The sequence below is a fragment of the Myxococcales bacterium genome (assembly GCA_016717005.1).
GTDB lineage: Bacteria > Myxococcota_A > Polyangia > Haliangiales > Haliangiaceae > UBA2376.
The window spans coordinates 634,388-865,073 of the sequence record JADJUF010000001.1; the positions used below are offsets into that span (position 1 = coordinate 634,388).

The window sequence follows — 230,686 nt, forward strand, 5'->3', positions numbered from 1 at the left end:
ACGCTCGAGGTCGTGGCCCCGGCCGACACCGACGTCATCGACGTGTGGGTGGCGGGCGGGCCCGGCCAACGGCTGACCGCGGCCGGCGATCATCGCTTCACGGGCGCCGTCTCGATCGCGACCCTCGGCCCGGGCGAGTACGACGTGCTGTTCGCCGCCGACGGCGCGACCACCGCGTTCGCGCGCGCGCCGTTCTTCCGCACCCACCCGATGTACTTCGTCGTCTCGACCGACTGGGACTTTCCTGAGCCCGGCCAGGCGGCGCTCGACGCCCACGACCAGCTGCGCGCCGCGCACCCGGACATCCGGTTCACGCAGTTCGTCGGCCCGTACACGTACACCGACACGGTCGTCACCGAGGCCCGCAAGGCCGAGATCACGACCTGGCTCACCACCCGACGCGACCAGTACGACGACGAGATCGCGCTGCACATCCACCCGTGGTGCCACTTCGTCGCCGCCGCCGGCATCCCGTGCATCACCGACCAGTCCACGGTCTACCAGACCGACGCCAGCGGCTACACCATCAAGGTCTCGGCCTACGGCCAGGACGACTTCGAGACCCTCCTGGCCACGGCCGACGAGATCTTCATGGATCACGGCCTCGGCAAGCCGGTGACGTTCCGGGCCGGCGGCTGGACGGCCTCGGTCGACACGCTCAAGGCGCTGGCGGCGCAGGGCTACGTGGCCGACACCAGCGCGCTCAACTGGGCACGACTCGAGGAGTGGAATCGCCCCCCCGGCTCGGAGCTCTACAACTGGAACATGGCGACCTGGTCGACGATCGGCGACACCAGCCAGCCGTACCACCCGAACGTCGACGACAAGCAGTCGCCGGCGGCGCCCCACGTGCCGATCCTCGAGGTGCCCGACAACGCCATCATGGTCGACTACGTCTCTACCCTGGAGATGATCGAGATCTTCGGCGCGAACTGGCCGGGACCGGCGCTGACCGCCCCCAAGGTCTACATGATGGGCTTTCACCCTTCGTCGAGCTGGACCAGCGAAGAATTCAATCGCGTGGATGGCATCCTCGACCACGCCGACCTGTACCGCGCCAGCGAGCACGCCGGCCCGGTGGTGTACGCGGTCCTACGTGATCTCCCGACGGTGTGGCCCGCGCCGTAGCCGCGCGCGAGCGGTCGGTCCGCACGCGGCCGCGCTCGCCTGACTCGACGACCCCCACCGCGGCGGGGTGATCGCGGCGGCGAACCGCGCTAATCGTCGGCAGTGCGTATTCAGCATTCCGACCGCCGCCCCACGGATCCCTCTGGAAAAAAGCCCAGTTGGACTAGGCGCATTCCAGATTCCGTGCCAATCATGGCACTACTCCACTACAGGTGTGTATTCCATGACTGAAATCGAAGCTCGCATCAACGACCTCGTCAGCACCTTCGTAAACGAGATCACCCGGCTCGCGCGGACCGCGGCCCTCGACACGCTCAACCGCGCGCTGGCCGGCGCGACCGGCACCGTCGTGCGCGACATCCGCGTCAGCAAGCCGGCCAAGGCCACGGCGCCAGCCGCGACCGCGACCGCGACCGCGAGCGCGGCCAAGCGCGGCAAGGGCGAGAAGCGCCCGAAGTCCGAGATCGCCAAGGTCCAGGAGCAGGTGCACGCGCACATCCGCTCGAACCCGGGCCAGCGCATCGAGCAGATCAACAAGGTGCTCGGCACCCGGACGCCGGATCTGGCGCTGCCGCTGAAGAAGCTGATCGCCAGCGGCGCCGTGACCACCAAGGGCGCGCGCCGGGCCACGACCTACTTCCCGGGCGACGGCGCGGCCAAGGCCGCCAAGGGCGCGGCCAAGGGCGGCACCAAGAAGCGCCGCGGCAAGAGCAAGTAGCCCGCTCGGGCGCCGCGGCGCGCCGCCGACACCTGCTAGATTGAGCCGGGCCCCGATGCCTGGCATCGCGGGCACCGCGTCTCCAGGAGTGGCACGTGCCCGCTGATACCATCGTCCATCGTCTGTTGTCCCAGCGCGCCCGCCGACCGTCGGCGCCGGCGTACTTCGTCAAGCAGGGCGGCGTCTGGCGCCCCACCTCGTGGCGCGACTACGTCGTCGAGATCCGCACGGCGGCGCGGGCGCTCATGGCGCTCGGCTTCCCGGTCGGCGGCAAGGTCGCGATCCTCGGGTTCAACCGCCCGGAGTGGGTGATCTTCGATCACGCCGCGATGATGGCGGGCGGCGCCGCCGCCGGCATCTACACGACGTGCTCGTCGGAGGAGGTCGCGTACATCGTCGATCACTCCGAGGCCCACACGGTGCTCGTCGAGGATCTCGGCCAGTGGCAGAAGATCGCCACCGAGCGCAGCCAGCTGCCGCGGCTGCGCCAGGTCGTGACCATGCGCGACTGCCCGCCGATCGACGATCCGCTGGTGATGTCGTGGACGGCGTTCTGCGAGCGCGCGGCCGCGATCACCGAGGCCGAGCTCGACGCGCGCATCGACGGCATCGAGCAGGCCGCGCTGGCGACGCTGATCTACACCTCGGGCACGACCGGCCCGCCCAAGGGCGTGATGCTGTCCCACGACAACCTGGCGTGGACCGCGCAGGCGCTGATCGACGTGGGCGGATCCCGCGACGGCGACTGCGCGCTGTCGTACCTGCCGCTGTCGCACATCGCCGAGCAGATGTCGACGATCCTCGGGCCGGCGACCTCGGGCGCGACCGTCTACTTCGCCGAGTCGATCGACAAGGTCCCCGACAACCTGCGCGAGGTCCAGCCGACCGTCGTGTTCGGCGTCCCGCGGATCTGGGAGAAGTTCCACGCGGGCGTCACCGCCAAGCTGGCGACCGCGACCGGCGTCAAGGCGCGCCTGATGACCTGGACCCAGGACGTGTGCCGGCGGGTCAGCGCCCTGCGCAACGTCGGCAAGGAGCCCGGCGGCGCCCTGGCGCTCCAGTACCGGCTGGTCGACCGGCTGGTGCTGTCGAAGCTCAAGCCGGCGCTGGGGCTGGGGCGCGCGCGCCTGTGCGTGACCGGCGCGGCGCCGCTCGCGCCCGACGTGATCGACTTCTTCGCGTCGATCGATCTGCCGCTCTACGAGATCTACGGCCAGTCCGAGGACTGCGGCCCGACGTCGTTCAACCTGCCCGGCCGCACCAAGTTCGGCACCGTCGGCCAGCCGCTGCCCGGCGTCGAGGTCAAGCTCGCCGACGACGGCGAGATCCTCGTGCGCGGGCGCAACGTGTTCCTCGGCTACTACAAGGAGCCCGAGGCCACGCGCGACGCCAAGGACGGCGACTGGCTGCGGTCGGGCGATCTGGGCGCGTTCGACGCCGACGGGTTCCTGACGATCACCGGGCGCAAGAAGGAGATCCTGATCACCGCCGGCGGCAAGAACATCTCGCCGAAGAACATCGAGGCCGCGCTCAAGGAGTCACCGCTCATCGCCGAGGCGGTGGTCATCGGCGATCGCCGCAAGTTCCTGTCGGTGCTGGTCACCGTCGACGACGCCGCGGTCGCCGCCGCGCTCGGCGCCGACCCTGGGCCGCGCAACCAGCGCGCGGCGCTGCGCGACGCGATCCAGCGCCAGGTCGACGCCGTCAACGAGCGGCTCGCGCGGGTCGAGCAGGTGAAGAAGTTCACGATCCTCGAGCGCCCGTTCGCGATCGAGACCGGCGAGTTGACGCCGACGTTGAAGATCAAGCGCAAGATCGTGAACCAGAACTTCGCGACCGAGATCGAGGCGATGTACCACGAGTAATCCCCCGACCGGGATGTACCGGGCGCCGACCGCGACGCGCCGTCGGGCGCGCGGCCGTTCGTCGACGACGCGTTCCTGGGGCCGGCGTCGTTCCGCGCGACCTTCCGGTACCTCGACACGCCGCGCCCAGGGCGCCGTGAGCGCCGATCGACGCCCCGCCCGACGCCGACACGTTCACGCGCCGTCGCGCCCCGGGCGGCGAGGTGACGTTTCCCGACCAGCCCATTGCCGCCGCGCCCGGTCAGTGCGCCGACACAGGCTCGCGGTGGCGTGGCCTCCGGACGTGACGGTCCGGCGACCGTGTCTCAACCAGTCAGGCACACGGCGCCGCAACCTGGTGTGGGCGCTGCGACCACCCGTTCGGCCCGCCAACCCCAACGATACCCGACCAGAATTTCCAGGAGTACGCTCCATTACGGTACATTCAAGAACCGATGCTAGCCCGGCGCGTGATCGCGCTCTCGGTGGACAAGGCCTTTGGCAAGGTCGTCGCGACGGCCCTCCGCGCCGCCGGCGGGGTCGTCGAGCTGCACACGTCGCTCGAGGCGCTCGGCGCGGGCGACATCCAGGCCGCCCTGATCGTCGTGCACCTCGACGGCGCGCTGATGTCGTGCGTCGAGGATCTGGCGCTGCGCATGCGCGACGACGCCCGCCTGATCGCGATCCTGCCGGCGCACGCCCTGGCGCCCGCGGTCGACGCGATGAAGCTGTCGGACAAGGTCTCGGGCGTGCTCGTCCAGAGCGAGATGCGGCCCGGCGATCTGGCGGCGATGGCCACGCGGATCCTGGCGGGGGACATCTTCGGGCTCGAGAAGCTGGTGCCGTGGGGCACGCGGGTCTACTCGACCCTGGTCGGCGACTACCAGGAGAAGTCGCTGTGCATCGCCCAGCTGATGGAGTTCGCCGAGCTGATGGGCGTGCGGCGCAAGTACCGCGACAACATCGAGCGCTGCCTCGACGAGATGTTGATGAACGCGCTCTACGACGCGCCGGTCGACGAGCACGGCAAGCCCGTGTTCGCGGACATCCCGACCAAGAGCCGGATCGGGCTGCGCATGGAGCAGAAGGTGGTCGTGCAGTACGCCTGCGACGGCCGCTCGTTCGCGATGTCGGTGCGCGACAGCTTCGGCGCGCTCGAGCGCGGCACGATCCTCCGCTACCTCCACAAGTGCCTCCACTCCGAGCAGCAGATCGATCGCAAGACCGGCGGCGCCGGGCTCGGCCTGTACTTCATCGCGTCGAGCGCGAGCCGGTTCCTGGTCAACGTGCTGCCCGGGGTCGCGACCGAGTGCGTCGTCACCCACGACCTCGAGGCGCCCAAGGTCGAGCTCGAGGCGTTCGGCTACTTCGTCGAGAAGATCGACGCCGCCGGGCGGCTGGCGGCGGGCCCGTCGCGGCTCCTGCCCCAGGGCACGAGCCACCCGGTCGAGCGCCGCGCCAGCGCGCCCCGGGCGCCGCGCGGCGTGATCGCGGGGCTGTCGGCGGCGATCGTGTTGCTGGTCGCCCTGATCGCCCTGGTCGCGTACCCGCGGTTCGCGCGGCCGGCCACGACCTCGGTGCGGATCTCGGTCGATCCGGCCGGCGCCACCGTCGAGCTCGACGGTCGGGTCCGCGGCGTCGCCACCGCCGGCGGCCTGGTCGTCACCGGCCTCGAGGTCGGCCGCGCGTACCGGGTCGCCGCGCACAAGGACGGCCACAGCCCGGCCGAGACCGTGTTCCAGCCGGCCGACGGGCCCCCGACCAGCCTCGACCTGCACCTGGTCGCGCGCACCGCCTCGATCGAGATCGACTCCGATCCGCGCGGCGCGACGATCCTGGTCGGCGGGCGCGAGCTCGGCGTGACGCCGACGACGATCACCTCGCTGCCGCCGGGTAGCGACGCCCAGCTGGTCGTGACCCACACCGGCTACGCGCCGGTCGAGCGCACCATCCGGGTGCCGGCGGCGGGGGCCGAGGGCCACCTGACCCTGGCGCTGGCGATCGATCCCAGCTTCGCGTCGCTGGCGGTCACGTCGACGCCGCCGGGCGCCGACATCTACCTCGACGGCCAGCGCCAGGCCGGCCAGGTGACCCCGGTGCGCGAACTCCTCGTCGAGGCCGGGCGCGCGCACCAGATCTCGCTGCGCCTGCCCAAGCACGCGCCGATCACGGTCACGGTCACGCCGCCGGCCGGCGCCCGCGCGGTGCCGGTCACCGCGGCGCTGGTGCCGGGCGCGGCGATCGCGCTGACGGCCAACGTCGAGGCCCGGGGCACGGTCGTCGGCGCCCCTGGCTGCGCGAAGAAGGCGCTGCCGTTCGACTGCCCGGTCGCGGCCGGCCGGTACCAGGTCGACGTCGAGGCGATCCGGCCAGGGGGCACGGTCCGGCGGACGGCGGTCGTGGGCGATGACACCGTCGCCATCGACGTCCAGTTCGGCACCGTCGAGGCGCCCGCGGGCGGCGCGCTGCTGATCGGCGGCCGCAAGGTCAACCGGGCCGCCCTCGAGGAGGGCCGCCGCACGCTCAAGGTGATCGACGCCGACGGCACCGAGCGCAACATCGACGTGAAGGTCACGGCCGGCAAGAGCACGACGATCCCGTAGCGGCGGCCCCGTCGGCCCGCGCGCGATCGATCCCGGCGCCGGTTCCGGGATATGATCGGCGCGATGTCCCGGCTCGCGCTCGCCCTGATCGCCGCATCGGCGTCGGTCGCGGCCGCGGCCCCGACCGAGACCTCGACCGCGCCCTACCCGGGCGTCACCCACGTGCGCTGGAGCGACGTCGCGGTCCAGCAGCGCGCCCACTTCGTGCTGGTCGACCTGTCGTTCGCGTCCCTGACCTTGCGCGCCACCGACGAGGTCGATCGCGGCAAGACCGCCAGCCAGATCGCCGCGGTCCACGGGGCCCAGCTCGCGATCAACGGCGACCTGTTCGCGCCGGCCGGCTACGTCCCCGACGGGCTGGCGGTCGGCGCCAGCGGCGCGTGGACCTCGGCGCACGACGACGATCGCGAGGCGGTGCTGCGGTTCGGCAAGACCGTGGCCGGCACCGACGCGCTGATCGTCGTCCCGGAGTCGGTGGTGGCGCCGGCCGATCTGCCCGAGTTCGTGACCGGCGCGCTCGGCGGCCGGCCGATGCTGGTGCGCGCCGGCCAGATCCCGACCAGCTTCGACTGCGGCGATCCCGACACGATCGCCTGCCAGCGCGCGCCGCGCACCGCGATCGGGCTCAGCGCCGATCGGCGCACGATGATCATCGCGGTGGTCGACGGCTGGCAGGCCGGGGCCCTGGGCCAGACCGCCGCCGAGCTGGCGGCGCTGATGGTGGCGCGCGGGGCCCGCGACGCGATCCTCGTCGACGGCGGCAGCTCGTCGACGCTGTTCATCGCCAGCGAGGGCGGGGTCGTGTCGAGCCCGTCGGACGGCAGCGAGCGCGCGGTCGCCAACCACCTCACGATCAAGGTCGGGCCGCCCCAGGCCCGGACGCTGTTCGGCGTGGTGCGCGAGGGCAACATCATCACCGGCCCCGACCTCGGCGGCGTCCGGGTCACGCTCGACGACGGCCGCGCCGTCACGACCGCCGCCGTCGACAGCTCGTACACGTTCGACAACGTCCCGATCCGCTACGTGTGCGTCGACGCGACCAAGATCGGGTACGACCCGGTCCACCAGTGCAAGCAGATGGATCCCGCCAACGCGATGACGTTCAACTCGATCGCGATGCTGCCGGCCGGCACCGGCCCCGACGCCGGGGTCGACGCCGCCATCGACGCGCCGGCCGCGCTCGACGCCGCGCCGGGCGCGGACGGCGGCGGCGGTGACGGCGCCGGCCCCGACGCCGGCCCTGGCGACGGCGCCACCGGCGGCTGCTGCCGCACCAGCGGCGGCGGCGGCGACGGCGCGCCGGTGGCGACGGCCGCGGCGTTCGTGGTATTCGCTTGGCGCCGGTCGCGCCGCCGGACGCGATGAGGACCCTCGCCCACACGAACGTCTACACCGACGCTGGCGGCCAGCTGATCGAACGCCAGTTCCGGCTGGTCGTGCTGGCCGGGCCCGACGTGGGGCTGCGCCGGCCGATCGAGACCGGCACGACGATGATCGGCACCCACGTCGACAACGACGTGGTCCTGTCCGACGCGACGGTGTCGCGCTACCACCTCGAGCTGCAGGTGCGCCGCGACGGCCTCGCGATCAAGGACCTCGACTCGACCAACGGGACCCGGCACGAGGGCGCGCGCGTCGGCGCGATCACCCTGACCGGCCCGGCCCGGCTCCGGCTCGGCAAGCACACCGAGCTGGCGATCGAGACCGACGACGCCCCGGCGCCGCTCGGCGAGTGGAGCGGCGATCGGTTCGGCGGCGTCATCGGCAGCTCGCCGCCGATGCGCAAGCTGTTCGCGCTGCTGGCCCGGGTCGCGCCGACCGACGCCACCGTGCTGCTCGAGGGCGAGACCGGCACCGGCAAGGAGGCCATCGCCGAGGCGTTGCACCAGGCCAGCGCGCGCGCGACCGGGCCGTTCATCGTCGTCGACTGCGCGTCGATCCCGCGCGAGCTGATCGCGTCGGAGCTGTTCGGCCACGCCAAGGGCAGCTACACCGGCGCGATCAGCGACAAGCGCGGCCTGATCGAGGCGGCCCACGGCGGGACGCTGTTCCTCGACGAGATCGGCGAGCTGCCGCTCGATCTGCAGCCGCAGCTCCTGCGCGCGCTCGAGAAGCGCGAGGTCCGGCGGGTCGGCGAGACCAAGCCGATCGCGGTCGACATCCGCGTGCTCGCGGCCACCCACCGCGACCTGCGCACGATGGTCAAGGCCGGCGCCTTCCGCGAGGACCTGTTCTACCGCCTGGCGGTGGTGCGGTGCGACGTGCCGCCGCTGCGGGCGCGCCCGGGCGATCTGCCGACGCTGGCGCGCTACTTCGCCGAGTCGTTCGGACGCTCGCCGTGGGAGCTGTCGCCGACGCTGCTCGCCGATCTGGCCCGCCACGACTGGCCCGGCAACGTCCGTGAGCTGCGCAACGTGGTCGAGCGCGCGCTGTCGCTGGGGACGCTCGCGGTCGACGACGATCTGCCGGCGGCGCCGCCGGTCGCCGCCGGGACCGCCGCGGCGAGCGCCAGCCACGACGGCATCCTCGAGCTGCCGTTCAAGGAGGCCAAGGCCGCGCTGGTCGAGGGCTTCGAGCGCGACTACCTGGTGCACCTGCTCGCGCGCCACCGCGGCAACATCTCCCGCGCCGCGCACGAGGCCGGCATCGATCGCAACTACATCCACCGGCTGGTCAAGAAGTACGGGCTCGACGTGGAGCGCGGCTAGTGCTCCGGCCCGCTCGCCGGATCCCGAACGGCGTGACGGGGCGCGCGGCCGCGCTCGTCGCCGCCGCGCTCGCGCTGACCGCCTGCAGGCGCACGCGCACCCCGCCGCCGCCGCCGACGACCCAGGGCCTGATCGACTGCACCGCGGCGCTGACGCGCGCGCCGGCGGCGCCGCCGCAGGAGCGCACCGGGCTGATCGTGCGCGGCTGCGCGGTCTGCGGGACCAGCTTCGAGCCGCTGATCCCGGCCGCCAACGGCCACCCCGACCTGGCCGCGGTCCACGAGGTCCTGACCGCGTGTCAGCTCGGCTGCAGCAAGCGCGCGATGGGCCGGTTCCGCGGGCTGCTCGGCGACGTCACCCCCGGGCCCGGCGTGACCCGGCCATGGAAGGCGCTGGCGGAGGACTGTCCGACCGCCATGCGCACCGGGCCGACCACCGAGCGCTTCGCGGGACCGGTGTGGCTGGCGCTGGTGACGATCGGCGCGCGGATCGCCGGCGCCGAGGCCGCGTTGCCGCCGAGCGCCTGGACCGCGCTGAGCCAGGCCCGCGCCGGTGTCGTGATCCCGCTGCCGCCGTGGACCGTCGTCGGCAACGGCCTGGTCGTCCCGCCCGGCGCCGCGGCCCCTGGCATGCCGTGGCGGCACGTGACCGTCACCGACCAGGCGCTCCTGGTCGGTCGCCTGCCGATCGCCCGCCTCGGCGCCGACGGCCTCGTGGTCGATGCGCCGGGCGCGCCCTACCCCGGCACCCCGACCACCGGCGACCTCAGCCCGGCGCTGGCCGCGCTGGGTCCGGCGCCGACCGGGCCCGACCGGCTCGACGACGTCGTCGTGATCGCGCCGACCGCGGCGCCGGCCGCGCGGGCCCTGGCCGCGGTGCGCGCGCTGGGCGCGACGCCGGCGCGGTTCGCGGTCGCGGTCCCCGACGAGGTGTCGCTGTGGCGCGGCTCGATCGCGGCCCACCGGCTGCGCCTGGCGCCGATCGCTGGCGCCCGGATCCGGCTCGATCTGGCGGCGGCACGCATCGCCGTGGTGACCGGCGCGGGCGCCGTGGTGGCGTCGGCGCCGTGGCCGGACGGCGCGACGCTGCGGGCCCGGGTCCAGGCCGCCGTCGCGTTCGCGGGCGCCGCCGCGATCGAGCTGGTCGAGACCGCGCCCGACGACCTCGAGGTCGCCGGCCTGGTCGAGCTGTGCGACGACCTCGCCGCCGCCGGGGCCCCCAGCCTGGCCTTGGCGCCGGACGGCGCCACCGCCACCGGCGCCGAGTTGCCCCAGTTCGACCCGGCGGCCCTGGCCGCGGCCCTGGCGAAGGCGGCTCAGCCTTGACCGCCGACGCGCTTGCCTCAATTCTTGCGGCATGAGCAGCGCGCCGGTCGATCTCGTCATCCTCGGTGGCGGCATCACGGGCGCCGGCATCGCCCGCGACGCCGCGCTGCGCGGCATGTCCGTGGCGCTGTTCGAGAAGAACGACTTCGGCTCGGGCACCTCGTCGAAGTCGTCCAAGCTCATCCACGGCGGGCTGCGCTACCTCGAGCACGGCGAGATCGGCCTGGTCTTCGAGAGCGTCAGCGAGCGCCGGGTCCAGACCCGGGTCGCGCCGCACCTGGTGCGGCCGCTGCCGTTCCTGGTGCCGATCTACAAGGACACCAAGCCCGGGCTCGAGGTCATGAACCTGGGCCTGTGGATCTACGACTCGCTGGCGCTGTTCCGGGCGCCGCGCATGCACAAGACCATCCGCGGCGCCAAGGCCGCGACCACGGTCGAGCCGTGCCTGCGCACCGACGGCCTGCGCGGCGTGATCGAGTACTACGACTGCGCCACCGACGACGCCCGGCTGGTGCTCGAGAACATCCTCGACGCCGAGGCGCTGGGCGCCGACTGCCGCAACTACACCGAGGTGTTCGAGCTCGAGCGCGACGGCGCCGGCCGGGTCGTCGCGGTGCGCGTCCGCGATCTGCTGACCGGCGCCGAGGACCGGATCGCGTGCCGGGCGGTGGTGATCGCGGCTGGGGCCTGGACCGACGAGGTCGTGCGTCGGTTCGAGATCCCGATGGGCCGCGAGCTCCTGCGCCGGACCAAGGGCGTCCACGCGGTGCTCCCGCACGAGCGCCTGCCGCTGGCGCGCGCGATCACGATGATCTCGCCGGTCGACGGGCGCGTGTTCTTCGCGATCCCGTGGCGCGAGCGCACGGTCATCGGCACCACCGACACCGACTTCACCGGCTCCGCCGACGCGGTCTACGCCGACGCCGACGACGTGCGCTACCTGTGCGCGAGCGCCAACGGCTACTTCCCCAACGCCGAGGTCCGCCCCGAGGACGTGATCGCGACCTGGGCCGGGCTGCGCCCGCTGATCCGGGCCGAGGACGGTGGCGCCGAGTCCGACGTGTCGCGCGAGCACGAGATCTTCGTGCGCGACGACGGCCTCGTGATCATCGCCGGCGGCAAGCTCACGACCTACCGGCGCATGGCGATCCAGGGCGTGCGCACGGCGGTCAAGTGGCTGCGCGACCACGACGACACCTTCGAGGCCGCCGGGCGGGAGCGCTCGGCCACCAAGCACCGCCCGCTGCCCGGCGCCGTCGGGCTCGACAGCGCCGACCTCGAGGGCGTGGCCGCGATCGGCCGTGGGCTGATCGCCGAGCACGGCATCGACGGCGAGGTCGCGGCCCACCTGTGCGGGGTCTACGGCGCCCGGGCCCCCGCGCTGGCCGCCCTGATCGCCGCCGATCGCCAGCTCGGCGAGCGCATGAACGCCGACCTGCCGTACGTCTGGGCCGAGGTCGAGTTCGCGGTCGCCAGCGATCGCGCCCGGACCGTCGACGACGTGCTGTCGCGCCGGGCGCCGCTGCTGCTGGTCGGCCGCGATCAAGGCCTCGACGTGTGCGCGGCCGTGGCCGATCGCATGGCCGCGCGCCTGGGCTGGTCGGCCGACGAGCGCGCCCGCCAGATCGCGAGCTACCAGCAGGTCGTCGCCGACAGCCGGCGCTTCCGGACGGCGTAGCCAGGCAGCCCGGACCGGAGGGGGAGCCGGAGCCGGGGCGGGTGCCGGATCCGGATCGGGATCCGGGATCGGGATCCGGATCGGGATCGGGATCCGGATCGGGATCCGGATCGGGATCCGGATCGGGATCCGGATCAGGATCCGGATCAGGATCGGATCCGATCGGATCCGGATCCGGATCAGGATCAGGATCAGGATCAGGATCCGGATCGATCAGGATCAGGATCCAGGATCGGGATCAGGATCAGGATCAGATCAGGATCGGATCAGGATCGGATCAGGATCGGGATCCGCATCGGGATCCGCATCGGGATCCGCATCGGGATCCGCATCGGGATCGGGATCCGTCGCCGGATCCGAAGCGGGCGCCAGCGCCGCAGCGAGCACCAGCGCCAGCGCCGGCGCGGGAGCGCCGCGCTAGAACAGCCGGCCCTGGGTCGTGCCGCCGCTCGGGGCCTTGGCCGGCGCGGTCAGGCCGATGTGGCCGTAGCCGGCGGCGGTGGCGACGCGGCCGCGCGGCGTGCGGGCGATGAAGCCGACCTGCAGGAGGAACGGCTCGACCACCTCCTCGAGCGTGCCGCGCTCCTCGGACAGCGACGCGGCGATGGCCTCGATGCCGACCGGGCCGCCGTCGAAGCGCTCGCACACGACGCTGAGGTAGCCGCGATCGAGCGTGTCGAGACCGGCGTGGTCGACCGCGAGCCGATCGAGCGCCCCGGCGGCGACGCCGGCGCTGATCGTGCCGTCGCCCTCGACCGCGGCGAAGTCGCGGACCCGGCGCAGCAGGCGGTTGGCGATGCGCGGCGTGCCCCGGGCCCGGCGCGCGATCTCGACCGCGCCGCCGTCGTCGACCGGCACCGCGATCAGCCGGGCGCTGCGGCGCACGATCGCGGTCATGTCGGCGAGGTCGTAGTAGCGCAGCTGCCAGTGGAAGCCGAACCGATCGAGCAGCGGCGCCGACAGGAGCCCCATGCGCGTGGTCGCGCCCAGGAGCGTGAACCGCGGCAGCTGGATCGTCATCGCCTTGGCGTGGGGGCCGTCGCCGATGAACAGATCGAACCGGAAGTCCTCCATCGCCGGGTAGAGGTTCTCCTCGACGATCGGCGACAGCCGGTGGATCTCGTCGATGAACAGCGCGTCGCGCTCGCCCAGCGACGTCAGGAGCGACGCCAGCATGCCCTTGTGATCGATGGCCGGGCCGCTGGTCACGACCAGGTTGACGCCCAGCTCGTTGGCGATCACGTTCGCCAGCGTGGTCTTGCCCAGGCCGGGCGGCCCGGCGAACAGGAAGTGATCGAGCGGCCAGCCGTTGTCGCGCGCGGCGCGCACGCTGACCCGCAGGTTGTCGATCAGATCGCGCTGGCCGATGTAGTCGTCGAAGGTCCGCGGCCGCAAGGTCGCCTGCCACGCCTGCTCGCCGCCGCGCTCGACCGGCGCGACCTCGCGCTCGTCGCCCGGGGCCGGCGCGGCCACGGGCTCGTCGACGTGCTTCTTGCGGGCCATGACCGCGCCTACCCTACCGCGGCATGCTGCGCAGCGCGGCGCGCACCAGCATCTCGAGGGTGATCCCGGGCCCGACCTCGAGCTCGGCGACCGCGGCGTCGGCCTCGATCGGCTTCCAGCCCAGGCCGACCAGCGCCGCGGCGACCTCGTCGAGCATCGCGTGGCGGCTGCGGCGACCGCCGGCCGGCAGCGCCGCCGGCCGCACCTGGCCGCTGGCGTTCCACGACAGCAGCAAGAGCTCGCACTTCTCGCGCAGCTCGACCACGAGCAGCTCGGCGGTCTTCTTGCCGACGCCCTTGAGCTTGGTCAGGCCGGCGCTGTCCTCGCGCGCGATCAGGTCGGCGATCGTGCGCGGCTCGGCGCCGCCCGACAGGATCGCCATCGCCGTCGACGGCCCGACGTTCTTGACGGTGATCAGGTGATCGAACAGCTCGCGCTCGCTCGAGGTGAAGAACCCGTACAGCGCGATCTTGTTCTCCTGCGCGTGGGTGAACACGCGCAGCGTGACCGACGCGTCGACCTCGGGCAGCGCCGCCAGGGTGTAGCCCGAGCACGCCACCTCGTAGCCGACCCCGCCGCAGTCGACGATGACGTGGTTGTTCGGCAGCCGGGCCGCCAGCGTGCCGCGCAGCTGGCCGATCACGGCGCCCCGCCCGCGGCCCGGGTGGCCGGCACGATCCGCGGCGCCGCCGCGGCCGCGGCGACGGTGCGCGCGTGAGCGATCGCCAGCGCCAGCGCGTCGGCGGCGTCGGCCCGCGGCGGCACTCGCAGCCCGACCAGCGCCGCCACCATGTGCGCGACCTGCTCCTTGCCGGCGCGGCCGCGCCCGGTGATCATCTTCTTCACCTGCGGCGCCGGGTACGACGCCACCACCAGGCCGCGCAGCCCGACCACCGCGAGCGCCATGCCGCGGGCCTGCGCCAGCGCCAGCGCCGAGCGCAGGTTGATCCGGGCGAACACGTCCTCGACCGCGACCGTGGTCGGGGCCAGCTCGTCGAGCACCTCGCCCAGGCCGCGGGCGATCTCGCCGAGCCGGGCCTCGGCCGGGTCGTCGGCGCGGGCCGTCAGGACACCGCACTCGACGTAGGTGAGCCCCGCGGCGACGACGTCGATGACGCCGTAGCCGCACACATGACTGCCGGGATCGATCCCGAGGATGCGCACGTCGGGCCGGAAGCTACACGGCCGATCTGACAGGTCCGGCCCAGGCCGGGCCGGGTCGGCACGGCCCGTGAAGGTCGGTTCACGCGCCCGCGCGAACCTCGCGAAACCCGGTCGCCGGCGGGGCCGGCCCGGACCTTGCTGTCTCCTGGGCCCTATGCACCTCGCTCCTCGCCTGGCCGTGTTCGCCCTCGTCGCCCCGCTCGCCGCCTGCTTCCTCGCCCGCCCGGTGGAGAGGCCCACGGCCACGGTGCGCGGCGCGTCGCTAGCGGTGGCGTCGGTGACCTCGATCGAGGGCGAGCTGGCCCTCGACGTGATGAACCCCAACGCCTTCGGCGTGCCGCTGGCCGGCATCGACTGGGAGCTGACGATCGGCGGCGCCCGCGCGGTCAGCGGCCGGGTCGAGGCCAGCCAGACCATCCCGGCCAAGGCCAGCGCGCCGGTGTCGACGTCGCTGCGGATCGATCTGCGCGACGCGGTCGACGCCGCCAGCGCGGTGGCGCGGGGCGCGCGCGCCTACCAGCTCCGCGCCCGCCTGCACTTCTCGACCCAGCTCGGCGACTTGACCGTCGACGTCGACCACCGCGGCTCGCTCGCCGGCGCCGGCGGCGCGCTCGGCGGCCTGCCGAGCTGGTGATCACGGCGAGCGCGGCACCACGCGCGACGTGTCGATCGGCGCGCACGCCCCGCGCCGGATGCGCACGTCGGGGAGCTGGCGCTGGTACGCCAGGGTCGGTCTGACCGCAACCGGAGCGCGCTTGCCAGGGTAAGCTCGGCCCCATGCTGCACCGCCTCCGTCTCGTCCTCGCTCTCGGCGCCGTCCTCGCGACCAGCGCCTGCCTCGCGACCACCAACCCGCCCCCCGGCTCGATGGGCCCGACCCAGGCGCAGCCGCAGCAGCAGCCGCCGCCGGTCGTCGTCGCGCAGCCGCCGCAGCCGCCCCCGCCGATCGTCACGCAGCAACAGCCGCCCCCGCCGCCGGTGGTGACGCAGCCGCAGCCGCCCCCGCCGATCGTCACGCAGCAACAGCCGCCCCCGCCGCCGCCGCCGCGGCCCCCGGTGGTCGTCGTGCGGCCACCGGCGCCGCCGCCCGGTCCCCCGGCCCCGCCGCCGCGCCTGCCGCCGCCGCCGCCGGTCGTCGTCGAGCACAACGATGACCGGCGCGACCGCCAGTTCGATCGCGCCAGCGACTGGGACAAGCTCGGCGAGCGCTGGGTCGAGGGCCGCGTCGATCGCGACGTCATCAAGGTCGGCAAGAAGAAGGATCGCTACCGGGCGATCGCGGTCGTGGTCGAGCACTCGGCCCTCGAGATGTTCGACATCGAGGTGGAGTTCGGCGACGGCTCGAAGTTCTCGCCCAACCTGCGCATGGTCTTCGGACCGAACTCGACCTCGCGCGTGATCGATCTGCCCGGCGACGCCCGCTTCGTCCGCCAGGTCACGTTCCGCTACGGCAACCTGCCGGGCGGCGGCAAGGCCCAGGTCGAGCTGTGGGCCCTCGACGCCCGCGCGGACGCGCGCGACCGCCACGACGGCAAGGGCCACGGCGACAAGGACCACGACAAGGGCGACGACCACGGCAAGGGCAAGGGCGACGGCAAGGGCGGCGGCAAGGGCGGCGGCAAGGGCGGCCACCGCTGACCCGACGCGGAATTTGCCGGGGTCGATCGACGTTGTTACGGTCCAACCATGTCCAAGCGCGTCGTGCTCGTCGGAATCCTCGCGTGGGCGGCGTGTTCAGGTGACGACGCGCAGCGCCACCGCACGAGCCTGATCCCCGGGCCGGTGGCCGCGGACGCCACGGCCGACGCCAGCGTCGCCGTCGACGCGCCGCCGCCCGGGCCGCCGGTGGCCGCGCTGACCGAGGACATGGGCCAGCCCTACTTCGCGGGCACGCCGGCGGTCGCCGCGCTGGCGCGCGAGGACTGGGCCGCCGCCGCCACCGGCTTCTCGGCGCTGGCGCTCAGCGCGACCGATCCCGACGAGCGCGGCCGCGCGCTCTTGCTGGCCGGCACCGCGCTGGCCGAGCAGAGCAAGTGGGGCCTCGCGGCCGACGCCTTCGCCGGTGCGCGGGCGCTGGTGCCGGCGCTGGCCGACTACCTCAGCTACCACGAGGCCCGCGCGCGCTTCTTCGCCCACGACGGCGCCACGGCGCTGGCGCTGGCCCGGGCGGTCAGCCCCGACGCGATCGTCGGCGCGGACGCCGAGCTCCTGGTCGGCGACCTGCTGCGCGGCGCCGGCGACGCCAAGGCCGTCGCCGATCACTACCGCGGCTACCTGGCGCGGCGGCCGCAGGGGATCCGCCGGGCCGAGGCGCGGTTCCGCCAGGCCGAGGCGCTCGAGGGCGCCGGCGACACCACCGGCGAGGCCGCGACCCTGTACCGCGCGATCACGATCGACGATCCGCTGTCGTCGTGGGCGACCAAGGCGACGGCGCGCCTCGACGCGCGGACCAAGGCCGGCGGCCCGCCGCCGCCGCCGCTGACGGCGACCGAGCGCCTGACCCGGGCCAAGGCGCTGTTCGACGGTCAGCGCAACGCCGAGTCCGAAGCCGCCTACGCCGAGGTGCTGGCCGCCCCCGACCGCACGCCCGCCGACACCTGCGTCGCCAGCTACCAGCGGGCCCAGAGCCTGTTCAAGGCGCGCGATCGCAAGGCGGCGGCCCCGGCCTTCGACCAGGCGGTGACCGCGTGCATGGCCGCCGACGACAAGGACACGCTCGTGCGTGCGTACTACCAGGCCGGACGCTCGTACGCGTACAACCGCGACCACGCCGCCGCGATCGCGCGCTACCGCGCCGCTGGCGACGCCGACCCGACCCACAGCTACGCCGACGACGCGCTCTTGCGCGCGGCCGAGGAGTACGCCGACCTCGGCGACGACGCCCAGGTGACCGCCGCGCTCGAGGCGCTGCCGCAGAAGTTCCCGGCCGGCGACATGCGGGCCGAGGCGCTGTGGCGGCTGGGCTGGCGCGCCTTCCGGGCCAACGACGACGAGCGCGCGATCGGCTACTGGCAGGACCAGATCGCGGCGGTGCCGATCGACGACAACTACTGGGCCGAGGGCCAACCGCAGTACTGGATCGGGCGGGCCGAGCTGCGCCGGGGCCGCCGGGCCGAGGCGCTGGCGTCGTGGGCGCAGGCCGTGCGCCTGTACCCGGTGACGTACTACGCGATGCTCGCGCTCAACCGCATCCGCGAGCTCGACGCGCCGCGGTTCGAGGCCCTCATGGCCGAGCTCACCCGCGACCCCGCCGGCTACGATCCGGCCGCGCCCGCGTTCCAGTTCCAGCCGCGGGCGGCCTACGCGACGCCGGCGTTCGGGCGCGCCGTCGAGTTCATCCGGCTCGGCCTGGGCGATCCGGCCGAGGCCGAGCTGCGCGCGATCGGCCTGGCGCCGCCGACCGACAAGAAGAGGATCGACGATCCCGATCGGATCGAGCAGCTCTGGGCGCTGGCGTGGCTCTACGACCGCGCCGGGCGCTACGGCTCGTCGCACTGGCCGACCCGCTGGCACATCCTCGAGTACAAGCGGGCGTGGCCGGTCGGCGCCAACCGGGCCCGGTGGCGGATCGCGTACCCGCCGGCGTTCTACGACCTGCTCAAGCGCCACGCCGATCTCAACGGCGCGCCGGTCGCGCTCGCGCAGGGCATCGTGCGCGAGGAGAGCGCGTTCACGCCGACCCTGGAGTCGTACGCCAACGCGATCGGGCTGACCCAGATGATCAACTCGACGGCGACCCGGTTCGCCAAGGGCACCGGCATCGCGCCGACCCGCGAGAACCTCAAGGACCCCGAGAAGAACGTGACGATCGGGGCACGGTTCCTGGGCTACCTGGTCGGCCACTGGGGCGGGTTCATCCACCTGGTGCCGCCGTCCTACAACGCCGGCGAGGGCGCGGTGAAGCGGTGGCTCAAGGTCCGCGGCACCTGGCCGGCCGACGAGTTCATCGAGGCGATCGTCGACGATCAGGCCCGCAACTACTCCAAGCGGGTCCTGGGCAGCTACTTCGTCTACACCTGGCTAGCCGGGGGCGGCGTGCCGCCCATGCCGAACCAGATTCCGCCAGCGATCCTGCCCGCGCCGTGACCGCGCCGGCGCGTTGACAGGGCCGAGCGCCCACGGGATGCTCGCTCGGGCGCCGTGAAGCTCTACCTGATCCGCCACGCCGACGCGGTGCTGGAAGACGTCGCCGGCGGCGACGCTGAGCGCTGGCTGTCCGCCCGGGGCCGCGAGGCCGCGCGCGGCCTGGCCCGGCTGCTGCGTGAGGAGGGCGTCGAGCTCGACGCCATGGTCAGCTCGCCGCTGCCGCGCGCGCTCCAGACCGCCGAGCTCCTGGCGGCGGGCCTCGACTACCTCGGCACGATCGAGGTCGAGTCGGCGCTGGCGCCGGGCTACCACCCGCGCCACGTGCTCGATGGCCTGGCCGCCCGTGGGACCGCGATCGCGGTGATCGGCCACGAGCCGTCGATCTCGTCGCTCGGCGCCCTGCTGATCGGCCGGCCGTCGTTCCCGTCGTTCCACACCGCCCAGTGCGCCGCGCTCGATCGCGGCGTCCCCACGTTCTCGGCCCGCGCCGATCTGATGCAGGTCCATGCCCTGTTCGTGGAGTAGCCGCTGGTGACCGCGCTCGACCCCGACGCCCGGCCGACCTGGGCCCGCTTCATGAGCGACGGCGAGTGGCACGCGTTCGCGGTGGCCCTGACCGACGAGCTGGTGCGCCGGGCGATGCCGTACCGGTTCGACGACGCGGTGCTGTGGGGCCGGTGGGGCGGCGACGAGGACGAGGCGCTCGGCCTCACCAACCTCGCGCAGCTGTGCCACGCGTCGATCCCGGGCAGCTACCCCGAGGTGATCGCGTCGCACTTCGACGCGCTCGTCGCCGGGCGCGGCGACCGGGCCCGGGCCGGGCAGCTCGGCCACGACCTCGCGGCGGCGCGGCCGGTGCTGCGGCTGCGGCTCTACGCGCGCGACACCTTCGTCGAGGGCGCCGAGCAGTTCGTGCTGCACGAGGTCGCCGACGATCTGACGGCGGTGCTCTGCTACGACTTACCCTCGAACGTGGTCACGGTCACCGCGGACACGCTGCCGCGCTGGGACGTGCCGGCCGAAGAGCTGTACTACCAGGCCCTGGCCAACCAGCGCCGGGCCGAGCGCGCGGTGATCGAGGACATCGACGTCGGCGGCGCGATCGTGCGGGCGATGACCGGCGAGAGCTACTTCGTCGCGTCGAACCTGCTGCTCCTGCGCGACTTCATCGGCGACGAGCCGGCGCTGGGCGTGATCGCGGCGGTGCCCAACCGCCACACCCTGGTCTGGCACCCGATCGTCGACCCGAACGCGCTGCGCGCGCTCGACGCGATGGTCGTGATGGCCGCGAGCCTCTACGCCGAGGGCCCCGGCGCGATCTCGCCCAACTTGTACTGGTGGCGCGACGGCGCCCTCCGCACCCTGCCGACCCGCGAGACCGACGAGCACTACGAGTTCGTCCCGCCCGACGACTTCGTCGACGAGGTCCTCGAGGTCCTGGCCGAGCGCGCCGAGATGAACTGACCCGCCGGGCCCAGGCCGGCGCCGGCGCGCGCACAGGGCGGTGGTCTGCGCGGCCCTACTTGCCGAGCAGCGGGCTGCACAGCTGCTGCTGGCGCGCGGCCATGGCGTTGGGCGCCTCGAACATGCCGCCTTGCTTGCCGACGAGGTCGAGGCAGCGGATGTACGCGTTGGGGTCGCTGGCCTGGGGGTTGGCCGGGGTCGCGGTGTCGACCTTGACGGTGCCGCTGCCGCCGGGGACGGTGAGCGAGCCTTCGCCGGAGACGCCGCCGTTGACCGAGGTGAGGTCGTCGGGATCGATCGAGGTGAACGTGGACATGGGGAGATCCTTGTCGGAGCGGTGAGCGTGGGGGGTGGCGGGGACGCGCGCGGAGATCACTGCTTGAGCAGCGGGTTGCACAGCGCCTGCTGGCGGTTGGCGACGTTGGCCGGCGACTCCATCATCCCGGCCTGCTTGCCGACCAGATCGAGGCAGCGGATGTACGCGTTGGGATCGCTGGCCTGAGGGTTGGCTGGGGTCGCGGTGTCGACCTTGAGGGTGCCGCTGCCGGCGGGGATGGTCAGCGAGCCCTCGGCGGTGACCCCGCCGGTGATCGACGTGAGCGCGGCGTGATCGATGGTGTCGAAGTTCGACATGGAGGGAGCCTTTCGTGGAGGTCGGGTGGAGGAACGAGGGTCGTCGACGACGACCGGGGGCAGCCGACGCCATTGCAGCCGCCGTGCCGCGGCGGCGGCGACGTGCCTGCGCCACGTGCGTTCACCCGAGCCGGACCGCGCGCTGACCGCGGTCGACAACCCGGGGCCTCGACCCCGCCCGCGACTTCCTGAGCCGGCTGAACAGCCCGCCGCGCTTGCCCTCGACGCCCTCGCCCAGCTCGGTCGCCGGGGCCTCGACCCCGCCCGCGACTTCTTGAGCCGGCTGAACAGCCCGCCGCGCTTGCCCTTGACTCGCCCAGCTCGGTCGCCGGGCCCTCGACCCCGCCCCCTACTTCTTCAGCCGGCTGAACAGCCCGCCGCGCTTGCCCTTGACGTCCTCGCCCAGCTCGGTCGCCAGCTCGCGCAGCAGCTCGGCCTGCTTGCTCGACAGCTTGGTCGGGATCTCCACCTTCCAGCGCACCACCTGATCGCCGCGGCCGGTCTTGCCGACCCGGGGGATCCCCTGGCCGCGCCGGACCACGTGATCGCCGGGCTGGGTGCCGGCCTTGATCTCGACCACCGCGACGCCGTCGCAGTTGTCGTCGAGCACGGGCACCTCGACCTCGCCGCCGAGCGCGGCCTTGACGAAGCTGACCGGGACGTCGGTGAGGATGTCCTCGCCGTCGCGCTGGAAGCGCTCGTCGCCGACGACGTGCAGCACCACGTACAGGTGGCCGGCCGCGCCGCCGCCGGGCGCGACCTCGCCCTTGCCCGCGAGCCGCAGGGTCTGGCCGTCGTCGACGCCGGGCGGGACCGTCACCGACAGCACCGAGGTCTCGCTGTTGACCCGGCGGCCGTTGCAGTCGACGCAGGGCTCGCGCACGACCTTGCCCTCGCCGCGGCACCGGGGGCACACGCTCTGGACCATGAAGAAGCCCTGGCTGTGCACCACCTGGCCGCGGCCGTTGCACGACGAGCAGGTCTCGGGCTTGGTGCCGGCCTTGGCGCCGGAACCGTTGCACGTGCCGCACGGCACGTCCCGGGCGACCTTGATGTCCTTGGTCACCCCCCACACCGCCTCGGGGAACGACAGCTGCAGGTCGACCCGGACGTCGGCGCCGCGGGCCTGACGGCGCCCGCCCGAGGCGCGCCCGCCGAAGAAGTCGCCGAACATGTCGCCGAAAGCCGAGAAGATGTCCTCGACCGAGTTGAACCCGGTGCCGCCGGGACCGCCCGGGCTGCCGCGCAGCCCGTCGAAGCCGAACCGGTCGTAGCGAGCCCGCTGCTCCTCGTCGGACAGCACCTGGTACGCGTTCGCCGCCTCCTTGAACTTGTCCTCGGCCTCCTTGCTGCCCGGGTTGACGTCCGGGTGGTGCTGCTTGGCGAGGCGGTGGTACGCCTTCTTGAGTTCAGTTGCGCTGGCGTCCTTAGACACCCCGAGGACTTCGTACAGGTCACGCATGAGTTGGGTCCGAAAACCGGCCCTTACGTAATGCGCGCGACGCAGCCTGTCAAGCCGCGCCGCCTCCGCGCGTGCGCGTGCGTAGCCCGCTACGCATGACGCGCCGCACCGCGATGTGGGGCCGATCCTCGACGGAACTGTACCGGTCGCGCGCCTTGATCACCCCCACTGGGGTTGGTAAGCAGAACGGCATGGGCATCAAGAAGGTCGACTCGATCTGGCTCGACGGCAAGCTGGTCCCGTGGGACGACGCCACCGACCACATGCTGGCGCACACGATGCACTACGGCGTCGGCACCTTCGAGGGCATCCGCGCCTACCAGCGCGCCGACGGCAAGACGGTGATCTTCCGCCTGCGCGAGCACATCGAGCGGCTGTTCGACTCGTCGAAGATCTGCACGATGGACATCCCGTTCACCCGTGAGCAGATCACGTCCGCCTGCGCCGAGGTCGTGCGGGTCAACAAGATGCCGTCGGCCTACCTCCGGCCGCTGGTGTACCTGGGCTCGGGCGCGCTGGGCCTGGGCTCGCTCGAGCCGCCGGTGCGCACGATGATCGCCGCGTTCGAGTGGGGCGCCTACCTGGGCGACGAGGGCCTGCGCCAGGGCATCCGCTGCATGATCAGCGGGTTCACCCGCGCCAACGGCAACGCGATCATGAACAAGGGCAAGATCTGCGGTCAGTACGTGACCTCGGTGCTCGCCAAGCGCATGGCCAAGAAGAGCGGCTTCGACGAGGCCCTCATGCTCGATCCCCAGGGCTACGTGGCCGAGGGCACCGGCGAGAACATCTTCGTGGTCAAGAACGGCGTGGTCCGCACGCCGCCGACCGCGGCCGCGATCCTGGCCGGCATCACCCGCGACACGGCGATCCAGCTCCTGCGCGAGCGCGGCATCAACGTGCGCGAGGAGAACGTCGCCCGCGACGAGCTCTACACCGCCGACGAGGTGTTCCTGACCGGCACCGCCGCCGAGATCACGCCGGTGCGCGAGATCGACCACCGGCGGGTCGGCAACGGCGAGTGGCCGATCACCCGGACCGTCCAGGACGCGTTCTTCCAGGTGGTCAAGGGCAGCGACGCCAAGCACGACCACTGGCTGCACGTCGTCTGAGTTCCAGAGGGTTCGTCGCCGAACCCTCCCCCATCGGGGGCAAGCCCCGATGAGGGCCCCTATTCTACGGGGGCCTGGCGTGTCGCCTGGTTCGGGTGATTCTGGGCGGTTGGGTTCCGTTCGGGGCCGTTCGATGCCGCCCCGTTCCGGCTGGAGTGGCCGCAGACTGGCAGCACGGATCGAGCGGGTCGACGAGCGTCCAGGGTGGGGCACGGAGACGCCGTCTGCCAGCCCCCGACCATCATCGCGTCGGCCGCCGGCGCCACTGGTACAGGCCGCCGCGCGCGACCAGGCGGTCGCGCTCCCACCGCACCCTTGCGAACGCGGCCTCGACGCCAACCTCGAGGATCGCCGGGCTGTAGACCAGCCGGCCCTCGACGTTGTCGAAGAAGCGGCCCATCGGATCGATCATGACGTACGACCCCATCATGTCGGCGTTGTCCTCGGCGATCGGCGGGTACCCCTCTGCCGCGAGGTGCGCGTGACGCTCGACGTAGGCGTTGAACGCCGACGTGCTGATCAGCAGCGGCTCCACGGAGCCGTCATTCTGCCCCTCGACCGGCAGCACGCGGAACACCTTCCAGCGTTGAGGCCGCATCGCCCGAACCAGAGGGCTCAGGTCCTCGTGCTGGTTCCAGGCGGTGACGACCGTGTTGAGCTTCACCAGGATGCCGCGTTCGTGCGCGAGCGTCGCGAGCGCGATCGACCGTGCGACGTGACCGCCGTCGCCACGCCCCAGGCGCGCGCTGGTCGCCTCGTCGATCGAGTCGACGGAAAGGCCGACCCAGTCCAGGCTCGTGGCGTGGCGCTCGATGATCCGCCGCAGCCGCTCGCCGTTCGACACGATGCTGGTCGTCAGCCCGAGCGCGTGCGCGTGCTCGATCAGCTCGCCGAGAAACGGGCACAGCGTTGGCTCGCCTCCGACGAACGTGACCTTGTCGCAGTGCGGCGCGAACGCGTCAACGATCTGAAGCGCCGCGTCCTTCGTCAGCCGGCCAGGCACGTCCTCGAACGTGGCAAAGCAGAACTTGCAGCGATAGTTGCAGGGCTTCCAGAGATGGAAGTTGACGGACTCAAGCAGCATCGGTCTCTCCTCGTGCGGGTTACGTCGCTCGAGGAGATGGGTCGCAGCCCTCACTTTCGTGTAAGGCGGTCCGTCGATTTCTTGTAGCTGCCTAGAATGAATCGCGAAAACAGTCAGCGAGGTGCAGTCGCCGCACCTTCTTGACGGCGTTGTGGAACGTGTCGCGCGCCTTCGCCTCGCTCATCCCCAGCGCTTGCCGGCCTCGCGGAACGACAGGTCGTCCACCAGCCGGCTTCGCATGATCCGCGCCGTCGGCTTGAGCTTGATCCACTCCCGTGGACGGGTTGGTTACGTCGCCGTCACGTGGTCGACCGAGGCGTGCGACGGCGCGCCGGTCGGGTCTGGGTCCCTGCCGCTGGCTGCTTGATGCGGGTCTGCTTGGTGCGCGTTGATGCACGCGACCGGGCTGCGTGCGCGACCGCCCAGTCATCGACGCACCTCCGGATCGCTTCTGAGAGGCCGGTGTCCTCGTGGCGTGCCCGTTGCTCCAGGGTCCGGACCTGCCGTGCCGCCAGGCGCACGGCCACGAGCGTGCCCTTGGGATCGTCGGTCGGTCGGCCGCCAGCGTTCACGGGTTTTGTTATACGCACGGTCGAGATCGGCGTCCAGGAGATTCGGCGGCGCCCGGAGGTTTTGTTATACGCGCGCGCGTGAGGCGCGATCACGCCGCCGCCAGCGCGCGCGCGGCGTAGAAGCGATGCTCGCACTCGGCCGGGGTCAGGTAGCCGATGGCCGAGTGCCGGCGGTGCGGGTTGTAGAAGCCCTCGATGTAGTCGAACGCTTGGTGCTTGCCCTCGCGGATCGAGGCGAAGGTCTCGCCGAGCTCGAACTTGAACGTCGAGAACCAGCTCTCCATCGCGGCGTTGTCGTGGCAGTTGCCGCGCCGGCTCATGCTGCAGGCGATGCCGTGGTCGCGGAGGACCTGCTGGTAGTCCTCGCTCGTGTACGTGCTGCCCCGGTCCGAGTGGTGGAGCAGGCCCGCGCCAGGACAGCGCCGGCGGAGCGCCTGCCCAAGGGCCGCCAGCGTCAGGTGCCGATCGTTGACCGCGCTCACCGCCCACCCGACGACGACGCGGGCGTACAGGTCGACGATCGCGGCCAGGTAGAACTTGCCGCTCATCGTGAGCAGCTCGGTCGTGTCCCCGACCCAGCGCTGGTTCGGCGCGGTCGCGGTGAACTGCCGGTCGAGGACGTTGGCGGCGACGGGTTGATCGTGCTCGCTCATCGTCGTCGAGCGGTAGCGGCGGCGGACCCGGGCCACGAGCCCCCCGGCGCGCATGAGCCGCATCACGCGGTTGCGACCGATCCGCTCGCCGGCCAGGTCGGCGTGGACCCGCGGACTGCCGTACGTCCGGCGGCTCCGCGCGAACGACGCGCCGACCAGCACCTGGAGCTGCACGTCCCGCCGCGCGCGCAGCGACGGCGCCCGGCGCACCCACGCGTAGAAGCCCGAGGTCGAGACCTTGAGCACCGCGCACATCACGGCGATCGGCCAGCAGGCCTTCTCCGCGAGGATGAACGCGAACTTCATGCGTTCTCCTTCGCGAAGAAGGCCACGGCTTTTCCCAGGATGTCGCGCTCCATCCGCACCTGCCGCAGCTCCTTGCGCAGCGCGGCCAGCTCGGCCCGCTCCGCGGTCGTGAGCCCGGCCTTGCCGTTGCTGCGATCGGCCCGCGCCTGCTTGACCCACCCGCTCAACGCCGACGGCGTCAGGTCGAGGTCGCGCGCCACCTGGGCGACGGTCTTGCCCTCGTCCAGCACCAGCCGGACCGCCCCCTCCTTGAACTCGTCGGTGAACTGCCGGCGCTTGCCCTGCCGGCCGGGTCCGCCCTCACCCTTGGTCTTCATCTTGGACACGGTACTCGCCTCTCGCGTGGTGTCCACGGGAGTGGATCAAGCTCAAGCTGCCCTCGCTGCGCTCGGCGCTGCGCGGCCTTGACCCCGGCCTCGCTCCGGCTGGAGAGCCCCTGCGAGCCCGCTAGGCGCGGGCTCCGTCTTCGACGTCAGGACTCGGACTCACCGACCCGAAGAGACCCGCACCGCGTCAGCGCGCACTCGCCGTCAGGACTCATCGACGAACGAAGCGTCAGGACTCACCCAGTCTGTTCACGCCACCGATGAGGTCCCAGCGGTCGGGACGCTGTCCGTCGATGAGCCAGAGCCAGATCAGCGCCACCGCCACATGGACACCGCCGTAGCTGGCATACGTGCGTCCGGCCGCCTGCAGATGCGACGTCAGGAGCCACGCGAAGGTCGCGAGGCTGAGCGCCGCCGGCGCCAGCAGCCACGGGAACCGTCCCTTACGGAGCCAGAGATACGGCAGGTAGCAGCCGACGATCTCGCAGGCCGCCGTGGCAACCAGGAGGCCGATGGTGCGGAGCGCGTCCATGGTCAGCCGAGTCTGCCCGATCGCCCGCCGGCGCGGCCACCCGCGACAGTCGTGCCGGCAACGACGATGTCGAGTTGCGCGAAGATCACCGCGATGTCCTCGGGCATCGGACCGTTGGCGACCAGCGCGACGCGCGCGCGGCCGGTGTTGCCGGCCGGAAAGCGGCCCGCGGCCGAGCCGATGCGGGCGACCGCGAGTCGGATCACCTGCCCCATGGCCTCCCGGAGATCGACGTGGCGCATCGCGAGCGTCAGCATCCGCCAGTGCACGTGGGTGTGGAGCCATGCCGGCGGCTGCGACAGTATGTGGGCGCGTCCGAGCGCGGTCCACGCGCCCGCGCGATCGGTCCGTCTTGCCGCCGCCGAGGCGGCCAGCTCACGTTCGACGAACGGACGGAGCTTTCTACGGAGCGAGGCCAGCGCCGACCAACGCTGCCGCCATCGCGCGGGAGCGACGCGCGCGCTCACGGCCGCCACCGCAGCAGGCGGAGGCCGTTGGCGGCGACGATCAGGCTGGCGCCCATGTCGGCGAAGACCGCCATCCACAAGGTCGCGATGCCGGCGAGGCCGAGGCCGAAGAACACGGCCTTGACCGCGATCGCGAAGCCAATGTTGGTCTTGAGCACGGTCGCGGTCGCGCGGCTCAGCGCGATGAGCGTCGGGACGCCGCGCAGGTCGTCGCTCATGAGCGCGACGTCGGCGGTCTCGAGCGCGGTGTCGGAGCCGGCGGCGCCCATGGCGAAGCCGATCGAGGCCCTGGCCAGCGCCGGCGCATCGTTGACACCGTCGCCGACCATCGCGACCGAGCCATGCCCGCGGCCGAGCTCCTCGATCATCGCCAGCTTGTCCTCGGGCAGCAGATCGGCCCGCACCTCGTCGATGCCGACCTTGGCGGCGACCGCGCGTGCGGTAGTCGGGTTGTCGCCGGTCAGCATGACCAGCTTGACCCCGAGCCCGTGCAGCGCCGTGACCGCCACGATGCTGGTCTCGCGCAGCGTGTCGGCGACGGCGATGACCCCGAGCGCCTCGCCGCCGCGCCAGACCACCATCACCGACTTGCCGTCGGCCTCGAACCGGGTGAGCGCGGCCTCGACCTCATGGCGACAAACGCCGCGCTCCTCGGCGAAGCGATGGCTGCCGATGCCGATCCGCTCGCCACCGACGTTGCCCTCGATCCCCTTCCCGTCGGTGGACGTGACGCCGGCCACCGGCAGCAACTGGCCGGGGTGGGCCTCGGTCACCGCCCGCGCCAGCGGGTGAGCCGACGACGCCTCCAGGCTGGCCGCCCGAGCCAGCACCTCGGCCGCGGACAGGGGCCCGACCGGCTCGACGTCCGTGACGCGCGGCTTGCCCTCGGTGAGGGTGCCGGTCTTGTCGAGTGCCAGCAACGTGATCCGCCGCGCTTCCTCCAGGTAGACGCCGCCCTTGACCAGGATACCGCGGCGGGCGGCGGCGGCGAGACCGCTCACCACGCTCACGGGCGTCGAGATCACCAGGGCGCACGGGCACGCGATCACGAGGAGCACCAGCGCCTTGTACAGCCAGGGCCGGAAGGACTCGTCGGCCAAGAGCGGGCCGCCGATCGCGATGGCCAGCGCCAGCAGCACTACCGCCGGCGTGTACCAGCGGGCGAAGCGGTCGACGAAGCGCTCGGTCGGCGCTTGCTGGGACTGGGCCTCGCGGATCGTACGGGCGATGCGCGCCAGCGTGGTGTCACCGGCGCCGGCGGTGACCTCCACCTCGATCATGCCCTGCTTGTTGACCGAGCCGGCGAATACCGGATCGCCGACCGCCTTGTCGACCGGGATCGACTCGCCGGTGATCGGTGCCTGATCGATCGACGTGCGCCCGGCGCTGACCTTGCCGTCGAGCGGGACGCGCTCACCGGGCCGGATCTGGATCGTCGAGCCCGGGGCGATGCTCGCGGTCTCGACCTCGACCCAGGCGCCGTCGCGGCGGACGTGGGTGAGATCGGGTGCGAGGACCATGAGGCTGCGGATCGCGTCGCGGGCGCGATCGACCGAGCGGGCCTCGATGACCTCGGCGCAGGCGAACAGGAATGTGACCATCGCCGCCTCGGGCCACTGACCGATGGCCAGCGCGCCGACCACGGCGACCAGCATGAGCAGGTTGATGTTCAGCGTCAGCGTGCGGGCGGCGACCAGCGCCTTGCGCAGCGTCTTGGGGCCACCGGTCACGATGCTGAGCACAGCAAGCCCGATCACGACGACGCTCTGCTCGCTGCCGGTGGTCCAGTCGACGATCTCGGCCGCGAGCGCGGCGAGGCCTGACCCGGCGAGCAGGGCGTACTCGCGCCGCAGGTTGGCCACCGGCAGCGGTGGCACGGCGCGGGCAGACAGCGTCGCGTGGACGTGACCCGGCTCGCCGTGATCATGATCGTGATCGTCGCCGGGCGTGCCCGGGACCGGCGAGACCGCGGTGCCATCGAGGCGTACCGGCGCCATGTCGATGTCGCGCAGCGCAGCCAGGGTGGCGACGGCGGTCGACTCCTCGGCGTGCTGCACGATCACGACGCGGTCCAGCAGATCGAACTCGACCCGCTCGATCCCGTCGACGCTGGCCAGACGCCGGCCGATGACCTCCTTCTCGGTCGCGCAGTCCATGCGGGGTACCTGAAAGCGCGTCGTCGTCATGGAGTCACCTCCTCGGGCGGCTGCGGCGCGGGAGCCACGCTGGTCACGTCCTCGGGCGGCGAGTGTGGCGGCGTGAGGTCGACCACCGGCGGGGGGGGCGGCGGCGGCGGAGCCAGGTTGCCGACCCGACGCTCGCGTCGCCCCATCATCCAGGCGTAGAGCGTAGGCAAGACCAGCAGCGTCAGCAGCGTGGCCGTGATCAGTCCGCCGATGACCACGGTGGCCAGCGGTCGCTGCACTTCGGCCCCTGCGCCGCGTGCGACGGCCATCGGGATGAACCCGAGCGACGCGACCAGGGCGGTCATCAGCACCGGCCGCAGCCGAACTCGCGCGCCCTCGTAGGCCGCGTCGCGCGCGGTCATCCCGCTGCGACGACGCTCCTCAATGTAGCCGACCAGTACGAGACCGTTCAGCACGGCCACGCCGAACAGCGCGATGAACCCGACGCCGGCGGAGATCGACAGCGGCAGCCCGCGGATCGCCAGCGCGAACAGGCCGCCGGTGACCGCGAACGGGACGTTGAGATAGATCAGCGCGGCCAGCTTGCCCGAACCGGTGGCGGCGAACAGCATCACGAAGATCAAGGCCAGCGCTAGCGGCACCACGATCGCGAGCCGGCGGCTGGCCGCCTGCAGGTTCTCGAACTGCCCGCCCCAGTCGGTGAAGTATCCGGCCGGGATCACGTCGGCCTTCTCCAGTGTCGCCTTCGCATCCGCGACGAAGCCGCCCAGGTCGCGTCCGCGGACGTTGACCTCGACCGTGATCCGGCGACGACCGGCCTCGTGGCTGATCTGCGCCGGGCCATCCTCGATCCCGACGTCGGCCAGCTCGTCGAGCGGGATCAAGGCCCCCGACACCGCGCGAACCTTGAGCGCCTTGATCTCGTCGACCGAGTCGCGGGCCTGCCGCGCGAAGCGCACCGTCAGGGCGAAGCGGCGCTGGCCCTCCAGCACCACGCCGACCTCGCGACCACCGATCGTGGACACGACGTCGAGGACGTCGCCGGCGTTGATCCCGTGGCGGGCGATGGCGCGGCGATCGATCCGGATCCGCAGCACCGGCAGGCCGGCGGTCTGCTCGGCCTTGACGTCGGCGGCGCCGTCCACCTTCGAGAGCACCGTCACCACTTCGGCCGCGATGCGCGCGAGGGCGGCGAGGTCATCCCCGTAGATCTTGAGCGCGACGTCGGAGCGAACACCGGAGATCAGCTCGGCCACCCGGAGCTGGATCGGCTGCGAGTAGCTGAAGTTCTGCGCCGACAGGTTGCGCTTGAGCGCCGCGTCGAGCTTCTCGACCAGCTGCTCGCGGCTGATCGACGCCGGCCACTGATCGTGGGGCTTGAGCATCACGAAGACGTCCGAGATCTCCACGCCCATCGGATCGGTCGCGATCTCGGCCCGGCCGGTCTTTGAGATGACGGTGGCCACCTCGGGGAACTGCAGGATCACCTTCTCGAGCTCGGTCGTCTGCCGCACCGACTCCTCGAGCGACACGCTGGGCAGTCGGATGGCCTGCAACGCGATCGCGCCCTCGTCGAGTTGCGGCACGAACTCCGAGCCGAGGCGGGTCGCCACCACGCCGCTGGCGGCCAGGATCGCGAGCGAGACGGCGGCGACCACCCAGCGGGCCCGCAGGGCGACGCGCAGGGTCGGCTCGTACACCCGGCGCGCACCCGCGACGATGAAGCTCTCCTTCTCCGAAAGCTTACGCGGCAGCAGCAGTGACGCGACCGCCGGGATGAACGTCATCGCCAGGACCAGCGCGCCGGCCAGCGCGAACAGCACCGTCATCGCCATCGGCCGGAACATCTTCCCCTCGATGCCGATCAGCGACAGGATCGGCAGGTAGACGATCGCGATGATGATCACGCCGAACGTCGCCGAGCGAAGCACGTCGCGGCTCGCCTGTAGCACGATGGCCGTGCGTTCTTCGTTGTCGACCGGTCGGCCCAGCTGGTGCGATCGCTCGGCCAGGAGCCGCACCGAGTTCTCGACTACGATCACCGCGCCGTCGACGATCAGGCCGAAGTCGATCGCGCCGAGCGACATCAGGTTGCCGGACACGCCGAAGCGCCACATGCCGATGAACGCGACCAGCATCGACAGCGGGATGACCATCGACACCAGGAGACCGGCGCGCAGGTTGCGCAGCATCAGGAAGAGCACGACGATCACCAGCACGCCGCCCTCGAGCAGACTCATGGCGACGGTGTTGATCGTCTTTTTCACCAGATCGGTCCGGTCGTAGAACGGCTCGGTCCGGACGCCGAGCTTGGCCAGCGATGGCGCCAGCCCATCCAGCGCCACCTTGGCCGCGGTCACGACCTCGCGCGAGTTGGCGCCCATGCGCATCATCACGATGCCGGTCACGACCTCGCCGCGGCCGTCGCGGGTGACCGCGCCCTGCCGCACCATCGCTGCGAGCTCGACGTCGGCCACGTGGCGGAGGTAGACCGGCGTGCCGTCATCGTCGGTGGCGATCACGATGTCGCCGATGTCGTCGCGCGAGGTGATCAGCCCCTCGCCGCGGATCAGGTACTGCTCCCCGTTCTGCTCGAGGTAGGCGCCACCCGCGTTGGCGTTGTTGCGCTCGAGCGCGGTGACCACCTGGTCGAGCGCGATGTCGAGCCGCGCCAGGTCGTCCGGCCGGATCTGGACCTCGTAGGTCTTGAGCTCGCCGCCGAAGGCGTTGACCTCGACGACGCCGGGCACGTTGCGCAAGCGCGGCGCGATCTCCCACTCGAGGATCGTGCGCAGCTCCATCGGGGTCTTCCCTTCGCCGCGGACCTCGAACTGGAAGATCTCGCCGAGGCCGGTCGACACCGGCCCCAGCTCGGGCTCGCCGTAGCCCGGCGGGATGGCCTCGCGGACCGCGGCCAGGCGCTCGCCGATCTGCTGGCGCGCGAAGTAGATGTCGGTGCCGTCCTCGAACACCACGGTGACCGCCGACAGCCCGAACTTCGACGTCGACCGGACCTCGACGACGTCGGGCAACCCGCTCATGGCCTGCTCGACCGGCGTGGTGACGAACTTCTCCACCTCCTCCGGCCCCAGCGCCGGCGAGCTGGTCAGGATCTGGACCTGGACGTTGGTGACGTCGGGGACAGCGTCGATCGGCAGGCGCGCCATCGCCGACAGCCCACCGACGACGAGCACGAGCGAGGCGATGATCACCATCACCCGGTTCTTGAGCGACCACTCGAGGATGCGTTCGATCATGGTGTCCTCTAGTGCTCGTGGCCACCGAAGCTCTCGCGGCGAGCCTCGGACTTGAGGAGGAACGAGCCGGTGGTCACCACCCGCTCGCCTGGTGCGAGTCCGCGCGTGACCTCGATCCAGTCGCCGGCGCGGGCGCCGAGTTCGAGCTCGCGCAGCTGGAACGCGGTGTCCCCGACCGGCACGAAGGCGATGGCGCCGTCGCCGTCGCGCTGGACCGCGGCGGCCGGGACGTAGGTGCCCTCGCGCGGCTCGCCGGTGCTGCCAGCTAGGATCACCTTGGCGAACATGCCAGGCTTGAGCGCGCCATCCGCGTTGGTGAGGACGACCCGGACCTTGATCGTGCGCGAGCGCCGGTCGAGCACCGCCCCGATCGACTGGATCGTGCCGTCGAACGTCCGGCCGGTCCACGCCTCGACCGAGGCCGCGACCTTCTGGCCGATCGCGATCTGGTTGAGGTTGCGCTCGTAGACGTCAACCTGGACCCAGACCGAGCGGAGGTCCATGACCACGAACATCGTGTCCTGCGGCTCGACCATCTGGCCGAGCGCCACCGGCCGCTCGACCACGACGCCGGCGAGCGGCGACGCCACCGACACCGCCGACGCGTAGTGCTGATCCGCGCGCAGGTTGTCGAGCTGGGCGTCGGACAGGCCGAGGGTGTGGAGCAGCAGCTCGGCGGCCTCCTTCTCGGCCCGGGCCTTGGTGGCCTCGGCCTCGGCGTTGCGCCAGTCGCGCTCGGCGGCGACCTTGCGCTCGAACAACGCCTTCTCGCGGTCCGCGGTCTCGCGCGTGACCTTGGCCGCGCTGGCGGCGGTGATGTAGTCGGCCTTGGCCCGTCCGAGATCGGGTGAGTCGATGATGGCCAGCGCCTGACCGCGGGTGACTTGATCGCCCACGCCCTTGGTCAGCCGGGTCACCCGACCCGACAGCTTGGCGCCGACGCGCGCAACCCCATCGTCCGGTGGCACGAGCTCGCCGGTCGCGATGATCTCCGTCGCGACCGCGCGGCGCTCGACCGGCGCGGTCTCGATGTGCGCCGACGTCACCTGTTCGGGTGTGAGCTCGACCATGGCCGGCGCTTCCTCGCCGTGCTCGCCGTGCTCGTCCTTCTCGCCGTGCTCGCCGTGCTCGCCGTGCTCGTCGTGCTCGGCCTGCTCGCCGGCCTTGCTCTTGCAGCCGGCGACGGCGATCGCCGCCACCAGCATCATCGACATGATTCGAAGCGCGCTCATCGCGCACCTTCCTTCCCGGCGGCGCGTTGCACCGCGGTCCACGCATCGATCGCCTCGTTGACCGCGTCCAGGTACGCGAGCTGGTTGGCCACTAGCTCGCGACGGACGACGGTGAATTCGAAGTAGTCGAGCTTCCCGGCCTCGAACGACGCCCGGGCCAGCTCGAGGTTGTCCTGTAGCCGCTGGTTGATCTCGCGGTCGAAGCCCAGCACCGCGTCCCGCGCGCGCACGTAGGCCCGCACCGCGGTCCGCAGCTCGCGCTCCGCCTCCGACAAGCGGCCAACCAGCTCGATCTCCGCGCGCCGGCTGCGCGCCCGCGTCGCCGCCCGTTGGCCCTGGTTGCGATTCCGCACCGGCAACGAGATCGAGAGCCCGGCCAGGACGGCATGGAAGTCGGTGTCGACGTCCTGCTCGAAGCCGTAGCTGAGGCTGGCCGTCACGTCTGGGCGACCGAGGGCGTCGGCGAGGCGGACATCGGCCCGTGCCGCGGTGAGCTGGGCCCGCGCGGCCTCGAGATCGGGGCGGTCGGCCAGCGCCCGCAGCACCAGCGCCTCCTCGTCCCAGGTCGCCGCCGGCAGCTCGGGCAGGTCGCCGGCCGGCTCGAGTCGCTCCTCGGGCGCCGCGCCGACCGCCGTCGCCAGCTCGGCCAGCGCGGCGTCGTAGTCGTTCTCGGCATCGAACCGGTCGTGCCGCGCGCGGGCGACCTCGAGCGTCGCCAGGTTGATCTGCAGCTGGGTCCCGGCCCCGAGCGTCTGCCGATCGTTGGTCGCGGCGACCAGCTGCGCGGCGAGGGCCTCGGTGGCGCGCGTGCCCTCGAGGCGAGCGCGCGCGACGACGCCGCGCTGGAATGCGCGCCAGACGTCGATCTCCGCCGCGTACGTCGCGCGCGCCAGCTCGGCCTCGGCCACCGCGACCCGGGCGTCGCCGGCGGCGCGGCGTGCGCCGCGCTTGCCGCCCAGCTCGATGGTCTGGGCCAGCGAGACCTCCACGTCGAGCAACGTCTTGCCGCCCCCGAACCGTGGACCGATCGCCACGCCGAGCTCCGGGTTGTAGATCGGCCGGCGGCTCCCGTCCGCCTCCTGACGCGCCGCTTCGACGTCGGCGCCGGCGATCGCCACCGACACGCGGCGCGCCGCCCGACTGACGGCCTGATCGATCGTGATCGAATCTGCATGCGCCGCGGTGACGCCGGACGCCAGCACGGCGCCGATCACCGCCCGCACGAATGCGAACGTAGACATCGTTGACCTCCCCCGTCGCGAGCGACGCGGGTCGTGATCCGTCCAGCCGGGCAGGCCGGCACCTCGAACGCGAGTCGACGGAGGTCAGACGATCGGAGGACGAGTCGGTGGCGCAGCCACGCCCATACCCACTCGGTACGGCGGAGCGAGCGTGGCGCTCGTCCCGGTCATGGCGGCGACCTCGACGGTGGCCGCGACGCTCGGCCCGACGACCGGCGTCGGGTGATGACACGGACACAGGTGGAACGTGCCCGAGCAGCCATGCTCGTCCTCGCCCAGCGGCGAGCCGTCGTGGTCGTCGTCCTCGGCGTGAGCGAGGTCGCCATGCTCGGCCGCATGCACCGTCAGCTCCACGAGCTCGGTCAGGCCGGGCCACATGGCCACGGTCAAGAGCAGCGCGAGCAAACGGATCAACAAGGCCACAGGCTAGGCGACGGCACCCAGCGTGTCAACGCCCCTCGGCTCGCCCAGCCGCGAAGGGTGCAGCTAGTTCGAGACCATGGCCACGGCGGTTGACCACGAGCACACCTCGTCGGTCCTGCGCGACGTCGTCCGGAGAGCACCGACGGTGCTGGCGACCGTGCCCACGCCGGCGGTGAGCGAATGACCGACCGCGGCTGCCAATGAAGGGGCAGCCGGGACCGTGACGCCCTCGACCGCTCAGGCTGCGCCCCGAGCCGCGGTGCCGTCGTCGATGCGGCGCCGCGCTCACCAACCGCGGCCGCCGAAGGTGTTACCCCGCGCGAGCGAGCATGTACCCCCCCTCGTCCAACCTGTCACGCAATCTGTCACCCAACCCGTCACCATGTCGCAGGTCAGGCGGCGGCCGCCGCGTAGTGGGTGTCGAGCAGCGACATGTTCAGGTAGATGCGGTCGCGCCAGATGGACACCGACTGCTGGGCGACGGTGGTGATCAGGCGGAGGGCGCTGGCGCGGTCGGGGAAGGCGCCGATGGCGCGGGTGCGGCGCTTGATCTCGCCGTGGAGCCGCTCGAGGCCGTTGTTCGTGCGGACGCGCAGCCAGTGCGCCTCGGGGAAGGCGAAGTACTGGGTGGCGGCGTCGAAGCCGCTCTCGAGGCAGGTGACGGCCTCCGCGAACTGCCGGGCGAAGCGGTCGCGGAAGCTGCGCAGCGCCTTCTTGGCGTCGACGAGGCTGACGGCGTGGAGGACGGCCACGAGTTCGCGGCCGAGGCGCTTCTGGTGGCGCGTGGGCACGTGCGCGAGCACGTTGCGCATCAGGTGGACGGTGCAGCGCTGCATGCGGGCCTCGGGCAACGCCTTGCGCGCGGCGAGGAGCAGGCCGGCGTGCGCGTCGGCGATGACCAGGCCAACCCCGGTGAGGCCACGCTCGACGAGCTCGCGGAGCAGGCCGGCCCAGCTCGCCTCAGACTCCTGGGTACCGACGTGCACGGCGAGGAGGCGCCGATGGCCATCGGGACCGACACCGTACGCCACGAGAGCGGAGACGTTCTCGACGGTGCGGGCCCAGCGCGCGTCGATGAACGTGGCGTCGATGTACAGGTACGTGACGGGCTCGGTGATCGGCTCCTTGCGCAACGTCTCGACCTCGTCCCCGAGCCGGCGGGTCACGCGACTCACCGTCGACCGGCTGACCCGCTTGCCGAGCAGCGCTTGCGTGATCGGCGCCATGTCCCGGGTCGAGGCGCCACGCACGTACGTCTCGGTGATGGCGTCGTCGATTTCAGGACGTCGACGGAGGTACCGCCCCAGCGGCGCGGTTGCCGCCCCACCGGCGCGGGTGCGCCCGACCCGAACGCCGACCTCGCCGTTGGTGGTCACGACGCGGCGGCCGTAGGCGCCGTTGCGGACGTCGACGCGTTCGTCGCTGCGCTCGTAGGGCCCGGCGCCGACCAGACGCTCAAGCTCCTCGTCGAGGGCGACCTGGATCGTCCGTTGGACCGCGAGCCGGCAGCGCGCCGCGAGGTCACGCTGGAAGTCTTCTTGCGTCGGGATCACGAGCTGGGTAGCCTGGAGCGGAAGGGATCGTTTTGATTTCTTCATGGGGGTTCCTCCTCGGTGTCGCAACCAAGAGGTTCCCCCTTCTTTTCTTGGAGCCCAAGAAACCGGCTTCTACACAACTATACGGACACGCCCCCTGCCACCCCATGCTGAACGAGTCCTACTCGTCCTACTCCCCAGGCTCCGCCAAACCCGGGTTGCAAACGTATGAGCGGCGCAACCCATGTCTTGACTAGACCCAGCGGCCGATCGAGCGGCCGATCGAGCGGCTGATCGAGCGCGATTCCAGCGTCGAGTGGCCGAAAGTGGCTGCACGGCCAGGCCGCGACCACCTAACCTGCGGGGATCCCTGCCGTCGGTAGAATAGGGCCCCCACCCAGGACGCGAAACTCCCGGCGCGTCGACCGGTGCTCGACCGGAAAGAGTTACGAGCTCTGAGTTCCAGAGGGCCTGTCGCCAGGCCCTCGTCAGCACCCAAGACGCGAGACTCCCGGCGCGCAGCTCGGTGCTCGACCGAAACGCTGACCGGCGCTGAGGTTCAGCGGGCTGGTCGCCGAACGCTCCTCGCGCAGACTGTCGACCTGGCCCCGGAGGTCAGCGGGTCAGCGCGGTGCCGACCGCGCCAGCCTCGGCCAGCTCGCGCACCAGGTCGCCCGGCGCGACCTCGCCGACGATGTGGATCGCGCCGACCCGGCCGTCGGCCAGGGCCGCCATCGACTCCTCGAGCTTGGGGATCATGCCGCCGGTGACGGTGCCGTCGACGATCGCCGCCTTGGCCTCGGCCACGGTCAGCGTCCGCAGGCGCGACGCCGGATCCTTGACGTCGCGCAGCACGCCCGAGGTCGAGGTCACCAGCACCAGGTGGGCGGCGCCGAGCGCGCCCGCGACCTGGTTGGCGACGATGTCGGCGTTGACGTTGAGCGCCTGGCCGTGGGCGTCGGCCGCGAGGCACGCGAGCACCGGCACGTAGCCGGCCGCGCCGAGGAGCGCGAGCAGCGCGAGATCGAAGCCGGCGATGTCGCCGACGAGGCCGAAGTCGATCGGGTCGGGCCCGCCGCCCGAGACCACCCGCGGCGGCCGCTTGACCGCGCGCACGACCGCGCTCGACGCGCCGTGCAGGCCGACCGGGCGCGCGCCCGCCGCCATCAGCTGGCCGCACAGATCGACGTTGACCTTGCCGGCGACGGCCATCTTCATCACGTCGAGCGTCGCGGCGTCGGTGATGCGCCGACCGCCGACGATGTTGGGCACCAGACCGAGCGACTTCTGCAGCGCGGTGGCCTGGGGCCCGCCGCCGTGGACCACGACCACCCGCGCGCCGCCGGCCGCGAGCGCGGCGACGTCGGCCGCGACCGCGGCGCCGACCGGACCACCGACGGTCTCGCCGCCGAGCTTGACGACGATCGTGGCGGTCACGGCCACCCGCCGGGATCCTGCAGGCCGAGGCGCTCGTCGAGGCCGAGCACCAGGTTCATGTTCTGGATCGCCTGGCCGGCGCCGCCCTTGATCAGGTTGTCGATGGCCGAGAACAGCACGACCGTGCGCGTGCCCGCGACCGCCTCGCCGACGGTGAAGCCGACCTCGGCGTAGTTCGACCCCGACACCGCCGCGACCTCGGGCAGGCGGTTGGTCGGCCGCCGCACGAACGGCTCGCCGCGGTAGGCGTCGTCGAACAACGTCGCCAGGCGCGCGTCGTCGACCGCGTCGGCCGGCAGCTCGAGGTAGATCGTCGCGAAGATGCCGCGCGACAGCGGCGCCGACACCGGCGTGAACCGCAGCTCGAGGCCCGGGGCCCCGGCCGCGGCCAGGGTCTCCTTGATCTCGGGCGTGTGCTGGTGCACCAGCGGCTTGTAGGTCTTCAGGTTGACCGCGCGCACCGGGTGGTGCGTGCCCTCCTGCGGCGCGGCGCCCGAGCCCGACGAGCCGGTGATGCCGACGACGTGGGCGGTGACGCCGGTGAGCAGGCCCGCCCGCGCCAGCGGCAGCAGCGCCAGCTCGATCGTGGTCGCGAAGCAGCCCGGCGACGCGATCCGGCTCGACGCCTTGATCGCGTCGCGGTTGAGCTCGGGCAGGCCGTAGACGAACGTGCCGAGCAGCTCGGGGTGCGGGTGGGCGTTGCCGTAGAACCGCTGGTACGCCGCCGCATCGGTCAGGCGAAAATCGCCGGACATGTCGACGATCTTGACGCCCAGCGCGATCAGCTCGGGCACCTTGGCCGCGGTGACCTTGTGCGGCAGCGCCAGGAGCGCGACGTCGCAGCCGGCGGCCGCGTCCTTGGGCGCCAGGTCCTCGAACGTCAGCTCCGTGAGCTGGGTCAGGTGCGGGTGGGCGTGCCAGACCGGCTTGCCGACGTGATCGATCGACGCGACCCGGACGACCTCGACCTCGGGGTGGATGAGGAGCCGGCGCAGCATCTCGCCCGCGCCGTAACCGCTGCCGCCGATGATGGCGGCCTTGAACCTGCGTGCCATGGTGGCGGCGTTGTACCAGCGGCGCCGGCGCCGGTCGAGGTGCTACCCTCGCGCGCGATGACCGACCTCGTCGATCGCGCGCTCGCCGCCGCCGATGCCCGAGCCCCCGAGCTCCTGCCGCTCTTGCGGCGCTGGGTCGAGATCAACTCGTACACCGGCAACGTCGCCGGCTGTGATCAGGTCGCCGACGAGCTGGTCGCCGGCTTCGCCCTGCCCGGCCTGACCGCGCGGCGGGTGCCTGGCCACGGCTGCGGCGCCCACCTGGTCTGGACCACGCCGGCCTGGGCTCAGGCGGCGCCGGCCCAGCGGGTCGTGCTGGTCGGTCACCACGACACCGTGTTCCCGCCCGGCACGTTCGAGGTCTGGGAGCAGACCGGCGATCGCCTGCGCGGCCCGGGCGTGCTCGACATGAAGGGCGGCCTGGCGACGATCCGCACCGCGCTCGCGGCGCTGGCCGACGTCGGCGCGCTGGCGACCTTGCCGCTGGCGCTGTGCTCGGTCGCCGACGAGGAGACCGGCTCGTCCGATTCCCGGACGTTCCTCGAGGACGTCGCCCGCGGCGCCGGCGCGGCGCTGGTGTTCGAGTCGGGCCGCGCCACCGACCAGATCGTCACGCAGCGCAAGGGCACGGGCAAGGTCGCGGTCAAGGTCACCGGCAAGGCCGCCCACGCCGGCAACAACCTGAAGGACGGCGTCAACGCGCTGTGGGCGCTGGCCCGGTTCATCGACGCCGCCCAGGGCCTGACCGACTGGGACACCGGCGTCACCGTCAACGTCGGGCTGGCCTCGGGCGGCACCAGCGCCAACACCGTGCCCGAGCACGCGAGCTGCCAGATCGACTTCCGCTACGTGCGCGCGGTCGACGGCCACGCGCTCATGGCCGCGTTCGATCGGGCCGCGCGCGCGATCGCCGAGACCACCGGCGCGCGGTTCGTGATCGAGGGCGGCATCCGGCGCGCGCCGCTCGAGCGCACGCCGTCGTCGACCGAGCTGCTGACCCGGTACGAGGCCTGCGCCGCGGCCGAGGGCCTCGGCGTCGGCGAGGCGCCGCTGCAGGGCGGCGGCTCCGACGCCAACACCGTCAGCGCGATCGGCGTGCCGGCGATCGACGCGCTCGGCCCGCGCGGCAAGGGCTTCCACACCCACGACGAGTACATCGAGCTGCCGACCTTGGCGCAGCGCACGCGCGCGCTGGTCCGGCTGCTGGCGGCCTGGCCGCGCCTCGCCGCCGACGCGTGAGCCGCCGGGCGCGAGGATCCAGCCGACGTCGTGCGCGCCGCACCGGCCACGCGGCACGGACGCCGCGCGCCGCGCGTCACTCGTACGCGGCGAACGTCAGCGTCAGCTGGAGGTCGGCGTCGGCGCCCTTGGTCTCGAAGTCGGCGCCGGCGGGGCCGCGGATGACGACCTTGAAGCTCCCGCCCATCACCTTGGCGAGGTCGGCGGCGCCGAGCGTGGTCGACGTGAACGTCCCGGCGAGCGTCGCGGGTCCGCCGCCGGTGGTCGCGGCGATCGCGCCGCCGCCGGCCGGCACGGTGTTGTTGGTGTCGTTCATGACGAACACCACGTCGACCTGGCCGGTGAAGACCTCGCCGAGCATGGTGACGCCGGTCGAGCCGGCGCCGAGCGTCAGGGTCAGGCCCTCGAGCGCGATCTCCGACGGATCCTTGCCGCCGAGCGCCGCGCGCGCGTCGGAGACGAACTTGCCGTAGGGGTTGCCGCTCTCGGTGGTGATGCCCTTCTCGTCGGACACGACCCCGCCGACGGTGTCGGACGACTTGGCCTTCAGGTTGATGCCGACGGGCTCCGAGACCCGGACCGGGTCGTCGCCGCAGGCGGCGAGCGTCACGAGGGCGAGGCACGCGAGACGAGTCGAGTGGTTCATGACCGGTTGGTCGCGCGATCCTCGTCCGCGGTCGCAACAGCTTCACGCCGCCCGGGTTATCGAGCGGTTAGGGCCCGCGCGTGAACAAGTCGATCGAGGATCGCGGACGAGGCGCCCGGATGGCAAGGCGACGGCGAGGACCGGAGGGGAGCGTCCTCGTTGGACGTGACCCGAGGACCGGAGCCGGCAACGCAGCCAGCCGGGATGGATCGGCCGCGAGACCGACCGAGTTGTTCACGCGCGGGCCCTTAGGCCACGTCGGCGGTTGTCGCACGCTGTGAGTTCGTTCACGCTCGCGCCATGGCCCCCGCCCGCGATCTCGCTGACCGTCACTACGTGATCACCGGCGCCAACACCGGCATCGGCAAGGAGACCGCGCGCGCGCTCGCGGCCCGGGGCGCGCGCGTGACGATGGCGTGCCGGACCGAGGCCAAGACCCGGCCGGTCATCGACGAGCTGACCCGGACCACCGCGAACGACGGCCTCAGCTTCGTCGCGCTCGACCTCGCCGACCTGGCGTCGGTCCGGACCTGCGCCGCCGAGCTGATCGCGCGCGGCGGCCCGATCCACGGCCTGATCAACAACGCCGGGCTGGCCGGGCCGCGCGGCCTGACCAAGGACGGCTTCGAGCTGACGTTCGGCACCAACCACCTCGGCCCGTTCTTGCTGACCAAGCAGCTGCTGCCCCTGCTCGAGGCCACGCCCGGCGCGCGGATCGTCAACGTCGCCAGCGCGTCGCACTACCAGGCCAAGCGGATCGACTGGGACGCGCTGCGCAAGCCGACCGCGTCGGTGACGGCGATGGGCGAGTACGCGGTGTCGAAGCTCGCGAACGTGCTGTTCACCAAGGAGCTGGCCCGGCGCCTGCCGCCGGCCCAGGTCGCCGCCTACGCGCTGCACCCGGGCGTGATCGCGTCGGACATCTGGAGCCGGCGCATCCCGCGGCCGGTCGCGTGGCTGATGACGCGGTTCATGAAGTCGACCGCCGACGGCGCGCGCACGTCGATCTACTGCGCGACCGCGCCCGAGCTCGCCGGCGTGAGCGGCCGCTACTACACCGACTCCAAGGAGAAGCGCCCCAGCCGCCTGGCCGACGACGCGGCGCTCGCGGCCGAGCTGTGGCAGCGCAGCGAGGCGTGGGTCGCGGCGTGATCGCCGGGCGACACCACGACCGGGCAGATCCTTTGGCGCGATCGCGCGTAGACATGGGCATCGCCATGTCGCCTCGCCTCGTCGTCACCACGCTGATCCTCGCGCTGTCCCCGGCGCTGGCCCCGTCGCTGGCCCGCGCCGAGCAGCCCGCGCCGCCGCCGGCGCCCGCCGCCGAACCCGCCGATGAACCCGCGCCCGCGCCCGCGCCGGCCCCGACGCCGGTCGCCGCCGAGCCGGTCCCCGAGGCGGCGCGCACCTCCTTCGACGTCTCCGAGGTCCGGACCCTCGGGGGCAGCAGCGGCGTGGACACGCGCTCGTACGCCAAGGACTGGCTGGTGGCGCCCCCGGGCTACAACATCGGCGGCGAGCTGCGCTTCATCACCGCGAGCACGTCGCCCGACGGGCCGCGGATCAAGTTCACCGATCTGGCCATCCTGCGCCTGCACACCCGCTGGACCGCGGGCCGACGGGTCGAGCTGTCGGGCTCGGCCGATCTGCTGGCCAAGCAGCCCGACAGCCGCACCGACTTCTTGTTCCAGGGCGGCGCGCTCGGGCTCAAGATCGCCACCAGCCGCGCCACCGCGATCTCGGCCGGCCTCGCGGGCGGCCCGACGATGGGCGACGACGGCTTCTGGGGCTCGGTCGGGACCGGCGTCATCCACCGGTCGCGCATCGAGCAGTTCCTCGCGTTCCAGTACGGGGGCGGCGCGTCCGCCACCGCGCTGCGCATGGGCGACGCCGATCCGGTCTGGCAGGCCGGGCTGGCGGCGTCGAGCGAGCTGGTGTTCCACACGCCCCGCGGCGAGTGGGCGCTGTGGTTCGGCTTCGATCTCGAGCTGCCGGTGGTCCACACCGACGCGCTCGATCCGCGCAGCCGCCTGGGCGTCACGATCGGCACCGTCTTCGCCGCGGTCAAGGACTGGGACATCTACACCACGTTCTCGTGGCGCGATCGCGGCACCACCGACCTGCCGGCGACGACGCTGCCGATCATCGACGGCGGCTTCGATCAGAAGCAGTTCGCGGTCGGCCTCACCCGGCGGTTCAGCGTGCGCGGCAAGAGCGCCAAGTGGGCGCTGGCGCTGTAGCCGCCGACGCGTGCTATCACGGTGCCCATGCGCACCCTCGCCTCGCGAACCGTCACGCTCGCCGTGGCGGCGCTGGTCGCGACCGTCGCCTGCAAGAGCGACCCGCGGCCCCCCGCCACGCCGCCCCCGACCACGCCGACCCAGGCCGCGCCCGATCCCTGGGGCGGCACCGCGGCGCCCGCGGCCCCGACCGCCCTGGTCCAGCCGCTGGTGTGGGAGGCCACCAAGGACGGCCACACCCTGTCGCTCCTCGGCACAATCCACGTCGGCGTCGACGCGCTGACCGAGCTGCCGCCCTGGGTGCTGGCCCGCCTCGACGCGGCGCCCGCGTTCGCGATGGAGACCGACCTGAGCGATCCCGGGGTGGTCAAGCTCATGGTCCGCACCGACGGCAAGACCCTCGCGGACGAGCTCGGCCCGACCGACTGGCAGCGGCTGCGCGCCGCGCTGGGCGAGAGCCTGGCCGAGGGCATGAACTCGATGAAGCCGTTCGCGGCGCTGTCGGCGCTGTCGCTCAAGGACCTGCCCATGACCGCGCCGATGGACATGGTCCTGTTCCAGCGAGCCCGGGACGCCAACAAGCGGCTGGTCTTCCTCGAGACCGTCGCGGCCCAGCTGGCTGCGATCGATCCCTTCGCGACCGCGGCCGACATCAAGGCGTTGCTCGACCACGCCGCCGAGGCCAAGGCCGACACCCAGAAGATGGTCGGCGACTACCGGGCCGGCGACGCGGCGGGCTCCGCGCGATGTTCGACGACAAGACCCTGTGGATCGCGGCCGGCCGCGACCCGGCCCGGTTCGGCGACTTCCTGGAGGCGACGCTCGGCCGGCGCAACCGGTCGTGGGTGGCGCCGCTGACCGAGATGGCGGCCGCGGGCGACGGGTTCGTGGCGGTGGGCGCCGGGCACCTGGTCGGTCCCGACAACCTGCCGGACCTGCTGACCGCGGCCGGGTTCGAGGTCCACCGGGTCACCGGCCCGTGACCGCCCCAGTGACTACCGCGGGGGGCGCACGACTTGCCGCTCGCGCCGCTTGACAGGCTCGCTGCCGCCCGGTATCCGTTTCCCGCCTCATCGTACATCCATGCGCGGATGGCGGAATTGGTAGACGCGCTAGCTTGAGGTGCTAGTGGGTAACACCGTGGGGGTTCGAGTCCCCCTTCGCGCACCACCCCAACACCGCCGGGCCTCCCCGGCGGTTCGTCATTTTCGGGCGGCGATGCCCGGAGGCATCGCGTGCGGTCAGCACTGGTTGCGGCACGGCCTCGGATCGTCGCACCCGGTCCCAGGGTGACCCTGTACACTATGGGCTCTTTTTGGCCCTCCCCTCACCTGGTGGTCGTTCCATGCGAAGCGCCCTCGCCCGCGTCACTCTCGGCACTCTCGCCGTCGCTGCCCTCGCGCTACCTGCCTCGGCGCAGGTCTCGACCTTCCGGTCTGAGCACTCGTGCGGCACCCGCCAGATCCCCGGGCCGGGCACGTCGGGCCCGGTCGTGGCCGCCGCGGCCACCCGCACGATCTACCTGAACAAGAACGGCGGCACGTACAACATCGCCAACGCGGCGACCAACGCGGCGACCAACACCGCGAACCGCCAGGTCAGCGCCAACGGCCAGGCCCGGACCGCGGTGATCCCGCCGATGGAGGCCAGCTTCAACTGGACGTTCATCGCCCAGTGCGTCCGCGACGCCTACGCCCGCTACGACGTGCGCGTCGTCGAGACCGAGCCCACCAGCGGCGCCTACGTCGAGGCGGTCGTCGGTGGCGGCGGCACCGAGCTCGGCTACGGCGCCGACCAGCTGTTCGGCATCGCCTCGGCCGACAACTTCTGCGGCGTCACCGAGCGCGGCATCGCGTTCTCGTTCTCGACCACCCACCTGCAGGTGCCCCAGAGCGACCGCGAGCTGTGCGCGACGATCGCCCACGAGGTCGGTCACCTGCTGGCGCTCGAGCACGAGACCCTCGCCAACGACGAGATGTCGTACGTGCTCGTGAGCCAGGCGGGCGCGTGGCCCAAGGCGTTCCAGACGGCCAACTCGCCGTGCGGCACCACGCCCGGCCAGAACCAGCAGTGCTCGTGCGGCGGCAGCCAGACCAACTCGCACATGCGCCTGTCCCAGTTCCTCGGCCTGCGCGCCACCGAGACCGTCCCGCCGGCGGTCGCGATCACCTCGCCGACCGGCGGCACCCAGCCCCGCACGTTCACGATCACCGCGACCGCCTCGGACGCCAGCGGCATCCAGGAGGTCCGGTTCTCGCTCGACGGCACCGTCGTCGGCACCGACGTCGAGCCCGACGGCACCACCTACTCGGTCGAGGCGATCCGCCTCGGTGAGGGCGCCCACACGATCGTGGCCGAGGCCCTCGACGGCGCCAACAACCGCGCCAGCGCCACGGTCACGATCGACGTGACCTTCGACTGCGGCGACTGCGGCGGCGGCCTGACCTGCGTCGAGGGCGAGTGCCTGGTCGCCAACGGTGAGACCTGCTCGGACGCGACCCCGTGCGCCGGCGGCGTCTGCGCCGAGAGCCCGTCGAACGGCCCGTTCTGCACCCAGGCGTGCGACCTCGCCGCCGATGACTGCCCGAGCGGCTTCGCCTGCGCCGACGTCGGCGCTGGCGACGGCACCGGCGTGTGCAACTTCTCGGATGACGGCGGCTGCTGCTCGACCGGCACCCAGGGCGGCAGCGGGCCGTTCCTGCCGATCGGCCTCGGCGCCCTCGGCCTCGGCGTGCTGGTGTCGCGCCGCCGGCGCCGCAGCTAGCCAGGCGACGGTGACCGCCCCCGGGCCCGGACCACCGTCCGGGCCCGTCGTCGTTTCGGCCCGTCGTCGTTTCGGCCCGTCGTCGTTTTCGGCCCGCCGTTATCGGCCGTCAGCCCGTCGTCAGCCGGCGTCGCCCGGCGTCGTTCGACCCGTCGGCCCGTCAGTACAGGATCCGGGTCTTGACGCTGTTGGACAGCGCCGCGACGGCGCGGTGGACGTCGTCGGACACGTCCTGGTCGAGGTCCATGACCAGGTAGCCGACGTCGGCGTCGGTCGCGAGCAGCTGGGCCCGGATGTTGGCGCCCAGGTCGCTGACGATGCTGTTGATGTCGCGCAGCACGCCGGGCACGTTCCGGTGGATGTTGAGCAGGCGGTGGGCGCCGGGCGACTGGGCCAGCTCGACGTGCGGGAAGTTGACCGCGCCGGTGGTCGTGCCCGAGTTGACGAACTTGATCAGCGAGGTCGCGACCTCGCGGCCGATGTTCTCCTGGGCCTCTTCGGTCGAGCCGCCGATGTGCGGCGTCAGGATCACGTTGGGCACGCCGCGCAGCGGCGACTGGAAGTCGTCGCTGGCCCCCTCGGGCTCCTCGGGGAACACGTCGACCGCGGCCCCCGCCAGGTGGCCCCGCCGGACCGCGTCGGCCAGGGCCTCGACGTCGACGACGGTGCCGCGGCTGGCGTTGATCAGGTGCGCGCCCGGCCGCATCGCCGCCAGCTCGGCGGCGCCGATCATGCCCTGGGTCTGCAGGGTCTCGGGCACGTGCAGCGTCACGAAGTCGCTGGCGCCCAGGAGCGCGCGCAGCTCGGGCACGGGCCGGACGTTGCCGACCGCCAGCTTGGTGGCGATGTCGAAGTACAGGACCCGCATGCCGAACGCCTCGGCCAGCACGCCGACCTGCGTGCCGATGTGGCCGTAGCCGATGATGCCGAGGGTCTTGCCGCGCACCTCGTGGCAGCCGGCCGAGACCTTGCGCCAGCGGCCGTCGTGGACCTCGCGCGCGCGATCGCCGAGCTGGCGGGCCAGGAACACGATCTCCGCCAGCACCAGCTCCGCCACCGACCGCGTGTTCGAGTACGGCGCGTTGAACACCGGGACGCCGGCGCGCGCGGCCGCGCCGCACGCGATCTGGTTGGTGCCGATACAGAACGCGCCGATCGCCAGCAGGCGCCGGGCCTCGGCCAGGACCGCCGGCGTGACCCGGGTCTTGGACCGGATGCCCAGCAGGTGGACATCACGGATGCGCTCGATCAGCTCGGCCTCGCGCAGCGCCCCGCTGACGCGCTCGACCTTCCAGCCCTCGGGGGCGATCAGCTCGTCGGCCGAGGCGTGGATGTTCTCGAGCAGCAGGACCGAGATCTCGCTCTTGGGGAACGACGTGCGCGGGAGCGCGGGCGCGACCATGGCGGCGACCATGACGCCTCCGTCGCCGCGCCGCAAGCGCGGGCGCCGTCAGCAGCCCAGGCGCGGCAAGAGATCGTCGAGCTCGGCGGCGGTCGTGCGGCAGCTGTCGATCAGCGCCGCGCGCTCGATCGGCTCGGCCACGGCGGCGCTGCGCGCGATGATCCGCACCTGATCGAGGAACCGCTGCTTGACGTCGACCGCGATGCGGTCGCATCGGACCGCGCGCATGACCGTCGCGATCAGCGCGTCGCACTCGACGACCGCCGGGCCGCGCGGCCGCTCGATCGGCGCCGGCACGCACCCGGCGGTGACCAGCGCCGCGCGCAGGGGCGCGGCCGCCTGGGCGCACGCCCGCCGCGCGCCGGCGGCGCGGCGCCCGCCGACCAGCCGGGCCACGAGCCCGTCGACCTCGGGTGAGGTGGGCTCAGGCAGCGCCGCGCACGTCCGCGCGATCGCCGCGAGGGCGATCATCTCGTCGCACGCGGCCGCGCCCACGGTCGCGCGCCGCAGGGCTGCCGTGGCGACGCAGCCGCCGCCCAGCGCCAGCCGCAGCCGCGCCCGCCCCGGCCTGGCGCCGGTCCAGGTCGCGTGCAGGTCGGCGCGGTGGGCCTCGAGCGCTGGCCCGCCGGTCGGCGCGAAGCTCTCGCTCCCGAGGCCGTCGGCCAGCGGCGCCAGATCGAGCCGATAGCCTGAGCCGTCGCGCGCGACCACCAGCGTGACCCGGGCCGCGCCGTCGATCGCGCACTGCTTCCACGCCACCGAGCCCCGCCACGTGCCCACCACCGCCGCCGGATCGGGCTCGGTCCACGGCTGCGCCGCCGCGGCGCCGGCCGACGCGATCACCCAGGCGACGACGAGGGCCCGCATGGGCACAGCATACGACCAACCGCGGCCTGCGCCCGGGGCCGTCGATGCGGGTCGGTCGATCGCGCGTCAGTCGATCGCGGTCGCGGTCGGCAGCGGCGCCGGCCGCGGCCGCTTGCGCAGCTCGATCAGGCCGTAGAGCGCGCCGCCGACGACCAGGGTCAGGGTCCCGGCGGCCGAGCCCCACGGGTGGGCCTTGACCTGGATGTAGATCGACCAGCCGGCGAGGATCAGGAACACCGCCGGCGTCAGCGGGTACAGCGTGGTCCGGTACGGCCGCGGCAGGTCGGGCTGCCGCACGCGCAGCACGTAGACCGCGCCGACGGCGAGCGCGGAGCTGACGAACAGCGTGAACTGGATGTACTGGATGAGCTTGCCGAGGTCGCCGACGAGGATGAAGATCGCGGCGATCACGCCCTGGATCGTCACCGCGACCGCGGGCACGCCGCGCGCGGTGCGCCGGGCCAGCACCGCCGGCAGCGCCCCGTCCTCCGCCATCGCCGCGTACACCCGCGGCCCGGCCATCACCATCGCGCTCACTGACGACACCAGCGCCAGCGACACCAGCACCGCCATGGCCTTGCCGACGCCGGGCGCGAACAGCGCGGCGGCCGCGGCCGCGCCGACGTCGACGATCGGCGCGCCCAGCTCCTCGGGCGACAGCGCGTACAGGAACGTGACGTTGACCAGCAGGTACAGCACGATCACGCCGGCGGTGCCGATGAACAGCGCCCGCGGCAGCGTCCGCTGCGGATCGCGCAGCTCGCTGGCCAGGTACGCCGCGGCGTTCCAGCCGGTGTAGGCGAAGCCGACCCAGAACAGCGACTCGGCGAACGCGCCGGTGGGCACGTTCTTGGTGATGCCGCCGGCCCGGGCCGCGAAGTGGCTCCAGTCGCCGTGACCGAACGCCAGCCCGGCGACGATGAACACGACCAGCAGGCCGACCTTGGCGATCGTGAAGATCGTCTGGATCCGCCCGCCGACGACGGTGTCGAGCGAGTGCATGCCGGTCACCGCGATCACCAGCCCGACCGCGATCAGCCGCTGGGCCAGGCCGGCCTCGATGCCGGGCACGACGTCGCCGAGGTAGGTCGCGAACCCCAGCGCGCTGACCGCGATCGCCGCCGAGAACCCGGCGGTCAAGGACACCCAGCCCGACATCGCGCCGATCGCCGGGTGGTAGGCCTCGCGCAGGTAGACGTACTCGCCGCCGGCCCGCGGCATCATCGCGCCCAGCTCCGCGTAGCAGGCGGCGCCGGCCAGCGCGAGCACGCCGCCGACCAGCCACGCCACCAGCATCGTGCCGCCGTCGAACAGCGACTGGGCCTGGTACCCGGTGCTGGTGAAGATGCCGGTGCCGATGATGTTGGCGATCACCAGCGCCGCGGCGGTGCCGAGGCCGAGCTTGCCGTAGCTCACGCGCGCTCGCTAGCGGGCGGGCGTGGCCCGGCCGACGTGCCGGTCGAGGAACCCCAGCGCGTCCCGCCAGCACTGGCGCGCCTGCGGCTGCCACACGAAGGCATGGAAGGCGTGGACACCGCCGGGGTAATACCTCGCCTCGCACGGGACACCCCGGGCGGTGAGCACCTTTTCGAGCCGGCGGGTGTCGTCGAGGAGCGGGTCGCGCGTGCCGACCGGCGCGAACACCGGCGGCAGCGGCCGCTCGACCGCGTCGCCCCGCTCGAGCACCGCCAGCGGGTCGGCCAGATCGCGGAACCGGCCGGCGGGGGCGTCACCCAGGTACGACGTCGAGGTCCGCTCGAGCATTCCCTGGATCCACGGCGGCAGCGCCCGCCGGGCCGCGAACCGCTCGGGCCGCGACACCTCGAGGAGCGCGCAGAACGGCAGCGCCGCGCGCGGCACCACGCCGGCGTCGAACACCGCCCGCGCGAACGGCTCGTCGCGGCGCTGGCACGCGGCCAGGGTCAGCGCGGTGACCAGGTTGCCGCCCGCCGACTCGCCGGCGACCGCGATCCGGGTCGGGTCGCCGCCCAGGCGCGGCAGCTCGGCCAGCATCCACAGCCAGGCCCGGCAGGTGTCCTCGATCGCGGCCGGGTAGCGGTGGGTCGGGGCCAGCCGGTAGGAGATGTTGACCACCAGGTAGCCGCGGCGCGCGAACGCCAGGCCCATCAGCCAGTGGGTGTCCTTCGACAGGATCCGGAACGCGCCGCCGTGGACGTAGAACACCACCGGCAAGGGCGTGGGGCGGTGGCGCGGGTGGTAGACGTCGAGCACGTGCAGCGGGTCGGGGCCGTAGGCCACGTCGGTCTCGACCTCGACCCCGTGGCGCGCCGGCCGGGCGTGGGGGTGCCAGCGCCCGACCCGGGACAGGCCGTGGAACATCGCGCTGGTCAGGCCCTGGGCGATCCGTGACATCGCGCCAGTGTACGACGGTCAGGGGACGATCTCGCGCCGGCGTGGGCCCGGGGGTGGTGACTGGCCCGAGCGCCCGCGGTAAGGATCCGGCCATGCCGCGCCAGGATGACCTCCGATCGGTCCTCATCATCGGTTCCGGCCCCATCGTCATCGGCCAGGCCTGCGAGTTCGACTACTCGGGCACGCAGGCGTGCAAGGCGCTGCGCGAGGAGGGGCTGCGGGTCATCCTGATCAACTCGAACCCGGCCACGATCATGACCGACCCCGAGCTGGCCGACGCGACCTACGTCGAGCCGCTCACGGTCGCGGTGCTCGACGCGATCCTGGCGATCGAGCGGCCCGACGCGATCCTGCCGACGCTCGGCGGCCAGACCGGGCTCAACCTGGCAATGGACGCGCACAAGGCCGGGATCCTGGCCAAGCACGGCACCCGCCTGATCGGCGCGTCGGTCGCGGCCATCGAGATGGCCGAGGACCGCGAGCTGTTCAAGCAGGCGATGGCGCGGATCGGCCTGGCGTGCCCGCGCTCGATCGTCGTCGCCTCGGTCGAGGCGGCCCGGGCCGCGATCGACGACATCGGCTTCCCGGCGATCCTGCGGCCGTCGTTCACGCTCGGCGGCTCCGGCGGCGGCATCGCCTACAACGCGCGCGAGCTCGACCGGATGGTCCAGTTCGCGCTCGACATGTCGCCGGTCCACCAGGTGCTGCTCGAGGAGAGCGTGCTCGGCTGGAAGGAGTACGAGCTCGAGGTCGTCCGCGACACCAAGGACAACACGATCATCATCTGCTCGATCGAGAACCTCGATCCGATGGGCGTGCACACCGGCGACTCGATCACCGTCGCGCCGGCGATGACCTTGACCGACAAGGAGTACCAGCGCATGCGCGACGCCTCGATCGCGATCATGCGCGAGATCGGCGTCACCACCGGCGGCTCGAACGTGCAGTTCGCGGTCGATCCGGCCACCGGCCGCCAGCTGGTGATCGAGATGAACCCGCGGGTGTCGCGCAGCTCGGCGCTGGCGTCGAAGGCGACCGGCTTCCCGATCGCCAAGATCGCCGCCAAGCTGGCGATCGGCTACACGCTCGACGAGCTCAAGAACGACATCACCCGCACCACGCCGGCGTCGTTCGAGCCGACGATCGACTACGTGGTCGTCAAGTGGCCGCGGTTCGCGTTCGAGAAGTTCCCGGCCGCGCGCACGACGCTCGGCCCGCAGATGAAGTCGGTGGGCGAGGCCATGGCGATCGGGCGGACCTTCCGCGAGGCGCTGGGCAAGGCGATCCGCTCGCTCGAGACCGGCCGGGCCGGCTTCGACGCGCCGCTCGGCCCGCTGCAGGACGATCTGCCCGGCCTCGAGCGGGCCATGGCGGTGCCGGGGCCGGAGCGCCTGTTCCAGCTCGCCCGGGGCTTCCAGCTCGGCCTGACGCTCGAGCGCGCCCACGAGCTGACCCGGATCGATCCGTGGTTCCTGCGCCAGATCTACGCGATGGCCGCCGACGAGATCGCGATCGGCGAGGCCGGCGGCCTGGCCGCGATCGGCCCGGGCGACCTGCGCCGCTACAAGCGCGGCGGCATCTCCGACCGCCGGATCGCCGCGCTGACCGGCGCCAGCGAGGCCGAGGTCCGGGCGGCGCGCAAGGCCGCCGGGGTCGTGCCGGTCTACAAGCGCGTCGACACCTGCGCCGCCGAGTTCGAGGCCCACACGCCCTACTTCTACTCGTCCTACGAGGACGAGTGCGAGGCGGCGCCGACCGACGCGCGCAAGGTGATCATCCTCGGCGGCGGCCCCAACCGGATCGGCCAGGGCATCGAGTTCGACTACTGCTGCGTCCACGCGTCGATGGCGCTGGCCGAGCTCGGGCTCGAGTCGATCATGATCAACTGCAACCCCGAGACGGTCTCGACCGACTACGACACCTCGGACCGGCTGTACTTCGAGCCGCTGACGCTCGAGGACGTGCTGGCGATCTGCGACCGCGAGCGACCGTGGGGCGTGATCGTGCAGTTCGGCGGCCAGACCCCGCTCAAGCTGGCGGTGGCGCTGACCGAGGCCGGCGTGCCGATCCTCGGCACCAGCGCCGACGCGATCGATCGGGCCGAGGATCGCGAGCGGTTCGGCGACGTGCTGACCAAGCTGGCGCTGCGGGCGCCGCGCTGGGGCATCGCCCACTCGGCCGAGGAGGCCCGGGCCGAGGCCGCCCGGATCGGCTACCCGGTGATGATCCGCCCGAGCTACGTGCTCGGCGGGCGCGCGATGGAGCGCATCTTCGACCCGACCGCCCTCGAGGACTACTTCGTCCGCCACCTCGGCCACGGCGCGGGCGATCGCGGCGCCGCCGCCGGCATCTCGTTCCCGCTGCTGGTCGACGAGTTCCTCCACGACGCGGTCGAGCTCGACGTCGACGTCGTCGCCGATCGCACCGGCGCGGTCGTCGTCGGCGGCGTCATGGAGCACATCGAGGAGGCCGGCATCCACTCGGGCGACTCGGCCTGCGCGCTGCCGCCGTACTCGCTGCCGCCGGCGATCATCGCCGAGGTCGCGCGCCAGGCCCGGGCCCTGGCGATCGAGCTGGGCGTCGTCGGCCTGATGAACACGCAGTTCGCGGTCCACGACGGCGAGGTCTACGTGCTCGAGGTCAACCCGCGGGCGTCGCGCACGGTCCCGTTCGTGTCCAAGGCGATCGGCGTGCCGCTGGCCAAGGTCGCGGCCAAGGTGATGACCGGCAAGACCCTGGCCGAGCTCGGCGTGGTCGAGACCACGCCCGCGCACGTCTCGGTCAAGGAGTCGGTGTTCCCGTTCGTCAAGTTCGAGGAGGTCGACACGATCCTCGGCCCGGAGATGCGCTCGACCGGCGAGGTCATGGGCCTGGGGCCGACCTTCGCCGAGGCCTACCTCAAGGCCCAGGAGGCGGCCGGCGTCACGCTGCCCACCAGCGGCGTCGCGTTCCTGTCGGTCCGGGACTCGGACAAGGCCGCCGCAACCGAGGTCGCGCGCGCGCTGCTGGCGCTCGGGTTCGAGATCATCGCCACCCACGGCACCGCGAAGTCGCTGGTCGCGGCCGGCGTCGCCGCCCGCGGCATCAACAAGGTGCTCGAGGGCCGGCCCCACTGCGTCGACGCGATGGACAACCGCGAGATCGACTTCGTCGTCAACACCACCGAGGGCGCCCAGGCCATCCTCGACTCGCAGTCGCTCCGCCGCGGCGCGCTGCGCAACGGCATCGCCTACTTCACCACCATCCGCGGCGCCCGGGCCGCGCTGGCGGCGATCACGCTCTTGCGCCAGCACACCTTGCGGGTGTGCGCCCTCCAGGGGTACCAAGGATCGCTCGCGGGTGCGCCCCCCGCGGCACGGTGAAGCCATGGCTGACAAGTACCCGATGACCCCGGCCGGCCAGGCCTGGATGAAGAAGCGGCTGAAGTACCTCAAGGAGGTCGCGCGTCCCAACAACGCCAAGGCGATCGAGATCGCGCGTGGCCACGGCGACCTGTCCGAGAACGCCGACTACTCCGCCGCCAAGGAGGAGCAGGGCATGATCGAGGCCAAGATCCGCGACTACGACGCCAAGCTGGCGCTGGCCGAGGTGATCGACCCCACCAAGCTGTCCGGCGACCGGGTCCAGTTCGGCGGCACGGTGACGATCGAGGACGCCGACACCGGCGAGACCTCGGTCTACACGATCGTCGGCGAGCACGAGGCCGACATCAAGAAGCGCCGGATCTCGCTGGTGGCGCCGGTCGCGCGCGGCCTGCTCGGCAAGCGGGTCGGCGACGACGTCACGATCACGACGCCCAAGGGCAAGCGCGAGTTCACGATCAGCTCGGTCGAGTGGCTCGAGGTCGGCCCGCCCGACGAAGACGTCTGACCGGCGCCGCCCCGAGGCGATCGATCGGTCGGCGCGCGACCGTCACGCGGCCGACGCCGCAGCTGACGCCGCAGCTCGCCCAGCCTGACGCGGTCCGCGGGGGCGGGCGGGGGGCCGGGGGGGGGGGGGGGGGGGGGGGGGGGGGGGGGGGCTGCGCGCGTGCGCGCCTGGCACCGCTCCGCGCTGGTCGCCGCCGTCCTGGCGGCGCTGCTCGGCGGCGCGCACGCCGGTGGCCGCCGCGGCCGGCTGGTCCGGATCGAGGCCCCGCCCCCGACCAGGAGCTGGGTCGCGCCCGGCCGCTTCATCATGGGCACGCCGCCGGAGGACCTCGAGACCCTCCAGGCCGAGTGCCAGCGCGCCCAGACGCTGGGCAGCCTGTTCCAGGTCGACCCGTGCGTGGCCTGGATCAACGTGCTGTCGACGAGGAGCCCGCGCGAGGTGTGGCTCGACGGGTTCTGGATCGATCGCCACGAGGTGACCGTGGCCGAGTATCGCGCGTGCGTGCACGCCGCCGGCTGCCCGCTCGAGCCGCTGGTCGATGGCGACCCGCGCTACCTGGCCGACGACCTGCCGCAGGTCGACGTCACTCGGCCCGAGGCCGAGACGATGTGCCGCTGGCGCGGCGGCCGGCTCCCGACCGAGGCCGAGTGGGAGAAGGCCGCGCGCGGCACCGACTTCCGCACCTGGCCGTGGGGCGACGACCCGCCGCACGACTTGGCCGAGCTCGACGAGGTCCTGCGCCAGTCCGACGACAACCTGCGGTCCCTCGGCGATCCCGACGACAGCGACGGCGTCGAGCTCCTGGCCCGGCCCGGGCGGTCCCCGGCGTCCGACGGGCCGTACCGCACCAGCGACCAGGCCGGCAACGTCGCCGAGTGGGTGGCCGACGCGATGTCGGTCGACGGGTTCATCGGCCTGCCCGACGTCAACCCGCTGCGCCTGCCCGACCTGGGCCGCGATCTGGCGATGGTGCGCGGCGGCTCGTGGCGCGACCCGCCGTTCCTCGGCCGCACCGACATCCCGCACTACATGAGCATGTTCATGCCGCCCGAGACCCGCGCGACCCACATCGGGTTTCGCTGTGTCTACGGCGCGAGCTTGCCGGTCGCGGTCCGCGCGCCGATCACGACCACGCCGCGCCTGCCCTGAGGGGTGTCGGCAGACGCCGCTGGTGGAGGGATCAAGGTCAGCGGGCTCGCCCGGACCGCGGCGCAACCCCTGCACGACCCCTGCACGACCCCTGCACGACCCCTGCACGACCCCTGCACTGCCTGGGCCTGGCGACAGGCCGTCTGGACCTCAGGCGTCGGGCGCGGCGTCGACGAGATCGGCGTCCAGGGGCGTCGCGTCGATCACCGACGGCGCGTCGTCCGGGACGACCGCGTCGATGCCGGAGTCGTTGGGCGCGTCGACGCCGCCGGTGCCGCCGTCATCGATCGACACGCCGCTCTGGCACACGTGGGACGACACGACGCAGGTCAGCCCCGAGGCGCAGTCCGAGGTGTACTGGCACGGCTCCCCCTCACCCTGCTTGCAGCCAGCGGCGCCGGTGAGCACGAGGGCGGTGAGCAGCCACGAGGCGACGACACGAGCCATAGGTCGGCTAGATAGCATGGCGGCCACGTCCACGTAAGACGCGCGACCCGGCGCGCGGGTTGCCTGGCTCATGGACGCGGTTCACGGCGCCGCGAGCCAGGCGCCGGCGGCCTGGACCCGCGCGGCGGTGCCGGCCGCGGCCTCGGCGACGACGCTGACCGAGCTGGTCATCGTGGCCTCGCGCCCCGACACCACCACGAGGCGCAAGATGGCGGCGGCGGCGACCGCGGGATCCGGGTCGCTCGCGCTGGCGGCGAGCGCCGCGCGATCGGTGAGCACGCCGATGACCACCAGGCGCACGCCGACGTCGACGTCGACGTGGCTCGCCAGCTTCGCCTGACCGGCGCTGCCCGCGAGCTTCGCCAGCGCCAGCGCGGCGGCCTGGCGCACGCCGACCTGCTCGTGCCCGAGGAGCGCGACGGCGCGATCCAGCTCGCCCGCCCGGACCAGCGCCTCGGCCAGGCTGGTCTGCACCAGCGCGCTCTTGTCGCGGGTGGCGGCGAGCAGTTCGGGGAGCCCGCGCTTGGGATCGAGGCGCCCGAGGGCGAGCACCACGGCCGCACGGACGCGCTCGTCGCGATCGCGCAGGAGCGGGGTCAGCAGCCAGAACGTCGCGCGGCTGCGCGCGCCGCCCGCGGCCGCGCGGGCGATCGCGGTGGCGCAGGTCGCGCGCACCGACGCGTCGGCGTCGGCCAGGCCCTTGCCCAGCGGCTTCCACGCCGCGCCGTCGGCGGTGGCGGCGGTGCCCAGCGCGCGGCACGCCGCGCCGCGGACCCGCGGCTCGCCGGCCACCACCAGCTTGCCGATCTCGGCGATGGCGGACGGCACCGGCGCGCCGCTGGCCGCGATCAGCGCGGCCCACGTCTTGGCGCGATCGGCCGGCGCCTTGCCGGCCTTGCCGGCGGCCAGCCAGGCGGCGACCACGCGCGCCAGGTCGGCCTTGGCGTCGAGGACCGCCAGCGCGTGGGCCGCGCTGCCGGTCAGCTCGATGTTGGCGCCGGCGTCGCGCTCGAGGATCGTCAACAGCAGCGGCACGGCGTCGACGTCGCCGATCGCCGCCAGGGCCTCGGTCGCGGCGCCGCGCAGGTCGACGTCCATCGCGCCGTCGGCGATCGCGCGCAGCTCCCGGGCCGCCGAGCGGGCCTTGGCGGCGGCCGCGGCCGCCATGGCCAGCGCGCTGCGCGCCGGCGTCAGAGCTCGCCAGGCCCTCGCGGACCGCGGCGATCATGATGCGCTCGGCGAACCCCATCGAGACCGCGGTCGGCGTCGCCGGCGGCTTGGCCACCCGGCGCGCCGCCTCGGCGAGGTTGCCGTCGTCGAGGAACTTGGGCACCGACCGCTCGATCGGCCACTCGACGCGGGTCAAGCTGGCGGTGGCGGCGCCGGCCTGGCGCTGATCGCGGCCGAACCGCCAGGTCACGTAGGCGCGATCGTCGTCGGACAGGAACGCCCGCGGCGGCGCCGGGAACGGCGCGGCGTCGCTGACGACGCCGCGCACGGCCTCGTCGAACTCCTGGTTGCCGCTGGGCGCGGTGAGCGTGACCTCGGTCGCCGCGCCGTGCGCGTCGAGCACGAGCTGGACGGTGGCCTCGAGGGTGGGGCTGTTGAGCGCGTGGCTCGGCGGTAGCCGCAGCCGGCAGTCCTCGAGGAACTGGGTCCAGCCGCCCTCGATCCGGGCCGCGACCTGGTTGAGGTAGCCGGCGCCGAGCACGGTCGGATCGGCCCCGCCCGGCGGCGGCAGCGGCGCCGGCGGCGTGAAGTCGGACGGGAACGAGTCGGAGCCGCTGGCGGTCACGCCGTCGGTGCTGCGGCGCACCGGTCGCGGGCACGCGGCGGCGCCGACCAGCGTGAGGGCACAGACGACGACCAGCCAACGAGACAGGCGAACCACGGAGGCCGACAATACCGAATCCCCGAGCGGCCCTGGGGCGCCCCCACGGAAAAACACACCAGGCCCGCCCCGGCGGGGGGGGGACCGATCACCGCGGGCGGGCCAGGCTCGGGCGGCGCGTCGATCGGCGCGTCGATCGGGGCGTCGATCGGCGCGTCGACGCCGGCGTCGATCGGGGCGTCGATCGGGGCGTCGGTCGGGGCGTCGACGCCGGCGTCGATCGTCGACGTCACGTCGAAGGTGATCACCGGGTTGGACCGGCCGGCGCCGACGAAGGTGTCGAACGTCTCCCGGAACATCTCGGCGCCGACGCCGTCGCGCCCGATCACCGCCAGCTGGGCGGCCCCGAACGGCAGGTTCTCGATCGCCTCGGCCTGGCCTTGCGTCGACATCACGCACGCGACCGGCTGGGTGCCGTCGACCCGGTACGACGGCAGCCCGGTCGTGGCCGAGGTCACCGCGGTGACCGGCGTGCCGCCGATGGTCAAGGTCACGAGCTGGGTCGTCACCGGCGGCGCCGCGGTCGCGCAGGTCATGCCGGCCCAGCGCAGGTTGAAGAAGAACGTGCCGGTCATCGGCCGCGCCCACTTGTCGGGGGTGACGTTGACGACCGTCTCGACCGTCGTCGACGGCGTCTGGTTGGCGTCGAGCATCGCGGTGGCCGGGGCGGTCACCAGCGACGCGCCGGCGCTGTCGAGCGGCGTCACCGCCGCGGTGTACGTCCCGGCCGGCAGCTCCTCGAAGCTCACCTGGCGCAGCGAGCAGCTGCCGTCGCGGCTGATCGCCGTCGGGCCGGTCAGCGCGACCCGGACCGTGCTGGCGCCGACGTCGATGCAGCCGTCGCTCGAGAACCCCGGCGCGGCCATCGCGTTGAAGTCCCACTTCACGACGTTCTTCGGCGCGATGTACGCGATGCACATGCGGCAGGCGTCGAGCTCGTCCGTGTTGCCGTCGTCGCACTGCTCCGGCGGCTCGGCCTTGCCGTCGCCGCAGATCACGGTGTGGCCGTCGTCGCTGCACGAGCCGACCACGGCCAGCCCGGCCGCGACCAGCCCGGCGGCGACGATCCCGATGCCGGGGCGGTTCACGCCGACGCCTCCGCCCGCACGGTCAGCCCCAGGTGCCGGCGGACGGTGAAGTACTGCTCGGACGCCGCGAACGCCAGCAGCTCGCGCAGGCGATCCTTGACGGTCAGGTTGGACGTCGTCGAGGTCTCGGTCGCCACCATCTTGGCCGCGGTCTCGAGGTCGTTGGCGAGGATCAGGCCGACCCGGTTCGCGGTCAGGTCGGTGGCGCTGCGCCAGGTCGTGACCAGGCCGTTGCCGAGCCGGTCGCCCAGCTTGCCGGCCAGCACCGCCACCTGCTCGAGCAGCGGCCCCGGCACGCCCTTCTTGACCACGGCGGCCAGCTTGACGGCGTCGTCGCTCGACTCGCCGGGCGGCCGCGTGCCCGCGGCCAGCAGCGCCGCGTTGAACGCGTTCTCGACCTTGGGCACGCTGGCGAGCGCGTAGGTGACGAACCGCTCGGGCCGCAGGTACGCGAGGTGCTTGCCGACCTCGAACGCCAGCTCGCGCTCGTCGGTGCGCGCGCCCTGCCCGCACAGGATCGACGGCGCCAGCTTGCCGCGGTCGACGGTGTTGGCGACGCGCACGCCGTCGCCGCCGTCGAACCACAGCATCGGGGTCGGATCGAGCGCGAGCACGCCGGCGGCGTACTTGACGACCCGCGCCGGCAGCCGGTTGTCGGCCTCGAGATCGACCCGGGCCGAGCCGTCGAGCCCGAACGCGGTCGGCGGCTGGGCCGTGGTCCCGGCCAGGGCGCCGAGCGTCGACGCGAAGATCGCCCCGACCGCGCGGTCCTCGTCAGGGTGGATGATCGACTTGCCCCACAGCTCCTCGGTCAGCCGGCGGGTGGCCGGGATGAACTGGGCCGGCCGGTACTTCAGGTACAGGGCCTTCTCGTCGGCGCTGGCCGCGCCCAGGAACACCAGGGCCTGGGCCAGGCACCAGGCCTTGTCGAGCTCGTTCTCGTCCTTGTACAGGTTCGACAGCGCCTTGTAGACCTCGACCCGGTCGGGCGCGAAGGTCAAGAGCTGCTGCAGCTCGGCGATCGCGTCGCCGCGGCGGGCCTCGCCGGCCTCGAGGTACAGGTCGGCGAGCTGCTCGTGGCGGGTGTGGTTGTCGGGGTCGAGCTGGGCCGCGATCTCGTAGGCCTCGATCGCCAGCTCGCTGTTGGCGAGGTGATCGAGGTACAGATCGCCGAGCCGGGTCCACAGCTCGAGCGTGCGCTCGGGCTCGGCGTCGTCGCCGAGCCGCTTGAGGTGGCGCCGCACCGCCCGGGCCAGACCCTTCCAGTCGTGACTGTCGGTGAGCAGCTTGTCGATGGCCTCGAACGCCTTGGGCATCGCCGGCGCGTCGTCGAGCGCCAGGTTGAAGCGCTCGACCGCGACCTCGACGTCGGCCAGCTCGTCGCGCGCGATCACCGCGGCGGCGTAGTGGTACTTCGCGCGCCGCGCCGGCGCGGTCTCGAGCGCCGCGAGCTGATCGAGCACCTCGACCGCGCGCCGCCACTGCTTCTGCTCGCCGTAGGCGTCGAGCAGCTTGTGCAGGAGCGCGTGGCCGCCCGGCGCCAGGCGCTGGGCCTCGAGGTAGGCGCCGATCGCCGCGGCCGCGTCCTTGAGCTTGCCGCGCTGGATGTCGCCGATCTCGTCGAGCAGCTTGGCCTTGAGCGCGTCGGGGGCGCGCTCGACCTGGCCGCGCTTGGCCTCGACCACCATCTTCCAGTCGCCGCGCTGGCCGCCGAGCTCGACCAGCGCCTGCAGCGTGGCCTCGTGGGCGGGCTCCTTCTCGAGCGCGCGCCGCAGCGCGTTCTCGGCCTTCTTGTCGTCGCCGAGCGCGCGCGCGGTGATGCCGAGCGAGTGCCAGATGTCGGCGACCTCGCCGTCGGCGAGGCCGGTGCGGAACCGCGCCAGGATCTCGCGGTAGCGCTTGTCGACCTCCTTCCAGCGCTCCTCGCTGCCCTCGGTGGCGCTGCCCTCGGCCGCCTGGGCCTCGGTCAGGAGCGTGCCCGCGAGGCCGAGCGCGGCCGCGAGGTTGTCGGGGTCGGCGTCGACCGCGAGCCGGTAGTGGCGCGCGGCCTTCTCGGTCCGGTGCAGGTGCTCGTAGGCGGTGCCGAGCTGGGCCTGCCGCCGGCCGCGCTCGAGGCGATCGCCGCCCTCGGACCGGCGCGCCAGCATCTCGAGCACCGGCAGCGCGTCGTCCCAGCGCTCAGCCGCGACCAGGCGATCGGCGACCTTCTCGCCGGCGGCGACGTGATCGGGATCGAGCTTGAGCACGCGCTCGAGCAGGCCGAGCGCGCGCGCGGGATCCTCGAGGCGCTGATCGCAGATCTCGGCCGCGCGGCCCAGCAGGTCGATCCGATCGGTGCGCTGGGGCGCGACCGCCTCGGCCCGGAGCAGGTGATCGAGCGCGCTCGACCACGAGCCCTTGGCCTCGTCGACCTCGGCCAGCGACCGCAGCGCGCCCAGGTGATCGCCGTCGATCGCCAGGGCCTTGTCGAGGTAGCGCTCGGCGCTCTCGCGATCGTCCTGCTCGGACAGCGCCAGCGCGCCGGCCTCGGCCCACAGCGCCGCGCCGCGGTTGCCCTCGAGCTCGGCGTGGCGGGTCAGGGTCGCGACCGCCTTCTCCCAGGCCTCGGTGCGCTTGTACAGGCGCGGCAGCGCGATCAGCGCCGCGCGGCTGCTGTCGTCGATCGCCAGGGCGTTGAGGTACGCCTCGATCGCCCGGTGAGGATCGTCGAGCTCCTGCTCGAAGACGACCGCGGCCTCCTGGTACAGCTCGATCCGCTGCACCGGGTTCTTGGCGGCGGCGACGTGGCGCTCGAGCAGCGCGGTCAGGTCGTACCAGCGGGCGGCGGCGCGGAGCATCCGCCCGAGCCCGCGGTAGGCGTCGTCGGCCCCGGCGTCGAGGTCGAGGATCGCCTGGTACGCCGCGATCGCGCGGTCGGCCGCGCCGTCCTTGTCCTCGAGCTCGGCCGCGACCTTGCGCAGGGACGCCAGGCGCTCGCCCTCGGGCGCGACCTTGGCCAGGCGCTCGAGCGTGCGCAGGTAGTCGTCGGAGCGGCCGGTCTTGTCGTACAGATCGACGAGCGCCTTGAGCGCGTCGCGATCGGCGCCGTCCTTCGCGAGCGCGGCCTCGTAGCGCGTGATCGCGCCCTCGAGGTCGCCGAGCTTCTCGGCCCGGAGCGTGGCCAGCTCGTGCCGGACCGCGGTCGCGCGGCCGTCCTGGCCGGTGTCGTCGAGGGCCTCGGCCCGGCGCTCGAGCACCTTGGCCAGCCGGGCCCACTTCTCGTCCTTGCGGTACAGGCGCTCGAGCGCGGCCAGCGCGTCATCGAGCCCGGGCGTCGCGCCGTCGCCGAGCGCGGCCGCGGCCTCGTAGGCCTCGACCGCCTTGGCGGTCTGGACCAGCTGGCTCTCGAGCAGATCGCCGAGCTGGATGTAGAGATCGAGCTTGGCGGCGTCGGCGGCCTCGTGCTCGATCGTGGCGCCGAGCGCGTCGGCCAGCTCGGCCCACTTCTGCTGCCGCCGCAGGTGCTCGGCCAGCGCGTGGTGCGCGCCCAGGTTGGTGACGTCGAGCTCGAGCGCCCGCCGCAGCGACGGCAGCGCGTAGTCGGCGCGATCGAGCTTGAGCCCATACCACACGCCCAGCCGGGTCCACCAGCGCGACGCCAGCGCCGGGTCGGTCAGCTCGGTGGTCAGCTCCGAGGCCTCGCTCACCAGGTCGGTCCAGCCGCCGGTCGCGGCCGCGAGGCGCTCGGCCTCGGCGACGACGGCGTCGTCGGCCGGGTCGAGGTGGATGGCACCGGTCAGCGCCTCGAACGCGTGCTTGAGGTCGCCCGACAGCTGCTCGTAGACCGTCGCGACCTCGCGCAAGAGCGCGGCCTTGGCGGTGGGCTCCTCGGCCAGCTCGAGCCGGCCCAGCAACACCTCGACGATGCGGTCGCCGTCCTTGGCGTCGCGCGCGGTCCGCTCGATCACGTCGACCGCGTCGCGGGCCTCGGGATCGTTGTCGCCCAGCAGCGCCAGCCAGCCGTCGAGGTCGTCGGCGTCGGGCCGGGTCTCGGCCAGCGTCACGCCGGCGGCGGTGCAGGCGTCGCGCACCGCCTCGAGCCAGTCGATCACGCTCTTCTCGGCGGTGTCGTCGCCGCCCTTGCCGGCCAGGTTGACCACGTGGATGTGGTGCTCGGCCATGAGCTCGTCGACGGTCACCGGGCCCATGCCGGCGCCGAGGAAGTAGTGCGCGTTCTGCGGCGGCTCGAACATGCCGAACACGCGATCGAGCAGCGCCGACAGATCGGGATCGCCGAAGCGGAAGCCGACGAACACGAGCGTGCCCTCGACGTACAGCTCGCGCGCGTAGTCGCGCAGGTCGACGGCCCGCGACAGCGCGCGCCGCACCGACCGCGGCGTGACCACGTAGGTGTCGAAGTTGCCGAGCATCTTCACGACCGCGCGGCGCCGCCGCGACAGCCCGCCCAGCTCCTGGTAGGTGACGACCTTCGACTCGGGCCAGCCCTCGGGCCGGTGCGCGATCAGCGCCTGCTCGAGCACGTCGCCGGGGAACGTGGTCCAGACGTGGCGGAACGGCAGCTCGGCGATCGCCTTGGCGATCGCCGGCGTCTCCTCCGGCGTCTTCCAGGTGTCCTTGACCAGCTCGTCGCAGGTCTCCTCGCCCAGGGCGCGAGCCAGGAACCCGACCGCGCGCACGAGGTTGCCCTTGTGCAGCAGCTTGTCGAGGTCCTTGACGGACTCCTTGTCGCCCTCGTGGCCTCGGCCGTCGAGCTCCTTGTTCATCCGCTCGAGGAGCTGCTTCCAGGAAGGTACGCCGATTCCCGCGCCGACGACGAGGGCCGCGCGCCCTGCCTTGATCGCTTCGACGAGAGACTCGGGGATCGTGTGCTCTGGCATCCTAAACCCCTTTGTCGCTTGGGTAAGTGTGGGTCGTTTCGGGCGCGGACCGTAGCCGCGCGCACCGGCGCTACGCAAGGGGAATCCACCCCCCATTCCGCCCGCGAAAGGCGGTGTCAGCCGACGCGGCGCCGGTCGACGGCGGAGGACGTCGCCGGGCCGCCGGGACGTCAGCGCGCTGGGGCCCTGGTGGGACTCGCGCGATCCCAGGTCATCGCCAGCACCACGCCCGCGGCGTACGCGATCAGGTCGTAGGGATCGAAGCGGGCGCCGAGCACCAGCGCCCGCGCGGACCCGGCGTGACCGCCGGCGACGATCTGGCCGAGCTCGATCGTCAGGGCGACCGCGAGCGCGGTCGCGGCGCACCAGCCCCGGCGGACGCCGCCGAGCGCGACCAGCGCGTACACCAGCGCGGTCGCCGCCACGTCGCCCAGGTGCCCGCGGACCAGCGCCCGCCCCGGCCACGCCAGCGCGCCCCAGGCCCACGACGCCGCGCCCAGCGCCAGCGCCGCCAGCGCCAGCGTCGCCATGCGTCGGCGTCGGGTCACCCGGGATCGACGCGCGGCCGCGCCGCTCCATTCCAGTGCGCGCCGACGCCCGCGTGGCACACTCCCGGTATGGCCGACCTCGAGAGCGGCGAGCACCTGTCCGAGACCCGCGAGCTCACCCAGGGCGAGGTGCGGGCCGCCGGCGGGGGCGGGCCGCCGTGGTTCGTGGTGGTGCTGCTCGTGATCGCGATCGCGGCGATCGTCGGTTACGTCATCCGGTCGTGACCGCACGCACCAGCACGATCGCGACGTCGTCGGGCAGCGCGCCCGACGGCAAGCGCACCCGCTCGATCAGCGCGGCCGCGGCCGCCGCCAGCGCCGGGCCGCGCGCGATCCGAGCGATCTCGGTCGGCGGCGCGCAGCGCAACCTCGTCGCAGCGCGCCATCGCGCGACTGTGGCACCGACCGGCCGGGTCGCGGTACTAGATCGGGATGCGCGCTCGCCTCGCCGTGGTCATCGTCGCCGTCGCGCTCGGCCTGGTCGGGTGCCAGGACCGGGCCGAGCGCGAGGCCAAGGCCGCCCGCGCCAACGCCGAGATCTACGCCGCCAAGGCGCGGCGCGAGGCCGAGGCCGAGCGCGCCCGCGCCGAGGGCTACGCCGCCCGGGCTCGCGCCGAGGCCGAGGCCCAGGCCAGCGCCGCGCGCCGGACCGCGAGCCGCGCCGAGGCCATGGTCGCCGAGCGCGCCGGCGACGCCGCCGACCTGGCGTCGGCGGTGGCCAACCGCGCGACCGTCGAGCGCGCGCTGGCGCTCGGGCGCCAGGCCAAGGCCGAGCTCGACAAGGTCTACCGCACCGACAGCGACTACGACCTCGACGTCACCGCCGCCGGCGCCAGCGCCGATCACGCCGCCAAGCTCGCGGCCCTGCCCCACGTCACCGTCGGCGACCTCACCGTCGGCTACGAGCAGCTCGCGTCGGTGTCGACCGACGGGGTCACGCGGTCGCGCCACTTCCGCGCCACCTGGCGCCGCGGCGACCGCGACGTGATCGTCGGCTACCAGACCAGCGAGACCCTCGACCTGGCCGGCTTCGCCGCGCTGGTCCCGCGGCTGGTGCCGGCGGTCGAGCGCGTGCTCGATTGATCGGCGTCACGCGACGGGGCGCGTCGTCGGCCCCTGGGTTGACACGCCGGCGAACGGCGGCGAAAGTCCGCCCATGGCCTGGCGACCGGTGACGCGCGCGCTCCACGCCGCGCTGGCCGTGTGGGTCGCGCTCGCGATGGTCGCGGCCCTGGTCCCGGCGCAGGTCGTGACGGCCACGCGCGCGTGCTGCTGCCCGGATCCCCGGGCCTGCACCTGCGTCGACCACGACGACCACGGCGGCGACCACGCCACGATGCGCCGGTGCGGCGGCGGCGCCGCCATCGCGCTCGTCGCGCCCCTGCCCGGCTTCGTCGCGCCGACCGCGATCACCGTCGCGCTGACCGAGACCGAGGCGCCGCGCCCGCGGATCGCGCTGCCCGCCCCGCACCCGGCGCCGCCGCGCCCGCGCCCCGCCGCCCCGTCCTAGCTGGCGGCGGTCCACCGTCGTCCGATCGAAGCCCGGCCCGTCGCCCACGACGCGGTCAGGCGTCCCGCGTGCGTCGGCTGCGTCGACGCCGCTCCCTGCTATCGTCTCAGAGGTACCCATGCGCTTCACGTCCTTCCTCGCGCTCACGCTCGTCGCCACCCTGGCCTGCGACTCGCACGACCACCCCGAGAGCTACGCCACGTTCCAGGAGTGCTTCGACGACCACACCACCGTCGAGTCCCTGCCGGTCACCGAGGCGATCGCGATCTGCTGCCTCGAGCACCCGATCGCCGGCGTCGCGCCGGTGTGCGGCGCGACCGCGCCCGCCTGCGAGACCTACCTCGGCACCAACCTCGCGACCACCAGCGCCACGCCGGCCGAGGTCACCGCCGGCTGCGCCGACTACATCACCCAGCGGGGGATGTAGCGGTGACCGCCGGCCGCCGCATGGTCCAGCGCCGGCTCTGCGCCGGCGCCCTGGCGCTCACGGCCGCGGCGGCCGGCTGCATCGGCGATCGCGAGGTCCCGACCTCGACCGGCGCGGTGTGCCCGAGCCCGGATCCCGGCACGCTGACCTGGGCCTCGTTCGGCCAGGCGTTCATGACCCGGTACTGCACGATGTGCCACGACTCGGCGCTGCCGCGGTCGCAGCGCAACGGCGCGCCGATCTACCACGACTTCGATACGCTCCGCGGCGTGCTCCAGGTCGTCGACCACGTCGATCAGTACGCCGGCAGCGGCCCGAACGCGCACAACACGATCATGCCGTCGTCGCGGTGCCCGGCGACCCCCGGCGGTCCGCTGGCGCAGCCGTGCCTGCAGCCGACCGATCAGGAGCGCACGGACCTCTCGGTCTGGCTGGCGTGCGAGCGCGATCGCCCGCAGGGCGTCGACGCTGGCGTCGACGGCGGCGCCGACGGCAGCCCCGACGCGATGTGATCCGCCCGTCTGGAGCGCGTCGGTCTGGATCGAGATCGCGCCCGGCACCTTCGGTCGGAGGTCGCGCGGCGCGGGCATCCGCAGCGCGATCCTCGCGCCGCCCGGACCTGAGCGCTGGCCTTGCGGAGGCGCGACCCGGCCGGCTACGTTCGCGCCCGCGCGGCCTCCGCCGCGCACCGAGGATCCCATGACCGACTCCATGCCCCCGCGCACCGACGCCGCCTGGCTCGACGCCCACTGGATGCCCTTCACCGGCAACCGCGAGTTCAAGGCCAACCCTCGCATGATCGTCGCCGCCGAGGGCGCGTACTACACCGACGTCCACGGCAAGCAGATCCTCGACGGGCTCAGCGGCCTGTGGTGCGCCGGCCTGGGCCACGGCCGCCGCGAGATCGTCGAGGCGATCCAGCGCCAGGCCGCGACCCTCGACTACGCGCCGGCGTTCCAGTACGGCCACCCGGCCTCGTTCGCGCTCGCGAACAAGCTCAAGGAGCTGACCCCGGCCGGGCTCGACTACGTGTTCTTCACCGGCTCGGGCTCCGAGTCGGCCGACACCTCGCTCAAGATGGCGCGCGCCTACTGGCGGGCCCGGGGCCAGGGCACCAAGACCCGCCTGATCGGACGCGAGAAGGGCTACCACGGCGTCAACTTCGGCGGCATCTCCGTCGGCGGCATCGCCGGCAACCGCAAGGCCTACGGCCAGGGCATCGAGGCCGATCACCTGCCGCACACCCAGCTCGGCGGCTTCCACCGCGGCATGCCGGCCCAGGGCGCCGAGCTGGCCGACGATCTGCTCAAGCTGATCGCGCTCCACGACGCGTCGAACATCGCCGCGGTGATCGTCGAGCCGATGGCGGGCTCGGCCGGGGTCATCCCGCCGCCGGTCGGCTACCTGCAGCGGCTGCGGGACATCTGCACCAAGCACGACATCCTGCTGATCTTCGACGAGGTCATCACCGGGTTCGGCCGGGTCGGCGCGTACACCGGCGCCGAGGCTTTCGGCGTCACCCCCGACATCATGAACGTCGCCAAGCAGGTCACCAACGGCACCCAGCCGCTGGGCGCGGTGATCGCGTCCAAGCACATCTACGACACGTTCATGGCCGCCGGCGGCCCGGCGTACATGCTCGAGTTCGCGCACGGCTACACCTACTCGGCCCACCCGATCGCCTGCGCCGCGGGCGTCGCCGCGCTCGAGCTCCTGGTCAAGGACCGCGCGGTCGAGCGCGTGCGCGAGCTGGCGCCGTACTGGGAGGACGCGGTCCACAGCCTCAAGGGCGCGCCGCACGTCACCGACATCCGCAACTACGGCCTCGCCGCCGGCTTCTCGATCGCCGCGGCGCCGGGCGAGCCGGCCAAGCGCCCGTTCGAGATCGCGATGGCGTGCCTCGCCAACGGCGTCTACGTCCGCTACGGCGGCGACACGATCCAGCTCGCGCCGCCGTTCATCGTCGAGAAGAACGAGATCGACACGATCGTCAGCGTCCTCGGCGACGCGCTCGCCCACGTCGCGTAGCGTGGCGCCGATCACGCCCCGCCCGGCCCGCGCGCGCCGGGGCGCGCCGGTCGGTTAGGATGCCGGCATGACTCGATCGAGGTGGGCGGCGGTCCTGTTGGTCCTGGGTGGGTGCGGCGGCGGTGAATCGCCGGCGCACGACGCCAGCGCGGCCGACAGCGCCGAGCTCGACGCCCCGACGGACGCCGCGATCGACGGGCCCACGCCGGTGGTCCCGACCGGCACGAACCCGGGGTTCCCGACGCCGACGGCGATCACGCGGGCCAACCAGCAAGGACCCGGGGGCTGGACCGAGCTCGGCGACGCCGACTGGAGCTGCCTCGAGACGGCCTCGACCGATCTGCCGCCGGCGGGGTCGATCGCGCTGACCGGGACGATCACCGACTTCCAGACCGGGTCAGGGGTCGGCGCCGCCCAGGTGACCGCGTTCCCGATGCTGACGCCCGCGACCAGCCTGGGCGCCGCGACCAGCTCGGACGTCGCCTCGACTCGCGGCGACTTCGCGATGACCGTGGCCCCGCTGCCCGCCGGGGTCCGCCGCTACGGGTTCGTGATGGAGGCGACCGGATACGTCCGCTCGTACGTGGTCGGTCGCTACCTCGTCCCCGGCACCGCTCAGGCGATCGAGCTGTCGCCGCTGTCGCAGGGCACCGCGAACGCGCTCCCCGCGTTCCTGGGCGTCACGCGCGATCCGTCCACGGCGACCGCGCTCGGCACGATGGTCGATTGCCAGGGCCACCGCGTCTCCAACGCGGTCGCCACGGTCAGCACCGGCAGCGCGCACGCCCCGGGCGTCGACACCTACTACTTCAGCGCGGGCTCGTCGAGCCTGCCGGTTCGCCACAGCCAGGCGCCGGTGATGAACAAGGACGGCGTGTTCATGGTGCTCGGCGTGCCGCCGCTCGCCGCGGCCTACGTGCAGGTCTGGGGCTTCCGCACCGCCGCCGAGCTCGCCAGCGGCACGCTGACGCTCCTGGCCGACGCGCCGATGATCGCCGAGGCCGGCACGTACACCAGCGTCGACCTGACGCCGCGCCGCGCGCCATAGCCGGCGCACGGCACGCTCACGCGGCCGACGCGCGCCCGGCACCAGCCACCGCACCAACCAGCGCACCAGCCGGAGCACCAGCAGCGCCGGCACGACGCCCAGCACGACCAGGCGCCGCGCAGGCCAGGTAGGCGTGGCCGTGGGGACCGCCGATCGCCGCCAGCGCGTCCTCGCCGTGCCAGGCGGCGGTGCCGAAATCGCGCATCTCCGGCAGCCAGCTCTTGAGCGCGGCCCGCGTGACCACCGGCCGTAGCGCGCGCCAGTCGGGGTGGGCCAGGCACAGCTGCGCCAGGCCCAGCGACGCCATCTGGTGCGTGACCAGCGCCCACCGCCGGCGAAGCGCCCACCACCTGGCAGGGCCCGCGCGCGGTCGTCGTGGGCCTCGAACGCGACCAGCTCGTCGGCCAGCCCGCGCTGGAGCCCGGGGTCGCCGCGGTACCAGCCGGCGGCGTCGCGCCCGCACCACCACGCCGGCACCCAGCGCACCACCACCAGCGCCAGCACCGCCGGCCCGACCCGATGCACCCACGCGCGCAGCGATCGGCCCGGCAGGCCTCGAGGCTAGCGCGGGCGGCCGGCCCGCGCCCGGCCAACCGCACCGCGACAGCGCGACGCCGACGACCGGGTGCTCGACCTCCACGCGGGCCGACGTCCGCACGCCGCTGGCTAGACGGTCAGCCCCGCCGGCGTGGCTTGATCGCCAACTTGAACCTGGGTTCCGTCGGGTTCAGCGTCACCGCGCGGCTTCGCGCCTCCTCGATCGCGGCCTCGGGCTGTCCAAGGTCACTGCGCACGCGCGCGATGTCGAACCAGGCGTGAGAGGCCCGCACCGGTTGATCATGCGCCAGCTCGATCACGCGCAGCAGGATATCGAGGACCTCCAGCAGCAGGACGCGACGGGCGCCATCGCGCGGGTCCGGCGCGCGATCTCGAGCTTGGTCTGCGCGAAGTAGTGCAGGGCGCGCGGGTCGGACTGGATCTGCGACGCGACCGCGGTGAAGACGCGATTGGCTGTCTCGAAGTCGCGCGACCGCTTGTGCAGGATCGCGAGATCGACCTGATGCCGCAGGTCGGGCGGCCGAGGCGCAGCGCGGAACAGCTCGGCCGCTTCGTCAGTCAGGTCGGCGTCGAGGTACCCGCGGCCCATCGCGATGTACGCCAGGTGACGATCGCGACCACCGGGTGCTCGCTCGAACTTGGTGAACGCGCTGCGCGCGACCTCGAGGTTGCCGGTCCGGGCGAGGTACTCGACCAGCAGTGCGACCAATGCACCTGAGGTCGGCACGCGCTCCAGCGCCTGGCTCAGATGGTTGATCGCATCGTGTTCCATGCCCTGGTGCCAGAGCGCGGTGGCCTCTCGGGCGGCGTGCAGCACGACGTACCCTGGATGCGCGGGTAAAACGACCCGGAAGTAGGTGCGATCGTCGTCGAACTCGAAGCGCGGCGCACCAGACCCGTTGTCCTGCATCGCTCGGTGGATCTTGGGCACACCGGTCTGCCAGGTCTCGGCCAATCGGAGCGACTTCAGCATCTCGCCGACGCGAGGATTCCGGGCCGGCGCCGCCGGAGGATGGGCCCCGACCGAAAAGTGGGAGAGCTCGATACCCGGCACCGGCCCCGGATAGCTGGTCACCTCGACACGGTCCGGGTACAGCGCGATGCGGGTCGGGCGACCGCCAGCGTCGTAGCTCCGATGGTACACCGCGTTGACGATGGCTTCACGCAGTGCCTTCGACGGGTACGCGACCACGCGCTCGACCTGCGGGTCGTCGGCGACCTTGCGCACGACCTCCCCGAACAGCCCGCTGAGGTAGTCCAGGGTCTGGGTCACCTGGTGCGACAGGCCCGCGAAACGACCGCGTCTCGATGAGGTCGCCGCCAGCATCGTCCCGAAACTGCGCGAGCTCGATCATCGCCCCGGGGAAGTAGTCTTCCGGGGACTCGGTGAAGAACATGAGGGCCGCGTTGCGGGGCCCCTCGGTGCCGTTGACGCCGCCGGTCAGCCGAAGTCGGCGCAGCACGTCGCTCACATCGAGGGCGTCGGCATCGGCCGCGAGGTCGCTGCCGACGTCCTGCAGATAGCGCGCGAGCAGGCGTGGAGAGATCGCCGCCAGCGCGACGTCGACACGTCGCCGCTCGTCGAACGGCACCCGCGCGGTGCGCTCGTGCAACTGCGTCAACACCGACGGCTTGGCCGCGAGCGTCTCGGGCCCGATGCGCACGTAGTACTGGCGCGCGGCGCCCTTGGCGACATCGCTCGGGGCTTGGTACGGCCGAGCATCACCCAGTGGCGCGTAGATCACGATGATCGCCTTGTCCTGGAACCGCTCAGGCACGACGCGGGGCTGGTACGGAGGCTCGATCCGCTCACACGCGACCCGGATCTGCTGTTGCACCTTCTCGAGATCGAGGTCGTCTAGCCCAGCCGGCGGCAGGACCGGTTGACCGCCGACCTCGGCGATCCCCAAGACGACGTAGCCACCGTTCAATCCCTGGAAGTCGTTCGCGAACGCCGCGATGGTCTGCACCACGCTGGCGCGGATGACGTCGTTCCAGCCCACCTTGAAATCGATCCGCACCGATTCGACGGTGCGAGCGTGAATCAGGTCATCGAGGCGGACCGGAAGGAGGGACACGACGCCGCTACTTTCGCATGTCTCGATCGCGCGCGCACGCCGGTCCCGACGCCGACGCTACAGCGCGAACGTGCCGCGCTTGAGGAACTGGCCGCGGCCCTCGCGGGCCTTGGCGACCCAGCGGTCGTCCTGCACGACCACCTCGCCGCGGGCCAGCACGTGCGACGGCGCGCCGACGATCCGGCGGCCCTCGAACGGCGAGTAGTCGACGCGCATGTGCAGCGTGTCGACGCCCAGCACCTTCTCGCGGTCGGGGTCCCACACCAGCACGTCGGCGTCGGCGCCGACCGCGATCGTGCCCTTCTTGGGGTAGAGCCCGAAGATCTTGGCGGGCGCGGTCGCGGTGATCTCGACGAAGCGGTTCATCGAGATCTTGCCGGCGCGGACGCCCTCCCACAGCAGGTACAGCCGGGTCTCGACCCCGGGCATGCCGTTGGGGATCTTCGAGAAGTCGCCGCGGCCCAGCTCCTTCTGATCCTTCATGCAGAACGGGCAGTGATCGGTGGCCACGGTCTGCAGGTCGTAGTTGCGCAGGCCGCGCCACAGGTGCTCGTGGTGGTGGGCCGGCCGCAGCGGCGGCGTGCACACGTAGCCAGCGCCCTGCCACTCGTCGCCGGCGTGCCGCGCAGATCGTCCTCGGAGCAGAACAGGTACTGCGGGCAGGTCTCGGCGTAGGCCGGCAGGCCGCGATCGCGCGCCTCCATCACCCGCTCGAGCGCGCGCTGCGCCGACAGGTGGACCATGTAGACCGGCGCCTTGGCCATCTCGGCCAGCGCGAGCGCGCGCTCGGTGCCCGTGGCCTCGGCGACCTCGGGCCGGGTCAGCGCGTGGTAGACCGGCGCGGTGTGGCCCTCCGCCAGCGCCCGCTGCACCAGCACGTCGATCGGCAGGCCGATCTCCGCGTGCATCGTGATCAGCGCGCCCAGCTCGCCGGCCTTCAGCATGGCGCGGAAGATCTGCTGATCGTCGACGAGGAACACGCCCGGGTACGCCATGAACATCTTGAAGCTGGTCACGCCCTCGCGCACCAGCGCGCCCATGCCCTCGAGCGTGTCGGCGTTGGCCTCGGTCATGATCATGTGGAAGCCGTAGTCGATCGCGGCCTTGCCCTCGGCCTTGGCGTGCCAGGCGTCGAGCCCGGCCCGCATCGACGCCCCCTTCGTCTGGATCGCGAAGTCGAGGATCGTGGTCGTGCCGCCGTGGGCGGCCGCGACCGTGCCGGTCGCGAAGTCGTCGGACGCGGTCGTGCCGCCGAACGGCAGCTCCATGTGGGTGTGGGCGTCGATGCCGCCCGGCATGACGTACTTGCCGGCGGCGTCGATCGTGCGATCGGGCTGGCCGAGGCCGGCCCGCTGTGACGCGTGGGTCAGCCCGACGATCGTGCTGCCCTCGATCCACACGTCGGCGGCGAAGGTGTCGGACGCGGTGACGACGGTGCCGTCCTTGATGAGCGTGCGAGTCATGACCTACTCCTGGTCTCGTGGTGAGGCGGGTCGCGGGGCCGGGCCCCGACGACGCGGGGCGGGCGCGGCCCGCTACTGCTCGGTCAGCGGGCCGTAGGCGTCGGGGCGCCGGTCGCGGAAGAACTGCCAGGTGCGGCGGACCTCCTCGATCAGATCGAGGTCGAGCTCGGCCACGACCAGCTCGTCATCGTCCTCGGAGCCGCACGCGATGATCTCGCCGCGCGGGTTCACGAAGTACGAGTTGCCGTAGAACTTGCCGACGTTCCACGGCGCCTCGGTGCCGACCCGGTTGATCGCGCCGACGTAGTAGCCGTTGGCGATCGCGTGGGCCGGCTGCTCGATCTTCCACAGGTGCTGCGACAGCCCGGCCACGGTCGCCGACGGGTTGTAGACGATCTCGGCGCCGGCGAGGCCCAGCGCGCGCGCGCCCTCGGGGAAGTGGCGGTCGTAGCAGATGTACGCGCCGATCGTCGCGTACCGGGTCTTGAACACCGGGTAGCCCAGGTTGCCCGGGCGGAAGAAGTACTTCTCCCAGAAGCCCGAGGTCTGCGGGATGTGGGTCTTGCGGTACTTGCCGAGGTAGCTGCCGTCGGCGTCGATGATCGCGGCGGTGTTGTAGTAGATGCCGGCCTGCTCGCGCTCGTAGATCGGCAGCACGATCGCCATCTGGTACTGCCGGGCGATGCCGCTCATCAGCTCGGTCAGCGGCCCTGGGCACGGCTCGGCGGCGTCGTACCAGCGCCGGTCCTGGCCGGGGCAGAAGTACGGGCCGTTGAAGATCTCCTGCAGGCAGAGGATCTGGACGCCCTGCTTGCCGGCGTCGTGGATCATCGGCAGGTGCTTCTCGAGCATCGCCGCCTGGATCTCGGCGACCGGCCGGGACTCGTCGTTGATCGGGTTGCTGGCCTGGATCAGGCCGGAGATGACTTTGCGCGCCATGCAGGTTCCCCCTCGAGCGTTGGTGCGGTGGGGCGCCATCTTACCCCTGAGCGCGGCCCGGGCGCGGGGGCGGCAACGTGCCGGGGCGACACGGGGCGGGGTCGAACCGGGCCGGCCGGTGGGCGACTGCGATGGGCGGGGATTACACACGAGGCGGCCGGCCGAGCGCCTCGTCGCCGAGCCGACGCCTGACCGGGCCCCGGGCCAGGTCCCCAGCGCGCGGCCTAGGCGGACGCCGGCCAGGGACGCACGGCCGCCGGCGCGGCGTCGCGTCCAGGCCGCGCCGGCCAGGACCATCACGATCGTCGAGCGCGCCAGCGCGGTCATGCTGCGGCGCTCAGTCCGTGACCAGCGTCGCGGTCTCCTTGGAGATGTCGCCCTTCCAGGTCTCGGCGTCGCGGTTCGAGCGGCCGCGCGCGGCCTCCTTGGCGTCGCGCGCCGACTTCTGCCGATCGACGAGGTCGTGGTGGGTCGTGAAGTACGGCAGGCTCTTGCCCTGGAACTCGCGGATGTTCGCGAAGCTGTGATCGGTCATGAACTTCGCCAGCTCGTCCTTGAGCTGGGCGATGATCTCGTAGCCGCGCAGCATCGCGCCGGTGCAGACCTGGACCGTCGACGCGCCCAGCAGCATGAACTGCGCGGCGTCGGCGCCGGTCTCGATGCCGCCCATGCCGCTGATCTCGACGCCGGGGTTGGCGCGCGCGACCTCCATGACCTGGCGCAGCGCGATCGGGCGCACGCACTGGCCCGAGTAGCCGCCGGGCACGCTGTGGCCCTCGACGGTCGGCGTCGGCCGCAGCGTCTTCATGTCGATGCCGCTGACCGAGAGGATCGTGTTGATCATCGCGATGCCGTCGGCGCCGGCGCGCAGGGCCGAGGCGGCCGGCACGGTCGGGTTGCCGACGTTGGGCGTCATCTTGGCCCACACCGGGATGGTCGAGACCTCCTTCACCCAGCCGACGACCTCCTCGACGATGTCGGGGTTCTCGCCCATCGCCATGCCCATCTTGCGCTCGGGCAGGCCGTGCGGGCACGACAGGTTCATCTCGAAGCCGTCGACGCCGGTCAGCTGGACCTCGCGCACGATCTGCTGCCAGGCCTCCTTGCGGTACTCCTCCATGATCGAGGCGATCAGGATCTTGTTCGGGTAGTTCTTCTTGAGCTGCTTGAGGTCGTCGAGCCAGTCCTCGTACGGCCGATCGCTGATCAGCTCGATGTTCTGGAAGCCGATCACCTCGTCGCTGCCCTTGGCGCGGACCTTGGCGTAGCGCGGCGCGGTGTTGATGACCTTGCTGGCGTCGAGCGAGAAGGTCTTGCAGACCATGCCGCCCCAGCCGAGGTCGTAGGACCGAGCGATGACCTTGCCGTTGGTGCCGGGCGGGCCCGATCCGAGCAGGAACGGGTTGTCGAAGTTCATGCCGTTGACGGTGATGGACAGGTCGGCCACGTGATCCCCCGGGGTCGGTGCAGCGTGAGTGGCGCAGCCGACGACCGGCGCGCGCTGGAACTTCGTGGGTAACACGCCTCGCGAAGGCCGTTCAACTGGCAACGCCGCCGTGATAGACCCGCGCCCATGACCACCGAGACCATCATCCCGCACTGGATCGACGGCCAGGCCGACCCGCGGCCCAGCGAGCGCCACGGCGACGTGTTCAACCCCGCGACCGGCGCGGTGCAGGCCCGGGTCGCGCTCGCCACGCCGGCGGTGGTCGATCAGGCGGTGGCCTCGGCCAAGGCCGCGGCCGCGACCTGGACCAGCGCGTCGTTGGCCAAGCGCACCAAGGTCATGTTCGCGTTCCGCGAGCTGGTCGATCGCCACAAGGTCGAGATCGCCGCGATCCTCACCCGCGAGCACGGCAAGGTGCCGTCGGACGCGCTGGGCGAGGTCAACCGCGGCCTCGAGGTCATCGAGTTCGCGTGCGGCATCGCCCAGCTCCAGAAGGGCGAGCTGTCCGAGAACGTCTCGACCGAGGTCGACAGCTACTCGATCCGCCAGCCGCTGGGCGTCGTCGCCGGCATCACGCCGTTCAACTTCCCGGCGATGGTGCCGATGTGGATGTTCCCGATCGCGATCGCGTGCGGCAACACGTTCGTGCTCAAGCCGTCAGAGCGCGACCCGTCGGCCGCCAACTTCTGCGCCGAGCTGCTGCGCGACGCCGGCCTGCCGCCGGGCGTGTTCACCGTGGTCCACGGTGACAAGGTGGCCGTGGATCGCCTGCTCGAGCACCCCGACGTCGCCGCGGTGTCGTTCGTCGGCTCGACGCCGATCGCCCGCTACATCTACGAGACCGGCACCCGGCACGGCAAGCGGGTGCAGGCGCTGGGCGGCGCCAAGAACCACATGATCGTGCTGCCCGACGCCGACATGGACCTGGCCGCCGACGCCGCGGTCGGGGCCGGCTACGGCTCGGCCGGCGAGCGGTGCATGGCGATCTCGATGGTGGTCGCGGTCGGCGGCGCCGCCGACAAGCTCATCCCCAAGATGCTCGAGCGCATCGCCAAGCTCAAGACCGGCCCCGGCTCGGACCCGACGTCCGAGATGGGCCCGCTGATCACCCGCGTGCACCGCGACAAGGTCGCCGGCTACGTCGACGCCGGCGTCGCCGACGGCGCGGCGCTCCTGGCCGACGGCCGCGGGCTCAAGGTGCCCGGCCACGAGGACGGGTTCTTCCTCGGCCCGTGCCTGTTCGATCAGGTCAAGCCGTCGATGTCGATCTACCAGGACGAGATCTTCGGCCCGGTGCTGGGCGTGACCCGCGTCGACACCTACGATCAGGCGCTCGCGCTGGTCAACGGCAGCGTCTACGCCAACGGCGTGGCGCTGTTCACCAACGACGGCGGCGCCGCCCGCAAGTTCCAGCACGAGGTCGAGGTCGGCATGGTCGGCATCAACGTGCCCATCCCGGTGCCGATGTCCTACTACTCGTTCGGCGGCTGGAAGGCGTCGCTGTTCGGCGACCTGCACATGTACGGCACCGACGGCGTGCGCTTCTACACCCGCGGCAAGGTCATCACCAGCCGCTGGCCCGACCCGCGCCACCGCGGCGTCGACCTCGGGTTCCCGCAGAACCGCTGACCGCGGGACGGGCGACGCGGTCGTTGCGTTTGGCAACGTCGCGCGACCGCGCGGCTCAGCGCCGCCGCCGTCGTCCGCCCGATCACGGCGCGACCATTGGCCGCGGCGCGCGCACGCCGGTTGCATCGTGCGCGTCGGTGCGGCTCGCCATCGTCGCTCTCGCGCTGGTGCCAGGACTCGCGGCGTGTCCCGCCGCCCAGGATCCGGTAGTCCCGGCCGACGCGCGCCCCGACGATGGCGACGCCGCGCCGCTGCCGTTCCTGCCGCCCCGGGGCGCGACCTGGGCGCCCGACGGCGCGGCCGTGCACTTCCGGGTCGCGTCCGAGCGGGCCACCCGGGTCGAGCTGTGGATCTACGACGCGCCGCGATCGGCGCCGGCGCGGCTGCGCGTGGCGATGGCGCGCGGCGTCGACGGTGACTGGGCCGCGCAGGTCACCGCCGCCGAGCTGATCGCGGCCGGGGTCACGACGATCCATTACGGCTACCGGGCGTGGGGCCCGAGCTGGACCTACGATCCGGCCTGGACCCCGGGCAGCGACCTGGGCTTCGTCGCGCGGGTCACCGCCGACGGCGACCGCATGAACCCCAACAAGCTGCTGCTCGATCCGTACGCGCGCGAGGTCAGCCACGATCCCATCACGCCCGGCTCGCTCGACGGCACCGCCTACCGCACCGACGACGCCGCCCGCGCGCTCGACAGCGGGCCGATCGCGCCCAAGGGCCTGGTGCTGCCGCGTGGCGCGCTCGCCGACGGCGATCTCGGCCCGCGCCCGACCCGGGCCCTGGCCGACGACGTGATCTACGAGGTCCACCTGCGCGGCCTGACCGCCGCCGATCCGACGCTCGGCTGCGCCGGCACCTACGCCGGGGCCGCGGCCCGCGCCGCCGAGCTGGCCGCGCTCGGCGTCACCGCGGTCGAGTTCCTGCCGGTGCAGGAGACCGGCAACGACGCCAACGACGTCGACCCGAGCAGCGCCGGCGGCGACAACTACTGGGGCTACTCGACCCTGGCGTTCTTCGCGCCGGACCGACGCTACGCGTGCGACCGCACGCCGGGCGGCCCGACCCGCGAGTGGCGGGCGATGGTCCGCAGCTTCCACGCCGCCGGGCTCAAGGTGCTCATCGACGTGGTCTACAACCACACCGCCGAGGGCGGCGGCGGCTCGCTCTTGTCGCTGCGCGGGCTCGACAACGCCGCCTACTACCAGCTGTCGACCAGCGGCACCGGCTTCCAGGACAACACCGGCATCGGCGCCAACACCAACGCGCGCCACCCGCTGTTCCGCGACCTCGTGATCGACTCGCTCGCCGCGTGGCACCGCGACCTCGGCGTCGACGGCTTCCGCTTCGATCTCGCGCCGGTGCTGGCCAACGGCTGCGACCGCGGCTGCTACCGCTGGGACCCCGGCGATCCCGACGGGGTCCTGCGCCGCGCGGTCGCCGAGCTGCCGGCCCGCCCCGCCGACGGCGGCGCCGGCGTCGATCTGATCGCCGAGCCCTGGGCGATCGGCGCCGGCACCTACCAGGTCGGGCGCTTCCCGGCCGGCTGGTCCGAGTGGAACGACCAGTACCGCGACCTGGTGCGCCAGGACGTCAACCTGGTCGACGTCGTCGACGTCACCCTGGGCGGCCTGGCCGATCGCCTGGTCGGCTCGCCCGGCCTGTTCCGCGCCGGCGGGCGCCCGCCGGCGGCGTCGGTGAACTTCATCGTCGCCCACGACGGCTTCACGCTGGCCGACGTGCACGCGTGCACGGCCAAGCGCAACGACCAGGCGTGGCCGTACGGGCCGTCGAACGGCGGCACCGACGCCAACTACGCCTGGGACTTCGGCGGCGACGCCGCGCGCCAGCGCCAGGCCGCGCGCACGAGCCTCGCGCTCTTGATGCTGTCGGCCGGCGTGCCGATGATGGTCGGCGGCGACGAGGCGCTGCACAGCCAGCGTTGCAACAACAACCCCTACAACCTCGACTCGGTCGCGACCTGGCTAGCCCCCGCCGCGGCCAGCGCGCAGCCGGCGTTCCACACCTTCACCGCCCGCCTGCTGGCGTTCCGCGGCGCGCACCCGGCCCTGCGCCGCCGCGCCTGGCACGACGGCACGTCGCTGGCGTGGCTCGGCACCGACGGCCTGCCGCTGCCCGATCCGTTCTTCCACGATCCCGGCGTGCACTTCCTGGCGTGGCGGATCGCCGGCGCGGCCGCGCCCGACGAGCCGGCCCGCTCGATCTACGTCGCGTACAACGGCGCGCCCGCCGCGGTGGCGGCGACCCTGCCCGCGCCCGCCGCCGACGCCGCGTGGTACCGCGCCGCCGACACCGGCGCGTGGATGGAGGACCAGGACAACTTCCACGCCGCCGGCGCCGAGTACCGGATGAACGGCCGCCGCTACGACGTCGCCGCGCGCGCGCTGGCGATCTTCGTCGAGCGCTGACGGTCGGCGACGAGCCCGCGGGGCCTCACGCGGCGTGGCGACGCTCGCCGTCGGCCGCGCGCCCGCGCAGGCCGTGGCGCACGCGATGGTCCGCCTGCACCGCCCGCAGCGCCGCCGCCAGCGCCGCGGCCGACGCCGGCCGGTCGGCCGGATCCTTCTCGAGGCACGTCAGGGCGATCGCGGCCACGTCGGGGTCGGCGTGCGCCGGCAGCGGCCGCGGCGGATCGGCGACGATCGCCAGCAGGTCGTCGCGGACCGAGGCGCCGCCGGCGAACGGCAGCTCGGCGCACAGCATCTCGTAGACCAGCACGCCCAGCGCCCAGACGTCGGTGCGCTCGTCGATCCGGTCGACCGCGACCTGCTCGGGCGCCATCGTGCGCGGCGTGCCGCACATGCCGATCGCCAGCGCGTCGGGATCGTCGGCCTCGGGGTCGAGCGCCTGGGCGATGCCGAAGTCGATCAGCTTGGGGACCAGGCGGCGCTCGTGCCGCGCCAGCACCACGTTCTCGGCCTTGATGTCGCGGTGGACGTAGCCCGCGGCGTGGATCGCCGCGGCCGCGTCGGCCAGCACGATCGCGGTGTCGAGGCACTGCGACGTCATCAGCGGCCCGCGCCGGAGCCGCTGCGCCAGGGTCTCGCCCGCGGCGAGCTCCATCACGTAGTACGGCCGGCCGGCCGGATCGGTCCCGAAGTCGTAGACGTCGAGCAGGTTGGCGTGGCGGATCGAGCCCGCGATGCGGGCCTCGCGCAGGAACAGCGCGCGCGCGGTCTGGTGCTGCGCCAGCGCCGGCAGCAGCCGCTTGATCGCGACCCGGCGCCCCATGACCGTGTGCTCGGCCAGGTACACGCGGGCCATGCCGCCCTCGCCGAGCAGCGCCAGCACGCGGTACGGACCGATCGCCTCGCTCGGCGGCCGCGCCGGCGGCCGGGTGTGGGCGCGCCCGTGGTGCCGCGCAAACGCTCTCGTGGGTTGATCGGCCGGGCCGCTGCAGCCGGTCCAGGTCGCCGTCGAAGATCGCAGGTCCATGGAGGCCCCCTCGCACCGCCAAGGAACCATCGCCGCCGAGGACGGGCAACTTTCTTGGCTGTCGCACGCGCACCCACCGCCGACGACATCGCTACCCGCGCGCGCGCCGCCACAGCCGCGCGAGCACGCGCTCGACCGCGACCATCGCCACGAAGCACAAGAGGCTGTTGGCGATCAGGTACGCGGCCCGCGACGAGAACACCGCGGCCATCGCGGGGTAGACCGTGTGGGTCGTGTTGACGTTGTGGGCCGGATCGGTGAGCGGATGGACCGCGATCATCGCGGCGATGATGAACCCCCACGCCGGGACCGCCACCGGCCCGGGCCACGCCCGCCGCGTCAACCAGCCGCCGCCGAGCACGACCGGCCCGACGTGGGCGGCGATCGACGACGGCAGGATCGTGCCGGTGACGACGACGTCGATCAGCCACACCGGCACGCCGAACGCGAGGTGGAACACGAGCGCGCCCGCCACCACCCGCGGCCAGCCGGCGATCAGGCCGACCACCATCGCCGACGTGGCGACGTGGCACAGCGCCAGCATCTCGTCGTAGTGCCCGGGCCCCAGCGACCACGCGCGCGCGGCCAGCGCCGAGATCAGCAGCGCCGCCGCGATCAGCCGCGGCGCCACGGGGTGCTGCTCGTCCGGCACCGCCCGACTCTACAGCGCCGATGGCATTTCCGCGCCGGTGGCTGGACGTCACCCGGGCGCGCGTGGTGCCGTCATCCATGCCCGAGTCGGCCAGCGAGATCTTCCGCGACGGGTTCGGTGAGTTCCGGGAGTTCGTCAACCCGCTGATCGCCGAGCGCGCCCGCCTGGCCCGCGAGCCGATCCAGTTCGTCGCGGTCAAGGACGGCGTCCTGCACGACCGCGACGACCAGGCCTACGAGGACTTCCACGGCACCCAGATGCTGGGCCACCGCAACCGCGTCGTCGCCGACGCGATCCGCGGTTTCCTCGACAGCGATCGCCCCAACTGGTTCCCGTCGCGCGTGAACCCGTGGGCCGGACGCCTGGCGCGGCGGCTGTGCGAGCGCACCGGCTACTCGAACGCGTTCTTCGGCATGTCGGGCGCCGACGCGGTCGAGGCCGCGCTCAAGCTCGCGCGCGCCGCGACCGGCAAGCCGCGCATCATCGCGCTGACCGGCGGCTACCACGGCTGCACGTTCGGCGCGGTGGCGATGATGCACGCCGGACCGCTGCGCGATCCGTTCGGTCCGCACCTGCCCGGGGTCGACAAGGTCGCCTTCGACGACGTCGCCGGCCTGACCGCGGCGATGGCGGCCGGCGACGTGTGCGCGGTCGTCGTCGAGCCGATCCAGGGCGAGGGCGGCGTGCGGGCGCTGTCGCCCGAGATGATCGCCGCCGCGTGCGCGCTGACGAGCCAGCACGGCGCGCTGCTGGTGGCCGACGAGGTCCAGACCGCGCTCGGGCGCTCGGGCCACTTCCTCGCCAGCGCCGGCTGGCCGCGCCAGCCCGACGTCGCGCTCCTGGCCAAGACCCTCGGCGGCGGGCTGGTCCCGATCTCGGTGATGCTGACCCACCGCGCGATCTTCGAGCGCGCCTACGGCCAGAACTTCTTCATCGGCGAGTCGCACAACACCACGTTCGGCTACAACGGCCTGTCGTGCGTGGCCGCGCTCGCGACGCTCGACCTGCTCACCGACGAGCTGATCGCCGACGTCGCCCGCCGCGGCGTCGAGTTCCGCGCCCGGCTGACCGAGGCGCTGGCGACCTGCCCGCTGTTCGTCGAGACCCGCGGCGCCGGCTTCATGATCGGCGTCCAGCTCCGGCAGCCGTCGCACCCGTGGCTGTCGTTCGAGCACTTCGGCATGCCCGAGCTGGCGCACCTGCCGACGATCGGGCCGCTCCTGTGCTATCGCCTGTACCGACGCGGCTTCTTCGCGTTCGTGTGCGGCCACGACTGGAGCATCCTGCGGCTGCAGCCCCGGTTCGACATCCCCGACGAGCGCCTCGCCGCGTTCGCCACCGCCTGCCGCGAGGAGCTCGACGTGCTCGATCAGCTGAGCTGACCTCGCGGACGCGCGGTCACGCGCCGGCGCGCGCGGCCAGCAGGGCCTCGGCCCGGCGCAGATCGCTGGGGTCGTCGATCTCGATCGAGCCGCAGTCGGCGACGTCGACCGCGTAGAACTCGGCCGCGCCGGTCGAGGCCAGGCGGTGGTACGAGTGGTCGTAGTACTCGTGGGTGATGCCCTCGGCCACGAACCGATCGTAGTCGTCGAACACCAGGCGTCCGACCTCGGCGCTCAGCATCGCGACGCCGACGTACTCGCCGATCGAGGCCTTGGGATCGAGCGTCTTCGACAGCGCCGTCACCCGCAGCTCGGCGTCGACGATCGCCTTCATGGCCTCGTCGTCGGGCTCGGGCTTGATCTCGATCGCCAGCGCCGCCGGCCGGTCGGCGGCGATCAGCCGCGGGATGACCTGCTCGTCGAACAGCACGTCGCCCTCGAGCTGGATGAACGGCGAGCCGATCAGCACCTCGCGCGCGACCGCGAGCGAGTTCCAGCTGTTCCAGTCGAACCAGTGCGGGTTGAAGACCAGCTTGCAGCGCAGGCCCTCGGCCCGCATCAGCGCCTCGACCATGTCCTCGCGGTAGCCGGTGACGATGACGACGTCGCGATCGGGGATGCCGGCCTGCGCGAGCCGCTCGAGGGTCCGCAAGATCAACGGCCGGCCGGCCACCTGCACCATCGGCTTGGGACAGTTGTCGGTCAGCGGCGCCAGGCGCGTACCTCGTCCGGCGGCCAAGATCACGGCTTTCATCGCGACGACATTGCCCGGTCGCACCGGCGACGGTCAAGTCGCGCGATCGTCGCCGCGCGCGGGCTCGCCGACGAACCGCGATCAGCGGCGGCGCACGTCCCGTCGCTGCCGGCGGGTCCAGGGCCGCGCGGCGGCGCGCGACCGACGCCAGCTCGCCCAGCGCGGTGGCCGGTCAGGACCGCGAGGCCGCGCGGCGACGCGCGACCGGCGCCAGCTCGCCCAGCGCCGTGGCGGGTCAGGACCGCGCGGCGGCGCGGCGGCGCGCGACCGGCGCCAGCTCGCCCAGCGCCGTGGCCGGTCAGGACCGCGAGGCCGCGCGTCGGCTTGCGACCGGCGCCAGCGCGCCCAGCACGGTGGCGGGTCAGGACCGCGAGGCGGCGCGGCGGCGCGCGACCGGCGCCAGCTCGCCCAGCACGGTCGCGAAGCAGCGCAGGAACCGATCGAGGGTCTCGCTCGACAGGATCCCCATGTTGGCGACCTGGAAGTAGCTGCCCTGCATCGGCGCCTTGCAGTCGTAGATGACGAAGCCGTGGGCCCGCATCGCGCCGTCGAGATCGGCGAACGTGAGCTCGTCGGGCAGGCTGACCGTCACGACGCTGTGCGACTCGTGGCCGGTGTGCGTGAACGCGCGCAGCCCCATGGCCGCGAACGCCTCGCGCAGCGTGCGGTTGCGGGTCGCGTACATCGCGAGGCGGGCCTCGTGGCCGTCCTCGAGGAACTCGTCGACCGCGGCCTCGAGGCCGTAGACCAGCCCGACCGCCGGGGTGAACGGCGTCTGCGAGCTGTCGTTGAGGTACTTCTTGTAGCGGCGCAGGTCGAGGTAGAACGACCGCGGCTTGATGCCCGCGGACTTGGTCCACGCCCGCGGCGCCACCGACACGAACGCTAGCCCGGCGGCGCCGTGCAGGCACTTGTTGGCCGACGACCAGCACACGTCGACGTGATCGCGCACGACGTCGAGATCCTCGGCGCCGAGCGACGACACCGCGTCGACCAGGAGCAGCTTGTCGTGGTGGTGGCAGATCGCGCCGATCGCGGCGACCGGGTTGAGCAGGCCGACCGAGGTCTCGTGGTGGACGAGCACGACCACCTCGATCTCGGGGTGCGCGACGAACGCGGCCTCGACGTCGGCGGCCAGGACCACCTCGCCGTAGCCGTAGCGGACGTGGACGAGGTTGAGCTCGTGGAGCCGGCAGATCTCGGCGATGCGCTCACCGAACGCGCCGTTGTCGAGCACGAGCACCTTCTTGTCCGCGGGGACGAAGCTGGCGATCGAGGCCTCCATCGCGGAGGTGCCCGAGCCGGTCAGGACCAGCACGTCGTGCTCGAACTCGTCGGCGGGCTGCGACGGGCTGAACACCCGGCCGAGCTTGGTGACCAGCCGGCCGAAGTCGATGCCGAACTCCGACGTGCGGTGGCAGACGTCGTGGTGGATGACCGCCGCCTTGACGCGGCTCGACGTGTTGCACGGCCCTGGGTTCAGCAGCGTATGCCCGCTGGACGAGAAGGTCTCCGCGAACGGCTGGTTGACGCTACGGAGCCTGGTCACGGGCGGGGTGGCTGCAATCGACACGCCCCCCGATCGAGGGGATCGTCAGGCGCACAACCTACCGAGATCACGTACCCGTCGCGACCACTCCGACGAACATCTGTCACACGGCTGTTCACTCTTCGACACCTGCGCACTGAACCGGCGAGCAGCCGCGAGGTGAATCGGACTCATTCTGTCGCGCCGGGCCTCAGCCTTCGGCCCGGGCCTTCGGCCGCAGTTTGGGGCTCGCGCCCCAGCCCCGGACCTCAGGCCGCCGCCCCGGGCTCGCGCCCCAGCTCCGGCTCTCAGGCCGCAGCCCGGGCCTCGCGCCGCATGCGGACGATCTTGAAGTGGGTCGGGATCACGATGATGACCGTGACCACCGCACCCGCGGCCAGGCCGACCGCGAGGATCTCCGGCAGGTTGACCAGCGCCAGCACCAGCGCGGCCGCGTCGATGAAGTCACGGCGCACGATCTGGCTGGCCCAGTCGGCGATGACCCGGCCGATCGAGCGCTGCGTGGTCTCGCCCTGGCCGGGGCCGATGCCCAGGACGTTGGTGTAGTCCTGGTTGTTCGACGACTTGATGACGAAGATGCAGTACCAGTAGATCAGGCCGAGCGTGAGCAAGGTCGCGCCGATGACGGCGCCGGTGATCGCGTGGATGGGCAGGTCGGGGTAGCGCGGCGCGATGTGCATCCCGACCGCGAGGATCAGCGCCAGCCGCGACATGTCGTCGCCGATGGCGTCGAGCCAGCCGCCCAGGGTCGAGCCCTCGAGCCGCAGGCGCGCGACCTCGCCGTCGTTGCAGTCGATGATCCCGCCGGCGACCAGCATCGCCATGCCGATCACGTGGCTCTGCCAGTCGGCGCGGGTGCCGATGACGCAGCCGACGATCGACAGCGCCGTCGACAGCACGGTGATCATGTTGGGCGACAACGGCGTGCGCAGGAACATCCGCGTCAGCGGCTTGGAGATGACCCGGTAGAAGTAGACCGTCAGGAACGAGTCGAGCTTCTTGTTGACGAGCTCCCACTGCCACGCGTCGGCGCCGCGCAGATCGTCCTTGGTCCGGCCCGGGTGCCGGGCGCGATCGTTGACCTCGACCTGCTCGGCCGTGGCCGCCAGGGTCGTGGCGATCGTCACGCCGCGATCGTCGAGGTCGGCGGTCAGCGCGTCCCAGACCGCGGTGGCCTCGGCGCCGTCGGCGCGCAGCGCCGAGACGTAGGCGCCGGCGCGGTAGGCCAGGCGGGTGCCGGGCTCGGTCAGGCGCAGCGGATCGATCAGCTGCGCGGCGACGACGTGGTCGCTGGCGTCGAGCACGACCAGCGGCGCGTCGGCGGCCGCGGCGCGGGCGCGGGCGAGGTCCGCGGCGGCGCGCACGACGTGGACGCGGTCGGCGGGGACGCCGGCGCGCACGGCGACGCGGCGGCCGCGCTCGGCCAGGGTCAGGCCGGTGACGTAGTTGTCGGCCGCCGGGCCGAGGGCCAGCACGACGCAGATGGGGCTCGAGGTCGGGGCGGACACGCGCCCACTGAGTAAACGATGGACGCGGCGGAGTCAAAGCCCGCGGCGGTCGGGCGTCGAAACCGTCACGTCCACCGGAACACCCGCAGGCCGAGCGCGAACGAGCCGACGCCCCACGCCGCCAGGATCGCGAGGTCGGGCCCGACCGCGACCAGGGACGCGCCCTCGGTCGTGACCGCGCGCAGGGCGTCGGCGAGCGCGGTCAGCGGCAGCGCGCGGATCAGCGGCTGCGCGGCGTCGGGGAACTGGGCCGACGCGAAGAACACGCCCGACGCGATCATCTGCGGCAGCAGGATCAGGTTGTTGAGCCCCTGGATGGTCTCGCCGCTGGCGGTGCGGCTCGCGGCCAGGATCGCCAGGCCCGCGCACGCGAGCGCGCCGACCGCGCCGACCACCGCGACCGCGCCCAGCGACCCGCGCACCTCGACGTCGAACGCCAGGCGCGCGAACCCCAGCATCACCGCGATCACCGCGCCCGCGAGGATCAGGTGGCCGAGCACCAGCGCCAGCAGGTAGCTGGCGCGCGGCATCGGCGTCGCCGCCAGGCGCTTGAGCTGCCGGCGCGCGCGCGCGTCGACGATCGGCGTGCCGACGCCCCACAGGCTGATCGACAGGAGCGTCATGCCGATCAGCCCCGGGATCAGGAAGTCGATGTAGCGCCCGCCCGGCTCGGTCACCAGCTCGTCGACGGCCGCGTCCGCTGCCGCGCGATCGGCCGCGCGATCGAGCGCCGCCGCCACCGCGAGCCGCGCGAGGCGACCGTCCTGCCGGGTCGGATCGAACCGGTACCGCACCGGCGCCCCCGGCCGGACCGTCACCGCCACCCGACCGGCGCGCAGCGCGGCCTCGGCCTCGGCCGGCCCGGCGACGATCGCGCGCACGCCCGGCGTCGCGCCCAGGACCGCGGCGACCTCGGCCGTGGCCGCCGGCTCGGCGCGCTCGATCGCCACGCGGATCGGCGCCGGCCCGCGGGCGCGGAACGCGACGCCCAGGACGATCGCCGTCACCATCGGGATCCCGAAGGTCCAGAACACGTCGACCGGCGCGCGCAGGTACACGCGCACGCGCACCAGGAACAGCTGCCACAGCGGGCTCGGCCGCCGGTCACTCACGCAGGCCTCGCCCGGTCATCGCCACGAACACGTCCTCGAGCGTGGCCTGGTGGCTGACCGGCGCCGCCGGCGCGCGCGCGATCAGCTCGGCCGGCGCCCCGGTCGCGATCACCTTGCCGTGATCGATGATCACCAGCTGATCGCACAGGCGCTCGGCCTCGTCCATGTAGTGGGTCGTCAAGAGCACCGTGCGCCCGCGGCGCTTGAAGCCGTCGACCAGCTCCCACAGCTGGCGCCGGGCCTGGGGATCGAGCCCCGCGGTCGGCTCGTCGAGGAACAGCACCTCGGGATCGCCGACCAGCGCGCACGCCAGGGCCAGGCGCTGCCGCTGCCCGCCCGACAGCCGACCGGCCCAGGTCGCGCGCTGGTCGTCGAGCGCGACCTCGGCCAGCACCTCGGCCGGCGCGCGCCCGCGCCGGTAGAAGCTGCGGAACAAGGTCACGGTCTCGAGCACCGTGAGCCGATCGGCCAGGCGGGTCTCCTGGAGCGCGATGCCGATCCGCGCCCGCAGCGCGGCGGCGTCCCGGTCCCACCGCAGGCCCAGCACCTCGACCTCGCCGGCGGTCGCGGGCGCCAGGCCGCTCACGATCTCCATCGTCGAGGTCTTGCCGGCGCCGTTGGGCCCGAGCAGGCCGAAGCACGTGCCGCGGTCGACGTCGAGGTCGAGCCCGTCGACGGCGGTCACCGCGCCGTAGCGCTTGACCAGCCCGCGGCAACGGATCGCGCTCATCGGTCGTGGGTATCACGACGCGCGACCGAAACCCCACGGCGTCACCGGCAGCGATCCAGCTCGTCGGCGACCTCGCGGACCTTCGGATCGTCGGCGGCGAGCGCGGCCCGGCGCAGGTCCAGGGCCTGGGTCAGCTCGGCCGCCCCGGCGCGGCGCTCGGCCGCGGTGCCGTCGTCGCACAGGAGCTGGCCCAGCAGCAGGTGATCGCCGACGACCACCGGGTGCGCGGGCGCGAGCAGCCGCCGCGACAGGTCGAGGGCGCGGCGCGCCAGCGGCAGCGCCTCGTCGCGGCGCCCGGCCCGGCGCAGCAGCTCGGCCAGGCTGCCGAGGCCCCCGGCCACGTACGGGTGGCTGTCACCGTACAGCTTCTCGAGGATCGCCAGCGACTCGCGCGCGAGCGCGATGGCCTCGTCGAGGCGCCCGAGATCGGCCAGGGCCTTGGACAGCCCGCCGAGGCTGGCGCTGATCGCGGCGTGGCTGGTGCCGTACAGGCGCCGACGCATCTCGAGGGCGCGTCGGTACAGCGGCTCGGCCTCGGCCGGCTTGCCTTGCTGATGCAGCAGCCGCGCCATGTGGTTGAGGCTGTGGGCGACGTCGGGGTGATCGCCGTCGTAGAGCCGCTCGCGCAGCGCCAGCGCGTCGCGGTAGTACGGCTCGGCCTCGTCGAGCCGGCCCTGCTTGCGCAGCGTGTACCCGACCGCGAGCCGGGCCGCGGCGGTGCGCGGGTGGACCTCGCCGACCGCGGCGATCGTCAGCGCGAGGACCTCGCGGGCCCGCGCCTCGGCCGTGACGTGGTCGTCCAGCGCGCTGTCGATCTCGCCGAGCACGTCGAGGGTGGTGGCCACCACCAGCGGCGCGGCGCCCAGCCGACGCTGATCGGCCAGCGCCCGCTCGGCCAGCGCCCGCGCCTCGAGGAACCGCCCCTGATCGAGCGCGACCGTGGCGAGATCGAGCACCGCGGCGGCGGTCGGGAGGGCGTGCGCGCCGGACAACGCCTCGCGCAGCGCCACCGCCTCGCGCGTGACCGCCTCGGCCTCGTCCAGCTCGGACCGCTCGCGCAGGGCGTTGCCGAGCTGCGCGAGGGTCTCGGCGGCCGCGGGCTGGTCGCCGGCGGCGCGATCGAGCGCGAGCGCGTCGCGGAGGACCGCCTCGGCGGCGGCGTAGTCGCCGAGGTTGGTGTGGACCTCGCCGAGCACGCGGTACAGGCGGGCGCGCTCGTCGGGGAGGTCGGCCAGCTCGACGTCGACCCGCTGCTTGCCGCGGGTCAACAGATCGCGCACGGACAGCGGCTCGCCGGCGCGCTCGCCCGGATCGACCGCGGTGAACATCGCGGCCAGCGCGCGCGCGGTCGCCCGGGCGCGCCGGCTCTCGGCGCGGGCGCGGTCGCGCTCGTCGGCCAGCCGGGCGGTGTAGACCACCACCAGCGCGGCCACGACCACGACCGCGAGCCCGGCCACGGCGGTCGCGGCCAGGTGTCGGCGGGCGAGCTTGCCGGCGGCGTACGGCCAGGAGCCCGCGCGCGCGGCCACCGGCCGGTGCTCGCGCAGGTTGCGCAGATCCGCCGCCAGGGCCTCGACCGACCGGTAGCGCGCGTCGGGCGTCGCGGCCAGCGCCGCCCGACAGATCGCCGCCAGATCCGGCGACAGCGTGGCGGCCAGCGCGACCGGGTCGTCGGGCGCGGCGCCCGGGGTCGGGCGCCGGCCGGTCACGAGCTCGTGCAGCACGACGCCGAGCGCGTAGACGTCGGCCGCGGTGGTGCCGTGGGCGCCGGCCACGACCTCGGGCGCCGCGTAGGCCGGGGTCATCGCGAGCGCGAACCGATCGCCACCGTCGGCGCCGAGGGCCCCGGCGATGCCGAAGTCGAGCAGCTTGACGGCGCCGTCGTCGGTCACCAGGATGTTGTCGGGCTTGAGATCGCGGTGGACGGTGAGCTGGGCGTGGGCGTGGGCGACCGCGGCGCAGACGTCCTCGAACAGCGCCAGGCGCGCGCCGACCGACAGGCCGCGCGCGGCCGCGTGCTGATCGAGCGGGACGCCCTCGACGTACTCCATCACCAGGTACGGCAGGCCGGCCGCGGTCACGCCGCCGCCGAACAGCGCCGCGATGTGCGGGTGCCGCAGCCGCGCGAGGATCTGCCGCTCCTCGGCGAACCGGGCCAGCACCGCCGCCGACGACAGCTCGGTCCGGACCAGCTTGATCGCGACCCGCTGCTCGAACGCCCCGTCGGCGCGCTCGGCCAGGTAGACGTCGCCCATGCCGCCGGCGCCGAGCTGCGCGGTCAGCGTGTACTCGCCGACGCGCTCGCCGACGCGGCTGGTGAGCGTCGCGCCCAGGCGCTCGAGCCAGCCCGGCGACAGCACCGGCACGTCCGCGGTCGACCGATCGGCGACGACCAGGGCCTCGACCTCGGCGACCACCGCGGCGTCGACGCCGCGCTCGGCCAGCCAGGCGGCGCGGGCCCCGGCGTCGAGATCGGCGACCTCGTCGAACAGGGCGCGCACCTGGGCGCCGTGGTCGGTCGAGGTCGAGGTCGAGGTCGAGGTCGAGGTCGAGGTCGAGGTCGAGGTCGAGGTCGAGGTCGAGGTCGAGGTCGAGGTCGAGGTCGAGGTCGAGGTCGTCGGTCTCACGCCGGCTCCAGGCGCTGGGTCAGCCACGCCCGCGCGAACCGCCAGTCGCGTCGCACGGTCGGCACCGACACCGCGAGCACCTCGGCGGCCTCCTCGTCGGTGAGGCCCCCGAACAGCTTGTAGACCACCACCCGCGCCGGGCGGTCGTGGTCCACGGCCAGCTCGGTGAGCAGGCGGTCGACCGCGAGCAGCTCGGCCGGGGACGCCGCGGCGCCGGCGTGATCGTCCTCGAACGTGACCAGGCGCTCGCCGCCCCCGCGCTTGGCCGCGGCCCGCGCGACCGCGTGGTTGACCAGGATCCGGCGCATCGCCAGCGCACCGACCGACAGGAAGTGCGCGCGGCTGGCGAAGACCGCCCGGGTCTGGTCGACCAGCTTGACGTAGGCCTCGTGGACCAGCGCGGTCGGGCTGATCGTGTGGTCCGGGCGCTCGCGCGCGAGCTGGGCCCGGGCGATCGCGCGCAGCTGGACGTAGACCAGGGTGAACACCCGGTCGTAGGCCCGGGCGTCACCGCCGGCGAGCTCGCCGAGGAGCTCGGTGACGCCGACGTCATCCGCCATGGGCCGCCAGTATACCGGCTCACCGCTCGACCCAGTAGTTGACCACCTCGAACTGTGGCGCGGCCGGGTTGCCGTAGTTGAAGACGTACGTGAACAGCCCGGCGCTGTAGAGGTGCTCGGCGAAGCTGGCCTCGGCGATGCTGCCGAGGCTGCCGCGGTAGGTGGTCGACGTCGACGTGCCCCACGACAGGCCGGCGCCGACGGTGGCGCCGATGCCGGCCCCGACCCCGACCCCGCCGCCGGTGACCGCCAGCTCGGCCTCGAACGCGATCTCGGCGCCGGCGCGGTAGTCGGTCGCCGACGTGAACACGATCTCGGTCGTGGTCGCGCCCCCGCCCTGCCCGACCGTGATCGCCCGCGCGGCCTTGATGCCCCGCCCCAGCAGGGTCTCGGCCAGCGGCCCCAGCGCCGCGCCGGCGGCGTCGACCAGCTCGCCGAGCGGGCCGAGGTGGGCCAGCCCGCCGGTGTCGATCAGCACGTCGGCGTCGGCCTCGGTCGGGTAGCTGGCCAGGTCGCCCGGGGTGTGGAGGAAGACGTTCGCGCCGACCTGGAAGCTGCCCTCGACCACGCTCCGGTTGTAGAACTCGCGCTCGACCTGGAGCGTGACCGGCCGCCGCGGCAGGTTGACGACGATGCGCTGGCCGACCATCTCCGGATCGGGGTGGGCCACGACCGTGTAGACGTACTGATCGAGCGGGACCGTCGTGAAGATGACCGTGTCCTCGAGCGGGCCGGTGGTGTACTCGACGCTGTCCTCGAGCGTGTAGGCCCGCGCGGCCGAGAACGACGCGGTCGCGGTCACCGAGGCCTTGCCCTCGGCGCCGATGCCGAACAGCGGGTCCTTGGCCTCGAACGACACGAACGTGCTGGCCGAGATCGTGACCTGGCCGTCGACGCCCGCCGAGCTGGCCTGGCTGGTGCCGTACGAGGTGGTGCACGCGGCCAGGTTCTGGCCGATCTCGCGCGCGCACGGCGCGGCCGCGACCGCGGCGATCAGGACCGGCTCGGTGAACACGAACCGGTGCTCGGCGTCGGCGTACTTGAGCACGGCGCCGTCGTGGTCGACGTTGACCGCGGCGATGATCGGGTAGATCCGGGACTGGCTGTTGTAGGACGCGGTGGGCAACGCGGTCATCTCGCGGAACACCGCGGTCTCCGGGTTGGGGCCGTCGAGCCCCCACACGGCGACCCGGTCACGGTGCTGCGCGAAGATCACGACGTCGGCGCGGCCGTCGCCGTTGACGTCGCCGGTGGTGATCGCGGTGGTCGCCGGCGCCAGCGCCGACCCGCCGCGGCCGTCGGGGCCCGCCAGCACCGCGGGATCGATGGCGTACAGCGCGGTGAACGCGCCGGCGCGGAAGTCGTCGAACACCTCGAGGTTGGCGACGACCTCGTCGACGCCGTCGCCGTCGACGTCGGCGGCGCTGACGAAGACGTGCTCGACCGGCAGCTCGACGGTGACCTCGTCGCAGCCGCTCGATGGCACGTACTGGCGGCTCGCGGCGCGCTGGCCGATGATCGCCAGCGGCGCGGGGCTGTCGCCGGCGTCGTCGAGCGCCAGGTAGACGTGCTGGTAGGCCGCGCACGACCGGCCGCTCATCAGCGTCAGCCCGCCGAAGATGATCTCGTCCTTGCCGTCGGCGTCGACGTCGCCGAGCGCGACGTCGGCGACCTGGGCCTCGAAGCTGCCGCCGTCGGTCACGCGGATCGCCTCAGCCGCGGCCAGGACCGCGTGGCCGTGCCCGGCGTCGTCGAGGATGTCGTAGCGGCTGACGTCGTGGCCGTCGCCGCCGCCGTACTCGTTGAGCACGATCACGAGCTCGTCGCCGCCGTCGCGGTCGAGGTTGCCGCTGGCCAGCTCGGTCGACAGCGCGCTCGCGGCCAGCACCGGCGCCAGCGCGTGGGCCGCGCCCGCGACCAGGCCGACCCCGTCGGCGGCGCGGTCGACGAGGACCACCTGGGCCGCGGTCCGCGACGCGACCGCCAGCGCGAGCTCGTCGTCGCCGTCGCCGTCGAAGTCGCCGCGGGTGAGCGCGACGTCGCGCGCGTCGGTCAGGGTCACGAGCGGCCGCGGCCCGGCGCCGCCGAGGATCTCGACGAACACCACGCCCGCGTTGGCCGGGTCGACCGGATCGAGGTAGGCGACGACCAGCTCGTCGACGCCGTCGCCGTCGAGATCGGCGCCGGTCGCGGCCCGGGTGGTGACCCCGCCGGGAGCGTTGGTCCCGGCCGACGGGTGCGGCGAGGTGCCGTCGTGCAGCCACGGCGCGTCGGTCGGCAGCGCGTCGAGCACCGACGCGCCGACCGCGCCGGTGGCGTCGTCGGCCAGCTCGACCACGACGCCGCGGTTGGCGAGCAGGACCGGCGGCCCCGCCGGCGCCGGCGGCGCGATCTGCATGCCGATCAGCAGCATCTCGGCGCTGACGCCGACCGCGCGGGTCGGCCCCAGCGGGCTGTAGTCCCCGGGCAGCGCCGCGCCCTTGACGTCGGCCCGAGGCGCGTCATCGCGGGGGACGCCCAGGCAGTCGAGCGCCTGCTCCTGACTGGTGGCCCCGCAGCGGGGCGGGCCGGCATCGTCGCCGCTGCAGGCGGCCAAGGTGAGCCCGAGGGCCAGGGTCGTGATCATCCGTGCGTGGGTCATGGCGGTCCTTTCACAGGGGTTCGCCAGAACCGCCGCCCGAAGTGATCATCCGCGCCGCGGCGATCGCCTCCGGGCCCCAGCTCCCGCGCACGCGGACCGTTGCCTGACGTCCGCCGATCCCGGCCGCGCGCGTCGACCGCACGTGGCCGGCCGCGGCGCTGTCACCAGCACCGCCGTCGTTCCCACCACCACCACCACCTCATCTGCTCGTGCCCAGGGACGGAGTTGAACCGCCGACACGCGGATTTTCAGTCCGCTGCTCTACCAGCTGAGCTACCTGGGCGTCGGCTGCGGAAACTACCGAAGCCGCGGCGATCTGTCCATGGGGGCGGCGCGGATTTCGCCAGGGAGGCGGGCTTCATGCGGGCGCGCGCGGGCGGACTGCGATAGAACGGGAGGGTCATGGCCTCGACCGAACCCCGCGTCAAGGCTGCGCCCACCGCGGCGCAGGATGACCGCGCGCGGCTCGGGACGGTCATCGACGGGCGCTACCGCCTCGACGCCCTGCTGGGCCGCGGCGGCATGGGCGTGGTGTTCCGGGCCGAGCACGTGGCGATCCGGCGCGCGGTGGCGGTCAAGCTCTTGCACCCGAGCCTGGCGGCGATGCCCGAGCTGCGCAGCCGGTTCGAGCGCGAGGCCATCGCGATCGGGCGCATCGATCACCCCAACTGCGTCGACGTCTCGGACTTCGGCAAGCTCGAGGACGGCTCGCTGTTCCTGGTGATGGAGCTGCTCGACGGCCGCTCGCTGGGCGATCTGATGGACGCCGAGGCGCCGATCGCGCCGCACCGCGCGCTGGCGATCCTGCGCCACGTGCTGCGCGGCCTCGGCCACGCCCACACCGCCGGCATCGTCCACCGCGACGTCAAGCCCGAGAACGTCTACCTGGTCCCGCACGAGGGCGACCTCGAGTTCGCGAAGATCCTCGACTTCGGCATCGCCAAGGTCATCGGCGGCGGCGAGCTCGACGACGGCGTCAAGCTGACCCAGGCCGGCGTCGCGTTCGGCACGCCGATCTACATGTCGCCCGAGCAGGCGATCGGCAACCCGCTCGACGGCCGCTCGGATCTGTACGCGGCGTCGGTGATGGCGTTCGAGATGATCTGCGGCCGCCCGCCGTTCTACTCCGACGACAAGCTCGAGATCCTGTCGATGCACACGACCCGGCCGCCGCCGGCGATGTCCGACACGCTCGCGGCGGTGCTCGGTCGGCCGGCGCCGCCGGTGCCGGCCACGATCGAGGCGCTGATCGCCCGCGGCCTGGCCAAGCGCCCCGACGACCGCTTCCCCGACGCCGCCGCCTACGTCGCGGCGATCGACGCCGTGCTCGGCAACGGCGCGGCCGCGCCCCGCGCCGGCCAGGCCACTGGCGCCGAGCCGCTGCTCGACATGTTCGCCGCGCCCGCGCAGGTGTCGCAGCCGGTGCTGCTGACCGAGCGGCGCACACCGACGGTCGTCCGGCGCCCGCCGCGGGCGGCGCTCGCGACGCTGATCCTGGTGGCGGCGGCCGCGGCCGGCATCCTGCTGGCGCTGGCGCTGCGCAAGCCGGCGCCCCCGGCCCAGGCCAAGCCGCCGCCCGAGACCATCGCCGGCAAGGCCGCGGCCCAGCTCGACGTCGGCGACGCCGCCGGCGCGATCAAGGCGATCGAGGCCGGCAAGAAGGCGGCCGCGAGCGATCCCCAGGCCCAGCTCCAGCTCGGCCACGCCTACGCGTTCCAGCGCAAGAACGCCGACGCGCTGACCGCGTACAAGCGCGCGCTCGAGCTCGACCCGACGGTCGCGACCGACCCGCGCCGCAACGGCGAGCTGCGCGCCAACGTCGCGGCGATCGTGTCCGACACCGACGGCGCCGCCGCGGTCGCCGGCCTGATGTTCCAGCGCGACCAGCTCGGCGACGACGCCGCCACCGACAAGCTGATCGCCTGGGCCGGCGGCGACGACGCCGCCCGCCGCGCCGCCGCGGTGCCGCTGGTCACCAAGCTCGGGCTGGGCGATCGCGTCGACTGGCAGCAGAGCTACCGGTTCGATCTCGAGCAGGGCGAGCTGTGCGCGCAGCGCAAGCCCGCGGTCGCCAAGCTGCGCACGCTCGGCGATCCCGCCGCCATCCCGGTGCTGCAGAAGGCGCTCGTGCGCCTGGGCACGGTCGGCAAGTGGAAGGGCAAGAACGTCAACGCGTGCCTGGTCGACGACGCCAAGGCCGCGATCACGTACCTGAAGGGGCTGCACGACAAGTGACGCGCCCGACCGCGCTGGCGATCGCCGCCGCGCTCGCGCTCACGTCCGCTCGCCCCGGCGGCGCCGCGGCCGACCCGCCGTCGGATCGCACGCTGGTCGTGGTCGGCCTGGCGCTGGCGCTGCCGACCTACGCGGTCGGGGTCGTCACCCACGAGGGCAGCCACGCGGTCGCCGCCAAGCTCGCCGGCGCCGACGTCGAGGTGTTCCGACCGTGGCCCGGGCGCGATCCCAGGAGCGGCGCGTTCCAGCTCGGGCTCACGCGCGTGACCGGGCTGTACGGCGACAAGACCCGGCTGGCGTTCTACCTGGCGCCCAAGCTGACCGACCTGGCGCTCTTGGGCGCGTACGTCGGCTACTACCACTCCGACGCGTACCCCGCGAGCTCCTACGGCCAGCTCGTCGTCGTCGTGCTCGCGACCGGGTTCTGGCTCGACTTCGCCAAGGACACGATCCTGTGGAGCCGCCACAACGATCTGGTCAAGGCGATGACCATCGTCGGCGCGACCGACGAGCTGCGCCGGTTCCCGATCCGCCTCGGGTTCGCGCTGGCGTCGGCCGGCCTCGGGTACCTGGTCTACCAGGGTCACGAGCGGATGTTCGCGTCGAACGACACGCCGACCGCGACGCCGCTGGTCCTGCCGGTGCTCAGCGGCGCGTTCTGAGCGCCGGCTCCGGTTTCCGGCTCCGGCTCCGGCTCCGGCTCCGGCTCCGGCTCCGGCTCCGGCTCCGCCTCCGGCTCCCGCTCCGTTCCGGGTCAGCGCTCGGCGGTCTCGAACCCGAGCTGCACCTCGACCGCGGCGATCATCACCGGCACCCGCATCAACCGGAGGCCGGCCTCGAGCCGCGCGATCAGATCGATCGGCGGGTAGCCGGGCGGCGGCGGCGGCGGCGGCGGGAGGATCCGCGCGGCGACGAGGTCGAAGCGGTTGAGGCTGCGGCTGGCCTGGGTCTCGGCGTCGACGAACTTCTCGATGAAGCCGGCCAGGTCCTTGGGCGTGGGCAGCTCGACGATGACCAGCTCGGACTCGCCGGCGATCGCGACCACCGCGTAGGCGTGGCGATCCTCGGGGCCGGCGCTGACCAGGCCGGCCGACATCGCGAGCTTGGCGTGGGCGGGGGCGAGCGCATGCCACTGCTCGAGGGAGACCCGCCGCAGCTCCCGCCGCTCGCGGGTGGTCACGATCGCGGTCGGCTCGGTGACCAGCCCGACGTGGGGCTCGCGGACACTGTCGATGAGCTGGCGCAACAGTCGCTTGAACATGGTCGATCTCCTTTTGCAGCAACGGGTCAGACGTCGGTCACTGGAACACCACCAGCCGCCGGACCCACGACGCGGGGTCGGCGGCGATCTTCGCGGCGCGGAGCTCGGCGACCGCGGCCGGCATCGCCACGCCGCGCGCGGCGGCGTCGCCCAGCGCCGCGAACACCTCGCCGGCCTCGCGGTCCGGGATGAGGCCGTCGGCGGCGACGATCGCGCGCGCGCCGGCGGCGGCGAACGCGCGCGGCAGGCCCCAGTCGATCTGCTCGTAGGCCGCGGTCGCGACCGCGTTGCAGTCGGCCAGCAGCACCACCGGCGCGCCGGCCAAGCGCCACGCGCGCACGCGCTCGGCGGTCGCGGCCCAGTCGTCGCGGTCGTCGCTGAGCGCCAGCGCCGGGGCGTCCGACGCCGGCACCCGCGCGGTGTGCGCGTGGATCTCGAGCACGGTCGCGGTCGCGGCGGCGCGCGCGACCGCCGCGACGGTCGCGTCGGGGCCCCGCAGGATCGTCGTCGTCGCCGACGGGGCCGGCGCGACGCCGACGCCGATGCGCGGCAGCGCCAGCCAGGCCGGCGGCACCGGGTCGACCACGACCACGCGCCGGGTCGCGCCGGCCACGGGCGCGCGCGCGGGCCCGAGCACGAACCACCACGGCAGCCCCGGCGGCAGGCCGAGGTCGCGCCCGAACCACGGCGCGGTCGCCCACACCGCGACCTCGGCGCACCCGGTCAGCGCGTCGACCACCGGCACCGGCAGCTGATCGCGGCCGACCCGATCGTCGAGCGCGACGCCGCTGGCGCGACCGTCCGCGCCGATCGCGATCGCCGCGAACCGGAAGTTGTCCGACGCCACGGCCAGCGCGCACCGCGTCGGCGGCGGCGTCCCGGCGGCCAGCGCCAGCGCGGCGACGCCGTCATCCCAGCGCCCGGCCCGCGCCGCCGTCACCGTCAGCGCGCTGGCCGCGAGCCACGTCACCGACGGCCGGCCCGGACCGCCATCGGCGGCGTCGCCCGCGATCACCAGCGCGCGCAGCGCGGCGGCCGCGGCGGGATCGTCGTCGAGCCCGGCCCGCGCGCGCAGGAACGCGGCCATGCGCGCCTCGAACTCGTCGCGCGGCGCCAGCGCCGCGAGATCGGCCCGCAGCGCCGCGCTCGGCCGCAGCGCGCGCCCGGCGGTCGCGAGGTCGGCCTCGAGCTGCAGATCGATCAGCCGCGGCGTCGGCCCGCACGCCGGGTGGTCCCGGAGCGCAGCCTCGGCGCCGGCGAGGTCGTGGCGATCGAACGCGTACTCGCCGGCGACGCGCGCCGCGTCGGCCGCGGCCTCGCAGGTCGCGGCCGACCGCACGTACTCGTCGAGGTAGGCCTGCGCCAGCGCCGGGGCGCCACGGATCCGCTCGGCGGTGGCCGCCAGCGCTAGCGCCCGCCAGCGCAGCCCCCACTCGCCGGTGCCCTCGGCCAGCTGCACCGCCTCGCGCGCCGCGGCGACGGTGGCCGGCGCCTGGTAGCGCCCCAACGCCAGCTCGGCCCGCTGGTACGCGACCCGCGCGCACGGGTACGCCGACAGCTCCCGGGCCGCGCACGCGCGCGTCAGCTCGGCCAGGCGCCGCTCGGCGTCGGCCGGCGCCGCGGTCCGGACCGCGACGACCTCGTACATCGCGGCCAGCCAGCCGCCGCGCGCCGCCGCCACCGCCGCCAGCCGGGCCGGCACGCCGTCGGCCCGCGCGCCCAGGATGACCGCGCCGATCATCAGCTCGTCGGCGCGGCGGGCCGCGGCCGCCGTCAGCCACGCGCGCCGGGTGGCGTCGTCGGCGATCGTCAGCTGCTCGACCCAGCCGAGGTAAGGTCCCTGCAGCGCCGCGGGCACCGGCGCCGGACGCGCGGCGTCCAGCCGCGCCACCAGCCCGACGTCGGCGACGGCGTCGAGCTCGAGCGCGAGCGGCCGCAGCTCGGCCAGCCGCGCCGGCGTCGCCGCCAGGCGGATCGCGTCGTCGAGGCGCAGCGCCACCCGCGCCGGGTACCGCCGCGCCAGCTCGAGCGTCACCGGCGGCCCGCCCGCGGCCATGGCGGCGGCGGCGGCGATCGCCTCATCGTAGCCGTCGCGCTGGCGCTCGAGCGGCGCGCGCGCGGCCTCGGCCCGCTGCCGGGCCTCCTCGGCCCAGGGCGGATCGATCACCGCGACGCGCTCGAACGCCGCGGCCGCCGCCAACCCCAGCCCGAGGTCGCGCAGCGCCAGCGCGCGGTTCCAGTGCGCGACCGGGTGCGCCGGCGCGATCGCCAGCGCCCGATCCGCCAGCGCCAGCGCGCGCTCGGGCTCGCCCGCCATCACCGCGCGGCCCGCGCGATCGGCGTCGAGATCGGCGCCGTCGCCGCAGCGATCGTACTGCTGGCCCGCGCGCACCAGCTCGCCCGACAGCACGTAGGTCGCGGCCACGCCGGCGCAGTCGCCGCGCTCGGCCAGCGCGGCGATCACGCGCGGGTCGATGGCCTCGCCGACCGCGCGCTCGCTGCGCACCGGATCGTACGGGCGGTAGCCGGCGGCCGGCGCCCACGCCAGCCGTGCCTCGAGCCCACGGCTCGGCGCGAGCGCCAGCGCCGGCGTCGACGGCTGCGCGCGCCGCGCCGGCCGCGTCACGACGAAGGCCGCGGCCGCCGCCGCGAGCACCAGCGCGCCGCCGATCACGAGCGCGCCGCGGCGCCGGCGCGCCGTCGCGATCGCGACCACCGGCGTCGGCCGCGCCGCGACCTCGGCCCGCAGCGCGTCCTCGCGATCGCGCAGCTGCACGTCGGCGTGGAGCGCCCGCTGGCACGCGGCGCACACGGCGAGGTGATCGAGGAACGCGTCGGCCGCGTCCTCCGCGAGCAGGCCCTCGAGGTACTCGTCGACGCGGTGGGGACTCACGCGCCACCTCCGATGCGCGCGGCCAGGAGCTCGCGCAGCCGCTTGCGGGCGCGCAGGATGCGCGTCCCGACGGTGGCCTTGGGCACGCCCAGGGCGCGGGCGATCGCCAGGTAGTCGCGACCCTCGAGCGCGAACATGCGGTACGTGTCGCGCACGTCGTCGGGCAGCTCGGCGACCGCCGCGCGCACGTCGTCGAGATCGAGCCGCTGCCACGGCGCCTCGGCGCCCGGCGCCGGCGCGGGCGGATCGATCGCCAGCTCGACCTCGCCCGGCCGGACCTTGCGGCGGCGGACCGCGTCGAGGAACGTGTTGGTCACGATCGTCAGCAGCCAGCCGCGCGCGCGCCCAGGATCCTTCATCTGATCGCGCGCCCGGAACGCGCGCACCAGCGCGTCCTGGACGACGTCGTCGGGGTCGCCCACGCCCCGGCACATCTGGGTCGCGCGCGCCCGCAGCGCCGGCAGGTGCGCGGCGACCAGCGCCTCGAACGTCGCGTCGGGATCGCCGGCCCGGGCCGCCCCGATCCCCGAGATCGGTGGGGTCGGCGCGCGCACGACCGGTTCGAGCGAGCCAGGTGACAGCAAGGGTTCACCCGAAGGGACGACTCCGGACGCCGGATCTTCGTGGTCCCCTTCCACGAAGTACCGGTACCACGGCATCGATCGTCGGAGCCCTGGCTCTCGACATTTTCGTGGGTAGCCGAATTACCCGTCTACCGGGATCCATGGGGCGCATTGTCGCCAGGATGGGACGCCCGACGGGGCCAGGTGGGGTCGGCCGACCTAGCGGGGACGATCGGCCCAGATCGGGCGGTGTCCCCCCACCCCGCCCCCACCTCGTCGAGGATCCGCGCACAAGCAGTCCAGGTACTTGGGATGGTTCAAGGGCGGCCCGTCTGTTGCTACACTCGCAGAATCGTGGCCGGGACCACCAAGCTTGCAACCGAACCGGGGGACGAGACGATGGCGAACCGCCGTCGTGCCGCGGGCGGTCGGTACATCCTGGGGGACCTCCTGGGTCGCGGCGGCATGGCCGAGGTCTTCGCCGGCCGCGCGCTGGGCAGCCTCGGCTTTCAGAAGCCGGTGGCGATCAAGCGCCTGTTGCCCTCGCTGGCCCAGGACGAGGAGTTCGTCGGCCGCCTGGTCGACGAGGCCAAGCTCCTGGTCGGGCTGTCCCACGCCAACGTGATCAGCGTGCTCGACCTGGTGCGCGAGAGCGACGACGTGTTCCTGGTGATGGAGTTCGTCGACGGGCCCAGCCTGCGGCAGCTGCTGGGGGCCCACGCGGGCGCCGGCCGCGGCCCGCTGCCGCTGTCGCTGGTCACGTACGTCATCCAGGCGGCGTGCGCCGGGCTCGAGTACGCCCACGGGCGTCCGACCGGCGCGATCATCCACGCCGACATCAGCCCGTCGAACCTGCTCTTGACCACGACCGGCGAGGTGAAGGTCGCCGACTTCGGCATCGCGCGCCGCGAGGGCATCGCCACCGCGGTCGAGGGCAAGTGGGCGTACATGCCGCCGGAGCAAGCGGCCGGCGCGGCCCTGACCAACCGCAGCGACGAGTTCGCGCTCGGCGTGTGCCTGTACGAGCTCCTCACGGGCGTCCACCCGTTCGCGCGCCGGGTCACCGAGCACGGCCGCGACGAGGCCGCGCTGCGCCAGGTCCGGCGCCCGCGCGAGCTCCGGCCCGAGATCCCGGCCGAGCTCGAGGCCGCGTGCCTGCGCGCGATGTCGGCGGATCCGGCCCACCGGTTCCCGCGCGTGCAGCAGCTCCACGACGCGCTGTCCGAGGTCCGGTTCGCCAGCGGCTGGCGCGACGGCGCGAGCGAGCTGGCGGCGCTGATCGGCGAGCTCAACGGGATGTCGCGGCCGGCCCCGCCCGACGCGATGCAGCTGGTCGCGATGGCCGCCGCCGGACGCACCCAGGTCACCGCGCAGCCGGTCACGATCATCACGCGCTCGCTGATCGGCGGGCTCGAGACCGATCCGCAGCTCGCGGCGCTCGCGGCCGAGGCCAACGCCCTGGCCGCGACCACGCCGCACGCGTGGACGATCAATCGCAAGCAGGCCCACCGCCGCCGCTCGTGGGCGGTCGCCGCCGCGATCCTCGGCGGCGCGATCGTCGCCGGCATGGTCGCCGCGATCGTGATCGCGCAGGCCGGCGACCACGGGGTCGACCCGGCCCTGGCCGCGCCCGTCGCCGCCGCGCCCGCGCCCGGGCCCGCGCCGCCGGTGGTGGAGGTCGCGCCGAGCGACGACGTGCCGGCGCCGCGCGCTGCGCCCGAGGTCGCCGCCGAGGTCGCCGACGCCGCGCTCGCCCCGTCGGTCGCGGCCGCCGAGGTCGCCGACGTCGCCGACGAGGTCGTCATGGCGCCGCCGCCCAGCCCGACCCGACCGGCGCCAGGCCGGCCGACGGCGAGCCGTCCGCGCGCCCCGCGCGCCGAGCCCCGGGAGCCGCGCGAGCCCGCCGTCGCCGCGGCCGGCGTCGGCACGGTCAGCGTCCACGCGGTGCCGTGGGCCTACGTCACCGTCGACGGCACCCGCCACGTCACGCCGACGACGCTGCGGCTGGCGCCGGGCTCGTACAACCTGGTGTTCGAGAACCCCAAGCTCGGGGCCAAGATCACGCGGTTCGTGACGGTGCGGCCCGGGGCGAACCGCCCGGTGCGGGTGAGCCTCAAGCCGTGAGGACCTGGGCCGCGCTCGTCGTGCTGGGCACCGGCCTCGCGCTCGCGGCGCCGGCCTCGGCCGAGCCCGAAAACGACGGCGTCGTCGTCATCAACGGCGGGGCCAGCCCGCGCGAGCTCGAGCTCCTGCGCAAGCGCATCGAGGTGCTGGGCGTGCTGCAGCCGACCTCGACCGCGATCGCCGCCGCGCTCGAGAACGGCCCAGCCTACGATCTGCGGCCCATCCGCAACGCCTACGCCAACTTCGAGTTCGATCGCGCCGACGAGCTGATCGAGGCCGGGCTCGGCGACCTGTTCGCGAACGGCGCGCCGGCGCAGATCGCCGACGGCGCGGCCGAGCTGTTCTACTGGCGCGGGCTGGTCGCCGCCAATGACGATCGCGAGGACGAGGCGCTCGCCTGGTTCGCCGCGACGTTCCGGATCGCGCCCGCGTTCGAGGTCGACGACGCCACCGCGTCGCCCAAGGTGCGCGGCCTGATCAACTCGGCCAAGAAGGCGCGCCCGGCGCTGCGCCCGCTCTACATCGACGGGGCCGAGCCCGGCGCCGAGGACGCCGAGCTGGCGATCGACGGCGGCCCGGTCCAGGCGGTGGTCGAGGAGGTGCCGCTGGCGATCGGCCTGCACCTGATCGTGATCACGGCCCGCAAGAAGAAGCCGTTCGCGACGATGGTCGACATCCGCTCGAACCGCGACAACGGCCTGACGGTGCAGCTCGACGATGAGGACGACGTCAGCTGGGCCCGGCGGCTGCGGCTCGAGACCCTCGACGCGCGCACCACCGACGATCGGCTCAAGCGGACCCGCCGCCTGGCCAAGCTCACCGGCGCCCGCCGGTTCGTCGTGATCGAGGACGAGCCCGATCCCAAGGTCCGGGTCTACGACGCCGTGGCCGAGACCGAGTCGGCGGCGCTGTCGCTGCGCAAGGCGTCGCAGCCGTCGGTGCTGGCCGCGCTGCTCGGCGTCGACAGCGGCGGCCTCCACGACGGCCCGGCGGTCTGGTACAAGCGCTGGTACGTGTGGGCGGCGGTCGGCGCGGTCGTCGCCGGCGGCGGCATCGGCATCTACGCGTACTCGCAGCGCGAGCCCTCGCGGATCATGGGGTTCTGACGTGGGCCGGGCCGCCGCGCGCGCCGAGCGTCCCTGCGGGTTCGTCGCGGCCACCGCCCCAGCGCGGGAGCCGCCGACGCGCGGACCGGCGCTCGACCGAAAGACGCCCCACCCGCCGCGCGCCCCGCGCCCTCGCCCGCTGCTAGCCTGAGCCCTCGACCATGGTGCGCCGCCTCGCCCTCACCGCGCTCGTCGTCGTCGCCGCCTGCGACGACGCGGTCGACATCCGCCTGATCGCGCCGGTCGGTGAGTCGGCGCGCCCCGTCGACTACAGCTGCGTCAACCGGATCGAGATCGTCCCCTACGGCAACCTCGTGGCGGAGGCGCAGTGCCTGCCGATCACCCCCGGGACGATCGACACGCTGCGCGACCACCACCTCGACGGCCTGTTCTCGGCCGATCTCCCGAACGGGTTCTTCGCGCTCGACATCCGCGGGGTCCGCGCGGACGCCGACGACTGCGTCGCCGCCGACACCATCTTCCACGGCGAGGGCTACTACGACGGCGGCTGGACCATGGACGTGCCGCTGCGCCACGCGCTCGACTGCCGCGACTTCACCACCGCCGCCACCACCGCGCAGCTCCTCGACCTGACCAAGCTGCTCACGAACGGCGCCGATCGCTGCGCGCCGCCGGCCGCGGCCACGAGCTACGCGGTGTACCTGCAGCACCAGTACCCGTACGACCTCGGCGCCGGCGAGCTCGACGTCTCCGCCGACCGACCGCTCAACGTGGTCGCGGTCGCGGCCAGCGGGCAGGCGACCCTCGCCGGCCCCCACTTCGTCGGCGCGGTCGACGCCAGCTGCATGACGCTGGGCACCGGCGCGGTCCCGCTCGGAGAGCTGCCGGTGACGACCTGCATCGACGTCGAGCAGCCGACCCTGTGCGGTCCGCCCGGCGCCGCCGAGCTCTTGACGATCAGCCCGACGATGTTCGCGGCGTTCACCGGCGTCCGGCAGATCGGCGCGGCGATCGCGGTCGGCCTGGTCTGGGATCGCGCGACCCGGCGGCCGCTGGCCGGCGCGACGGTCACGCCGGTCCCCGGCAGCGCCACGTACGGCTTCCGCTACTTCGACTTCGCGGCCGGGACGGTGTCGCCGTCGGTCGCCACCGCCACGACCGCCTCGGGCCTGTTCGCGATCGAGATCGGCGCGCCGACCCAGATCGAGATCCGCGCGCCCGGCCACACCACCCGCCGGGTCGCGCTCGCGGCCGGCGGCGTCGACGTGCCCGGGATCCAGTCGATCCCGATGTAGCGGCTAGTACCTCGCCGCAATCTGACCGGTTGCGGGCGTCGAGGCGCGCCGAGCGCAAGGCGAACCGACGACGGGCTCCTCGCTGGAACTCGAGGAGGTTCAACGCAGCGATTGGCGATGGATCGGCGTCCTCAACCGGTCAAATTCATTGCGGCGAGGTACTAGTGCTCCGACCGCGTGATGCTGGACCGCCACGCCGCCGATGCATCTCCATGGGCTGCGCTTGCAACGCCTCGAGTTACGGAGAGTAGCCCGTCGTCGTCGCGCCTCGCCCCTGGAGCGCCTCGACGCCGTGGACGGATCACGATCACGCGGTCGGAGCACTACCCGGCGGCGGCCGCGGCGTCGGCGGCCAGCCCCAGCCGCCGCCTCGGCGCGTCGATCGACGTGCGGGCGACGCCGGCGGCGCTACTCCGCGGCGGCCTCGGCGTCGGCGGACAGCCCCAGCCGCCGCATCATCTTGTAGATCGACATCCGGTCGATGCCGGCGGCCCGGGCCGCGGCCGAGATGTTGTGGTCGTGCAGCTCGAGCAAGGTCTCGAGGTAGCGGCGATCGAACTCGTCGACGAGCTTCTGCTTGGCGACCTTGAACGGGGTCGTGACGTCGATCGTCGCCCAGTCGCCGCCGTGCTGCGGGGCCGCGTGCGGCTCGACCGCGAGCGACGGGTGGTGCGGCAGGAGCGCGGCCCGCTCGACCGCGTTGCGCAGCTCGCGCACGTTGCCGGGCCAGCCGTGGCGCGCGGCGCGCTCCATGAAGTCCGCCGGCAGCGCGGCCAGCTCGACGCCGTCGAGCTGGCGCAGGAACGCCGCGACCAGGAGCGGGAGGTCCTCGCGGCGCTCGCGCAGCGGCGGGATGCCGAGCCGCGCCACCGCCAGCCGATAGAACAGGTCGGCGCGGAAGGTGCCGCGGTTGACCTCGACCGCGAGGTCGCGGTTGGTCGCGGCGACGATCCGCACGTCGCAGGTGATCGTGCGGGTCGAGCCGATCCGCCGGATCCGGCGGGTCTCGACCGCGCGCAGCAGCTTCGACTGGATCTCGAGCGGCAGCTCGCCGATCTCGTCGAGGAACAGCGTGCCGCCGTGGGCGGCCTCGAACACGCCCATCGTCGCCTTGCCGGCGCCGGTGAACGAGCCCTGCTCGTGCCCGAAGATCTGGTCCTCGAACAGCTGCTCCGGGATCGCGCTGCAATCGAGCACCTGGAACGGGCCGTGGGCCCGCGGCGAGCGCTGGTGGATCGCGTCGGCCACCAGCTCCTTGCCGGTGCCGGTCTCGGCCTGGATCAGCACGGTCGCGTCGCTCTGGGCGAACCGCTCGATCAGCTCGAACAGGTGACGCATCGACGGCGCCGCGCCGATCAGGTTGCCCAGGCGCGGCTCGGTCCACAGCGGCAGCGCCACCGCGTCGGGCAGCGGCGTGAACACGACCGCGCTCTTGCCCAGCGCGATCGTCGCGCCGGGCTGGATGAAGCCCTCGACCACGCGCACGCCGCGCACGTGGGTGCCGTTGGTCGACTCGAGGTCGCGCAGGCGGTAGCCCTCGGGCTGGAGCCGCAGCTCGCAGTGCAGGCCTGAGACCTTGGGATCCGACAGCGTCAGGTCCGCGCCGCTGCGGCCCAGCAGGATCGTGGGCTGGGCGAACTCGACGACGAGGCCGGCGTCGGGGCCGCTGACGACCTCGAGCCGGCAGCGCCGGACCGACAGGCCGGGCATCGCGCCCTGGTGCGAGGTGACGAACGTCGGCGCTTCGAGATCACCGCTCACGGACGACTCCTGACGACTGCCTGCCGGGCGACCGTATCACTGGGCCGCGACCGCGACCGGCGCCGGCGCCGGCGCGGCCAGGCGAATCTTGGCGGTGGCCCCGACCCGGCCGTCGTCCGGGGGCAGGCCGGCGTCGTCGATGTCGGCGGTGCCGACCGCGAACTGCAGCGGCGCCTCGAGATCGGCCGACAGGTCGATGACCTTGGCCGGCAGCGGATGATCGACGCCGTCCATCGTCACCAGCACCGCCGTGCCGACCGCGAACTCGGCGCGGTGCCCGCGCGGCACCTCGAACCGGACCTGGAGGTCCGCCGGATCGAACACGCGCGCGATCCGGGTCCCGCGCTGGGCCATCTCGCCCTGCTTGACCTTGATCATCGTGACGACGCCGTCCATCGGCGCCTTGATCTCGGCCTTGGCCAGCTGATCGGTCAGCTCCTTGACCTGGGCCTCGGACCCGCGCGCGCTGGCGGCGGCGGCCCCGCGACTGGGCGCCGCTGCGGTACAGCCGGTCCTCGGTGGCGAGCTGGCGCCGGGCCTCGGCCACGCCGATCGAGGCGCGGGCCGCCTCGGCGCGGGCGGCGTTGGCGGCCTGGCGCGCGCTCTCGACCCGCTGCCGCAGCTGGCTGTCGTCGAGGCGCGCCAGCACCTGGCCGGCGACGACCCGCTGGCCGCCGTTGACCAGCACCTCGGCGACCTTGGCGTCGAACTCGGCGACGACGACCTGGCTCTGGGCCGACGTGATCACCCCGGCCAGCTCGAGCGGCGGCGCGACCGGCGCGGCCGCCCGCTGGTGCTGGGCCGCGAACGGATCGCTGCCGACCGGATCGCGGTCGCCGCGCCCGCAGGCGGCCAGGACCGAGGCGAGGGCGAGGGCGAGGCTAGCTAGCGACGGCGAGGACATGGGTGGACTCCGCGGGGGTTTCGGTGGCCTTGAGCAGGGCGTGGTAGAGGCCGCGCCGGGCGACCAGCTCGTGGTGGGTGCCGCGCTCGACGACCTTGCCCTTGTCCATCACGACGATCAGGTCGGCGTTGCGCACGGTCGAGAGCCGGTGGGCGACGGTGATGCGGGTGCAGCGCAGGCGCTCGAGGTTGGTGATCACGGTCGCCTCGATCTTGTTGTCGAGGGCCGAGGTCGCCTCGTCGAGCAGCATCACGCTGGGGTTGCGCAGCACCGCGCGCGCGATCGCGACCCGCTGGCGCTGCCCGCCCGACAGCGAGCCGCCGCCGTCGGACACGACCGTGTCGTAGCCCATCGGCATCGCGACGACGTCGTCGTGGAGGCACGCGACCCGGGCCGAGCTGGCGATGCGCTCGATCGGCGCGTTGGGCACCGTCAGCGCGATGTTCTCGCGCACGCTCGAGCCGAAGATGTACGGGTGCTGGGGCACGATGCCGATCTGCTGGCGGACGGCCCGCAGGTCGAGATCCTTGAGCGCCTTGCCGTCGTAGGCGATCTCGCCGGCGACCGGCTGGTGCAGCCCGGCCAGGAGCGACAAGAGCGTGGTCTTGCCCGAGCCCGACGGGCCCACCAGCGCCACCGCGGCGCCGGCCGGGATGTCGAGGTCGACCCCGTCGACGACCAGCGGCGCCTGCTCGCCGTAGCGGAACTGGACGCCGCGCAGGCGGATGTTGCCGCGCAGCGCCGGCGGCGCGGCCGCGACCTCGCGATCCTGCTCGAGCTGGGTCTGGAGCACGTCGTCGATGCGCTCCATGTGGCCGCGCACGAGCTGGAGCTCGAGCGCCGACGACACCAGCGCGCTCAGCGGCTCGAACAGGCTCGAGGCCAGCGAGTTCATCGCCAGCATCGTGCCGAGGCTCATCTGGCCCTTCATGACCGCGGTCGCGCCGACCGTCAGGATCAGCAGCGGCGCCAGCGACGCGATCGCGCCGCGGACCGCGTCGACGTAGGCCTGCATCCGGACCCGACGGATCGTGACGTTGAGCTGGTCGGTGTAGAGGTTGCTCCACTTCTCGACCGCCTGCTGCTCGGCGCCGGCGCACTTGAGCGTCTCCATGCCGCCGAGCATCTGGATCATGTACCCGTGCTCCTTCGCCTGCTTGTCGAGGCTGGCCGCCAGCAGCCGGTGGTTGGCCGGCCGGGCCGCGAGGAACACCAGCGCCTCGGTCAGCGACAGCGTGATCGCGATGACGCCGAGCAGCGGGTTGACCCAGAAGATGATGACCGCGTAGGTCAGCACGAACACGCCGTCGATCACCGCCGACATGCTCTTGGACGTGACGATCTCGCGCACGGTCCCGTTCGAGTCGACCCGCTGCATCAGGTCACCGGTCGAGCGCCGCTGGAAGAACGAGAACGGCAGGCTGACCATGTGGTCGAGGAACGACAGGGTCATGCGGGTGTCGAGCGCCATGCGCAGGTGCAGGAGCAGGTGGGCCCGGATGATGCCGATGATCGCGTTGAACGCGACCATGCCGCCGATCGACCCCAGCACCACGTACAAGAGCGCGTAGTCCGAGCGCGGGACCACCCGGTCGATGATCATGCCGGTCAGGAGCGGCAGCACCAGCGCCACCAGCCGCAGCACCATCGACATGACGATGACCCGCGTGAAGATCGTGCGCTCGCTCAGGAGCTCCTTGACGTAGCGCCCCAGGCGGCCCTTGGCCGGCCGCTCCTTGGTGAAGCGCGCGGTCGGCGACAGCTCGAGCGCGACGCCGGTGAACTGCTTGCCGAAGTCGGCCAGCTTGACGTCGCGCGGCCCGACCGCCGGGTCGACGATGCGCACGCCGCCCTTGACCAGGCGATCGAAGACGACGAAGTGGTTGAACTCCCAGTGCAGGATCGCGCCGCGCGGCAGCATCGGCAGCTGGTCGACGTCGACCTTGATCGCGCGGCCCTGCAGGCCGAACCGGTCGGCGGTCTCGAGGATGGCCTTGGCCGAGACGCCGTCGCGGCCGATGCCCATCGCGTCGCGGACCTCGGCCAGCCGCGCGGCCTTGCCGTGGAAGGCCATCACCATCGTCAGCGAGGCGGCGCCGCAGTCGGTCCACTGCATCTGCTGGATGAACGGGATGGCGCGGGCGCCGCCCGCGAAGCCGAGCCGGGCCAGGGCCGGGAACCGCTCGACCAGCGACGGGGTGGATGTGGGGTTCGACATGGGGCGTCCTCGGTGGGGCGTCGGGTGAGGGGCTCGGCGGCGGATCGTCGGGGCTCGTGCGCTCGGCATCTCGGGGCGCGTGGCGCGTGGCTCGTGGCGGGTGGCGGGTGGCTCGTGGCGGGTGGCTCGTGGCGCGTGGCGCGGCGGGGAGGCTCGTCGGCGCTCACCCTGACGAGGCCTGGCGGCGGGCCTCGCGGTTCGGTCAGTAGAGGATCTTCTCGATCGCCGGCAGCAGCGTCGCGAGGAAGGCCTTCGATTCGATCCGCACCTCGGCGGTCCCGCGCAGGCCGTTGTGGAAGTGGTACGTGTGGTGCTGCGCCTCGAACGTGCGCCGCGGCAGCCGGGCCTTGACCAGCACGTAGGCGCCGCTGTTGCCGACCAGATCGGCGAACTGCGCGCCCAGCGTGCGGCGGGCGTCGTCGGGACCCAGCACCTCGGCGCCGACCTCGGTGATGACGACGCGCTCGCGCGGCTTGATGAAGCCCTTGAGCTCGACCTGCAGGGTCTGGCCGACCCGCAGCCGCGGCCGATCCTGGCCTGGCAGGAGCGCGACGACCACCGGGTCGGCGCCCTCGGGGACGATCGTCAGGATGCGATCGCCCGGCATCAGGTTCTGGCCGGCGCGCACGCGCACGTCGGACACGACGCCGTCGCTGCTCGCCCGCACGGTCCGCGCGTCGACCACGGCCCGCGCCCGCTCGCGCTTGGCGCTGGCGGCGGCGAGCGTCTGCTTGGCGCTGTCGTCGCTGTCGAGCAAGAACGTCGTCAGCGCGTTCGAGCGCTCCTGCTCGGCCTGCTCGAGCTCGGCCTGCTCCTGCATCGAGTACAGCCGCGCCAGCTCCTGGCCCTTGACGACGCGATCGTTGGCGGCCACCGCGATCTGATCGACCGTGCCCTGGGCCGGCGCGGTCACGTCGTGACCGTCGACGGTGATCACCACCGGCCCGGTCGAGTAGGTCGGCACCCGGGCGAACGCCGCGAACGCGAGCGCGGCCACGACCAGCGCGCACGCCAGCGGATAGGCGCGGCGGATCCACGCCGGCGACAGGTTGATGAGCGCGCCCTCGGACCCGCGCGACCGGTGGCGCTCGAGCGCCTCGGGCCGGAACAGCGACCGGGCGTCGGCGACGGCCTCGCGGGCCTTGACCGCGTGCGCGCCGAGCAGCTGGTGGACCAGGCCGGCGCACTCGCGCGCGACCAGCATCGCGATCGCGCGCTCGACCAGCCCGAACCCGGCCAGGCGCTCGGTGCGCGTCAGGATCAGCAGCGCGACCGTGCGGCCGGCGGCGACGATCGGCTGCACCAGCAGGTGGCCCTGGCACGCCTGGCACCCGGCCGCGGCGATCTGCGCGAGGATCGCGTCGCCGGGGCCGCCGTCGCCCTGATCCTCGAGCGCCCACGGCTGGCCGTCGTCGCCGATGAACCGCGACATCGCGACCGTGGCGTCGGTCAACTCGGCCACACCGACTCGCAGCACCCGATCGGCGGCGACCAGCTCGGACTGCAGCGCCAGCCGACGGACCAGGCCGTAGACGGGTGCCGCCAGCTCGGCCGGCAGATCGAGCTGCGCCGGCGCCGCCGTCGCTGGTCCCGGCGCGGGCGGCGCCTCGGGCGCGCGGGGACGCGGCGCGACCACCGATGCCCGCGGCAGCGGCGCCATCACCGACGCCGGTCGCGGCGGCGGGCTCACCACCGAGGCCTGGCGCGGCAGCGGGGTCACCACCGAGGCCTGGCGCGGCAGCGGCAGCGCCCGCGCGCGCACCGGCGGCGGCGGCAGCGCGCTCGGCGGCGACGCGCGCCGCAGCGACGGGGTCGCGCCCTCGGCCGACTGCCACGGCGCCGAGGTCGCGCGGCGGGCCAGCCGGGTCGGCGCTTCGACCGCGTCGGGCACCGGCGTGCCGGCGGCCTGGCGGCGCGGCTGCGGGCGCGCGACCTGGGTGCTCGGTCGCGTGGTCGGCGGGTCGTCGTGGCCGTGCGCGCCCCAGCCGGCCACGCTCGGGTCGGTGTCGTCGCTCTCGCCGAAATCGCCCGGGTCGTAGGTCGGGCGGCGTGCCTCCGGCGCTCGGGCCGCGGCGGCCTGCGATGCAGACGCCGCCGAGCGACGGACCAGGTGGCGCTGCGGGAGGCTCATGGACGTCGACCTTTGCAACCCGCTCGCCAGGCCGCGGCGACCTCGCATCCGAGCGTGATCGCAGGGGCGACCGCGCTTCGCCTGGGGCTCGCGAGGGCGAGCTGCCGACCTGGGTCGACGCGCGGGACCTCGCCCCCAGAGGCGCGGCGCCTTCGGACAACGCGCACTTGCGCCGGGCGCGGGGCTGGCACGCCTGGTGCTGTACCGATCGCATGCTGTCCCCGAGCCGCTCGCTCGCGTCGTCTGCCCTGTGCGCGGCGCTGCTGTTGACCGCACCGGGGCGCAGCGACGCCGGTCCCTCCGCTGAGGCCGTCCGCCTCGACGATCTGATCGCGGTGGCCGTGCGCCAGAGCGCCGGCCTCGCCCGGATCCGCGCCGACCGCACGATCGCCCGGGCCGAGGCCGACGCCGCCGGGGTCGAGGACGACTGGATCACGACCGCGTCGATCGACTGGAACAAGACCGTCGTCGGCACCAACGTCGAGTACCAGCCGGTCCAGCTGATCGAGGACAGCAAGGTCTCCGGTGCGGTCGGGGTCGCCAAGAAGATCCCGACCGGCGCCACCCTGTCGGCCCAGATCGGCCTGGCGCAGATGACCCAGCAGTACGACCTCGATCCGCTGTTCGGCGTCGACGTCACCGAGGAGCACCAGTTCGTCGACAACAGCCAGGCCTCGGCCCAGCTCAAGCTCGAGCAGCCGCTGGTGCGCGGCTTCGGCGAGGCCGCGGCCGCGCCGCACCGTCGGGCCCAGGCCGCCGCCGAGGGCGCCAACGTCAAGGCCCAGCTCGCGGCTGAGGAGCTGATCCGTGATCTGGTGGTCGGCTACTGGGAGCTGGCCTACTCCGCGCAGGAGCTGCAGGTGCGGCGCAAGGGCCTCGAGCTGGCCGCGGCCCAGTACGCGACCACCCGCGACGCGCGGCGCGCCGGCACCGTCGCCGACAGCGCGCTGCGCGCGGTCGAGTACCAGCAGGCGGTGCGCGAGGAGGCGCTCTTGCGCGCGCAGGTCGAGGTCGAGGCACGCTCGCTCGAGCTCCGCCGCCTCAGCGGCCTCGAGATCAGCCGACGCGAGCTGGTGCTGGTCCCGGGTGAGCGGTTCGAGCTCGACGCCGAGCAGCACAGCATCGAGGCGGCGCTCGACGACGCGCTGACCGACAACCCGCGGCTCCAGGCGCTCCTGGCGGAGAAGCGCGCCACCGACGTCGACGTCGCGATCGCCCGCGACGCCGCGCGCCCGCAGGTCAACGTGACCCTGGCCGGCACCCTGTTCGGCGACGGCCCCTCGACCGGCGAGGCCGTCGGCGCGCTCGGGGCCGGCGGCGGCTACGAGCTCACCGCCAGCCTGGCGTTCCAGTTCGAGATCGGCAGCGGCCGCCGCGGCGCCGAGGTCGCGGCGACCCAGCGGCGCAGCAAGGTCGTGATCGAGGCCCAGGATCTGCGCCGGATGATCGAGGTCGAGGTCGTGCAGTCGGTGCACGCGGTCACCGCCGCGCGCAAGCGCGCCGAGCTCGCCGAGAAGGCCATCGACCTCGCCGTCGCCACCGTGCAGGCCGAGATCGCGAACTTCAAGGCGGCGCGCACCACCAACTTCGACGTGTTGCAGCGCCAGGACGAGCTGATCGAGGCCGAGCTGCGGCGCGCGCGCTCGATCGCCGACTACCACGTCGCGGTCGCGAAGCTCGAGTTCCTCACCGGCGTGCTGCTCGGGCGCTACGGCGTCGAGGTGCGGCCCGGCCACGCGCCCCGACGCTGATCGAGGAGCGCCGGAGGCGGGGGCGGAGCCGGTGTCGGAGGCGGAACCGGAACCGGAGCCGGAACCGGAGCCGGAACCGGAGTCGGAGCCGGGTCCGGAGCCGGTGTCGAGCCGGGGTCGGGATCGGGATCCGGATCGGGATCCGGATCGGGATCGGGATCGGGATCGGGATCGGGATCCGGATCGGGATCGGGATCGGGATCGGGATCCGGATCGGGATCCGGATCCGGATCGGTCGCTTGCGACCCTGGGTCGACAACCCGGGCCGCGCCCACCCAGCTCGGCCGCGCCAACTGCGCGAACGCGGGTTGCGAGGTCGATGGCACGGCGCCTGCTCTGGCTCCTAGCGTCCGCTGCTTCCAAGGAGCCCACCATGAACACCCCGACCCTCGCCACTGTCTTGCTCGCGACCGTCACCGGCGCCTGCGTCGCGACCGTCGGCCCCACCGATGGCTCGGGCCGCGACGACCGCGACACGAGCGACTGCCCGGTCGAGCGCTACACCCTGACGCTGTCGACCGAGGCCGACCTGCGCGACATCCCGAAGGGCTGCTTCTCGCTCGACGGCGATCTGGTGATCGAGCGCTCGACGCTCACCGACCTCGACGCGCTCAAGGATCTGCGCGACGTGCGCGGCGCGCTGCGCATCGAGGACAACCGCGACCTGACCACGCTCACCGGCTTGAACGACGTCCGCGTCTCCGGCGAGCTGGTGATCGAGGGCAACAGCCGCCTGGCCGACACCGCCGGTCTCGAGGGCACCGACGAGGTGACCGCGCTGACCCTGCGCTCGAACGACGCGCTCCGCGATCTGTCAGGCCTGCGCAACCTCGACCTCGTCGCCGGCGACGTGCTGGTCTCGAACAACGGGGCCCTGACCACGATGGCCGGTCTCGACAAGCTCCGGACAGTCCACGGCGATCTGGTGATCGAGGTCAACGACCAGCTGACCAGCCTCACCGGCCTGGGCCGGCTGTCGGCGGTGGCCAGCGTGACGCTCGAGCGCAACCCGCGGCTCGCCAGCGTCGCCGGCATGTCGGCGCTGTCGTCCACCGACCGCGTGCTGATCACCGGCAACCCGGCGCTGACCTCGCTCACCGGGCTCGGCCTCACCCGCGTGTCCGGCGATCTCGACCTCGAGAACAATGGCCTGACGACGCTCGGCTCGCTGTCGAACCTGACCCAGGTCGGCGGCAACCTGATCATCGCGTCGAACCCGTCGCTGGTCGGCGTCGACGGGCTCTCGGCCGGCCTGTTCGTCGCCGGCGGCCTGCGCATCACCAGCAACAGCCGCCTCGACTCGATCTACGCGCTGTACCTGGGCGTGCGCGCGTCGAACCTGGTCATCACCGGCAACCCGGCGCTGTCGCGCCCACGCGCCGACCACCTGACCAACAACACCACCCACCAGGCGGCGTTCCCGACCCGCACGATCCTCGGCAACGGCACCGCCAGCCAGCCCGACTTCGAACCCCACGGTTGATCCGCACGCTCGAAGGAGATCCCCATGCGCCCCCTGCCCTCCTCGCTCGGCTCCTGGCTCGCGACCCTCGCCGTCGCCGTCGCCCTGACCGCCCCCGCGCTCGCGCACGCTGGCTCCGGCCGGATCGTCGTGATGCCGTTCGAGGGCCCCGACCGCCTCGCCGACGACACCCGCGCCACGATCGTCAGCGAGGTCAGCCGCGCCTACGACGTCGTGCCGCCGACCTCGTGGGTCAAGGCCCGCCGCGCGGCCGAGTCGCAGGAGTTCGGGCCCAAGGTGTGGTCGCGGGCCGCGAAGAAGGCCAAGGTCGACGCCCTGGTCGAGGGCAAGATCGTCGTGCGCGGCAAGCGGGCGACCCTCGCGATCACCGTGATCGACGCGCACGCCGGCACCGAGGTCGACCGCGCCGAGATCCCGATGACCGCGCACGGCCTCGACGACGATGGCGAGGACCGGGTCCGCCAGGAGCTGGGCGAGCTGCTCGGCTGGGTCGAGGGCGTGTCCTCGACGCGCTCGATCGGCGACGCCGACCTGACCGACATGGACGACCTGAAGAGCCTCGAGGACGACGACGGTGACCGCGGCCAGCGCCGCCGGCGCGACCGGCGCAGCGACCGGCGCGACCGCGACGACCGCGACGACCGCGCCTCGGTCCGCGACCGCGACGGCGCCGACGATCGCGACCGCGATGGCGACGACCGCGACGACGACCGCGACGGCCGCGCTTCGGTCCACGACCGCGATAGCGACGACCGCGACGACGACCGCGACGACGACCGCGACGACGACCGCGACGACGACCGCCGGCCGGGCCGCGGCGACGACGTGATGGCGCTGTTCGGCGACGAGGCCGCCCTGAGCCCGGCCGAGAGCACCCGCTCGTCCGAGCGGGCCCGCCAGGCCGCGACCGGCGTCCGCCGGTTCACCGCCGACGCCAGCGCGATCGCGTTCTCGCGCAGCCGGTCGTTCCAGGGCGGCCCCGACGCCCCGCTCGACTACCCCGGCGGCGTCACCAAGGGCCTGGCCCTGGCCGCGTCGATCTACCCGACCAGCGTCGACCCCGCCGGGCGCCTCGGCGGCGTCGGCGTCTCGCTCGAGTACGCCCGGGGCGTCGCGTCGACCGCGGCGGTCGACATCGGCGAGGACCTGCCGGTCGACTACGACGTCGTCTACCAGGAGTGGGCGGCCGCCGCCCACTACCGCGTCAACACCAAGGACCTGTCGGTCGATGGCGCCCTCGGCTACCGCAGCGTCACCCACGTCCTCGACGTCATCGACGAGGTCGACGACCTCACCGGCGCAGAGCTCGACGCGCTCGACGGCGAGTTCGGCGCGCTCACCGCCGGCGCCCGGCTCGAGTTCGCGGCCACGCCGCGCGCCACCGTCGGGATCGGCGCCGAGTACCTGTACCTCACGTCGATCGGCGTCATCTCCGAGACCACGATGCTCGGCGGCGGCCAGGCCTGGGGCGCGCGCGCCCAGGCCGACGTCCAGATCACGCTGTCGAAGGCCGCGTTCCTCCACGTCGGCGCCACGCTGTCGCACTACACCGTCGCCTTCGACGGCACCGGCGACATGGACGCCGACTGGGAGGTCGACTCGATCACCGACACCTTCCTCGGCGGCCAGCTCGGCCTCGGCCTCACGTACTGAGCCGCCCGTCCGCACCCCACGCACCGCTCCCCCAAGCCACCCCGCGCTCACCCAGAAAGGACCCGCCCGATGCCCACCCCCAGCTTCCCCGCGATCGAGCCCTCGTCGCTGGCCGCCGTCACCGGCGGCTCCAGCCGCGCCGTCACCGACGAGCGCATCATGGACAAGCTCACCAGCATCACCACGACGATCCGCGACGTCGCGGCCCAGCAGGACGCCGCCAAGGGCAACGATCCGATGAGCCAGATGATGCCGCTGGTCGCGCTCAAGATGATGAAGCGCACCCAGCCCTAGAACACCGACCGCGTTGAAGTGCCTGCTGCGACGGCATTCAAACCGGTCGGTGTTCTAGCGACCGCCCGCCAGCCCCGCCCGCCCACTCGCCCCTCACCCGCAAGGACGCGTCATGTCGAACACCCGCAAGGATCCCTTCACGCTCATCGCCCCCGCCGCGCTCACCCCGGTCGCGGGCGGGCGCCGCTCGGCCGGCTCGAGCCGCGCCGCGCAGGACGATCGGATGATGGACACGCTCACCAGCATCGAGCGCGCCATCAAGGACCTCGGCCGCAACGCCAACACTGGCCCCGACCCCATGAGCCAGCTGATGCCGATCCTGGCGCTGTCGATGATGAACCAGCCGCCGCCGCCGCAGATCATCACCTGCGGCCGCCGCCGCCGCTGCTGATCGGACGTCCACTCAGCTCTCGGAGGTCGCGATGAGCCCTCGGATCCCCACCACCACCGCCCTCCTCGTCGCCGCCGGCGCCGCGCTCCCCCTCGCGCGCGCCGACCTCGCCACCACGGCTGCCCGTGACCGCGTCGCGTTCGAGGACTCATCGCGCACCTCCGCGCCGCCGGCCGCGCCGCTGCCGGCGCTCGATCGCCCCGCGCCGCCGGCCCCGCGCGCCGCCGCCACCCCGCGCCTCGAGCTGGCGCTCGGCCCGTACACGTCGACGCGCACGCTCGCGTTCGACGTGTCGAGCGGCACGGCCATCGGGGACCTGCCGGCGACCTCGCCCGAGTCGACGCTGATCGGCGCGCAGGTCGCGGCCGCGCTGTTCCCGGCCGGCGGCCGCGACGACCGCGGCCGCCTGGTCGGCCCGGGCATCACCGCGTCGTACCGCCACTCGCTGGGCGCCACGGCCACGTTCGACGACGAGGTCGCGGACGAGCTGCTCGAGCTGCCGGTGGTCGACAGCGCCTGGTCGATCGGCCTGCGCTACCGTCAGCCGCTCGGGCCGGTGCTGCTCGACGTCGGCGCCGCCCACCAGAGCGCCAGCCACCGCGTCGACGAGCGCCCCGACTGGCTCGAGCTACCCGACGCCGACTATCGGTCGATCGCCGTGTCAGCGCGGGCCGAGGCCATGGTCCGGGGCCGGGCCACGATCGCGCTCGGCGGCGGCTACCACTACGTCCTCGACGCCGGCGAGCTGATGAGCGACGCGGGCTACGGCCCCGGCACGATCAGCGCCTACGACCTGACCGCCGCCGTCGATCTGCCGGTCGCGCGCGGGCTGTTCGCCCACGCCGGCCTCGGCTACCACCACGTCGCGATGACCTTCAGCGGCGGCGGCGACCTCGGCTTCCTGCCCGACGCCGACATCCCCGACGTCTACGGCGCGATCGACCGCTCGGTCGACGCCGAGCTGACCATCGGCGTCCGCTACTGAAGCTCCGGACGGGCCCGCGCGCCACGGCGGCGCTCGGTCGGCGCCACGGCCGCCAGCCGCGCCGACGCGATCGCCACCGCACGCGATCAGCGCCGCCCGCGTCAGCGCTTGAACGACGGCCGCGGGCACGGCGACGCCACCTGCCCGGTCAGCTCGGCGGCGATCTCGGTCGGCAGCGGGAACCAGCGCAGCGCCTCGAAGTCGACCGTGCGCTCGGCCTCGGGCCCGGGCGTCATGGCGTCGGCCGCGACCCCGGCGCTGCGCGCGGCGACCAGGCGGCGCGCCTCCTCGAGGTAGCCGCCGAGCGCGCTCTCGGGCTCGGTGGCGTGGCGCGACCGGTACTCCATCCGCCCGGTCCGGTAGGTGACGTCGGCCAGGCGCATCGTGGCGTCGGGCCGGCCGCGGCGATGGCGCCACAGCCCCGTCTCGGGGCAGAACGTGTAGTCGGGCAGGAACTTCCAGCCGTCGGTGGCGATCAGGTGGATCGCGTCGATCAGGTACTGAAACTGGGTCTCCGACAGGAAGTAGTTGAAGTTGACCCGGACCCAGCCGGGCTTGATGCCCTCGCAGCCGCGCACGATCTCGCGCTCGAACTCCTTCGAGGTCGCGAGGTCGATGCCGAGCAGGCGGTGCCCGTACGGGCCCGCGCACGAGCAGCCGCCCCGGGCCTGGATGCCGAACAGATCGTTGAGCAGCGCGACGACGAAGTTGTGGTGCAGGTAGGCGTCGCGGTGACGGACCACGAACGACACGATCGACAGGCGCCACGCGTCGTGGTTGCCGAGGATGAGCAGGTCGGGGTTGGCGGTCCACGACGCGATCGCCCGCTCGATGAACTCGTGCTCGCGCGTCCGGATCGTCTCCCACCCGACCGCCTCCTTGAGCTGGAACACCAGGCCGGCGCGGATCGACTCGATGATCGCCGGGGTCCCGCCCTCCTCGCGGTGCTCGGGGTCGTCCAGGTAGCGGTGCTCCTCGGGGTTGACGTACTGCACGGTGCCGCCGCCGGGCGTCGCCGGCACCGAGTTGTGGAACAGGTGGCGCTTGGCGATCAGCACGCCGGGCGTGCCCGGGCCGCCGATGAACTTGTGCGGCGACAGGAACACCGCGTCCTTGTAGATCAGGTCGCCGTCGGGCCGGTCGTCAGCCATGTTCATCTCGATGCGCACGTACGGCCCGGCCGCGGCGAAGTCCCACAGCGCGTAGGCGCCGTGGCGGTGCAAGAGCGCGCCGATCGCGCGGGTGTCCGAGCCGATGCCGGTCACGTTCGACGCGGCCGAGAAGCTGCCGATCTTGAGCGGGCGATCGGCGTAGCGGCGCAGCTCGTCCTCGAGCTCGCCCAGATCGACGTGGCCGTCGGCGTCCTCACCGATCGTGATCACGTCGGCGATCGACTCGCGCCACGGCAGCTCGTTCGAGTGGTGCTCGTACGGGCCGATGAACACCACCGGCCGGGCCGCCGCCGGGATCTGATCGGTCAGGTGGAAGCGCGCGTCGAGATCGGCCGGCAGCCGCAGGTTGAGGATGTCGATCAGCTTGTTGATCGCGCCGGTCGCGCCCGAGCCGCAGAAGATCACGACGTCGTCGGGGCCGCCACCCACCGCGGCCTTGATGATCGCCCGGGCCTCCTCGCGGAAGCGGGTGGTCTGCAGGCCGGTGCCCGAGGTCTCGGTGTGGGTGTTGGCGTAGAGCGGCATCACCTGCGTGCGGATGAAGTCCTCGATGAACGTCAGCGACCGCCCCGACGCGGTGTAGTCGGCGTAGGTCACGCGCCGCGACCCGTAGGGCCCGTCGAGGGCGCTGTCGTCGCCGATGATGGCGCTGCGGATGGTCTCGATCAGGCGGTCACTGGCGGACATCTCCAACCGGTGTATCGCAAAGCCGCCGCCGCCGCGATGGCCACGGCCCTGCCGCGGTGCGTCAGCCGACCTGGGCCAGCTCGTCGAACTGGCCGAGATCGACCACGAACCCGCCGGCGCCGCGATCCTCGACGATGTCGGCCGGGCGCGCGCCCCAGGCGATCGCGCTCGCGTCGTAGGCGGTCCGGGCGTGGACGGTCTGCAGCGTCGTCTCGTCGACCCCGGTCACCGACACCAGCAGCTCGGCCTCGATCGCGGCCAGCGACGCGGCGGTCGCGCCGGCCAGCGGACTGGTCGCGTCGATCGTGTGCATCACGGTCCAGGCCCGCGCCAGCGCCGGCGCGCGATCGCGGACCAGCGTCAGATCGACCTGCGGGTAGAACGTCTCGCCCTCGCGGGTCACGTGGGTGCGGCTGTAGACCACGCGGATCTGGGCCTCGACGATGCTGTTGCCGCGCATGTTGCCGATGCGCAGGCGCAGGGTCGGCTGGCCGTCGAACGGCGCGATCGTCGGGTGGCGCGCGAACCGGATCCGCGCGGTCGAGCGCGAGTACTTCGCGAAGACGATGCCGGTGGCCAGCGCGGTGGCCAGCAGGCTGGCGATCGACTCGATCGCGACCGCGACGTTGGCCGCGGTCGTCGTCGGCGTCATGCCACCGTAGCCGATCGTGCCCGCGGTCTGGATGCTGAAGAAGAAGCAGTCGCCGAAGCCGTGGACGTTGGCGACGCCGCCGATCGCCCAGTAGACGAGCGCGAACACCAGGTTCAGCGCCACCATGGCCACGGCCAGGCCGCCGAGGGCGAACCACCACGGCCGGATCAGCAGCGCGTGGTACAGGTCCTGGAGCGGACGCCGACGGTCCCCGAGCAGGATCAACCTGGGCGCGGGCGCGGGCGGGCCGGGCATGACGCATCATCGATCCCGCGGCCGCGCGGGCAAGTTTTGCCCCGGCGCCGCCGACCTCTGCGACACTGCCCGCCATGCGTCGCCTGCTCGGTCCGTGTGCGGTCCTGGGGCTCCTGCTCGGGTGCGGCGACGACGGCGGCCCGACGCCGCCGCCGACCAGCGTCTCGGTCGGGGCCGTGACGATCACGACCGACCCGCTCGCGATCACGATCGCGCCCCCGGCCGGCGGGACGATCACCCGCGCCCAGTTCCTCGAGGTGGCCACGGTGCCGGCGATCGATCCCGGCCACTACTACGACCCGCGCGCCACCGGGGTCGACCCGCTGACCTGGACCCGACCGGCCCGCGCGACCGCGCTGACCGCCGACGGGTGGCTGGTGCTCGAGGGCGGCGTCCGGCTCCGGCTCGAGGCCGGCGCCGGCGCCCAGGACGCGACCCTGCTGGTCGACGCCGCGGCGGTGGCCGACGCGGTGCTCACGCGGGTGACATTGCCGATGGCGGCCGACGAGCCGATCTACGGTTTCGGGGAGAGCTTCGGCGGCGCCCGGGCCACCGGCCAGATCCGCGAGGCCCAGTTCCGGGTCGACGGCGACAGCGAGTCCGGGCTCAACGAGGCCCACGTGCCGGTGCCGCTGGCGCTGTGGCCCCGGCGCGGCCTGGGCCTGTTCGTGCGCGATCGCCGGGTCGGCGCGTTCGACGTCGGCGCGACCGCGCCCGACGCGCTGGCGTCGACGTTCGGCCTGCCCGAGCGCGGCCCGCTGGCGTTCGAGCTGTTCGTCGCCGACGCGCCGCTCGCGCTGGTCCGCCGCTACGTCGCCGGCACCGCGCGGCCGGCGGTGCCGCCGCGGTGGGCGCTGGCGCCGCAGCAGTGGCGCAACGAGCACCGGTCGAGCGACGAGGTCAGGGACGACGCCCAGCAGATGCGCGCGCTGGGGATCCCCGGCTCGACCCTGTGGATCGATAACCCGTGGCAGACCGGCTACAACACGTTCGTCTTCGACGAGGCCCGCTTCGTCGGCGTCGACGCGCTCCTGGCCGAGCTGCGCGGCCTCGGCTACCGGGTCGTGGTGTGGTCGACGCCGTACCTGCTGCCGTCGGGCGCGACCGCCGACGACTACCGCGCCGCCGACGCGGCCGGGCTGTTCGTGCAGGACGACGGCGGCCGCACGATGCCGTTCCCGTGGAACGCCGGCCCGGTCGGGCTCATCGACTTCACCAACCCGGCCGCGGTCGCGTTCTGGCGCGAGCGCATCGCGCGGGTCACGAGCCGCGGGATCTCGGGCTTCAAGCTCGACTACGGCGAGGACGTCGTGCCGGAGCTCTACGGCATCAAGCTCACGATCCGCACCAGCGCCGGCGACAACCAGGACCTCCACGGCATCTTCAACCGCGCGTACCACGACACCTACCTGGGCGCGCTGCCGCCCGGCGACGGCTTCCTGATCACCCGCGCCGGCGCCTGGGGCGAGCAGGATCGCAACACCAGCATCTGGCCGGGCGATCTCGACAGCGACTTCTCGCGCCACGGCGTCGACAACGGCGCCGGCCAGCGCAACGTCGGCGGCCTGCCGGCGGCGATCGCCGGCGGGCTGTCGCTGTCGGTGTCGGGCTATCCGTTCTTCGGCTCGGACATCGGCGGCTACCGCGAGGGCACGCCGACCACCGAGGTGCTGTGCCGCTGGGCCCAGTACGCCGCGCTCGGCACGATCATGCAGCTCGGCGGTGGCGGCCCGTCGCACAACCCGTGGGACACGGCGCTGTACCCGGCCCCGGCGCTCGACGTGTACCGGACCTACGCCCGGCTGCACATGGACCTGAACCCGCTCCTGTGGACGCTGGCCCAGGCCGCCGGCGCCGACGGCACGCCGGTCACGCGCCCGTGCGGCTTCGTCTACCCCGACGCCGCGTGCGACGACGCGATGTTCCTGCTCGGCGACGACGTCCTGGTCGCGCCGGTGGTCGAGGCCGGCGCCACGACGCGCGCGACGGTGCTGCCGCCGGGCCGCTGGATCGACTGGTGGACCGGCGCCGCGGTCGTCGGCGACGGCGCCACCGCGCTGGCCGCGGCGGCCCCGCTCGAGCAGCTGCCGCTGTGGCGCGCCGCCGATCGCTTCGTGCCGATGTTCGCGCGCGCCGCCGACACGCTCGAGCCCGCGACCGCGCCGGGCGTCACGTCGTACGCCGATCCGGCCTACGGCCGCGAGCTGCGGCTGGTGATCACGCCCGACGGCGGCGCCGCCGAGGTCACGCTCCACGACGGCGCCCGGGCCACCGGCGGCGCCAGCGCCGACGCCTACCGCCTGACGTTCGCGCCCGGCGGCCAGTACGACGCGGCCACGTTCGATCTCGATCTGCGCGCGGCCACCGCGCCGCGCGTGGCGACGGCCGCGGCGGTGACCGTCGACGGCGCGCCGATCACCGCGGTCGCGTCGGCGGCCGAGCTCGCGGCCTGCGCCCGGGCCTGCTGGCTGGCCGAGCCCGGGCGGCTGCGGGTGCGCCTCGACGGCGCCGGCGCGATCGAGATCAGGTAGCGTCGGGCCATGCCCATCGCGTTCCTCGGCACCGGCCTGCTCGGCTCGGGCTTCGTCCGCCACCTGCTCGCCACCACCGGCGGCATCACCATCTGGAACCGGACCGCGCGCAAGCTCGCGCCGCTGGTGGCCGCTGGCGCCCGCGCCGCCGCGACCCCGGCCGAGGCCGCCGCCGGAGCCACGCGCGTCCACCTGTGCGTCAAGGACGACGCCGCCGTCGACGCGATCCTGGCCGAGGTGCTGCCGGTCCTGACCCCGGACGCGGTCGTGATCGATCACACGACCACGTCGGTCGCGGGCTCGCGGGCCCGGGCCGCGCGGGCCGCGGTCGCCGGCGTCGGGTTCCTGCACGCGCCGGTGTTCATGTCGCCGGGCGCGGCCGCCGCCGCCAAGGGCATCATGATGTGCGCCGGCGCCGCCGACGTGTTCGCGCGCGTCGACGGCGCGCTCGCGGCCATGACCGGCGACCTGTGGTACGTCGGCGACGACCACGGCCGGGCCGCGGCCATGAAGCTGTGCGGCAACGCGATGATCATCGCGATCACCGCCGGCATGGCCGACGCCCTGGCGATCGGCCGCAGCGCCGGGCTGGCCGGCGCCGACGTGCTCGAGGTGATGACCCGGCTCAAGCCCGGCGGCGCGATCGAGCTGCGCGGCAAGAAGATGGCGGCCGGCGACTTCGCGGCCAGCTTCGAGCTGACGATGGCGCGCAAGGATCTCGGGCTCATGATCGACGAGGTCACGCCGGCGCCGCTGGCGGCGCTGGCCGCGATCGCCGCCCGCGCCGACGCGCTGATCGCCGACGGCCACGGCGCCGACGACCTCGGCGTCCTCGCGCTGCCGCCGCCCGCGGCGCCGTGACGATCGCGCGCGGGGTAGACTGCGCCCACCATGCTCGACCCCGCCGCGATCATCGCCCACATGGCCGCGCAGCTCGGCCAGCTCGCCACCTGGCTCGACAAGGCCGTGGCCCACGGCGAGGCGAAGAAGTTCGAGCCCGACACGCTCCTGACCGCCTGGCTCGCGCCCGATCAGTTCCCGCTGGTCCGGCAGATCGGCGCGGCCTGCGACACCGCCAAGCTCGCCGCCGCCCGGCTGACCGGTCGGCCCGGCCCGACCCACGCGGACGACCAGCGCACCTGCGCCGCGTGCCGGGCCCGCGTCGCCGACGTGATCGCGTACCTCGACACGCTCATGCCCACCGACTTCGCCGAGGCCGCGGACGCGCAGATCCAGTTCCCGTGGATGCCCGGGAAGTACCTGACGGCGGCGGACTACCTGCTGTGGTTCGCGATCCCGAACTTCCACTTCCACCTGGCCCACGCCTACGCGATCCTCCGGCACAACGGCGTCGAGCTGGGCAAGTCCGAGTTCCTCGGCGCGTTGCCGTTCCGCGACCTGTGAACCGCGGGCCGCGGTGATCGTCGCGATCGACGCTGGCACGGCGCGTGGATAGCTCCCGGCTATCCCCCTCGCCGCTCAGGAGCCTGTCGATGTTCACCACACGTCCCGCCGTCACTGTCGCGTTTCTCGGCACCCTGCTCGCGACGCCCGTCGCCCTCGCCGACGGGGCCCCCGGGTCCTGCGACTGCGCGGTCACGCCGCCGGCCGCCGCGCCCGCGCCCGCGCCGCGCCTGGCCCGCTGGGGCGTGGGCGTCCACCTCGCCTCGATCACCCTGCCCGACCCGACCGGCATGGACGACGGCGGCACCTCCTACGGCGGCGGCGGGCTGCAGCTCCGCTACCGGCTGTCGCCGCGCTGGCAGCTCGAGCTGTCGGCGGCCCACGCGCAGGAGCAAGACGTCGACGCGTCGGTCGCGCGCCAGCTCGACAGCGTCGCGATCTCGGCGCTGTACCACCTGCGGCCGTTCGCGCGCTGGGACGTGTACCTGGTGGCCGGCCTCGGCGCGACCAGCGACGGCGATCCCGACGCGACCGACGAGGCGCGCCAGGCCAGCCAGATGGGCGACGTCCGGTTCGGCGGCGGCGTCGAGCGCCGGATCGGCAAGATCGGCGTCGGCGCCGAGCTCCGCGCGATCGTCGTGGGCCAGCGCGAGCCCGACGCCACCGCCCGCATGGCCGGCGCGCCGGCCGCGGCCGAGCCGCAGCGCGGCGGCGGCGCGCTCACGCTCGGCGCGACCTACTACTTCTAGGTGGGCCGGGTTCCAGCGAGTTGCGCGTGGGGCCGGCACCTCGCGCGCCGACCCTCGATCCGGTGGACGGAGGCGAACGCGCGGTCCGGCCTACCACCGGACCGGCGTCGCCGCGGGCGCGGCGTCGTCCCAGCACCGGACGCTGTGGAGCCGCGGGCGCAGGGCCACGGCAAGGACAGCGTCCACTGGCGATATGGGGGCCGCGGCAGGACGCGATCGACGAGGTGGGCGGCGAGATCGGACATCCGGCGGCCCCGACACGTGGGACAGACCGCGCGGCCCTTGCCGGAGAAGCCGACGAGCCGCTCGAAGCCGCCACCGGCGCAGCGGACACCGAGGAAGCCGCGGTCGAGCAGGCCGCAGCCGAGGTAGTTGCGCAGCCCGCGCTCGACGTGGCGCGACCGGGTACGTGCTCGGCGTGCGGACGTGGGGCGAGGCCGCCCACGTCGGCCTGCGGCTGGTCGATGGCGCCGCCACCGACCGCGTCACCATCGCCACCGAGTACGATCTGCCCGACGACGGCGGCTGCGCGGTCGGCGGCGGCGGGCCGGCGCCGATCGCCGCGCTCCCGCGCTTGCTGAGAGGGCGGCGCCGGCGGCCGGCGACCCACGCTTGACGGGTCGGCTGGGCGCTGGTAATACCACGGTATGACCGTGCAGCGATTCGCGATCTCGCTCGACGCCGAGCTGGCGCGCCAGGTCCGCAAGGCCGCGGCCGGCGAGCCGACGTCGACCTGGCTGGCCGACGCGGCGCGCAGCAAGCTGCGGGCCCAGGGCTTGCTCGAGGTCGTGCACGACTGGGAGGCGACGCACGGCGAGATCACGCTCGCGGAGCTGCAGGCCGCCGAGCGCCGGCAGCGGCCCGCGAAGAAGCGGCGATGAGCGGCATCGTGCTCGACGCCGGCGCGCTGATCGCGCTGGCGCGCGACGACCGGGCGATGTGGGCGGTGCTCAAGCTGGCCGCGGTCCGGCGAGCCGCCGTCATCGTCCCGACCACGGTCGTGGCCCAGGTGTGGCGCGGCACCCGGGCCCAGGCCAACCTGGCCCGCGCGCTCGGCCAGTGCGTGTCGGCGGCGTTCGATCCGCTCGCCCATCAGGTCGGCGCGCTGTGCGGCCGCACCCGCACCACCGACGTCTGCGACGCGCACGTGGCGCTGGTCGCGACCGCCGGCGCCGAGGTCCTCTACACCAGCGACCCCGACGACCTTCGCCGCCTGGTCGCTGCCTGTCGCGCCGGCAAGCCGACCATCGTGAGCTGCTGAGCGAGACGTCGACCGCTCGCGCCGTCGCCGAACCATGCCCACCAGGGACGCCGCGCGACCGATGCTACCCTGACATGCCGGTCGGCGCTCGCCGTGCTGCTCGTGGACGTCGCGGTGCTCCTCGTGGAAGCGCTGGCCCTTCTTGTCATCGCGGGGATGCCAGGCAACCGGGCTTCATACGTGCCGGACATCGGCGACAATTCGCGGACGATACGAGCGCGCCTCGCGGCGCTCTTCGCGCTCGCCGTCGTCGCCTGTGGGGGACGCACGCGGGCCCTGCCACAGGGGGCGGGGGGCGGGGGGGGTGGTTGCGGTTCTGGCGGCGGGCGGCCGGCGGCCGGCCAGCGCGAGCCGAGGCCACCGCCCCAGCCGGCGCGGGGGCGGGGGGGGCCGCCGCGCCACCTATTACTTAGGGCACGTGCGCTACACCGCCGGGATGGACCCCGCGTTCTGGCGCAGTCGCTGGCAGGCCGGCCAGATCGGCTTTCACGAGGGCCGCCCCAACCACCTCCTCGAGCGCTACCTCGATCGGCTGCCGCCCGGCGGCCGGGTGCTGGTGCCGCTGTGCGGCAAGACCGAGGATCTGGCGTTCCTCGCCGCGCGCGGCCACGACGTCGTCGGCGTCGAGCTGGTCGAGGACGCCGTCGCCGCGTTCTTCCACGAGCACGGCGCGACGCCGATCCGCACCCTCGTCGACGACCTGACCTGCTACCAGCACCGCGCGATCACGATCTTCGCCGGCGACGTGTTCGCGGTGACCGCGGCCGTGCTCGGCGCGGTCGACGCGATCTACGACCGGGCCGCGCTGATCGCCCTGCCGCCGCCGGACCGGGCCCGCTACGTCGCGCACGTCCGGACGCTCGCGCCGCGCGCGCCCACGCTGCTGGTCACGCTCGAGTACCCGCAGGCGGCGATGCCCGGCCCGCCGTTCGCCGTGCCCGAGGACGAGGTCCGGGCGCTGTTCGCCGACGCGGCGATCGAGCCGCTGGCCGACGAGCCCCTGGTGCAGCCGCGCCTGGCCGCCGCCGGCGCGACCGGCCGGCAGCGCTGCTTCTGGATCGCGCGGCCCTGACGTCACGCCGACGCGCGCGCAGGCCCCGCCGGCTGGCCCCGATGCCCCCGCCGCAGATCGTCCGCGATGCGCTCGGCCAGGGCCGCGATCGTCAGGCTCGGCGGCACGCCGATCGAGCCGGGCACGATGCTGCCGTCGGCGATCCTCAGCCCGGCGTAGACGCCGCCGCGCGGATCGAACACCTGCCCGACGGTGTCGACCACGCCGTCGTCGATCGAGCGGCCCATCCGACAGCCGCCCAGCGGGTGCACGCTCAGCCCGGGCATGCCGCGCAGCCGGGCCAGGCTGGGCGTCGGCGCGCCGCCCGCGACCGCGGCCCAGGCGCCCAGGCGCCGCTCGGCGAAGCGCAGGATCGGATCGTCGGCGTAGTCGGGCCAGTCGATCACGACGCCGCGCGGCGTGAAGCGCGCGGTCCCCTGCGCGCGATCCTGCGCGTCGAGCTTGTACATGAACGAGTGGGCCATCGGCCCCTGGGCCTCGACCCGCACCAGGTCGCGCAGCCACCGCCACCGCCGCCCACCGCCGACGACCATCAGCGCCGCCGCCGCCAGGCGCTGGGCCGCGCGCGGCACCCGCCCGCTCATGACCATCAGCGTCCGGACCTCGCCGTCGTCGCCGCGCACCGGGATGCGGACCGACGTCGAGATCGGCGCGCCGCTGTCGCCCGCCAGCGCGTGCGGCGTGCCCTTGAGGAACGCCACGCCGTCGCCGTTGAGGCTCAGCCCGGTGCCGAACCGCGGTCCCACCGGCACGCCGCTGCGATGCAGGAGCGCGAGCGTCCCGAGCGTGCCGGCGGCGAGCACGACGCTGCCGGCGGTCACCCACGAGCGCGCGCCGGTGTCGATCGCCTGGAGCTCGACCGCGAACCCGCCGTGAGCCCGCGGCACCAGCCGCAGCGCCTCGACGCTGTGCCGCAGCTCGGCGCCGCGGGCCAGCGCCGCGGCCAGGTACGTGCGCTCGAGCCCGCGCTTGGCGCCGACCCGGCACCCGAGCACGCAGTCGCCGCAGTCGGTGCACGCGGCCCAGTCGATCGTGTTCTCCAGATCGACCCGGCGACCGGGCTCGAGCCGATCGAGGAAGGCCTTGTCGCCGAGCCGATCGGCGCGGGGGCTCGCCGTCGGCTGCAGCATCGCGCGCGCCCGCGCGAACCACGGCGCCAGCTCGGTCGCGCCCACCGGCCAGCCCGCGAAGGCGTGATCGTCGGGCTGCGCGGTGATGCCGTAGTTGACCGCGCTCGAGCCGCCGACCGCGCTCGCGGTCGCCACGCCGACGCCGCGCCCCAGGTGCAGCGACCACAGCCCGCCCGGGTTGCGGCGGCTGCGGTAGGCCCGGGCCAGCCCCGCCAGTCCGGTCGGGAACTCGTGCGGCCGCCACCAGCGCCCACGCTCGACGACCACCACCCGCGCCGTCGGCGCCAGGCGCGCGGCCACCACGCTGCCGCCGTAGCCCGAGCCGATCACCAGGACGTCGATCATGGATCCACGGTGGCAGCGTCCGCCGCCCCCGACTTGACCACGATCAACTCCGGGCCTCCGGCCGACGCCCGCCGCCGACGGCGACGGCGACGCCGAAAACTAGCGAGGCCACCTTTGCGGGTGGCCTGCTCGTGCGAAAGGGGGGACTCGAACCCCCACGGTGTTACCCACTGGAACCTGAATCCAGCGCGTCTACCAATTCCGCCACTTTCGCGGTGGAAGGGAAGTATACTCAGGCGGATCGTACGATCAAGCGCTGCGTATACTTTTTTCATCGGTCAGGGGTGATCGCTCGTGTGACAGCGTGGCGACGACAGCGCAGACCGTGCATTGCCGTGGGCCTCGGCGCTTTACATGGCGCTGCCTGACGACATACCATCGAAAGCGCTCGGGAATCGCATGGCCAAGCTGATCGTCATCTCCGGCGACGAGCGCCAAGAGTTCGAGCTCGGGGCGTTCAACACCCTGGGCCGTCACCCGGACAACACGATCCAGATCCTGGATCGGATCATCTCCAAGGAACACGCGCAGATCCAGCGCTCCGGGGATGGGCGGTTCCTGCTGCGGGACCTGCGGTCGCTCAACGGCACGTTCCTCCGCGGCGAGCGGGTGGGCGAGCACTACCTGGCGGACGGCGACGAGGTCACGATGGGATCCACCCGGATCCAGTTCGTCGACAAGCCCGCCGCCCAGGAGCCCCTGCACCGGGTCACGATCGCCCCGGGCCTGACCGAGAGCCACATCCGCCAGCGGATCCAGGCCTCGACCGGCGACTTCATGCCGGAGCGCCAGCTCGCGGACGAGAAGGTGCTGCGGCGCGACTACGAGCGCCTCCGGATCGGCCACGAGCTGGCCCGCGCGGTCGGCAGCGAGCTCGACCTCGAGAAGCTGCTCCCCAAGATCCTCGACAAGGCGTTCGAGCTGGTCGGCGCCGATCGCGGCGCGATCCTCCTGCTCGACGACCGCGGCGAGCCGGTGCCGCGCTACGTCAAGACCCGCAGCGGCAAGAGCGACACCAACATCGTGCTGTCGCGGACGGTGCTGTCCGAGGTGGTCCAGAACCGCGCCGCGGTGCTGTCGTCCGACGCCACGATGGACTCGCGGTTCTCGGGCGCGCACTCGATCATCATGCAGGGCATCCGCTCGACGATGACCTTGCCGCTCCTGTACGGCGCCGAGCTGCTCGGGCTGATGCACCTCGACTCGCTGTTCGCCTCGAACGCCTTCACCGAGAAGGACCTGCAGGTCTGCACCGGCATGGCGTCGCAGGCGGCCATCGCGATCCAGAACGCGCGCCTCGCCAGCCGGATCGAGAAGGAGGCCCAGACCCGCGCCCAGATCTCGCGCCTGATCCCGGCCTCGGTCGTGGAGCAGGTCGTCAAGGGCGAGCTGGTCATCGAGAAGGGCGGCCGCCTCAACGAGATCACGATGCTGTTCTCGGACATCCGCGGCTTCACGACCATGTCCGACGGCCGGCCGCCGGAGGAGGTCGTCAACACGCTCAACGAGTACTTCGAGGTGATGGTCGACGTGCTCTTCCAGTTCCAGGGCACGCTCGACAAGTTCGTCGGCGACGAGATCATCGGCCTGTTCGGCGCCCCGATCCCGATCGACGACGGCCCGTTCAAGGCCGTCGCCTGCGCGCTGGCCATGATGCACGGGCTCGCCGAGTTCAACCGCACCCGCGCGGCCGAGGGCCAGCCCGAGATCAAGATCGGCATCGGCATCAACACCGGCAAGGTCATCACCGGGTCGATCGGCTCGACGCGCGCGCTCCAGTACACCGCGATCGGCGACGCCATGAACGTCGCCTCGCGCCTGGTCAACGTCGCCAAGTCGGGCGAGGTGATCCTGTCCGAGAGCACTTACCAGATGGTCGCCGAGCGCATCGAGGCCGAGGCGCTGCCCCCGGTCCGGGTCAAGGGCAAGGCCGACGAGCTCAAGGTCTACCGCGTCACCGCGCTGCGCCCGACCGGGGCGCCGGCGGCGTCGTGGTCCGAACCCACGCGCGCTTAGCTTGGTGGTCCTCGCGACCGGACCGGCTGCGGAGCCCATGGGCGGCGTTGCCGGGTCCTCCCCGCGTCCTCACGTACAGACGTACGCTCGGCCTCGGGGCCCCACCGTCGCCTTGCCCCTGGGCTTCCTCGCGCGGTCCAGCTAGACCACCACCACCTCAGGTCCAGCGAGCCGATACACCTCGCGCCAGGGCCGGCGTAGTCGTGCAGGCCCAAACCAGGCGACTAACTCGCCTCGGAGCTTCACGCGTCACGCGCGCGTCGGCGAGGAGGCCCGCCACCAAGGCGGTGGGAGGGCCCCACGCCGGAGCGTACGTCTGTACGTGAGGACGTGGGAGGGGCCCACCAACGCAGGTGGCGGGCCCCGCAGCCAGCGCCCTTGAGCGCGCAGCGGCCTACCCGATGGTGACGCCGAGCTGCTGCCGCACCGCGAAGTACTCCTCGCTGATCGAGTACAGCACCAGCTCCTTGATCTTGTCCTTCACCTGCGGCCCGCCCACCGTCACCGGCTCGGCCGAGACCATCCGCGCCGCGACCTCGAGATCGCCGCACACCACGAACCCCGCCCGGTGCGAGGCGGCGTCGACCGCGTGGCCCCACTTGCCCAGGTCGATCTGGGGCGCCGCGGAGATGAAGCGGTTCACGACCACCGCGAGCTGCTCGTAGATCGCCGGGTTCAGGCGCTTCTGGATCTCCGGCATGTACTGCTGGACCAGCGGCACCAGATCGGGCGGCACCGGGAAGTCGCGCCGCACCAGCATGATCGCCGACATCAGCGCGACCTTCAGCTCGGTGTTCGTCGGCAACAGCAGCTTCAGGTAGTACTCGGGCCGCATGAACGTCAGCCGCCGCGCCGACAGGAACGCGATCTCACGCTCGGTCTTGCCCGACAGCAGGTGCGGACGCACCACGAACGCCGGGCACAGCTCGGTCTTCTCGACGAAGTTGGCGAGCTGGATGTCGGCCGGCTTGCCGTCCTCGATGACGAACACCTCGGGGATGGGCACCGACAGGACCTGGGCCACGTAGTAGAACAGCTTCGAGAACATCAGCTGGTCGGTCGCGAGCCCGCGCCGGTCCTTGCGCTTGATGCCCAGCTCCTTGTGCGGGTAGGCCTTCATGGCCGCGACGCCGCTCCAGACCGCGCCCATGATGGCGGAGATGTAGCGGTTCTCGTCGGGGTGGATCAGCTTGCCCCACGACTCGCCGGTCATCAGGCTCTTGGCCTTGACCAGCCCGCGCGGCTTGTACTGCTCGTAGAACTGCAGCTGCTCCTGGTCGGCCTTCTTGAGGAAGGCCAGCGTCGCGCACATGCACCAGCGCTTGTCGTACTGGTGCGCGTCCTTGTAGATGCTGTCGAGCGCCTTGTACGAGTCGTACTTGAACGGCTCGTCGCGGAGCATGCCCATGTGCACGGACACGGCCTTGTCGGCGTACTCGGCGCCGGCGCGCACGTACAGCTCGGCCAGGATCTCGGCCCGCTCCTTGTTGCCGGCGTCGAGCTCCTGGGCCACCTCGAACGCGCCGATCGCGCTCTGGAAGTGCCCGAGGCGCGACCGGTAGATCTCACCGAGCGCGTGCAGCAGGCTGACCCGCAGCGTGAAGTACGTGTCGTCGCTGCCGGCGCCGGCCGCGGGCTGCGGCAGGCGCTTGATCATCTGCCGGTAGGCGCGCTCCTGCGACTTCCAGTCCTTCTTGGTCGTCAGGATCTTGTCGATGTCGGCGAACGCCTTGAGGGCGCGCGGCATGTAGCTCTTGGGCAGCCGCGCCGGATCGGCGAAGAAGTTGTCGAGCGCGAGGTTGTAGTAGTCCATCGCCTCGTCGGACGCCTTGAGCTCGTCGCGGGCGATCGTGCCGGCCGCCAGGTAGTACGAGCCGCGGCGGATGCCGTCGGTCTCGAGGTCGATGAACCGCTGGATGGTCTCGACCACCTTCTTCCACTGCTTGGTCTCCGTGTAGATGTCGAGCACCTTCTGGAGCAGCGAGTGGTCGTCGGGCGTGACCTCGAGCGCCTCGAGGAAGGCCGCGACGGCCTTGCCGGCGTTGGCCAGGTTGGTCTGGTAGATCCCGCCGATCTCGTCGAGCAGCGCGACCTTCTCGTCGGCCTCGGCGGTCACCATCAGGCCGCGCTTGGCGTGGACCACGGCCTCCCAGTCGTTCTGCTGGGTCTGGAGCGCCACCACCGCCTGCAGGGTCTCGCGGTGGGTCGGATCGATCTCGAGCGCCTTCTCGAACATGTTGAGCGCCTTCTTGCGCTCGTTCAGGTTCTGCCGAACCATGCCCATCCGGTTGTAGATGCGCACCACCTCGCCCTCGGGCTGGCTGTCGCGGTGCTGCACCAGGATGGTCTGGTAGATCTTCCCGGCCCCGTCCCAGTCGCTCATCTTGAAGAGCAGGTCGGCCCGGCCGACCAGCGTCGGCAGGTAGGTCGAGTCGATGTTGTAGGCGGCCTCGTAGTTCCGGAGCGCGCGATCGTAGTCGCCGAGCTCGTCGGCGGTGCGCGCCGCCCGGTAGTACAGCTCGTTGAGCTCGCGCGGGTCCGGTCGGCTCTGGGCGACCTTGCGGACCAGCATGTCGATCACCGGCGACAGCTTCGCCCACTCGCGGCCGGCGAAGTAGGTCTCGGCCAGCGGCCGGCCCGCGTCGACGTGCTCGGGGTCGAGCGCGATCACCGCCGCGAACAGCGGCTTGGCGCGGTCGGCGCTGTGCAGCCGATCGTTGTAGATCTGCGCCGCCTCGAACAGCAGCCGGATCTTGTCGAGCACGACCGGCGTGTGGGCCTCGGCCCGCTCCATCATCTGCGCGGCCTTGAGCCAGTCGCCGCGGTCGGCGTAGAGCTTGGTCAGCGCCTCCATCGTGGCGACGTGGCCGGGGTCGACCGCCAGGCCGCGGACGAAGTTGGCCTCGGCCTCGGTGACGTCGCCCTGCTGGCCGTACTGGATCCGGCCGATCCGGTAGTAGAGATCGACCTGGCGCTTGCCGTCGGCGGTCAGCGTGACCAGCTGCGACATCACGTCGATGGCGCGGTCCCAGTCGTTGATCTTCTCGTACAGGCGGCCGAGCGCGTCGAGCGCGCGCGGCTCGTCGGGGTCGAACCCGAGCACGTCGGTGTAGGCCTCGATCGAGCGATCGAAGTCCTGGAGCTCGCGCTCGTAGACCACGCCCATCGCGCAGTACAGATCGACCCGCGTCGCCACGTCGCTCGTGTTGAGGATGTGGTTGCGGTAGGTCTCGACCAGCGCCTCCCAGCGGCCGGCCTGGTGGTACAGGCGCGACAGCTCGCGGTAGGCGCCGTAGTTGCGACCGTCGAGCGCGACGATCTTCTCGAGCGCCTCGGCGGCGCGGTCGAGCTTGCCGAACCGCTCCTCCCAGGCCGAGGCCATGCGCTCGTACAGCGACACGCGCTCGGCGTCGGTCGGCGAGGCGTCGAGCTGGGCCTCGAGGACCTCGAGGTACTTCTCCGACTGCCCGGTCTTCTCGTAGAGCTGCTCGAGGGCCCGCAGCGCCGACAGGTTCGACGCGTCGCGCTCGAGCACGGCCTGGTACGAGCCGATCGCCTGGCCGGCGTCGTACAGGCGCAGATCGAAGATCTGGCCGATCTCGATCCGCAGCCGGATGACCTCGGCCTCGTCCTGATCGAGCGCGGCCTTGCGGCCGAGCACGTCGATCAGCGGCTCCCACATCTGGTGGAAGCGGTACAGGCGCTCGAGCGACGACAGCACGGGCACCGAGGTCGGGTCGTTGACCAGCGCCGCCTGGTAGGCGGCGATGGCCTGGCCCTGATCCATCACCTGGTTCTCGAGCAGATCACCGAGGGCGAGGTTGACCTCGGCCCGCTTGCCCGCGTCCTTCTCGGCCGCGGCCTGGCGCGACAGCGTCTCGACCAGCTCGCCCCAGGCGCCGCGCTTGCGCTGCAGCTCGGCCAGCGCCGCGAGGGCGCCGACGTGGGCGGGATCGATCCGCAGCGCCTGCTGCACCGAGTGGATCGCGTAGTCGATGTGGGCCAGGTGCTCGCCGTACCAGCGGCCGATCTTGACCCACAGGTCCGCGGCCTGGCTGCGGTTGGTCGTCTCGAGGTCGCGGACCTGGTGGGTGTACTCGCCGAGCAGCTCCTGCCAGCGGTTCGTGGCCGTGGCCAGGCGCTCGAGCTCGCCGGCGACCTCCTCGTGCGAGAAGTCGCGCTTGAACGCCTCCTCGAGGACGACGTAGGCGTTGTCCTGATCGCCGAGCTCCTGCTCGTAGATCTTCGCGACCTGGCCCAGGAGCGAGATCTGCTCGTGGACGTCCTCGCGGTGGCCGGCCCGCTCGAGCAAGATCTCGGTGAGCTGGGTCCACTTGTACTGGGCGCGGTAGATCACCTCGAGGCGATCGGACGCGACCGGGTTGTTGTTGTCGATCGCGCGGACGCGCTCGTAGACCTCGGCGGCGGCGCCCAGGTCCTCGACCTTCTCCTCCCAGGTGGCGCCGGCCTGCAAGAGCGTCTCGATCCGCTCGGTCGGCTCGTCCTGGACCAGGGCGCGCTTCTCGAGGACCTCGATGGCCTCCTCCCAGCGGGCCTCGCGCGTGAACAGCCCCTCGAGGGCCGCGAGCGCGCGGAAGTCGCCGGCGTCGATCGCCAGCACCGAGCGCCAGGCGGTGACCGCCTCGTCGACCCGGCCGAGCACGTCGCCCTCGAGGCGTCCGAGCTCGGCGTAGAGCTCGATGACCTGGTCCTCGTCGACCCGATCCTGCTCCTGCCCGACGTCGATGATCCGCCGCAGGGTCTGGGACAGCTCGTCCCAGCTCTGGGTCGAGCGGTAGAGCCCGGCCAGCGCGGTCAGCGTCTCGAAGTCGCGGGGATCGAGCCGGTCGGCGCACAGCCACGCGTCGAGCGCGCTGGGATCGCGGCCGAGGTTGTCGGCCCAGACCCGGCCCAGGCGCTTGTAGAGCGCGATCTGCTCGGCGTCGGACGGCGCGACCGCCACCTGGCGCTCGAGCACCTCGACCAGCTCCTCGAACTTGCCGCCGCGCTGGTTCAGATCGGCCATCGCCGACAGCGCCAGCGGATCCTCGCCGCGGATGTCGAGGACGCGGCCCCACAGATCGACCGCGCGGTCGTCGGCGTCGAGCGCCTCCGACGACAGCCGCGCCATGCGCGCGTAGGTGTCGGCCAGCTCGTCGTCGCCGTCGGCGACGTCGATCAGCTTCTCGTAGGTGGTGAAGAGGTGCGCCCACTCCTCGCGCCGGAAGTGGATCGCCTCGCACGCCTCGAGCGCGCGCCGGTTGCGGCTCTCCTGCTCGAGCACGGCCTGGTAGCAGGCCAGCGACGCGTCGAGGTCGCCGAGCGCGTCGGCGAAGATCGCGCCGCGCCGGAACTGCAGCTCGGTCTGCTCGTCGGGATCGGTCGAGATCTCGATCCGGCGCCGCAGCACCTCGACCAGCTCGTCGTACATCCCGGCGCCCAGGTACAGGCGATCGAGCGCCGCGAGCGCGTCGGGGTCCTTGGGCTCGAGCTCGAGCACGCGCAGGTGGGTCGTGACCGCCGCGTGGGCGTCGCGCTGCTCGAACTCGTGCACGCGCGCGAGCCGGAGCAGGGTCTGCCGCCGGACGTCGGCGTCGGCGTGGCGCTCGAGCGCGCGGGTGTAGACCGCGACCAGCTCGTCCCAGCCGGCGGTCTCGCCGGCGAGGCGCTCGACCTCTTCGATCGCGCGCTCCGAGCGCGGATCCTCGACCGTGGCCTGGCCCCACCACGCGAACGCGCGCTGCTGGTCGTAGAGCCGGCCCTCGGCCAGCTCGGCCAGCCGGTGGTGCATCGCCGCCCGATCGGCCGGGACGGTCAGCTTGCCGAGCTGGACCTCGTAGATCCGGTGCAGCTTCTCGAACTCGCCGGCGGTCTCGTAGAGCGGCTCGAGGATGTTGGCGATGTCGGTCTGGAAGTGCCCCTCGAAGAACAGCGCCTCGAGCGCGGCCTGGGTCGGCTCGTTGCCCGGCGTCGCCATCAAGATGTCGCGGTAGGTCTCGATCGCGCCCTTCTTGTCGTCGAGGGCGTCCTCGAGGTCTGGCCCAGGCGGAACTGCAGCGCCGTGACCTCGTCGTCGGACTCGGCCAGGCGGATCTCTCGCCGCAGGACGTCGGTGAGCTCCTTCCAGCGGCCGGTCGCGGTGTAGAGCCGGTCGAGCGCCAGCACCGCGGGCTTGTTGTCGAACTCGACGTCGAGGATGCGCCGGTAGGTGGCGATGGCCTGGTCGACGTGGGCCGGATCGGCGCCCATCTCCTGCTCGTAGACCCGCGCCAGGCGGGCGAGCAGATCGACCTGCCGCGGCACGTCGAGCGACTTCTCGGCCTCGGTGGTGTACAGCGTGGCCAGCTCGCCCCACTGCCCGGTCATCTCGGCGAAGCGCTCGAGGTGGCCCAGCGTCAGCTCGTTGGCGTTGTCGTCCTTGAGCGCGCGCGCCAGCGCCGCGAACGCGGCCCGGGGCGCGTCGAGCTGCTGCTCGTGGATCGCGGTGGTCCGGTGGAGGAGCTCGACCCGCGCGAGCGGATCGTCGGTGTGCGCGATGATCACCTCGAGCACCTCGACCAGCTTGGCGTACTCGCCCGTGGTCTCGTAGATCGGCTCGAGCACGCGCGCGGCCGCGACCGGCTCGCCGTCGGTCTTGCGGATCATCCCGTCGAGCGCGACCAGGGTCTCGGCGTGGCTCGGCTCCATCGCCAGCGCCTCGCGGTAGCTCTCGATCGCCCGCGACTGATCGCCGAGGCGGAGCTGCCAGAGCTGGCCGATCCGGTACTTCAGGCCGACGATCTCGCCGGCCATGTCCGACAGCTCGACCTGGCGCTCGAGGTTGGCGAGCAGGTCGTACCAGCGCTCGGCCTGGCCGTAGAGCCGGTCGAGGGCCTGGATCGCGGGCGTCTCGTCCGGGTCGATGTCGAGGATCGCCTGGTAGGTCTCGATCGCCTTGGCGACGTCGGCGAGCTCGCGGTCGTAGACCTGGCCCAGCACGTACAGCATCTTGGTCTTGTCGGACGGATCCTCGGCCAGATCGGCCTTCTTGGCGTAGATGTCCTTGAGCGGCTCCCACCGCTCGAGGCGGATGTAGAGGCGCTCGAGGGCGTCCATCGCCGGGAGGTCGACGTCGTCGACCGCCAGCACCTGGCCGAAGGTCGCGACCGCCGCCTCGTTGTCGGACAGCACCTCCTCCTCGATCTGCGCCGCCCGGTACAAGAGCGCCTTGCGCTCGTTGAGATCGAGCAGGATGTCGCTCTTCTTCTTGAGCGCCGACACCAGGGCCGGCCAGTCGGCGTTGCGCTCGTGGATCGCCTGGATCGCCGAGGCGGCCTCGACCGACCCCGGCGCCACCGCGAGCACGCGCCCGTAGGTCGCCACGGCCGCGGCGTCGTCGCCCAGCTCGTGCTCGTGGATCTGCGCCTGCTTGAACAGGAGCGCGACCTTGAGGTCCTCCTCGGTCGAGTCCTTGGCCACGCCGTCGTAGAGCGTGACCAGGTCCTTCCACCGGCCCTGCACGCGCGCGAGGCGCTCGAGCTGGGCGGCGGTGGCCTCGTGGCGGGGATCGTCGCGCAGCGCCCGGGCGTGGGTGTCGAAGGCCTTGGCGCCGTCGTCGCCGCCGATCTCGTGCAGCTCGGCGATCTGGTGCAGGAGCTCGATCTTGCGCGCCGGATCGAAGGCGTGGCGCGCCATGATCTCGTAGACGCCGATCTGCTTCTGCCACGCGCCCGACTGCTTGTAGATCGGCTCGAGGATCGTCGCGATCGTCAGCTCGTGCTCGCCGCCGGCGGTGCCGAGCAGGCGCTCGAGCGCGGCCGTGGCCTCGGCGTTGTGCGCGTCGATCTCGAGCACCTGGCGGTAGGTCTCGATCGCGGCCGCGGGCTCGCCGAGGTGGGTCTCGCGCAGGCTGGCGAGGCGGTTGAGCAGCGGCACCCGCACGCGATCGTCGTCGCACAGGGTCAGCTGCCGGGTCAGGTTGTCGCCGAGGTCCTGCCAGAGCTGGCCGCCGACGTACAGCCGGTCGAGCGCGCGCAGCGCCGCCAGGTTGTCGGCGTCCTGGGCCAGCACGTCGTCGTAGGCGCGGATCGCCTCGGTCGGCTGGCTGAGCATCTCCTCGTGGATCGACGCGATCCGGAACAGGATCTGGAGGCGCTCGGCCGGGTCCTCGGCGATCTCGGCCTTGCGCCGATAGACCTCGAGCAGATCGACGTACTTCTCGTCGCGCGCGAAGATCACCTCGAGCGCGGCCAGCGCGTCGCGATCGTCGGGCTCGAGCTCGAGCGCCTTCTTGAAGAACGTGACCGCGCGGTCGCTCTTGCCGAGCCGCTCCTCGTAGTTGCGGGCGACGTCGCTGCACAGCTCGTGGGCCAACGACGGCGGCAGATCCGCGCGGGTCGTCGCCTGCTCGAACAGGGTGGTCAGGCGGGCCCAGCCGTCGTCGGCCAGCGCCGCCAGCTCGACCAGCTGCGCCTTGGACGCCTCGGTGGCCGGATCCTCCTGGAACGCCCGGCCGAACGCGCCGAACGCGCGCTCGACGTCGCCGAGCTTGGCGCGCTCGAGCTCGCCGATGCGCAGCAGCAGGCCGACCTTGCGCAGCGGCTCGCTGCCGGCGGCGGCCACCTGGATCTCGTGGACGCCGACCAGCGGGCGCCACTCGCCCAGCTGCTCGTAGATCGGCTCGAGGATCGCGGCGGCGGCCAGCTTGTGGTCGGCGTCGCCGAGGCGGGCCTCGAGGCGCGTCCGGGCGCCGGCGTGGCCGGGGTCGAGGTCGAGGATGTCGCGGTAGACCTCGATCGCCGCGCCGGCGTCGCTCAGGTGCTGCTCGCGCAGCTGCCCGAGCCGGAACTTCAGCTCGAGGTGGCGGAGCTTGTCGTCGTCGGGGCCGACGATCGTGATCTGGCGCGACAGCACGTCGGCCAGCTCCGACCAGCGCGCGTTGCGCTGGTAGACCCGGTCGAGCGCCGACAGCGCCTTGGGCTCGTCGCCGACGGCGTCGAGGATGCCCTGGTACGCGGCGATCGCCTTGCCGTCGTCCTTGACCTCGTCCTCGTAGAGCTGGCCGATCTTGGCCTGGATGTCGACGCGCTCGTCGACGTCGTGCGAGAGCTCGAGCTTCTTGGTGTAGACGTCGAGCAGGGCCTGGAACTGGCCCTTGCCGAGGTACAGCCGCTCGAGCGCGTCGAGCGCGTCCTGGTTGGACGGATCGGCGTCGACGATCTGGCGGTTGAGCTCGAGCGCGCGATCGCTCTGACCGAGCTCCTGCTCGAGCGCGGTCGCCATCACGCTCATCAGCGGCAGCGCGTCGATCGTGGCGCTGAACTTCGGCAGCGAGGCGCCGTACGCGGCGACCAGCTCCTGCCAGGTGCCGGTGTCCTGAGCGAGCCGCTCGAGCTCGACCCGGATCCACTCGGCCTCGTGGTCCTCGGCGTGGGCCTTGAGCCACCAGCCGAACGCCGCGCCCTTGTCGCGCAGCTTCTCCTCGTTGTACTCGGCCAGGCGCTTGAGCCGCTCCTGGCGCAGGTGCACGTCCTCGGTGGCGGCGAGCTGGATCTCGAGCACGCCGACCAGCTTCTTGGGATCGCGGCCCGCCTCGTACAGCGGGATCAGCGCCTCGGCCGCGGCCAGGTTGGCCTCGTCGAGCGACAGCACCTTCTCGAACGCGCGCATGGCGCGGTCGGGCTTGCCGAGCTCGTCGCGGTAGAGCACCGCGATCTTGCCGGCCAGCGTCAGGCGGTGCGGCTCGGGGCCGGCCTCGACCTCGCGCTCGAGCACGCGCACGTACTCGTCGATCTTGCCGCGGGTCCGGTAGAACTCCTCGAGATCGTCCCAGCGCGCGTCGGCGACGAACAGCTTCTTGAGGGCGTCCTGGGCCCGCCGGTTCTGGTCGTCGACCAAGAGCAGCCGCTGCCACGCGCTGATCGCCGCGCTCGTGTCCTCGAGCTTCTCGGTGTAGAGCAGGCCGAGGCGCTGGAGCGCGTCGGCGCGGACCTTGTCGTCGGCGGCGTTGTCGGCCTGGCTCGAGCAGACCGCGGCCAGCTTGGCCCAGTCCTTGTTGCGCTCGTAGAGCTTGGCCAGCTCGGAGAGGGCCTCCTCGTGGGTCGCGTCGACCTCGAGGACCTTCTCCCACCAGTACATGCAGATCTCGGGCTTCTTGACCTTGGTCTGCGCCATCCGCGCGACCTCGATCGTGAGCTCCGGGCGCTCGCTCGCCGGCGCGCGCGCGATCTCGGCCTCGCGCAGCTTGATCAGCTTCTCCCAGTCGCGCCGCTTCTCGTAGACGGCGAGCAGGTGGCTCGCGGCCTCGGTGTTGTCGGCGTCGAGCTCGAGCACGCGCTCGAACGCCTTGATCGCCTCGGCCTGGTTCGAGAACCGCTCGAGGTAGAGGTTGGCGATCTGCAGGTGCAGCGCGATCTGCGCCGGGCCCTCGGCCCGATCGGCGCGCTCGTTGAGCATCTTGACCAGATCCGGCCAGCGCTTCTTGTGCTCGTAGATCTCGGCGAGCTGATCGTACGCGCCGTCGTCGGCCTCGTGCGCCAGCGACGCCGTGAGCGCGGCGATGACCTGGTTCTCGTTGTTGAGCTTGGCGTAGCCGTGAGCGAGATCGCGGAGCGCGACGGCCTTGTCGTGAGGCTCGGTCGCGACCTTCTCCTCGTCCTTGGCGGCGTCGACCAGCGGCTGCCAGGCGCCGGTGGCGATCAGCACGCGCGCGAGCTCACGCCGCGGCGGCAGCTCGGCGTGGTGCTTGGCGACGACGTCCTTCCACGCCGCGACGCCCTTGTCGGCGCCGCGCTCGGCGGCGCGCGCGGCGGCCATCGCGGCGGCGACGTCACCCGAGACCGCCGGCGCGGCCGGCGCGGCGGCGACCGGGGCCGGCGCAGCGGCGACCGGCGGCGCGGCCTCGACTGCGGCCTCGACCGGCGGCGCGGCCTCGATGGGGGCCTCGACCGGCGGCGCGGCCTCGATGGGGGCGGCGGCGACCGGCGGCGCGGCCTCGACCGGAGCCGGCGCCGGCGCCTGGGCCACGGGCGCAGACGGCGCCTCGGCCACCGGCGCGGGGGCCGCGGCCGGGGCCTCCACGGCGGCGGGCGCGGCGTGCGCGATCGGCGCCGCCGGGGCGGCGGCGAGCCCGTGCGCGCTGGCGAAGTCGAGCACGTCGGGCGCGTCGGCCTCGACGGCCTGAGCCTCGAGGAAGAACCGGCGCGCGCCGTCGATGTCGCCCAGCTCCTTCCAGAGCGTGCGGCCAGCGTAGATCGCCAGGAACAGGCGGTCCTCCGCCTCGACGTGGCCGAGGCCGCGCTCGGCCAGCTCGACCACGCGCTTCCAGTCGCCGCGCTCACCCAGGTAGGCGGCGAGCATCGCGTATGGCGCCACGATCGAGCGGCCCGGCGGGCCCCCGTTGACGAGCGCCACGTTCGCGAGCGCGCGCTCGGCGAACCGCGCCGCGCGTTCGCGATCCTTGAACCGCGTCAACCACACCAGCGCGAACATGCGATAGCGGTCCGCGCGCTCGGTGCCGGCGGGCGTCGCCTGCGCGCGCGCCTCGTGCAGCGCCTCGATCTCGTCGAGGCGCTCGGCGCCGACCAGCGCGGCCTCGAGCATGACGTTGGCCGAGGGCTCCTGGATGTCCTTGGTCAGGATCGCGCGCAGGGTCGCCTCGAACGACGGATCGTCGGGCGCCTCGAGCCGCAGGATGCGCGCGGCGCGCAGCAACATGCGCGCGGCGGTCGCGTCGTCGAACTTCGCCGAGTCGCCGGTGAGGCGCTCGACCTCGTCGATCCAGAACTCCGGGTCGCACTGCAGCGCCGCGACCGCGTCCTTGACGCGCATCGACTCGGGCGTGCGCTCGACCGCGCGCTCGAGCACCGCGCTGGCCTTGTCGCGCTGGCCGCTGTCGAGCAGCGCCTCGCCGACGATGCCAGGCAGCTCGGCCGAGGCGGCGGGGCTCTTGAGCTCCATCTCGCCGAGCTTCGCGACCATCTCGTGGCGCCCGAGCTCGCCGTAGACCTCGCGCGCCCGCGACAACGCCTTCAGGTTGTCTGGATGCAGCTTCCAGGCACGCTGGTACAGCGTGAGCGCGCGTTCCCGTTCCGGGATCACGTCCTCGGTCAAGCGGGCGAGCTCGAACAGGCGCTCAGATTGATCCGGTTTTGCACCGGACCCCTCCAGCTCCTTCTCCAGCTCATCGATTGCCGCAGCCCAATCGCGGGCGCGGCGCAGGCGCTCCCTCAGCAGCGTGCGCGTATCCATCTGCGCCGCATCCTCCCGCACTTGCAGGGAAACTTCTAGCCCCGTGGGCGAGGAAGGCGCGACGCGGTCAATTTTTCTGCGGGGATGCGGATCCTCGACGGCACGCGGCCGTCGATCCGTACGCCCCTACCCCATCACGCCCGCCACCTCGCTTGACAACCCGCGTGCGGCGCCTGACCGGCGGCGCGCGGGCGACCACCGCGATCAGCCGCCCTGGAGCTTGGCCGCGATCGAGAAGCGCATCTTCTGGGCGATCGACTTGTTGGTCGCGTCGGCCGGGCCCGCCGCCTTGGCATACGCCTCGAGGTCCTTGTCGGCCGCCTTGAAGTCACCCTTCCGGAAGTAGGCCTGACCGCGCATGAACTTCGCGACGTGCAGGTCCTTGCTGGCCTCGACGGCGGCGGTGAAGGCCTCGATCGCCTTGGCGTCGTCCTGCTTCTCGGTGTAGGCCATGCCGAGCTGGTAGTGGAGCGCGGCCTTCTCGACTTGCCCCGGCACGTGCTCGACGCCCTGGGTCAGCACCTGGATCGCCTCGTTCGGGTAGTCCCACTTGCGGTACAGCTCGCTGAGCGCGACGTAGGGCGCCCACTCGCGCGGGTTGGACACGATCGCCTTCGAGAACGACTCGGCCGCCTCGCGCGGGCGGCTGGTCGCCCGGTAGATGCGGCCCAGGTACATGTGCTCGAAGTACAGATCCGCGTTCAGCTTGACGGCGGCGAGCAGGTGCTGCTCGGCCTGATCGAAGTTGATCATCGAGTAGTCGACCTCGACCTCGGCCGGCTTCTTGTTCTGGACCCGGGCCGCGTCCTCGCGGGCCTTGGCGACGCCGTCCTCGTAGAGCGCGACGCCGTACATCATCTGGTACATGACGTTGTCGGGCTTGATGCGGACCGCCTCGGCGTACGCCTCGGTCGCCTTGTCGAAGTCCTTCTTGAGCCGATACGCCTCGCCCATGAAGTAGTAGGCGGCGTGGTTGTCGCGGTAGGCCCGCACCGCTTCCTTGTACTCGGTGATGGCGGTGTCGAACTGCTTGGCGCCGAGCGCCTTGTGACCGGCGTTGGCGCGCTGGATCGATTCCTTGCGCCCCGTGTCGCCGCAGCCTGCGGCGAAGACGAGCACGAGCGAGAGCGAAGCCAGCGTGGTGCGGACGAACGAGCGCGACATCAGGAGCCTCCAGGGCGGCGCGGTGCGAGCGCCGACGACAAGTGACCGAACCGTAGACCGTGCGTTTCCCGCCGTAAAGCAGCGTCCACCGAAAACACCCGGGCTGTCGTCGACGATCGCTGACGATCGCTGACACCTCCGATCCCAGGTTTCGGCCTTGGCGCGAGGGTCGGGCTTCGAGTCGGGCGCCGATCCGGCTCCGACTCCGAGCCCGGCTCCGCTCCGGCTCCGACTCCGACGCCGGTTCCGGTTCCGGCTCCGGCTCCGGCTCCGACGCCGGCTCCGGCTCCGACGCCGACGCCGGCTCCGGTTCCGACGCCGACGCCGGCTCCGGTTCCGACGCCGACGCCGCTCCCCGAAACGCCGAACGCCCGGCTTGGGGCCGGGCGCTGCGTTCCAACCGCTGGAGGGGAACCCCTCCGCTCGCTCACCCGCCGGTCGGGCGGAAGTTGAACGGGTAGTTGACCTGCACGCCGCCGCCACCCTTGGGCTTCGGGAACTCGATGCCCTTGATCACCGAGGCCACGCAGCTCGACACCTCGCCGTTGACGCCGCTGGCGTTGGCGGTCGTCACCGTGCCGTTGGGGCTGATGAAGAACTGGGTGTTGACGGTGCCCTCGAGGCCGGGCGACGCGAGCAGCTGCTTCTCGTAGCAGTAGGTGATCTTCTGGATGTTGCGCTTGATGTAGCGACGGATGATGGCCTTGTCGAGGTCGCCGACCGACTGCGGCTGGCCGATGCGCACCGACGGGACCGACGACTGACGACCGCGCATGCCGCCGCGACCGGAGCCGATGCCGTAGCCCGAGCCGGTGCCCGAGCCGTGGCCGATGGTGCCGTAGCGACCGGTGCCGATCGTGCCCCAGCCGGTGCCGCCGCCGCCGGGGCCGAAGCCCGAGCGACCGAAGCCGAAGCCGCCGTTCATCTCGCCCGCCTCGTTGCCGAGGAGGCCGCCCTGGATGTCCATGTCGTCGAAGCCGCTCGAGATGTCACCGGTGCCGGTGATCGAGGCGAACGTGCCGCCCTGGGCGAAGACCTGCGAGCCGAGGACGCCGGCCGTGCGGGCCTGCTCGATGGCCTGGGTGCGCGCCAGCTGCTCCTGGTCGGAGTTCTTCTTCATCTTGTACTGGCCCTCGGCGCGGTCCGAGTCCTTCTTGCCCATCTTGCCCTCCTCGAGGGCCATGGCCGTGCCGGTGCCGCCCGACTCCTCCTCGCCGTTGTCCTCGGTCTCCTCGGGCTCCGGCGGGGGCGGATCCTCGATCGACTCGGTCTTGGCGCTCGACGACGACTGCTCGGACAGCGACATATCGGTGGGCGCACCGCCCTGGCCGGGATCGACGTTCTTGAGGATGAACCAGAAGCCGATGTGCGCGACGGCCGAGCCGAGGAAGAACAGCAGCACCTGGCTCTCGAGGCCGGCGAACAGCGGCACCGGCTGGCGCTTCGGCTGCGGCACCGACGTCACCAGGTAGGTGGTCTGGCCGGCCTTGACGCGGATGCGGGCCTTCTGCGGGATCGACATCTCGAGGCCGCCGGGGGCGGTCATCGACGGCCGCGCGCGGCCCTGGGCCTGCATCTCGGCCAGCGAGATCGACTGGCCGTCGGCCGAGACCTCACCCTCCATGCCGGGCAGGAAGTTGAAGACGAAGTCCTCGGCCGGGTTCGCCGACGGCGCCACGAGCGGGAACGCGCCCGCCGGAGCGTCGGTGGTCGGGTACTCGCACTCGGCGTCCTGGCCGATGCGGAAGAACGGGTTGGACTGCTTCTCGTCGCGGGCCCGGAGCAGGCCGGCGATCGCGAAGCCGATGCCCAGGGGCATGCCCAGGAACATCATGAAGTCGTTCTCGATGCCGAGCTTGCGCGGCCGGAACGCCCACGACGGGCGCTTCTCGACCTCGGTCCACTGGTGCTTCTTGCCGGCGTTGAACGAGGCGTTGGTGTAGCCGCGGGCGAAGCCGACGGTCCCCATGAGCAGGAAGAACGCCGCCAGGCCGATGAAGGCCCAGGTGGTCGGCGTGACCTTGCCGCCGCGCGGGTTGATCGCGTGCTTGACCGAGACGACCGACGCGCCGAGCATCGCGGCGATCTCGACCGAGCGGGCGCCCGGGACGTCGATCTGCTCGGCCATGAAGCCGCTGGCGCCGTAGGTCGGCGCGGCCTGGGCCGGGGCCGTGAACACGCCGTAGGGCGCGGGCACCGACTGCGGCGACGGCATCTGCGGGCGCTGGGCCATCGGCGGCGGCGCCATCGGCATCGGCGGCGGCGCGGACATCTGGGGGGCCGCCATCTGGGCGGGCGGCGGCGGCGCGGCCGGGCGCGGGGTCGACGCGATCACCGCCTCGGCCGCGTCGCTGATCTGCGGCTGGACGCGGGTCGGGATGTCGTCGTCCTCCTCGGCGCCGCCGACGGTGACCTCGATGCGGGTCTCGCCGATGACGACCGAGTCGCCCGACTGCAGCTTCGCCTTGTTGACCTTCTGGCCGTTGACGAAGGTGCCGGTGGTCGAGCTCAGGTCGATGATGCTCACGTCGCCGGGGCCCGTCACCTCGATGAGGGCGTGCATCCGGCTGACGTTCTTGTCATCGAGCCGCAGGTGCGACGACGACAGCTTGCCGACCTTGATGACGGGGAGGGTCAGCTTCTCCTCGCGGAGGAACTCCTCACCCTTGAAGAGACGGAACGTCAGAGGAACTTTGCCACCGGCCATGGGAATTCTCCAGAGGAGCGAACTCAGGGAACCAGGCCGACGGCGTGTGACTCAGGCCCCGAGGGGCGCGCGCCGGACGTCCGAGGACGTCCGCGCCTGGATCACAAGTCCTCGGCCGACTTCAGAATCTCGGCGATGAAATCCTTGCGGATGCGAATGAGGCTCGAGTGCTTCGCGAAGTCGCGCGCATCGACCGACGTGCCCTCGGGCTTGATGAGGTCGCCCTCGATCGTGTCCCCCGAGAAGTCGTAGACCTTCACCTTGGCCTTGTCGCCCTTGTCCTTGGGCTGGGCCAGTGCGGGCACGGTGAAGAGCGCGAGCATCGAGAAGGCGGTGATGGTGCGGGCGAACATGGGGACCCTTTCAGCTCGAGAGGCTCGAGTCGAGGCGGGAGTCCGGCGCACCAACATCTGGTCCGTCTGACACTCGCGGTTCGACTCGGTTCCGATTTTCTTTCGCGTCGACTCGTTTTGTCCAGGGGAGATCGCCCCGCCCCGGACCACAGCTCAAACCACTGAAACTACTGGCCGCCAGCGGCGGGGGCCGGGGGCTGAGCGGCCTGCATCTTCATGGCCTCGTCGAGCTGCTTCACCAGCTTGTCGATGGCCTTGATGTTCTCCTGGGCCTCGTCCTTGTCGTCCTTGCCGGCGTCCTTGGACTGGAAGTCCTGGAAGTACTGGCGGCCGACCTTGGCGGTGCTCTGCATCGCCTTCAGGTCGTTCTCCTTGTTGGCCCGGAAGTCCTTGTAGAGCACGCCCAGGTTGAAGTAGGCCTCGCCCCGCTTGGGATCGAGGTCCTTGGCCTTCTTGTAGCTGGCCTCGGCGCCGTCGAGGTCACCGAGCCCGCGCTGCGCGATGCCCATCCCGATCAGCGCGTCGTAGTTCTTGGGCTGCTGCCCGAGCACGCGCTCGAAGGCGGCCTTGGCGACGTCGTAGCGGCGGGTGCCGAGCTGGATCAGGCCCACGTTCATGTGGGCCTCGGCCAGCTTGGGGTCGAGCTCGGTCGCCGCCTGGAACCGGGCCAGCGCGTCGGTCAGGTTGTTCTTGGCCAGCGACAGGAGGCCGAGCGCGTGCTGGAGCGGCGCGTACTTCGGGTTCTTCTTCTCGCCCTCCTCGAGCAGGAGCTTCGCGAGATCGAGGCGGTTGCGGTTCTTCTGCCGGCCCTCCATGTAGACCAGGCCGTAGACCGTGTAGGCGCGGACGTTGTCGTTGTCGACGGCGAGCGCGTTCGACAGCTTCTTGCGGGCGTCCTCCTCGAGCTTGCCCCAGGCCGCGGCGTCCTTGGTGCGGCGCATCTCGGTCAGGTTCAGCGACGCCAGGTTGACGTACGCGGCGGTCAGCTTGGGATTGGCCTTGATGGCGCTCTCCCAGTACTTGCGCGCGCCGTCGATCTTGCCCGCCGCGAAGTACAGCTCGCCGAGGTTCGAGATCGAGGCGCCGTGGTTCGGCTTGATCTTGAGCGCGGCCTGGTAGGCGTCCTCGGCGTCCTTGGCCAGCCCGCAGTTGTGGTAGCTGCGGCCGACCATGTACTGGGCCTCGACGATCTCCTTGTGGGCCCGGGCCACCGCGCGCTGAACTGATCAGCCGCCGAGCGGCAGCTCGACTCGTTCCAGCCGGCGGCGGCCGACTTGTTGTAGAAGTCGAGCGCGCTGGCGTAGTCGGCCTTGGCGTCGCTCGAGACCTCGCGGGTCTCGCCGGGCGCGTCGGGCTTGACGTTGCTGACGTCGGGCGGCGGCGGCACGTCCTTGGTGTCGGCGTGGAGCCCCGAGGAGGGCTTCTTCTGGGCGCCGCCGCAGGCGACGAGCGTCATCGTCGCGGTGGTCAGGAGGGTGCATCCGAGAATCTTCGCTGCGCGCATGGTGCTGGCCTCGATGAGGTCGAGCGAGCGTCGGGGCTCGCGGTGGAGACGGGGTGTAGGGGCGGAGGGCGCCGGGCTACTCGAGCCGCGACACCGGCGGCTCGACGTCGCTGACCGAGGCCTCGGCGTCGGGCTCGGCCCGGAGCTCGGCGGCGGTCGGGAACTCCTCCGGCTTGATCTGCCCGAGCTCGCGCTCGCACAGCTTCGACCAGCTCGAGAACCACCCGAAGTCGGTCGAGGCCTTGAGGCAGGCGCCGAAGCCCTGCAGCGAGGCGGCCTCGAGCGGCTCGGCCTTCTCGGTCAGCGCGTCGCAGTAGACGTCGACCGCCTCCTCGTAGGCGCGGATGTTGGTCGGGATCTCGGCGGTGAACAGCGCGTCCGAGAAGTTCTGCGAGATCTGGCCGAAGCGCGCGGCGCCGGCGATGGCGTTGGCGGGCTCCTTGATCTTGAAGACCAGGTCCTGGTACTGGCCCGACGCCTTCGCGGCGAGCTTCTGCTTCTCCTTGAACCAGTCCTCGAACCGCTTGAGCGACTTGGCCGCCTCGGCCTTGGTCTTGTCGGTGCCGTCGCCGAAGTTCAGGCTCTCGGGGAACTTGATCGTCAGGAACTTCTCGTAGTCCACCTCGGCCTGGTGGAACTTGGCGAGCGCGTAGTAGTAGCTCGCGAAGCGCTGGTCGCCGTTGGGGAACTTGCCGCCCTTGCGCTCGAACTCGGACGCGGCCGCCGCGAACGCGGCCATCGCGGCCTTCACCTTCTTGGGGTCGCGGGCGACCACGGTCAGCTTGATCTTCGACTCGGGGCCGCACTGGGTGCGGGTCGCGTCGCCCTTCTTGCGCTTGCCCTTGCCGCGCAGCGACACCGCGCGCTCGCGGACGACCCGGACGCACGAGCCGTCGACGGTCTTGACCGGGCAGCTCTGCTCCCACAGGATCTGGCCGATGCGGCCGTAGGCCACGACCACCTTGTCGGCGCCGCCCTTCTCGTTGTAGCGCTTCAGGTAGTTGCGGTAGTGGTCGACGACCTTGTCGAGATCGCCGCGCTTCTCGTAGATGCTGGCGATGCTGAAGTAGGCGCCGGCGGCGTCGGCCGGCTTCTTCGACGCGAACTTCGAGATGAAGTAGTTGGTGTTCTCGATGGCCTTGTCGTCGTCGCCGATGCCCTTGCGGTAGAACACCGCGTCGTTCATCAGGTCGTACGCGTCCTTCTCACCCGCGTACTTCTTGGCGTACTCCTCGAACATCGTCGCGGCGCGGTCGTAGTAGGCGACCCGGCCGTAGACGCCGCCGAGGCGGGCCAGCGACTTGGCCGCGTGGACGCTCTTCGGGAAGCGGCTGCGCAGCTCGGTGTAGGCCTCGATCGCCGTCGACAGCGAGCGGCCGTCCTCGAAGCAGACGCCGGCGTTGTAGAGCACCTCGTCCGACTTGGGCGCCTCGGGGTTGCTGTTGAAGATGTCGAGGTAGGTCTTGCCGCACAGGACGTACTTGGCGAAGTCGCCCGACGACTTGGCGTCCTTCTCGAGCTGCTCGGCGATCTTGCGCTTGGCCTTGGCCTGGATGTCCGCGACGCGGTCGCCGAGGTCCGAGCGATCCTGATCCTCCTTGGCGGTCAGGAACTTCGGGTTGGCCGCGAAGTAGTCGACCCACTTGAGCATCTCGTCGTACTTGTGGGTCAGGATCAGGCTGTCGAGGACCGCGTTGGCCGAGTAGTACGCGGTCTCGTGGCCCGGGTGGGTCTTGATGATGTCCTCGAAGAGCGGGATGGCCTCATCGAAGTGGTTGTTCCGGCGATACATGTTCGCCTTCAGGAACTTCATCCCGACCAGCTCGTCGTCCTTCGGGTCCTTGATGTACTTGATGTACACGTCGAACGCCTCGAGCATCTTCTGCTCGCGCTCGGGGATCGGCTTGGGCTCGGGGATCTTGTCGCCCTCGTCGCCGACCGCGACCGGGCTGGACTGGCTGGCCTGGACCCGCGGATCGACCGCGAGCGCGTTCTTCCAGCCGAGCACGGCCGCGTAGGCCGACTCCTTCATCAGCTTCGCGTCGACCTTGCCGTTCTTCACGACGTTGGTGAACGACACCGCCGCGTTCTCCCAGAGCTCGGTCTTGAGCCGGGCGTTGGTCTCGCCGTCGGCGCGCGACCACAGCAGCTCCGAGTAGTAGTACTGGGTCTCGCCGTAGTCGTGGGCGTCGGTGAAGACCGACAGGTAGACGTTGTAGAGCTTGTCGGCGAACGCCAGCGTCTCGGGGTTCTTGGTCTTGATCGACTCGTTGTGCCACGCGCGGGCCATCTCGCCCGACATCGCCGCGGCGTTGTCGTGGCACTCGCTGGCCTCGGCCGCCGGCAGCGCCTTGGTGTCGCGCAGCGCGCCGAACAGCTTGGTCAGGCGCTCGATCTCGGCGACCTTGCCAGCGTTGTCGGCGCCGGGCGTCGACAGCATCGCGTGGGCGATGTTGTACTGCCACAGGCACACGTTCTTGTTCTTCGGCTCCTCCTTCATCAGCTGGCGGAACGCGAAGATCGCCTTGTCGTTCTTGCCCTGCTCGAGGTAGAGGTCCGCGAGGATCGTGTACATCGTCGACGCGTAGTCGGCGTCGACCTTCTGGAACGTCGGCCAGGCCTTCTGCACCTGGCCGAAGTCGGCGAAGGCCCGGACGAAGTCCTTCTTGGCGGCGCGGTTGAGCGTCGCCTGCTTCTTCTCGCCGTTGGTGTCGCGGATGACCTGCAGGAACTGCTTGCCGGCCTCCTCGTGGCGGGCCAGGTTCAGGTAGACCCAGCCGAGCATGTAGTTCGAGTAGTCGTACACGGACGACTTCGGGAACTGCAGGACCTTCTGGTAGAAGGCCTCGGCGTTGGCGAGCTCGTTGGCGCCGAAGTAGTAGTCGGCGAAGGCCAGGTAGGCCTCCGGGACGTACCGGGACTGCGGGTAGTCCTCGAGCAGGCGGTGGTAGATCTGCCGCGCCTCCTTCATGTACTTGCCCTGCTGGAGCGAGTACGCGAAGGCGAACAGCGCCTGGTCCATCCGCGGGTAGTTCTTGTACTTGTCGTTGTCGGTCAGCGTCTTGTAGACCTTGACGGCGCTCTTGAGCGACGCCTCGGCCTTCGCCATGTTGTCCTTGGCGGCCTGCTGCAGCTTGGCCTTGTCGCCGCCCTTGGCGCTGTCGGCCTTGATCGAGGCCTCGGTCGACTTCAGCCGGTGGTACCGGTTGAGCTGCGAGTGCATCTCGGCGAGGCGAAAGTAGAGGTCGGCCTTCTCGGTCGCGTCCGAGTCCGAGGTCTCCTCGATCAGGCCCTCGAGCAGCTGGATCTGCTCGCTCCGGATCGCGCCGACGGCGCCCTGGATCTCGAGCACCTCGTCGGCGCTGATCGACGGCTTCTTGGCCCCGTCGTCACCCTTCGGGGTCGACGGCCGGACGCGATCGCTGATCTTGACGTCGACCTTGACCTGGGTCTGGCGCTTGTACTTGGTGTCATCGGCGCCAGCCGGGCCTGCGAGGACGCCGAAGGCGGCCAGGGCCAGGAGCGACGTGGTGTAAGGGCGGATCGAACGTGCCATCGGGTATTCCTCGGTGGGGCGTGGCGGAGGTGCCGGGTCGCGGCAACGCCGCGTCGTCAAGGTCGCGCGAGATGTCAGCGTCTGAGTGGTGGTCAGGGTCCGGTCTGATCAATCTCGCTACGGTTCGTTCGGCCAGCGTCTGGGCGGGCCGTGGTGCGGGCCCGGGACGGCCGGGGAGCGCGAAAACCCTCTCACTTAGGACACTGGCTGCGGACCTTGAACCGGTAGTAGCCCAGCTCGTCCTTCCAGTACTCGCCGTTGAAGCGCCAGACGAAGTGCTCGTCGTCGACGATGATCGGGTCTTCCTTGCGATCCTTCGAGATGCGATCGCCGGTGCGCTCGGCGCTGATCTTGCCGGCCTGGGCGTCGAGCACCTCGATGCGGATCTTGATGCCGTCGCGGCCGAGATCCTGGAGCTCCTTGACCAGGCGGTTCAGGCGCTCCTTGGCGAGGCGGCCGGCGTCGGCGGCGGCCACCGACTTGACCAGCTCGAGGTCGGCGTTGATGTCGCCGGCGACGGCGGTCGTCTGCCAGGCCTTGTCGGCCTTGCTGAGCATCTGCAGCTCGTGGTCGAGCTCGTCGACCCAGGCGAAGGTCTTGCCCAGGGTCTTGTCGCCGAGCACCGACATCGTCAGGCGCTGGGTGACGTCGTCGAGGCCAGCCTTCTTGGCCTTGATCTTCTTCACGTACTCGTAGAACTCGGCGTTGTCCTCGTACTTGCCGACGACGCCCTGCAGGTTCTCGCGCAGCGGCTTGAACTTGGTGTTGAACTCGCTGACCGCCTCGAGCGCCCGGTCGTACAGGCAGTACTTGTAGTAGATGACGCTCTTGAGGAGGATCGACTCCGGGAAGAACTGGTTCTCGAAGTACGGGGCGTTGAGCGTGTGGATGTTCCCGAGCGCCTTCGGGTTGTTGGTCTTCATGAAGTACGCCCACGACGCCTCGAACAGCGACTCCGGCCACTCGCCCGAGGTCTGCTCGAGCTTCTCGTAGTAGCGGATCGCCTTGTCGAAGTCCTGGGTCGAGTAGAACACGCGGGCCATCTGCAGGACGGCGAGCTCCTCGTACCGATCGAGGTCGTCGGCCTTGTACTGCTTGGGCCGCTCCCGGGCGACCTCGAGCACGCGCTTGAACGCCTCGCCGGCCGGCCGGCCCTCGTACTTGCGGACGTAGGTGACGCCCTCGAAGAACTTGGCCTTGACGTAGAAGTCGCTGGTGTCGCCGACCTTGCCGAACAGCTCGATGGCCTTGTCGAACTCGGCGTGATTGTAGAAGTGCCGGCCGAGCAGGAAGTACAGCTCGTCGCGGACCTGCTCCATGATCGGCTCGTCGAGCGAGGACGGATCGTACTTGCCGATCAGGTCGAGGATGCCCGAGGTCTCGGGCAGCACGCGCGACAGCGCGGCGAGCCACTTGAGCGTGGCGGGGTAGTACGCGTGCTCGGCGCCGGCGGTGACGATCTTCTCGAACCAGCTCTGGGCGCTCGCGTAGTAGCCCATCTGGTAGAGCGTCTTGCCCATGTAGAACTCGGCGCGCTGCTTGTTGCCCGCGTCGTCGCTGGTGTCGCCGTCGAGGACCTTCTTCAGCTCGATCGTCGAGCTGTAGTAGTCCTTCTTCTTGTACAGATCGATGGCGCGCTCGAACGTCTTCGACGCGGGCGTCCCCGCCGCGGCGTCGTCGTCATCGACCTGAGCCTGCGCCGGACGGACGTCGGCAGTGAGCATGACGGCGCCGAGTGCGACACCGAGGATGGCAGTGGAAAGGGCTGACAGACGGCGCATCAGGTCTCCTCCAGACGGGCGCCCGAGCAGGTCGTCACGGCGACGGACAGGATCGTACCTGGGCGCATCGCCAAGCCTTTCGCGGTCCTCTCGGGCGGCGGAATCATCGGCGTCCGCGCGCGGAAATGTCAAGGCGCCCGTGCGACCTTGGACCACGTCCGCGACCGTTCGGCGCCGATCGCGTACGCGTGAGGATGGTCCGGACATCGAGTACAGCGACACCTCGGGCCGGGCGCGGTTGCACACCGACCGTGGCATCCCGCCCCGATCGTGGTCCCGTGACGGATCGCCTCGACGCCACCACCTACCGAAGGTCGCGCGCCTCCTTGACTTCGCCACCTCGGCCCATATTATCGCGGCTCGACGCTCGAGCCGATCGGCGGCACCGCCGCCACCCCAGAAGCTTCGCCAGGAAGATCGATGAACACCTCCGCTCGCTCGCATCGCTCGTTGTGGTTCGTCGCTGCCATCGCCGCGCGCGCGCTCGTCGGCTGCAGTGACAACCCGGTGGGCCGCATCTGCGATCTCGGCCTCGACGATCCCGGCCTCAACCAGGCCGTCGTCGGCTCGCCGTCCCTCGACTGCCCGACCCGCACCTGCCTCAAGGTGCCGAAGGTCAACCCCGACACCCCCGAGGGCTTCCAGCCGCTCTCGGCCAACAAGGGCATGTGCACGGCGACGTGCGAGAGCGACAGCGACTGCGACAAGGTCCCCGAGTCGCCGTGCGTCACGGGCTTCGCCTGCGGCGTCGCCCTCACGGTCGGCCCGTTCTGCTGCCAGAAGTTCTGCATCTGCAAGGACTACGTCGTGATCCCGGACTCCGGGAAGCTGCCCGATCCGCTCGCCTGCGACGGGGACAACGCCAACAACATCTGCTGCAACCTGCCCGGCCGCGTCGGCAACCCGACCTACCCGAACTGCCCGGGCTGAGCGTGTTTCCTTGAGGAGCTTTCTCGTGCTTTTTTGAGGAGCTTTCGCAAAGCTCCTCCCCCAGCATTCGCTGGGGCCCCCTCCTGAAACGGCCCGGATCGTTCAGCGTGGGCTCCCGAGACGGCTCAGACGGTTGAGCGCGCTCCTGAAACGGCCCGGATCGCAGCGTCCCGAGACGGCCCAGACGGTGAGCGCGAGCTCGCGAGGCGGCCCGGGGCTTCGAGCGTGGGTTCGAGGCGTCGGAGCCCCGCGGGGCGCTACCAGGTGATGTGGAAGGCGCCGGGGATGACGACGAGGTCGGCGCCGGTGATGGCGACGACGTCGAAGCGGCACGACGAGAACTTGGGGCGGCGGTGGGCGAGGTAGAGCGCGGCGACCCGCGCGACCTGGCGCTGCTTGGCGTGCGGCACCGCGGCGAGGCCGCCGCCGTGGCGCGCGTCGGCGCGCGACCGTACCTCGACGAAGACCAGCACGTCGCCGTCGTAGGCGATCAGGTCGAGCTCACCGAGGCGGGCGCGGTAGTTGCGCTCGACCACGCGGTAGCCACGCCGGACCAGCTCGGCCTCGGCGCGACGCTCGGCGGCGGTGCCGCGCTCGTGCCGTCCCGCTGACGGCCCCACTCCCCTCCCCCACATGACGCGGACCGGGATCGCTCAGGCGCCCGCGGCGGCCTTGAGGTCCTTCTTCTTCTGGCGCTTGCCGCGACCCTTGATGATCTCCTTGGGCACGACCGGGCTGCCGTCGTCGGGCGCCGCCGCGACCACGGGGGCCTCGACCGTCTGGGTCATGACGCGCTCCTTGATGCGGGCGGCCTTGCCGGACAGCTCGCGGAGGTAGAACAGCCGGGCCTGGTTGACCCGACCGCGCGCCATCACCTCGACCTTGTCGATGTTGGGCGAGTTGTCGGGGAACACGCGCTCGACGCCGACGCCGTACGAGATCTTGCGGACGGTGAACGTCGAGCGGGCGCCCTTGCGGACGCGGCGGATGCACACGCCTTCGAAGGCCTGGAGGCGAGTCTTCTCGCCTTCCCGGATCTTCGCCCAGACCTTGACGGAATCACCAGGACGGAACTCCGGCAAAGCGCCCTGGCGGCGGTTCTGCTTGTCGATGGATTCGAGGATGCGATGGGCGCTCATAAGGCCTCGGGAGGCGGCGCAGAGAAGGTCTGCGCGCGGACGCGTGTTTCTGCCAGAAAGCGGGGGGGGCGTCAAGCGATGGGTGCCGGCGACCGCACCGCGAACAGCTCGGCGATGACGATCGCGGCCGCGCTCCGGACCGACAGATGGTTCCAGCCGGTCCGGCTCTCGACGGGGGGCAGCAGGTGGGTGACCGACGGCAGCGCGCTGTCGGCGAGCCCCCAGCCGGTGCCAAAAAGGATCAGGACCGGCTGGCCCGGAGCGTCGATGAGCTCGCTCAGGAGCCGATCGGCCGTGACGCGGGCCGCGGCCGGGAACCGGACGGGATCGGCCGACGTTGCCACCACCCAGGGCGCCTGACCGAACTCGGCGGTCAGGTCGGCCACGGCCGCGGCCACCGACTCGACCGCGCTGATGATCCGCAGGGCCGAGGCCCGGCCGTCGTGACCGCCGCCGGGCCCCCGGGGGCCGGTGTCGGCCGCCAGCTCCTGCCAGGCCGCGGCGATGTGCTCGGCCTTGGCCCGCTGGCTCTCGACCGGGGTCACGACGAAGTAGCGGGTCAGGCCGAAGGTGCGGGCGGTGCGCGCCAGGTCGTGGACGTCGAGGTTGGTGACCGCGCTGGTGACCACGGCGCCGGTCCGGTCGAACACCGGGTGGTGGACCAGGGCGACCGCGGTGCGCGCGGCCAGATCGAGCCCGGCGGCGTCGGCCAGCTTGCGATCGGCCTTGTCGAGGCGATGGCGGGCGTAGAGCTCGGGCCGGCGCCGGGCGGTGCGCCGCAGGGCCTCGGTGCGCCGCCAGCGGCGGATGGCCTCGTGGTTGCCGCCGGCCAGGACCTCGGGGATCGGCCGGTCGCGGAACACCGCGGGGCGGGTGAACTGCGGGTACTCGAGGAGGCCCGCGGCGAACGACTCGTCCTCGGCCGACGCCGCGTCGCCGAGCACCCCGGGCAGGAACCGGGCGACCGCGTCGATCACGCACGCGGCGCCGAGCTCGCCGCCGGTGAGGACGAAGTCGCCGAGCGAGATCTCCTCGTCGATCGCGGTGTCGAGCAGGCGCTGGTCGACGCCCTCGTAGCGCCCGCACACCAGGACCACGTGCTCGAGCGCCGCCAGGCGTCGCACCGTCGCCTGGGTCAGCGGCGCGCCCGACGGGCCGAGGAAGACCCGGTGGCCGGGGCCGGCGGCGTCGATCGCGGCCGCCAGGGGCTCGCACCGCATCACCATCCCGGGGCCGCCGCCGTAGGGCGTGTCGTCGACCGAGCGGTGCCGGTCGTGGGTGAAGTCGCGGGGGTTCTGGAACGCCAGGGTCAGGCTGCCGGCGGTGCGGGCCCGGCCGACGACCCCGGCCGCCAGCGCGGCGTCGACGATCTCCGGCAGGATCGACACCACCGTGAAGCGGGTCACCGCGGGTCCTCGGGGATCCCGTCGGGCGGCGTCACGAACACGACGCGCCGCTCGCGATCGACGTCGGCGATGAACGCGTCGACCAGCGGCAGCAGGCGCTCGATCGCGCCGGGCGTGCCGTCCTCGCGGACGTCGTCGTGGATGACCAGCCGATCCTGCGGCCCGAGCTCGATCGCGACGATCGTGCCCCAGGGGCGGCCGTCGGGGAGCTGACACTGGCAGCCGACCAGGTCGGCGTAGAGCACGTCATCCTCGTCGAGGTCGAGGTCGTCGCGGGCGACCGACACCGGCTGGCCGCGCAGGCCGGCGGCGACGTCGCGATCGGTCACGCCCTCGAGCGCGAGCAGGTAGGCGCCGCCGACCGGGCGCGCGCCGACCAGCGGGTAGCGGGTCGCGCCGACCCACACCGCGTCGACCGCGCCGAGGGACTCGGACGCGGGATCGATCATCACGACGAGCACCTCGCCGCGGATGCCGTGGGCCTTGGACACACGCGCTACCTCGACGAGATCGTCCGGGACCTCGGGGGACGCGGGGGACGCGTCGCGAGACTCGGTCACGGTCTTATTCGAGGATCTCGACCAGGATGCGCTTGCGCGACCGCGGCGCCGCCTGCGTGACGAGGGTGCGCAGCGCCCGGGCGGTCTTGCCGCCGCGACCGATGATCTTGCCGAGATCGCTCTCGGCGACCTCGAGCTCGTACACCGACGCCTGGCGCTCCTCGATCAGGGCCACGTGCACCTCGTCGGGCTTGTCGACCAGGCCCTTCGCGATGAACTTGACCAGATCGGCGACGTCGATCGCCGGCGCCTCACCGTTGGTGGACACGCTCACGCCTTGGCAGCGGGCGCGGCCGCGGCCGCGGCGGCGTGGCGGCGGACCAGGCTGGCCAGGGTCTCGGACGGCTGGGCGCCGACCTTGACCCAGTGCTCGTAGCGATCGGCGTCGATCGAGAACGCCTTGGTGCGCGGATCGAACGTGCCGATCAGATCGATGAACCGACCGTCGCGGGCCCGACGCTTGTCGGCGGCAACGATGCGGTAGAACGGGCGCTTCTTCGAGCCCTGGCGAGACATGCGGAGGACGACCATGGATTCCTCGGACGGGGGGTGACGTGAGAGCGGCGCAATCTACGGGCCGGGTCCGGCCCTGTCAAGCGTGCTATAGGACTCGCGCATGCGAGTGGAACCGACGGGCCGCGCGGGCTGCGCGGTGATCGCGGCGTTGGCCGCCAGCGTGGCCTGTTCTGGCCGCACCAGCAAGGCGCCCCCGGTGCCGCCCCAGGGCACCACGGTGACCCTCTTCGCCCTGGCGGAGGTCCGGGGCCAGATCGAGCCGTGCGGCTGCACCACCGAGCCGCTCGGTGATCTGGCGCGGACCGCCCAGCTCGTCGGCGAGGCCCGGGCCCGGGGCCCGGTCGTGGTGGTCGACGCCGGGTCCCTGCTCTACCCGCGGGCGACGATCGATCCCGCCGCCAAGCCGCAGGAGGACCTCAAGGCCGACCTGCTGGCGCGCGTCTACAAGGACGAGCTCCAGGCCGCGGCGGTGGGGCTGGGCCCGACCGACCTGGCCGCGGGCCGGGATCAGGTGCGGATGCCGCGGCAGGTCGCCAACCTGCCGGCCAGCGCGGGCGTGCCGCTGGCAGAGCCGACGCTGGTGACCGTCGGCGGCGACACGCCCGGGGTGTGCGGGGTCATCGACCCGACCTTGGTACCCGAGCTGGGCGCGACCGATCCGGTGGTCGCCGCCGAGGCCGCGGTGGCCCGCTTGCGCACGGGCGGCGCGACCCGGGTGATCGGGCTGGCGTCGATGTCGCGCAAGGACGCGGCGGGGCTGGCGCGCAAGGTCGCCGGGATCGACGTGCTCGTGGTCGCGACCGGCCCCCTGGCGCCCGAGCCCAAGGACGTCCGCGCGACCGCCGACCTGATCGGCACGACGGTGCTCCTGGTCCCGGCCAACCGCGGTCAGGTGGTCAGCCGGCTCGAGCTGACGCTGCGCCCGGGCGGCGGACCGCTGATCGACGCGGTCGGCCCCGCGGCCGCGGCCGACCGCCAGCGCGAGCTGGGCGATCGGATCGCGCTGCTCGACGCGGAGCTGGCCCGGTTCGCCGACGATCCCACCGCCGACCCGGCGTTCGTCGAGGCCCGCAGGCACGAGCGCGCCGACCTGGCCGCGACCCAGGCCGCGCTGGCGACCGACCCGCGGCGCATCCCGGCGGCCGGCAGCTACTTCGAGCTGGCCCAGCTCCGCATCGGCAAGGCCCTGGCCTGCGACGGCGACGTCGTCGCGGCCAAGCAGGAGTACACGCGCGCGGCCGGGGTCGCCAACGTCGCGGCGGCCAAGGCCGCCCCGCCGCCGCCGCCGCCGCCGCCGGGGACCGCGACCTACGTCGGCAGCGAGGCGTGCGCCGACTGCCACGCCGAGGCGGTGACGTTCTGGAAGCAGACCCGCCACGCCCAGGCGTGGCAGACGCTGGTCGAGGTCGACAAGCAGTTCGACTTCGACTGCATCAACTGCCACGTCACCGGCTGGGGCAAGCCCACCGGCGCGACGATGGCGGTCAACGAGGGCCTGCGCGACGTGCAGTGCGAGACCTGCCACGGCCCCGGCTCGATCCACGTCGACGCCGACGACGAGGACGCCAAGAAGACCATCGCCCTGGCGCCGGCGCCAGACCTGTGCGCCACCGCGTGCCACACGCCCGAGCACTCCGACACGTTCGATCGCACCGCGTACCTGCGCGACATCATCGGCCCCGGCCACGGCGAGAAGGCCCGCGCCCTCCTCGGTGACGGCCCCACCGGCCACGACCTGCGCACCGCCGGGCTGGCCAAGGCCTCGGCCACGCTCGGCGCCGGGTGCCCGAAGTGAGGCGGGCCGCGCTGGCGGCGCTGGCGGTGCTGGCGCTCGCGGCGTGCGGCGCGCCGGCGAAGCGGACCACGACGACGGCGACGACGACGACCAAGGCGCCCAGGCCGAAGCCGGCGCCCCGGCCGAAGCGTCCGAAGCCTGCGACGCCGGCGACGGTCGCACCCGACGCCCCTGCGACCGCCGCAGGCGCCATCGAACGCGGCCAGGCGGTGTGGTACGCCTCGGGACGGATGACGGCCTCGGGGGAGCGCTTCGACAAGCACGCCATGGCCGCGGCCCACCGGACGCTGCCGTTCGGGACCCGGGTGAAGGTCACCGCGACCAAGACCGGCCGCACGGTGATCGTGCGCGTCAACGATCGCGGCCCGTTCGGCAACAAGCGCCGCATCATCGACCTGACCGAGGCCGCGGCCCGGAAGCTCGGCATCATCGATGCAGGAGTCGCCGACGTGACCCTCGAGATCCTGGGAGCTCCATGACCGAGACCGAGAACCTGCTCGACCTGCGCGCGGTGGTGAAGCGCTACGGCCCGGTGATGGCGCTGCGCGGCGTCGACGCCAAGGTCGCGGCCGCGACCAAGGTGGTCGGCCTGCTCGGGCCCAACGGCGCCGGCAAGTCGACGCTGGTGAAGTGCATGCTGGGCCTGATCCCGTTCGACGGCCACGCCCGCGTGCTCGGCTACGACCCGCGGGTCGACGGCGCCGCCATCCGGGCCCGGGTCGGCTACATGCCCGAGAGCGACGTGTTCCTGTCGGGCATGACCGCGGTCGAGCTGTGCGCCTACGCCGCCGAGCTGTCGGGCCTGCCGCGGACCGAGGCGCTGCAGCGCGCCCACGCCGCGCTCTACTACGCCGGGCTCGAGGACAAGCGCTACCAGAACGTCGACGGCTACTCGACCGGGCAGAAGCAGCGGGTCAAGCTGGCCCAGGCCCTGGTCCACGACCCCGAGCTGCTCTTCCTCGACGAGCCGACCAACGGCCTCGACCCGCGCTCGCGCGACGAGATGCTCGAGCTGATCGCCGAGCTGCCCGAGAAGCGCGGCTGCACGATCATGATCTCGACCCACCTGCTGACCGACGTCGACCGGGTCTGCGACAGCGCGCTGATCATGCACCTGGGCCAGGTCCGGTTCGCGGGGACGGTCGATCAGCTCCGCGCGCGGCCCGGCGTGACCCAGACCTACGTCGTCGAGGTACGCCAGGACGGCGCCAAGCTGTTCGACCTCCTCACGGCCAAGGGCGCCACCGCCCAGGCGTACTCGCCGGTCGGCCTGACCGTCACGTTGCCGGCGACGATGACGCCGACCGATGTCATGACCCTGGCCCGGGCCGCCGACCTCCAGGTGCGCGTCCTCGACCCGATGCGCGAGACGATGGACCAAGCGTTCATGCGCGTGATCAGCGCGGCGGACGCCGCCACGGCTGGCGAGCCCCTGCGATGAGAGATCAGCCAGCGGTCGCGCCCCCGGCGCGCGGCGCGATCCACGATCTCGGCTACGCACGCTACCAAGGCACGCGGCGCGCGCCGTCGTCGAACTGGCTCGTTATCGCGCGCCAGCAGATCGCGTTCGCGTGGTCGACCTGGTGGCGCTGGAAGCTGGCGCTGGGCCTGGCGGTGGTCATCACCGCGATCGGCGGCGGGATCCTGTACCTGGTGCCCGGGGCGGGCGGCGACCTGACGGTCGCCACGACCATGTCGTTCTATCGGCTGCCCGCGTTCGTCGTGTCGATGACCATGACCTCGATGCTGGTCGCGCGCGACATGGAGACCGGGGCGTTCGCGTTCTACTTCTCCCGTCCGGTCCGCCCGATCGACTACGTGGCCGGCAAGCTGGCAGGCAACTTCGTCGTGATGGCGTGCCTGTTGCTGGCGGGGCCGGTGCTCCTGGCGCTGTTCCGCATCGCGATCTCGAGCAGCTGGAGCGCGACCACCGAAGCGCTGCCGATGGTCGCCGTCGTGGCGCTCGTCGGCGTGATCGCGTCGTTGTTCTTCGCGGTCGTGCCGCTCGCGATCTCGGCGCTCCTGGGCCGACGCTGGCTCGCGCTCGGGCTCTGGGCCGGCTACTACGTGCCGCTGACGACGATCCTCGCGATCATGGGCCAGGTCGGGCCGCGCTCGATCGCCGCGCTCGATCCGCCGCACGCGCTGGAGTCGATCGCGTTCCGCCTCGGTGAGGTCCGGCTGCCGGGCAACGGCGACACCCACCCGTCGCTCGCCGCCGCGGCGATCGCCTTGGGCGCGCTGATCGTCGTGGCCACCGGCGTCTTCGCCTGGTCGGTCGCCAGCCGCGGCACGGCCGCGGTGGGGGCCAGCTCGTGACCGCGCCCATCGTCCGCGCGCACCAGTGCTCCAAGTGGTACGGCGCGGTGCTCGGGGTCAACGACATCTCGTGGAGCCTCTCCGGTGGGGTGGTCGGCCTGCTCGGACCCAACGGCGCCGGCAAGTCGACCCTGATGAAGCTCGCCGCCGGCCTGATCCGGCCGAGCCGAGGCACGATCGAGGTCTTCGGGCAGGCGCCGGCCAGCTCGCCGGACGTGCGACGACGCATCGGCTACAGCCCCGAGCACGAGAGCTCCTACGACGATCTGACCGGCCGCGAGTTCGTCTCGTTCTTCGCCCACATCGCCGGCGTCCCGTTGCACCAGGCCAACGACGCCGCCGTCGCGGCGCTCGAGACGATGGGCATGCTCGGGGCGATGGACCGGCCCATCGGCGGCTACTCCAAGGGCATGCGGCAACGCACCAAGCTGGCCGCGACGATCGCCCACGGCCCCGAGCTGCTGATCCTCGATGAGCCGCTGACCGGGGTCGATCCGATCGCCCGCACCGAGATCATCGATCGCATCCGCAGGTTCGCAGCTGACGGTAAGACCGTGATCGTTTCGAGCCACGTGCTGTTCGAGATCGAGGCGTTGACCCAGACGATCCTGGTCATCTACCGCGGCCAGATCCTCGCCGACGGCGACGTCCACACGATCCGCCGGCTGATCGACCACCGGCCCCACCGGATCCGGATCGTGAGCACGCAGCCGCGGGCCCTCGCCGCCGCGCTCGCCGGCGCCGCCCACGTCACCAAGGTCGAGGTCGAGGGCGACACGATCCTGGTCGACACCAACGACCCCGATCGCTGCTACGACCAGATCAACGCGACCGTCGTGGACCACCAGCTCCCGGTCAGCGAGCTGACGTCGCCCGACAACAACCTGGGCGCCGTGTTCGACTACCTGACCAGCGATGGCAACCGCCACCGCGCGAGGATCGCCGAATGACCACGACCGTGCTCCCTCCCTGGACCGCCGTCACGGCGATCGGCCGCTTGTCGCTCAAGCGGCTAGTCCGCGGCAAGGCCCTGTGGATCGCCGCGGCGCTGGCGCTCCTCCCGATGGCCGTGGCGCTGATCGCGTCCAACTCCAAGCAGGAGCCCGCGCAGAACTGGGCGTTCGTCCATCTGTCGCTGCGGCTGACCCTGCTGATCGTGCCGCCGATCCTGGTCGGCGCGTCGCTGGCCGACGACATCGGCGAGAAGTCCGCCGCGTACCTGTGGTCGCGGCCGCTCCAGCGCTGGACGATCCTCGTCGGCAAGCTCGTGTACCTGGTCCCGATCGTGATCGTCCTGTCGAGCATCAGCACCGCGCTGGCGTGGGTGATCGCGCGCGACGCCGCCGGGGTGGACACCCTCGACCTGGCGCGGACCCTGGTCGGCGTCGCGGCGACATCGATCGCCGCGTCGACGCTGACGGTGATGGCGGTCGTGCTCGCGCCGCGGTTCGGCGTCGTGATCGCGATGTGCTGGCTGCTGACCCTCGACGTCGCCCTGGGCGGCCGCGCGATCGGGGCGCGGGTGCTCGCGACCTCGTTCAGCCTGGCGGCCCTCGCCGAAGGCCGCGACACGATGGCTGCGCTCGTCTCCGCGGCCGTGATCTCGCTGCTGTGCCTGACCGTCGCGCTCCGCCGCGTCGATCGCATCGAGTAGCGCCGCTACCGCGCCGCGGCCGCGGCGGCGACGGCCCGCCAGGCCCGGGGCACGGCGTCGTCGAGCCAGGTCCGGTAGACCCGGGCGGCGACGTCGGCGCGGCCGTGGTGGCGGAGCGCGAAGTAGCAGTCGTCGACGAGCGTGTCCTGGTTGTCGCGCAGGTCGGTGTGGCCGAGCTCGTCGAGGAAGCGGACCGCGAGCTCGAGGCCGCCGGCCTGGGCCGGTGTGGCGGCGGTGGCCATCGCGGCCGCGAGCGCGTGGCGCGCGGCCAGGGCCTCGGCGTCGAGCACCAGCGCGGTCGCGGCAAGGTCGATGCGCGCCAGCAACGGCGCGGGCTCGTCGACCAGCGCCGGCAGCGCCAGCGCCGCCAGGGTGCGCGCGATCTCGGCGAAGGCGGTGGTGCCGGGGAAGGTCGCCGCCGGCCACGGCGCGACCAGCTCCCAGGTCAGGCGCTCGGGTCGGGCCTGGGCGTCGGCCAGCGCGGCGCGGGCCTCGTCGAGGATGACCGCCGGCGCCGCGAGCTCGAGCAGCCGGTCGAGGCGGCGCTGGTGGTTCTCGGCCGCCGCCACCAGGATCGCCTCGGGCGGCGCGACCAGGAGCGGCGCCCCGGCCAGCTCGGGCCGCGCCGCCACCGCGCGCGCCGCCAGCCACGGCTCGAGCGGCTCGGCGGTGGCGCCGAACGCCAGGTGCACGGCCTCGACGTGGGCGCGATCGATGGTCACGCCGTCGTGGGCCAGGCACCGGACGCAGGCGACCAGCGCCGCGCGCAGCGGCGCCGGCAGGGTGTGATCGGGCCAGGCGTCGGCGTCGGCGTCGGCCGCACCGCAGCGCGCGCAGGGGTCAGGGTGGTCCATCGGTGGGCTCCGGGGCGATCTCGAACACGTCGACGACGTAGGGCTTGATCGCCGCCGGGTCGGCGCTGGGGCGATCGATCGCGATCACGAACGCGGTCAGGCGCTCGGGCGTGACCCGGAACCGGATGAACTGGCGGTAGTCGTCGATGCGCGCGGCGCCGCCGACCTCGTTGCCGTGGGCGCCGAGCGCCGCCGCGACCGCGAGGTACCAGCCCATGTGGGCGCAGCCGATCGCGATCGCGACCACCGCGGTGACGCCCAGCACCACCAGCCACGCGCCGACGCCGCCGGGCGCGACCGCGACGCCGTCGCTGCCGACGACCGCCAGCGCCAGCGCCGCCAGCCACGGCCCCAGCCACAGCGCCAGCAGCACCCACCAGCGCGTGCCGCGGTCGAGCAGCGCGCGGCCGAGCGCCAGCGGCGCCGCCATCGCCAGCACCATCGCCGGCACGATCCACCACGCGGTCAGCGCGACGCGCGCGATCACGAACGGCGTGATCACGTGGGCGAGGCCGTGCGCCAGGCCCAGGGCGATCATGCCGACCCGGCCACGGCCCGGCAGCAGCCGACCGCCGACCGCCCCGATCGTCACGCCGCTGGCCAGCGTCATCACGCCGACCAGCACCCACCAGGCGTTGAACCACAGATCGTCGGCGAGCGGCGCCTCGATGAACCACGGCGACGCGAACGGCAGGAGCATCGCGGTGGCGGCCACGACGGTCGCCAGGTAGCGCCGGGCGCGCGGGCTCAGGCGCGCGGCCAGGCCCGCCGGCGCGCGTCGCTGGCTGGCCGTGAACGTGACCCCGTGGATGCGCAGCGCCAGGTAGGCCAGGACCACCGCGAGGACGCCGAACCCGAGGAACGCCAGCGACGGCGCCAGCTCGGTGGGTCGGCCGAGCGCCATCGGCGCCGGCGCGCCGCCGAGCGGGCGCTCGTGATCGATCCCGAACCACGCGAGCAGGTGATCGCCCAGCCAGCGGGTGCCGGCGCTGCGGGTGGCGCCGATCGCGCCGGTCAACGTCAGCACCAGCGGCATGATCCACGCGAGCCCACCGTCGAAGATCGACCACGGCTCGAGCAGCCGGCGCGAGATCGCGCGCCGCGACACCGCGGCCCGCGGGTACAGGGCGCGAGCCGGGATCGAGCCCAGCGGCTGGAAGCTCGGGTGGTGGAACGCGCCGCCGCCGCCGGCGACCACGCCGGCGTAGCTGACCGGCCCGGCGCTCGCGGGCGTGCGCTCGCCCTCGCCCACCGCCACCGGCGCGCGCGGCGGCGGCGACGCCGGCTGGTAGCGCGCGTAGTGGTGGGTGTCGCCGGACAGATCGAGCCGACACGTGCCCGGCGTCGGCGTGCCGCCGTCGTAGAGCGGCGCCAGACCCAGGCGCGCGATCGCGTCCTGGTGGGCGGCGTCGGGCACGACCGCGCCGTGGACGATCGGCGGCGACGGCGTCGCGATGATCCGCTTGGCCGCGCCCGGCAGCGAGCCGAAGTACCACTCCTGCCGCGCGTCGAGCCACTCGTCGATGTCGAGCCCGAGCAGCTGCCAGCCCCACGGCAGCTGGATCGCCAGGTACGACGCCTCCTGGGCCCGGACGTAGCCCGGCATCGCCAGGAGCGGCGGGCGCCCGCCGGGGCCGGGCTGGTGCTCGCCGGTGACGCCGTGCCGGAACATGCGGTTGAAGCCGACCAGCTCGGCGTAATAGTCGTGGTTGCCGGGCAGGCCGTACAGTCGGCGCGGGGCGTGAGCGGGCTGGACCTCGGCCAGCGCCCGGGCCGCGCGCGCGAACGGCACCTGCACCCGCGCCGCCAGCGTGTCGATGTCGGCGACGTGGTAGGCGGTGTCGCCGCCGACGAACAGGAACTGCCCGCGCGGCAGGATCGGCGCGCCGGCGGTCGCGACCTCGAGCGCCCGCCCGACCAGGGCCTCGGACGCCACCGCCGGGTCGGCGCCGGCGACGGTCAGGTCGGCGCCGCACGCGAACGCCGTCGTGAACATCGCGACGCCGCCGTCGCCGGTGTCGGCCAGGTAGTCGAACCACAGCTCGCCCGACGCCGGGGCCACGATCTCGGCGACCCGCAGGTCGCGCTCGCGCCCGGCCGCGGGGCTGGCGTCCTCGACGTGGCCGTGGCCGTCCTCGATCCGCATCCAGTCGCGCGGGTCGAGCTCGCCGCCGTAGAACGCGTGCAGCAGGAGCTTCTTGGCGTACGCGATCAGATCGGGCGCGAACAGCCACCGGACCGGCCGCAGCAGCGGGCCGTCGGGCGGGGCGCGAAGGTGCTCGTCGTCATGGCTCATCCCGACAGCCCACTCGCTGTACCAACGCCGCCGATCGCTTGCAACGGCCCTGCGCGCCCTGACGGCGGGTCAGGCCAGCTCGAGCGACGCGGCCAGATCGTGATCGGCGGCCTGGGTCACGCGCGCGCGCACCAGCGCGCCGGTCGGCGCGGTGCCGTCGGCCAGGTAGACGGTGCCGTCGATGCCCGGCGCCTGGCCGAAGTAGCGGCCCTCGAGCAACAGGTCGGTCTCTTCGGACACGCCCTCGACCAGCACCTCGAGCTCGCGCCCGACCAGGGTCTCGAGCTTGGCGCGGGAGATGCCGCGCTGCAGCTCCAGCAGCTCGGCGACCCGGGCGTCCGCGACCTTGGCCGGCACCCGGTTGGGCAGCATCGCGCTGACGGTGCCGGGCTCGATCGAGTACGGGAACACGCCGACGCGATCGAGCTGGGCCTCGACCAGGAAGTCGCGCAAGGCCGCGTGCATGGCGTCGGTCTCGCCCGGGTGGCCGCTGATGAAGGTCGAGCGGATGACGATGCCGGGCACGCGCGCGCGCAGGCGCTCGAGCAGGTCGTACGTGACCTTGTTGGTGTGGCCGCGGCGCATCAGCTTGAGCATGCCGTCGTCGACGTGCTGCAGCGGCACGTCGACGTACTTCGCCACCGTCGGCAAGGTCGCGATCGCGTCGACCAGCTCGTCGGTGAACGCCGACGGGAACGTGTAGTGCAGCCGGATCCAGTGGACGCCGGGGATCGGCGCCAGCCGGTGCAGCAGCTGCGCCAGCGTCGGCCGACCGTCGAGGTCCCAGCCGTAGCGCGTGAGATCCTGCGCGATCAGGCAGATCTCCTTGGTGCCGGCGGCGGCGAGCGCGGTGACCTCGGCGGCGATGTCGTCGATCGACCGGCTGCGCTGGGCGCCGCGCAGCTTGGGGATGATGCAGAACGCGCACGGGCGATCGCAGCCCTCGGCGACCTTCACGTACGCGGTGTGGCGGGCGCCGATGCGCACGCGCGGCGCGTCGTGATCGTAGATGTAGGCCGGCGCCTCGGTGACCTGGACCATCGGCAACGGCTTCTTGCCGCGGCGGGCCTTGGGCGCCGGCGCCTCGAGCGTGCGGGCGATCGACGGGAAGTCGCTCGAGCCGAGGATGTGATCGATCTCGGGGATCTCCTTGGCGATCTCGTCGGCGTAGCGCTGGGCCAGGCACCCGGTCACGACCAGCTTGCTCGCCCGGCCCTTCTTCCACTCGGCCATCTCGAGGATGGTGTTGACGCTCTCGGCCTTGGCCGAGTCGATGAACGCGCAGGTGTTGATGACGATGACGTCGGCGTCGTCGGGCGCGTCGACCAGCGCGTGGCCGGCCTCGGTGACCTGCCCGAGCATGATCTCGGTGTCGACCTGGTTCTTGGGACACCCCAGGGACACGAAGTAGATATTCTGGCTCGCGCCGGTCACGATCGGCGCAGTCTGTCGGGGGTCGGGGGGACTGTCAACACGCCTGGGCCCGGGCGCCCCGGACGCGCGGTCCTCGGTGACCGGAGGGCCCGTCATCGAGCCGGCATCGATCGACCCGGCGAAGCCCACATCGCGCTTGACGCACAACGAACTTGCTGTACAACGTAGTTGTTGCACAACGCGACTGCTGTGCAGCGTGGGCATGCACGAGGTGGGCGGCACATGAAGATCATCGTCGGTAACACCGCAGAAGGAGATAACTTCTTTGGTCGACTCGGAGAACTGGCCCACCTCGACCGGTTGCTCGAAGGCCACCACGTCCTCCTGCTCGCGCCCCGCCGCGTGGGCAAGAGCTCGCTGTTGCGGGCGTACCGGGCGCGGCCACGCACCGATGGCGCGGTCGTCGTCTACGCCGACGTACAGGACATCCGTCCCAGCGCCGACGCTGAGGCGCAGTTCGTTCGCACGGTCCTCGACGCGATCTACACCACGCCGGCCGGCAAGGTAGCTCGCCCGGGCTGGTGGTCGCGGTGGCGCGCCGGGCGCACATCCCGCATCAAGCAGGTGCAGCTCCCGGGCGGTGCCGGCGCTGAGCTCGAGCACCTCGCCACGGCGTGGCAGCACGATGCCGACGCAGCCTTCGCGCGCGTCCTCGCGGGCGCCCCCCGTTGGGTCGTCTTGATCGATGAGCTGCCCAACGTGGTCGCGGCCCTGGCCGACCTCGACGCGAGCGGCGTGCGCGCGCGGGCGTTCCTGGCCTGGTTCCGCGCGCTGCGCAATCGCTGCGACGGCAAGCTCCACTTCGTGGTGTGCGGCTCGATCGGCCTCGACAACGTCGCCCGGCGCCTGCGCTGCACCGACACGATCAACGATCTGTGCTCGTGGACCATCGGCGCGTTCTCGGCCGAGGACGCCGATGCGTTCCTGGTCGCGCTGGGCGAGGCCTACGGCGCGGCGCTCACGCCCGAAGTGCGCGCGGCGATCGCGCACGAGCTGGAGTGGCTGATCCCGCACCACCTCCAGGCGATGGCCCAGGAGCTCATCGGCGCGGGCCGCACGACGATCGCCCCCGCCAGCGTCGCCGCGGCCACCGAGGCGCTGCTCGCCAACCGGACGTACTTCAACACCTGGGACGAGCGGCTGACGACCTCGCTCGGCGTCCCCCACGATGACCACGCGCGCGCGCTGCTGGTCGCCTGCGCGCACGATCGCGCGGGCGTGAGCCGGAGCATCCTCGCGCAGACGCTCGCGGCCGCCGGCGTCGGCGACAGCGATCGGGCCAAGACGCTCTCCTGGCTCATCGAGGTCCTGGTCCACGACGGCTACCTGGTCCTCGCTGACGACCGATATCGCTTTCGCTCGGCCCTCCTCCGCCGCTACTGGCTCCGGAACTTCGCATGACCCAACGCACCCGCCCGACCACCCTTCACAACCCGCACCTGCTCAGCAAGGACGAGCTGATCGCCGGCTTCATCGCCCGCCAGCCGCTCCTGGACGAGCTGGTCGATGATCTGCGCCGCGGCGGCGGACAGCACCACCTGCTGGTCGGCGCGCGCGGCACCGGCAAGACCACGCTGCTCCTGCGCCTAGGGCTGGCCATCGACGACGATCCGGCGCTGGCCAGGCGGGCCATCGCGCTGCGCTTCCCCGAGGAGCAGTACAACATCATCCGCGCCTCGGACCTGTGGCTCAACTGCCTCGACGCGCTGGTCGACGCGCTCGAGCGGCGCGGCGCCACCGACGAGGCCAAGCGCCTCGAGGCCGTGATCGACGAGACCGACGCGCTCGACGACGAGGCCGAGCGGGCCGAGCGCGCGCTGGGGCAGCTCAGCGCCTGGGCCCGGCGCGCCAAGCGGCTGGTCGTGCTCTTGGTCGACAACCTCGACCTGGTCTTCGACCGCCTGAGCGAGTCGCACTGGGCGCTGCGCAAGGTGCTGACCGAGGACAAGCGCCTGGTGCTGGTCGGCGCCAGCTCGAGCGCGGTGCCCGAGACGTTCGAGTACGGCCAGGCGTTCTACGACTTCTTCAACGTCCACGAGCTGGGCGGGCTCGACGACGACGAGGCGCGCCGCGTGCTGGTGCGCCTGTCGGAGGTGCTGGGCACGCCGCAGGTGACGCAGGCCATCACTGACAACCCGGGGCGCCTGAAGTCGCTGCTGTTGCTCAGCGGTGGGACCCCGCGCACCCTGCAGCTCCTGCACGGCGTCCTGGCGCTCGGCAGCACCCGCAGCGCCGAGCGCGACATCGAGCTGATGCTCGACCAGGTCACGCCGTACTACAAGGCGCGCTTCGAGGACCTGCCGGCGCAGGCGCAGCAGATCGTCGACGCGGTGGCGCTGCACTGGCACCCGATGACCGCGATCGAGTGCGCCGACAAGACCCGGCTCGACGTGACGCTGGTGTCGGCCCAGCTCACGCGCCTGGCGCGCCAGGGCGTGATCGCCAAGGTGCCGCACGTCAGCGGCAAGCTGGGGTTCCAGATCGCCGAGCGGTTCTTCGGCATCTGGTACATGATGCGCGCCAGCCGGCGCCTGCGGCGCAAGCTGTTCTGGCTGGCGGTGTGTGTGCAGCAGCTGTACGGCCACGACGAGCTCGAGCGCCAGGCCGCGGACCTGCTGACCGCGACCGAGGGCCTCGCCGACGCGGATCCGGCGAGGTTGCTGGCGTTCGCCGAGGCGTCGCAGGACCCGACGATGAAGCGGCGGCTCGAGCGGCGCGCGGTGTCGATGCTGGTGCGAGCCGGCGAATCGGCGCAGCAGTGGAACGGCCTCGACCTCGATGGCGCGGATCGCGACCTCAGAGACCACGCCGACTATGCACGCCGCCTCAAGCAGGTTCACCGGATGATCGAGAAGCACATAGTGCCGCCGGAGGGAATGACGGCGACGCAATGCGCCGACGCGATGACCGGGGCACCAATTGCCTCCCTCGCTGAAAAAGAGCAAATTGCCGCCAACATCGCATCCGGCGACAGCGGCTCGGTTCATCTCCTCAATGCGCAGTCCGATAATAATTTCTGGCCAGAGGAACTACTCCGCGCCGTTCGACATGCCGAGATTGTGTCATTTGCTGACGCCAACTCTGTCGATGACGTCGACGACATCCTCAGTCGGGCCCGCGAGGCGGATCGCTCCGAAGTGCTCGCGTACATCGCAGGCTTGGCGTCACCCGCGGCTTCCGACGACGCTTTCGCGAGGCCAGAGCGGATCGACGTTGGGCTGGCGGTGATCTGGTCGCTTTCGAACGCACAGCACTGGCCGATCGCGAAGACTCGGATTGCAGAGGCCCTTTCACGGATCGATGACGATTCCGATCCGTTGTGGCAAGACGCGACGGTCTGGGTGATGGCGGCGAGTTTCGAGCGCGCCCGCGAGGCCGCCGACCTGTTGCATGAACTCAACCTCCACGAGCGCGCCCTGCCGCTCTACGAGGCGTTGCGCGCGTTCGCCGACGGCAAGACCGGCGACCTGACCCATCTCGCGCCCGAGGTCCGCGTCCCCACCGAACAGTACCTCGCTAGGTTTCGTGCCGCGGCGAGAGCTGACGCGGCCTCGCCCGCGCCACCGTCGCGCGCCCCCCCCAAGGCCGTGAGATCAGTGACAGCGCGCGCTGGCAAGCGAGGCGGTCCACGCCAGCGGACGCGGCGGACCTGAGCCCGCCCGCCCGCACCGCCGCTCAGCACTCGATGATGTTGACGGCGAGGCCGCCGCGGGCGGTCTCCTTGTACTTGCTCGACATGTCGGCGCCGGTCTCGCGCATGGTCCGGATGACCTTGTCGAGGGAGACCTTGTGGCTGCCGTCGCCCTGCAGCGCGATCCGGGCGGCGTTGATGGCCTTGACCGCGCCCATCGCGTTGCGCTCGATGCACGGCACCTGGACCAGCCCGCCGATCGGATCGCAGGTGAGCCCGAGGTTGTGCTCCATGCCGATCTCGGCGGCGTTCTCGACCTGGGCCGGCGTGCCGCCCATGACCTCGCACAGGGCACCCGCCGCCATCGAGCAGGCCACGCCGACCTCGCCCTGGCACCCGACCTCGGCGCCCGAGATCGACGCGTTCTCCTTGTAGAGGATCGCGATCGCGGCCGCGGTGAGCAGGAACCGCACGACGCCGTCGTCGTCGGCGTTGGGCACGAACCGCCGGTAGTACTCGAGCACGGCCGGGATGACCCCAGCGGCGCCGTTGGTGGGCGCGGTGACGACCCGGCCGCCCGCGGCGTTCTCCTCGTTGACCGCGAGCGCGAACAGGTTGACCCAGTCGATCACCAGCAGCGGATCGCCGCCGGTCTTGCTCGCGGTCCGCAGCCGGCGATGGATCGCCGCGGCCCGGCGCCGGACCTTGAGGCCCCCAGGCAGGATCCCCTCACGCTCACACCCGCGCTGGATCGACGCCTCCATCGCGCGCCACAGGTGCATCACCTGGCCGCGCACGTCGACGCCCGGCTGGCGCGCGACCTCGTTGCGGAGCATCACCGTCGAGATCGACAGGCCGTGCTCCTCGGCGACCGCCAGCAGCTCCGCGCCGGTGCCGAACGGGTGCGGCACCGCGACCTCGGGCGCGGCCCCGTCCGGGACGCCGTCGGCGCCGACCACGAAGCCGCCGCCGACCGAGTAGTAGACCCGCTGGGCGATCACCGCGCCGCCGGCGCCGCGGGCCGAGAACCGCATGCCGTTCGAGTGCAGCGGCAGGGTCTCGCGCCGACGGAACAGGATCGCGCTCGCCGGCAACAGCTCGACCGGGTGGCGGCCCAGGAGCCGGAGCTCGCCCGCCTGGGCCACGGCCGCGACCCGCGCCGGGATCGCGTCGACGTCGACGGTCTCGGGATCCTCACCCTCGAGCCCGAGGATCACCGCGACGTCGGAGCCGTGGCCCTTGCCGGTGAAGCCCAGGCTGCCGAACAGCTCGATCTTCACCGCGGCGGTCTGCTCGAACAGCCCGCTGGCCTCGAGGTGCTCGGCGAACCGCCGCGCGGCCCGCATCGGCCCCACCGTGTGCGAGCTCGATGGACCGATGCCGATCTTGAAGATGTCAAACACCGAGAGGTGCATGCGGGTCCAGCACGGTACCATCGCGGCGGTGCCCGCGCTCACCACCACCCGCCTGGAGCTGTGGCCGATCACGCTGCCGTTCGTGGAGGCCGTGATGGCCGGCGACCGCGCGGCGGCCGAGGCGGTGTGCGGCGCGCCGCTGCCGACAGCGTGGCCCGGGCCCGATCTGATCGCCCGGGCGTTCGCGCCGTCGATCGAGGAGGTCCGGGCCGATCCCGACACACGGCTGTGGGGCGACACGCTCCTGATCGCGCGCACCGGTCGGCGCCGGGTGGTCGGCAGCGTCGTGTTCCACGGCCGCCCGCGCGACGGCGTCGCCGAGGTCGGGTACGGCGTCGACGATGACGAGCAGCGCCAGGGCTTCGCGACCGAGGGCGCGCGCGCGTGCGTCGAGTGGGCGCTGGCCGAGCCGGGCGTCACGGCCGTGACCGCGACCACGTTCCCGTGGCACACCGCGTCGCTGCGGGTGATCGCGCACCTCGGCATGCGCCCGTGCGGGCAGCGCGAGCACCCGTTCCTGGGCGAGCTGCTGGTGTTCGAGCGCCGCGGGCCGAGCGGCGGCTGACCGCCGCGAGCACCACGACCGCCCCGGGTGGCAGCGGCGGCGGGCGATCGCCCGCGCCGCGTGATCGGCCGCGCCAGCCAGGCGGTATGGTCGGGCGGTGTCCCGTCGGCCCCTCGCGATCGCCGTCGTCGGCGCGGCCGCGCTGGGGCTCGCGCTGGCCGTGAGCGCGTCGGGCCGCCGCGGCGCCCGCCCGCTGGCCCTGACGCCGCCGGCCCGGCCCGCGGCGGTCGCGGCGCTGATCGCGGCGGCCCCGCCCTCGACCGAGGTCAGCAACATCGACGACGACGCCTACGTCGGCCCGGCCGCCTGCATCGAGTGCCACCCCGAAAACGGCGCGCGCTGGCGCGCGGGGTTGCACGCGACGATGACCCAGGTGGCCACGCGCGCGGCGGTGGTCGGCCGCTTCGACGGCGCCCTGCTGCGCTACGGCGACGGCCGCGCGCGGTTCGACTGGCGGGACGACGCGCCGACGATGGAGCTGACCAGCGGCGACGGCGTCACCCGCCGCTTCAAGGTCACGCGCACGATCGGCACCCGGGCGCTGCAGGAGTACGTCGGGGTCGCGCAGGACGATCCCGCCGGGATCGAGGTGCGGCTGCCGTTCGGCTGGTGGCGCGCGCGCGCCGACTGGTACCCGCAGCCGTACTACGACTCGTGGTTCGACGCCGAGTGGCAGGGTGAGCGCCTCGCGTTCGATCCCACGGCGGCGGCGCTCGAGCCCTGGGCCGATCGCTGCGCCTGGTGCCACAACACCTACCCGTTCGCGCTGCGCGCGGCGCGCCCCGACGTCGGCGTCGGCCCCGAGCGCGACCTCGCGCCGATGCCGCCGCTGATCACCGACAACCACCTGCCGATCGAGCGGCTGGTCACGGTCGGCATCAGCTGCGAGAGCTGTCATTTCGGCGGCCGCGCCCACGCCGAGGCGCCCGAGCAGGTCGCGCCGACCTTCGCGCCGCGCGGCCCCAAGGTCATCCCGGTCGACGACGCCCCGCTGCCGCCGACCGATCGCGACGATCCGCAGACGATCGGCGCGATCTGCGCGCAGTGCCACTCGACGCCGTCGCCGCGCTTCCCCGACGGCAGCCCCGCGCGCAACTCGAGCGAGTCGCTGGCGTTGGCCGCGGGCGCGTGCGCCAGCGCGATCCGCTGCGTCGACTGCCACGATCCCCACCAGCGCGGCCCCGACGCCGGCGGGCCCGATCGCGCGGCCCACCTCGCGGCGTGCGCGCGGTGCCACCCGGCGCTGGCCAGCCCGGCCGCGGCCCAGGCCCACGCCCGCCACGCCCCCGAGGACGCGTCGTGCCTCGACTGCCACCTGCCGCGGCTGGTGCAGGGCATCGGCACCTACGTGCGCTCGCACCGGATCTCGTCGCCGGGCGACCGGGACATGCTGGCCGCGGGCGCGCCCAACGCGTGCAACCTGTGCCACCTCGATCGCTCGATCACCTGGACCGCGCGGGCGCTGGCGGACTGGGGGGTCACGATCGCGCCGCGGCCGGCGTGGCGGGCGGCCTACGGCGGCGACCTCGACCGCGCGGTCGGCCCGATCTGGCTGGCGCACCGGGAGGCGTACGTGCGCATGGCGGCGGCGGCCGCTTATGCCCGGGTCGGCGATCGCGCGGCGCTGCCCCGGCTGATCGAGGTGCTCGACGACGACCACGCCAACACCCGCACGTGGATCCTGCTCGCGGTCGAGGCGCTGGCCGGGCGCCGGCTGCCGGTCGACCTGTACGATCCGCTGGCGCCGCCGGCGGTACGGGCGCGCCAGCTCGTCGAGCTGCGGCGCTGGGCCGCCGCCCTCGCTAGGGCGTCGGCGCGCCGACCGTGACCCGGCGCAGCGCGACCGCCGCGAGGATCGCCAGGCCGGCCAGGCCGATCACGCCGCACAGCTGCATCGCGCTGGTGGCGCCGTAGAGCCCGGCGATCGGCGCGAACACGCCCATCGCGCCGCGGCGCACGATGCTCTCGACCGACAGGATCGTGGCGCGCCGGCCCGAGTCGGTGATCTCGCGGTTGAGCAGCGGCTTGATCAGCGGCGAGTAGAGGCCGTTGGCCACGGCCTGCACCGCGAGCAAGAGCAGCACCCAGTTGCCGCGCAGCTCGGCCATCAGCACGAACGACACCGCCAGGCCGCCCAGCAGCGACCACAAGAGCACGTCGTCGCCGAGGCGCCGGCGCAGCGCGTGGACGCGGTGGGCCACCGCCGACGCGGTCAGGTACACCGCCGCGTAGACCAGGCCGATCTCGGCGTACGAGAAGTCGTGGCCGTTGAGCAGCGGCTGGTAGAGGTACACGGTCGCGCGCAGCAGCACGAACACCACCGCCGAGTAGCCGATGATCCACGCCAGGCGGCCGTTGCCGGCGACCTCGCCCAGCGCGCTGCGCATGTGCCCGACCCAGGTCCGCCACTGCAACATCGCGGCCCGGTCGCTGCGCGACACCGCCACGCGATCGTCGCGCATCGTCGCGGCGGTCGCGAACGCCGCGAGCGCCACGCCCGCGGTCACCAGGTACGGCAGGCCGAGATCGATCATCGCCAGGCCGCCGCCGGCGGCGTAGGCCACCGCGCTGCCGGCCTGGTGCCAGGCCGACGCGGTGCTCTCGCGCTGGCCGTACTCGTGGGCGACGCCGTTGCTGGCCAGCAGATCGAACAGGTAGGCCGAGTCGGCGCCCGAGCACAGCGACATCGACACCGCCGCGAGGCACTCGCTGACCAGGAACCCACCGAAGCCGTGGGCGTGCCACGCCAGCAGGCACGACGCCGCCATCATCACCGCGCCGGCCATCATCGACGTGCGCCGGCCCAGCCGATCGGCGAAGGCGCCGGTGGGGATCTCGACGACGATCACCACCGCGCTGTAGATGCCGCCCAGGATCATGACGTCGCGGAACGTGAGGCCCCGCGACAGCATGTACGGGACGAAGATCGGCACCCACAGGTACGAGGTCGCCAGCAGGCGGAACAGGTAGAACAGCCGCAGGTCGCGCGCCATCACGGCACCTCGGCGCGGGGCGCGGTGACGATGATGATCGCCTCGCACGCGGTCAGCTGATCGACGTCGCGCGCCGACTCGAGCGCGGCCACCAGCGGCGGCAGCACCGGCACCGGATCGAGCGCCGGCGCCAGCGTCGCCAGCGCCAGCGCCGCCTCGACCCGCAGCGACGCGACGTCGAGCATGGCCTCGAGCGCCGGACGCGCGGCCTGATCGTGAGCCCGGGCCAGCGCGGCCGCGGCGGCCGGCCGGAACCGCGCGTCGGCCAGCGCCGCCCGGGCGCCGAGCACCGCGTCGGCGTCGCCGGTGGCGGCCAGCGCGATCGTCGCGCGGGTGCGATCGTCGGGGTCGGCCTTGGCGTCAGCGACGATCGAGGCGAGCAGCTTGATCGCGCCGGCGTCGCCGCGCGTGGCCAGCACCTCGGCCGCGCCCAGGCGGAGCTGGCTGAGCCCGAGCAGCTGGCGCAGGAACGGATCGCCGCCGGGATCGCCGGCGCGCGCGAACGCCCGGGCCGCGTCGGCCCGCACGTCGCGGCGGGTGGAGTCGGCCAGCGCCCGGGTCAGCTCGGCGCGCCCGGCCTCGTCGCCGCAGCGGAGCAGCGCCTCGGCCACCTCGATCTTGGCGATCGCGCTGGGCTCGTCCTCGAGCGCGGCCGTCAACGCGGCCATCCCCGCCGGCTCGCACGCGCGCGCCAGCACCAGCGCGGCGCTGCGCTGGATCCGCGGCGACGGCGAGGTCAGCAGGCCGCGGGTGATCGTCAAGGCCCGGGCCCGCGCCGCGGCCGGATCGATCGCGGGCGGCGGCGGTGGCGGTGGCGCCAGCGCCGGCGCCTCGGGCACCGAGGTCGTGGCCTGCTTCGAGGTCGACACCGACGACAGCTTCACGACCGCGAGCACGGCGATCAGCGCGACCGCGACGCCGAGCGCCAGGCGGGTCCAGCGCCGGTCGCCGCCGTGCACGCGCGCGACCGGCACCTCGACCGCGGGCGCGGGCTGGACGACGAGCGGGGCGGCCGCGGCGCGCCGGCCCCCGGAAGCTGGCGGAGGCGCGGCCGCTGCCGGCGTCGGCGCCGCAGTCGGCGTCGGGGCCGTCGGGCCCGCAGTCGGCGCCGGCGCCGCAGTCGGAGTCGGCGCCGCAGTCGGCGTCGGCGCCGACGTCGCAGTCGGAGTCGGAGTCGGAGTCGGAGTCGGAGTCGGAGTCGGAGTCGGAGTCGGAGTCGGAGTCGGAGTCGGAGTCGGAGTCGGAGTCGGCGCCGCAGTCGGCGCCGGCGCCGCGGCCAGCGTCGGCGCCGCGGTCGCAGTCGGCGCCGGCGTCGGCGCGGCAGTCGGCGTCGGCGCGGCAGTCGGAGCCGGGGCCGGAGTCGGCGCCGGCGCCGCCAGCGGCCGCGAGATCTGCGCGGCGCCGTCGGCGCACGCCGCGCTGCAGAAGCCCACGACCGCGCCGCCGCGCACCCGCACCACGCGCGCGCGCACGGCGTCGATGGGCCTGCCACAGCCGGGGCAGATCGCCGCGGTCATGGGAACGCCAGCACCTTGGCATCGCCGTGGATCGCGATCAGCTCGTCGACGTACGCGAGCGCGCGATCGCGGCGGCCCAGCACCGCGTCGATCTCGGCGTCGGTGAGCAGCTGCTCGAACTCGCCGGTGTCGGGCGACAGCACCGCGCGCAGGCGCGGCTCGTCGAGGGCGCGCAGGCGCGCGACCAGCGCGCGCGAGAACGTCTGCACCCGCTGCAGGTACAGGTGGCTCTTGTGGTGGCCCTGGCGGTTCTTGCCGAACGCCAGCGTGTTGTCCATGAAGTACAGGATGGTGTTGTCCTCGGACATGCGCGCGTTCGAGCCGGTCCAGCGGTCGGTGTTGCCGATCACGAAGTCGAACAACGCCATCGTCGACAGCTGCTTGCACAGCTCGAGCCGCGCCGGCGGGATCGAGGCCCCGGCCTTGAGCCAGCGCCGCCAGGTGACGATGCCGTCGGTCGCGTCGATGCGGACGCCGCCGTCGAGCTTGCCGTCGGCCAGCACCGGGATCCACCACGACAGCTCGCCGCGCAGGCGCCCCTGGCGCGGGATGGTCTCGTCGCGCAGGCGGGCCCGGGCCACGCCGTCGCCGCGGTCGACCGCCGCGATCAGGACGTCGACCGGGTAGCTCACCGCGATCGCGGGCGGCACCCGGCCGATGCCGAGCAAGCGATCGATCCGGTACGCGGCGATCTCGCGCCGCGGGTTCGACTGGCCGAAGATCTGGTCGGGCTTGAACGCGGCGCGGGCGCCGTTGTCGAAGTCGAGCCGCAGCGACAGCGAGGTCCCGCCGCGGTTGACCTTGATCCGGGTCGGGGCGCCGACGCGCAGCGGCGCCAGCAGCTCGTCGTCGGGGCGGCCGGCGAACGACCACACCGGCGCCAGGGGATCGACGGCCACCAGCGGCGCCGGCGGCGCGGGCGCGGGCGCGGGGGGTGCGGGCGCGGGCTCCGGCGGCCGCGGCGTCGTCGCCATGCGCTGCAGCGCGGCCCGCACCACCACCGCCACGTCCCGGCGTGGCGCGACCTCGGGGCCGCGCAGCTCGGTCATGACCGACGACGCCCCCCAGGCGACCCCACCGAGGATCGCGACGAGCGTCACCGCCTCGACGGCGATGCATGAACCGAGTCGCACGAAAAAAATTCTAGCAGTGCCACTCGCGTAACCGCAAAAACGGTGCAGTGCGCACCGGACGCCTCACCCCGCGCCGCCCTCCTCCACGAAGCCGGCCTTGCGGTGGCGCGCCGTCGGCACGTGGGCCTGCCAGCACTTCTCGTCGCAGAACACCAGCTTCTGCCGGCCGGTGTTGCACGACGCCACCGTGCAGCGCACGTGGCGCGCACCGACGGCGATCGGCTTCCGACAGGTCGCGCAGGCAGCGGAGACGGCCACGGCTCCCTTGGTAGCACGCCCGGCCGGTCGCCGCGTACTTCGATAAGCGGTTATGGCGCGGCCAGCAACCGCGCCACCGCGGTCTCGATCTGGCTCGGTCGGCTCGCGACCGCCGCCACCACCCCCGCGCGATCGATCACGACCGCGTGCGGGAGCTGGTGGACGCCGTACCGCTCGGAGGTCGTGTCGTCGTCGGCCGCCAGCACCATCTGGTAGCGGCGCTGATCGAACAGCGCGCGGGCCTTGGCCCGGTCGTCGACGTTGACCGCGACCACGACCACGCGATCACCCCACCGCCGCGCGGCCGCGTCGAGGTGCGGCAGCGACAGCAGGCACGGCTCGCACCACGTGGCCCAGAACTCGACCACGACCACCCGGCCCCGCAGCGTCGACAGCGCCACCGGCGGGCCGTCGCGGCCGGCGGCCTCGATCCGCGGCAGCGCGAAGTCCGGTGCCGGCTGCCCCGGCACCAGCGGTCGCAGCCAGTCGAGGTGCGTGACCACCCAGCCCACGTTGATCGCCAGGCACGCGGCCACCACCGCCACGACCAGCCAGCGCGGGCGCGGCACGGTCACGGCGCCACCGCGCGCCGACGCGCCGCGCCGACGGCCACGACCAAGGGCCAGACGCCGGCCGCCGCCACCAGCGCCAGCGCCAGCGCGGCCGGCATCGGCACCAGCCGAGCCACCGTGCTGGTGGCGATCGCCGCGAGCGCCGGCGCCAGCGCGACCACGCACCCCAGATCGGCGTCGCGCCCCAGCTCGCGGCGCGCGCCCGCCGCCAGCCACACCACCAGCGTCCCGATCGCCACCGCCACCAGCGGCACGGTCGCCGCCGCGGTCAGGACCGCGACCATCGGCGCCACCGCCGCCCGCGGCCCGAACTCGAGCCCGATCCACACGGCCGCCACCAGCGTGCGGGTGTGCGCGGCCAGCACCGCGATCACCACCGCCCACGCCAGATCGATGCCCGGCCGACCGCTGACCGTCGCCGCCTCGGCCCGCGCCATGGCGCGCCGGGGCGCGACCACCGCCTCGCCCCAGCGATCGAGGAGGCGGCCGTCGGTCACTTCCCGCTCGCGCGCTGCGACACGATCTTGCGGGCCTGGGCCGCGACCGCGGTCGGGATGCCCTTGCTCGACGCGATCAACCGCAGATCGCGCTCGCGCATGTGGATCAGGAACTTGGCCGACTCGGTGAGCGGCGTCTTGGGGTTCATGATCAGGGACTTCTTCACCCCGTAGAGCCGCGTCCAGTCGCGGCGGGTGGCGATGTAGCGGACTACGTCATCCGACAGCCCGTGGTTACCGGCGTACTTGGCGGCCTCGAGATCGGTCACCCCCGGCGACTTGATCGCGGCGACCGCGACCATCTTCATCGGATCGCGGATCAAGATCGCGCGCGCGAACGCGTTGCCGAGCGTGGCCAGGCGGATCTTCGCCGGGATGCCGAGCTTGCCGATCGGCACGTCCTTGTCGTCGACCGCGGGCGCCTGATCCTCGCCCTCGGCGATCGCCACGCCGTCCTCGCCGGCGCGGTCGTCGGGCGCGATGACCGCGGTGTCGGCGACGGTCGCGACCCCGGCCAGCGCCTGCGAGAAGGCGTCGTCGTCGGCGCTGGCCCCGCCCTGCCCGCTCGACACCAGCCGGGCCAGCTCGTCCCAGGCCGAGATGCCGCTGACGCGGACGCCGGCGCGGGCCGCCAGCTCGACCGCGCGATCGACCGTCGACATGCGCGCGTGGCGTTGCCGTACATCGCCGCGATGATGTCGGGGCAGCGCAAGAGCCGCTGCTCGTTGGCCGCGATCACGTCGACCTGCGCGGCGGTCGCGACCGCGGCGATGTCGACGATCGTGGCGTCGCCGACCGCCGGCGCCAGGATCAGCGCCTCGATCAGCGCCGGCGCCTTGCGGATCCGCGGCACCAGCCAGTCGATGACCAGCGGATCGATCGTCGGGTCGGTCAGGGCCGCCGCCACGACCTTCTCGGGCAGGCCGTCGGCGGTGGCCTGGGCCGCCGGCCCCAGCGTCGGGTCGACGGCGGCGATCTGGTACAGGACCGCGGCCAGCTCGGCCGGGCGCGGGAGCGCCGCCAGGCCGCGCGCCGCCATCATCCGGCCAGGGCCCGGGGCCAGGGCCTTGTGGGCCGCCGGCGACAGCGCCGCCAGCGCCGCACCTGCGAGGGGATCGCGCGCCATCGCCATCAGCTGTGCCCTCCACCGACGTTCCGGTCGAACAGGATCTTCAAGCCCTTGAGCGTGAGCAGCTCATCGGTGGACTCGATCGTCGTCGCCTCCGACGCCAGCAACCGCGCCAGGCCGCCGGTGGCCAGGCACCGGGCCGGGAAGTCGATCTCGGCGCGGATCCGCGTGACCAGCGCGTCGACCATGCCGGCGTAGCCGTACAGCAGGCCCGACTGCATCGAGCTGACGGTGTTGCGGCCGATCACCTTGCCGGGGCGATGGATCTCGACCCGGGGCAGCTTCGCCGCGTGCGAGTACAGCGCCTCGGCGCTGATCTGGATGCCGGGCGCGATCGCCCCGCCCAGGTACTCCCCGCGCGGGGTGACCACGTCCCAGGTGGTCGCGGTGCCGAAATCGACCACGATGCACGCGGTCTTGTGGCTCTCGAACGCCGCGACCGCGTTGACGATGCGGTCGGCCCCGACCTCGCGTGGGTTCTCGTACAGGATCGGCATGCCGGTCTTGATGCCGGGCCCGACCACGAGCGCCGGCGCGCCGATGTACTGCTTGAAGAAGCGCTGGATGTTGAACACCGCGGGCGGCACCACCGACGACACGATCCCCGCGTCGAGGCTGCCCCAGGCGAAGCCTTGCAGCTCCAGGAGCGACCGCACCAGCACCGCCAGCTCGTCCGAGGTCCGGCCGGCGCTGGTCTCGATGCGGAAGTGCGCGACCAGGTCGGTGCCACGGAACACGCCCAGGACGGTGTTGGTGTTGCCGACGTCGACAGCCAGGAGGCACGTCATTACTGGCGCATGGTAGCCCCGAACCGGCGGCACGTAGTAGTCTTGCCGGCGATGAGCCGTCCTCGCTTGCGCTCCGCCCTTGGTGCTGTCGCGCTGTCCTTGTCGCTCGCCGCGTGCGGCGGTGGCGATGGCGGCCCGACGCCACTGTCGAACCACTTCCAGCAGACGTACATCGCCCAGATCGACGTCGATCAGCAGGGCGAGGTCGTGGCCGCCAACAGCGCGTGGGACGTCGCCAAGCGCGAGCAGATGAAGGCCGACGCCGATCTGCGCGAGGCCAAGAACACCCTCGACATCGCCAAGAACGAGGCCAAGGCCGCCAAGCTCGACGAGGACTCGGCCCGCAAGAACTACGAGGCCGCCAAGGCCTCGGCCGATCAGAACCGCCTCAAGGAGGCCGAGAAGGCCCAGCAGGCGGCGCAGCTGTCGCGCAACGCCGCCGACGAGCGCGTGAAGTACTACCAGGGCTACAGCGAGTGGCTCAAGCAGCTGGTCCGCTACACCACCGAGAACGCCTACTACCGCGAGGCCCAGTACGAGCTGGCCATGAGCCGCCTGGCCCAGAAGAACTCGATCGCGCCGCCGGGCTTCAACGCCGACAAGTTCGTCCAGCAGGAGTCGAGCCGGGCCAAGCGCGCCGATCAGGCCCGCGGCCGGGCCAGCGACGCCAAGGGCAAGGCCACCGACGCCCGCAAGCGCTGGCTGGCGATCCAGGGCGAGGCCGACAAGGTGCTCGGCAAGAAGAGCGAGTTCCCCGATCCGATGTCCGACAAGCCGGCCGGGACCGATCCCGCCGCGGGCGCCGGTGGCACGACCATCGGCGGCTCGAGCCCGGACGGGGCGGCCCCCGACGGCGACGATCCGACCGCGCCGCCGGCGCCGGTCGAAGACCAGTAGCCACCCACCGGCGTGCTGGAGCAACCCGATCCCCCCGCCGGCCCCGCGGCCGCGCGCATCCTGGTCGTCGACGACGAGAAGGTCATCCGCGAGATCCTCGCGGAGTTCCTCCAGCTCGAGGGCTACCAGGTCGCGACCTGCGAGGACGGCCAGCGCGCGCTCGACGAGCTGCGCCTGCGGCCGTACGACCTCGTCATCTCCGACCTGAAGATGCCGCGGCTGTCGGGGCTGCAGCTGCTCGAGAAGCTGGCCGAGGAGGGCATCAACGTCCTGACCGTGATCATGACCGGCTTCGGCACGGTCGAGACCGCGATCGAGGCGATGAAGCGCGGCGCCTACGACTACGTCCTCAAGCCGTTCAAGGTCGAGGAGGTCATCCACGTCGTCCAGCGCGGCCTGTACCGGCAGCAGCTCCAGGCCGAGAACATCCGCCTGCGCGAGGCGCTGACGATCTACCAGGTCAGCGAGGCGCTCGCGACCTCGCTCGATCTCGACCACATCCTCGACACGATCCTGCGGGCCGCGGTCAAGGAGACCGCCGCCGACATCGCGACCCTGCACCTGCGCGACGGCAAGAGCGGCCACTACGAGGAGCGCCTCAAGATGATCGGCGTCGGCAGCTCGATCGAGCGCGTGCCGACGCCGTCGTTCGACCTCCTGACCGAGCGCTTCGATCGCGGCCAGACCGTGGTCTCGCACGGCGACAGCGCCAGCCGGTTCTTCCCCGGCGCGCTGGGCGGCCCCGACGGCAAGTCGCTGGTGTCGTTCCTGTCGGTGCCGGTGCAGATCGGCGCCTACGTCCAGGGCGTCGTCAACGTCTACAGCTTCACGCGCGGCAAGAAGTTCGACGAGGGCCACCGCAAGATGCTGACGGTGCTGTCGTCGCGCGCCGCCACCGCGATCGACAACGCCCGGCTGTACGAGGACCTCCGGCTGCGCAACAGCGAGCTGCGGACGGCCAACCAGACGCTCGAGGACACCTTCCGCTCGACCGTGGCCGGGTTCGCCCAGGCGCTCGAGGAGACCGACCTCTACACCCGCGGCCACTCCGAGCGGGTCGCGACCTACGCCGAGCTGCTCGCGCGCGGCCTGACCCTGGCCGACGACGAGGTCGATCGGATCGTCCAGGCCGGCGTCATGCACGACATCGGCAAGCTGGGCGTCCGCTACGACATGCTCAACAAGCCCGGCAAGCTCACGGCCGAGGAGGTGCGGGTGTTCCGCCAGCACCCCGAGAAGGGCAAGCGCATCCTCGAGCCGGTGCCGTGCCTGCACGGGCTGATCGACGGCTGCTGGTGCCACCACGAGTGGTGGGACGGCGGCGGCTACCCGCGCGGCCTGTCGGGCCACAACATCCCGCTGGTCGGCCGGATCGTCGCCATCGCCGACGCCTACGACGCCATGACCTCGGATCGCGCCTACCGCCGGGCCCTGCCCCACGAGGTCGCGATCGGCGAGATCGATCGCTGCGCGGGCACCCAGTTCGATCCCGAGCTCGCCGCCCTGTTCGTCCGCCGGATCGACGACGAGCGCACCGAGGCCACCAGGCGCGGCGACCTCGGCCTCTGGCCGCGCTGAGTTCCAGAGGGCCTGTCGCCAGGCCCTCCCTCGTCGGGGGCAAGCCCCGACAGGGCCCCCACCCGAGACGCCGTCGTCCCCGCGCGGCAGCGAGGTCCGTGCGACGATGCACCGCACCGGCCGGGCGAATCGTGCCGGCGGCCGGCGGCTCCTGGGGGCACGAGGTCGACGCGCTGCGCGCCGACCGGAAAGGTCCTCATGTCGATCCTCCCGCGCAACGAGCACCGCATCGATCGCGCCCTCCGGCTGATCGTCGGCGTCGTCCTGCTAGCCTTGGTGTTCGTCGGGCCCAAGACCCTGTGGGGGTTGATCGGCCTGGTGCCGCTCGTGACCGGGCTCCTGGGCAGCTGCCCGGCCTACACGCTCCTCGGGATCTCCACGTGCCCGATCAAGTCCCAGACCGCGACCTGATGATCGCCGCGGCCGCGGGCGACCGGGCCGCGTTCGGGGTGGTGGTCGAGCGCTACTCGAGCAAGGTGTTCCACCTGGCCCGGGCGCTGGTGCGCGACGACGCCACCGCCGAGGACGTCTTGCAGGACACGTTCCTCGCGGCGTGGCGCACCGCCGCCGCCTACCGCGGCGACGGCGCGGTCGCGAGCTGGCTCTACGCGATCGCGCGCAACGGCGCGCACCGGCGCGGCCGCCGGGCCGACCAGATCGCCACCGACGACCGGAGCCTCGAGGCGCTGGGCGCGGCGGCCGGCTGGGGCGCGCCCGATCTCGAGCTGGTCGTGACCCGCAGCGAGGACCGGGCCGCGCTCGAGGCCGCGCTCGCGACGTTACCGCCCGACGATCGCGCGGCGATCTGGCTGCACCACATGCTCGAGCAGTCGTTCGATGACACCGCCCGCGTGCTCGCGTGCTCGGTCCCGGCGGTCAAGAGCCGCTTGCACCGCGCCCGCCTGACCCTGGCGGCGGCCCTGCGGCAAGGAGGCTACGATGGCGCTCGATGATCTCGTGGCGGGCGTGCGCTGCCGCGATGTCCTGGCCCAGCTCGGTGACTACGTCGACGGCGGGCTCGCGCCGGCGGCGCGGCTCGCGCTCGAGGCCCACGTGGCGGGCTGCAACAACTGCGCAGCGTTCGGCGGCGCCTACGGCGCGCTGGTGGCGCGGCTCCGGGCCCCAGCCCCGGCGCCAGCGCTCGCCAGCGACGTCGCGGACCGGCTGGCGCGCCGCCTGACCAGCATCGACGACCCGTGACGGCGCAACCGGTGCCGGCGCGCGCGACGGCGACGCAAGCCGTGCGCGCGCGCTGCACCGCGCGACGCCCCCGACGCGACCTGGGCCGGCATCGCTCGTGCAACCATTCCAGGCATGAAGGCGATCCCTACCGTCCAGCGGTACATGACGACCAGCCCGCACACGATCGGCAACGAACAGTCGCTCAAGAAGGCCCACGACCTGATGCGCGAGCACGGGATCCGTCACCTGCCGGTCATGCACGGCAACCGCCTGGTCGGCGTCATCTCGGACCGCGACGTCGCGATCATCGCCTCGCTCGAGGACGTCAACCCCGAGCTGATCACCGTCGAGGACGCCATGACCTCGGACGTGTTGACGGTGTCGCCCGAGGCGCCGCTCGACGAGGTCGCGGCGCTGATGGCCGAGCGCAAGGCCGGCTCGGTCGTGATCGAGCAGAACAGCAAGGTCGTCGGCATCTTCACGACCGTCGACGGCATGACCGCCCTCGCCGACCTCTTGCACGGTCGCCTGGCGAGCTGACGCCGCGCCGCGCCGCCGGCTAGCCGCGGCTAGCCGGCCAGGGTGTCGTAGGCGTGGAACTTCATCACGAAGGTCGCGCGCCCCTCGGACAGCGACCGCATCCGGGTCGAGTACCCGAACATCGCGCGCAGCGGCACCAGCGCGGTCACGACCTGCTTGACGCCGCGCACGGCGACGTCCTGGATCTGGCCGCGGCGCTGGTTGAGGTCGCCGATGATCGCGCCGAGCGAGTCCTCGTCGGTCGTGACCTCGACGTTCATGATCGGCTCGAGCCGGGTCGGGTTGGCGCCCGCGACCGCGCGCCGGAACGCCTCGGCCGCGGCGGCGCGGCAGCCGATCAGCCCGTCGGCGCCGTCGGCGATCGCGACCGAGGTCAGCGTCACGCCGACGTCCTCGAGCGGGAACCCGTCGGCGCCCGACGACGCCGCGTCGCGGAGGCCCTGGAGCGCGGCCTCGATGAACGGGTCGGGCACGACCACCGGGCCCGTGACGGCCTTGTCGAACTTGACGCCCGAGCCGCGCGGCAGCGCCCGGACGTGGCAGCCGGCCTCGCCGTAGATGCGCTGCTCCTTGAGCTCGCGCTCGAACACGGCGTGGCCGTCGGCCTCGCCCAGGACGGTCTCGCGGAACACCACCTGGGGCTTGCCGACGCTGGCGGCCACGCCGTACTCGCGGCGCATCCGATCGACGATCACCTCGAGGTGGAGCTCGCCCATGCCCCAGATGATGGTCTGGCCGGTGTCGGCGTCCTCCTTGACCCGGAACGTCGGATCCTCGTCGACCATCTTGGCCAGCGCGAAGTCGAGCCGCTCCTTGGCGGCGTTGTTCTCGGCCTCGATCGCCTGGGAGATCACCGGCTCGTAGGTGTCGATCCGCTCGAGCAGGATCGGCGCCTTGGGATCGCACATGGTGTCGCCGGTGGTGGCGTCCTTGAGCCCCGCCGCCGCGACGATCTCGCCGGCGACCGCCTTCTCGAGCTTCTCGCGCTTGTCGGCGTGGACCCGGAACAGCCGCGCGACCTTCTCCTTCTTGCCGGTGCGCACGTTCAGGAGCTCGTCGCCGGGCGCGAACGTCCCCGAGAACACGCGCAGGAACACGACCTTCCGGCCGTCGTCCATCGCGATCTTGAACGCCAGCGCGGCCATCGGCTCGTTGTTGCGCGGGTGCCGGGTCAGCCGCTCGCTGGTGTCGCGCGGATCGACACCGGTCACCGGCGGCACGTCGGTCGGCGACGGCAGGAAGTCGATGACCGCGTCGAGCAGCGGGTGGATGCCCTTGTTGCGCAGCGCGGTGCCGCCCAGGACCGGGACGATCTTGACCGCGAGCACGGCCCGCCGCAGCGCGGCCTTCAGGTCGGCCAGCGGGACCGCGACGCCCTCGAGGTACTGCTCGGCGACGACGTCGTCGGTGTCGGCGATCGCGGCGACCAGGCGCTCCCGGGCCTCGGCCACCGCCTCGACCAGCTCGACGGGGATCGGCCGGAGCTCGGGCTTGGCCTCGAGGTCGCCCGAGAAGTACAGCGCCTGCTCGGTCAGCAGGTCGACCACCCCCTCGAACCCGTCCTCGGCGCCGATCGGCAGCTGGATCGGCACGGCGTTGGCGCCCAGGCGCTCGCGGATCTCGGTCACGACGTTGTCGAACGAGGCGCCGACCCGGTCGAGCTTGTTGATGAACGCCAGCCGCGGGACGTGGAACTTGTCGGCCTGGTGCCAGACCGTCTCGGACTGCGGCTGGACCCCGCCGACCGCGCAGAACACCACGACCGCACCGTCGAGCACCCGCAGCGACCGCTCGACCTCGATCGTGAAGTCGACGTGGCCCGGCGTGTCGATCAGGTGGATCTCGTACTTGCCCCACTCGAACGTGGTCGCGGCGGCGGTGATCGTGATCCCGCGCTCGCGCTCCTGCGCCATCCAGTCCATCTGGGTCTCGCCGTCGTGGACCTCGCCGGCCTTGTGGATCTTGCCGGAGTGGAACAAGAACCGCTCGGACACCGTGGTCTTGCCAGCGTCGATGTGCGCGACGACGCCGATGTTGCGGACCTGATCGATCTTGGCCATGGCGCCGCGCATATAGCACGGCGTCCGCGCCCACGTCCGCGCCCGAACTTGCGGCCACCGAGGGGTTTTGCGGTACCATCCCGGGTGATGAAGATGCGCATCCTGGCGGGGGCTGCGCTCGTGGTGGCTGCCACCGCGGGCCTGGCGTTGGCCCAACCTGATTACAAGGCCGCGGCCGAGCACTACAAGATCGCGGAGCAGGCGATGGCGCGCGGCGCGTTCAGCGACGCGGCGCTCGAGTACGGCATCGCCTACGACATCACCAAGGACCCGATCCTGTTCTTCAAGATCGGCCAGGCCAACGACAAGGCCGGCAAGTGCCCGGTGGCGCTGACCTACTACAACCGGTACCTCAAGGAGGGCAGCCCCAGCGAGGAGTACCTCCAGCTGACCACCGAGCGGATCGCCGCGTGCACGCCCGGCGGCGCGGTCCAGCCCGACCGGCCGCCGCCGGACACCGGCCCCGACACCAGCCCCGACACCGGCCCCGACGGGCCGCCTGACGACGGCGCCGTGCTCCCGCCCGACGACGGCGGGCTCGGCACCGGCGGGCCGACCGGGCCGTCGTTCATCGATCAGCCGACCTCGTGGAAGCGCACCGGCGCGTGGATCTCGACCGGGCTGACCGTCGGCCTCGTGGCCGCGGGCGTGGTGCTGGCGATGTCGGCCGAGGGCAGCGAGGAGGATCTGCAGGCGCTGATCGACTTCCGCAACGCCGGGCGGCCGATCCGCTACGACGAGGTCCGCGCCGACTACGAGAGCCTCGACGACGACGGCCGCCGCTTCGACACGCTGGCCACCGCCGCGTTCATCGGCGCCGGCGCCACCGCCGCGGTCGCGGTGACCTTGTTCTTGCTCGACCGCGGCGGCCCCGGCGCGCCCGAGTCCACGACCACGCTGCGGCCCACGCTCGACCGCCACGGCGCCGGCGTCGCGTTCGGCTGGGAGTTCTGACGATGACGCTCCGCTCGCTCCTGTTCGCCCTCGTCGCCACCGTGGCGGCGACCGCCTGCTACGACACCCCGCGCCCGAGCTGCGCGTTCCTGTGCGGCACCGACAGCTCGTGCCCCGGCGGCTACTACTGCGCCGGCGACGGCTGGTGCAAGCTCGACGGCGTCGCCGAGACGTTCGTGTGCGAGGCCGGCTCGGTCGACGCGGCCATGGCCGACGCCGCCCCCGACGGCGACGTCGACGCCCCCGACGTGGACGCGGCCGTCGACGCGCCCGAGATCGACGCGCTCGAGCTCGACGCGCCGACCGACGCGCCGACCGACGCGCCGCTCGACGCCGCGGTGGCCGCGCTGCAGATCATCACCGCCGCGCCGCTCGACTTCGGCGACGTCGTCGAGACCCAGGCCGCGATCATGCCGGTCATGGTCCGCAACGGCGGCGGCGCCGCCTCGTCGGCGCTGACGGTGACCGTCACCGGCGCGGCCTACACCCTGGTGGCGGGGGCCAGCGACACGTGCACCGGGATGACCCTGGCGCCGGCCGCGACCTGCACGTTCGAGGTGCGGTTCGCCCCGTCGGCGCCCGGCGCCGCGGCCGGCGTCGCGTCGGCCATGGCCACCAGCGGCGGCATGGTGTCGATCAACCTGACCGGGGTCGGCACCGCCAGCCTGACCGCCCCGGCCACGATCGCGTTCGGATCCCTGGCGACCACGACCACCGCGAGCATGGACATCACCGTCACCAACGCGGGCGCGGGCACGTCCGGGACGATCGCGACGGCCGCGCCCGCCGCGCCGTTCTCGATCACCGCGGACACCTGCGCCGCGGCCACCGTGCCGGCCGCTGGCACCTGCACGATCTCGGTCGAGTTCGCCCCGACCGCGACCGGCGACGCGACCGGCACGATCACGCTCACGGCGACGCCCGGTGGGCCGCGCACCATCGGGCTGACCGGCACCGGCATCTAGTACCTCGCCGCAGTGGATCTGACCGGTTGCGGGCGTCGAGGCGCGCCGAGCGCAAGGCGAACCGACGACGGGCTCCTCGCTGGAACTCGAGGAGGTTCAACGCAGCGATCGGCGATGGATCGGCGTCCTCAACCGGTCAAGTTCATTGCGGCGAGGTACTAGGCCCGCGCCCGGCGCACGGCCGCGCATCGAGCCCGCCCCGCGCCCGGCGCACGGCCCGCGTCGAGCCCGCCCCGCGCCCGGCGCACGGCCCCGCGTCGAGCCCGCCCCGCGCCCGGCGCACGGCCGCGTGTCGAGCCCGGGCCGACCTGGGCCGATCCTCGCGTCGAACCCAGGGCCTGGGCCCGGCGCTGGGCCGCGCGTCGTGGGGCCCGAGCGCTGCCCGCCCGAGACATCCTCACCGTTCGGGCGGCTGGTGGCACAGCGGCGCCGGTGCTATAGGATGCCCGCCATGGTGTTCGGCCTGTTCTCCAAAGAAAAGTCTCTGCAGCGCACGATCGAGCGCGCCACCAACAAGCTGGCCCAGCAGGCCGACCGCTGGGGTGCCCTCGAGCGTCTCCGGGAGGACGGCACCGACGAGGCGCTGTTCGGGATGTGCAAGCGCTGGAGCATCACCAGCAACAACCAGGTCGAGGATCAGCAGGAGAAGGCCTGGATCGTCGAGGTCCTGACCTCCAAGGGCGCGGTGGCGCTCGCGCCGCTGCGGCGCTTCATGAAGGGCGCCGCGCAGCTGTCCCACGCGCTGGCGGTGCTCGGGGCGATCGGCACCGACGAGCAGGTGCTCGAGACCGTCGACGGCGTGCTCGCCGACGAGAAGCCCGGCTACACCCGCGACCCCGAGCGCCGGCTCGATCTGATCCGCTGGCTGGGCGAGTGGAAGCACGGCGACGAGGGCGTCGCCCGCCGCCTGGTGCCGTACCTGAAGGACTTCGATCAGAACGTCCGGGTCGCCGCGGCCGAGGCCGTCGCCGAGGCCCCGCCCGAGGTGACCGCCGCCGCGCTGCTCGACGCCTTCCTCCGGCCCGAGGAGGAGAGCGGTCGGTTCCGCAAGCGCATCGCCGAGATCCTCGCCCGCCACAAGCACCCGCTCGGCGATCGCGCCGACGCGGTCGCCGCGCTGCTGTCGGGCCCGGTCGCCGGGTTCTCGGTCACCGGCGGCGCGCTCGTCGAGCGCTGACCGACGCTGGGTCGACCCGACGCGCTGCGCGCGATCACCTGGCCCCCGGCGTCGCGGTCACCTCGCCCCGGCGTCGCGGTCACCTCGCCCCGCCGTCCCGTCCCGACGCGCCCGCGCGCCCAGCCGCCGCGGACACCGGCGATGACCGCGCGGGTGCCGGCCGCTGCCCCGCGCGCCCGGGCCGTGCGCGCGCCGCACGACCGGCCTGGTCAGCGCGCGACCTCGAGCGTGACCTTGACGGTGCGGCGGCTGCTCCCGCGGGTCACCTCGAGCTCGACCGAGTCGCCGATCCGCCGGCGATCGAGCACCCGGAACAGATCGGCGGTCTTGGCCACCACGCTGCCGTCGATCTTGGTGATGACATCGCCGAGCTCGAGCCCCTGGCCGCCCTGGACCAGCCCGGCGATCCCGGCGCGATCGGCAGGCCCGCCGCGCGTGACATTGCGGATGCCGACCCCGATCACGCCGATCTGCCGCATCTCGCCGTCCGACAGGATGTTGATGCCGAGCACCGGGCGGACCTCGCCCTTGAGGTTGAGGATCTGGGGCACGACCAGGTTGACGGTGTCGACCGGGACCGCGAAGCCGATGCCAGCGCTGGCCCCCGACGGGCTGTAGATCGCGGTGTTGACGCCGACCAGCCGGCCCTGCCCGTCGAGCAGCGGCCCGCCGCTGTTGCCGGGGTTGATCGGCGCGTCGGTCTGGACCACGTCGTAGATCTTGCGCTGGCTCTTCGAGGTGATCTCGCGCCCGAGCCCGCTGATGACCCCGGTGGTCAGGGTCTGATCGAGGCCGAACGGGTTGCCGATGGCGAGCACCTTCTGGCCGACCTGCAGGTCGGCCGAGGTGCCGATCATGATCTTGGCGAGCTTCGACGGCGGCGCGTCGATCTTGATGACCGCGAGGTCCTTGTCGCGGGCGGTGCCGATGATCTTGCCCTCGAAGGTGCTGCCGTCGGCCAGCGTCACCTCGGTCGACGTGGCGCCCTCGATCACGTGGTAGTTCGTGACGATGTGGCCGGCGTCGTCCCAGATGAAGCCCGAGCCGGTGCCCTGGGGCACGTCGTCGACCGACGACGTGATGACGTTGCGCATCTGCGCGATGTTGGTGATGTGCACGACCGACGGCGACGCCATCTTGAACACCGCGATGGTGCTCTTCTCGTCGGCGCCGAGGTCGCCGGCCGGCATCGTGATCGGCCGCGACTCGTAGACGACCTCGGGCTGGGCCCGTCGCATCTTGACGACGGTGAACACCAGCGCGGCGGCCACCAGCAGGAGCAGGACCGCGAGGACCTTGGTCAGGAGCGACGAATCAGACCCCGCGTCGGAGCGCGGCGGATCGGCAGGGCTCACCATCGCCCTGAGCATGACACGTCAGAGCGCGGCCGCGAGGGTCGAGCGCAACGCCAGGCGGGCGCGGTGGCCCCGGATCTTCACGGTCGCGACCGACAACCCGAGCGTGCGCGCGACGTCGGCCTCGCCGAGATCCTCGTCGAGCCGGAGCCGCAGGACCGACGCGTAGCGCGGGTCGAGCTGGTCGAGGTGACGCCGCACGATCCCCGCGGTCTGCGCCGACGCGACCACCCGCTCCGGGCTCGGGGCCGCCGTGGCCAGGTCGCGGTCGGCGCCGGCGACGTCGAGGCTCCGGGTGGCCTCAGCCCGACGCTGCCGGCGGCGCCGCAGGTGCGACAGGGCCGAGGTCACCGCGACCCGGTAGAGCCAGGTGCGGTAGCGGGACTGGCCACGGAAGGTGTGGCGGTGCCGGTACGCCGCGAGGAGCGCGTCCTGGGTCACGTCATCGGCCGCGTCCTCGTCCCGCACGATCCGGCGCACGACCGCGTAGACGAAGCCGCGGTCGTCCTCGGTGAACGAGACGGCGGGTCCGTCCGCCAGCTCGGTGGTCAACGTTGAATCGTTCATAACGTCCATGATAGTTCACGAATCGTTCAGCGCAAGGACGTTTTGAACGTTCATCGCAACTCTCAGCCAGCGATCAAGTAATTCAAGGTACTTGAGACCAGCGAGATCTCGTGAACACCCTCTTGTAACCGACCAAACCGGCCACGCTCTAAGGTGGAAACGTGAAGCGCGCACTCTCTCCCAAGGATCTGGCTGCGGCGATCGGCGTGAGCGAGTCATCGCTCAAGCGGTGGGCCGACGCCGGCAAGATCACCGTCGCGCGTACCGAGGGCGGCCACCGCCGGATCCCGATCGCCGAGGCGGTGCGGTTCATCCGCGCGACCGGCGCCGAGATCGTCCGCCCCGAGGTGCTGGGCCTGGCCGAGATCGCGGCGGTCGCCAACGACGACGGCAGCGACGACGCCCTGTTCACGCACCTGGCCGCGGGCAACGGGCGCGAGGTCCGCGGCCTGCTGATGGGCATGTACCTGCGCGGCGCCACGATCGCGGCCATGTGCGACGGCCCGATCCACGGCGCGCTCAGCCGGATCGGCGAGCTGTGGCAACACGACGCGGCGGGCGTGTTCATCGAGCACCGGGCCGTCGACGCGTGCTTGCACGCGGTGTCGCAGCTGCGCTCGCTGTGCGAGCCGCCCGAGACCGGCCCGGTCGCGGTCGGGGGCGCGCCGAGCGGCGATCCCTACCTGCTGCCCACCCTGCTGGCGTCGATCGTGCTCGCCAGCGAGGGGATCCGGGCGGTCAACCTCGGCCCCGACACGCCGGTCCCGTCGCTGATCCACGCGGCCAACCACCACCGGCCGGCGCTGGTGTGGATGAGCGTGTCGACGCCGCCGACCGCGGGCCTCGCGGCCGAGCTCGACCAGCTCGCGCGCGATCTGACGGCCCGCGGCGCCACGCTGGTGGTCGGCGGACGCCACCGCCACGACCTCGGCCCGCTGCGCGGCGCGTACATGGTTGCGTCGATGGGCGAGCTGGCCGCGTTCGCGCGCGGCCTCGCCACCGGCCGGCACCTCGCCGTGCCCGCCGCCGATTGATGCGCGTCAGCCGGCCTGGGCCTGGCAGTCGCACGCGCCGCCGGGCCGCACGCGCGCGTCGTTGATCCGCCGCAGGCAGCGCTTGTCGCACGAGACCTCGGTCGCGACCTGCAGGAGCGAGCAACGCTTGACGTCGGTCCAGCGGCGGCGCTGCAGGTCGCCCTCGAAGTCGATGTCCGCGACCGCGCCGTAGGGCGTGCACATGACCCGGTGCCGCTCGACCACCGGCGCGTTGCCGGAGTGAGCCCACATCCACACCAGCGCGTGGGCGCTGCCGCCGACCAGCGCGCCGACCATGGCGCCGCCGACCGCGCCGCCAGCGCCGTACGCGCCCGCGCCCAGGATGAACCCGATGACGACTCCGATCATGGTGGCGCCCATCTTCGACCTCGCTGGTGATGTTCGATCACAAGCTAGGCACGCCCGCGGATCGACGACTTGATCGCGGTCACCTGGCGCCCGATGGTGAGCCGCGCGAGCTCGACGGTCCGCCCTGGCCCGAGGTCCGCCGGGTTCGTCGCCGATCCCAGGCAGGTGCAGGGGGCTCCGAGGTTGGAGGTCCCCTCCTGTCGTCTGCTCGGGCGGGCAAGCCCCGATCGGGCCCACCCAGCGCGCGCAAGTCCCGGCGCGTGGCCGGTGCTCGACTGAAGCTACCGGCGCTGAGTTTTCCAGGGATGCCTGTCGCCAGGCTCCCCTCGTCGGGGGCAAGCCCCGACGAGCCTCCCCTCCGAGACGCGAGACTCCCGGCGCCTGGACCGGTGCTCGACCGAAAAACTGACGAGCTCTGAGCGCTCAGTGCGTCGACAGGAAGTGCTCGGCCTCGAGCGCGGCCATGCAGCCCGAGCCGGCGGCGGTGATCGCCTGGCGGTACTTCTTGTCCTGGACGTCGCCCGCGGCGAACACGCCGGCGACGCTGGTCGCGGTCGTGCCCGGCGTCGTGATGATGTAGCCCTGCTCGTCGGTCGCGACCTGGCCGCCGAGGAAGCCGGCGTTGGGCACGTGACCGATCGCGAAGAACAGCCCGGCCGCGGCGAGCTCACGCTCGGCGCCGGTCTTGAGATCGCGGACCTTGGCGGCGCGCATCACCTGGTCGCCGGTGACCGCGGTGACCTGGTGCGACAGCAGGAACTCGATCTTGGGGTTGGCGCGGGCGCGGTCCTGCATGATCTTCGACGCGCGCAGCTCGTCGCGGCGGTGGACCAGGTAGACCTTGCTCGCGAACTTGGTGAGGAAGCCGGCCTCCTCCATCGCCGAGTCGCCGCCGCCGATCACGAACAGCGGCTGGTTGCGGTACATCGGCAGCGCGCCGTCGCAGACCGCGCACGCCGACACGCCCTTCTGCCACAGCTCGCCGTCGCGGGTGCCGGGGACGTCGTCGCGCTTGGCGGTGGCGCCGGTCGCGATGATCAGCGTCTGGGCCAGGCCCTCGCGCTCGTCGGTGACGTACTTGAACGGCCGCTGCGACAGGTCGACCCGGGTCACGGTCTCGGTGTGGATGACGGTGCCGAACCGCACCGACTGCGCGCGGAAGCGGTCGGTCAGCTCGGGGCCGCCGATGCCCTCGGGGAAGCCCGGGAAGTTCTCGACGTCGGTGGTGGTCGTGAGCTGACCACCCGCGGCGATGCCGCCCGCCATCCAGCCCTCGAACAAGATCGGGTGCAGATCGGCGCGGGCGGTGTAGATGGCGGCGGTGTGGGCAGCGGGGCCGCTGCCGATGATGACGACGGGATCGACCATGGCGGAGGCAGTGTAGCTGCGGCCACGCGCATGTGGTGCAATCGGGTCATGGATCGCGTGCGACCGATGACCGCGTTTGCCCAGCTCGACATGTCGCACCGCCGCCACCACGAGCGGCTCGAGGCGCTCACCGGCGCCGCCGAGCGCCTGGCGGCCGGCGTCGGCGGGATGACCGACCTCGAGGAGATCCTCGACACGCTGGCGTTCTTCGGGCGCTCGACGCCGCGCCACTTCGGCGACGAGGACACGGTGGTGTTCCCGGCGCTGGCCCGGGCCCAGCCCCAGACCGCGGCGGCGCTGGCGGCGCTCTCGGCCGAGCACGCGCCGCTGGTGGCGGGGTTCGAGGACCTGGCGGGGCGCGCGCGCGCCTGGGACGAGCGGGTGCCGTCGGCCGAGGACGCGCGCGGGTTCGCGACCGCCGCGGCCGAGGTCGCCACGCGCTACCGGGATCACGCGCAGCGCGAGGACGAGCTGTTCGCCGCGCAGCGCGGCGCGCTCGAGACCCAGGACGTGGCGCTCCTGGCCGCGCTCGAGGGGCGACGCGGCGGACGCGGCGGCGGCGGCGGCGGCGGCGGTGGCGGTGGCGGTGGCGGTGGGCGCGGCGGCGGCCGTCCGCGCTAGCGCGACCGACCGGCCAGGATCAGGCTCGACATCACGACCGACACCGACGACAGGCCCATCAGCGCCGACGCCAGCATCGGCGACACCTCGAGGCCCCAGCGCGTCAGGGCGCCCGCGGCCAGCGGCAGCGTCACGAGGTTGTACGCGAACGCCCACGCCAGGTTCGCGCGCATCGTGCGGACCGCGGCCCGGCCGACGCCGATCAGCTCGTCGACCAGCGCCAGCGACGGGCGCATCAGCGTGACGTCGGCGGCGGCGGTGGCGACGTCGGTGCCGGAGCCGAGCGCGATGCCGACCGCCGCCGCGGCCAGGGCCGGCGCGTCGTTGTAGCCGTCGCCGACCATGATCGTCCCGGGCTCGGCCCGGACCCGGTCGAGCTTGCCGGCCGGATCGACCCCGGCGTAGACGTCGGCCGCGCCGATGCCGACCGCGCGCGCGACCCGGTTCGCGGCCTCGGCCCGATCGCCGCTGAGGAGCGCCACCTTCAGGCCGCGGGCCTGCAGCGCCGCGACCGTGGCCGCGGCGTCGTCGCGCAGCTCGTCGCGCACCGCCAGGCCGCCGTGGAGCGCGCCGTCGATCGCGACCAGCACCGGCGTGGCGCCGTCGGCGGCCAGCTCCTCTGCCAGGGCCTCGGCCGCGGCGGGGTCGACGCCGTCGGCGATCACCAGCGCCGGCGTGCCGACGGCGATCGCCCGCGCGCCGACCCGACCTCGGACGCCGGCACCGGGCTCGGCCACCACGCCCTGGGCCCGGGCGATCGTCAGGCCGCGCGCGCGGGCCGCGGCCACCACCGCGCGCGCCAGCGGGTGCTCGCTGGCGCCCTCGAGCGCGGCCGCGAGCGCGATCACCTCGGCGTCGTCGCCGATCACCGCGCGGACGGCCGTCACCTCGGGCTGGCCCCGCGTCAGCGTGCCGGTCTTGTCGAAGATCACCCGGCGCGCGCTGGCCAGGCGCTCGAGCACCGCCGCGCCCTTGATCAGCGCGCCGCGCCGCGCCGCGCGGCCGGTCGCGACCATCACCGCGGTCGGCACCGCCAGGCCCATCGCGCACGGGCACGCGATCACCAGCACGGTCGCGGCCCGCGCGACCGCGCCGGCGACGTCGCGATCGATCAGCCACCACGCCAGCGCCGTGGCCGCGGCCAGAGCGATCGCGATCGGCACGAACACCGCGCTCACGCGATCCGCCAGGCGCTGGGTCGGCGCGCGCGTGCCCTGGGCGTCGCGCACCGCCGCGACCATCCGCGCGACCGTGCTGCCGCCGGCGGCGGCGGTGACCCGGGCCCGGACCGCGCCCGGGCCGTTGATCGTGCCGGCCAGCAGGCGCTCGCCGGGGCCGCGCCGGACCGGGACGGCCTCGCCGGTCACGAGGCCCTCGTCGACCTCGGTGACACCGTCGGCGATGGTCGCGTCGGCGGCGACGCGCTCGCCGGGGCGGACCAGCAGCAGATCGCCCCGGCGCAGATCCGCGGTCGCCAGGGTCTGCTCGACGCCGTCGTCGTCGAGGATGCGCGCGGTCGGCGACACCAGGCCAGCCAGGGCCGACAGCGCGCTGGTCGTGCGCCGCCGGGCCGCGGCCTCGAGCGCGTGGCCCGCGGCGACGAACCCGAGGATGCCGAGCACGCCCTCGGCGTACAGGCCGCCGCCGGCGCCGGCCGCGTACGCGACCGAGATCGCCAGGGCCGCGCTCGAGCCCAGCGTGACCAGCGCGTCCATCGCCGGCGCCCGGTGCCACAGCGAGCGCGCGCCCGCGCGCCAGATCGGCCAGCCGGCGATCCCGGCGATGACCGTGGTCGCCACCACCAGCGCCCAGGCCAGGGTCGTCGGCGACACGTCCCACAGCCACGGCGCCACCGCGCGGGCCGCCCGCGCGACCGGCCGCGCCAGCGCGTGCGCCAGGCGATCGTGGCCGTGCGGCAGCGGCGCCGCCGCGAGCATCACCACCGCCATCGACGTCAGGCTCACCGCCGCCCGGGTCGCCCAGACCCGGACCTCGCGCCGGCGCTCGGCGTCGTCGGCGAGCTGCCGCGCCAGCACGTCGTCGTCGGCCAGCGGCAGCTCGGCCTGGTAGCCGGCGTCGTCGACCGCGGCCACCAGCCCGGCCACGTCGGCCACGGCCGGGTCGACCGTGACCCGGGCCGAGCGGGTCACGAGGTTGACGGTCACGTCGGTCACGCCCGGCTGACCGCGCAGCGCCCGCTCGACGTGGCCCTGGCACGCGGCGCAGGTCATGCCGCCGACCGGCAGCGTGATCAGCGCGGGGGCCGCCGGGGTCATCGTCACTCGCTGTGCGCGGCGTAGCCGGCCCGCGTCACCGCGGCCACGACGTCGGCCAGCACGGCGCCGTCGAGCTGCCCGCGCGCGCGCCCGACCTCGACCACCAGCTCGGTCACGCCCGGCGTCTGGTCGAGCGCGGTCTTGACGCGCCGGACGCAGGCGCCGCAGTGCATGCCCTCGATGGTGATCGCGAACTCGGTCATGGCCGCTACACGGTAGGTCGTGGCGCGGCCGCGTCAAGCGACACATCGCCGCGCCCCGGCCGGGTCACCACCTCGATCATGCGCGCCGGCGCCAGCCACCGCCGCGCCGCGGCGACGACCGCGTCGACCGTGAGCCCACGGGTCCGCGCCAGGCTCTCGCCGATCCCGGCCGGGGAGCCGGTCGTGAGCTGGGCCGCCAGCAGCAGGGCCGCGCGCCGGCCGACGCCGTCGAGCCGCCACAGGGTCGCCGCCTCGCGCCGCCGGATCGCCCGGTCGAGGCCGCGCGGATCCAGTTCGCCGGCCGCGAGCGCCGCGAGCTCGTCGTCGAGCGCGGCCGACACCGCCGCCGGATCGACGCCCGAGCGGACGTCGACGGTCACGTGGACCTCGCCGCCGAGCCGACCGGTCGACAGCCCGACCCCGACCCGCTGGGCCCACTGCCGATCGTGCACCAGCGTCTTCCACAACCGGCCCGAGCCCGGCAGCGCCCACGCGACCGCGAGGGCGTCGAGCGCGGCCTCGTCGACGGTGGCCGCCGCGGGGCCGATCCACGACCGGCGCACCCGCGCCAGCGCCGCCAGGCGATCGTCGACCACGATCCGCACCGGACCCGCCACCTCCGGCGCTGGCCACGCGCGCCGCGCCGGGCGCGCCGACGCCGGGAAGTCGCCGAACCAGCGCTGGCACAGCGCCGCGGCCTCGTCGGCGTCGACGTCGCCGGCCAGCACCAGCGTCGCGTTGGCCGGCACGTACCAGGTCCGGTAGAACGCCTCGACCCGGGCCAGCGTCGCCGCCGCGATGTCCTCGTGGCGGCCGATCGTCAGGTAGCGCAGCGGGTGGCCGTCGGGGTACAGCGCCTCGGCCACCGCGAACCGCTCGGGGCCGAACGGCGCGTTCTCGTAGCGCTGGCGCCGCTCGCTCTGGACCACGGCGATCTGCCGGGCCAGCCGGGGCTGGTCGAGGCCGGGCAAGAAGAAGCCCATGCGATCCGCCTCGATCCACAGCGCGGTGTCGACCGCCGCCCGCGGCATGACCTCGTGGTAGACGGTGCGGTCGGTGCCGGTCTGGGCGTTGGCGTCGGTGGCGCCGGCCTCGCGCAGCACCTGGTAGTGGTGGCGCCCGCCCAGGTGCAGCGAGTTCTTGAACATGTGCTCGAACAGGTGCGCGAAGCCGCTGTCGCCGTCGCCCTCGTCGGAGCTGCCGACGCGATAGCCCATCCACACCGCCACCAGCGGCACGCTGCGATCGCTGTGGACCAACACCTCGAGGCCGCACGGCAGCGTCAGCGTCGTGACCGCGAGCTCGGGCGTGTCGTCGTGCCAGCGGATCGGCGCGGTCACCGCGGCGCCTCGCGGGCCAGCGCCAGCGCCAGCTGGTACAGCTCGCGCCGCGGCCGGCCGGTCTTGACCACCAGGCGCTGGGCCACGTCCTTGGGCCCCAGGCCCTGGGCCAGCAGCGCCCGGACCTCGGCCTCGAGGTCGAGCGCCGGCCGCGCCGCCGCCGCCGCGCCCGCGACCACGATCACGCACTCGCCGCGCGGCGCGGTGTCCGCGTAGCGATCGCGCAGCTCGGCCAGCGGCCCGCGCACGTGCTCCTCGTAGCGCTTGGTCAGCTCGCGCGACACGCACGCCGCGCGATCGTCGCCGAACGCCGCCGCCAGGGTCGCCAGGGTCGCGCCGACCCGATCCGGCGCCTCGTACAGGAGCATCGTCGCGCGCTCGTCGAGCAGGCCGCCGAACAGCTCGGCCCGGGCGCCGGGCTCGCGCGGCGGGAAGCCCAGGAACAGGAACCGATCGGTCGCGAGCCCGCTCGCGACCAGGGCCGCGATCGCCGCCACCGGCCCCGGGATCACGACCACGGGCGCGCCGACCGCGATCGCCGCGCGCACCACCCGGGCGCCGGGATCCGACACGCCCGGCGTGCCGGCGTCGCTGACCAGCGCCACCGACTTGCCGGCGACCAGCTCGCGCGCCAGCTCCTCGGCCCGGGACGCCTCGTTGCCGTCGAAGGTCGAGCGCACGTCGCGGCGCCCGGCGCAGCCGAGGTGATCGAGCAGGATCGCGACGCGGCGGGTGTCCTCGGCGGCGATCACGTCGGCGGTGCGCAGCGCCTCGCCGGCCCGCGGCGACAGGTCGTCGAGGTTGCCGATCGGCGTCGCGACCACGAACAGCGTGCCGGTCACGGTCACGGTCACTCGCGCGACAGCGCGTCGATGTCGACCGCGGTGCCGAACTCGGCCTCGAGGTACTTGCGCAGCCGGCCGAGCATGCGCTTCTCGAGCTGCCGGGCCCGCTCGCGCGACACGCCGTAGCGCTCACCCAGGTCCTGCAAGGTCAGCGGCGACTCGGTCAGCCAGCGCTCGCGGAAGATGGTCTGCTCGCGGCCCTCGAGGGTGCCGGCGAAGGTCTCGAGCTTGCTGCGCAACAGCGTCGAGAACTCGCTCTGCGCCACCGCCTGATCCGGCCGCTGATCCGGGCTCGGGAGGAAGTCCATGCGGCTGCGGGTGCCGCCCTCGTCGTCGCCGGGCATCGGCGCGTCGAGCGAGGCCTCGGGCGCGGACAGGCGCCGATCCATCTCGTCGACGTCCTTCTCGGACACCTGGAGGTTCTCGGCCAGGAGCTTGGTGCTGGCCTCGAAGCCGAGGTGCTCGAGCCGCTCGCGCTCCTTGCGCAGGTTGAAGAACAGCTTGCGCTGGGCCTGGGTGGTGCCGATCTTGACCAGCCGCCAGTTGTTGAGGATGAACTTGAGGATGTAGGCGCGGATCCAGAACGCCGCGTACGACGACAGCTTGACGCCACGGTAGGGATCGTACTTCCGCACCGCCTGCATCAGGCCGATGTTGCCCTCCTGGACCAGGTCGAGCAGGTTCTTGTGGGCGCGGCGGTACTCGTAGGCGATCTTGACGACCAGGCGCAGGTTGGCCTCGACCAGCTTGCGGGCGGCGGTGTTGTCGCCGTGCTCGACCAGCCGGGTCGCGAGATCGTGCTCCTCGTCGGGCGTCAGCAGCGGGTAGCGCCGGACCTCCTGCATGTAGGCCTGCAGGGGATCGCGCTTGATCAGCGCGACCCGGTCGTTGCCGCGCTTCTTGGCCTCGAGCGCCTTCCAGACCTCGTCGTCGTCGGCGACCTCCTCGTCGCCGACGTCGATGACGGTCCCGACCTCGGCGACCAGCTTGTCGTCGTCCTCGGGCTCCGCGTCGGCGTCGGCCGCGTCCTCGTCCTCGGCCGCCTCCTCGGGCTCGGCCGCGTCGTCGCGCTCGGCGTCGTCGCCGTCGGCCCGCGCGCCGCGCCGTCGCGGCGCGCCGGCGCCTGCGCCCGGGGCGCGGCGTCGGGTTCCTGATCCGGCAACCATGGCTCGCACCATACTACACGTCGGCACACGCCGACGGCGGCCGGGGACCGCGGATGTGACGGTGGGAATGGCACGACGGACGACGGCGCTTATACTCACAAGATATGCGCCGGCACCTGTCTCTGCATGTGGTCCTGGTCGTCACGGCGGCCGTCATGGCGCTGGTCCTCACGGTGAGCAAGCGCACCCACGAGGGCATCCACGGCATCGTGTTCGCGCCCAAGACCGTGTGGGCGGCGCCGGGCACGCCCGCGCTGGCGCGCCACGATCTGACCGACCTCAAGGCGTTCAATCAGACCCTGCTCCGCATCAAGGAGAGCTACGTCGATCCGACGCGCATCGATCCCAAGCGCATGCTCTACCAGGCGCTCGCCTCGGTGCAGCTCAACATCCCGGAGGTGCTGGTCGAGCCCGACCTCGCCCACGAGCAGCTGACCGTCGTCGTCAACGACAAGCGGCAGACCTTCTCGACCGCCGACGTCGACTCGCCGTGGCGCCTGGCCAAGGACCTCAAGCAGATCTTCGCGTTCATCGAGGCCAACATGAACCCGGGCGCGGACCTGGCCGCGGTCGAGTACGCCGCCGTCAACGGCATGCTCGAGACCCTCGACCCGCACTCGGTGCTGATGGATCCCGAGGCCGCGCGCGAGCTCGACGCCTCGACCAGCGGCAAGTTCGGCGGCCTCGGCATCGTGATCCGCATGGTCGACCGCAAGCTGACCGTGATCCGGCCGATCAAGAACACGCCGGCGTCGCGGGCCGGGATCAAGGCCAACGACCACATCGTCAAGATCGACAACCAGGCGACCGACGTGCTCACCAGCGACGAGGCGGTCGACCGCATGCGCGGCGAGCCCGACACCCCGGTGACGCTGTGGGTCGCGCGCAAGGGCGCCGATCAGCCGCTGCGGTTCGATCTGGTCCGGGCCGAGATCACGACCGAGTCGGTGCGCTCGCAGCTGCTCGACGGCAACGTCGGCCTGATCAAGATCTCCAACTTCCAGGGCTCGACCGCGGCCGAGACCCAGCGCGCGCTGACCGAGCTGCGGTCCGGCGGCGCCCAGGCGATCATCCTCGATCTGCGCGGCAACCCCGGCGGCCTGCTCGACCAGGCGGTCAAGACCGCCGACCTGTTCGTCGACCAGGGCACGCTGGTGACCACCGTCAAGGGCGGCCAGCGCAAGCCGCGCCGGGCCAGCGCCGAGGACGGCGAGACCGGCTATCCGATGGCGGTGCTGCTCAGCGCCGGCTCGGCGTCGGCGTCGGAGATCGTCGCGGGCGCGCTCAAGAACCTCGACCGCGCGATCGTGATCGGCACCCGCAGCTTCGGCAAGGGCTCGGTCCAGCAGCTCTACCGCAACGACGACGACGGCACGATGCTCAAGCTGACCGTCGAGCAGTACCTGACCCCGGGCGATCGCTCGATCCAGTCGGTCGGCATCGTCCCCGACGTCGCGCTCCGGCGCATGTTCGTGCCGGCCAAGAACGACAGCCCCGGCGACTACCTCCGGCTCCTGCAGCCGAGCAAGTCGTGGGGCGAGAAGGATCTCGACGCCCACCTGACCTCGACCTTCGCCAAGGACACCGACACGCCGACCTACGAGCTGCCGTTCCTGTACGAGAAGCCCCAGGACAAGTCGGCCGACGATCCGCTGCCGAGCGACGACGACGACGCCAGCGACGATCTGATCGTCGACTTCGAGACCGGCCTGGCGCGCGATCTGCTGAGCGCGGCCACCGCGACCGACCGGCCGGGCCTGATCAAGAACGCCAAGAACCTGGTGACCAAGCGGCGCGCGCTCGAGGACGGCAAGCTGGCCGCCGCGCTCGCCAAGCTCGGCGTCGACTGGTCGGCGCCCCCGGCCGCGGCTGAGCCGCCGGCCCGCCTGACCGCCGCGGTCACCCTCGACCAGCCCGGCCCGCTGCCGCCCGGCGCGGTCGTGACCATGACCGCGACCGTCACCAACACCGGCGCCGGCCCGGCCTACCGCGTCCACCTGCGGGCCCACGCCGACGACGGCATCTTCGACGACGACGAGCTGGTGATCGGCAAGGTCGCGCCGGGCGAGACCCGGACCTTCGCCGCCCAGGTCGAGGTCCAGAAGGACGCGATCCGCCGGGTCGATCGCATCTCGTTCGACCTGGCCGAGGCCCGCGGCGCCACCGCCCCGGTCCCGCCCTTGTCGGTCGCGATCAAGCCGGCGCCACGGCCGACCTTCGCGTACACCCACCAGCTGATCGATCTGGGCAACGGCGACGGCCTGCTGCAGCGGCGCGAGCGCCACCGCGTGCGCGTCCAGATCAAGAACACCGGCAGCGGCACCGCGCCCGCGGCCACGGCGGTCCTGCGCAACACCAGCGGCGCCGGCGTCCAGCTCGAGAGCTCGCGCATGGAGCTGGGCGAGCTGGCCCCGGGCGCGACCAAGACGGTCGAGTTCGGGTTCACGGTCCAGCCCGACTTCGAGGCGGCCGAGGCCACGATCGAGCTGGTCATCTACGACGCCGAGATCGGCGCGCAGTCGGGCGAGAAGCTGAAGTTCCCGGTGCTGGCCAGCGGCGGCGCGATCGCGGCCGCGGCCGGCCTGGTCGAGGCCAAGGCCGCCGGCACCGAGATCCGCGAGGGCGCCTCGGCCGACGCCACGGTGATCGCCACCGCCGCCAAGGGGACGCGCTGGAAGGTGCTCGGCACGATCGGGCCCTGGACCAAGGTCGAGCTCGACACCGGCGCGCCCGGCTTCGTCGCGACCCGCGGCGTCAGCAAGTCCAGCGGCAAGCCCAGCGGCGTGGTCAGCGCGCGCTACCAGGTCACGCCGCCGGCGATCACGATCTCGACGCCGATGCAGGAGACCACCGCGGAGCGCCTGACGCTCACCGGCACCGCCACCGACGACGACCACCTCGAGGACGTCTACGTGTTCGTCGCCAATGGCAGCGCCAAGATCGAGACCCGCAAGGTGCTCTACAAGTCCAACCGCGGCGGCAAGACGCCGAACACGCTCGCCTTCCAGGGGGACATCCCGCTGTGGCCGGGCTCGAACGTGATCACCGTGGTCGCGCGCGAGAACGCCGACGTGAAGTCGATCGAGACCATGGTCGTGTACCGCGACGCCCCGACCACCGCCCAGGCGCCGTGAGCCATGGCCGTGTGAGACCATGGTCGTGTGCCGCGCGCCCCGGCCACCGCCCGGGCGCCGTGATCGTGGCGGCGCACCCGGACCTACACCCGGGTGCGCGTCACATGTGCTCGCATCGGCTGCGGATCTCGGCGATCCTGGCTCCGGCCACGGTGCGATGAATCACACCGCCCCGGGCGCCGTCACATGAGGGAACCATGCGCACCATGATCGTCCTCGCCGCGTTGCTCGCTCCGGCGACGGCGCTCGCCGACAACGACTACGCCGCCGCGGTCGCCGGCACCTTCGACGTCAAGTACGAGGAGGTCACGTCGAACTGTCAGAACACCGGCATCGTGCTCAACCGCGGCGCGATCGAGATCAGCAAGCGCCGGGGCGCGACGATCAACGTCGACATCGACCGGATGCCGATGATGGCCGGCACCGCCAGCAAGGGCGGTCGGCTCAAGGCGTCGTCGAAGATCGGCAAGACCTCGATCCAGGGGCTCGACGGCCGGTTCTCGACCGCGGGCACCGTCAACGGCGAGGGCGACAACGCGGTCCTCAACGTCGTCTTCGTCGCCGAGTACTACCTCAAGGGCAAGGCGTACTGCACGCAGTCGTGGAACGTGACCGGCGTCCGCAAGGTCGCCGCGCCGACGCCCGCGCCCAAGGCCCAGGCCCAGGCCCAGATGGAGCAAGAGCTGTTCGAGCCGTGGACGCTCGGCCGGCCCCTGCCGTGACTCGCTGATCCTGTGCGTGGCGTCGGTCAGCGGTAGCGCGCCCGCAAGAGCTCGCGCTCGAGCGCGGCGGCGAGCGCCAGGTTGATCGGCCGCAGGCCCGCGCCGCCGTCGTCGTGGGCCTCGCCCTGCAGGTCCGCGAAGATCGCGACCTCGCCGCCGGCCGCCAGGTACGCCGCGACCCGGGCCCGCGCGGTGGGATCGATCGCGGCGTGCTCGCGGCACATCGCCAGCTCGGGCGCGCCGCGCTTGTCGCGCACCGCCGCGAACCCGAACAACCGGCACACGATCGGCCGCTGCGCGTAGACGGTGCAGCCGCCGGGCAGCTGCGCCGGGGCGTAGAGCGCGCACGGCCCGGCGCCGATCGCGGTCGCGCGATCGAGCAGCGCCTCGCCCTCGCCCGCCGCCACCGCGGCCCGGGCGATCGGCGCCACGTCGGCCTCGCTGACGTGCGGCGGCGCGCCCACGCAGCAGGCGCCGCACCCGGTCGGGCACGCCAGGCCGGTGGCCGCGGCGACCGCGCCGGCGAGGCGGTCGGCCTCGACGTAGATCGCCAGGCGGCGCGGCGTCACGCGCCACCGCGCTGGTAGACGTCGACCAGCGGCGCGCCGCCGGCCTCGACCCGCAGCACCCGCCGCGCGTCGGGCGGGATCGGACACGGCCGCCAGCTCGGCTGGTAGTGGACGATCCACGCCGCCTGGCGCGGATCGTCGACCGGCTCCCACAGGTCGCCCCGGAACCAGGTCAGGTGCGCGGGCTCGACGCACCGGCGGTGGACCCGATCGCCGGGCCGCGCGTGGCGGTTGACGTAGCCGATGGCCTCGCCGAGGCCCTCACCCCACCACGCGACCTCGAACCGGCGGGCGCGCGCGACCGCGGCGGTGCCGCCGACCTGCTCGCCGTAGTAGTCGAGGTAGTACGGATGGATCCGCGCGCAGGTCACGATCAGGTAGATCGCCACCGCGGCCGCCACCGCCGGCGCCGCCCACCGTCGAGCGCGGGCCGCCAGCCAGGTGGCGAGCGCGTCGACGCCGACCGCGGCCGCGAGCGCGATCGGCAGGAGCATCGGCAGCACGTAGCGGATGCCGTCCTGGCGCACCGGCGACAGCGCCACCACCAGCGGCGCGAGCAACCACACCGCGACGATCGCGAGCGACCGGCGCGCGCGCTGGGCCCAGACCCCGAGGCCGCCGACCGCGGCGATCAGGATCACCAGCGGCGTGGTCGCGCCCAGGTACGGCAGGAAGTACCAGCGCGGCGGCGTCGCGGTGATCGCGCCCAGGAACGGCTCACCGCTGTGCGTGCCCTTGAGCTTGTGCCAGGCCTCGACGGTGTGCGCGATCGGGTGCTGCCACAGCCGCGGCCACAGCACGATCGCGGTGAGCACCGCCACCGCCGGGATGATCGCCAGGCCCAGCGCGACCGCGCGCGCGCGGGCCTCGGCCGGCGCGGTGATCAAGATCGTCAGGCCGATGGCCGGCGCGGCCAGGCCGTTGACGAAGCGGGTCATCAGGCCGACGCCGAGGATGACGCCGACCAGCGCCAGCCGGAGCTCGAGCGCGCGGCCGCGAGCGCCGCCGTCCCAGACCCGCAAGGACGCCCACCACGCCAGCGCCCAGACCGCGACCGACGGCGCCTCGTGCCCGACGATCTGGCCGTGGGCGATCAGGTGCGGCGACAGCGCGGCGATGACGCCCGCGCCGACGCCGACCCGCAGGCTGGCCAGGCGCCGACCGATCGGCACCAGCAGCGCGCACCCGAGCGCCATCACCAGCGCCGACAGCGCGCGCGCGCCGCCGTAGCCGTCGCTCCACAGGCCGCCGAGCCCGGCGAGGTACTTGGTCACCGGCGGGTGCTCGTAGTTCCAGCGCCACGCGGCGTCGTCGAAGTCGCCGCGCACGAGGTTCTGGACGTAGTTGCGCCCGGCGGACCAGTAGGTGTCCTCGTCCCAGGTCTGGCCGGCGGCGCCGAGATCCCACAGCCGCGCCAGCGCCGCGAGCGCGAACACCGCCAGCGTCGCGCCCAGCAGCGCCCGCGGCGTGGCCCGCAGCCGTGCCCGCGCGGTCCACAGCGCCGTGGCCACGACGACGAGCAGGATCGCCCAGGCCGCCGCCGCGTCCCCGCGCGCGGCGCCGGGGTGATCGAACCGCGCCAGCGCCGGCGGCTCGGGCGCCAGCGACGAGGCCGGCACGTACTCGGGATCGCCGCGGCGTCCGGGCGGGTGCCACACCAGCCGCGCGCCCGGCGGCGCCGCGAAGCGCAGGCCGATCGCCCCGGCCGCGAGCTGGATGCGCGCGGTGATCACGCCGCGCCCGACGATCGGCGGCCGGCCCTCGAGCTCCAGCCGGGCCGGCCCCGGGGACGCGAACCCGACCACGAACGGTCCGCCCCGGGCCAGGTGCAGGCTGCCGGTGCGCGCGATCGTGCCCGGCGGATCGCTGGGCGAGGTCGGCACCGTCGCCAGGCGCGCCAGCGGCGGCGTCACCCAGGCCGCGCGCGCGATCAGCACCAGCGCCACCAGCGCCAGCGCGATCGCCCACGGCGTCAGCCGCGCGCGCCAGGTCATCGCGCGAGCCCGGGGCAGGTCATCGGCCGATCGGCCCGGGCCAGGAACGTCAGGTACTCGCCGCGCTCGACCAGCCCGGGCACGTGCAGCACGACGCGCTCGAACCCGCGCGCCTGCCAGAACCCGGCGCAGTGCCCCAGCGGCGCCGGCTCGGGCACGCGCCGCAGGTCGTAGCAGGACAGGATGATCGTCGGGTGGTGCTCGGCCATGAGCGGGTCGGGGCCCCACTTGTTGTGGCCGGCGCGCGGGTTGGTGCGCGGCACCTCGTGGGCCACGCGCGCCGACACCAGGCCGAAGACGTCGATGCCGGGCAGGCGCGCGTAGTACGGCAGCGCGCCGACGCCGCCGTAGATCGCGAAGTCGTCGGGCCGCACGCACGGTCGCAGCGCCTTGCCGATCAGCACGCGGTCGTGGGTGTACGCGCGCAGGTACGCCGGCGTGTCGATGCCGCGGTCGTTCCGGAAGTTGCCGAACTTCAGGCTGGCGCGGGTCAGGTCGAGCTGCCGGCGCGCGAACAGCCCCAGCACGATCGCGGCGAGCGCGACCGCCGGCCAGGTCCGGGCGCGGCCGCCGGGCGCGCCGTCGCCGCCGCCGACCACGACCGCGCGCGCGCTCGGCGCCGGCCACGCCCGCGCCAGCACGCGGCCGAGGTTGTCGACGCCCAGCGCCACCGCCAGCGCCGCCAGCACGAACAGCGGCATGATGAACCGGTGCAGGCCCATGAAGTCGCCGCCGACGCCGGCGACGTAGCGCAGGTAGACCACGACCACGATCGGCGCCAGCGTCACCAGCGCGAACCGGGCGGTCCGGCGCGGCCGCTCGATCAGGCCGAGCAGCGCCAGGGGTGACGCCCACGCCAGGCCGGTCTGCGTGAACCAGCGCCCGACGTAGTGCCAGCCGTTGCCGCGCATCTTGGCGTCGTAGCCGGGCACCGCCGCGCCGGCGGCCTTGACGTAGTAGGTGTTGGGGAACGGCCAGCCGTAGTACCACCAGCGCCACGCGAACCACGGCGCCCACAGCCCGAGGAACCAGCCGACCGCGTGCCACTCGGCGCGGCTCGGACGCAGCCGCCGCTCGCCGATCAGGTTGGTGCCCAGGCGGTGCAGGCCGAACAGCGCGACGATCAGCGGGCCCTCGGGCCGGGTCATCGACGCCAGCGCCAGCGCGATGGCCATCCGGCGCAGGCCGCGGGCGTCGTCGCCGGCGCTCGCCGCCAGGTAGCCGTCGAGCGCGACCGCGATCAGGAACGTGTAGAGCTGGGTCTCGAGCCCGCCCGACGACCAGCACGCGAACCCGCTCGAGCACGCCAGCAAGAGCGGCGCCAGGCCGGCCAGCGGGTGGCCGCGCCCGAGCGCGCGCTCGCCGATGCGGAACGTGATCGCGAGCACGCCGAGGCCGAAGCCGACGCCGAGCACCCGCGCCGCGATCTCGGGCGGGACGCCGACCACCATCAGCGCGCCCAGGATGAACGTCCACAGGAAGTTGGTGTAGCCCTCGACCGGATCGCCGAGGTTGAAGGTCAGCTCGCCGTGCTCGGCCAGGTTGCGCGAGAACACGAACGAGATGAACGCGTCGTCGGTGACGAAGTCGTACTGCTGCGCGTGCCAGACCAGGATCACCGCGGCCACGGCCAGCGGCGCGAAGCGCACCCAGGCGGGCACGGCGCGAGGCGGGGCGGACGTCACCGGCCGAAGACTCCCCCGGCGCGCCGCCCGATTCAAGGCGCGATCCGGAGCGAATTCCGTCGGCGCGGAGCCGCCGCGCGCGCACTTCTTGCTAGGGTCGCCGGTCGATGTCCGAGCCGTCCACCGCGACGCCCGCGCCAGGCGCGCCGGACGCACGCGCACCGCAGCCGCCGCTGGCGCAGGTGGTGATCGCGGGCGCTGCGACCGGGGGCCTGGCCGCGGTCGCGGCCGGGCTGTGCGACGCGCTGTGGTCGTGGCGGGCGCTAGCGCAGTTCACGCCCGGCGTGCTCGAGCGGCTCCGGGTCGCGCTGTACGTGGCGGCCAGCTACGCCGTGGTCGGCCTGGTCGCCGGCGCGGTGATCGCGGCGATCGTCGCGTACTACGATCGCGCGACCGCGCTGGGCACGCTGGTGCGCCACGCCGCGCGCGAGCACGCCCGGGCCCGGGCCCGCGGCGCCGACCAGGCGGTCATCGGCGTGTCGCTGGTGCTGGCGTTCGTGCCGATCGCGACGGTGACGGTCTGGATCACGTTCGCGCGCCTGATCCACGTGCTCCAGACGCGGAAGAACTTCGCGCTGGTGGTGGCGGTGGCGATGGTGGCGAGCGTCGTCGCGCTGGCGATCGCGATCGCGCTGGCGATCGCGGTGGCGCGGCCGATCGAGTACGGCTTGCGCGCGCTGGCCCGGGGCCGGCTGGGCCCGGCGCTGGCGTGGGTCTGGGCCCCGGCGGTGGCGCTGGCGGCGCTGGTCGCGCTCGGCGGCGTCGCCGCGCTGATCTCGACCTGGAGCGTGGTCAAGCTCCTGCCGCTGCGGCCGCCGGCGGTGATCGCGGTGGCGCTGGTGTTCGCGATCCCGCTGCGGGGCCGCGGCGCCGCGGTGGCGGTGCGCTGGCGGGCGGCGCGGCCCTGGCGCCGGCGCGCGCTGGTGGCGGCGGTGCCGATCGCGACGTTCCTGGCCGCGGCCGCGACCGGCAACCGCGCGGCGATCATCAAGAGCGCGGTCGCCTACTCCGGCGGCGGCGATCCGCTGACCCGGCTGTGGAAGCGGATGATCGATCGCGATCGCGACCACCACTCGCCGTGGTTCGGCGGCGACGACTGCGACGACGGCGACGCCAGCATCCACCCCGGGGCCAGCGACATCCCCGACGACGGCGTCGATCAGAACTGCGTCGCCGGCGACGCCAAGAGCCAGCGCGACGTGGCCGAGGTCGGGTTCGCGCCGGCGCCGCCGACGGTGCCGGCCGACGTCAACGTCGTGCTGATCACGATCGACACGCTGCGCGCCGACCACGTCAGCGCCTACGGCTACGGCCGCCCGACCACGCCGACGATCGACGCGATCGCCGCCGAGGGCACGCTGTTCCGCGCGGCCTGGGCCCACGCGCCGTCGACGCGGTACTCGATGCCGGCGATCCTGACCGGCCGGCTGCCGCTCGACGTCTACTACGACACCTCGATCGCCGGCTGGCCCGGGCTGCAGGCCAAGGCCACGACGATCGCCGAGATCTTGCGCGGGCGCGGCTTCGCGACCGGCGCGTTCACCAACTACTGGTACTTCGATCGGGTCCGGCGCATGGATCAGGGCTTCGACGTCTACGACAACGACAACGCCCGCCTGCACCAGGGCGCCGACCCGGCCCACACCCGCGGCAGCTCGTCGCGCGAGCAGACCGACAAGGCGCTCGGGTTCGTGGCCGCGAACGCCGGGCGCCGGTTCTTCCTGTGGGTCCACTACTACGATCCGCACCACGAGTACGAGCCCCACCCCGAGGTGCCGAAGTTCGGCGACAGCGAGATCGATCGCTACGACGGCGAGATCCGGTTCACCGACCTGCACCTGGGCCGGCTGGTCGCCGATCTCAAGGCCCGCGGCCTGTGGGACAAGACCGTCATCGTGATCACCGGCGACCACGGCGAGGGTTTCGGCGAGCACGGCGTGTTCCAGCACGGCTACCACCTGTACGCGGCCCAGACCAAGGTGCCGCTGGTGGTCCGGGTCCCGGGCCTGCCGCCGCGGGTGTCGACCACCGCGGTCGGCCACATCGACGTGCTGCCGACCCTGGCCAACCTGGCCGGCGCCGCGCCGACGCCGGAGATGATGGGGCGATCGCTCGTGCCGCTGGTGGCCGGCGGGCCCGAGGATCCCGACCGCGTGGTGTTCCAGCAGCTCTCGTACGAGGGCAACCACGAGCTGCGCGGCGCCGCGACGCTGGCGTGCCACGTGCTGTACAACGTGTCGCCGCACACGAGCTGGGAAGTGTACCGACTCGACGACGACCCCACCGAGACCCACGATCGCGCCGACGCCCCCGGGCCGTGCGCCCGGGTCCGGACCGCGTTCGAGCGCTGGTACGACAGCGCCCAGATCCCGGCCGGCGCCGGCGACGCGCTCCTGCCGGCCCGCCCGACGATCGCGCGCCCGCTCGACGTCGACTTCGGCGATCAGGTCCGGCTGCTCGGGCTCGACGCGCCCGCCGAGGTCCGCCCGGGCCAGAGCGTCGAGCTGACGTTCTCGTTCGAGGCCCGCGGCCGCCTGACCGGCGGCTGGAAGGTGTTCGTCCACGTCGAGGGGCCCGCCGGCGGCCGCTTCACCGCCGACCACGCGCCGGTGCGCCCGTTCGACTGGTGGCGCCGCGGCCAGTTCATCCGCTACACGATCACGACGACGGTGCCGGCCTCGGCCCCGGCCGGCGCCTACGACGTCTGGATGGGCGTGTGGCGCAAGGCCGATCGCCAGCCGGTGGTCGCGCCGCCGGGGATCACGGTGGTCGAGCGGCGCGCGAAGGTCGCGACCCTGCAGGTGGTGCGATGACGATGCCGACGTGGCTCCGGGTCGGGTTCTGGACGCTCCTGTCGGCGCCGGGCGTGTGGCAGATCGCGCTCCTGGTGTGGGCGGTGGCCGCGCGGTTCCCGTACCCCTACGACCTCGAGTGGATGGAGGGCGGCGTGCTCCACGGCGCCGCGCGCATCGCCAGCGGCGACGGCATCTACGGCCAGCCCTCGGTCGACTACATCTCGTTCCTGTACACGCCGCTGTACCCGGGCCTGCTGGCGCTCCTGGGCTCGGTCGTCGGCCTGTCGTACCAGCTCGGTCGGCTGGTCTCGATCCTGTCGCTGGTGGGCCTGGCCGCGCTCGCGGTCACCAACGCGCTGGCGTGGTCGCCGCGCCACCGCGGCGCCGCCGTCGCCGGGTCGGTGCTCGGCCTCGGGCTGTTCGCCGCCGCGTACCCGTTCATGGAGGGCTGGTACGACCTGGTCCGGGCCGACACGATGTTCCTGTTCATCGCCACCGGCGGCCTGATCGGCCTGTCGCGGTGGGCCCGCGCCGACGAGGGCTTCCGCGGGCACCGCCGGATCGCGGTCGCCGGCCTCATCCTGGGCCTGGCGTTCTTCGCCAAGCAGACCGGCGTGCTCTACGTGCTCGCCGGCGGCCCGATCATCGCCGTCATGAACTGGCGGCGGGCGCCGACCTACGTCGCCGCGGCCGGCGTGATGGGCCTGGGCGGCGCGGCGCTGCTCCAGCGCACCACCGGCGGCTGGTTCTGGACCTACGCCTTCGAGATCCACCAGGCCCACGACTGGAACAAGGATCGCTTCTACAAGTCGTTCGAGCTGATCCTGATGCACTTCCGGTGGGCCACGGCGATCATCGTGCTCGGGCTGTGCGTGGTGCTGGCGTGCGCGATCGTGCGGCGCCGCCTGCCGCCGCCGGCGCGAGCGCTGCTCCTGTGGACCTACGTCTACGCGGTGTCGACGCTGATCGGTGCGATCGGCTGGGGCACCGAGTTCGCGCACTACAACGCGTACATGCCGGCGTTCCTGCACGGCGCGATGGCGGCCGGCCTGGCGGTCCCGGCGATCCTCGCGTGCGGCGAGCTCTTGCTCAGCGGCGACCGCGCGCCGTCGGAGCGGGCGGCGGATCGAGCCCGCACGCTCGCGCACCTCGGCGCGGCGGTGGTGGCGCTCGGGCTGGGCGTGCAGCTCTACCAGGCCCGCTGGAACCCGCGGCCGTTCATCCCGACCGCGCGCGATCGCGCCGCCGGCGACGAGCTGATCGCGACGATCCGCGCGCTGCCGGGCCGGGTGTGGGTGCCGTCGCATCCGTGGTACGCGCACCTCGCCGGCAAGCCGATGTACGTGCACCGGATGGGCGTCAAGGACGTCACCGCGCGCAAGCCGCGCCCGGTGATGGGGCTCGAGGAGGCGCTGCGCGGCCGTGAGTTCGCGGCGATCGTGTTCGACAACCGCGATCTGTTCCTCGAGGTGCCGGCGATCGCGCACTACTACCGCCCCGACGATCTGGTCGCGCGCACCGCGCGACCGCGCCTGTTCACCGGCGCCAAGATCGTGCCCGACTCGATCTGGGTGCCCGCCGGCCCCGCGCAGCTGCCGACGGGCTGGCGGGTGCTGTTCGACTTCGAGAGCGGCTCCTACGCCAGCTGGACGGTCATGGGCAGCGCCTGGGGCAACGCGCCCGAGCGCAAGGAGGTCGCGGGCCAGGGGCTGGTGCGGCGGTTCGGCGGCCGCCACTTCGCGACCTCGATGCACGGCGGCGACGGCCGCACCGGCACGTTGATCTCGGCCGAGTTCACGATCGACGCCGACACGATCCGCATGCGCCTGGGCGGCGGCGCCGAGGACAGCGGCCTGCGGGTCGAGCTGCGCATCGGCGGCAAGGCCGTCCGCACCGCGACCGCACCGATGCCGCCGTCGGAGCGGTTCGTCGACGTGAGCTGGAGCGTCGCCGATCTGATCGGCCAGGCCGCGACGATCGCCCTCGTCGACGAGTCCGAGCGGTCGTGGGGCCACCTGAACGTCGACGAGATCTGGATCGGCCCGGCCGAGTAGGGGCCGGGCGTCCGCGGGGCCGCGCGACCGCGGCGTCAGGCGTCCGCGGGGCCGCGCGACGTCACGGCGGCCGGCGGTAGACGCTGACGATCGGCACGCCGTCGACGCGCAGCACGAACACCGGCTGGACCGTGCCGTAGCTCTGCCAGATCATGAAGTCGTGGCGGCGGAAGTGGCGCTCGTGGATCACGATCGCCAGCTGCGACCACGCGACGCCCGCGTCCTCGTGGCCGGCGTCGGGCAGCCCCGGCGCCAGCAGCCCGTCGCGGGCGTAGGCGCCCCAGGCCGGCGCCGCGTCGTGGGCGTAGACCGGCCGCGGCCGGGCGCCCGGCGGCGGCGCCTGGGTCCGCAGGAACGGCAGCACGCCGCGCGCGGCGTAGCCCCAGAACTGGCGGTTCATGCCGAGGTCGGCGCCGCCGGGCGCGCCGCCGGCGATGGCGTTGTACGACGTCAGCGCGTACGGGTGCGCGTGCGCGGTCTCGGCCGCGGCGGCGCCGACCAGCGCCGCGCCGACCAGCGCCACCGCCAGCGCCGGCGCGGCCCGGTGCCGCGCGCGCGGCCACAGCTCGGCCAGCGCCGCCGCCGCCGCGCGCGCCGCCCACACCGCGCCGAGCCCGGCCGCCACGCACAGGCTCGGGATCGCCGCCTCCCAGTGCTTCTCCGCGCCGAAGATCGGCGTCGAGCCGAGCAGGAACGGGCCCATCGACGCGGCCAGGGACAGCCCCAGCAGCAGGCCGGCGTCGGTGGTCGCGATCGCGCGCGCGCGCCACCACCGCGCGCGCACGGCCGCGCCCAGCGCCGCCGCCGCCAGCGTGCCGGCCGGCACGGTCAGGAGCGTCGTGACGATCGCTGTGTGCCACGGGAACGGCGGGTGGTTCCAGTTGTGGCCGAGGTACTCGAAGTTGTAGTGCACGTGGGTCATGTGGAACGTCAGCCACGCGCGCACGTGCGCGACGGTGTCGAACCACAGCCACGGCCACACCGCGACGAGCGTCAGCGGCCCCAGGACGATCAGCGCCAGCGGCACGTACCAGCGCGCGCCCAGGCCCCGCGCCAGCGCCCGCGGCCAGCGCAGCCGCCCGGGCCGGGTCGTCGGGTAGGTCTGGCGCGCGACGACCCACACGAAGTGCGGCGCGATCGCGAACGGGATCAGCAGCGCGTTGTGCTTGGTCGACAGCGCCAGGCCCCAGACCACCCCGGCGACGATCGCCCACCACCACCGCGCCAGCGCGCGCCAGTAGCAGTACAAGGTCGCCAGCCACAAGGTCGCGATCGGCCCGTCGAAGGCCGCCAGGCCGGCGTGGAAGAACGCGCGCGGCAGGCACAGGGTCAGGAGCGCGGCGAGCACCGCCTCGGCCAGGCCCCACGCCGCCGCGACCCACGCGAACACGATCAGCACCAGCAGCGCGTGCATCAGCGCGGTCGGCGCGCGGTACGCGGTGACGTGGCTGGCGACGCCCAGGCGATCGTGCAGCAGCCGGTGCGACAGCCCGAACAGCGTCTTCATCAGCGGCGGGTGCTCGCGGTTGTGATCGGTGACGCCGGGCCCGCCGAAGGCCGCGGTGATGCCGGCGTGGCTGGTGACGCCGCGCTTGCGCCCGATCAGATCGAGCCACCAGCGGGCGTAGCCGTCGCCCGCGCCCATGTAGACGGTCTCGTCGCGGGCCACGCCGACGTCGCGCTGCGCCGACAGCGTCGTCGCCAGGGTCAGCACCACCAGCGCCGCGCCGATCGCCCGCACCAGCCAGGGGTTCGCCCGCGGCGTCATCGCCGGGCCTCGGCGGCGAAGCACACCAGCCGGTTGGCGGCCCGCAGCCCGACCGCGCGGGCGGTGAACGTGACCGCGCCGCGGCCGGGGCGGGTCACGACCGTGCGCGTGACCCAGCCGTCGTCGACGCCGACCCGCACCCGCGCCAGCTCGAAGCCGTCGACCGCCACGGCGAGCTCGGCCGGGTCGCGCACGTCGCGGCGCGTGAACACGTCGGCCAGGCCGACGCCGAAGGCCAGCTCGGTGCCGAGCGCGACGTCCGCGAAGGTCATCGTGACCGCGCCGTCGGGCGTCGGCACCACCTGCGCGCACCGATGCGGGGCGAACCCGACCTCGGCCAGCACCAGCTCGGGGCCCCGCGCCCGCTTGCCGGCCACGGTCGCGGTCCCGATCAGCGGCGCGAAGTCGGTGACGACCGTGCGCGCGGCCTGGCGGAAGCGCCGCACCGTGACGCCGCCGAACGTGCGGGTCGACGCGGCGTGCAGGCCCCGGGTCTCAGGCGCGCGCGCGCCGCGGATCGACAGCTCCCAGATGGCCGGGTAGCGCGCGGCGTCGAGCCGCCCGGCCATCTCGACCGGCACCAGATCGCCGAGGTGCAGGTACCCGACCGGCTCGGCCCACCCGGGCGCGATCACGATCAGCTCGCCCACCTGGTGGGCCGCGCGGACCTCGGCGGCGGCGGCGGCCCAGGCGGCGTCGTCGGGCACGCCGGCCCCGGCCCCGACCACCCGCCGCGCGCTCCACGCGGCGACGACCACCAGCGCGAGCGCGGGCGCGAGGCGAGCGAGGCGCGAGGCGGGGGACGGCACCAGGCCGCGCATCCTACCCGGGAACCGACGCCGCCGCGCCTCGGCCGCGCGCACGATGCGTCGCGGATCGGACCGATCGCGGCGCGCCTGGGGGTAGAGTGACGCGCCTGTGCTGCGCCGCTACGCGATCCACTTGATCCTGTTCGCCGTCGGCCTGGTCGGCTACGGCGCCATGTCCGGCTCGCGGCTGTGGCACCAGTCCACCGATCCGCACTTCGTCTACCAGGCCGACGCGTGGCTGCACGGCCGCACCTCGATCACCCCGCCGCCGACCCGCGGCGACGACTGGGCCAAGGTCGAGACCGTGATCCTCAAGGACGGCCGCGAGGTCCGCGGCCGCCGCCTCCACGCGCGCCCGGTGTTCCGGACCACCCGCGGCGCCGAGGTCGCGCTGGCCGAGGTCGCGAGCAGCAAGGGCCAGACCTACTACGTCTCGTTCCCGCCGCTGCCGAGCGTGCTGATGCTGCCCGGCGCGGCGCTGGGCGGGCGCGCCGGCAACGACGTCGCGCCGACGGTGCTGTGCGCGGCGCTGATCCTGCCGCTGTTCTTCGCGGCGCTCCGACGGCTCGCGGCCGCGGGCCAGTCGATCCGGACCGCCGCCGACGACGTCTGGCTGACGATCGCGCTCGGGTTCGGCACGGTCCTGTACTTCGCGGCGGTGCAGGGCCGGGTCTGGTTCACCGCCCACGTGCTCGGCGTGCTGCTCGCGACCGCGTACGCGTGGGCCTCGATCGAGGCCCGCCGGCCGATCCTCGCCGGCCTGTTCCTCGGGCTGGCGGCGATCACCCGCACGCCGATGGCGTTCATGCTGCCGCTGTTCGTGCTCGAGGCCGCGCGCATGGCCGGCGGCCTGACCGCGCTGCGCGCCGATCGCGCGGCGTTCGCGCGGGCGGTGCGGGGCCCGCTGATCCGGTTCGCGCTGCCGGTGATCGTCATCGCGATCGCCGCCGCCGGGTACAATCTGGCGCGGTTCGACGCGCCGACCGAGTTCGGGCACACCTACCTCGACGTGCGCCAGCAGGCGCAGATGGAGCAGTACGGGCTGTTCAGCTACCAGTACCTGGCGCGCAACCTGGCGGTGGCGTTCACGCTCCTGCCGGAGTTCCCGGCCCACGGGCCGTTCGTCCAGGTGTCGGGCCACGGCCTGGCGCTGTGGGTGACGACGCCGGCGCTGCTGTTGCTCCTGTGGCCGCGTCAGCGCCCGCCGATCCACCGCGCGCTGTGGCTCACCGTCGCGATCGTCGCGATCCCGACGTTCTTCTACCAGAACTCGGGCTGGGTCCAGTTCGGCTACCGGTTCAGCCTCGACTACACCGTGTTCTTGATCCTGCTGCTCGCGGTCGGCGGCCGGCCGCTGCGCCACGTCGCCAAGGCGCTGATCGTGATCGGCGTCGTCGTGAACCTGTTCGGCGCCTGGAGCTTCGCGCGCCACCCGACCTACTACCGGATCGGCGGCAACGCCTACGGCACGGTGGTGGCGCATTGACCGCGCTGTCCATCGGCGCGCCGCGCGCGCACCCGCCGATCGCGATCGACGCCGCCGCGGTGGCCGCGGCCACGTGGCGCGACGGCTACTTCGCGCTGCCGTCGGTGCTCGACGCCGCGCTGGTCGCGCGCTGCCACGCCGCGGTCGCGGCCGCGCACGCCGCCAGCGTACCGACGGTGGCCGCGTTCGCCTACGACGCGCCGTGGGAGCTGGCCGTGGCGCTGGCGCCGATCGTCAGCGCCGCCCTCGGCGCGCCGGCGGTGCGGCAGCCGGCGTTCTGGGCCTGGTGGGTCGGGGGCGGCGGCGCGCCCGGCGGCTGGGCCGCGCACCGCGACAACCCCGCGGTCGAGGTCGACGAGCGCGGCGCGCCCGACGGCCTGTCGGTGTGGGTGCCGGTCACCGACGCCACCGCCGACAACGGCTGCATGTACGTCGTGCCGGCGCCGTGGGACCTGCAGTACCAGAACCCCAACGCCACCACCGAGATCCTGTCGCTCCAGACCGTGCGGGCGCTGCCGGCCCCGGCCGGCTCGGTGCTGGGCTGGACGCCGAAACTCCTGCACTGGGGCGCGCTGGCGCGGCCGGGCGCGCCGCCGCGGGTCAGCCTGTCGATCGAGTACCAGCGGGCCGACCGCCCGCCGATCGAGGCCACGGTCGCGCCGCTCGACGAGATCCCGCCGCCGGCCGCGCGCCGGGCCGCGATCGTCGAGCAGTGGCACCGCTACCGCCACATGCACGAGCAGGACGACGACGCGCTGACCGCGCTGACGGTGTTCCTCGACCACACCCTGCCCCACGGCTGAGCATGTTCACCCTCTACCTCGCCTCGGTCTGGCTGCACATCCTCGCGGCGATCACCTGGATCGGCGGCTCGCTGTTCCTGGTGCTGGTCGCGGTGCCGTGGCTGCGGCGCGGCGACCGGACCCTGGCGGCGCGGTTCCTGACCGAGACCGGGCCCCGGCTGCGGGCGATCGGCTGGATCTGCTTCGCGATCCTCGCGGTGACCGGCAGCTACAACCTGTGGGTGCGCGGCGTCGACCTCGCCAGCTTCGGAGATCCCGCGTGGCGGGCGTCGCCGCTGGGGCGCGCCGCGCTCGCCAAGCTGGCGGTGTACGCGCTGGTCCTGATCGCGTCGGCGGTCCACGACTTCTCGATCGGCCCGCGCGCGGTCGCGGCGATCGAGCGCGATCCGACCGCGCCCGACGCGGTGCGCCTGCGCCGGCTGGCCGCGCACATGGGCCGCGCCAACGTCGTCGCGGCGCTGGTGCTGGTGGCGCTGGGGGTCATCCTGGTGCGCGGCTGGCCGACCTGACCGATCACCGCGCGCGATGTCCATTGCCGGCCCGGCCGCTTGAGACAACCCGGGCCCCGCCGTAAGGTCGGGGGAAGTCGGACCGCCGTCCGGCCACCCCAGGGGAGACCGCGATGATCTTCGGAAAGATGTTCGGCGCGCTGCGCGCCCAGCTCAACAAGCTCGCCAACTTCTTCTGGGAGGCCGATCCGATCGCCCAGATGCAGTACGAGTACGACTCGGCCGTCGAGCAGCTCAAGGAGGGCCGGGTCGGCCTCGAGCAGTACCGCGGCCTGGTCGAGCGCGTGAACCGCCAGGTCAAGGACGGCGAGGCCCACGCCACCAAGCTCGAGGCCCAGGCCAAGGCCTACCTCAAGGCCGGCGACCGCGAGACCGCGGCCAAGTTCGCGCTCGAGCTGCAGAAGGCGCGCACCCAGCTCGAGCAGAACCGGCAGCAGCTCCAGATGCACGAGGCGGCCTACCAGAACAACCTCAAGAAGATCCAGAGCGCCAACAAGAAGCTGGCGGACGTGAAGTCCAAGATCCAGCAGTACGACGCCGAGCTCAAGATGAGCGAGGCCGAGGCCGAGGTCGCGAAGCTGTCGGCGAGCTTCGACCTGAACGTGACCACCGACTTCGGTCAGCTCGAGCAGGTGATCCAGGGCAAGATCGACGCGAACCGCGGCAAGGCCCGGGTCGCGTCGGACCTGTCGCAGCAGGGCATCGCCGAGATCGACGCCGAGGAGCGCATGGAGAAGTCCATGGCCGAGGACGCCCTCAAGGACCTCGAGGTCTCGCTGGGCATGCGCGCGCCCGAGGTGACGCCGATGACCGACGCCACCAAGGATCTCGGCCCGGCCGAGCGCGCCCTCGAGACCGAGAAGTGATGTCGGCCCGGGCCCCGCGCCCGGGCCTCGCCGCCGTTGTACGCGCGTGATCGTCTGTGGCCGGGCGCCGCCCGGCAGGAGTGAGCCATGACCAAGCCCGGATCCAAGCCCAAGCCCGCCTTCTTCATCGCCGTCGTCGCCGTGATCGTGGCCCTGGTCGCGTTCGCCGTGCTGCGCGGGTCGAGCAAGTCCAAGAAGCCCAACGGCGGGTCGGGCAAGGTCGACATCGCCGACATCAAGAAGCAGGCCGGCGGGACGCCGACGCCGCTCGAGATGGAGGACATCAACAGCGCGACCACGGTCAAGGAGTACCAGTTCGAGTCGGCCGCCAAGCTGCCGCCGGTGCCGGGCACCTCCGACTACAAGGCCCTCGGCAAGGACCGCGTCGTCAAGTTCGCGATCAACGTCTGGGCCGGCTGGGCGCCGATCATCTTCGCCAACGAGGGCTTCAAGGCCAAGAAGGTCTGGACCGACGGCAAGGGCAACCCGTTCAAGGTCGAGCTGATCCTCGCCGACAACCCGGTCGACATGCGCAACACCGTGGCCTCGGGCGAGGTCCACATCGGCTGGGCCACCGTCGACATGCTGCCGCTGCTGGTCAACGGCCTCAAGGCGGATCCGCGGACGATGCCGCGGGTGTTCCACCAGGTCGACTGGTCCAACGGCGGCGACGGCATCGTCGTGCGCAAGGGCCTCAAGATCTCCGACCTGCGCAAGAAGAAGGTCGTGCTGGCGCAGAACTCGCCGTCGCACTACTTCCTGCTCAACGCGCTCCTCAACGGCGGCGTCCAGCCGTCCGAGGTCGAGATGGTCTTCACCAAGGACGCGTTCCAGGCCGCGCGCGCCTACGCGACCCAGAAGGACATCGCCGCGGTGGTGTCGTGGGCGCCCGACATCTACCGCATCGCCGAGAAGCTGCCGGGCAACGAGCTGCTCGTGACGACGCTGCAGGCCAACCACCTGATCGCCGACGTGTGGTGGGCCCGCGCCGACTTCGCGCGCGACAACCCCGAGATCATGGAGGGCATCGTGCGCGGCATCCTCGACGCCACCACCGCCCTCAAGGACGACCCGGCCAAGCAGCAGGCCGCCAAGTGGATGAGCGACGGCTTCGGGATCCCGCCCGACGAGACCCTCGGCATGCTCGGCGACGCGCACTGGACCAACTACGCGGAGAACCGGGAGTTCTTCATCAACCAGAACAACCCCACCAACTTCGAGCGCACGTACAACACCGCGTACCTGCTCTACCGCGCCGCGGATCCCGATCTGGTCGGCCAGAAGGTCGACTTCGATCAGATCGTCGACTTCTCGATCATCAAGAAGCTCGGCAGCGAGGACAAGTACGCCAAGCAGAAGAACGAGTACGAGGTCGCGTTCGCGCCGGTCGCGGCGTCGCAGATCCCGGTCGAGAGCACGATCCTCACCAAGACCGTCGTCGTCCAGTTCTTCCCCAACTCGAGCGACCTCTACAAGAAGGTCGACAAGCGCGGCAACGACGGGTCGACCGTCGAGGGCCTCTACGATCCCAACGTCGACTTCGTGGTCGAGGAGATCGCCAAGGTCAGCAAGCAGTACGGCGCCGCCCGCATCCTGATCCAGGGCCACACCGACAGCTCGATGAAGGGCCAGGCCGACCCCGAGCTGGTCCGGAAGCTGTCCGAGGATCGCGCCAACGCGGTCAAGGCGGCGATCATCAAGAAGTTCCAGCTCCAGCCCAACCAGTTCACGGTCGAGGGCAAGGGCTGGGACAGCCCGGCCGATCCCAACGACCCCGGGAACCACGCCAAGAACCGGCGGGTCGAAGTGCGCGTGGTGCCGGCCGAGGCGCAGTGACCCAGCCGACGCCAACCACGACCGAGCCGTCCGCGCCCACGGTGCCAGCGCCGCGGCCGTGGTTCCTCACGCTGCGCGCGGAGCCACCCGCGGTGGTCGGCAAGCTACTGGGCCTCCTGAGCCTGGGGCTGGTCTTCGCCGTGTGGTGGTTCGTCACCCGCGGCGCGCCGGTCGAGCGGATCGTGTCGCCGGCCAAGCTGCCCAGCCCGTTCGAGGTCTGGGACTCGCTCGACAAGCTGCCCGACGGCGCGCTCGTCGACGGCATCATCGCGTCGCTGTGGCGGGTCGGCAAGGGCTTCGCCCTGGCGGCCCTGGTCGGCGTGACGTTCGGCGTGATCGCCGGCTCGTTCCGCGCGATCGCCGCCTTCTTCCAGCCGCTGGTGATCTTCGGGCGGAGCGTGCCGATCAGCGCGCTGATCCCGGTGACGCTCCTGTTCTTCGGCATCGGCGAGAAGCAGAAGATGATGTTCATCTTCTTCGCGACCGCGCCGTTCGTGTTCTCCGACACCGTGCGCACGATCGCGCTGGTGCCCGAGCGCTACGTCGAGACCGCCCAGACCCTGGGCGCGTCGCGGTTCCAGATCATCACCAAGGTGCTGTTCCCGCTGGCGCTGCCCGACATCGTGACCAGCCTGCGGTTCCTGTTCGGCCTGGCGTTCGGCTACATCGCCCTGACCGAGACCATCAACATCCACGCCGGCCTCGGCTTCCTGATCAACATGTCGGAGCGGCGCGGCTCGGCGGTCGCGTACCTGATGCTGTTCATCATCGCGCTCCTGGCGTTCGTGTTCGACTGGACGCTGCGCCTGCTGCAGCGGCAGATGTTCCACTACCGGAAGGACCTGTGACGTGAGCGCGTCCGGTCGCGACGACCAGCCCCAAGCCCCGGGCGCCCCGCCCACCGCCGCGGCGACGCCCGCCGCCGCGCCCGCCGCCGCGCCCGCCGAGCCGATCGATCCGGTCGCGGCCGAGGCGGCGCTGCGCGCGTTCGAGCGCGAGCTGGCCTCGCCCAGCGGGCCCCGGGCGGCCGCGCCCCCGGCGCCCAACGTCGGCACGCCCGCGCCCCGCCCGGCGCCGGTCAGCCCGAGCAAGCCCACCAACCAGCGCGCCACGGCCCAGGTGTCGGGCGGCGCCATCCTCAAGCCGCTGGCGCCGGCCGCGCCGACGCCGGTGGTGGTGTTCGACAAGGTCACCAAGTCCTACGGCGACTTCACCGCGATCAAGGACGTGACGTTCACGATCGACGACCACCCCGGCCGCGGCGAGATGGTGCCGATCCTCGGCCCGTCGGGCTGCGGCAAGTCGACGGTGATCCGGCTCATCGCCGGGCTGCGGCCGCAGTTCCCGCAGACCTCCGGCACGGTCCTGGTCGGCGATCAGATCGTCAAGGGCCCCGGCGCCGACCGCGGCATGGTGTTCCAGGACTACACGTCCTTCGATCACCGCACCGTGCTCGAGAACATCGCGTTCGGGCTGGAGTGTCAGGGCATGGGCAAGGGCGAGCGCCTCGACCGCGCGATGCTGTGGCTGGGCAAGGTCGGGCTGTCGCCGAAGAAGGACGCGGGCAAGTACCCGAGCGAGCTCTCGGGCGGCATGCGCCAGCGGGTCGCGATCGCGCGCACGCTGATCCTCGAGCCCAAGATCATCTTGATGGACGAGCCGTTCGGCGCGCTCGACCCGCCGACCCGGGCCCGGATGCAGGACCTCCTGATCGAGCTGTGGCGCGAGCAGTCGCCGACGGTGTTCTTCATCACCCACTCGGTCGAGGAGGCGGTCTACCTCGGCGACCACATCCTGATCTTCTCGTCGTCGCCCGGGACCATCCTCAAGGAGGTCAAGGTTCCGCCGCCGACCAAGCCGGCCAAGGAGGTCCAGCGCGACCCCGAGTTCCAGGACACGGTCTACGGCATCAAGGAGATCATCGACGAGCTCGAGTCGTCCCAGCGGAGCGGGGACTAGGCCGTGAGCAGGCGCAAGCGCGCGGGGTGGTTCCGGTACGTGCAGGAGGCCTTCACGTACCGGTGGAACCTGCTGATCCTCGGCGGCGCCGCCGCGGCCGCGGTGATCTCGGGGCGCCCCGACGTGGCGCTGCCGCTGGTCGCCGCGGGCGAGATCGCGTACCTCGCCGCGCTGACCACGCTGCCGCGGTTCCAGGGCGCGATCGACGCCAAGGCGCGCAGCGAGGAGGGCGGCGGCACCGCCGCGGCGGTCACCGGCGGCGCCAGCTCGCGCCAGCGCCTGCAGGACGTGCTGGGCTCGCTCGAGCCCGATCGCCGCAACCGGTTCCTGCGGCTGCGGGCCCGGTGCGTCGAGATGCAGCGCATCGCCAACGCCGTCCGCGGCGACACCAGCGACACCAGCGGCGCCGCCGCCGAGCTGCGCACGCCCGCGCTCGATCGGCTCTTGTGGGTGTTCCTGCGGCTGCTGCTGTCGCAGCAGGCCCTGGGCCGGTTCCTGCGCGCCGCCGACGGCGCCGGCATCGGCAAGCAGCTCGACGAGCTGGTCGCGCGGCAGAAGGAGGCCGAGACCAAGGGCGACGATCGCATCCTGCGGTCCCTGGTCGACAGCGTCGCGACCGCGCAGATGCGCCTCGACAACTTCAACAAGGCCAAGGGCAACGCCGAGTTCGTCACGGTCGAGCTCGATCGGATCGAGTCGAAGATCCAGGCCCTGACCGAGATGGCGATCAGCCACCAGAACCCGGACGAGCTGTCGATCCAGGTCGACGCGGTCGCCGCCGGCATGTCGCAGACCGAAGAGACCATCCGCGAGCTGCAGTCGATCACCGGCCTGGGCGACCACCAGGACGCGCCGTCGATCCTGTCCACCGACGTCAGCGAGGTCGCATGAGCCAGCCCGAGCCCCCGACCACGCCGCCGTCCGCGCCCGCCGACAAGACCCTGGCCGGCACCGACGGCGTGCGCCGCGCCAGCGCCCTGCCCGGCCACTTCCCGCCGTGGGCGACGCGCCTGGCCGAGCTGTACTTCT

General features: G+C 73.0%; 185 protein-coding genes, 3 tRNA genes and 3 pseudogenes (2 of these 191 cut by a window edge). 90 read left to right on the top strand and 101 right to left on the bottom strand.

Annotated features, from left to right (window positions below; translation table 11 throughout):
• The 8 genes from IPL61_02715 to IPL61_02750 all read left to right on the top strand — a co-directional run.
• A protein-coding gene (locus IPL61_02715; protein MBK9030246.1) for a hypothetical protein crosses the window boundary here: on the top strand, positions 1-1,128 show its 3' portion. It extends 213 nt beyond the left edge of the window; only the last 1,128 of its 1,341 coding nucleotides appear in the window; the start codon falls outside the window, past its left edge; its stop codon occupies positions 1,126-1,128.
• 223 nt (positions 1,129-1,351) lie between these two features.
• Complete coding sequence (locus IPL61_02720; GenBank protein ID MBK9030247.1) at positions 1,352-1,846, top strand: DNA-binding protein; 495 nt, start codon at positions 1,352-1,354, stop codon at positions 1,844-1,846.
• 95 nt (positions 1,847-1,941) lie between these two features.
• Complete coding sequence (locus IPL61_02725; protein ID MBK9030248.1) at positions 1,942-3,711, top strand: long-chain fatty acid--CoA ligase; 1,770 nt, start codon at positions 1,942-1,944, stop codon at positions 3,709-3,711.
• A 434-nt stretch (positions 3,712-4,145) separates the two neighbouring features.
• Positions 4,146-6,293, top strand: coding sequence for a PEGA domain-containing protein (locus tag IPL61_02730; protein ID MBK9030249.1), 2,148 nt, complete (start codon positions 4,146-4,148; stop codon positions 6,291-6,293).
• Between the two features lie 63 nt (positions 6,294-6,356).
• Positions 6,357-7,658 carry a phosphodiester glycosidase family protein gene (locus tag IPL61_02735; GenBank protein ID MBK9030250.1) on the top strand — a complete coding sequence of 434 codons (1,302 nt, stop codon included), beginning with the start codon at positions 6,357-6,359 and terminating at the stop codon, positions 7,656-7,658.
• Positions 7,655-9,001, top strand: a complete 1,347-nt coding sequence (locus IPL61_02740) for a sigma 54-dependent Fis family transcriptional regulator (protein ID MBK9030251.1) — start codon at positions 7,655-7,657, stop codon at positions 8,999-9,001. The genes IPL61_02735 and IPL61_02740 overlap by 4 nt, the downstream gene beginning before the upstream one ends.
• A 32-nt stretch (positions 9,002-9,033) precedes the next feature.
• Positions 9,034-10,326: a hypothetical protein gene (locus IPL61_02745; protein ID MBK9030252.1), complete on the top strand. Its 1,293-nt coding sequence runs from the start codon at positions 9,034-9,036 to the stop codon at positions 10,324-10,326.
• Positions 10,327-10,357: 31 nt separating this feature from the next.
• Complete coding sequence (locus IPL61_02750; GenBank protein MBK9030253.1) at positions 10,358-12,004, top strand: glycerol-3-phosphate dehydrogenase/oxidase; 1,647 nt, start codon at positions 10,358-10,360, stop codon at positions 12,002-12,004.
• 417 nt (positions 12,005-12,421) lie between these two features.
• Here IPL61_02750 and ruvB read toward each other — a convergent pair whose 3' ends face one another.
• The 3 genes from ruvB to ruvC are packed head-to-tail and all read right to left on the bottom strand — an operon-like array spanning position 12,422 to position 14,671.
• Entirely contained in the window at positions 12,422-13,507 is a 1,086-nt protein-coding gene (gene ruvB, locus IPL61_02755; GenBank protein MBK9030254.1) for a Holliday junction branch migration DNA helicase RuvB, read from the bottom strand.
• Positions 13,508-13,520: 13 nt separating this feature from the next.
• Positions 13,521-14,150 (bottom strand): Holliday junction branch migration protein RuvA, encoded by a 630-nt coding sequence (gene ruvA, locus IPL61_02760; GenBank protein MBK9030255.1) that lies wholly within the window; start codon positions 14,148-14,150, stop codon positions 13,521-13,523.
• The gene (gene ruvC, locus IPL61_02765) at positions 14,147-14,671 is read right to left on the bottom strand and encodes a crossover junction endodeoxyribonuclease RuvC (protein MBK9030256.1); all 525 of its coding nucleotides are present in this window, start codon (positions 14,669-14,671) and stop codon (positions 14,147-14,149) included. The genes ruvA and ruvC overlap by 4 nt, the downstream gene beginning before the upstream one ends.
• A gap of 154 nt (positions 14,672-14,825) precedes the next feature.
• Between ruvC and IPL61_02770 the strand changes: the two genes are divergently transcribed.
• The 5 genes from IPL61_02770 to IPL61_02790 all read left to right on the top strand — a co-directional run bounded on the left by IPL61_02770 (position 14,826) and on the right by IPL61_02790 (position 20,221).
• Complete coding sequence (locus IPL61_02770; protein ID MBK9030257.1) at positions 14,826-15,305, top strand: LEA type 2 family protein; 480 nt, start codon at positions 14,826-14,828, stop codon at positions 15,303-15,305.
• Between the two features lie 143 nt (positions 15,306-15,448).
• Positions 15,449-16,309, top strand: a complete 861-nt coding sequence (locus IPL61_02775) for a hypothetical protein (protein ID MBK9030258.1) — start codon at positions 15,449-15,451, stop codon at positions 16,307-16,309.
• A gap of 48 nt (positions 16,310-16,357) precedes the next feature.
• Positions 16,358-18,757: a transglycosylase SLT domain-containing protein gene (locus IPL61_02780; GenBank protein MBK9030259.1), complete on the top strand. Its 2,400-nt coding sequence runs from the start codon at positions 16,358-16,360 to the stop codon at positions 18,755-18,757.
• A 54-nt stretch (positions 18,758-18,811) separates the two neighbouring features.
• The gene (locus tag IPL61_02785) at positions 18,812-19,282 is read left to right on the top strand and encodes a histidine phosphatase family protein (protein MBK9030260.1); all 471 of its coding nucleotides are present in this window, start codon (positions 18,812-18,814) and stop codon (positions 19,280-19,282) included.
• Between the two features lie 6 nt (positions 19,283-19,288).
• Positions 19,289-20,221: a hypothetical protein gene (locus tag IPL61_02790; protein MBK9030261.1), complete on the top strand. Its 933-nt coding sequence runs from the start codon at positions 19,289-19,291 to the stop codon at positions 20,219-20,221.
• Between the two features lie 55 nt (positions 20,222-20,276).
• Here the strand turns inward: IPL61_02790 and IPL61_02795 are convergent, their stop codons facing one another.
• The 3 genes from IPL61_02795 to dnaJ form a co-directional block, all read right to left on the bottom strand.
• Positions 20,277-20,537: a hypothetical protein gene (locus tag IPL61_02795; protein MBK9030262.1), complete on the bottom strand. Its 261-nt coding sequence runs from the start codon at positions 20,535-20,537 to the stop codon at positions 20,277-20,279.
• A 56-nt stretch (positions 20,538-20,593) separates the two neighbouring features.
• A complete protein-coding gene (locus IPL61_02800) occupies positions 20,594-20,854 on the bottom strand; it encodes a hypothetical protein (protein ID MBK9030263.1) in 261 nt (86 codons plus the stop codon).
• Positions 20,855-21,203: 349 nt separating this feature from the next.
• Positions 21,204-22,316, bottom strand: coding sequence for a molecular chaperone DnaJ (gene dnaJ, locus IPL61_02805; protein MBK9030264.1), 1,113 nt, complete (start codon positions 22,314-22,316; stop codon positions 21,204-21,206).
• Between the two features lie 191 nt (positions 22,317-22,507).
• On the opposite strand from dnaJ, the gene IPL61_02810 reads away from it, so the two are divergent.
• Positions 22,508-23,428, top strand: a complete 921-nt coding sequence (locus IPL61_02810) for a branched-chain amino acid transaminase (protein MBK9030265.1) — start codon at positions 22,508-22,510, stop codon at positions 23,426-23,428.
• Between the two features lie 241 nt (positions 23,429-23,669).
• Here IPL61_02810 and IPL61_02815 read toward each other — a convergent pair whose 3' ends face one another.
• The 12 genes and pseudogenes from IPL61_02815 to argC form a co-directional block, all read right to left on the bottom strand.
• Positions 23,670-24,512: a radical SAM protein gene (locus IPL61_02815; protein ID MBK9030266.1), complete on the bottom strand. Its 843-nt coding sequence runs from the start codon at positions 24,510-24,512 to the stop codon at positions 23,670-23,672.
• A 661-nt stretch (positions 24,513-25,173) separates the two neighbouring features.
• Positions 25,174-26,360 (bottom strand): IS3 family transposase gene (locus IPL61_02820; protein MBK9030267.1). Its coding sequence is split into 2 segments (ribosomal slippage): positions 25,174-26,078 and positions 26,078-26,360, totalling 1,188 coding nucleotides; the frame shifts between segments, so codons are not numbered across the junction.
• A 238-nt stretch (positions 26,361-26,598) separates the two neighbouring features.
• A complete protein-coding gene (locus tag IPL61_02825; protein ID MBK9030268.1) occupies positions 26,599-26,901 on the bottom strand; it encodes a YnfA family protein in 303 nt (100 codons plus the stop codon).
• Positions 26,902-26,903: 2 nt separating this feature from the next.
• Positions 26,904-27,320 carry a DUF3703 domain-containing protein gene (locus tag IPL61_02830; protein MBK9030269.1) on the bottom strand — a complete coding sequence of 139 codons (417 nt, stop codon included), beginning with the start codon at positions 27,318-27,320 and terminating at the stop codon, positions 26,904-26,906.
• 44 nt (positions 27,321-27,364) lie between these two features.
• Complete coding sequence (cadA, locus tag IPL61_02835; protein MBK9030270.1) at positions 27,365-29,554, bottom strand: cadmium-translocating P-type ATPase; 2,190 nt, start codon at positions 29,552-29,554, stop codon at positions 27,365-27,367.
• A gap of 149 nt (positions 29,555-29,703) precedes the next feature.
• Positions 29,704-32,772: pseudogene (locus IPL61_02840) on the bottom strand (efflux RND transporter permease subunit).
• An 8-nt stretch (positions 32,773-32,780) separates the two neighbouring features.
• Positions 32,781-34,004, bottom strand: coding sequence for an efflux RND transporter periplasmic adaptor subunit (locus IPL61_02845; protein ID MBK9030271.1), 1,224 nt, complete (start codon positions 34,002-34,004; stop codon positions 32,781-32,783).
• Positions 34,001-35,245: a TolC family protein gene (locus IPL61_02850; protein ID MBK9030272.1), complete on the bottom strand. Its 1,245-nt coding sequence runs from the start codon at positions 35,243-35,245 to the stop codon at positions 34,001-34,003. The genes IPL61_02845 and IPL61_02850 overlap by 4 nt, the downstream gene beginning before the upstream one ends.
• Before the next feature lie 84 nt (positions 35,246-35,329).
• A complete protein-coding gene (locus IPL61_02855; GenBank protein ID MBK9030273.1) occupies positions 35,330-35,650 on the bottom strand; it encodes a hypothetical protein in 321 nt (106 codons plus the stop codon).
• A gap of 410 nt (positions 35,651-36,060) precedes the next feature.
• On the bottom strand, positions 36,061-37,266 hold the full coding sequence (locus IPL61_02860; protein ID MBK9030274.1) for an IS256 family transposase: 1,206 nt from the start codon (positions 37,264-37,266) through the stop codon (positions 36,061-36,063).
• A 552-nt stretch (positions 37,267-37,818) separates the two neighbouring features.
• On the bottom strand, positions 37,819-38,640 hold the full coding sequence (gene argB / locus IPL61_02865; protein ID MBK9030275.1) for an acetylglutamate kinase: 822 nt from the start codon (positions 38,638-38,640) through the stop codon (positions 37,819-37,821).
• Positions 38,637-39,695 (bottom strand): N-acetyl-gamma-glutamyl-phosphate reductase, encoded by a 1,059-nt coding sequence (argC, locus tag IPL61_02870; protein MBK9030276.1) that lies wholly within the window; start codon positions 39,693-39,695, stop codon positions 38,637-38,639. Before argC ends, argB begins: the two co-directional genes overlap by 4 nt.
• Before the next feature lie 57 nt (positions 39,696-39,752).
• Here argC and IPL61_02875 point away from each other — a divergent pair, with 57 nt between their 5' ends.
• Positions 39,753-40,934, top strand: coding sequence for a M20 family metallopeptidase (locus IPL61_02875; GenBank protein ID MBK9030277.1), 1,182 nt, complete (start codon positions 39,753-39,755; stop codon positions 40,932-40,934).
• A 76-nt stretch (positions 40,935-41,010) separates the two neighbouring features.
• On the opposite strand, the gene IPL61_02880 is transcribed toward IPL61_02875, so the two are convergent.
• Positions 41,011-41,580: a hypothetical protein gene (locus IPL61_02880; protein ID MBK9030278.1), complete on the bottom strand. Its 570-nt coding sequence runs from the start codon at positions 41,578-41,580 to the stop codon at positions 41,011-41,013.
• A 300-nt stretch (positions 41,581-41,880) separates the two neighbouring features.
• Here IPL61_02880 and IPL61_02885 point away from each other — a divergent pair, with 300 nt between their 5' ends.
• The 6 genes from IPL61_02885 (at position 41,881) to IPL61_02910 (ending at position 46,584) form a co-directional block, all read left to right on the top strand.
• A complete protein-coding gene (locus tag IPL61_02885; GenBank protein ID MBK9030279.1) occupies positions 41,881-42,732 on the top strand; it encodes an SDR family oxidoreductase in 852 nt (283 codons plus the stop codon).
• Positions 42,733-42,797: 65 nt separating this feature from the next.
• Entirely contained in the window at positions 42,798-43,820 is a 1,023-nt protein-coding gene (locus tag IPL61_02890; GenBank protein ID MBK9030280.1) for a hypothetical protein, read from the top strand.
• A 27-nt stretch (positions 43,821-43,847) separates the two neighbouring features.
• On the top strand, positions 43,848-44,678 hold the full coding sequence (locus IPL61_02895) for a TraB/GumN family protein (protein MBK9030281.1): 831 nt from the start codon (positions 43,848-43,850) through the stop codon (positions 44,676-44,678).
• Positions 44,567-44,803 (top strand): TraB/GumN family protein, encoded by a 237-nt coding sequence (locus tag IPL61_02900; GenBank protein ID MBK9030282.1) that lies wholly within the window; start codon positions 44,567-44,569, stop codon positions 44,801-44,803. The genes IPL61_02895 and IPL61_02900 overlap by 112 nt, the downstream gene beginning before the upstream one ends.
• Positions 44,804-44,905: 102 nt before the next feature.
• Positions 44,906-44,990: transfer RNA gene (locus IPL61_02905), tRNA-Leu, on the top strand.
• Positions 44,991-45,312: 322 nt separating this feature from the next.
• Positions 45,313-46,584, top strand: a complete 1,272-nt coding sequence (locus tag IPL61_02910; protein MBK9030283.1) for a hypothetical protein — start codon at positions 45,313-45,315, stop codon at positions 46,582-46,584.
• Between the two features lie 160 nt (positions 46,585-46,744).
• Here the strand turns inward: IPL61_02910 and serA are convergent, their stop codons facing one another.
• From serA to IPL61_02930, 4 genes are all read right to left on the bottom strand, one after another.
• Positions 46,745-47,986: a phosphoglycerate dehydrogenase gene (gene serA, locus IPL61_02915; GenBank protein MBK9030284.1), complete on the bottom strand. Its 1,242-nt coding sequence runs from the start codon at positions 47,984-47,986 to the stop codon at positions 46,745-46,747.
• A 48-nt stretch (positions 47,987-48,034) separates the two neighbouring features.
• Entirely contained in the window at positions 48,035-48,853 is an 819-nt protein-coding gene (locus tag IPL61_02920; GenBank protein ID MBK9030285.1) for a hypothetical protein, read from the bottom strand.
• Between the two features lie 66 nt (positions 48,854-48,919).
• Entirely contained in the window at positions 48,920-50,269 is a 1,350-nt protein-coding gene (locus IPL61_02925; GenBank protein MBK9030286.1) for an amino acid permease, read from the bottom strand.
• A 9-nt stretch (positions 50,270-50,278) separates the two neighbouring features.
• The gene (locus IPL61_02930) at positions 50,279-51,226 is read right to left on the bottom strand and encodes an alpha/beta hydrolase (protein ID MBK9030287.1); all 948 of its coding nucleotides are present in this window, start codon (positions 51,224-51,226) and stop codon (positions 50,279-50,281) included.
• Between the two features lie 92 nt (positions 51,227-51,318).
• Here IPL61_02930 and carB point away from each other — a divergent pair, with 92 nt between their 5' ends.
• From carB to IPL61_02945, 3 genes are all read left to right on the top strand, one after another.
• Positions 51,319-54,588, top strand: coding sequence for a carbamoyl-phosphate synthase large subunit (carB, locus tag IPL61_02935; protein MBK9030288.1), 3,270 nt, complete (start codon positions 51,319-51,321; stop codon positions 54,586-54,588).
• 4 nt (positions 54,589-54,592) lie between these two features.
• Positions 54,593-55,096 (top strand): transcription elongation factor GreA, encoded by a 504-nt coding sequence (gene greA, locus IPL61_02940; protein MBK9030289.1) that lies wholly within the window; start codon positions 54,593-54,595, stop codon positions 55,094-55,096.
• A 159-nt stretch (positions 55,097-55,255) separates the two neighbouring features.
• Positions 55,256-56,245 carry a formylglycine-generating enzyme family protein gene (locus tag IPL61_02945; protein MBK9030290.1) on the top strand — a complete coding sequence of 330 codons (990 nt, stop codon included), beginning with the start codon at positions 55,256-55,258 and terminating at the stop codon, positions 56,243-56,245.
• A gap of 150 nt (positions 56,246-56,395) precedes the next feature.
• Here IPL61_02945 and IPL61_02950 read toward each other — a convergent pair whose 3' ends face one another.
• Both IPL61_02950 and IPL61_02955 read right to left on the bottom strand, forming a co-directional pair.
• Positions 56,396-56,692 (bottom strand): hypothetical protein, encoded by a 297-nt coding sequence (locus IPL61_02950; protein MBK9030291.1) that lies wholly within the window; start codon positions 56,690-56,692, stop codon positions 56,396-56,398.
• 81 nt (positions 56,693-56,773) lie between these two features.
• The gene (locus IPL61_02955) at positions 56,774-57,859 is read right to left on the bottom strand and encodes a HEAT repeat domain-containing protein (GenBank protein MBK9030292.1); all 1,086 of its coding nucleotides are present in this window, start codon (positions 57,857-57,859) and stop codon (positions 56,774-56,776) included.
• Here IPL61_02955 and IPL61_02960 point away from each other — a divergent pair.
• The gene (locus IPL61_02960) at positions 57,858-58,319 is read left to right on the top strand and encodes a hypothetical protein (protein ID MBK9030293.1); all 462 of its coding nucleotides are present in this window, start codon (positions 57,858-57,860) and stop codon (positions 58,317-58,319) included. The two genes, IPL61_02955 and IPL61_02960, sit on opposite strands and share 2 nt — an antisense overlap.
• 164 nt (positions 58,320-58,483) lie before the next feature.
• Here IPL61_02960 and IPL61_02965 read toward each other — a convergent pair whose 3' ends face one another.
• The 3 genes from IPL61_02965 to IPL61_02975 all read right to left on the bottom strand — a co-directional run bounded on the left by IPL61_02965 (position 58,484) and on the right by IPL61_02975 (position 65,096).
• The gene (locus IPL61_02965; protein MBK9030294.1) at positions 58,484-59,671 is read right to left on the bottom strand and encodes a DUF4215 domain-containing protein; all 1,188 of its coding nucleotides are present in this window, start codon (positions 59,669-59,671) and stop codon (positions 58,484-58,486) included.
• Complete coding sequence (locus IPL61_02970) at positions 59,668-64,548, bottom strand: SIR2 family protein (protein MBK9030295.1); 4,881 nt, start codon at positions 64,546-64,548, stop codon at positions 59,668-59,670. Before IPL61_02970 ends, IPL61_02965 begins: the two co-directional genes overlap by 4 nt.
• Positions 64,549-64,718: 170 nt before the next feature.
• Positions 64,719-65,096 carry a DUF2809 domain-containing protein gene (locus IPL61_02975; protein ID MBK9030296.1) on the bottom strand — a complete coding sequence of 126 codons (378 nt, stop codon included), beginning with the start codon at positions 65,094-65,096 and terminating at the stop codon, positions 64,719-64,721.
• Positions 65,097-65,165: 69 nt separating this feature from the next.
• Here IPL61_02975 and IPL61_02980 point away from each other — a divergent pair, with 69 nt between their 5' ends.
• Positions 65,166-65,321, top strand: a complete 156-nt coding sequence (locus IPL61_02980; protein ID MBK9030297.1) for a hypothetical protein — start codon at positions 65,166-65,168, stop codon at positions 65,319-65,321.
• Here IPL61_02980 and IPL61_02985 read toward each other — a convergent pair.
• Positions 65,308-65,463 carry a hypothetical protein gene (locus tag IPL61_02985; protein MBK9030298.1) on the bottom strand — a complete coding sequence of 52 codons (156 nt, stop codon included), beginning with the start codon at positions 65,461-65,463 and terminating at the stop codon, positions 65,308-65,310. The genes IPL61_02980 and IPL61_02985 overlap by 14 nt on opposite strands.
• A 65-nt stretch (positions 65,464-65,528) precedes the next feature.
• On the opposite strand from IPL61_02985, the gene IPL61_02990 reads away from it, so the two are divergent.
• The 6 genes from IPL61_02990 (at position 65,529) to IPL61_03015 (ending at position 70,109) form a co-directional block, all read left to right on the top strand.
• Positions 65,529-66,179: a hypothetical protein gene (locus tag IPL61_02990; protein ID MBK9030299.1), complete on the top strand. Its 651-nt coding sequence runs from the start codon at positions 65,529-65,531 to the stop codon at positions 66,177-66,179.
• A 73-nt stretch (positions 66,180-66,252) separates the two neighbouring features.
• Positions 66,253-66,606: a hypothetical protein gene (locus IPL61_02995; protein MBK9030300.1), complete on the top strand. Its 354-nt coding sequence runs from the start codon at positions 66,253-66,255 to the stop codon at positions 66,604-66,606.
• 118 nt (positions 66,607-66,724) lie between these two features.
• Positions 66,725-67,033: a hypothetical protein gene (locus tag IPL61_03000; GenBank protein MBK9030301.1), complete on the top strand. Its 309-nt coding sequence runs from the start codon at positions 66,725-66,727 to the stop codon at positions 67,031-67,033.
• A gap of 2 nt (positions 67,034-67,035) precedes the next feature.
• Positions 67,036-67,545, top strand: coding sequence for a hypothetical protein (locus IPL61_03005; GenBank protein MBK9030302.1), 510 nt, complete (start codon positions 67,036-67,038; stop codon positions 67,543-67,545).
• A 187-nt stretch (positions 67,546-67,732) separates the two neighbouring features.
• Positions 67,733-69,061, top strand: a complete 1,329-nt coding sequence (locus IPL61_03010) for an aspartate aminotransferase family protein (GenBank protein ID MBK9030303.1) — start codon at positions 67,733-67,735, stop codon at positions 69,059-69,061.
• Between the two features lie 67 nt (positions 69,062-69,128).
• On the top strand, positions 69,129-70,109 hold the full coding sequence (locus tag IPL61_03015; GenBank protein ID MBK9030304.1) for a hypothetical protein: 981 nt from the start codon (positions 69,129-69,131) through the stop codon (positions 70,107-70,109).
• A 16-nt stretch (positions 70,110-70,125) separates the two neighbouring features.
• On the opposite strand, the gene IPL61_03020 is transcribed toward IPL61_03015, so the two are convergent.
• From IPL61_03020 to preA, 7 genes and pseudogenes are all read right to left on the bottom strand, one after another.
• Complete coding sequence (locus IPL61_03020; protein ID MBK9030305.1) at positions 70,126-70,416, bottom strand: hypothetical protein; 291 nt, start codon at positions 70,414-70,416, stop codon at positions 70,126-70,128.
• A 367-nt stretch (positions 70,417-70,783) separates the two neighbouring features.
• Positions 70,784-70,966: a hypothetical protein gene (locus tag IPL61_03025; GenBank protein ID MBK9030306.1), complete on the bottom strand. Its 183-nt coding sequence runs from the start codon at positions 70,964-70,966 to the stop codon at positions 70,784-70,786.
• The gene (locus IPL61_03030; GenBank protein ID MBK9030307.1) at positions 70,963-71,940 is read right to left on the bottom strand and encodes a hypothetical protein; all 978 of its coding nucleotides are present in this window, start codon (positions 71,938-71,940) and stop codon (positions 70,963-70,965) included. Before IPL61_03030 ends, IPL61_03025 begins: the two co-directional genes overlap by 4 nt.
• Complete coding sequence (locus IPL61_03035) at positions 71,828-72,745, bottom strand: ATP-binding protein (protein MBK9030308.1); 918 nt, start codon at positions 72,743-72,745, stop codon at positions 71,828-71,830. The genes IPL61_03030 and IPL61_03035 overlap by 113 nt, the downstream gene beginning before the upstream one ends.
• A 57-nt stretch (positions 72,746-72,802) precedes the next feature.
• Positions 72,803-74,208 (bottom strand): annotated as a pseudogene (gene hydA, locus IPL61_03040) (dihydropyrimidinase).
• A 72-nt stretch (positions 74,209-74,280) separates the two neighbouring features.
• Positions 74,281-75,147: an acyltransferase gene (locus tag IPL61_03045; protein ID MBK9030309.1), complete on the bottom strand. Its 867-nt coding sequence runs from the start codon at positions 75,145-75,147 to the stop codon at positions 74,281-74,283.
• A 337-nt stretch (positions 75,148-75,484) separates the two neighbouring features.
• Positions 75,485-76,564 carry an NAD-dependent dihydropyrimidine dehydrogenase subunit PreA gene (gene preA, locus IPL61_03050; protein MBK9030310.1) on the bottom strand — a complete coding sequence of 360 codons (1,080 nt, stop codon included), beginning with the start codon at positions 76,562-76,564 and terminating at the stop codon, positions 75,485-75,487.
• A 156-nt stretch (positions 76,565-76,720) separates the two neighbouring features.
• Here preA and IPL61_03055 point away from each other — a divergent pair, with 156 nt between their 5' ends.
• Both IPL61_03055 and IPL61_03060 read left to right on the top strand, forming a co-directional pair.
• Positions 76,721-78,223 carry a CoA-acylating methylmalonate-semialdehyde dehydrogenase gene (locus IPL61_03055; GenBank protein MBK9030311.1) on the top strand — a complete coding sequence of 501 codons (1,503 nt, stop codon included), beginning with the start codon at positions 76,721-76,723 and terminating at the stop codon, positions 78,221-78,223.
• Positions 78,224-78,360: 137 nt separating this feature from the next.
• Positions 78,361-80,652: a glycogen-debranching protein gene (locus IPL61_03060; protein ID MBK9030312.1), complete on the top strand. Its 2,292-nt coding sequence runs from the start codon at positions 78,361-78,363 to the stop codon at positions 80,650-80,652.
• Between the two features lie 25 nt (positions 80,653-80,677).
• Here the strand turns inward: IPL61_03060 and IPL61_03065 are convergent, their stop codons facing one another.
• Entirely contained in the window at positions 80,678-81,679 is a 1,002-nt protein-coding gene (locus IPL61_03065; GenBank protein MBK9030313.1) for a serine/threonine protein kinase, read from the bottom strand.
• 91 nt (positions 81,680-81,770) lie between these two features.
• Positions 81,771-82,331 carry a hypothetical protein gene (locus IPL61_03070; protein ID MBK9030314.1) on the bottom strand — a complete coding sequence of 187 codons (561 nt, stop codon included), beginning with the start codon at positions 82,329-82,331 and terminating at the stop codon, positions 81,771-81,773.
• A 20-nt stretch (positions 82,332-82,351) separates the two neighbouring features.
• On the opposite strand from IPL61_03070, the gene IPL61_03075 reads away from it, so the two are divergent.
• Complete coding sequence (locus tag IPL61_03075; GenBank protein MBK9030315.1) at positions 82,352-83,713, top strand: aspartate aminotransferase family protein; 1,362 nt, start codon at positions 82,352-82,354, stop codon at positions 83,711-83,713.
• Positions 83,714-83,729: 16 nt separating this feature from the next.
• Here the strand turns inward: IPL61_03075 and IPL61_03080 are convergent, their stop codons facing one another.
• The 9 genes from IPL61_03080 to IPL61_03120 form a co-directional block, all read right to left on the bottom strand.
• Positions 83,730-84,467 (bottom strand): phosphocholine cytidylyltransferase family protein, encoded by a 738-nt coding sequence (locus IPL61_03080; GenBank protein MBK9030316.1) that lies wholly within the window; start codon positions 84,465-84,467, stop codon positions 83,730-83,732.
• A 361-nt stretch (positions 84,468-84,828) separates the two neighbouring features.
• Positions 84,829-86,016 carry an alanine--glyoxylate aminotransferase family protein gene (locus IPL61_03085; GenBank protein MBK9030317.1) on the bottom strand — a complete coding sequence of 396 codons (1,188 nt, stop codon included), beginning with the start codon at positions 86,014-86,016 and terminating at the stop codon, positions 84,829-84,831.
• Between the two features lie 287 nt (positions 86,017-86,303).
• Entirely contained in the window at positions 86,304-87,524 is a 1,221-nt protein-coding gene (locus tag IPL61_03090) for a CDP-alcohol phosphatidyltransferase family protein (protein MBK9030318.1), read from the bottom strand.
• 65 nt (positions 87,525-87,589) lie between these two features.
• On the bottom strand, positions 87,590-88,636 hold the full coding sequence (locus tag IPL61_03095; GenBank protein MBK9030319.1) for an ABC transporter permease: 1,047 nt from the start codon (positions 88,634-88,636) through the stop codon (positions 87,590-87,592).
• The gene (locus IPL61_03100; protein MBK9030320.1) at positions 88,629-89,366 is read right to left on the bottom strand and encodes an ABC transporter ATP-binding protein; all 738 of its coding nucleotides are present in this window, start codon (positions 89,364-89,366) and stop codon (positions 88,629-88,631) included. Before IPL61_03100 ends, IPL61_03095 begins: the two co-directional genes overlap by 8 nt.
• Before the next feature lie 41 nt (positions 89,367-89,407).
• Positions 89,408-91,993, bottom strand: a complete 2,586-nt coding sequence (locus IPL61_03105; protein ID MBK9030321.1) for a serine/threonine protein kinase — start codon at positions 91,991-91,993, stop codon at positions 89,408-89,410.
• Positions 91,990-92,553 carry an RNA polymerase subunit sigma gene (locus tag IPL61_03110; protein MBK9030322.1) on the bottom strand — a complete coding sequence of 188 codons (564 nt, stop codon included), beginning with the start codon at positions 92,551-92,553 and terminating at the stop codon, positions 91,990-91,992. The genes IPL61_03105 and IPL61_03110 overlap by 4 nt, the downstream gene beginning before the upstream one ends.
• 19 nt (positions 92,554-92,572) lie before the next feature.
• Complete coding sequence (locus IPL61_03115) at positions 92,573-95,194, bottom strand: VCBS repeat-containing protein (GenBank protein ID MBK9030323.1); 2,622 nt, start codon at positions 95,192-95,194, stop codon at positions 92,573-92,575.
• A gap of 210 nt (positions 95,195-95,404) precedes the next feature.
• A tRNA-Phe gene (locus IPL61_03120) sits at positions 95,405-95,477 on the bottom strand.
• Positions 95,478-95,596: 119 nt separating this feature from the next.
• Between IPL61_03120 and IPL61_03125 the strand changes: the two genes are divergently transcribed.
• Entirely contained in the window at positions 95,597-97,429 is a 1,833-nt protein-coding gene (locus IPL61_03125) for a protein kinase (GenBank protein ID MBK9030324.1), read from the top strand.
• Entirely contained in the window at positions 97,426-98,091 is a 666-nt protein-coding gene (locus IPL61_03130; GenBank protein ID MBK9030325.1) for a hypothetical protein, read from the top strand. Before IPL61_03125 ends, IPL61_03130 begins: the two co-directional genes overlap by 4 nt.
• Before the next feature lie 92 nt (positions 98,092-98,183).
• Here IPL61_03130 and IPL61_03135 read toward each other — a convergent pair whose 3' ends face one another.
• From IPL61_03135 to IPL61_03145, 3 genes are read right to left on the bottom strand one after another with little or no spacing between them, the layout of a single operon-like run.
• Positions 98,184-98,690, bottom strand: coding sequence for a hypothetical protein (locus IPL61_03135; GenBank protein ID MBK9030326.1), 507 nt, complete (start codon positions 98,688-98,690; stop codon positions 98,184-98,186).
• 37 nt (positions 98,691-98,727) lie between these two features.
• On the bottom strand, positions 98,728-101,583 hold the full coding sequence (locus IPL61_03140) for a CHAT domain-containing protein (GenBank protein ID MBK9030327.1): 2,856 nt from the start codon (positions 101,581-101,583) through the stop codon (positions 98,728-98,730).
• Positions 101,580-102,167, bottom strand: a complete 588-nt coding sequence (locus IPL61_03145) for an RNA polymerase sigma factor (protein ID MBK9030328.1) — start codon at positions 102,165-102,167, stop codon at positions 101,580-101,582. Before IPL61_03145 ends, IPL61_03140 begins: the two co-directional genes overlap by 4 nt.
• 444 nt (positions 102,168-102,611) lie before the next feature.
• Here IPL61_03145 and IPL61_03150 point away from each other — a divergent pair, with 444 nt between their 5' ends.
• From IPL61_03150 to IPL61_03160, 3 genes are all read left to right on the top strand, one after another.
• Complete coding sequence (locus IPL61_03150) at positions 102,612-104,270, top strand: serine/threonine protein kinase (protein MBK9030329.1); 1,659 nt, start codon at positions 102,612-102,614, stop codon at positions 104,268-104,270.
• Positions 104,267-105,376 (top strand): hypothetical protein, encoded by a 1,110-nt coding sequence (locus tag IPL61_03155; protein MBK9030330.1) that lies wholly within the window; start codon positions 104,267-104,269, stop codon positions 105,374-105,376. Before IPL61_03150 ends, IPL61_03155 begins: the two co-directional genes overlap by 4 nt.
• Positions 105,377-105,537: 161 nt before the next feature.
• Positions 105,538-106,632 (top strand): hypothetical protein, encoded by a 1,095-nt coding sequence (locus tag IPL61_03160; protein MBK9030331.1) that lies wholly within the window; start codon positions 105,538-105,540, stop codon positions 106,630-106,632.
• 408 nt (positions 106,633-107,040) lie between these two features.
• Here IPL61_03160 and IPL61_03165 read toward each other — a convergent pair whose 3' ends face one another.
• The 5 genes and pseudogenes from IPL61_03165 to IPL61_03185 form a co-directional block, all read right to left on the bottom strand.
• Positions 107,041-108,342: a sigma 54-dependent Fis family transcriptional regulator gene (locus IPL61_03165; protein ID MBK9030332.1), complete on the bottom strand. Its 1,302-nt coding sequence runs from the start codon at positions 108,340-108,342 to the stop codon at positions 107,041-107,043.
• A gap of 87 nt (positions 108,343-108,429) precedes the next feature.
• Entirely contained in the window at positions 108,430-108,789 is a 360-nt protein-coding gene (locus IPL61_03170) for an HlyD family secretion protein (GenBank protein MBK9030333.1), read from the bottom strand.
• A 193-nt stretch (positions 108,790-108,982) separates the two neighbouring features.
• A pseudogene (locus tag IPL61_03175) lies at positions 108,983-109,249 on the bottom strand (biotin/lipoyl-binding protein).
• Between the two features lie 25 nt (positions 109,250-109,274).
• Entirely contained in the window at positions 109,275-111,515 is a 2,241-nt protein-coding gene (locus IPL61_03180; protein MBK9030334.1) for a peptidase domain-containing ABC transporter, read from the bottom strand.
• A gap of 202 nt (positions 111,516-111,717) precedes the next feature.
• A complete protein-coding gene (locus IPL61_03185) occupies positions 111,718-113,646 on the bottom strand; it encodes an HlyD family efflux transporter periplasmic adaptor subunit (GenBank protein ID MBK9030335.1) in 1,929 nt (642 codons plus the stop codon).
• Positions 113,647-113,858: 212 nt separating this feature from the next.
• Between IPL61_03185 and IPL61_03190 the strand changes: the two genes are divergently transcribed.
• The 6 genes from IPL61_03190 (at position 113,859) to IPL61_03215 (ending at position 120,203) form a co-directional block, all read left to right on the top strand.
• Positions 113,859-115,397, top strand: a complete 1,539-nt coding sequence (locus IPL61_03190; protein ID MBK9030336.1) for a TolC family protein — start codon at positions 113,859-113,861, stop codon at positions 115,395-115,397.
• A 373-nt stretch (positions 115,398-115,770) separates the two neighbouring features.
• Positions 115,771-116,880: a hypothetical protein gene (locus IPL61_03195; GenBank protein MBK9030337.1), complete on the top strand. Its 1,110-nt coding sequence runs from the start codon at positions 115,771-115,773 to the stop codon at positions 116,878-116,880.
• A 24-nt stretch (positions 116,881-116,904) separates the two neighbouring features.
• Positions 116,905-118,533 carry a hypothetical protein gene (locus IPL61_03200; protein ID MBK9030338.1) on the top strand — a complete coding sequence of 543 codons (1,629 nt, stop codon included), beginning with the start codon at positions 116,905-116,907 and terminating at the stop codon, positions 118,531-118,533.
• Between the two features lie 69 nt (positions 118,534-118,602).
• Positions 118,603-118,827 (top strand): hypothetical protein, encoded by a 225-nt coding sequence (locus tag IPL61_03205; protein ID MBK9030339.1) that lies wholly within the window; start codon positions 118,603-118,605, stop codon positions 118,825-118,827.
• Positions 118,828-118,939: 112 nt separating this feature from the next.
• The gene (locus IPL61_03210; protein ID MBK9030340.1) at positions 118,940-119,218 is read left to right on the top strand and encodes a hypothetical protein; all 279 of its coding nucleotides are present in this window, start codon (positions 118,940-118,942) and stop codon (positions 119,216-119,218) included.
• A 31-nt stretch (positions 119,219-119,249) separates the two neighbouring features.
• Complete coding sequence (locus IPL61_03215) at positions 119,250-120,203, top strand: hypothetical protein (GenBank protein MBK9030341.1); 954 nt, start codon at positions 119,250-119,252, stop codon at positions 120,201-120,203.
• 101 nt (positions 120,204-120,304) lie between these two features.
• Here the strand turns inward: IPL61_03215 and IPL61_03220 are convergent, their stop codons facing one another.
• Both IPL61_03220 and IPL61_03225 read right to left on the bottom strand, forming a co-directional pair.
• On the bottom strand, positions 120,305-122,062 hold the full coding sequence (locus IPL61_03220) for an aminotransferase class V-fold PLP-dependent enzyme (protein MBK9030342.1): 1,758 nt from the start codon (positions 122,060-122,062) through the stop codon (positions 120,305-120,307).
• A 61-nt stretch (positions 122,063-122,123) separates the two neighbouring features.
• On the bottom strand, positions 122,124-122,969 hold the full coding sequence (locus IPL61_03225; protein MBK9030343.1) for an ATP-sensitive inward rectifier potassium channel 10: 846 nt from the start codon (positions 122,967-122,969) through the stop codon (positions 122,124-122,126).
• Positions 122,970-123,043: 74 nt separating this feature from the next.
• Between IPL61_03225 and IPL61_03230 the strand changes: the two genes are divergently transcribed.
• The 4 genes from IPL61_03230 (at position 123,044) to IPL61_03245 (ending at position 127,653) form a co-directional block, all read left to right on the top strand.
• Positions 123,044-125,500, top strand: a complete 2,457-nt coding sequence (locus tag IPL61_03230) for a hypothetical protein (protein ID MBK9030344.1) — start codon at positions 123,044-123,046, stop codon at positions 125,498-125,500.
• A gap of 9 nt (positions 125,501-125,509) precedes the next feature.
• Entirely contained in the window at positions 125,510-126,361 is an 852-nt protein-coding gene (locus tag IPL61_03235; protein MBK9030345.1) for an NAD(P)-dependent oxidoreductase, read from the top strand.
• Positions 126,362-126,421: 60 nt separating this feature from the next.
• On the top strand, positions 126,422-126,904 hold the full coding sequence (locus tag IPL61_03240) for a DUF1993 domain-containing protein (GenBank protein MBK9030346.1): 483 nt from the start codon (positions 126,422-126,424) through the stop codon (positions 126,902-126,904).
• An 89-nt stretch (positions 126,905-126,993) separates the two neighbouring features.
• On the top strand, positions 126,994-127,653 hold the full coding sequence (locus IPL61_03245; protein MBK9030347.1) for an outer membrane beta-barrel protein: 660 nt from the start codon (positions 126,994-126,996) through the stop codon (positions 127,651-127,653).
• Here IPL61_03245 and IPL61_03250 read toward each other — a convergent pair.
• A complete protein-coding gene (locus IPL61_03250) occupies positions 127,650-128,033 on the bottom strand; it encodes a transposase zinc-binding domain-containing protein (protein MBK9030348.1) in 384 nt (127 codons plus the stop codon). The two genes, IPL61_03245 and IPL61_03250, sit on opposite strands and share 4 nt — an antisense overlap.
• A gap of 38 nt (positions 128,034-128,071) precedes the next feature.
• On the opposite strand from IPL61_03250, the gene IPL61_03255 reads away from it, so the two are divergent.
• From IPL61_03255 to tmpT, 4 genes are all read left to right on the top strand, one after another.
• Positions 128,072-128,269, top strand: a complete 198-nt coding sequence (locus IPL61_03255) for a hypothetical protein (protein ID MBK9030349.1) — start codon at positions 128,072-128,074, stop codon at positions 128,267-128,269.
• A gap of 37 nt (positions 128,270-128,306) precedes the next feature.
• A complete protein-coding gene (locus IPL61_03260) occupies positions 128,307-128,534 on the top strand; it encodes a hypothetical protein (GenBank protein MBK9030350.1) in 228 nt (75 codons plus the stop codon).
• Positions 128,531-128,914 carry a hypothetical protein gene (locus tag IPL61_03265; GenBank protein ID MBK9030351.1) on the top strand — a complete coding sequence of 128 codons (384 nt, stop codon included), beginning with the start codon at positions 128,531-128,533 and terminating at the stop codon, positions 128,912-128,914. Before IPL61_03260 ends, IPL61_03265 begins: the two co-directional genes overlap by 4 nt.
• A 418-nt stretch (positions 128,915-129,332) precedes the next feature.
• Positions 129,333-129,986, top strand: coding sequence for a thiopurine S-methyltransferase (gene tmpT / locus IPL61_03270; GenBank protein MBK9030352.1), 654 nt, complete (start codon positions 129,333-129,335; stop codon positions 129,984-129,986).
• Between the two features lie 2 nt (positions 129,987-129,988).
• Here tmpT and IPL61_03275 read toward each other — a convergent pair whose 3' ends face one another.
• Both IPL61_03275 and IPL61_03280 read right to left on the bottom strand, forming a co-directional pair.
• A complete protein-coding gene (locus tag IPL61_03275; GenBank protein ID MBK9030353.1) occupies positions 129,989-131,461 on the bottom strand; it encodes a GMC family oxidoreductase in 1,473 nt (490 codons plus the stop codon).
• A gap of 132 nt (positions 131,462-131,593) precedes the next feature.
• Positions 131,594-131,675: transfer RNA gene (locus IPL61_03280), tRNA-Leu, on the bottom strand.
• 185 nt (positions 131,676-131,860) lie between these two features.
• Here IPL61_03280 and IPL61_03285 point away from each other — a divergent pair.
• Positions 131,861-133,477, top strand: coding sequence for an FHA domain-containing protein (locus tag IPL61_03285; protein MBK9030354.1), 1,617 nt, complete (start codon positions 131,861-131,863; stop codon positions 133,475-133,477).
• Positions 133,478-133,871: 394 nt separating this feature from the next.
• On the opposite strand, the gene IPL61_03290 is transcribed toward IPL61_03285, so the two are convergent.
• From IPL61_03290 to IPL61_03325, 8 genes are all read right to left on the bottom strand, one after another.
• Positions 133,872-139,454 carry a tetratricopeptide repeat protein gene (locus tag IPL61_03290; protein ID MBK9030355.1) on the bottom strand — a complete coding sequence of 1,861 codons (5,583 nt, stop codon included), beginning with the start codon at positions 139,452-139,454 and terminating at the stop codon, positions 133,872-133,874.
• The gene (locus tag IPL61_03295; GenBank protein ID MBK9030356.1) at positions 139,454-145,555 is read right to left on the bottom strand and encodes a hypothetical protein; all 6,102 of its coding nucleotides are present in this window, start codon (positions 145,553-145,555) and stop codon (positions 139,454-139,456) included. The genes IPL61_03290 and IPL61_03295 overlap by 1 nt, the downstream gene beginning before the upstream one ends.
• A 354-nt stretch (positions 145,556-145,909) precedes the next feature.
• Entirely contained in the window at positions 145,910-146,869 is a 960-nt protein-coding gene (locus tag IPL61_03300; GenBank protein MBK9030357.1) for a tetratricopeptide repeat protein, read from the bottom strand.
• A 427-nt stretch (positions 146,870-147,296) separates the two neighbouring features.
• Positions 147,297-149,576, bottom strand: coding sequence for an AgmX/PglI C-terminal domain-containing protein (locus IPL61_03305; GenBank protein ID MBK9030358.1), 2,280 nt, complete (start codon positions 149,574-149,576; stop codon positions 147,297-147,299).
• A gap of 101 nt (positions 149,577-149,677) precedes the next feature.
• Entirely contained in the window at positions 149,678-149,929 is a 252-nt protein-coding gene (locus IPL61_03310; GenBank protein ID MBK9030359.1) for a hypothetical protein, read from the bottom strand.
• Between the two features lie 167 nt (positions 149,930-150,096).
• Positions 150,097-151,140, bottom strand: coding sequence for a tetratricopeptide repeat protein (locus IPL61_03315; GenBank protein ID MBK9030360.1), 1,044 nt, complete (start codon positions 151,138-151,140; stop codon positions 150,097-150,099).
• A gap of 369 nt (positions 151,141-151,509) precedes the next feature.
• Positions 151,510-154,989 (bottom strand): tetratricopeptide repeat protein, encoded by a 3,480-nt coding sequence (locus IPL61_03320; protein ID MBK9030361.1) that lies wholly within the window; start codon positions 154,987-154,989, stop codon positions 151,510-151,512.
• A gap of 191 nt (positions 154,990-155,180) precedes the next feature.
• Positions 155,181-156,713, bottom strand: a complete 1,533-nt coding sequence (locus IPL61_03325) for a tetratricopeptide repeat protein (GenBank protein ID MBK9030362.1) — start codon at positions 156,711-156,713, stop codon at positions 155,181-155,183.
• Between the two features lie 507 nt (positions 156,714-157,220).
• Between IPL61_03325 and IPL61_03330 the strand changes: the two genes are divergently transcribed.
• A complete protein-coding gene (locus IPL61_03330) occupies positions 157,221-157,700 on the top strand; it encodes a hypothetical protein (GenBank protein ID MBK9030363.1) in 480 nt (159 codons plus the stop codon).
• A gap of 257 nt (positions 157,701-157,957) precedes the next feature.
• Here the strand turns inward: IPL61_03330 and IPL61_03335 are convergent, their stop codons facing one another.
• From IPL61_03335 to rpsP, 6 genes are all read right to left on the bottom strand, one after another.
• Positions 157,958-158,335 (bottom strand): YraN family protein, encoded by a 378-nt coding sequence (locus IPL61_03335; protein ID MBK9030364.1) that lies wholly within the window; start codon positions 158,333-158,335, stop codon positions 157,958-157,960.
• Positions 158,336-158,353: 18 nt separating this feature from the next.
• On the bottom strand, positions 158,354-158,839 hold the full coding sequence (gene rplS / locus IPL61_03340) for a 50S ribosomal protein L19 (GenBank protein MBK9030365.1): 486 nt from the start codon (positions 158,837-158,839) through the stop codon (positions 158,354-158,356).
• 71 nt (positions 158,840-158,910) lie between these two features.
• Positions 158,911-160,245 carry a tRNA (guanosine(37)-N1)-methyltransferase TrmD gene (trmD, locus tag IPL61_03345; protein ID MBK9030366.1) on the bottom strand — a complete coding sequence of 445 codons (1,335 nt, stop codon included), beginning with the start codon at positions 160,243-160,245 and terminating at the stop codon, positions 158,911-158,913.
• Positions 160,242-160,805, bottom strand: a complete 564-nt coding sequence (gene rimM / locus IPL61_03350; protein MBK9030367.1) for a 16S rRNA processing protein RimM — start codon at positions 160,803-160,805, stop codon at positions 160,242-160,244. The genes trmD and rimM overlap by 4 nt, the downstream gene beginning before the upstream one ends.
• Positions 160,806-160,809: 4 nt before the next feature.
• Entirely contained in the window at positions 160,810-161,046 is a 237-nt protein-coding gene (locus IPL61_03355) for a KH domain-containing protein (GenBank protein MBK9030368.1), read from the bottom strand.
• A gap of 29 nt (positions 161,047-161,075) precedes the next feature.
• Positions 161,076-161,336 carry a 30S ribosomal protein S16 gene (gene rpsP / locus IPL61_03360; protein MBK9030369.1) on the bottom strand — a complete coding sequence of 87 codons (261 nt, stop codon included), beginning with the start codon at positions 161,334-161,336 and terminating at the stop codon, positions 161,076-161,078.
• 85 nt (positions 161,337-161,421) lie between these two features.
• On the opposite strand from rpsP, the gene IPL61_03365 reads away from it, so the two are divergent.
• The 6 genes from IPL61_03365 to IPL61_03390 all read left to right on the top strand — a co-directional run bounded on the left by IPL61_03365 (position 161,422) and on the right by IPL61_03390 (position 167,089).
• On the top strand, positions 161,422-163,116 hold the full coding sequence (locus IPL61_03365; GenBank protein MBK9030370.1) for a hypothetical protein: 1,695 nt from the start codon (positions 161,422-161,424) through the stop codon (positions 163,114-163,116).
• 230 nt (positions 163,117-163,346) lie between these two features.
• Positions 163,347-163,595 carry a septal ring lytic transglycosylase RlpA family protein gene (locus IPL61_03370; GenBank protein ID MBK9030371.1) on the top strand — a complete coding sequence of 83 codons (249 nt, stop codon included), beginning with the start codon at positions 163,347-163,349 and terminating at the stop codon, positions 163,593-163,595.
• The gene (locus tag IPL61_03375) at positions 163,592-164,557 is read left to right on the top strand and encodes an ABC transporter ATP-binding protein (GenBank protein ID MBK9030372.1); all 966 of its coding nucleotides are present in this window, start codon (positions 163,592-163,594) and stop codon (positions 164,555-164,557) included. The genes IPL61_03370 and IPL61_03375 overlap by 4 nt, the downstream gene beginning before the upstream one ends.
• Complete coding sequence (locus IPL61_03380) at positions 164,554-165,435, top strand: hypothetical protein (protein MBK9030373.1); 882 nt, start codon at positions 164,554-164,556, stop codon at positions 165,433-165,435. Before IPL61_03375 ends, IPL61_03380 begins: the two co-directional genes overlap by 4 nt.
• Positions 165,432-166,385 (top strand): ABC transporter ATP-binding protein, encoded by a 954-nt coding sequence (locus tag IPL61_03385; GenBank protein ID MBK9030374.1) that lies wholly within the window; start codon positions 165,432-165,434, stop codon positions 166,383-166,385. The genes IPL61_03380 and IPL61_03385 overlap by 4 nt, the downstream gene beginning before the upstream one ends.
• On the top strand, positions 166,382-167,089 hold the full coding sequence (locus tag IPL61_03390; GenBank protein ID MBK9030375.1) for a hypothetical protein: 708 nt from the start codon (positions 166,382-166,384) through the stop codon (positions 167,087-167,089). The genes IPL61_03385 and IPL61_03390 overlap by 4 nt, the downstream gene beginning before the upstream one ends.
• A 5-nt stretch (positions 167,090-167,094) precedes the next feature.
• Here the strand turns inward: IPL61_03390 and IPL61_03395 are convergent, their stop codons facing one another.
• From IPL61_03395 to rimO, 3 genes are all read right to left on the bottom strand, one after another.
• Positions 167,095-167,943, bottom strand: coding sequence for a hypothetical protein (locus IPL61_03395; GenBank protein MBK9030376.1), 849 nt, complete (start codon positions 167,941-167,943; stop codon positions 167,095-167,097).
• Positions 167,930-170,239 (bottom strand): hypothetical protein, encoded by a 2,310-nt coding sequence (locus IPL61_03400; protein ID MBK9030377.1) that lies wholly within the window; start codon positions 170,237-170,239, stop codon positions 167,930-167,932. The genes IPL61_03395 and IPL61_03400 overlap by 14 nt, the downstream gene beginning before the upstream one ends.
• Positions 170,240-170,308: 69 nt before the next feature.
• Positions 170,309-171,769, bottom strand: a complete 1,461-nt coding sequence (gene rimO, locus IPL61_03405) for a 30S ribosomal protein S12 methylthiotransferase RimO (protein MBK9030378.1) — start codon at positions 171,767-171,769, stop codon at positions 170,309-170,311.
• Between the two features lie 126 nt (positions 171,770-171,895).
• On the opposite strand from rimO, the gene IPL61_03410 reads away from it, so the two are divergent.
• Together IPL61_03410 and IPL61_03415 are read left to right on the top strand one after the other, a co-directional pair.
• The gene (locus IPL61_03410; protein MBK9030379.1) at positions 171,896-173,074 is read left to right on the top strand and encodes an ATP-binding protein; all 1,179 of its coding nucleotides are present in this window, start codon (positions 171,896-171,898) and stop codon (positions 173,072-173,074) included.
• Entirely contained in the window at positions 173,071-175,326 is a 2,256-nt protein-coding gene (locus IPL61_03415) for an ATP-binding protein (protein MBK9030380.1), read from the top strand. The genes IPL61_03410 and IPL61_03415 overlap by 4 nt, the downstream gene beginning before the upstream one ends.
• A gap of 22 nt (positions 175,327-175,348) precedes the next feature.
• Here IPL61_03415 and IPL61_03420 read toward each other — a convergent pair whose 3' ends face one another.
• The gene (locus IPL61_03420; GenBank protein MBK9030381.1) at positions 175,349-176,719 is read right to left on the bottom strand and encodes an L-serine ammonia-lyase; all 1,371 of its coding nucleotides are present in this window, start codon (positions 176,717-176,719) and stop codon (positions 175,349-175,351) included.
• Between the two features lie 28 nt (positions 176,720-176,747).
• Here IPL61_03420 and IPL61_03425 point away from each other — a divergent pair, with 28 nt between their 5' ends.
• Together IPL61_03425 and IPL61_03430 are read left to right on the top strand one after the other, a co-directional pair.
• Positions 176,748-177,284 carry a GNAT family N-acetyltransferase gene (locus tag IPL61_03425; GenBank protein ID MBK9030382.1) on the top strand — a complete coding sequence of 179 codons (537 nt, stop codon included), beginning with the start codon at positions 176,748-176,750 and terminating at the stop codon, positions 177,282-177,284.
• Positions 177,285-177,381: 97 nt separating this feature from the next.
• A complete protein-coding gene (locus tag IPL61_03430; protein MBK9030383.1) occupies positions 177,382-179,112 on the top strand; it encodes an ammonia-forming cytochrome c nitrite reductase subunit c552 in 1,731 nt (576 codons plus the stop codon).
• Here IPL61_03430 and IPL61_03435 read toward each other — a convergent pair.
• The 8 genes from IPL61_03435 to IPL61_03470 form a co-directional block, all read right to left on the bottom strand.
• Positions 179,087-180,277 (bottom strand): MFS transporter, encoded by a 1,191-nt coding sequence (locus IPL61_03435; protein MBK9030384.1) that lies wholly within the window; start codon positions 180,275-180,277, stop codon positions 179,087-179,089. The genes IPL61_03430 and IPL61_03435 overlap by 26 nt on opposite strands.
• Positions 180,277-181,251, bottom strand: coding sequence for a HEAT repeat domain-containing protein (locus tag IPL61_03440; protein MBK9030385.1), 975 nt, complete (start codon positions 181,249-181,251; stop codon positions 180,277-180,279). Before IPL61_03440 ends, IPL61_03435 begins: the two co-directional genes overlap by 1 nt.
• 539 nt (positions 181,252-181,790) lie before the next feature.
• Positions 181,791-182,927: a hypothetical protein gene (locus tag IPL61_03445; protein MBK9030386.1), complete on the bottom strand. Its 1,137-nt coding sequence runs from the start codon at positions 182,925-182,927 to the stop codon at positions 181,791-181,793.
• Between the two features lie 63 nt (positions 182,928-182,990).
• Positions 182,991-183,185 carry a hypothetical protein gene (locus IPL61_03450; GenBank protein ID MBK9030387.1) on the bottom strand — a complete coding sequence of 65 codons (195 nt, stop codon included), beginning with the start codon at positions 183,183-183,185 and terminating at the stop codon, positions 182,991-182,993.
• A 50-nt stretch (positions 183,186-183,235) separates the two neighbouring features.
• Positions 183,236-183,760 (bottom strand): TlpA family protein disulfide reductase, encoded by a 525-nt coding sequence (locus IPL61_03455; GenBank protein MBK9030388.1) that lies wholly within the window; start codon positions 183,758-183,760, stop codon positions 183,236-183,238.
• Positions 183,757-184,254, bottom strand: a complete 498-nt coding sequence (locus IPL61_03460; GenBank protein ID MBK9030389.1) for a hypothetical protein — start codon at positions 184,252-184,254, stop codon at positions 183,757-183,759. Before IPL61_03460 ends, IPL61_03455 begins: the two co-directional genes overlap by 4 nt.
• The gene (locus IPL61_03465; protein MBK9030390.1) at positions 184,251-184,916 is read right to left on the bottom strand and encodes a hypothetical protein; all 666 of its coding nucleotides are present in this window, start codon (positions 184,914-184,916) and stop codon (positions 184,251-184,253) included. The genes IPL61_03460 and IPL61_03465 overlap by 4 nt, the downstream gene beginning before the upstream one ends.
• A gap of 469 nt (positions 184,917-185,385) precedes the next feature.
• Positions 185,386-186,171 carry a type III pantothenate kinase gene (locus IPL61_03470; protein MBK9030391.1) on the bottom strand — a complete coding sequence of 262 codons (786 nt, stop codon included), beginning with the start codon at positions 186,169-186,171 and terminating at the stop codon, positions 185,386-185,388.
• 66 nt (positions 186,172-186,237) lie between these two features.
• Here IPL61_03470 and IPL61_03475 point away from each other — a divergent pair, with 66 nt between their 5' ends.
• The 6 genes from IPL61_03475 (at position 186,238) to IPL61_03500 (ending at position 190,368) form a co-directional block, all read left to right on the top strand.
• Positions 186,238-187,068 (top strand): hypothetical protein, encoded by an 831-nt coding sequence (locus tag IPL61_03475; GenBank protein ID MBK9030392.1) that lies wholly within the window; start codon positions 186,238-186,240, stop codon positions 187,066-187,068.
• Between the two features lie 12 nt (positions 187,069-187,080).
• On the top strand, positions 187,081-188,646 hold the full coding sequence (locus IPL61_03480) for a response regulator (GenBank protein ID MBK9030393.1): 1,566 nt from the start codon (positions 187,081-187,083) through the stop codon (positions 188,644-188,646).
• Between the two features lie 198 nt (positions 188,647-188,844).
• Entirely contained in the window at positions 188,845-189,057 is a 213-nt protein-coding gene (locus IPL61_03485) for a DUF2892 domain-containing protein (protein ID MBK9030394.1), read from the top strand.
• A complete protein-coding gene (locus IPL61_03490; protein MBK9030395.1) occupies positions 189,057-189,599 on the top strand; it encodes an RNA polymerase sigma factor in 543 nt (180 codons plus the stop codon). The genes IPL61_03485 and IPL61_03490 overlap by 1 nt, the downstream gene beginning before the upstream one ends.
• Positions 189,586-189,846 carry a zf-HC2 domain-containing protein gene (locus tag IPL61_03495; protein MBK9030396.1) on the top strand — a complete coding sequence of 87 codons (261 nt, stop codon included), beginning with the start codon at positions 189,586-189,588 and terminating at the stop codon, positions 189,844-189,846. The genes IPL61_03490 and IPL61_03495 overlap by 14 nt, the downstream gene beginning before the upstream one ends.
• Positions 189,847-189,990: 144 nt before the next feature.
• Positions 189,991-190,368, top strand: a complete 378-nt coding sequence (locus IPL61_03500) for a CBS domain-containing protein (protein MBK9030397.1) — start codon at positions 189,991-189,993, stop codon at positions 190,366-190,368.
• Positions 190,369-190,397: 29 nt separating this feature from the next.
• Here IPL61_03500 and fusA read toward each other — a convergent pair whose 3' ends face one another.
• Positions 190,398-192,428 carry an elongation factor G gene (fusA, locus tag IPL61_03505; GenBank protein ID MBK9030398.1) on the bottom strand — a complete coding sequence of 677 codons (2,031 nt, stop codon included), beginning with the start codon at positions 192,426-192,428 and terminating at the stop codon, positions 190,398-190,400.
• An 87-nt stretch (positions 192,429-192,515) separates the two neighbouring features.
• On the opposite strand from fusA, the gene IPL61_03510 reads away from it, so the two are divergent.
• From IPL61_03510 to IPL61_03520, 3 genes are all read left to right on the top strand, one after another.
• Entirely contained in the window at positions 192,516-193,382 is an 867-nt protein-coding gene (locus IPL61_03510; GenBank protein ID MBK9030399.1) for a hypothetical protein, read from the top strand.
• 2 nt (positions 193,383-193,384) lie between these two features.
• On the top strand, positions 193,385-194,347 hold the full coding sequence (locus tag IPL61_03515) for a choice-of-anchor D domain-containing protein (GenBank protein MBK9030400.1): 963 nt from the start codon (positions 193,385-193,387) through the stop codon (positions 194,345-194,347).
• A 451-nt stretch (positions 194,348-194,798) separates the two neighbouring features.
• On the top strand, positions 194,799-195,524 hold the full coding sequence (locus tag IPL61_03520; GenBank protein MBK9030401.1) for a hypothetical protein: 726 nt from the start codon (positions 194,799-194,801) through the stop codon (positions 195,522-195,524).
• A gap of 209 nt (positions 195,525-195,733) precedes the next feature.
• Here IPL61_03520 and IPL61_03525 read toward each other — a convergent pair whose 3' ends face one another.
• Together IPL61_03525 and IPL61_03530 are read right to left on the bottom strand one after the other, a co-directional pair.
• Positions 195,734-196,882 carry a trypsin-like peptidase domain-containing protein gene (locus IPL61_03525; GenBank protein ID MBK9030402.1) on the bottom strand — a complete coding sequence of 383 codons (1,149 nt, stop codon included), beginning with the start codon at positions 196,880-196,882 and terminating at the stop codon, positions 195,734-195,736.
• Positions 196,883-196,900: 18 nt separating this feature from the next.
• On the bottom strand, positions 196,901-197,446 hold the full coding sequence (locus IPL61_03530) for a sigma-70 family RNA polymerase sigma factor (GenBank protein MBK9030403.1): 546 nt from the start codon (positions 197,444-197,446) through the stop codon (positions 196,901-196,903).
• A 161-nt stretch (positions 197,447-197,607) separates the two neighbouring features.
• Between IPL61_03530 and IPL61_03535 the strand changes: the two genes are divergently transcribed.
• Positions 197,608-198,480 (top strand): helix-turn-helix domain-containing protein, encoded by an 873-nt coding sequence (locus IPL61_03535; GenBank protein MBK9030404.1) that lies wholly within the window; start codon positions 197,608-197,610, stop codon positions 198,478-198,480.
• A 6-nt stretch (positions 198,481-198,486) separates the two neighbouring features.
• Here IPL61_03535 and IPL61_03540 read toward each other — a convergent pair whose 3' ends face one another.
• Both IPL61_03540 and trxB read right to left on the bottom strand, forming a co-directional pair.
• On the bottom strand, positions 198,487-198,849 hold the full coding sequence (locus tag IPL61_03540; GenBank protein ID MBK9030405.1) for a hypothetical protein: 363 nt from the start codon (positions 198,847-198,849) through the stop codon (positions 198,487-198,489).
• Positions 198,850-199,272: 423 nt separating this feature from the next.
• Positions 199,273-200,217, bottom strand: a complete 945-nt coding sequence (trxB, locus tag IPL61_03545; protein ID MBK9030406.1) for a thioredoxin-disulfide reductase — start codon at positions 200,215-200,217, stop codon at positions 199,273-199,275.
• A 48-nt stretch (positions 200,218-200,265) separates the two neighbouring features.
• Here trxB and IPL61_03550 point away from each other — a divergent pair, with 48 nt between their 5' ends.
• Positions 200,266-200,838 carry a hemerythrin domain-containing protein gene (locus IPL61_03550; GenBank protein ID MBK9030407.1) on the top strand — a complete coding sequence of 191 codons (573 nt, stop codon included), beginning with the start codon at positions 200,266-200,268 and terminating at the stop codon, positions 200,836-200,838.
• Here the strand turns inward: IPL61_03550 and IPL61_03555 are convergent.
• Genes IPL61_03555 through IPL61_03575 form a run of 5 tightly spaced genes read right to left on the bottom strand, consistent with a single transcriptional unit; the run spans position 200,835 to position 206,668 of the window.
• Positions 200,835-203,114: a cation-translocating P-type ATPase gene (locus tag IPL61_03555; GenBank protein ID MBK9030408.1), complete on the bottom strand. Its 2,280-nt coding sequence runs from the start codon at positions 203,112-203,114 to the stop codon at positions 200,835-200,837. The two genes, IPL61_03550 and IPL61_03555, sit on opposite strands and share 4 nt — an antisense overlap.
• Before the next feature lie 2 nt (positions 203,115-203,116).
• Positions 203,117-203,317 (bottom strand): heavy-metal-associated domain-containing protein, encoded by a 201-nt coding sequence (locus IPL61_03560; protein MBK9030409.1) that lies wholly within the window; start codon positions 203,315-203,317, stop codon positions 203,117-203,119.
• Positions 203,318-203,322: 5 nt separating this feature from the next.
• Positions 203,323-204,657 carry an insulinase family protein gene (locus IPL61_03565; GenBank protein ID MBK9030410.1) on the bottom strand — a complete coding sequence of 445 codons (1,335 nt, stop codon included), beginning with the start codon at positions 204,655-204,657 and terminating at the stop codon, positions 203,323-203,325.
• Entirely contained in the window at positions 204,654-205,487 is an 834-nt protein-coding gene (rsmI, locus tag IPL61_03570; protein MBK9030411.1) for a 16S rRNA (cytidine(1402)-2'-O)-methyltransferase, read from the bottom strand. Before rsmI ends, IPL61_03565 begins: the two co-directional genes overlap by 4 nt.
• 20 nt (positions 205,488-205,507) lie before the next feature.
• The gene (locus tag IPL61_03575; protein MBK9030412.1) at positions 205,508-206,668 is read right to left on the bottom strand and encodes an RNA polymerase factor sigma-32; all 1,161 of its coding nucleotides are present in this window, start codon (positions 206,666-206,668) and stop codon (positions 205,508-205,510) included.
• Positions 206,669-206,772: 104 nt separating this feature from the next.
• Between IPL61_03575 and IPL61_03580 the strand changes: the two genes are divergently transcribed.
• Positions 206,773-209,802 (top strand): PDZ domain-containing protein, encoded by a 3,030-nt coding sequence (locus IPL61_03580; protein ID MBK9030413.1) that lies wholly within the window; start codon positions 206,773-206,775, stop codon positions 209,800-209,802.
• 197 nt (positions 209,803-209,999) lie between these two features.
• Positions 210,000-210,524, top strand: a complete 525-nt coding sequence (locus IPL61_03585; protein MBK9030414.1) for a hypothetical protein — start codon at positions 210,000-210,002, stop codon at positions 210,522-210,524.
• A 26-nt stretch (positions 210,525-210,550) separates the two neighbouring features.
• On the opposite strand, the gene IPL61_03590 is transcribed toward IPL61_03585, so the two are convergent.
• From IPL61_03590 to IPL61_03600, 3 genes are read right to left on the bottom strand one after another with little or no spacing between them, the layout of a single operon-like run.
• On the bottom strand, positions 210,551-211,093 hold the full coding sequence (locus IPL61_03590) for a YkgJ family cysteine cluster protein (protein MBK9030415.1): 543 nt from the start codon (positions 211,091-211,093) through the stop codon (positions 210,551-210,553).
• Entirely contained in the window at positions 211,090-213,087 is a 1,998-nt protein-coding gene (locus IPL61_03595) for a glycosyltransferase family 39 protein (GenBank protein ID MBK9030416.1), read from the bottom strand. The genes IPL61_03590 and IPL61_03595 overlap by 4 nt, the downstream gene beginning before the upstream one ends.
• On the bottom strand, positions 213,084-214,748 hold the full coding sequence (locus tag IPL61_03600; GenBank protein MBK9030417.1) for a hypothetical protein: 1,665 nt from the start codon (positions 214,746-214,748) through the stop codon (positions 213,084-213,086). Before IPL61_03600 ends, IPL61_03595 begins: the two co-directional genes overlap by 4 nt.
• A 131-nt stretch (positions 214,749-214,879) precedes the next feature.
• Between IPL61_03600 and IPL61_03605 the strand changes: the two genes are divergently transcribed.
• Entirely contained in the window at positions 214,880-217,585 is a 2,706-nt protein-coding gene (locus IPL61_03605; GenBank protein ID MBK9030418.1) for a sulfatase, read from the top strand.
• On the top strand, positions 217,582-219,621 hold the full coding sequence (locus IPL61_03610) for a DUF2029 domain-containing protein (protein MBK9030419.1): 2,040 nt from the start codon (positions 217,582-217,584) through the stop codon (positions 219,619-219,621). The genes IPL61_03605 and IPL61_03610 overlap by 4 nt, the downstream gene beginning before the upstream one ends.
• A gap of 61 nt (positions 219,622-219,682) precedes the next feature.
• Here the strand turns inward: IPL61_03610 and IPL61_03615 are convergent, their stop codons facing one another.
• Positions 219,683-221,389, bottom strand: coding sequence for a glycosyltransferase family 39 protein (locus IPL61_03615; GenBank protein MBK9030420.1), 1,707 nt, complete (start codon positions 221,387-221,389; stop codon positions 219,683-219,685).
• Positions 221,386-222,198, bottom strand: coding sequence for a hypothetical protein (locus IPL61_03620; GenBank protein ID MBK9030421.1), 813 nt, complete (start codon positions 222,196-222,198; stop codon positions 221,386-221,388). The genes IPL61_03615 and IPL61_03620 overlap by 4 nt, the downstream gene beginning before the upstream one ends.
• A gap of 109 nt (positions 222,199-222,307) precedes the next feature.
• On the opposite strand from IPL61_03620, the gene IPL61_03625 reads away from it, so the two are divergent.
• From IPL61_03625 to IPL61_03665, 9 genes are all read left to right on the top strand, one after another.
• A complete protein-coding gene (locus IPL61_03625) occupies positions 222,308-223,684 on the top strand; it encodes a hypothetical protein (protein MBK9030422.1) in 1,377 nt (458 codons plus the stop codon).
• Entirely contained in the window at positions 223,681-224,487 is an 807-nt protein-coding gene (locus IPL61_03630) for a phytanoyl-CoA dioxygenase family protein (protein ID MBK9030423.1), read from the top strand. The genes IPL61_03625 and IPL61_03630 overlap by 4 nt, the downstream gene beginning before the upstream one ends.
• A gap of 2 nt (positions 224,488-224,489) precedes the next feature.
• Positions 224,490-224,996 carry a DUF4149 domain-containing protein gene (locus tag IPL61_03635; GenBank protein ID MBK9030424.1) on the top strand — a complete coding sequence of 169 codons (507 nt, stop codon included), beginning with the start codon at positions 224,490-224,492 and terminating at the stop codon, positions 224,994-224,996.
• A 113-nt stretch (positions 224,997-225,109) separates the two neighbouring features.
• Positions 225,110-225,862, top strand: a complete 753-nt coding sequence (locus IPL61_03640; GenBank protein MBK9030425.1) for a PspA/IM30 family protein — start codon at positions 225,110-225,112, stop codon at positions 225,860-225,862.
• 87 nt (positions 225,863-225,949) lie between these two features.
• Entirely contained in the window at positions 225,950-227,698 is a 1,749-nt protein-coding gene (locus IPL61_03645; protein ID MBK9030426.1) for an OmpA family protein, read from the top strand.
• A gap of 92 nt (positions 227,699-227,790) precedes the next feature.
• The gene (locus tag IPL61_03650; protein ID MBK9030427.1) at positions 227,791-228,546 is read left to right on the top strand and encodes an ABC transporter permease subunit; all 756 of its coding nucleotides are present in this window, start codon (positions 227,791-227,793) and stop codon (positions 228,544-228,546) included.
• Between the two features lies 1 nt (position 228,547).
• Positions 228,548-229,657 carry an ABC transporter ATP-binding protein gene (locus IPL61_03655; protein ID MBK9030428.1) on the top strand — a complete coding sequence of 370 codons (1,110 nt, stop codon included), beginning with the start codon at positions 228,548-228,550 and terminating at the stop codon, positions 229,655-229,657.
• Positions 229,658-229,660: 3 nt separating this feature from the next.
• A complete protein-coding gene (locus tag IPL61_03660; GenBank protein ID MBK9030429.1) occupies positions 229,661-230,548 on the top strand; it encodes a hypothetical protein in 888 nt (295 codons plus the stop codon).
• On the top strand, positions 230,545-230,686 hold the beginning of the coding sequence (locus IPL61_03665) for an ATP-binding protein (protein MBK9030430.1). It continues 1,688 nt past the right edge of the window; 142 of the gene's 1,830 nt are visible here — the first part of the coding sequence; the start codon lies at positions 230,545-230,547; the stop codon falls past the right edge of the window. Before IPL61_03660 ends, IPL61_03665 begins: the two co-directional genes overlap by 4 nt.

Excerpts from the sequence above, each read along its gene's own strand:
- IPL61_02825 (MBK9030268.1), bottom strand. The coding sequence starts at position 26,901 with ATGGACGCGCTCCGCACCATCGGCCTCCTGGTTGCCACGGCGGCCTGC.
- IPL61_03540 (MBK9030405.1), bottom strand. The coding sequence starts at position 198,849 with ATGATCGGAGTCGTCATCGGGTTCATCCTGGGCGCGGGCGCGTACGGC.
- IPL61_03240 (MBK9030346.1), top strand. The coding sequence starts at position 126,422 with ATGGCCGCGCAGCTCGGCCAGCTCGCCACCTGGCTCGACAAGGCCGTG.
- IPL61_03075 (MBK9030315.1), top strand. The coding sequence starts at position 82,352 with ATGGCATTTCCGCGCCGGTGGCTGGACGTCACCCGGGCGCGCGTGGTG.
- IPL61_03180 (MBK9030334.1), bottom strand. The coding sequence starts at position 111,515 with ATGTCGAACCCCACATCCACCCCGTCGCTGGTCGAGCGGTTCCCGGCC.
- IPL61_02815 (MBK9030266.1), bottom strand. The coding sequence starts at position 24,512 with ATGCTGCTTGAGTCCGTCAACTTCCATCTCTGGAAGCCCTGCAACTAT.
- IPL61_02740 (MBK9030251.1), top strand. The coding sequence starts at position 7,655 with ATGAGGACCCTCGCCCACACGAACGTCTACACCGACGCTGGCGGCCAG.
- argC (MBK9030276.1), bottom strand. The coding sequence starts at position 39,695 with ATGGCACGCAGGTTCAAGGCCGCCATCATCGGCGGCAGCGGTTACGGC.
- IPL61_03115 (MBK9030323.1), bottom strand. The coding sequence starts at position 95,194 with ATGACCCACGCACGGATGATCACGACCCTGGCCCTCGGGCTCACCTTG.
- IPL61_03165 (MBK9030332.1), bottom strand. The coding sequence starts at position 108,342 with ATGCCCGGCCTGTCGGTCCGGCGCTGCCGGCTCGAGGTCGTCAGCGGC.
- IPL61_02735 (MBK9030250.1), top strand. The coding sequence starts at position 6,357 with ATGTCCCGGCTCGCGCTCGCCCTGATCGCCGCATCGGCGTCGGTCGCG.
- IPL61_02885 (MBK9030279.1), top strand. The coding sequence starts at position 41,881 with ATGGCCCCCGCCCGCGATCTCGCTGACCGTCACTACGTGATCACCGGC.
- IPL61_02920 (MBK9030285.1), bottom strand. The coding sequence starts at position 48,853 with ATGCGGGCCCTCGTCGTCGCCTGGGTGATCGCGTCGGCCGGCGCCGCG.
- IPL61_02955 (MBK9030292.1), bottom strand. The coding sequence starts at position 57,859 with ATGGCGGCCGCGGCCGCCGCCAAGGCCCGCTCGGCGGCCCGGGAGCTG.
- IPL61_03055 (MBK9030311.1), top strand. The coding sequence starts at position 76,721 with ATGACCACCGAGACCATCATCCCGCACTGGATCGACGGCCAGGCCGAC.
- IPL61_02775 (MBK9030258.1), top strand. The coding sequence starts at position 15,449 with ATGCTGCACCGCCTCCGTCTCGTCCTCGCTCTCGGCGCCGTCCTCGCG.
- IPL61_02850 (MBK9030272.1), bottom strand. The coding sequence starts at position 35,245 with ATGTCTACGTTCGCATTCGTGCGGGCGGTGATCGGCGCCGTGCTGGCG.
- IPL61_03225 (MBK9030343.1), bottom strand. The coding sequence starts at position 122,969 with ATGCCCGGCCCGCCCGCGCCCGCGCCCAGGTTGATCCTGCTCGGGGAC.
- IPL61_03595 (MBK9030416.1), bottom strand. The coding sequence starts at position 213,087 with ATGACCTGGCGCGCGCGGCTGACGCCGTGGGCGATCGCGCTGGCGCTG.
- IPL61_02980 (MBK9030297.1), top strand. The coding sequence starts at position 65,166 with ATGGCCGACCTCGAGAGCGGCGAGCACCTGTCCGAGACCCGCGAGCTC.
- rpsP (MBK9030369.1), bottom strand. The coding sequence starts at position 161,336 with ATGGTCGTCCTCCGCATGTCTCGCCAGGGCTCGAAGAAGCGCCCGTTC.
- IPL61_03515 (MBK9030400.1), top strand. The coding sequence starts at position 193,385 with ATGACGCTCCGCTCGCTCCTGTTCGCCCTCGTCGCCACCGTGGCGGCG.
- IPL61_02800 (MBK9030263.1), bottom strand. The coding sequence starts at position 20,854 with ATGTCGAACTTCGACACCATCGATCACGCCGCGCTCACGTCGATCACC.
- IPL61_03010 (MBK9030303.1), top strand. The coding sequence starts at position 67,733 with ATGACCGACTCCATGCCCCCGCGCACCGACGCCGCCTGGCTCGACGCC.
- IPL61_03125 (MBK9030324.1), top strand. The coding sequence starts at position 95,597 with ATGGCCTCGACCGAACCCCGCGTCAAGGCTGCGCCCACCGCGGCGCAG.
- IPL61_03585 (MBK9030414.1), top strand. The coding sequence starts at position 210,000 with ATGCGCACCATGATCGTCCTCGCCGCGTTGCTCGCTCCGGCGACGGCG.
- IPL61_03100 (MBK9030320.1), bottom strand. The coding sequence starts at position 89,366 with ATGAGCGCGATCCGTTGCCGCGGGCTGGTCAAGCGCTACGGCGCGGTG.
- IPL61_03500 (MBK9030397.1), top strand. The coding sequence starts at position 189,991 with ATGACGACCAGCCCGCACACGATCGGCAACGAACAGTCGCTCAAGAAG.
- IPL61_03370 (MBK9030371.1), top strand. The coding sequence starts at position 163,347 with ATGACGGCCTCGGGGGAGCGCTTCGACAAGCACGCCATGGCCGCGGCC.
- IPL61_02995 (MBK9030300.1), top strand. The coding sequence starts at position 66,253 with ATGGCCTGGCGACCGGTGACGCGCGCGCTCCACGCCGCGCTGGCCGTG.
- IPL61_03215 (MBK9030341.1), top strand. The coding sequence starts at position 119,250 with ATGAGCCCTCGGATCCCCACCACCACCGCCCTCCTCGTCGCCGCCGGC.
- IPL61_02730 (MBK9030249.1), top strand. The coding sequence starts at position 4,146 with ATGCTAGCCCGGCGCGTGATCGCGCTCTCGGTGGACAAGGCCTTTGGC.
- IPL61_03205 (MBK9030339.1), top strand. The coding sequence starts at position 118,603 with ATGCCCACCCCCAGCTTCCCCGCGATCGAGCCCTCGTCGCTGGCCGCC.
- rplS (MBK9030365.1), bottom strand. The coding sequence starts at position 158,839 with ATGAGCGCCCATCGCATCCTCGAATCCATCGACAAGCAGAACCGCCGC.
- IPL61_03375 (MBK9030372.1), top strand. The coding sequence starts at position 163,592 with ATGACCGAGACCGAGAACCTGCTCGACCTGCGCGCGGTGGTGAAGCGC.
- IPL61_03550 (MBK9030407.1), top strand. The coding sequence starts at position 200,266 with ATGGATCGCGTGCGACCGATGACCGCGTTTGCCCAGCTCGACATGTCG.
- IPL61_03015 (MBK9030304.1), top strand. The coding sequence starts at position 69,129 with ATGACTCGATCGAGGTGGGCGGCGGTCCTGTTGGTCCTGGGTGGGTGC.
- IPL61_02720 (MBK9030247.1), top strand. The coding sequence starts at position 1,352 with ATGACTGAAATCGAAGCTCGCATCAACGACCTCGTCAGCACCTTCGTA.
- preA (MBK9030310.1), bottom strand. The coding sequence starts at position 76,564 with ATGAACTTCGACAACCCGTTCCTGCTCGGATCGGGCCCGCCCGGCACC.
- IPL61_02750 (MBK9030253.1), top strand. The coding sequence starts at position 10,358 with ATGAGCAGCGCGCCGGTCGATCTCGTCATCCTCGGTGGCGGCATCACG.
- IPL61_02845 (MBK9030271.1), bottom strand. The coding sequence starts at position 34,004 with ATGAGCGCGCTTCGAATCATGTCGATGATGCTGGTGGCGGCGATCGCC.
- IPL61_03110 (MBK9030322.1), bottom strand. The coding sequence starts at position 92,553 with ATGGCGGATGACGTCGGCGTCACCGAGCTCCTCGGCGAGCTCGCCGGC.
- IPL61_03510 (MBK9030399.1), top strand. The coding sequence starts at position 192,516 with ATGAAGATGCGCATCCTGGCGGGGGCTGCGCTCGTGGTGGCTGCCACC.
- IPL61_03640 (MBK9030425.1), top strand. The coding sequence starts at position 225,110 with ATGATCTTCGGAAAGATGTTCGGCGCGCTGCGCGCCCAGCTCAACAAG.
- IPL61_03365 (MBK9030370.1), top strand. The coding sequence starts at position 161,422 with ATGCGAGTGGAACCGACGGGCCGCGCGGGCTGCGCGGTGATCGCGGCG.
- IPL61_02990 (MBK9030299.1), top strand. The coding sequence starts at position 65,529 with ATGCGCGCTCGCCTCGCCGTGGTCATCGTCGCCGTCGCGCTCGGCCTG.
- IPL61_03080 (MBK9030316.1), bottom strand. The coding sequence starts at position 84,467 with ATGAAAGCCGTGATCTTGGCCGCCGGACGAGGTACGCGCCTGGCGCCG.
- IPL61_02770 (MBK9030257.1), top strand. The coding sequence starts at position 14,826 with ATGCACCTCGCTCCTCGCCTGGCCGTGTTCGCCCTCGTCGCCCCGCTC.
- IPL61_03575 (MBK9030412.1), bottom strand. The coding sequence starts at position 206,668 with ATGGTTGCCGGATCAGGAACCCGACGCCGCGCCCCGGGCGCAGGCGCC.
- trxB (MBK9030406.1), bottom strand. The coding sequence starts at position 200,217 with ATGGTCGATCCCGTCGTCATCATCGGCAGCGGCCCCGCTGCCCACACC.
- IPL61_02890 (MBK9030280.1), top strand. The coding sequence starts at position 42,798 with ATGTCGCCTCGCCTCGTCGTCACCACGCTGATCCTCGCGCTGTCCCCG.
- IPL61_03170 (MBK9030333.1), bottom strand. The coding sequence starts at position 108,789 with ATGGACGGCGTCGTCACGATGATCAAGGTCAAGCAGGGCGAGATGGCC.
- IPL61_03195 (MBK9030337.1), top strand. The coding sequence starts at position 115,771 with ATGAACACCCCGACCCTCGCCACTGTCTTGCTCGCGACCGTCACCGGC.
- rimO (MBK9030378.1), bottom strand. The coding sequence starts at position 171,769 with ATGACGGGCCCTCCGGTCACCGAGGACCGCGCGTCCGGGGCGCCCGGG.
- IPL61_02780 (MBK9030259.1), top strand. The coding sequence starts at position 16,358 with ATGTCCAAGCGCGTCGTGCTCGTCGGAATCCTCGCGTGGGCGGCGTGT.
- IPL61_03310 (MBK9030359.1), bottom strand. The coding sequence starts at position 149,929 with ATGTTCGCCCGCACCATCACCGCCTTCTCGATGCTCGCGCTCTTCACC.
- IPL61_03410 (MBK9030379.1), top strand. The coding sequence starts at position 171,896 with ATGAAGATCATCGTCGGTAACACCGCAGAAGGAGATAACTTCTTTGGT.
- IPL61_03305 (MBK9030358.1), bottom strand. The coding sequence starts at position 149,576 with ATGGCCGGTGGCAAAGTTCCTCTGACGTTCCGTCTCTTCAAGGGTGAG.
- IPL61_03525 (MBK9030402.1), bottom strand. The coding sequence starts at position 196,882 with ATGGTGAGCCCTGCCGATCCGCCGCGCTCCGACGCGGGGTCTGATTCG.
- IPL61_03635 (MBK9030424.1), top strand. The coding sequence starts at position 224,490 with ATGTTCACCCTCTACCTCGCCTCGGTCTGGCTGCACATCCTCGCGGCG.
- IPL61_03000 (MBK9030301.1), top strand. The coding sequence starts at position 66,725 with ATGCGCTTCACGTCCTTCCTCGCGCTCACGCTCGTCGCCACCCTGGCC.
- IPL61_03435 (MBK9030384.1), bottom strand. The coding sequence starts at position 180,277 with ATGGCGCGCGACCTGCGGCTGTTCTACCTGTTCCGCCTGCTGGCGACC.
- IPL61_02880 (MBK9030278.1), bottom strand. The coding sequence starts at position 41,580 with ATGAACCACTCGACTCGTCTCGCGTGCCTCGCCCTCGTGACGCTCGCC.
- IPL61_03135 (MBK9030326.1), bottom strand. The coding sequence starts at position 98,690 with ATGTTCAAGCGACTGTTGCGCCAGCTCATCGACAGTGTCCGCGAGCCC.
- IPL61_03265 (MBK9030351.1), top strand. The coding sequence starts at position 128,531 with ATGAGCGGCATCGTGCTCGACGCCGGCGCGCTGATCGCGCTGGCGCGC.
- IPL61_03245 (MBK9030347.1), top strand. The coding sequence starts at position 126,994 with ATGTTCACCACACGTCCCGCCGTCACTGTCGCGTTTCTCGGCACCCTG.
- IPL61_03610 (MBK9030419.1), top strand. The coding sequence starts at position 217,582 with ATGACGATGCCGACGTGGCTCCGGGTCGGGTTCTGGACGCTCCTGTCG.
- IPL61_03160 (MBK9030331.1), top strand. The coding sequence starts at position 105,538 with ATGGTGCGCCGCCTCGCCCTCACCGCGCTCGTCGTCGTCGCCGCCTGC.
- IPL61_02900 (MBK9030282.1), top strand. The coding sequence starts at position 44,567 with ATGTTCGACGACAAGACCCTGTGGATCGCGGCCGGCCGCGACCCGGCC.
- IPL61_02860 (MBK9030274.1), bottom strand. The coding sequence starts at position 37,266 with ATGAAGAAATCAAAACGATCCCTTCCGCTCCAGGCTACCCAGCTCGTG.
- IPL61_03560 (MBK9030409.1), bottom strand. The coding sequence starts at position 203,317 with ATGACCGAGTTCGCGATCACCATCGAGGGCATGCACTGCGGCGCCTGC.
- IPL61_03395 (MBK9030376.1), bottom strand. The coding sequence starts at position 167,943 with ATGGACCACCCTGACCCCTGCGCGCGCTGCGGTGCGGCCGACGCCGAC.
- IPL61_03420 (MBK9030381.1), bottom strand. The coding sequence starts at position 176,719 with ATGCACCTCTCGGTGTTTGACATCTTCAAGATCGGCATCGGTCCATCG.
- IPL61_03530 (MBK9030403.1), bottom strand. The coding sequence starts at position 197,446 with ATGAACGATTCAACGTTGACCACCGAGCTGGCGGACGGACCCGCCGTC.
- fusA (MBK9030398.1), bottom strand. The coding sequence starts at position 192,428 with ATGGCCAAGATCGATCAGGTCCGCAACATCGGCGTCGTCGCGCACATC.
- IPL61_03605 (MBK9030418.1), top strand. The coding sequence starts at position 214,880 with ATGTCCGAGCCGTCCACCGCGACGCCCGCGCCAGGCGCGCCGGACGCA.
- IPL61_03490 (MBK9030395.1), top strand. The coding sequence starts at position 189,057 with ATGATCGCCGCGGCCGCGGGCGACCGGGCCGCGTTCGGGGTGGTGGTC.
- IPL61_03415 (MBK9030380.1), top strand. The coding sequence starts at position 173,071 with ATGACCCAACGCACCCGCCCGACCACCCTTCACAACCCGCACCTGCTC.
- IPL61_03235 (MBK9030345.1), top strand. The coding sequence starts at position 125,510 with ATGCCCATCGCGTTCCTCGGCACCGGCCTGCTCGGCTCGGGCTTCGTC.
- IPL61_03495 (MBK9030396.1), top strand. The coding sequence starts at position 189,586 with ATGGCGCTCGATGATCTCGTGGCGGGCGTGCGCTGCCGCGATGTCCTG.
- IPL61_03275 (MBK9030353.1), bottom strand. The coding sequence starts at position 131,461 with ATGATCGACGTCCTGGTGATCGGCTCGGGCTACGGCGGCAGCGTGGTG.
- IPL61_03210 (MBK9030340.1), top strand. The coding sequence starts at position 118,940 with ATGTCGAACACCCGCAAGGATCCCTTCACGCTCATCGCCCCCGCCGCG.
- IPL61_02970 (MBK9030295.1), bottom strand. The coding sequence starts at position 64,548 with ATGCCAGAGCACACGATCCCCGAGTCTCTCGTCGAAGCGATCAAGGCA.
- IPL61_03400 (MBK9030377.1), bottom strand. The coding sequence starts at position 170,239 with ATGAGCCATGACGACGAGCACCTTCGCGCCCCGCCCGACGGCCCGCTG.
- IPL61_03465 (MBK9030390.1), bottom strand. The coding sequence starts at position 184,916 with ATGTCGACGGTCGATCGCGCGGTCGAGCTGGCGGCCCGCGCCGGCGTC.
- IPL61_03645 (MBK9030426.1), top strand. The coding sequence starts at position 225,950 with ATGACCAAGCCCGGATCCAAGCCCAAGCCCGCCTTCTTCATCGCCGTC.
- greA (MBK9030289.1), top strand. The coding sequence starts at position 54,593 with ATGGCTGACAAGTACCCGATGACCCCGGCCGGCCAGGCCTGGATGAAG.
- IPL61_03150 (MBK9030329.1), top strand. The coding sequence starts at position 102,612 with ATGGCCGAGGTCTTCGCCGGCCGCGCGCTGGGCAGCCTCGGCTTTCAG.
- IPL61_03335 (MBK9030364.1), bottom strand. The coding sequence starts at position 158,335 with ATGTGGGGGAGGGGAGTGGGGCCGTCAGCGGGACGGCACGAGCGCGGC.
- IPL61_03470 (MBK9030391.1), bottom strand. The coding sequence starts at position 186,171 with ATGACGTGCCTCCTGGCTGTCGACGTCGGCAACACCAACACCGTCCTG.
- IPL61_03390 (MBK9030375.1), top strand. The coding sequence starts at position 166,382 with ATGACCACGACCGTGCTCCCTCCCTGGACCGCCGTCACGGCGATCGGC.
- IPL61_03555 (MBK9030408.1), bottom strand. The coding sequence starts at position 203,114 with ATGACCCCGGCGGCCCCCGCGCTGATCACGCTGCCGGTCGGCGGCATG.
- cadA (MBK9030270.1), bottom strand. The coding sequence starts at position 29,554 with ATGACGACGACGCGCTTTCAGGTACCCCGCATGGACTGCGCGACCGAG.
- IPL61_02930 (MBK9030287.1), bottom strand. The coding sequence starts at position 51,226 with ATGTCACGGATCGCCCAGGGCCTGACCAGCGCGATGTTCCACGGCCTG.
- IPL61_03300 (MBK9030357.1), bottom strand. The coding sequence starts at position 146,869 with ATGTCGCGCTCGTTCGTCCGCACCACGCTGGCTTCGCTCTCGCTCGTG.
- IPL61_02960 (MBK9030293.1), top strand. The coding sequence starts at position 57,858 with ATGGCCAGCGCGCTGCGCGCCGGCGTCAGAGCTCGCCAGGCCCTCGCG.
- IPL61_02875 (MBK9030277.1), top strand. The coding sequence starts at position 39,753 with ATGACCGACCTCGTCGATCGCGCGCTCGCCGCCGCCGATGCCCGAGCC.
- IPL61_03045 (MBK9030309.1), bottom strand. The coding sequence starts at position 75,147 with ATGGCGCGCAAAGTCATCTCCGGCCTGATCCAGGCCAGCAACCCGATC.
- IPL61_02950 (MBK9030291.1), bottom strand. The coding sequence starts at position 56,692 with ATGGCTCGTGTCGTCGCCTCGTGGCTGCTCACCGCCCTCGTGCTCACC.
- IPL61_02795 (MBK9030262.1), bottom strand. The coding sequence starts at position 20,537 with ATGTCCACGTTCACCTCGATCGATCCCGACGACCTCACCTCGGTCAAC.
- ruvB (MBK9030254.1), bottom strand. The coding sequence starts at position 13,507 with ATGGCCCGCAAGAAGCACGTCGACGAGCCCGTGGCCGCGCCGGCCCCG.
- IPL61_03325 (MBK9030362.1), bottom strand. The coding sequence starts at position 156,713 with ATGCTCACTGCCGACGTCCGTCCGGCGCAGGCTCAGGTCGATGACGAC.
- serA (MBK9030284.1), bottom strand. The coding sequence starts at position 47,986 with ATGGTCGCGCCCGCGCTCCCGCGCACGTCGTTCCCCAAGAGCGAGATC.
- IPL61_03220 (MBK9030342.1), bottom strand. The coding sequence starts at position 122,062 with ATGTCCGCCAGTGACCGCCTGATCGAGACCATCCGCAGCGCCATCATC.
- IPL61_03320 (MBK9030361.1), bottom strand. The coding sequence starts at position 154,989 with ATGGCACGTTCGATCCGCCCTTACACCACGTCGCTCCTGGCCCTGGCC.
- IPL61_02810 (MBK9030265.1), top strand. The coding sequence starts at position 22,508 with ATGGGCATCAAGAAGGTCGACTCGATCTGGCTCGACGGCAAGCTGGTC.
- IPL61_03020 (MBK9030305.1), bottom strand. The coding sequence starts at position 70,416 with ATGGCGTCGCTGGGCCTGGCGCAGCTGTGCCTGGCCCACCCCGACTGG.
- IPL61_03290 (MBK9030355.1), bottom strand. The coding sequence starts at position 139,454 with ATGGCGACGCCGGGCAACGAGCCGACCCAGGCCGCGCTCGAGGCGCTG.
- IPL61_03485 (MBK9030394.1), top strand. The coding sequence starts at position 188,845 with ATGTCGATCCTCCCGCGCAACGAGCACCGCATCGATCGCGCCCTCCGG.
- IPL61_03285 (MBK9030354.1), top strand. The coding sequence starts at position 131,861 with ATGGCCAAGCTGATCGTCATCTCCGGCGACGAGCGCCAAGAGTTCGAG.
- IPL61_03230 (MBK9030344.1), top strand. The coding sequence starts at position 123,044 with ATGCGTCGCCTGCTCGGTCCGTGTGCGGTCCTGGGGCTCCTGCTCGGG.
- dnaJ (MBK9030264.1), bottom strand. The coding sequence starts at position 22,316 with ATGCGTGACCTGTACGAAGTCCTCGGGGTGTCTAAGGACGCCAGCGCA.
- IPL61_03615 (MBK9030420.1), bottom strand. The coding sequence starts at position 221,389 with ATGACGCCGCGGGCGAACCCCTGGCTGGTGCGGGCGATCGGCGCGGCG.
- IPL61_03200 (MBK9030338.1), top strand. The coding sequence starts at position 116,905 with ATGCGCCCCCTGCCCTCCTCGCTCGGCTCCTGGCTCGCGACCCTCGCC.
- IPL61_03065 (MBK9030313.1), bottom strand. The coding sequence starts at position 81,679 with ATGGACCTGCGATCTTCGACGGCGACCTGGACCGGCTGCAGCGGCCCG.
- IPL61_03185 (MBK9030335.1), bottom strand. The coding sequence starts at position 113,646 with ATGAGCCTCCCGCAGCGCCACCTGGTCCGTCGCTCGGCGGCGTCTGCA.
- IPL61_02895 (MBK9030281.1), top strand. The coding sequence starts at position 43,848 with ATGCGCACCCTCGCCTCGCGAACCGTCACGCTCGCCGTGGCGGCGCTG.
- IPL61_03190 (MBK9030336.1), top strand. The coding sequence starts at position 113,859 with ATGCTGTCCCCGAGCCGCTCGCTCGCGTCGTCTGCCCTGTGCGCGGCG.
- IPL61_03580 (MBK9030413.1), top strand. The coding sequence starts at position 206,773 with ATGCGCCGGCACCTGTCTCTGCATGTGGTCCTGGTCGTCACGGCGGCC.
- carB (MBK9030288.1), top strand. The coding sequence starts at position 51,319 with ATGCCGCGCCAGGATGACCTCCGATCGGTCCTCATCATCGGTTCCGGC.
- IPL61_03380 (MBK9030373.1), top strand. The coding sequence starts at position 164,554 with ATGAGAGATCAGCCAGCGGTCGCGCCCCCGGCGCGCGGCGCGATCCAC.
- IPL61_03520 (MBK9030401.1), top strand. The coding sequence starts at position 194,799 with ATGGTGTTCGGCCTGTTCTCCAAAGAAAAGTCTCTGCAGCGCACGATC.